The 224,428-nt window shown below is 69.0% G+C and carries 210 protein-coding genes, 3 tRNA genes and 1 pseudogene (2 of these 214 cut by a window edge); 119 read left to right on the top strand and 95 right to left on the bottom strand.

Annotation, left to right across the window (positions count from 1 at the left end; all coding sequences use genetic code 11):
* The 3 genes in view from BSZ36_RS15445 to BSZ36_RS15435 are tightly spaced (each overlapping or abutting the next) and all read right to left on the bottom strand, a layout consistent with a single transcriptional unit that may run on beyond the window.
* On the bottom strand, positions 1-495 hold the 5' portion of the coding sequence (locus tag BSZ36_RS15445; protein ID WP_094550553.1) for an AMIN-like domain-containing (lipo)protein. Its footprint begins 75 nt before the window's first position; the window shows 495 of its 570 coding nt (coding positions 1-495); its start codon is at positions 493-495; its stop codon lies off the left edge, out of view.
* Positions 492-1,658, bottom strand: a complete 1,167-nt coding sequence (gene ribD / locus BSZ36_RS15440; protein ID WP_094550551.1) for a bifunctional diaminohydroxyphosphoribosylaminopyrimidine deaminase/5-amino-6-(5-phosphoribosylamino)uracil reductase RibD — start codon at positions 1,656-1,658, stop codon at positions 492-494. Before ribD ends, BSZ36_RS15445 begins: the two co-directional genes overlap by 4 nt.
* The gene (locus BSZ36_RS15435) at positions 1,655-2,287 is read right to left on the bottom strand and encodes a hypothetical protein (RefSeq protein WP_143536928.1); all 633 of its coding nucleotides are present in this window, start codon (positions 2,285-2,287) and stop codon (positions 1,655-1,657) included. Before BSZ36_RS15435 ends, ribD begins: the two co-directional genes overlap by 4 nt.
* Positions 2,288-2,364: 77 nt before the next feature.
* Here BSZ36_RS15435 and BSZ36_RS15430 point away from each other — a divergent pair, with 77 nt between their 5' ends.
* A complete protein-coding gene (locus BSZ36_RS15430) occupies positions 2,365-3,207 on the top strand; it encodes a lysophospholipid acyltransferase family protein (protein WP_094550547.1) in 843 nt (280 codons plus the stop codon).
* A 60-nt stretch (positions 3,208-3,267) separates the two neighbouring features.
* Positions 3,268-3,340 (top strand) — tRNA-Gln (locus BSZ36_RS15425).
* An 84-nt stretch (positions 3,341-3,424) separates the two neighbouring features.
* Here the strand turns inward: BSZ36_RS15425 and BSZ36_RS15420 are convergent.
* Positions 3,425-4,273, bottom strand: coding sequence for an NAD-dependent protein deacetylase (locus BSZ36_RS15420; protein ID WP_094550545.1), 849 nt, complete (start codon positions 4,271-4,273; stop codon positions 3,425-3,427).
* Between the two features lie 134 nt (positions 4,274-4,407).
* Here BSZ36_RS15420 and BSZ36_RS15415 point away from each other — a divergent pair, with 134 nt between their 5' ends.
* The 7 genes from BSZ36_RS15415 to BSZ36_RS15385 all read left to right on the top strand — a co-directional run bounded on the left by BSZ36_RS15415 (position 4,408) and on the right by BSZ36_RS15385 (position 14,087).
* Positions 4,408-4,680, top strand: a complete 273-nt coding sequence (locus tag BSZ36_RS15415) for a hypothetical protein (RefSeq protein ID WP_094550543.1) — start codon at positions 4,408-4,410, stop codon at positions 4,678-4,680.
* Positions 4,681-4,732: 52 nt separating this feature from the next.
* Positions 4,733-7,366: a transglycosylase domain-containing protein gene (locus BSZ36_RS15410; RefSeq protein WP_094550541.1), complete on the top strand. Its 2,634-nt coding sequence runs from the start codon at positions 4,733-4,735 to the stop codon at positions 7,364-7,366.
* Between the two features lie 71 nt (positions 7,367-7,437).
* Complete coding sequence (locus BSZ36_RS15405; protein ID WP_179271218.1) at positions 7,438-8,319, top strand: SdiA-regulated domain-containing protein; 882 nt, start codon at positions 7,438-7,440, stop codon at positions 8,317-8,319.
* Between the two features lie 2 nt (positions 8,320-8,321).
* The gene (locus BSZ36_RS15400) at positions 8,322-12,005 is read left to right on the top strand and encodes a BamA/TamA family outer membrane protein (RefSeq protein ID WP_143536927.1); all 3,684 of its coding nucleotides are present in this window, start codon (positions 8,322-8,324) and stop codon (positions 12,003-12,005) included.
* A 47-nt stretch (positions 12,006-12,052) separates the two neighbouring features.
* The gene (locus BSZ36_RS15395; protein WP_094550535.1) at positions 12,053-12,868 is read left to right on the top strand and encodes a Pycsar system effector family protein; all 816 of its coding nucleotides are present in this window, start codon (positions 12,053-12,055) and stop codon (positions 12,866-12,868) included.
* A 37-nt stretch (positions 12,869-12,905) separates the two neighbouring features.
* Positions 12,906-13,577 (top strand): SixA phosphatase family protein, encoded by a 672-nt coding sequence (locus BSZ36_RS15390; protein WP_179271217.1) that lies wholly within the window; start codon positions 12,906-12,908, stop codon positions 13,575-13,577.
* Positions 13,578-13,589: 12 nt separating this feature from the next.
* The gene (locus BSZ36_RS15385; RefSeq protein ID WP_094550531.1) at positions 13,590-14,087 is read left to right on the top strand and encodes a P-loop NTPase family protein; all 498 of its coding nucleotides are present in this window, start codon (positions 13,590-13,592) and stop codon (positions 14,085-14,087) included.
* Here BSZ36_RS15385 and BSZ36_RS15380 read toward each other — a convergent pair.
* The 8 genes from BSZ36_RS15380 to BSZ36_RS15345 form a co-directional block, all read right to left on the bottom strand.
* A complete protein-coding gene (locus BSZ36_RS15380) occupies positions 14,041-14,787 on the bottom strand; it encodes a hypothetical protein (protein WP_094550529.1) in 747 nt (248 codons plus the stop codon). The two genes, BSZ36_RS15385 and BSZ36_RS15380, sit on opposite strands and share 47 nt — an antisense overlap.
* Positions 14,788-14,817: 30 nt before the next feature.
* Positions 14,818-16,284 carry a hypothetical protein gene (locus tag BSZ36_RS15375; RefSeq protein ID WP_094550527.1) on the bottom strand — a complete coding sequence of 489 codons (1,467 nt, stop codon included), beginning with the start codon at positions 16,282-16,284 and terminating at the stop codon, positions 14,818-14,820.
* Between the two features lie 55 nt (positions 16,285-16,339).
* Positions 16,340-16,933 (bottom strand): hypothetical protein, encoded by a 594-nt coding sequence (locus tag BSZ36_RS15370; RefSeq protein ID WP_094550525.1) that lies wholly within the window; start codon positions 16,931-16,933, stop codon positions 16,340-16,342.
* A gap of 51 nt (positions 16,934-16,984) precedes the next feature.
* Positions 16,985-17,443: a hypothetical protein gene (locus BSZ36_RS19050; protein WP_143536926.1), complete on the bottom strand. Its 459-nt coding sequence runs from the start codon at positions 17,441-17,443 to the stop codon at positions 16,985-16,987.
* Positions 17,444-17,464: 21 nt separating this feature from the next.
* The gene (gene mfd / locus BSZ36_RS15360) at positions 17,465-20,866 is read right to left on the bottom strand and encodes a transcription-repair coupling factor (RefSeq protein ID WP_094550521.1); all 3,402 of its coding nucleotides are present in this window, start codon (positions 20,864-20,866) and stop codon (positions 17,465-17,467) included.
* A gap of 67 nt (positions 20,867-20,933) precedes the next feature.
* On the bottom strand, positions 20,934-21,434 hold the full coding sequence (locus BSZ36_RS15355) for a hypothetical protein (protein WP_094550519.1): 501 nt from the start codon (positions 21,432-21,434) through the stop codon (positions 20,934-20,936).
* A gap of 163 nt (positions 21,435-21,597) precedes the next feature.
* Positions 21,598-22,542: an N-acetylmuramic acid 6-phosphate etherase gene (gene murQ / locus BSZ36_RS15350; protein ID WP_094550517.1), complete on the bottom strand. Its 945-nt coding sequence runs from the start codon at positions 22,540-22,542 to the stop codon at positions 21,598-21,600.
* The gene (locus BSZ36_RS15345; protein ID WP_179271216.1) at positions 22,535-25,222 is read right to left on the bottom strand and encodes a CHAT domain-containing protein; all 2,688 of its coding nucleotides are present in this window, start codon (positions 25,220-25,222) and stop codon (positions 22,535-22,537) included. Before BSZ36_RS15345 ends, murQ begins: the two co-directional genes overlap by 8 nt.
* 96 nt (positions 25,223-25,318) lie before the next feature.
* Between BSZ36_RS15345 and recF the strand changes: the two genes are divergently transcribed.
* Both recF and BSZ36_RS15335 read left to right on the top strand, forming a co-directional pair.
* A complete protein-coding gene (gene recF / locus BSZ36_RS15340; protein ID WP_179271215.1) occupies positions 25,319-26,494 on the top strand; it encodes a DNA replication/repair protein RecF in 1,176 nt (391 codons plus the stop codon).
* 10 nt (positions 26,495-26,504) lie between these two features.
* A complete protein-coding gene (locus BSZ36_RS15335) occupies positions 26,505-28,022 on the top strand; it encodes a M48 family metalloprotease (protein ID WP_094550513.1) in 1,518 nt (505 codons plus the stop codon).
* 99 nt (positions 28,023-28,121) lie between these two features.
* Here the strand turns inward: BSZ36_RS15335 and BSZ36_RS15330 are convergent, their stop codons facing one another.
* Entirely contained in the window at positions 28,122-28,538 is a 417-nt protein-coding gene (locus tag BSZ36_RS15330; RefSeq protein ID WP_094550511.1) for a MaoC family dehydratase, read from the bottom strand.
* 218 nt (positions 28,539-28,756) lie between these two features.
* Here BSZ36_RS15330 and BSZ36_RS15325 point away from each other — a divergent pair, with 218 nt between their 5' ends.
* The 3 genes from BSZ36_RS15325 to BSZ36_RS15315 all read left to right on the top strand — a co-directional run bounded on the left by BSZ36_RS15325 (position 28,757) and on the right by BSZ36_RS15315 (position 32,194).
* Entirely contained in the window at positions 28,757-31,342 is a 2,586-nt protein-coding gene (locus tag BSZ36_RS15325) for an efflux RND transporter permease subunit (RefSeq protein ID WP_218827702.1), read from the top strand.
* A gap of 233 nt (positions 31,343-31,575) precedes the next feature.
* Complete coding sequence (locus BSZ36_RS15320) at positions 31,576-31,815, top strand: hypothetical protein (RefSeq protein WP_094550507.1); 240 nt, start codon at positions 31,576-31,578, stop codon at positions 31,813-31,815.
* Positions 31,816-31,885: 70 nt separating this feature from the next.
* Entirely contained in the window at positions 31,886-32,194 is a 309-nt protein-coding gene (locus tag BSZ36_RS15315) for a hypothetical protein (RefSeq protein ID WP_218827701.1), read from the top strand.
* Positions 32,195-32,310: 116 nt separating this feature from the next.
* Here the strand turns inward: BSZ36_RS15315 and BSZ36_RS19520 are convergent, their stop codons facing one another.
* A complete protein-coding gene (locus tag BSZ36_RS19520; protein ID WP_179271214.1) occupies positions 32,311-32,484 on the bottom strand; it encodes a hypothetical protein in 174 nt (57 codons plus the stop codon).
* Between the two features lie 153 nt (positions 32,485-32,637).
* Here BSZ36_RS19520 and BSZ36_RS15310 point away from each other — a divergent pair, with 153 nt between their 5' ends.
* From BSZ36_RS15310 to BSZ36_RS15230, 18 genes are all read left to right on the top strand, one after another.
* The gene (locus tag BSZ36_RS15310; protein ID WP_094550503.1) at positions 32,638-33,099 is read left to right on the top strand and encodes a hypothetical protein; all 462 of its coding nucleotides are present in this window, start codon (positions 32,638-32,640) and stop codon (positions 33,097-33,099) included.
* A gap of 66 nt (positions 33,100-33,165) precedes the next feature.
* Positions 33,166-34,539 (top strand): alkaline phosphatase D family protein, encoded by a 1,374-nt coding sequence (locus BSZ36_RS15305; RefSeq protein WP_094550501.1) that lies wholly within the window; start codon positions 33,166-33,168, stop codon positions 34,537-34,539.
* A gap of 107 nt (positions 34,540-34,646) precedes the next feature.
* Positions 34,647-35,126 (top strand): SxtJ family membrane protein, encoded by a 480-nt coding sequence (locus tag BSZ36_RS15300; RefSeq protein ID WP_143536924.1) that lies wholly within the window; start codon positions 34,647-34,649, stop codon positions 35,124-35,126.
* Between the two features lie 21 nt (positions 35,127-35,147).
* Positions 35,148-37,004, top strand: a complete 1,857-nt coding sequence (locus tag BSZ36_RS15295; RefSeq protein ID WP_094550497.1) for a carbamoyltransferase family protein — start codon at positions 35,148-35,150, stop codon at positions 37,002-37,004.
* A gap of 173 nt (positions 37,005-37,177) precedes the next feature.
* Positions 37,178-37,570, top strand: a complete 393-nt coding sequence (locus BSZ36_RS15290; RefSeq protein WP_218827700.1) for an RNA recognition motif domain-containing protein — start codon at positions 37,178-37,180, stop codon at positions 37,568-37,570.
* A gap of 146 nt (positions 37,571-37,716) precedes the next feature.
* Positions 37,717-38,928: a DUF2391 domain-containing protein gene (locus BSZ36_RS15285; RefSeq protein WP_143536923.1), complete on the top strand. Its 1,212-nt coding sequence runs from the start codon at positions 37,717-37,719 to the stop codon at positions 38,926-38,928.
* On the top strand, positions 38,925-40,271 hold the full coding sequence (locus BSZ36_RS15280) for an endonuclease (protein ID WP_094550491.1): 1,347 nt from the start codon (positions 38,925-38,927) through the stop codon (positions 40,269-40,271). The genes BSZ36_RS15285 and BSZ36_RS15280 overlap by 4 nt, the downstream gene beginning before the upstream one ends.
* A gap of 16 nt (positions 40,272-40,287) precedes the next feature.
* The gene (locus BSZ36_RS15275) at positions 40,288-40,794 is read left to right on the top strand and encodes a SixA phosphatase family protein (protein ID WP_094550489.1); all 507 of its coding nucleotides are present in this window, start codon (positions 40,288-40,290) and stop codon (positions 40,792-40,794) included.
* Between the two features lie 43 nt (positions 40,795-40,837).
* A complete protein-coding gene (locus BSZ36_RS15270; protein ID WP_094550487.1) occupies positions 40,838-41,572 on the top strand; it encodes a Nif3-like dinuclear metal center hexameric protein in 735 nt (244 codons plus the stop codon).
* A 69-nt stretch (positions 41,573-41,641) separates the two neighbouring features.
* The gene (locus BSZ36_RS15265) at positions 41,642-42,133 is read left to right on the top strand and encodes a CsgE family curli-type amyloid fiber assembly protein (protein WP_094550485.1); all 492 of its coding nucleotides are present in this window, start codon (positions 41,642-41,644) and stop codon (positions 42,131-42,133) included.
* A 50-nt stretch (positions 42,134-42,183) separates the two neighbouring features.
* Entirely contained in the window at positions 42,184-42,597 is a 414-nt protein-coding gene (locus BSZ36_RS15260) for a curli production assembly/transport component CsgF (protein ID WP_094550483.1), read from the top strand.
* Between the two features lie 85 nt (positions 42,598-42,682).
* The gene (locus BSZ36_RS15255) at positions 42,683-44,038 is read left to right on the top strand and encodes a CsgG/HfaB family protein (RefSeq protein WP_094550481.1); all 1,356 of its coding nucleotides are present in this window, start codon (positions 42,683-42,685) and stop codon (positions 44,036-44,038) included.
* 583 nt (positions 44,039-44,621) lie between these two features.
* The gene (locus BSZ36_RS15250; RefSeq protein WP_094550479.1) at positions 44,622-45,059 is read left to right on the top strand and encodes a hypothetical protein; all 438 of its coding nucleotides are present in this window, start codon (positions 44,622-44,624) and stop codon (positions 45,057-45,059) included.
* Between the two features lie 150 nt (positions 45,060-45,209).
* Entirely contained in the window at positions 45,210-46,007 is a 798-nt protein-coding gene (locus tag BSZ36_RS15245; protein WP_179271213.1) for a hypothetical protein, read from the top strand.
* 168 nt (positions 46,008-46,175) lie between these two features.
* Positions 46,176-47,912, top strand: coding sequence for a hypothetical protein (locus BSZ36_RS15240; RefSeq protein ID WP_094550475.1), 1,737 nt, complete (start codon positions 46,176-46,178; stop codon positions 47,910-47,912).
* A gap of 167 nt (positions 47,913-48,079) precedes the next feature.
* Positions 48,080-48,628: a hypothetical protein gene (locus BSZ36_RS15235; RefSeq protein WP_094550473.1), complete on the top strand. Its 549-nt coding sequence runs from the start codon at positions 48,080-48,082 to the stop codon at positions 48,626-48,628.
* 28 nt (positions 48,629-48,656) lie between these two features.
* Positions 48,657-48,989 carry a curli-like amyloid fiber formation chaperone CsgH gene (csgH, locus tag BSZ36_RS19045; RefSeq protein WP_143536922.1) on the top strand — a complete coding sequence of 111 codons (333 nt, stop codon included), beginning with the start codon at positions 48,657-48,659 and terminating at the stop codon, positions 48,987-48,989.
* A gap of 48 nt (positions 48,990-49,037) precedes the next feature.
* The gene (locus BSZ36_RS15230; RefSeq protein WP_094550471.1) at positions 49,038-49,712 is read left to right on the top strand and encodes a carboxypeptidase regulatory-like domain-containing protein; all 675 of its coding nucleotides are present in this window, start codon (positions 49,038-49,040) and stop codon (positions 49,710-49,712) included.
* A 33-nt stretch (positions 49,713-49,745) separates the two neighbouring features.
* Here BSZ36_RS15230 and dnaB read toward each other — a convergent pair whose 3' ends face one another.
* The 12 genes from dnaB to BSZ36_RS15170 form a co-directional block, all read right to left on the bottom strand.
* Positions 49,746-51,365, bottom strand: a complete 1,620-nt coding sequence (gene dnaB / locus BSZ36_RS15225) for a replicative DNA helicase (RefSeq protein WP_094550469.1) — start codon at positions 51,363-51,365, stop codon at positions 49,746-49,748.
* Positions 51,366-51,378: 13 nt separating this feature from the next.
* Positions 51,379-52,419: a uracil-DNA glycosylase gene (locus BSZ36_RS19740; RefSeq protein WP_218827698.1), complete on the bottom strand. Its 1,041-nt coding sequence runs from the start codon at positions 52,417-52,419 to the stop codon at positions 51,379-51,381.
* Positions 52,420-52,506: 87 nt separating this feature from the next.
* Complete coding sequence (locus tag BSZ36_RS15215; protein WP_094551372.1) at positions 52,507-53,121, bottom strand: SGNH/GDSL hydrolase family protein; 615 nt, start codon at positions 53,119-53,121, stop codon at positions 52,507-52,509.
* A gap of 41 nt (positions 53,122-53,162) precedes the next feature.
* Entirely contained in the window at positions 53,163-54,392 is a 1,230-nt protein-coding gene (coaBC, locus tag BSZ36_RS15210; protein ID WP_094550467.1) for a bifunctional phosphopantothenoylcysteine decarboxylase/phosphopantothenate--cysteine ligase CoaBC, read from the bottom strand.
* Between the two features lie 78 nt (positions 54,393-54,470).
* Positions 54,471-54,779: a DNA-directed RNA polymerase subunit omega gene (locus BSZ36_RS15205; protein WP_094550465.1), complete on the bottom strand. Its 309-nt coding sequence runs from the start codon at positions 54,777-54,779 to the stop codon at positions 54,471-54,473.
* A 101-nt stretch (positions 54,780-54,880) separates the two neighbouring features.
* Positions 54,881-55,477 (bottom strand): guanylate kinase, encoded by a 597-nt coding sequence (gmk, locus tag BSZ36_RS15200; protein ID WP_094550463.1) that lies wholly within the window; start codon positions 55,475-55,477, stop codon positions 54,881-54,883.
* Between the two features lie 45 nt (positions 55,478-55,522).
* The gene (locus tag BSZ36_RS15195) at positions 55,523-56,422 is read right to left on the bottom strand and encodes a YicC/YloC family endoribonuclease (protein ID WP_094550461.1); all 900 of its coding nucleotides are present in this window, start codon (positions 56,420-56,422) and stop codon (positions 55,523-55,525) included.
* 60 nt (positions 56,423-56,482) lie between these two features.
* Positions 56,483-56,569, bottom strand: a tRNA-Ser gene (locus BSZ36_RS15190).
* A 174-nt stretch (positions 56,570-56,743) separates the two neighbouring features.
* On the bottom strand, positions 56,744-57,313 hold the full coding sequence (gene frr / locus BSZ36_RS15185; RefSeq protein WP_094550459.1) for a ribosome recycling factor: 570 nt from the start codon (positions 57,311-57,313) through the stop codon (positions 56,744-56,746).
* A gap of 78 nt (positions 57,314-57,391) precedes the next feature.
* Positions 57,392-58,147, bottom strand: a complete 756-nt coding sequence (pyrH, locus tag BSZ36_RS15180) for a UMP kinase (RefSeq protein WP_094550457.1) — start codon at positions 58,145-58,147, stop codon at positions 57,392-57,394.
* A 116-nt stretch (positions 58,148-58,263) separates the two neighbouring features.
* Positions 58,264-60,789 (bottom strand): serine/threonine-protein kinase, encoded by a 2,526-nt coding sequence (locus tag BSZ36_RS15175; RefSeq protein WP_094550455.1) that lies wholly within the window; start codon positions 60,787-60,789, stop codon positions 58,264-58,266.
* 51 nt (positions 60,790-60,840) lie between these two features.
* Positions 60,841-61,413, bottom strand: coding sequence for an ECF-type sigma factor (locus BSZ36_RS15170; protein WP_094550453.1), 573 nt, complete (start codon positions 61,411-61,413; stop codon positions 60,841-60,843).
* Positions 61,414-61,559: 146 nt separating this feature from the next.
* Between BSZ36_RS15170 and BSZ36_RS15165 the strand changes: the two genes are divergently transcribed.
* Positions 61,560-62,087: a hypothetical protein gene (locus BSZ36_RS15165; RefSeq protein WP_094550451.1), complete on the top strand. Its 528-nt coding sequence runs from the start codon at positions 61,560-61,562 to the stop codon at positions 62,085-62,087.
* A gap of 151 nt (positions 62,088-62,238) precedes the next feature.
* Here BSZ36_RS15165 and tsf read toward each other — a convergent pair whose 3' ends face one another.
* The 4 genes from tsf to rplM all read right to left on the bottom strand — a co-directional run bounded on the left by tsf (position 62,239) and on the right by rplM (position 65,074).
* Positions 62,239-63,066, bottom strand: coding sequence for a translation elongation factor Ts (gene tsf, locus BSZ36_RS15160; RefSeq protein ID WP_094550449.1), 828 nt, complete (start codon positions 63,064-63,066; stop codon positions 62,239-62,241).
* 130 nt (positions 63,067-63,196) lie between these two features.
* Complete coding sequence (gene rpsB, locus BSZ36_RS15155) at positions 63,197-64,024, bottom strand: 30S ribosomal protein S2 (RefSeq protein ID WP_094550447.1); 828 nt, start codon at positions 64,022-64,024, stop codon at positions 63,197-63,199.
* Between the two features lie 206 nt (positions 64,025-64,230).
* The gene (gene rpsI / locus BSZ36_RS15150; protein ID WP_094550445.1) at positions 64,231-64,620 is read right to left on the bottom strand and encodes a 30S ribosomal protein S9; all 390 of its coding nucleotides are present in this window, start codon (positions 64,618-64,620) and stop codon (positions 64,231-64,233) included.
* Positions 64,621-64,624: 4 nt separating this feature from the next.
* A complete protein-coding gene (gene rplM, locus BSZ36_RS15145) occupies positions 64,625-65,074 on the bottom strand; it encodes a 50S ribosomal protein L13 (RefSeq protein ID WP_094550442.1) in 450 nt (149 codons plus the stop codon).
* A gap of 295 nt (positions 65,075-65,369) precedes the next feature.
* Between rplM and BSZ36_RS15140 the strand changes: the two genes are divergently transcribed.
* A complete protein-coding gene (locus BSZ36_RS15140; RefSeq protein WP_094550440.1) occupies positions 65,370-66,044 on the top strand; it encodes an RNA polymerase sigma factor in 675 nt (224 codons plus the stop codon).
* 54 nt (positions 66,045-66,098) lie between these two features.
* The gene (locus BSZ36_RS15135; RefSeq protein WP_094550438.1) at positions 66,099-67,025 is read left to right on the top strand and encodes a hypothetical protein; all 927 of its coding nucleotides are present in this window, start codon (positions 66,099-66,101) and stop codon (positions 67,023-67,025) included.
* Positions 67,026-67,045: 20 nt separating this feature from the next.
* Here the strand turns inward: BSZ36_RS15135 and BSZ36_RS15130 are convergent, their stop codons facing one another.
* From BSZ36_RS15130 to dnaA, 3 genes are all read right to left on the bottom strand, one after another.
* On the bottom strand, positions 67,046-67,465 hold the full coding sequence (locus tag BSZ36_RS15130; protein WP_094550436.1) for a thiol-disulfide oxidoreductase DCC family protein: 420 nt from the start codon (positions 67,463-67,465) through the stop codon (positions 67,046-67,048).
* Between the two features lie 97 nt (positions 67,466-67,562).
* On the bottom strand, positions 67,563-68,708 hold the full coding sequence (gene dnaN, locus BSZ36_RS15125; RefSeq protein ID WP_094550434.1) for a DNA polymerase III subunit beta: 1,146 nt from the start codon (positions 68,706-68,708) through the stop codon (positions 67,563-67,565).
* Between the two features lie 199 nt (positions 68,709-68,907).
* The gene (gene dnaA / locus BSZ36_RS15120) at positions 68,908-70,455 is read right to left on the bottom strand and encodes a chromosomal replication initiator protein DnaA (RefSeq protein ID WP_094550432.1); all 1,548 of its coding nucleotides are present in this window, start codon (positions 70,453-70,455) and stop codon (positions 68,908-68,910) included.
* Positions 70,456-71,137: 682 nt separating this feature from the next.
* Here dnaA and BSZ36_RS15115 point away from each other — a divergent pair.
* The 10 genes from BSZ36_RS15115 to BSZ36_RS15070 all read left to right on the top strand — a co-directional run bounded on the left by BSZ36_RS15115 (position 71,138) and on the right by BSZ36_RS15070 (position 80,636).
* Positions 71,138-71,656 (top strand): YceD family protein, encoded by a 519-nt coding sequence (locus tag BSZ36_RS15115; protein WP_143536921.1) that lies wholly within the window; start codon positions 71,138-71,140, stop codon positions 71,654-71,656.
* Between the two features lie 42 nt (positions 71,657-71,698).
* Positions 71,699-71,887: a 50S ribosomal protein L32 gene (rpmF, locus tag BSZ36_RS15110; RefSeq protein ID WP_094550428.1), complete on the top strand. Its 189-nt coding sequence runs from the start codon at positions 71,699-71,701 to the stop codon at positions 71,885-71,887.
* A gap of 173 nt (positions 71,888-72,060) precedes the next feature.
* Positions 72,061-73,107: a phosphate acyltransferase PlsX gene (gene plsX, locus BSZ36_RS15105; protein ID WP_094550426.1), complete on the top strand. Its 1,047-nt coding sequence runs from the start codon at positions 72,061-72,063 to the stop codon at positions 73,105-73,107.
* 2 nt (positions 73,108-73,109) lie between these two features.
* Positions 73,110-74,129 carry a beta-ketoacyl-ACP synthase III gene (locus BSZ36_RS15100; protein WP_094550424.1) on the top strand — a complete coding sequence of 340 codons (1,020 nt, stop codon included), beginning with the start codon at positions 73,110-73,112 and terminating at the stop codon, positions 74,127-74,129.
* A 91-nt stretch (positions 74,130-74,220) separates the two neighbouring features.
* Complete coding sequence (gene fabD, locus BSZ36_RS15095; protein ID WP_094550422.1) at positions 74,221-75,156, top strand: ACP S-malonyltransferase; 936 nt, start codon at positions 74,221-74,223, stop codon at positions 75,154-75,156.
* A 67-nt stretch (positions 75,157-75,223) separates the two neighbouring features.
* Positions 75,224-76,273, top strand: a complete 1,050-nt coding sequence (locus BSZ36_RS15090) for an SRPBCC family protein (protein WP_218827696.1) — start codon at positions 75,224-75,226, stop codon at positions 76,271-76,273.
* A 65-nt stretch (positions 76,274-76,338) separates the two neighbouring features.
* Entirely contained in the window at positions 76,339-77,085 is a 747-nt protein-coding gene (gene fabG, locus BSZ36_RS15085) for a 3-oxoacyl-[acyl-carrier-protein] reductase (RefSeq protein WP_094550420.1), read from the top strand.
* A gap of 58 nt (positions 77,086-77,143) precedes the next feature.
* On the top strand, positions 77,144-77,824 hold the full coding sequence (locus BSZ36_RS15080) for a hypothetical protein (RefSeq protein ID WP_094550418.1): 681 nt from the start codon (positions 77,144-77,146) through the stop codon (positions 77,822-77,824).
* Between the two features lie 215 nt (positions 77,825-78,039).
* Positions 78,040-79,752, top strand: coding sequence for a DEAD/DEAH box helicase (locus BSZ36_RS15075; protein ID WP_218827695.1), 1,713 nt, complete (start codon positions 78,040-78,042; stop codon positions 79,750-79,752).
* Positions 79,749-80,636: a ChaN family lipoprotein gene (locus BSZ36_RS15070; protein WP_094550416.1), complete on the top strand. Its 888-nt coding sequence runs from the start codon at positions 79,749-79,751 to the stop codon at positions 80,634-80,636. The genes BSZ36_RS15075 and BSZ36_RS15070 overlap by 4 nt, the downstream gene beginning before the upstream one ends.
* Before the next feature lie 93 nt (positions 80,637-80,729).
* On the opposite strand, the gene BSZ36_RS15065 is transcribed toward BSZ36_RS15070, so the two are convergent.
* From BSZ36_RS15065 to BSZ36_RS15050, 4 genes are all read right to left on the bottom strand, one after another.
* Complete coding sequence (locus BSZ36_RS15065; RefSeq protein ID WP_094550414.1) at positions 80,730-81,194, bottom strand: hypothetical protein; 465 nt, start codon at positions 81,192-81,194, stop codon at positions 80,730-80,732.
* Positions 81,195-81,307: 113 nt separating this feature from the next.
* Positions 81,308-83,098: a hypothetical protein gene (locus BSZ36_RS15060; RefSeq protein WP_094550412.1), complete on the bottom strand. Its 1,791-nt coding sequence runs from the start codon at positions 83,096-83,098 to the stop codon at positions 81,308-81,310.
* 98 nt (positions 83,099-83,196) lie between these two features.
* Positions 83,197-84,177 (bottom strand): branched-chain amino acid transaminase, encoded by a 981-nt coding sequence (locus BSZ36_RS15055; protein ID WP_094550410.1) that lies wholly within the window; start codon positions 84,175-84,177, stop codon positions 83,197-83,199.
* Between the two features lie 163 nt (positions 84,178-84,340).
* Positions 84,341-86,878, bottom strand: a complete 2,538-nt coding sequence (locus BSZ36_RS15050) for a DNA internalization-related competence protein ComEC/Rec2 (protein ID WP_094550408.1) — start codon at positions 86,876-86,878, stop codon at positions 84,341-84,343.
* Between the two features lie 226 nt (positions 86,879-87,104).
* Between BSZ36_RS15050 and nusB the strand changes: the two genes are divergently transcribed.
* The 3 genes from nusB (at position 87,105) to BSZ36_RS15035 (ending at position 89,767) form a co-directional block, all read left to right on the top strand.
* On the top strand, positions 87,105-87,575 hold the full coding sequence (nusB, locus tag BSZ36_RS15045; protein ID WP_094550406.1) for a transcription antitermination factor NusB: 471 nt from the start codon (positions 87,105-87,107) through the stop codon (positions 87,573-87,575).
* A 9-nt stretch (positions 87,576-87,584) separates the two neighbouring features.
* Positions 87,585-88,253 carry a metallophosphoesterase family protein gene (locus tag BSZ36_RS15040; RefSeq protein ID WP_094550404.1) on the top strand — a complete coding sequence of 223 codons (669 nt, stop codon included), beginning with the start codon at positions 87,585-87,587 and terminating at the stop codon, positions 88,251-88,253.
* Between the two features lie 185 nt (positions 88,254-88,438).
* Positions 88,439-89,767: a T9SS type A sorting domain-containing protein gene (locus tag BSZ36_RS15035; protein ID WP_179271212.1), complete on the top strand. Its 1,329-nt coding sequence runs from the start codon at positions 88,439-88,441 to the stop codon at positions 89,765-89,767.
* A gap of 53 nt (positions 89,768-89,820) precedes the next feature.
* Here the strand turns inward: BSZ36_RS15035 and BSZ36_RS15030 are convergent, their stop codons facing one another.
* Positions 89,821-90,435, bottom strand: coding sequence for a hypothetical protein (locus tag BSZ36_RS15030; RefSeq protein WP_094550400.1), 615 nt, complete (start codon positions 90,433-90,435; stop codon positions 89,821-89,823).
* A gap of 150 nt (positions 90,436-90,585) precedes the next feature.
* On the opposite strand from BSZ36_RS15030, the gene ychF reads away from it, so the two are divergent.
* Together ychF and BSZ36_RS15020 are read left to right on the top strand one after the other, a co-directional pair.
* Complete coding sequence (gene ychF, locus BSZ36_RS15025) at positions 90,586-91,680, top strand: redox-regulated ATPase YchF (RefSeq protein WP_094550398.1); 1,095 nt, start codon at positions 90,586-90,588, stop codon at positions 91,678-91,680.
* A gap of 74 nt (positions 91,681-91,754) precedes the next feature.
* The gene (locus BSZ36_RS15020; RefSeq protein WP_094550396.1) at positions 91,755-92,378 is read left to right on the top strand and encodes a hypothetical protein; all 624 of its coding nucleotides are present in this window, start codon (positions 91,755-91,757) and stop codon (positions 92,376-92,378) included.
* A gap of 111 nt (positions 92,379-92,489) precedes the next feature.
* Here the strand turns inward: BSZ36_RS15020 and BSZ36_RS15015 are convergent, their stop codons facing one another.
* Positions 92,490-92,837: a cupin domain-containing protein gene (locus BSZ36_RS15015; RefSeq protein ID WP_094550394.1), complete on the bottom strand. Its 348-nt coding sequence runs from the start codon at positions 92,835-92,837 to the stop codon at positions 92,490-92,492.
* Positions 92,838-92,899: 62 nt separating this feature from the next.
* Between BSZ36_RS15015 and BSZ36_RS15010 the strand changes: the two genes are divergently transcribed.
* A complete protein-coding gene (locus tag BSZ36_RS15010) occupies positions 92,900-94,426 on the top strand; it encodes a bifunctional 3-(3-hydroxy-phenyl)propionate/3-hydroxycinnamic acid hydroxylase (protein WP_094550392.1) in 1,527 nt (508 codons plus the stop codon).
* An 18-nt stretch (positions 94,427-94,444) separates the two neighbouring features.
* Here the strand turns inward: BSZ36_RS15010 and BSZ36_RS15005 are convergent, their stop codons facing one another.
* Positions 94,445-95,497 carry a saccharopine dehydrogenase family protein gene (locus tag BSZ36_RS15005; RefSeq protein WP_094550390.1) on the bottom strand — a complete coding sequence of 351 codons (1,053 nt, stop codon included), beginning with the start codon at positions 95,495-95,497 and terminating at the stop codon, positions 94,445-94,447.
* Between the two features lie 171 nt (positions 95,498-95,668).
* Here BSZ36_RS15005 and BSZ36_RS15000 point away from each other — a divergent pair, with 171 nt between their 5' ends.
* Positions 95,669-96,271 (top strand): M23 family metallopeptidase, encoded by a 603-nt coding sequence (locus BSZ36_RS15000; RefSeq protein WP_179271211.1) that lies wholly within the window; start codon positions 95,669-95,671, stop codon positions 96,269-96,271.
* A gap of 52 nt (positions 96,272-96,323) precedes the next feature.
* The gene (locus tag BSZ36_RS14995) at positions 96,324-96,983 is read left to right on the top strand and encodes a M23 family metallopeptidase (RefSeq protein WP_094550385.1); all 660 of its coding nucleotides are present in this window, start codon (positions 96,324-96,326) and stop codon (positions 96,981-96,983) included.
* 44 nt (positions 96,984-97,027) lie between these two features.
* On the opposite strand, the gene BSZ36_RS14990 is transcribed toward BSZ36_RS14995, so the two are convergent.
* A complete protein-coding gene (locus BSZ36_RS14990) occupies positions 97,028-97,303 on the bottom strand; it encodes a hypothetical protein (protein ID WP_179271210.1) in 276 nt (91 codons plus the stop codon).
* 315 nt (positions 97,304-97,618) lie between these two features.
* Between BSZ36_RS14990 and thyA the strand changes: the two genes are divergently transcribed.
* The 3 genes from thyA (at position 97,619) to BSZ36_RS14975 (ending at position 101,047) form a co-directional block, all read left to right on the top strand.
* Complete coding sequence (gene thyA, locus BSZ36_RS14985; RefSeq protein ID WP_094550382.1) at positions 97,619-98,554, top strand: thymidylate synthase; 936 nt, start codon at positions 97,619-97,621, stop codon at positions 98,552-98,554.
* On the top strand, positions 98,551-99,168 hold the full coding sequence (locus BSZ36_RS14980; RefSeq protein ID WP_094550380.1) for a dihydrofolate reductase: 618 nt from the start codon (positions 98,551-98,553) through the stop codon (positions 99,166-99,168). The genes thyA and BSZ36_RS14980 overlap by 4 nt, the downstream gene beginning before the upstream one ends.
* 70 nt (positions 99,169-99,238) lie before the next feature.
* Positions 99,239-101,047: an MFS domain-containing histidine kinase gene (locus tag BSZ36_RS14975; RefSeq protein ID WP_094550378.1), complete on the top strand. Its 1,809-nt coding sequence runs from the start codon at positions 99,239-99,241 to the stop codon at positions 101,045-101,047.
* Here BSZ36_RS14975 and BSZ36_RS14970 read toward each other — a convergent pair.
* Entirely contained in the window at positions 101,019-102,116 is a 1,098-nt protein-coding gene (locus BSZ36_RS14970; RefSeq protein WP_094550376.1) for an endonuclease, read from the bottom strand. The two genes, BSZ36_RS14975 and BSZ36_RS14970, sit on opposite strands and share 29 nt — an antisense overlap.
* A gap of 100 nt (positions 102,117-102,216) precedes the next feature.
* Complete coding sequence (locus BSZ36_RS14965) at positions 102,217-102,555, bottom strand: peptide chain release factor family protein (protein WP_094550374.1); 339 nt, start codon at positions 102,553-102,555, stop codon at positions 102,217-102,219.
* A gap of 93 nt (positions 102,556-102,648) precedes the next feature.
* Between BSZ36_RS14965 and BSZ36_RS14960 the strand changes: the two genes are divergently transcribed.
* The gene (locus tag BSZ36_RS14960) at positions 102,649-103,125 is read left to right on the top strand and encodes a sterol desaturase family protein (protein WP_143536920.1); all 477 of its coding nucleotides are present in this window, start codon (positions 102,649-102,651) and stop codon (positions 103,123-103,125) included.
* Between the two features lie 64 nt (positions 103,126-103,189).
* On the opposite strand, the gene BSZ36_RS14955 is transcribed toward BSZ36_RS14960, so the two are convergent.
* From BSZ36_RS14955 to BSZ36_RS14945, 3 genes are all read right to left on the bottom strand, one after another.
* Positions 103,190-103,960, bottom strand: a complete 771-nt coding sequence (locus BSZ36_RS14955) for a lysophospholipid acyltransferase family protein (protein ID WP_094550370.1) — start codon at positions 103,958-103,960, stop codon at positions 103,190-103,192.
* A 148-nt stretch (positions 103,961-104,108) separates the two neighbouring features.
* Positions 104,109-105,068, bottom strand: coding sequence for an aminotransferase class IV (locus BSZ36_RS14950; RefSeq protein ID WP_218827694.1), 960 nt, complete (start codon positions 105,066-105,068; stop codon positions 104,109-104,111).
* 60 nt (positions 105,069-105,128) lie between these two features.
* A complete protein-coding gene (locus BSZ36_RS14945) occupies positions 105,129-106,205 on the bottom strand; it encodes a DUF1028 domain-containing protein (RefSeq protein ID WP_094550365.1) in 1,077 nt (358 codons plus the stop codon).
* 36 nt (positions 106,206-106,241) lie between these two features.
* Between BSZ36_RS14945 and BSZ36_RS14940 the strand changes: the two genes are divergently transcribed.
* From BSZ36_RS14940 to BSZ36_RS14910, 7 genes are all read left to right on the top strand, one after another.
* Positions 106,242-106,919 (top strand): DUF4159 domain-containing protein, encoded by a 678-nt coding sequence (locus tag BSZ36_RS14940; protein WP_094550363.1) that lies wholly within the window; start codon positions 106,242-106,244, stop codon positions 106,917-106,919.
* Between the two features lie 122 nt (positions 106,920-107,041).
* On the top strand, positions 107,042-107,440 hold the full coding sequence (locus tag BSZ36_RS14935) for a hypothetical protein (protein ID WP_094550361.1): 399 nt from the start codon (positions 107,042-107,044) through the stop codon (positions 107,438-107,440).
* Between the two features lie 166 nt (positions 107,441-107,606).
* On the top strand, positions 107,607-108,935 hold the full coding sequence (glyA, locus tag BSZ36_RS14930) for a serine hydroxymethyltransferase (RefSeq protein ID WP_094550359.1): 1,329 nt from the start codon (positions 107,607-107,609) through the stop codon (positions 108,933-108,935).
* 303 nt (positions 108,936-109,238) lie between these two features.
* Complete coding sequence (locus BSZ36_RS14925; protein WP_094550357.1) at positions 109,239-109,859, top strand: orotate phosphoribosyltransferase; 621 nt, start codon at positions 109,239-109,241, stop codon at positions 109,857-109,859.
* A gap of 4 nt (positions 109,860-109,863) precedes the next feature.
* On the top strand, positions 109,864-110,802 hold the full coding sequence (gene tatC / locus BSZ36_RS14920) for a twin-arginine translocase subunit TatC (protein ID WP_218827693.1): 939 nt from the start codon (positions 109,864-109,866) through the stop codon (positions 110,800-110,802).
* Positions 110,803-110,884: 82 nt separating this feature from the next.
* Positions 110,885-112,504, top strand: a complete 1,620-nt coding sequence (locus BSZ36_RS14915; protein ID WP_094550355.1) for a S41 family peptidase — start codon at positions 110,885-110,887, stop codon at positions 112,502-112,504.
* A gap of 186 nt (positions 112,505-112,690) precedes the next feature.
* Complete coding sequence (locus BSZ36_RS14910; protein ID WP_094550353.1) at positions 112,691-113,473, top strand: BtpA/SgcQ family protein; 783 nt, start codon at positions 112,691-112,693, stop codon at positions 113,471-113,473.
* A gap of 74 nt (positions 113,474-113,547) precedes the next feature.
* Here the strand turns inward: BSZ36_RS14910 and BSZ36_RS14905 are convergent, their stop codons facing one another.
* The 6 genes from BSZ36_RS14905 to BSZ36_RS14880 all read right to left on the bottom strand — a co-directional run bounded on the left by BSZ36_RS14905 (position 113,548) and on the right by BSZ36_RS14880 (position 119,179).
* Positions 113,548-114,747, bottom strand: coding sequence for a metal ABC transporter permease (locus tag BSZ36_RS14905; RefSeq protein ID WP_218827692.1), 1,200 nt, complete (start codon positions 114,745-114,747; stop codon positions 113,548-113,550).
* Between the two features lie 72 nt (positions 114,748-114,819).
* Positions 114,820-115,938 (bottom strand): metal ABC transporter permease, encoded by a 1,119-nt coding sequence (locus BSZ36_RS14900; protein ID WP_094550349.1) that lies wholly within the window; start codon positions 115,936-115,938, stop codon positions 114,820-114,822.
* A 325-nt stretch (positions 115,939-116,263) separates the two neighbouring features.
* Positions 116,264-117,079, bottom strand: a complete 816-nt coding sequence (locus BSZ36_RS14895) for a metal ABC transporter ATP-binding protein (RefSeq protein WP_094550347.1) — start codon at positions 117,077-117,079, stop codon at positions 116,264-116,266.
* A complete protein-coding gene (locus BSZ36_RS14890) occupies positions 117,076-117,519 on the bottom strand; it encodes a four helix bundle protein (RefSeq protein WP_094550345.1) in 444 nt (147 codons plus the stop codon). The genes BSZ36_RS14895 and BSZ36_RS14890 overlap by 4 nt, the downstream gene beginning before the upstream one ends.
* A gap of 32 nt (positions 117,520-117,551) precedes the next feature.
* Positions 117,552-118,523: a metal ABC transporter solute-binding protein, Zn/Mn family gene (locus BSZ36_RS14885; protein WP_218827691.1), complete on the bottom strand. Its 972-nt coding sequence runs from the start codon at positions 118,521-118,523 to the stop codon at positions 117,552-117,554.
* A complete protein-coding gene (locus tag BSZ36_RS14880) occupies positions 118,520-119,179 on the bottom strand; it encodes a metal-dependent transcriptional regulator (protein WP_094550343.1) in 660 nt (219 codons plus the stop codon). Before BSZ36_RS14880 ends, BSZ36_RS14885 begins: the two co-directional genes overlap by 4 nt.
* Positions 119,180-119,320: 141 nt before the next feature.
* Between BSZ36_RS14880 and BSZ36_RS14875 the strand changes: the two genes are divergently transcribed.
* Positions 119,321-120,088: a transporter gene (locus BSZ36_RS14875; protein WP_094550341.1), complete on the top strand. Its 768-nt coding sequence runs from the start codon at positions 119,321-119,323 to the stop codon at positions 120,086-120,088.
* Positions 120,089-120,150: 62 nt separating this feature from the next.
* On the opposite strand, the gene BSZ36_RS14870 is transcribed toward BSZ36_RS14875, so the two are convergent.
* The gene (locus BSZ36_RS14870; protein WP_094550339.1) at positions 120,151-120,579 is read right to left on the bottom strand and encodes a VOC family protein; all 429 of its coding nucleotides are present in this window, start codon (positions 120,577-120,579) and stop codon (positions 120,151-120,153) included.
* Positions 120,580-120,704: 125 nt separating this feature from the next.
* Between BSZ36_RS14870 and BSZ36_RS14865 the strand changes: the two genes are divergently transcribed.
* Positions 120,705-121,613 (top strand): alpha/beta fold hydrolase, encoded by a 909-nt coding sequence (locus BSZ36_RS14865; RefSeq protein ID WP_143536919.1) that lies wholly within the window; start codon positions 120,705-120,707, stop codon positions 121,611-121,613.
* A gap of 162 nt (positions 121,614-121,775) precedes the next feature.
* On the opposite strand, the gene BSZ36_RS14860 is transcribed toward BSZ36_RS14865, so the two are convergent.
* Positions 121,776-122,426: a MerR family transcriptional regulator gene (locus BSZ36_RS14860; RefSeq protein WP_094550335.1), complete on the bottom strand. Its 651-nt coding sequence runs from the start codon at positions 122,424-122,426 to the stop codon at positions 121,776-121,778.
* A gap of 339 nt (positions 122,427-122,765) precedes the next feature.
* Here BSZ36_RS14860 and BSZ36_RS14855 point away from each other — a divergent pair, with 339 nt between their 5' ends.
* From BSZ36_RS14855 to BSZ36_RS14810, 10 genes are all read left to right on the top strand, one after another.
* Positions 122,766-124,013: an NAD(P)-dependent oxidoreductase gene (locus tag BSZ36_RS14855; RefSeq protein WP_094550333.1), complete on the top strand. Its 1,248-nt coding sequence runs from the start codon at positions 122,766-122,768 to the stop codon at positions 124,011-124,013.
* Positions 124,006-124,932: a hydroxymethylbilane synthase gene (gene hemC, locus BSZ36_RS14850; RefSeq protein ID WP_094550331.1), complete on the top strand. Its 927-nt coding sequence runs from the start codon at positions 124,006-124,008 to the stop codon at positions 124,930-124,932. Before BSZ36_RS14855 ends, hemC begins: the two co-directional genes overlap by 8 nt.
* Entirely contained in the window at positions 124,929-125,675 is a 747-nt protein-coding gene (locus tag BSZ36_RS14845) for a uroporphyrinogen-III synthase (RefSeq protein WP_094550329.1), read from the top strand. The genes hemC and BSZ36_RS14845 overlap by 4 nt, the downstream gene beginning before the upstream one ends.
* Positions 125,675-126,673: a porphobilinogen synthase gene (gene hemB / locus BSZ36_RS14840; RefSeq protein WP_094550327.1), complete on the top strand. Its 999-nt coding sequence runs from the start codon at positions 125,675-125,677 to the stop codon at positions 126,671-126,673. The genes BSZ36_RS14845 and hemB overlap by 1 nt, the downstream gene beginning before the upstream one ends.
* A 402-nt stretch (positions 126,674-127,075) precedes the next feature.
* Entirely contained in the window at positions 127,076-127,882 is an 807-nt protein-coding gene (locus BSZ36_RS14835) for a chlorite dismutase family protein (protein WP_094550325.1), read from the top strand.
* A gap of 90 nt (positions 127,883-127,972) precedes the next feature.
* Entirely contained in the window at positions 127,973-128,995 is a 1,023-nt protein-coding gene (hemE, locus tag BSZ36_RS14830; RefSeq protein WP_094550323.1) for a uroporphyrinogen decarboxylase, read from the top strand.
* A 130-nt stretch (positions 128,996-129,125) separates the two neighbouring features.
* Positions 129,126-130,160: a ferrochelatase gene (hemH, locus tag BSZ36_RS14825; RefSeq protein WP_094550321.1), complete on the top strand. Its 1,035-nt coding sequence runs from the start codon at positions 129,126-129,128 to the stop codon at positions 130,158-130,160.
* Between the two features lie 236 nt (positions 130,161-130,396).
* Positions 130,397-131,746 carry a protoporphyrinogen oxidase gene (gene hemG / locus BSZ36_RS14820; protein WP_094550319.1) on the top strand — a complete coding sequence of 450 codons (1,350 nt, stop codon included), beginning with the start codon at positions 130,397-130,399 and terminating at the stop codon, positions 131,744-131,746.
* Complete coding sequence (gene hemL, locus BSZ36_RS14815) at positions 131,743-133,038, top strand: glutamate-1-semialdehyde 2,1-aminomutase (protein WP_094550317.1); 1,296 nt, start codon at positions 131,743-131,745, stop codon at positions 133,036-133,038. The genes hemG and hemL overlap by 4 nt, the downstream gene beginning before the upstream one ends.
* Before the next feature lie 427 nt (positions 133,039-133,465).
* Complete coding sequence (locus tag BSZ36_RS14810) at positions 133,466-134,830, top strand: MFS transporter (protein ID WP_094550315.1); 1,365 nt, start codon at positions 133,466-133,468, stop codon at positions 134,828-134,830.
* Between the two features lie 37 nt (positions 134,831-134,867).
* On the opposite strand, the gene BSZ36_RS14805 is transcribed toward BSZ36_RS14810, so the two are convergent.
* Positions 134,868-137,384 carry a TonB-dependent receptor gene (locus tag BSZ36_RS14805; protein WP_094550312.1) on the bottom strand — a complete coding sequence of 839 codons (2,517 nt, stop codon included), beginning with the start codon at positions 137,382-137,384 and terminating at the stop codon, positions 134,868-134,870.
* Between the two features lie 134 nt (positions 137,385-137,518).
* Between BSZ36_RS14805 and BSZ36_RS14800 the strand changes: the two genes are divergently transcribed.
* From BSZ36_RS14800 to BSZ36_RS14790, 3 genes are all read left to right on the top strand, one after another.
* Positions 137,519-138,748 carry an alpha/beta hydrolase gene (locus BSZ36_RS14800; RefSeq protein WP_094550310.1) on the top strand — a complete coding sequence of 410 codons (1,230 nt, stop codon included), beginning with the start codon at positions 137,519-137,521 and terminating at the stop codon, positions 138,746-138,748.
* Between the two features lie 36 nt (positions 138,749-138,784).
* On the top strand, positions 138,785-139,270 hold the full coding sequence (locus tag BSZ36_RS14795) for a GNAT family N-acetyltransferase (protein ID WP_218827690.1): 486 nt from the start codon (positions 138,785-138,787) through the stop codon (positions 139,268-139,270).
* Between the two features lie 68 nt (positions 139,271-139,338).
* A tRNA-Glu gene (locus tag BSZ36_RS14790) sits at positions 139,339-139,411 on the top strand.
* 116 nt (positions 139,412-139,527) lie between these two features.
* Here the strand turns inward: BSZ36_RS14790 and BSZ36_RS14785 are convergent.
* The 5 genes from BSZ36_RS14785 to BSZ36_RS14765 form a co-directional block, all read right to left on the bottom strand.
* Positions 139,528-140,112, bottom strand: a complete 585-nt coding sequence (locus BSZ36_RS14785; protein ID WP_094550308.1) for an NUDIX domain-containing protein — start codon at positions 140,110-140,112, stop codon at positions 139,528-139,530.
* Complete coding sequence (locus tag BSZ36_RS14780; protein ID WP_094550306.1) at positions 140,109-141,902, bottom strand: CTP synthase; 1,794 nt, start codon at positions 141,900-141,902, stop codon at positions 140,109-140,111. The genes BSZ36_RS14785 and BSZ36_RS14780 overlap by 4 nt, the downstream gene beginning before the upstream one ends.
* Before the next feature lie 155 nt (positions 141,903-142,057).
* Entirely contained in the window at positions 142,058-142,657 is a 600-nt protein-coding gene (locus tag BSZ36_RS14775; protein ID WP_094550304.1) for a hypothetical protein, read from the bottom strand.
* 112 nt (positions 142,658-142,769) lie between these two features.
* Entirely contained in the window at positions 142,770-143,252 is a 483-nt protein-coding gene (locus BSZ36_RS14770) for a PEGA domain-containing protein (RefSeq protein ID WP_094550302.1), read from the bottom strand.
* A gap of 293 nt (positions 143,253-143,545) precedes the next feature.
* Positions 143,546-144,367 carry a class I SAM-dependent methyltransferase gene (locus BSZ36_RS14765; RefSeq protein WP_094550299.1) on the bottom strand — a complete coding sequence of 274 codons (822 nt, stop codon included), beginning with the start codon at positions 144,365-144,367 and terminating at the stop codon, positions 143,546-143,548.
* A gap of 199 nt (positions 144,368-144,566) precedes the next feature.
* On the opposite strand from BSZ36_RS14765, the gene BSZ36_RS14760 reads away from it, so the two are divergent.
* Positions 144,567-144,974, top strand: a complete 408-nt coding sequence (locus BSZ36_RS14760; RefSeq protein ID WP_094550297.1) for a hypothetical protein — start codon at positions 144,567-144,569, stop codon at positions 144,972-144,974.
* On the opposite strand, the gene BSZ36_RS14755 is transcribed toward BSZ36_RS14760, so the two are convergent.
* The gene (locus BSZ36_RS14755) at positions 144,963-146,066 is read right to left on the bottom strand and encodes a glycosyltransferase (protein ID WP_281253168.1); all 1,104 of its coding nucleotides are present in this window, start codon (positions 146,064-146,066) and stop codon (positions 144,963-144,965) included. The genes BSZ36_RS14760 and BSZ36_RS14755 overlap by 12 nt on opposite strands.
* Positions 146,067-146,257: 191 nt before the next feature.
* On the opposite strand from BSZ36_RS14755, the gene BSZ36_RS14750 reads away from it, so the two are divergent.
* A complete protein-coding gene (locus tag BSZ36_RS14750) occupies positions 146,258-147,379 on the top strand; it encodes a hypothetical protein (protein WP_094550293.1) in 1,122 nt (373 codons plus the stop codon).
* A 115-nt stretch (positions 147,380-147,494) separates the two neighbouring features.
* Positions 147,495-148,724: a hypothetical protein gene (locus BSZ36_RS14745; RefSeq protein WP_094550291.1), complete on the top strand. Its 1,230-nt coding sequence runs from the start codon at positions 147,495-147,497 to the stop codon at positions 148,722-148,724.
* Here BSZ36_RS14745 and BSZ36_RS14740 read toward each other — a convergent pair.
* The 3 genes from BSZ36_RS14740 to gyrB are packed head-to-tail and all read right to left on the bottom strand — an operon-like array spanning position 148,702 to position 151,967.
* Positions 148,702-149,727 (bottom strand): glycosyltransferase family 2 protein, encoded by a 1,026-nt coding sequence (locus BSZ36_RS14740; protein ID WP_094550289.1) that lies wholly within the window; start codon positions 149,725-149,727, stop codon positions 148,702-148,704. The genes BSZ36_RS14745 and BSZ36_RS14740 overlap by 23 nt on opposite strands.
* A gap of 1 nt (position 149,728) precedes the next feature.
* On the bottom strand, positions 149,729-149,860 hold the full coding sequence (locus BSZ36_RS20055) for a hypothetical protein (RefSeq protein ID WP_281253158.1): 132 nt from the start codon (positions 149,858-149,860) through the stop codon (positions 149,729-149,731).
* A gap of 49 nt (positions 149,861-149,909) precedes the next feature.
* On the bottom strand, positions 149,910-151,967 hold the full coding sequence (gene gyrB / locus BSZ36_RS14735) for a DNA topoisomerase (ATP-hydrolyzing) subunit B (RefSeq protein WP_094550287.1): 2,058 nt from the start codon (positions 151,965-151,967) through the stop codon (positions 149,910-149,912).
* Positions 151,968-152,192: 225 nt separating this feature from the next.
* Here gyrB and BSZ36_RS14730 point away from each other — a divergent pair, with 225 nt between their 5' ends.
* Positions 152,193-152,573: a hypothetical protein gene (locus BSZ36_RS14730; RefSeq protein WP_094550285.1), complete on the top strand. Its 381-nt coding sequence runs from the start codon at positions 152,193-152,195 to the stop codon at positions 152,571-152,573.
* A gap of 81 nt (positions 152,574-152,654) precedes the next feature.
* Entirely contained in the window at positions 152,655-153,368 is a 714-nt protein-coding gene (locus BSZ36_RS14725; RefSeq protein WP_094550283.1) for a glycosyltransferase, read from the top strand.
* Between the two features lie 165 nt (positions 153,369-153,533).
* Here the strand turns inward: BSZ36_RS14725 and BSZ36_RS14720 are convergent, their stop codons facing one another.
* Positions 153,534-154,895: an ATP-binding protein gene (locus tag BSZ36_RS14720; RefSeq protein ID WP_094550281.1), complete on the bottom strand. Its 1,362-nt coding sequence runs from the start codon at positions 154,893-154,895 to the stop codon at positions 153,534-153,536.
* 142 nt (positions 154,896-155,037) lie between these two features.
* Here BSZ36_RS14720 and BSZ36_RS14715 point away from each other — a divergent pair, with 142 nt between their 5' ends.
* A complete protein-coding gene (locus tag BSZ36_RS14715) occupies positions 155,038-156,045 on the top strand; it encodes a YeiH family protein (RefSeq protein ID WP_218827689.1) in 1,008 nt (335 codons plus the stop codon).
* Between the two features lie 220 nt (positions 156,046-156,265).
* Here the strand turns inward: BSZ36_RS14715 and BSZ36_RS14710 are convergent, their stop codons facing one another.
* The 3 genes from BSZ36_RS14710 to BSZ36_RS14700 form a co-directional block, all read right to left on the bottom strand.
* The gene (locus tag BSZ36_RS14710; RefSeq protein ID WP_094550279.1) at positions 156,266-157,699 is read right to left on the bottom strand and encodes an META domain-containing protein; all 1,434 of its coding nucleotides are present in this window, start codon (positions 157,697-157,699) and stop codon (positions 156,266-156,268) included.
* A 120-nt stretch (positions 157,700-157,819) separates the two neighbouring features.
* Positions 157,820-158,683: a L,D-transpeptidase gene (locus BSZ36_RS14705; RefSeq protein WP_094550277.1), complete on the bottom strand. Its 864-nt coding sequence runs from the start codon at positions 158,681-158,683 to the stop codon at positions 157,820-157,822.
* Between the two features lie 162 nt (positions 158,684-158,845).
* Complete coding sequence (locus tag BSZ36_RS14700) at positions 158,846-159,943, bottom strand: 6-phosphofructokinase (protein WP_094550275.1); 1,098 nt, start codon at positions 159,941-159,943, stop codon at positions 158,846-158,848.
* Between the two features lie 111 nt (positions 159,944-160,054).
* Between BSZ36_RS14700 and BSZ36_RS14695 the strand changes: the two genes are divergently transcribed.
* Positions 160,055-160,981, top strand: a complete 927-nt coding sequence (locus tag BSZ36_RS14695) for a hypothetical protein (RefSeq protein ID WP_094550273.1) — start codon at positions 160,055-160,057, stop codon at positions 160,979-160,981.
* Between the two features lie 112 nt (positions 160,982-161,093).
* Here BSZ36_RS14695 and BSZ36_RS14690 read toward each other — a convergent pair whose 3' ends face one another.
* The 3 genes from BSZ36_RS14690 to BSZ36_RS14675 form a co-directional block, all read right to left on the bottom strand.
* On the bottom strand, positions 161,094-161,273 hold the full coding sequence (locus BSZ36_RS14690; RefSeq protein WP_094550271.1) for a hypothetical protein: 180 nt from the start codon (positions 161,271-161,273) through the stop codon (positions 161,094-161,096).
* A 133-nt stretch (positions 161,274-161,406) separates the two neighbouring features.
* Complete coding sequence (locus tag BSZ36_RS14685) at positions 161,407-161,793, bottom strand: hypothetical protein (protein ID WP_143536918.1); 387 nt, start codon at positions 161,791-161,793, stop codon at positions 161,407-161,409.
* 1,517 nt (positions 161,794-163,310) lie between these two features.
* The gene (locus BSZ36_RS14675) at positions 163,311-163,844 is read right to left on the bottom strand and encodes a hypothetical protein (protein ID WP_094550265.1); all 534 of its coding nucleotides are present in this window, start codon (positions 163,842-163,844) and stop codon (positions 163,311-163,313) included.
* Positions 163,845-163,878: 34 nt separating this feature from the next.
* Here BSZ36_RS14675 and BSZ36_RS14670 point away from each other — a divergent pair, with 34 nt between their 5' ends.
* Positions 163,879-164,886 carry a lycopene cyclase domain-containing protein gene (locus BSZ36_RS14670; RefSeq protein ID WP_218827688.1) on the top strand — a complete coding sequence of 336 codons (1,008 nt, stop codon included), beginning with the start codon at positions 163,879-163,881 and terminating at the stop codon, positions 164,884-164,886.
* A gap of 14 nt (positions 164,887-164,900) precedes the next feature.
* A complete protein-coding gene (locus tag BSZ36_RS14665) occupies positions 164,901-165,926 on the top strand; it encodes a Brp/Blh family beta-carotene 15,15'-dioxygenase (protein ID WP_094550261.1) in 1,026 nt (341 codons plus the stop codon).
* 72 nt (positions 165,927-165,998) lie between these two features.
* Here the strand turns inward: BSZ36_RS14665 and BSZ36_RS14660 are convergent, their stop codons facing one another.
* The 3 genes from BSZ36_RS14660 to BSZ36_RS14650 form a co-directional block, all read right to left on the bottom strand.
* Positions 165,999-167,114: a cytochrome-c peroxidase gene (locus tag BSZ36_RS14660; RefSeq protein ID WP_094550258.1), complete on the bottom strand. Its 1,116-nt coding sequence runs from the start codon at positions 167,112-167,114 to the stop codon at positions 165,999-166,001.
* A 158-nt stretch (positions 167,115-167,272) separates the two neighbouring features.
* Positions 167,273-169,039, bottom strand: a complete 1,767-nt coding sequence (locus BSZ36_RS14655; protein ID WP_094550256.1) for a CCA tRNA nucleotidyltransferase — start codon at positions 169,037-169,039, stop codon at positions 167,273-167,275.
* Positions 169,040-169,139: 100 nt separating this feature from the next.
* Entirely contained in the window at positions 169,140-170,033 is an 894-nt protein-coding gene (locus tag BSZ36_RS14650; RefSeq protein ID WP_094550254.1) for a Gfo/Idh/MocA family oxidoreductase, read from the bottom strand.
* A 157-nt stretch (positions 170,034-170,190) separates the two neighbouring features.
* On the opposite strand from BSZ36_RS14650, the gene dapF reads away from it, so the two are divergent.
* On the top strand, positions 170,191-171,111 hold the full coding sequence (gene dapF, locus BSZ36_RS14645; protein WP_094550252.1) for a diaminopimelate epimerase: 921 nt from the start codon (positions 170,191-170,193) through the stop codon (positions 171,109-171,111).
* Between the two features lie 30 nt (positions 171,112-171,141).
* On the opposite strand, the gene BSZ36_RS14640 is transcribed toward dapF, so the two are convergent.
* Together BSZ36_RS14640 and BSZ36_RS14635 are read right to left on the bottom strand one after the other, a co-directional pair.
* Positions 171,142-171,525 (bottom strand): RidA family protein, encoded by a 384-nt coding sequence (locus BSZ36_RS14640; protein WP_094550250.1) that lies wholly within the window; start codon positions 171,523-171,525, stop codon positions 171,142-171,144.
* A gap of 70 nt (positions 171,526-171,595) precedes the next feature.
* Positions 171,596-172,087 carry a nuclear transport factor 2 family protein gene (locus tag BSZ36_RS14635; RefSeq protein WP_094550248.1) on the bottom strand — a complete coding sequence of 164 codons (492 nt, stop codon included), beginning with the start codon at positions 172,085-172,087 and terminating at the stop codon, positions 171,596-171,598.
* 116 nt (positions 172,088-172,203) lie between these two features.
* Here BSZ36_RS14635 and BSZ36_RS14630 point away from each other — a divergent pair, with 116 nt between their 5' ends.
* The gene (locus BSZ36_RS14630; RefSeq protein ID WP_218827687.1) at positions 172,204-173,715 is read left to right on the top strand and encodes an L-serine ammonia-lyase, iron-sulfur-dependent, subunit alpha; all 1,512 of its coding nucleotides are present in this window, start codon (positions 172,204-172,206) and stop codon (positions 173,713-173,715) included.
* 73 nt (positions 173,716-173,788) lie between these two features.
* On the top strand, positions 173,789-174,445 hold the full coding sequence (locus tag BSZ36_RS14625; RefSeq protein ID WP_218827686.1) for a peroxiredoxin-like family protein: 657 nt from the start codon (positions 173,789-173,791) through the stop codon (positions 174,443-174,445).
* Between the two features lie 46 nt (positions 174,446-174,491).
* On the opposite strand, the gene BSZ36_RS14620 is transcribed toward BSZ36_RS14625, so the two are convergent.
* From BSZ36_RS14620 to BSZ36_RS14605, 4 genes are all read right to left on the bottom strand, one after another.
* Positions 174,492-176,924 carry a DUF5686 family protein gene (locus BSZ36_RS14620; protein ID WP_094550244.1) on the bottom strand — a complete coding sequence of 811 codons (2,433 nt, stop codon included), beginning with the start codon at positions 176,922-176,924 and terminating at the stop codon, positions 174,492-174,494.
* Between the two features lie 163 nt (positions 176,925-177,087).
* A complete protein-coding gene (locus BSZ36_RS14615; protein WP_094550242.1) occupies positions 177,088-177,534 on the bottom strand; it encodes a DUF421 domain-containing protein in 447 nt (148 codons plus the stop codon).
* A gap of 1 nt (position 177,535) precedes the next feature.
* Positions 177,536-178,021, bottom strand: coding sequence for a hypothetical protein (locus BSZ36_RS14610; protein WP_094550240.1), 486 nt, complete (start codon positions 178,019-178,021; stop codon positions 177,536-177,538).
* The gene (locus tag BSZ36_RS14605; RefSeq protein WP_094550238.1) at positions 178,021-178,758 is read right to left on the bottom strand and encodes a bacteriorhodopsin; all 738 of its coding nucleotides are present in this window, start codon (positions 178,756-178,758) and stop codon (positions 178,021-178,023) included. The genes BSZ36_RS14610 and BSZ36_RS14605 overlap by 1 nt, the downstream gene beginning before the upstream one ends.
* Positions 178,759-178,960: 202 nt before the next feature.
* Here BSZ36_RS14605 and BSZ36_RS14600 point away from each other — a divergent pair, with 202 nt between their 5' ends.
* Together BSZ36_RS14600 and BSZ36_RS14595 are read left to right on the top strand one after the other, a co-directional pair.
* Positions 178,961-179,908 (top strand): DnaJ C-terminal domain-containing protein, encoded by a 948-nt coding sequence (locus BSZ36_RS14600; protein ID WP_094550236.1) that lies wholly within the window; start codon positions 178,961-178,963, stop codon positions 179,906-179,908.
* On the top strand, positions 179,905-180,930 hold the full coding sequence (locus BSZ36_RS14595) for a hypothetical protein (protein WP_143536917.1): 1,026 nt from the start codon (positions 179,905-179,907) through the stop codon (positions 180,928-180,930). The genes BSZ36_RS14600 and BSZ36_RS14595 overlap by 4 nt, the downstream gene beginning before the upstream one ends.
* A gap of 49 nt (positions 180,931-180,979) precedes the next feature.
* Here BSZ36_RS14595 and arsS read toward each other — a convergent pair whose 3' ends face one another.
* Positions 180,980-182,191 (bottom strand): arsenosugar biosynthesis radical SAM (seleno)protein ArsS, encoded by a 1,212-nt coding sequence (arsS, locus tag BSZ36_RS14590; protein WP_094550232.1) that lies wholly within the window; start codon positions 182,189-182,191, stop codon positions 180,980-180,982.
* 73 nt (positions 182,192-182,264) lie between these two features.
* The gene (locus BSZ36_RS14585; RefSeq protein ID WP_094550230.1) at positions 182,265-182,597 is read right to left on the bottom strand and encodes an arsenosugar biosynthesis-associated peroxidase-like protein; all 333 of its coding nucleotides are present in this window, start codon (positions 182,595-182,597) and stop codon (positions 182,265-182,267) included.
* A 145-nt stretch (positions 182,598-182,742) separates the two neighbouring features.
* On the opposite strand from BSZ36_RS14585, the gene BSZ36_RS14580 reads away from it, so the two are divergent.
* The 4 genes from BSZ36_RS14580 (at position 182,743) to BSZ36_RS14565 (ending at position 187,250) form a co-directional block, all read left to right on the top strand.
* Positions 182,743-184,029, top strand: coding sequence for a hypothetical protein (locus BSZ36_RS14580; RefSeq protein WP_094550228.1), 1,287 nt, complete (start codon positions 182,743-182,745; stop codon positions 184,027-184,029).
* Positions 184,030-184,240: 211 nt separating this feature from the next.
* Positions 184,241-185,428, top strand: coding sequence for a phosphopentomutase (locus BSZ36_RS14575; protein ID WP_094550226.1), 1,188 nt, complete (start codon positions 184,241-184,243; stop codon positions 185,426-185,428).
* 27 nt (positions 185,429-185,455) lie between these two features.
* Positions 185,456-186,343, top strand: coding sequence for a hypothetical protein (locus tag BSZ36_RS14570; RefSeq protein ID WP_094550223.1), 888 nt, complete (start codon positions 185,456-185,458; stop codon positions 186,341-186,343).
* A gap of 79 nt (positions 186,344-186,422) precedes the next feature.
* The gene (locus tag BSZ36_RS14565) at positions 186,423-187,250 is read left to right on the top strand and encodes a hypothetical protein (RefSeq protein ID WP_094550221.1); all 828 of its coding nucleotides are present in this window, start codon (positions 186,423-186,425) and stop codon (positions 187,248-187,250) included.
* Between the two features lie 21 nt (positions 187,251-187,271).
* Here the strand turns inward: BSZ36_RS14565 and BSZ36_RS14560 are convergent, their stop codons facing one another.
* Positions 187,272-187,655 (bottom strand): hypothetical protein, encoded by a 384-nt coding sequence (locus BSZ36_RS14560; RefSeq protein ID WP_094550219.1) that lies wholly within the window; start codon positions 187,653-187,655, stop codon positions 187,272-187,274.
* Between the two features lie 83 nt (positions 187,656-187,738).
* Between BSZ36_RS14560 and BSZ36_RS14555 the strand changes: the two genes are divergently transcribed.
* The 3 genes from BSZ36_RS14555 (at position 187,739) to BSZ36_RS14545 (ending at position 188,816) form a co-directional block, all read left to right on the top strand.
* Complete coding sequence (locus tag BSZ36_RS14555) at positions 187,739-188,161, top strand: PaaI family thioesterase (RefSeq protein ID WP_094550217.1); 423 nt, start codon at positions 187,739-187,741, stop codon at positions 188,159-188,161.
* A gap of 83 nt (positions 188,162-188,244) precedes the next feature.
* On the top strand, positions 188,245-188,544 hold the full coding sequence (locus tag BSZ36_RS14550) for a EutN/CcmL family microcompartment protein (protein ID WP_094550215.1): 300 nt from the start codon (positions 188,245-188,247) through the stop codon (positions 188,542-188,544).
* Positions 188,541-188,816 carry a EutN/CcmL family microcompartment protein gene (locus tag BSZ36_RS14545; protein ID WP_179271209.1) on the top strand — a complete coding sequence of 92 codons (276 nt, stop codon included), beginning with the start codon at positions 188,541-188,543 and terminating at the stop codon, positions 188,814-188,816. Before BSZ36_RS14550 ends, BSZ36_RS14545 begins: the two co-directional genes overlap by 4 nt.
* 100 nt (positions 188,817-188,916) lie before the next feature.
* Here BSZ36_RS14545 and BSZ36_RS14540 read toward each other — a convergent pair whose 3' ends face one another.
* Entirely contained in the window at positions 188,917-189,219 is a 303-nt protein-coding gene (locus BSZ36_RS14540) for a hypothetical protein (RefSeq protein WP_094550211.1), read from the bottom strand.
* A 169-nt stretch (positions 189,220-189,388) separates the two neighbouring features.
* On the opposite strand from BSZ36_RS14540, the gene BSZ36_RS14535 reads away from it, so the two are divergent.
* Both BSZ36_RS14535 and BSZ36_RS14530 read left to right on the top strand, forming a co-directional pair.
* On the top strand, positions 189,389-190,642 hold the full coding sequence (locus BSZ36_RS14535; protein ID WP_094550209.1) for a DUF819 family protein: 1,254 nt from the start codon (positions 189,389-189,391) through the stop codon (positions 190,640-190,642).
* A gap of 130 nt (positions 190,643-190,772) precedes the next feature.
* Positions 190,773-192,128 carry a T9SS type A sorting domain-containing protein gene (locus tag BSZ36_RS14530; protein WP_143536916.1) on the top strand — a complete coding sequence of 452 codons (1,356 nt, stop codon included), beginning with the start codon at positions 190,773-190,775 and terminating at the stop codon, positions 192,126-192,128.
* A gap of 123 nt (positions 192,129-192,251) precedes the next feature.
* Here BSZ36_RS14530 and lexA read toward each other — a convergent pair whose 3' ends face one another.
* Positions 192,252-192,893: a transcriptional repressor LexA gene (gene lexA / locus BSZ36_RS14525; RefSeq protein ID WP_094550205.1), complete on the bottom strand. Its 642-nt coding sequence runs from the start codon at positions 192,891-192,893 to the stop codon at positions 192,252-192,254.
* Between the two features lie 266 nt (positions 192,894-193,159).
* On the opposite strand from lexA, the gene BSZ36_RS14520 reads away from it, so the two are divergent.
* The 13 genes and pseudogenes from BSZ36_RS14520 (at position 193,160) to ftsZ (ending at position 209,675) form a co-directional block, all read left to right on the top strand.
* Positions 193,160-193,660 carry a division/cell wall cluster transcriptional repressor MraZ gene (locus BSZ36_RS14520; protein WP_094550203.1) on the top strand — a complete coding sequence of 167 codons (501 nt, stop codon included), beginning with the start codon at positions 193,160-193,162 and terminating at the stop codon, positions 193,658-193,660.
* A gap of 18 nt (positions 193,661-193,678) precedes the next feature.
* Positions 193,679-194,779, top strand: coding sequence for a 16S rRNA (cytosine(1402)-N(4))-methyltransferase RsmH (gene rsmH, locus BSZ36_RS14515; protein WP_094550201.1), 1,101 nt, complete (start codon positions 193,679-193,681; stop codon positions 194,777-194,779).
* A gap of 5 nt (positions 194,780-194,784) precedes the next feature.
* On the top strand, positions 194,785-195,300 hold the full coding sequence (locus BSZ36_RS14510; protein ID WP_143536915.1) for a hypothetical protein: 516 nt from the start codon (positions 194,785-194,787) through the stop codon (positions 195,298-195,300).
* A gap of 72 nt (positions 195,301-195,372) precedes the next feature.
* Complete coding sequence (locus BSZ36_RS14505) at positions 195,373-197,478, top strand: penicillin-binding protein (RefSeq protein ID WP_218827685.1); 2,106 nt, start codon at positions 195,373-195,375, stop codon at positions 197,476-197,478.
* A gap of 37 nt (positions 197,479-197,515) precedes the next feature.
* Entirely contained in the window at positions 197,516-199,132 is a 1,617-nt protein-coding gene (locus tag BSZ36_RS14500) for a UDP-N-acetylmuramoyl-L-alanyl-D-glutamate--2,6-diaminopimelate ligase (protein WP_094550197.1), read from the top strand.
* Positions 199,132-200,286, top strand: coding sequence for a phospho-N-acetylmuramoyl-pentapeptide-transferase (mraY, locus tag BSZ36_RS14495; protein WP_094550195.1), 1,155 nt, complete (start codon positions 199,132-199,134; stop codon positions 200,284-200,286). The genes BSZ36_RS14500 and mraY overlap by 1 nt, the downstream gene beginning before the upstream one ends.
* Complete coding sequence (locus BSZ36_RS19735; RefSeq protein ID WP_218827684.1) at positions 200,283-201,977, top strand: Mur ligase family protein; 1,695 nt, start codon at positions 200,283-200,285, stop codon at positions 201,975-201,977. Before mraY ends, BSZ36_RS19735 begins: the two co-directional genes overlap by 4 nt.
* A gap of 77 nt (positions 201,978-202,054) precedes the next feature.
* A complete protein-coding gene (locus BSZ36_RS14485; protein ID WP_094550193.1) occupies positions 202,055-203,194 on the top strand; it encodes an FtsW/RodA/SpoVE family cell cycle protein in 1,140 nt (379 codons plus the stop codon).
* Positions 203,191-204,372, top strand: coding sequence for an undecaprenyldiphospho-muramoylpentapeptide beta-N-acetylglucosaminyltransferase (gene murG, locus BSZ36_RS14480; protein ID WP_218827683.1), 1,182 nt, complete (start codon positions 203,191-203,193; stop codon positions 204,370-204,372). The genes BSZ36_RS14485 and murG overlap by 4 nt, the downstream gene beginning before the upstream one ends.
* A gap of 106 nt (positions 204,373-204,478) precedes the next feature.
* Positions 204,479-205,891, top strand: a pseudogene (gene murC / locus BSZ36_RS14475) (UDP-N-acetylmuramate--L-alanine ligase); the annotation flags it as partial.
* Between the two features lie 82 nt (positions 205,892-205,973).
* A complete protein-coding gene (locus BSZ36_RS14470) occupies positions 205,974-206,954 on the top strand; it encodes a cell division protein FtsQ/DivIB (RefSeq protein ID WP_094550189.1) in 981 nt (326 codons plus the stop codon).
* Positions 206,951-208,330, top strand: coding sequence for a cell division protein FtsA (gene ftsA, locus BSZ36_RS14465; RefSeq protein WP_094550187.1), 1,380 nt, complete (start codon positions 206,951-206,953; stop codon positions 208,328-208,330). Before BSZ36_RS14470 ends, ftsA begins: the two co-directional genes overlap by 4 nt.
* 61 nt (positions 208,331-208,391) lie before the next feature.
* Positions 208,392-209,675 (top strand): cell division protein FtsZ, encoded by a 1,284-nt coding sequence (gene ftsZ / locus BSZ36_RS14460; protein WP_094550185.1) that lies wholly within the window; start codon positions 208,392-208,394, stop codon positions 209,673-209,675.
* Between the two features lie 244 nt (positions 209,676-209,919).
* On the opposite strand, the gene BSZ36_RS14455 is transcribed toward ftsZ, so the two are convergent.
* Positions 209,920-210,267 (bottom strand): hypothetical protein, encoded by a 348-nt coding sequence (locus tag BSZ36_RS14455; RefSeq protein WP_143536914.1) that lies wholly within the window; start codon positions 210,265-210,267, stop codon positions 209,920-209,922.
* Between the two features lie 124 nt (positions 210,268-210,391).
* Between BSZ36_RS14455 and BSZ36_RS14450 the strand changes: the two genes are divergently transcribed.
* Positions 210,392-211,291, top strand: coding sequence for an SDR family oxidoreductase (locus tag BSZ36_RS14450; protein WP_094550181.1), 900 nt, complete (start codon positions 210,392-210,394; stop codon positions 211,289-211,291).
* Positions 211,292-211,394: 103 nt separating this feature from the next.
* On the opposite strand, the gene BSZ36_RS14445 is transcribed toward BSZ36_RS14450, so the two are convergent.
* Together BSZ36_RS14445 and BSZ36_RS14440 are read right to left on the bottom strand one after the other, a co-directional pair.
* Positions 211,395-211,865, bottom strand: a complete 471-nt coding sequence (locus BSZ36_RS14445) for a DUF4864 domain-containing protein (protein ID WP_094550179.1) — start codon at positions 211,863-211,865, stop codon at positions 211,395-211,397.
* A gap of 176 nt (positions 211,866-212,041) precedes the next feature.
* Positions 212,042-212,422 (bottom strand): hypothetical protein, encoded by a 381-nt coding sequence (locus BSZ36_RS14440; protein ID WP_094550177.1) that lies wholly within the window; start codon positions 212,420-212,422, stop codon positions 212,042-212,044.
* A 133-nt stretch (positions 212,423-212,555) separates the two neighbouring features.
* On the opposite strand from BSZ36_RS14440, the gene BSZ36_RS14435 reads away from it, so the two are divergent.
* Entirely contained in the window at positions 212,556-215,225 is a 2,670-nt protein-coding gene (locus BSZ36_RS14435) for an MGH1-like glycoside hydrolase domain-containing protein (RefSeq protein ID WP_094550175.1), read from the top strand.
* 9 nt (positions 215,226-215,234) lie between these two features.
* Here the strand turns inward: BSZ36_RS14435 and BSZ36_RS14430 are convergent, their stop codons facing one another.
* From BSZ36_RS14430 to pdxH, 4 genes are all read right to left on the bottom strand, one after another.
* Positions 215,235-215,747, bottom strand: a complete 513-nt coding sequence (locus BSZ36_RS14430; RefSeq protein WP_094551349.1) for a GNAT family N-acetyltransferase — start codon at positions 215,745-215,747, stop codon at positions 215,235-215,237.
* Positions 215,744-216,142: a hypothetical protein gene (locus BSZ36_RS14425; protein WP_143536913.1), complete on the bottom strand. Its 399-nt coding sequence runs from the start codon at positions 216,140-216,142 to the stop codon at positions 215,744-215,746. The genes BSZ36_RS14430 and BSZ36_RS14425 overlap by 4 nt, the downstream gene beginning before the upstream one ends.
* A gap of 82 nt (positions 216,143-216,224) precedes the next feature.
* Positions 216,225-217,925, bottom strand: coding sequence for a serine hydrolase (locus BSZ36_RS14420; RefSeq protein WP_094550171.1), 1,701 nt, complete (start codon positions 217,923-217,925; stop codon positions 216,225-216,227).
* Between the two features lie 156 nt (positions 217,926-218,081).
* A complete protein-coding gene (pdxH, locus tag BSZ36_RS14415) occupies positions 218,082-218,753 on the bottom strand; it encodes a pyridoxamine 5'-phosphate oxidase (RefSeq protein ID WP_218827682.1) in 672 nt (223 codons plus the stop codon).
* 54 nt (positions 218,754-218,807) lie between these two features.
* On the opposite strand from pdxH, the gene BSZ36_RS14410 reads away from it, so the two are divergent.
* Positions 218,808-219,095, top strand: a complete 288-nt coding sequence (locus BSZ36_RS14410) for a hypothetical protein (RefSeq protein WP_094550169.1) — start codon at positions 218,808-218,810, stop codon at positions 219,093-219,095.
* 27 nt (positions 219,096-219,122) lie between these two features.
* Here BSZ36_RS14410 and BSZ36_RS14405 read toward each other — a convergent pair whose 3' ends face one another.
* Positions 219,123-220,211, bottom strand: coding sequence for an NAD(P)/FAD-dependent oxidoreductase (locus BSZ36_RS14405; protein ID WP_094550167.1), 1,089 nt, complete (start codon positions 220,209-220,211; stop codon positions 219,123-219,125).
* A 55-nt stretch (positions 220,212-220,266) separates the two neighbouring features.
* Positions 220,267-222,879: a PAS domain-containing hybrid sensor histidine kinase/response regulator gene (locus BSZ36_RS14400; RefSeq protein ID WP_143536912.1), complete on the bottom strand. Its 2,613-nt coding sequence runs from the start codon at positions 222,877-222,879 to the stop codon at positions 220,267-220,269.
* A 165-nt stretch (positions 222,880-223,044) separates the two neighbouring features.
* On the opposite strand from BSZ36_RS14400, the gene BSZ36_RS14395 reads away from it, so the two are divergent.
* Positions 223,045-223,917 (top strand): proline dehydrogenase family protein, encoded by an 873-nt coding sequence (locus BSZ36_RS14395; RefSeq protein ID WP_094550163.1) that lies wholly within the window; start codon positions 223,045-223,047, stop codon positions 223,915-223,917.
* A 57-nt stretch (positions 223,918-223,974) separates the two neighbouring features.
* On the opposite strand, the gene BSZ36_RS14390 is transcribed toward BSZ36_RS14395, so the two are convergent.
* Positions 223,975-224,428: the 3' portion of a serine hydrolase gene (locus BSZ36_RS14390; protein ID WP_218827681.1), read on the bottom strand. Its footprint extends 449 nt past the window's final position; the window shows 454 of its 903 coding nt (coding positions 450-903); the start codon falls outside the window, past its right edge; the stop codon is at positions 223,975-223,977.

The following is a 224,428-nucleotide window of genomic DNA, read 5'->3' as shown; positions in this document are numbered from 1 at the left end:
TGGCGATGCGAGGCCGAGCGCCCATTCAAGACGCCCTTCAAAATCACAGGCGGGGACCGTCCCTATGAGGGCGGGCAGGCGTGGCGAGCCCGGCGAGTGACGGATGGTTTCTGTTCCGTCTTCGGTGAAGCCTCTGGCGCCGATCAGAGACACGTAGAGGATGGACGCGCCCGGAACCGCCAGAGGCTCTCCCGAGCCGCAGGCGGTAGCGGCGTCGACCGTTCGCACATCGACCCCAGGCTGACCGCCCTCGAACTCAAAGACGACGCGGTCATAGCCGGGCGCCGCGTCCAGGTGCGCCGCCACCCTCATTTCGGTGACCACCACGTCGGAGGCCTCGCCTGGCAAGACGATTGGCTCTGATGTCCACTCTGTATCGTCCGGGACGTCCGCCGCGATCGGTTGCGGGGCCTCTGGCGCCAGAGGCTGAGGGGAGGGGACCGGCTCGGTCGCGCAGCCAGCGAGAAGAAAGAGCAGCAGGGCGGTTCGCATCATGGAGCGTGGAAGTAGCCGCGTAGCAGAACGTCCAGACCGACGGTTTCCCATGCGCTCTCGAAAAAGGTCAGCGCGTCGGCCATGCGCTCCACGTCGAGCGCGCCCGCGATGCCGATGCCGACACCTGCCAGTTTGGGCGCCACAAAAGCGAACAGGCGGTCCGTCAGTCTCTGGCGGAGAAAGGCCGCTGCGAGGCCGGGACCGGGTTCAACGAGGACGGACTGCACCCGCCGCGCGAGGCCCTCGCCAGAGCCCAGCATGTCCAGAACCGCCCCGAGGTCCAAGTGCCCGTCTGCCTCTGGCGCCGTGAGAACCGTTCCGCCTCTGGCGCGGAGGGCGTCGGCGTAGGCTGGTGTGGCGGCAGGAGCCGTGACGGCGACGGTGCGAGAGGCGTGGGCGTCGGTAAACAGCTTTAGATCCGAGGCAAGGGACCCCGTGCGGTCGAGCACAATGCGGAGGGGTTGCGTCTGGCCCTCCGCCAGCGGCCAGTCGCGGACGGTCAGGCTCGGGTCGTCCGTGCGGGCCGTCCCGGCGCCGACGAGGACAGCATCGGCCTCGGCGCGCCAGCGGTGCACGAGCGCGCGGGCCTGGGGTGAGGTGATCCAGCGAGAGTCGCCAGAGGCCGTCGCGACCTGCCCGTCCAGCGTGAGGGCCCATTTCAGCGTCACGAGCGGGCGGCCGGTTCGGACGTGCGTGAGGAACGCCTCGTTGAGACGCCGCGCCTCGGTCTCGCGCACGCCCACCGTCACGTCCGCGCCCGCTTCTCGGATGCGGGCGATGCCGCGGCCCGCGACCTCGGGGAACGGGTCCTCGTGCGCCACGATCACGCGCCGGAAGCCTCTGGCGACAATCAAATCCGCGCACGGCGGCGTTTTTCCGAAGTGACTGCACGGCTCCAGCGTGACCACGATGGTGGCATCGGTGAGGTCCGCGCCAGAGGCCATGCTTCCGCTTACAGAGGCCCGCTCGTCGGCGTCGCGCACGGCCCAGACCTCGGCGTGGGGGCCACCGTACGCGCGGTGCCAGCCCTCGCCCAGAACCGTCTCGCCGTCTGCAGCGACGATCACCGCGCCCACCATCGGGTTGGGGCTTACCGCCCCTGCGCCTCTGGCGGCGAGCGTGAGCGCGCGGTCCATGTGTCGGGCCTGCTGCTCGGGCGTCATACCTCCATGGCCCACTCCGGGAGGTCGTCCAGCGCCCAGCGCTCCAAGTAGAACTTGTGCTCGCCACGTGCCTTCTGGTACGGCATCACGAGCCGCCTCGCGCCTGGGGCCTCGTGAGCCTGTAGCGCCGCGAGAAGCCTCTGGCGTAACGGCTGGCCGGTGTACACCACCCAGTCCCACCCGTCGTGCGCGGGCTCTGGAGTAAACACGAGCGCACTCGGTTGCTGGTCCAGGATCGCGCGGAGCGCCGACCACCCGGCGCGGTCCTCGGCCTGACCGACGCGCGCCAGCAGCGCTGGGTCCACGGCCTCTGGCGCGGCGGCGAGCGCGACGCCCGGGGCGGGCGCCAGAAGTGACCGGCCGGGGCCGAGCCCTTCGGGGTGCGTGCTCCACTCGAAACCCGCCCACAGATCAGAAAGCGGCTCTCGCCAGAGGCTCGGGTCGGCCAGAGCCGTCAGGCCGGTACGCGTTTCGTCTCCGAGGTGGGTGCCAGCGAGGTAGGCGCGGGCGTAGGTCGGGCGACGCAAGAGACTTTCCAGCGAGGCCATCTCGCGAGGGGCGCCTCGCGGAACGGGCTCGTCCGCAGCCGCGTCGAGCGCGAGGGGTTCGTCGGTGAAAACCTTGAGCACGTCCATGGGCTCCTGTATCCTCACGCGGCCTCTGGCGTTCCTGCACAGCCCCCGTCTCCGCGCTTTCCTCGTTCGCTATGCGCTCGCTTCAGTCCGCCCTCGCCTGGGTCGGCATCATCCTGTTGATCCTTCTGATGGTGCCCACGGTCGCCCTCGTGCGGCTGTTCGACCGCGGGAAGGGGCTGTACGCGACCGGCCGCACGTTCCGCACGATGGGCGGCTGGATCACGCGCGTGAACCCCCGGTGGCGCGTCGCTATTACGGGTGACCTCCCTCGCGATCCCCGCAACCCGTACGTCGTTGTCGCCAATCACCAGTCGATGGCGGACATTCCGGCGATCTCGCGCCTGCCGTGGGAGATGAAGTGGGTGGCGAAAAAGTCGCTATTCGATCTCCCGGTCGTGGGGTGGCTCGTCAAGATGTCTCGGGACATCCCGGTAGACCGTAAAGACCCGGACAGCCGCGCGAACGTCATCCTTCGCGCCAAGTACGCGCTGCGCCACCGCGTCTCCGTCATGTTTATGCCCGAGGGCACACGCTCGCGCGATGGCCGCGTGCTTCGCTACCAGGACGGCGCCTTCCGCCTGGCCGTGGACCTGGGCCTGCCCATTCTGCCTCTGGCGATCGACGGAACCGCCGAGGCGCTCCCCAAGCACGGCTGGCGATTTGGCAAGGCCGACGTGAAGGTCCACGTGTTCGCGCCCATCCCTACCGCCGACCTCACTGCCGCCGACGTGCCCGCGCTACGAGAGCGCGTGCGACAGGCGACGATCGAGCAGATCGCGACGTGGCGCGGCGTGGCGCCAGAGGCCGTGGACGCGGCGCCGGAGCAGCGCGCCGCACTCGCAGCGCCCGAGGCGGGGAGTGAGATCACCTTCGGCGGCGAAGAGAGGGCAAAGACGACGGCCTCTCGCGGCTAGCGGCTTGTATCGCGCCGGGCGCGCGCCCTACCTTGGCGCCGTCCCGTCCGCGGGACCGTTTGCCCGATAGCTCAATTGGCAGAGCGCCAGTTTCTGGATCTGGAGGTTCAAGGTTCGATTCCTTGTCGGGCAGCCCAACACGCCACCCCGCTTCGGCTGGGTGGCGTTTTTTTGTGGGTGCGGGCGCCCCGGATCGGCATGTGGGGCAGGCGCCGGCTCAAGCCAGCCGGGCCGCTAGATCGGGCAGCGCGTGGCTGAGAGGCGCCTCCACCTTGAGCGTCACGCGGGAGTCCGCGCGGGTGGCGCCGAGCGTGAGCAACGCCGCAGGCTTGCCCTCCTTCTCCGCCCGGACGACGAACCGGAAGCCCGAGTACACCGCGAGGCTGGACCCGACGACGAGAAGCGCATCGCCTCTGGCGTAGAGATCCCACGCCGCCGCGACCGTCGGCTTGGGCACGCTGCCGCCGAAAAACACCACGTCCGGCATCAAAATGCCGTTACAGAACGAGCAGTCCGGGACTGCGAAGCCCGCGATATCCTCTGGCGCCAGGACCGCGTCGCCGTCGGGGCGCAGCGCGCCGGAGGCCGTCGGGTGGCCGGGGTTGAGCCGCAGGATCTCGGCCTGCACATCGTCGCGCGAGGTCACCGTCCCACACGAGAGGCAGCGCACGCGCCGGAGCGCGCCGTGTAACTCTACCACGTTCTGGCTCCCGGCTTGGTGGTGGAGCCCGTCCACGTTCTGCGTGATGATGCCTGCAACGGCGCCAGAGCCTTCCAGCGCTGCGAGGGCGCGGTGGCCAGCGTTGGGCGCCGCCTGCGCCACGCGCCCGTAGCCGACCGCGCTCCGCGCCCAGTACCTCTGGCGCGCGTCAGCGCTGTTCACGAACACGTCGTGCTGCATCGGCTTGTGCGTGCGCGGCGTGGAGCGGGGGGACCTGTAATCCGGGATCCCGCTATCGGTGGAGATCCCGGCGCCGGTGAGGACGGTCAGCCGCTTGCCGCGAAGCAGCGCCGCCAGCTCGTCCACGCCGCGCGCAACGCCAGAGGCAGGTGCAGAGGTGTTCATGCCGGTGGAACGCGCCTCTGGCGCGGCGGCTCCGCCAGAGGCCTCTGGCGCCGGGGGCGCGAAGGCGAGGATTCAACCGTTTCGCATCCTCGCGGCGTGGCCTGCGTACGGCATCTCGCTCCTCCCTCTGGATTATGCCCTTGATCGCGCTCCTTTCCCGCCTCCTCTCGCTCGTCGTGTTGATCGGCGGGTTCGCGCTCAGCATCGTCGCGGCCGTGGCCGATGGCTTCGGGCCGTTCGCCGTCGGCGTGATCGTGTTGGTGACCCTCGCGATGAGCGTCGGCCTGGCCGCGATTGGGCGGATCTGCTCCGACACCGCCCGCATCGCGCGGTACGTCCGTGTGGAGGAGAAGAAGCGCAAGACCGCCGCCGAGGCCGAGGATCCCGTCCTCGCCTACTTCTCCTGATCCCCTGTCGCGCCGCCCCGTCCGCGCCTCTGGCGCCAGCGGTGGACCCGATATGAGCACTACTGCCACTGAACCCTCGCCCACACCAACCCGCCGCATGGCGGGATGGGCGCGCCGCACGGCTTCTGGCGCCGCCAGAGGCCTGGGCCGCGGCGCCGCGCGCGCCGGCGGCGGCTTCTGGCGCTGGAGCGGCACGCGGTGGGAGCGCGTGCGCGATGCCGAGGCGCAGCGCTCGGCGCGCTTGTTCAACCTCGCAGCCCTTCTCGCCGGCTGGGGCGCGGCGCTCGGCGGCGCCGTGTTCACCCTCGTGTTGCTCTACGCGCTGTTCCTGATCCCGTTCACGCCGCGCGTGGCGACTCTAGAACAGGCGCTGGAGATCCACCCGTCCGTCGCCATCTCAGCCGACGGGACCGAGCTCACGGAGTACGCCAGAGGCGGACGCGAGTGGGTGGAATTGGAGGACATCTCGCCGCACGTGATCGACGCGCTCTTGGCGACCGAGGACCGGCGGTTCTACTCCCACGGCGGCATCGACCTGCGGCGGACCGCGGGCGCCGTTGTGCGGACGCTGAGTGGGGACCGCGAGGGCGGCTCCTCGATCACGCAGCAACTTGCGAAGAACCTCTTCCCGCAAGCGATCGGCAACGACGCCTCGCTCAAGCGGAAGCTCAAGGAGGCCATTACCGCCATCAAGATCGAGCGGGTGTACGAGAAGGACCAGATCCTGGAGATCTACCTCAACTCGGTCCCGTTCCTCTACAACGCCATCGGGATTGAGCGCGCGGCGCGGACCTACTTCTCCAAGGGCGCGGACGACCTCACGCTCGTCGAGTCCGCCACGCTTGTCGCCATGCTCAAAGGCACGAGCTACTACAACCCCCGCCGCAACCCCGAGCGCGCGCTGCGCCGCCGCAACCTCGTGCTCCGCCTGATGGTGGACGATGGGCGCCTGGAGGCGCCAGAGGCCGAGCGTCTAAGCCAGCAGCCTCTGGCGTTGCGCTTCGAGCGCCAGACGATCCAGGCCAGCCTCGCGCCGCACTTCACCGAACACGTACGCCGCGAGATGGAGGCCTGGGCCGACAAGAACGGATATAACCTCTACGGCGACGGCCTCCGGGTCTACACCACGCTGGACTGGCGCCTGCAGCGCGCCGCGACGGAGTCCGTCCGCAAGTTCGGCGACGCGCTCCAGACCGTTGCCGACGTGGAGTGGGGCCGCACGAGCGCGAGCCGCCTCGGCTCCACCACGTCGCCCTACTACCGCGCGGCCTCTGGCGTCACGGCCTTCGGGCACTACTGGGAAAGCAAAACGGCCGTCGTGGACCAGTTTATCCGCGAGAGCGCCGAGTTCGAGCGCGAGACCGCGGGCGGCGCCACGCCAGAGGCCGCCATCGCCTCACTTCGGGGCGACGCCACGTTTATGGCGAACCTCAAAAACGCTAAGACGAAGCTGCAAGTCGGCTTCTCGGCCATCGACCCGCACTCGGGCGCGATCCGCGTGTGGGTGGGTAGCCGTGGCTACCGCGAGGCGCCGTTCGACCACGTCCTGCGCGCCCGCCGGCAGCCCGGCAGCACGTTCAAGCCGTTCGTGTACGCCCGCGCGCTGGAAGAAGGCTGGGACCCCGACGACACGCTCCGCGACGACTCCGTCCGTATCCAGATCGACCGCGACGAGCTCTGGGAGCCGACCGACCCCGACGCCGCCTCTGGCGAACTCGTGACGCTGCGCGACGGCCTCGCGCTGTCCCGGAACCGCATCTCGGCCCAACTCGGCCAGCGCGTTGGCGCCCGCGACGTGGCCCGCCTCGCGCGGCGGGCGGGCGTCAACCGCAGCAAGCTGGAGGCTGTGCCCTCCATTGCGCTTGGAACCGAGGAGGTGTCCCTTCTGGAGATGACCTCGGCCTACGCGACGTTCGCAGCCGCGGGCCTCTACCACCGGCCTCTGGCGATCACGCGCATCGAGGACCGCGACGGCAACGTGCTCGAGGACTTCGCGCCAGAGGCCCGGCAGGCCCTCAAGCCCGAAGTCGCGCACACGCTCGTGGACATGCTTCGCGGCGTCGTGGACCGCGGGACCGGTCGGCAGCTCCGCTCCGAGTTCGGCGTGCGGGCCGACGTGGCTGGCAAGACCGGCACCACGCAGGACGGCGTGGACGGCTGGTTTATGGCCATCCACCCAGACCTCGCGATGGGCGCCTGGGTCGGCTTCGACGATCCGCGCGTGACCTTCCGAAGCGCCTACTGGCAGCAGGGCGGCCACAACGCGCTCCGCGTCGTCGGGGATTTCTCGCGCACCGCTCTCCGCTCCGGCTTGCTCAGCGCCCGGCCGCGCTTCCCCGAAACGCCTGAGCCCTCCTCTGGCGGGATCCGAGACTGGTTCGACGGCATCTTCGGCGGTGACGAGGAACCGGCGCCAGAGGCGCGGCGCCAGGAACGCCCCCGTCGCCCGGCGCGGCCAGACCGGGCCCCCGAACGCTCCTCGCCAGAGGCCGACGCGGTCGCGGACGCCGTGGAGGAGGCGCTACGAGATATCGACCCCGAGGCCCGGCGCGCCATCGACGATGCGGCCCGCCAGCTTGAGCGCGAGGCCGACCGTTTGGCGCGCGATGCCGAGCGCGCTGCCCGCGAGATCGAGCGCGAAGGCGCGCGGGCCCTCCGCGAGGCCGCACGAGATATTTTCCGTTAGCGTCGCCTCTGGCGCCGTAGGGCGCCCCGGGGAAACGAACCGACGGCATGGCCCAGCGTACCACACGGTTCATGCCTGACCTCTCTCGCTTTCTCTTGCCGCTGGCGCTCGTCGCTTTCGGCGCCTGCACCGACCGCGCCTCTGGCGCCGACGGTCTCGATTCCGTTCTCGCACGCACGGAGACCGCGCCAGAGGCCGATATGCGCGTCGGCACGGTCCCGTACGCGCTCTCCCAGCCCGACGCGCGCTGGATGCTGCCCTCGCGCCTGCGCGAGATCAGCGGCCTCGGCATGACCGACGACGGGCGGCTTCTCGCGGTCCAGGACGAGGACGGTGATCTGTTCGAGATCGACCCCGCCTCTGGCGCCACCACGTCGACCCGCGCGTTCTACAACAGCGGCGACTACGAAGGCGTCGAGCCCGTTGGCGACGTGACGTGGATCGTCGAGAGCGATGGCGACCTGTACCGCTTTACCGGCTCCGAGGAAGCGGAAAAGCGCGAGACCGGCCTTAGCCGCAGCAATGACGTGGAAGGCCTGGCCTACGACGCCAGAGGCAACCGCCTCCTGCTCGCGTGCAAAGGCGATCCCGGCGGTGGGCGCAAAGGCGTCCGCACCATCTACGCCTACGATCTCGCCGCAGAGCGGCTCGACCCCGACCCCGTGTTCACGCTCGACCGCGAGGTGCTAGACGAGGGCGGCGCTCCGTTTAAACCGTCCGGACTCGCCGTCCACCCGAGCACGGGCGAGATCTACATCATCTCCGGCGTGCGCAAGGCGCTCGTCGTGCTCAGCCCCGAGGGCGACCTCACCGCTGCCGTCTCGTTGCCGCCTAGGCTCTATCCTCAGCCTGAGGGCATCGCCTTTGCCCGCGACGGTACGCTCTTTGTTTCCAACGAGGGCGGCGGCGGTTCTGCCACCCTTCTCCGATTCTCTCCTCAGCCCCTCCCGTAACGTTGCGACCCACCCGACCTCTGGCCGTGCTCGCGGCCCTCGCTCTCCTCGCAGGCTGCGCCACCTCCGGCCGCTACGTCGACGGAGAGGCCACGATGCCGCTGCCCGCTGCCGATCTCGCGTACGAGGTCTTTCTCCTCGGCAACACCGCCGATGTGGTCCCGGGCGCTGACGTTCTCGGTGCCCTCCGCGCCGACGCCCTCCGTGCGGGGGAGAACAGCGCCGTCGTCTTTCTCGGTGACCTTACCGCCAGCGGCCTTCCTTCTGGCGGCGTGGACTCCGCATCATTCGTAGCGCCGGAGGCCATCCAGCGCCTCGTGGACGTGGTCGATGGCTATGACGGAGAGGTCTATGCGGTCCCTGGGGACCGAGACTGGGCCACAGGCGCAGGGGGCGTGATCGCGCTTGGAGAGGCGCTGGATCTCGCGATGGGCCGCGAGGACGTGCTGCTGCCAGGCGACGCGCTGGGCGGCGTGCGCGAGTTCGAACTCGCCGAGGGCCTGCGCCTGTTCGCGATCGATACCGCATGGTGGCTCCAGAACCCAGAGGACCGCCCCGAAGGCGAGGTCGAGGACTTCGACATTGCCAGCCCCGCTGACCTCACGATCGCGCTAGAGGCACTCTTGCGCGACCGGGAGGATGCCCAGATCATCGCCGTTGGGCACCACCCCATCCGCTCCAACGGAGAGCATGCGGGCTACCGGACGGTTGGCGGCACGCTTGCAGGGCTCGGTGTGGGGCCGCTCCTGCGCCAGACCATCGGCATCTCTGGCCAGGACCTCGCGTCTCCGACGTACCGCTCCATGCGGAGCGCCCTGGACCGCGCGTTCGCGGGGGACGCCAAGCTCACCAACGGACTCGTCTACGCCGCCGCGCACGACCACAGCCTGCAGGTCATCCCCGTGGAGCGCTCGCCGCTGAGCACGCAGATGTACCTCGTCAGCGGCGCCGCCGGTGAAACGCGCCCCACCGCCAGCGGCCGGGGCGCCGCCTACGCGCACCCCGCGCCGGGCTACATGCGCATCCGGTACTACGAGGACGGCCGGACCTGGCTTGAGGTTATCGAACTCGCCTCTGGCGGGCCTACGGTCGCCTACCGCACCGAAATCTCCGGCGTGAACGCCGAACTCCTCGACAACGAGGTCCCGGATGTAGACCCGGCGGATCTCCCCGACACGAGCCAGCCCGTCACGATGGCGGCGCAGGACGACTTCGCCAGCGGCCCGTTCAAGAACAGCGCGTTTACGCGCCTCGCCTTTGGCGGAGGCTACCGTGACCTCTGGGCCACGCCGTTTGAGGTTCCGGTTCTGGACCTCGGGACCGAGGCCGGTGGCCTCTCGCCTGTAAAGCGGGGCGGGGGCCTGCAGACCACCTCGCTGCGTCTGCAGGGCGAGGACGGCAACCAGTATGGCCTGCGCCTTCTGGAGAAGAGCGGTCTCGCTCAAGTCCCCGTCGAACTCCGCGACGGCGTCGTCGCGGACGTCGTCCGCGACCAGCGCGCGGCGGCCAGCCCGTTCGGCGCCCTCGTCGCTGCGCCTCTGGCGGACGCCGCGGGCATCCTCTACCAGGAGCCGCGGATCGTGTACGTACCGGACGACCCTCGCCTGGGCCGCTACCGCGAGACCTTCGCGGGCCGCCTCGCGCTGTTCGAAGTCCGCGCGGACGATGACGTCTCCGACGTGCCCGGACTTCTCGGCGCGTACGATGTCATCTCGGCTCAGAAGCTCCGCGAGGAGATGGCCGAGGATCAGGACCACCGCGTGGACCAGCGGACGTACCTCCGCGCGCGCCTCCTGGACGCCTTGCTCGGCGACTGGGATCGCCACCAAGACCAGTGGCGCTGGAGCGCCTACGAGCCGGGCGAACTGGACCCCTCGCTGACCGGCGACGCGGCCACAAAAGGCAAGGTGTACTTGCCCATCCCGAGAGACCGCGACTTCGCGTTTTTCCGCCCTGGCGGCATCATGGGCTTCTTCCTCAGCTACAGTGACGACCGCTTCGAGCCGTACGGGGAGGACTTCACGGACACCTACGGCCTGTCATTCAACGGCTTCAAGCAGGATCGCCGGTTCTACAACGAGCTCACGCGTGAGGATTTCGAGGCCGTTGCCCGCGAGCTTCAGGGCCTGTTGCCAGACCCCGTGATCGATGACGCGATCGGTCAGCTTCCGCCTCCTATCCGAGCGCAAGAGGGCACCTTCTGGGGCTCCTCCCTCAAGTCCCGTCGCGACGATCTGGTGGAGTACGCGAACCGGCTCTACCGCCTGCACGCGCCGGTCGTGGACGTTGTCGGGAGCAATGAGCGCGAGCTGTTCGAGGTGACCTTCGGGTCAGACCGGATGGTAGAGGTCGTGGTCTCGTCCTACAAGAAGAGCGAGAAGGGGGGCGAACTCTACCGCCGTACGCTGAGCCAAGAGGACACGGACGAAATCCGCCTCTACGGCTTCTCTGGCCGCGACCGCTTCGTGATCAACGGCGAGGGCTCGACGCGTATCCGCGTGATCGGCGGGGGAGGCGAGGACGAAGTCGAGAGCGACTTCGGCGGCGTATTTGTCTACGACACCCCCCTGGGCATGGAGATCGACGGCCGGGCGCATGACCGCCGGTCTGATGACCCCGACGTCAACCGCTACGACCCGGGCGAGTACACCCCGACGGACTTCTCCAAGGTCCCGTTCGTGTCCGCAAACGCGACCGATGGGCTGATCCTGGGGGCCGGCGTGATGTACACCGTCTCCGGTTTCCGTCTCCAGCCTGCCGCCACGCACCTCCTCTACGCCAACTTCGCCACCTCCACGCTCGGCGTGCAGGGGGGCTACAGTGGCCGCATGCGGGAGGCCTTTGGCAACTTCGATCTCGACGTGGACGCAGTGGCCTCCACGCCGCGGTACGTCCGCAACTTCTACGGCTTCGGCAACGACACGCCCCTCTTGGAGGACGTGGACCTGGCACGTGTCAACCTCGCGCAGATCCGCGGCGAAGCCCTCCTCGGCGGCGAGCTCGGCCAGGGCCTCCGGCTCCGCCTCGGCCCCTCGGTCCGCTACGCCGATGCCCAGATAGGCGACACGCCGACGGTCGCTTCCATGCAGCTCTCGCCAGAGGCCTTCGAGCCTCAGGTGCACGCGGGAGGCGCCGGAAGCCTGACGTTGGACCTGGCCTCTGGCGGGATCAACCCCAAGCGGGGCGTCAAGCTCAGCGTCCGCGGCGCGAGCTATCTGGGCCTGACGGGAGCCGCCAGCGAGTACTCCCGCCTTGGCGGCGAAGCCATCACCTACGTTCCGTTCCTGGCCGGCAGCACGCTCGCGCTCCGCGCGGGCGCCGATCACCGCTTTGGCGACGCGCCGTTCTTCGACAGCGCGATCCTGGGCGGCGCGACCACGCTCCGCGGCTACCGCCGCGAGCGGTTCACCGGCGAGACCATTGCCTATGGCAACGCCGAGGTGAGGGCCAAGCTGTTCGACCTTAGCACCTACCTCGCGCCCGTCAAGGTGGGCGTGCTCGGCTTCGCGGATGCGGGCCGGGCGTGGGACATCGGGGCCTCTGGCGGCGTCTTCGACGACCTCCACACCGGCTTCGGCGGCGGGCTGTGGTTCGGCGTTCTGGACTACGCCATCATCAACCTGACCGTCGCCAGAGGCGATGACGACGAAACGCTCGTTACGTTTGGCGGCGGGTTCCAGTATTAAGCCTTTCTCTCTCGCGCCTCTGGCGCCGCGGCCCCCGGCCGTACACGATGCCTGATTCCAAGACTCCCGAACGCGCCAGAGGCCTCGCCTCTGAGGGCGCCGCTTCCGAAGGGGACGGCGCCACGCCCGAGACGGTCCCCATGACGCAGGTCGCGCCGGCCGTTGTGGATGCGGCGCGGACGGAGGCCGTCCAGAAGGCGACCAAGAAGAAAAAGGCGGCGACGGAGAAGGATCTCCAGGCCACCTACGACGACCTCGGCACCAAGCGCGGTGTCGAAACGATGTTTCGCACGGCGTACCGCGTGAACATGGACCTCACGTCGCTCGCCGATGCGAAGGCCAACATCATGATCTCGATCAACGGCCTGATCATCTCGATCCTGATCGGCGGTATCTCGTCCAAGCTGGACGCGAACCCGTGGCTCCTGGCGCCGGTCACGATCTTCCTCGTCGGTTGTCTGGCCTCCATCATCTTCGCCGTTCTAGCCGCGCGGCCCCGCGTGCAGTCGGAGCGCGTCACGTTGAATCAGGTTCGAAACCGAAAGGCTAACCTGCTGTTCTTCGGAAACTTCGCTCATCTCTCGCGAGACGAGTTCGTGACCGGGATGCGAGAGCTGATGGTGGACTCCCGCGCGCTCTACGAGAGCATGATGCTGGACGTCTACGGCGTGGGCTCGGTCCTCCAGAAGAAGTACACGCTGCTGCGGTGGGCGTACACGCTGTTCATGATCGCGCTCGTGCTCGGCGTCATCGGCTTTATTGCGGTGATGGTCTACGCCTCTGGCGACCCCGGCGCCGGCGTGTACACGCCCGCCACGCCGGCTCCAGGCCTCGACAGCGGCCTCCCGATCATCGGCGGCTGACCCCGGCCTCTGGCGTCTCCCTCTAGCCCACACCGCCTTGAAAACGATCGTCCTCCTCCGCCACGGCAAGTCCGATTGGGACGCCGACTACGGCCCTGACCACGACCGACCGCTGGCGGACCGGGGCAAAAAGGGCGCCCGCAAGATGGGCCGCTTCCTCTCCACGGCGGGGATCCAGCCCGACCACGCGCTGAGCTCGTCGGCGGTACGCGCTCGCCAGACCCTCGCCATCGCCGCCGAGCACGGCGGATGGACAGGCGACGCCACAGTCAGCGACGCGCTCTATGGCGCGACGCCAGAGGCCGTTGTGCGCGAAGTCCGAGGCGCACCACAGGACGCTGAGACGGTCATCGTGGTAGGCCACGAGCCCACGTTCTCGCAAACAGTCACGCACCTGATTGGTGGCGGGCGCATCCAGATCAAAACCGCGACCGTCGCGGTGATCAACGTGGATGTGTCCTCGTGGTCCGATGTGGCAGCCGGGAAGGGAGAGCTCACCACGCTGCTCTCGCCGGGCGACCTTAAGCCCAACCGCTACCGCAAGCTCCAGGACGCGATGAAAGACGCCAGGGAGGCGGCCGAGAAGGCGGCCGAGATCGTCACGCCGGCACCCAAGCCGGCGCCAGAGGCCTCTGGCGCTGCGAGTGAGGACGCGGCCACGGACCGTCCCGCTCCAGAGGCCCCGAGTGAGGCAGCCTCGCCCACCTGAGCCTCTGGCGCTGTGGACGAGAGGCGCGTGTTGATCCTGGGCAACTCCGGATCCGGCAAGACGACGGCCGCGCGTACGCTCGGCCTCCCGCACCTGGGCCTCGACACGGTCGCGTGGACCGAGCCCGGCGTGCGCGCGCCTCTGGCGGAAAGCCACGAAGCCATCCAGGACTTCCACAGCACGCACCCGTCGTGGGTGATGGATGGCAGCTACGCGGGCCTGGCAGAAATGGCGACACCGCTCTGCACCGAGTTCTGGTTTCTCAACCCCGGCGTCGACGCCTGCCTCGCGCATTGCCGCCAGAGGCCGTGGGAGCCTGAGAAGTACGACTCGCCAGAGGCGCAGGACGAGCGCCTCGCGTTTCTGCTGAACTGGGTGCGCAGCTACGACACGCGCGAGGACGAATACGGACTCGCGGCGCATCGCGCGCTGTTCGAGCGTTTCGGCGGCTCCAAGCGCGAGGTCACGGCCTCTGGCGCAGCACCGCCAGATCAGGCCGCCAGTGGCTAAACACGGCGAGAGCGGCAGCGGCGGCAACGAGCGCCGCGCCTGCCATCGCGGCCGAGGCTTCGGCGCTCGACGCCTGTCCGGCCACGCGCCCGCAGAAGATCACGAGCGCGACGTGGACCGCGACCCAGGCCCAGGATGGCACTTCCCGCCAGAGGCGGTATCCCAGGGGCGCGATGAGGAAGATGCCGAACGTGGCGAGCGATCCGATGGGTGCCGACGAGCGGCCCAGACCGTCCGTGAGGGAGATGAATGCCGCCGCCGCGAGGACGCCTACCGCAGCCACCGCGACCGAGCCTCTGGCGCCCGTTACGCGCAGCGCGCCGAGCGTGCCGCCAGAGGCCGCTCCGAGCAGCACGATTGCGTTCTCGGTATCTGGCACCGTTCCCCAGACGCCCAACGCGGTCAGCGCCAGGCAGGCACCCACAGTCACGGGCCCGGCCTCTTGCGCCACCCGCCACACACCAATCGCAGCGAGGAGAACCGTTCCTGCACCGACCGCGCCCAGCGCCAGAGGCGGCATCGGCAGGCCTAGAATGCGGCCGTTGACCCACAGCGCGGCTATAGCCGCCGCACCTAGGCTCGCGAGCCACACGTCGGTCCGGCGGTGCGCCCAGGCGAGAAGGCTGGCGGCCAGGCCCAGGACCGCCCCGAGCAGGAAGGGCGGCGCCATAAACGCCTCAAGGAGCGTGACCGGGTTCATAACGCAGACGCCTCTGGCGCCAGAGGCGCGCTAGGCCGCGACGGCCTGCTGAGACTCGGCCCAGGCCGCAGCCTCGGCCAGCGAGATCCGACCGGAGAGGTTGGTGCCGTGGTGCGGCTCCACGTGCAAATCGCCCAGGTAGGGCGCCCCCTCGGCGATCGCGTGGCCCAGCGCTTCCAGCTTGCCCACGAGCGCGAACGCCGCCGATTGCGGCGTGGAGCACGAGACCGGCGGGTTGGCCTCGCCGTGGAGCGCAAAGGCTGGAGGAGTAGCGCCTGCCTCGGGGTAGCCGTGCCAGTGCGCGAGTGAGAGGCCGTCGTGAGCGAGCGCGTGGGCAAAGGGGGCCGCGGCGTCCTGTGCGCGGAGGACAGATGCGGCCAGCGCGTTGCCGACGGCGTGCGCCAAGATGGCGAGCGTGTCGTAGCTCGGGCGCGGGCTCTCGCCAGAGGCTTTGGGCGGCGTGTCGAACAGAATCCGTCCCTCGGAGAGCGTGAGGCGGACCAGGTCGCGATCCGGGGTGATGCGCGTCTTCTCGCACCCAGAGCGGGTGCAGAGCACGGAGACTTCGGGCACGTCCACGAGCCAGTCCGTGCCGTCCACGCGCACGCAGGCGCGCCAGAGGCCGCCGGTCTCGCGCAATGGGTTCGCGCGCCAGTCCAGCGCCCGGAGGGCCTCTGGCGCATCGGGTAGCGGCACCGCTGGCGGCACATCGACTGGGAGTTGGCGGGCGAGGAAGCCGTAGCTCATCCCCGTCCTCTGGTCCAGGTACGCCGCCACGATGCGACGGTAGAAGCGGTTGCGGTACGTCAGCGCGTCCAGCGACGTGTGAGCCAGCATCAGCCCGCTATCCGCCCACGCGTGCGAGCCCTCGGTGAACTGCGCCACCTGATCCGCCAGAGGCTGGAGGTCCAGCGTGCCCTCGCGGAACGTGATGGAAGCGGGGTCCGGCGGGCGGACCTGCGCAGCAAGCTTGGGGATCAGCGACTCGCGCACGTCGCGCTCGAAGTCCTCCCCGGTGCTGCACCGGATCACAGCGCCGTTCATCGTGCAGACCGTCCAGCGCTCCGGCTCCACGAAGATCGGCGTGTGGATGAGGTTCCACGCCAGCACGCCCACGATTTCGTCCAGCGTCTCCTGCAACTCGGCCTCTGGCGCGATGGGGGAAGGGCGGTTGAGAAGCGCGACGAGCGGGTTGCGGTAGAGGCTGCTGACGCGGCGGATCGCGAGCGCGTCGTCCGGCCCCTCGCCCTGCTCTACGGTCACGATGTCCTCGCGGATCTTGCCTTCTGCGTTTAGCGCGTCCGGGTAGGGGATGATCTCGGCGCCAGCGGCCGCGAGGGCGCGCCGTAGCCGCTGCGCGAACGCGTCGAGTTCGGGATCGCGCTCGTGGGGTGGCGCAAAGGTGATGCGCAGGCGCGCGGCCATCGCGCGCGGCGTGAGCGGCGCGTCGGCGAGGCCGAGGAGGCGGAAGGCGAGGCGGGCGTTGTCGGTCGTCACCCTGCGAACCTACCGCTCGGATGGGCCCTACGCGCGGCCTCTGGCGGGGCCGCGGTCAGCCGTTGCGACGGAGCGTGAGGTTGATCTGCGACTCCTGCTCGCGGAGGTCGATGGCGCTGGGCGTAACGGACTGGATGTCCGAGGACGAGGTCTCGCCTGCGATCGGCTCGGCAAAGGCCGCGGCCTCTGGCGCCTCGCGCAAAACCGCCTTGGTTTGGTCGTCCAGCGCCGTCGCGGTGCCTCCCGTCACGGTTTCGACGAGCACGTCGCCGTGCACTTTCCACGTGCCCGTCTCGCGGCGGAGCATCTTGAGCGGGATCGTCTCCCCGTTCGCGCGGATGTTGAGCGTGATCTCCACGTCCGCGTCGTACCGGTTGCCCACGTGGTAGACCGTCGTGCCCGCCACGGTCATATCGATCTCGACACCCGGCGGGATCGGCTCGCTGGAGATCCGCGCGGCCTCTTGCGGCGAGATGTAGGTGGAATGGGTCCACGAGCCGATTAGCGCCTCCGAAGTGTCATACGCAGAGGTATGGTCTGACTCCGCGGTGCTGTAGCCCGTCTTGTCCACATTGTATTCGACGGGGTCCGTGCCAGAGCCGCAGCCGTGGAGGAGCAGGGCAGAGAAGAGGAGCAGGGCGCGCTTCATGAGTCGGTGTTGGGGGCGTACCTCTCTATCGTGTTTCCGCCTCCCAAGGGCTCACGTGGCGTCGGCCTCTGGCGTGAAGCGCCGTCCTCCTCGCGCATACAGCCAGCCCGTAGCGGCACCGATCGGCACGAGAAACGCGGAAAGCGTGACGCCGGCTTCCAGCATCAGTCCTGCGTTGGACACGAATTGCTCCACATTGCCCGCCTCCGCCGCGCCGTACCCGATGGCGAAGAGCAGGTAGGCCACGACAGGTACCGCACTTCCCAACGCCACTGCCAGGAGCCCTCGACCGCTGGACCGCGCTTTCGCGAGCGGCGAACTCAGCAGCGCCGCGGAAACGGCTGCCGCCGCTGTGGCGGACACCATCGCAATCGTGGCCGCCAGAGGCCCGAGGACCCACAGCACAAGCGTAGACCCAACGCCGGCTCCGATCACTCCCGCACCGGTGAAGTAGAGGACAGCGCTGCGCCGGTCGGCTCGCCTCTGGCGTTGAGCGGGAGCGTCATTCATGATATCGTGGGCGCCAGAGGCTCAGGTTGCTGCTGCCTCTGGCGCGGTGGCGGTGGCTTCCTCGACGCGAGAGGCGAGCGCGGCGAGAAACGTCTCCGCAGCTTCCAGGGTGGGAATGTCTTGCACGATGGCTCGCAAGCGGCCCGTCCGGCTGTCCTTCATCACGAACCGCTTGCCGCTGGCGCCGAGAGCGCCCATAAATGCCTCCAACATGCGGTTGTGGAAGTACGGGTCGTCCTTCGGGTCTGGGACGGTGAGGAACAGGCGCTCGTTTTTCCACACCACGCGCGGGAGCCGGATGCGGTGCGCTTCGGGCTTCATTCGCGCGAGCGTGAGCAGCGTTTCAACGTGCTCGGGGACAGGGCCGAAGCGGTCGGCGAGTTCGTCGCGGAAGGCGTCGGCGCCAGAGGCGTCTTCCACGGCGCCCAGGCGGCGGTAGAGGTCCAGGCGCTCCACGGGGTTGGCGACGTAGTCCTGCGGGATAAACACGTCGTCGTCCACGTCCACCGTCGGCTCCGGTGCGGGCGGGGCGGTGTCTTGGTCTGCGAAGACCTCGGCGAACTCGTCAGCCCTGAGCTCTTGAACGGCCTCGTCCAAGATGTTGTGGTACGTCTCGAAGCCCACGTCCTCAATGAAGCCACTCTGCTCGGCGCCGAGCATGTTGCCTGCACCGCGGATGTCGAGGTCGCGCATGGCGATGTTGATGCCGCTGCCGAGGTCCGAGAACTCCTCGACGGCCTGCAGCCTCTGGCGCGCCTCACGCGTGAGCCCGTCGATACTGGGCACCATGAGGTAGCAGAACGCTCGCTGATCGTTCCGGCCGACCCGGCCGCGGAGCTGGTGGAGATCGGAGAGTCCGTGGCGCTCAGCGTGGTTGACGATCATCGTGTTAGCGTTCGAGACGTCGAGGCCGCTTTCTACGATCGTCGTGCTCACGAGCACGTCGAACTTGCCGTCCATGAAGTCGAGCATGATGCGCTCCAACTCGTCGGAGGCCATTTGGCCGTGTGCGAACCGCACCCGCACGTCCGGCGCGAGCGACTGGATGATCCCGGCCATCTGCTCGATGTCCCGCACGCGGTTGTGAACCAAGAACACCTGCCCGCCACGGCCCACTTCGTACAGAATCGCATCACGAATGAGATCCTTCGAATACGTGTGGATCTCCGTTGTAACCGGTTGCCGATTGGTCGGTGCCGTTTGGATGATGGAGAGGTCCCTCGCGCCGAGAAGTGAGAACTGGAGCGTGCGCGGAATCGGTGTCGCCGTTAGCGTGAGGGTGTCCACGTTGGGGCGGAGCTTGCGAAGCTTTTCCTTGACCGAGACGCCGAATTTCTGCTCCTCATCCACAATCAGGAGCCCGAGGTCTTTGAACTGAACGTCTTTCGAGACCACGCGGTGCGTCCCGATGATGATGTCGACCTCGCCAGAGGCGATCTGCTTGACGATCTCTTTCTGCTCTTCTTTTGGTACAAATCGAGACATCTGCGCGATACGGATCGGAAAGCGTCCCATCCGCTTGGCGAACGTCTCGATGTGCTGCCGCGCGAGGATCGTCGTCGGCACCACGACGGCGACTTGTTTACCGTCTTGCACAGCTTTGAACGCCGCGCGGACTGCGACCTCAGTCTTGCCGAAGCCCACGTCACCGCACACGAGCCGGTCCATGGGCACGGCTTTCTCCATGTCCTCCTTGACCGCGTCGATGGCGAGCGCTTGGTCTGGCGTTTCTTCGAACTGGAACGAGGCTTCCAGCTCACGCTGCCAGATTTGGTCACCAGAGAACGCGAAGCCCTGCGAAGCGCGTCGAGCCGCGTAGATCTTGATGAGGTCACGCGCGATGTCTTTGACACGCTTCTTGGTCCGCGCCTTGAGCCGCTCCCACGCGCCGGTCCCCAACTTTGTGAGCCGTGGCTGGTGCCCCTCCTTGCCGGTGTACTTGTGCAGCTTGTGGAGCGCACCCACGTTGACGAACAGCTCGTCCCCGTCCCGAAACATCATCCGCACCGATTCCTGGCGTTGCCCCCGGACGGTGATGGTCTGGAGCCCCGCGAACTTGCCGATGCCGTAGTCCACGTGCACCACGAAGTCGCCAGGCTTGAGCGCCTGCACGTCGCGAAGCGTGAGCCCGCCAGAGGCCCTCTTGCGCCGCCGCGCCGTCGGGCGGTGGTAGCGGTCGAAGATCTGGTGGTCCGTGTAGATGGCCAGCTTGCTTCTGGCGATCTCGAACCCCTCGTGCAGCGACTCGACGAGCAAGAGGGCGGGAGGCTCCTTTCCGATCTCGCGGTCGCCGCCGAGAATTTCGAAGAGACGGTTTTTCTGCGAGCCGCTATCGCAGAGGATGGCGGTCGTCCAGTTCGCTTGCCGCTCGATCAGCCTCTGGCGTAGCCGCGCAACGTCGCCGCTGACTTCTGGCTGAGGCGTTCCTCCAAGATCGACCTCGACATCGGCGTCGCCAGAGGCGAACGTGCCAAAGATAATCCTTGGATGGTTAGCTATGGCCTCTTGCAGAGATTCTGGACTCAAATAGCGGGTTTCCGGAGGAGACACTGGAGCTTCGTCTTCATCAGGGGTTTGATCTGCGTAAGCCGTTGCAGCGGAATCGAATAGGCCCTTCGCGAAGTCCAACATGCGGGCATCATCGAAGGTTACTAACGGCGTATAGTCTGGCAAAAACGCCAGTGGCGTCACGGCTCCATGTCCGATCTCGACGGTGGTTTCCCCAAGGTTCGGGATCAATCGGGCCACATCTAGGCTCGAGACCGAGCGCTGGTTCGCCGGGTCGAACTCTCGGATCTCATCCACCTCGTCGCCGAAGAACTCGAGCCGGATCGGGAAGCCTCCGGCGAAGGGATAGACATCGAGGATGCCGCCGCGCGTCGCGACCTCCCCGGGTGAGCTGACGAACTCGACCGGCTCGAACCCCTGACCGGTAAGCCGCTCCATCAGTGCCTCTGGCGCCACCTCGTCACCGACCCGGATCGACATCGTCTCTTCGCCCACGGCCTCTGGCGGCGGCACCTTCTCGCTGATCGCCTCAACGCTCGTCACGAGAATGCCATCGAACCCATCGCGCAAGCGGCCGAGCGCGTCAGCTCGCTGCACGAGCGGCAGCGAGTCGGTGAGTTGCTCGGGGTCGTACGGCGACTGCCCGGTAGGAGGGAAGAAGAGCACCTGATCGTCTCCGCCAAGCAACTGCTCGAGATCAGAGCGCAAGTAGTCCGCCGATTCGCTCTCGGGTAGCAGCGCGATAATCGGTCCGCCAGAGGCCTCTAGAATGTCCGCGAGCGCGAACGCTGGGAGAGAACCGGCGGCGCCCTTGACGCGGATCGTCTGGCCGGGAGCCATTCCATCCGACCTCTGGCGGAGGAACTCGAACGGGGATTGGGAGGCGACCAGGTCGCGGATATCAGAGAGCGTCACAACAGCAGAACAGCCGCCGATCCCCAAAATGGGACCGGCGGCGTCGGATCAGGAGAAAGGGGGATCGCTAGTCCGCGATCACGAACAGGGGAGTGGCTCCCTTTTCAGAAGGGTCAGCGTCTTCGAGAGTGCCGTCGATAGAGCTGAACGGGTAGGTCTCCCCATCGAACTGAAGCCGCACGGACTCGCCCTCGTGGCTTCGCACGAGGAGGTCGTGCCAGCCCTCGGTGGTCCTGCCGCTGATGTGGACAGGCAGCTTCACCATCTCGACCTCTGCGGCAACGATGTAGGCTCCCAACTCCTCTTGGTCGAACGCTGGAACGGCCTCGATCACGAGCAACGTGCAGCCGTTCGCATCGCACCACTCCGCGTCTCCGGCGAACACCAGGGCGTCTTGAAGCCCGTCTGCGTTCAGATCTCCCCAGGCGATTTGCCAAAGGCCCGGGTCCGGCGTTGGATCGTGCGGCGCGATGTAGGCCGCAACCGTGTGACGCACGAGGGCATCGGCCGACTCGGTAGAATCGGCCGGCGCGGAGGCGAAGAGCAGGAGGGAGAGGAGGGCAATCACGGGTGCAAGCAACAGAGCTGTGGTGCCGTCTGTTCTGTCACAGCCGGAGATCCCCTCACGTTTAGGGTTTCCCTGAGTTGCAGTCCGTCGCCTAGTGCGGCCCGCTCCGGACTTTTCCCGCGCTGGCCTCTGGTCGCATTCGCTCGCGCCAGAGGCCTGCGGCTTAGGCCTCTGGCGCCGTGCCCTGGATGGCGTGGCGGACGAACCCTCCGCCAGCTTCGATTCTCTGACGTGCCGCCTCGGCGTCCACGTCGGCGAGGAGCATGACGAGGGCGGTCTTGACGTGCCCGCCCGCGGCGTCGAGCGCGGCGCCTGCCGCGTCGTAGTCGACGCCAGAGGCCGTCATGACGATCCGCCGCGAGCGCTCGACGAGCTTCGCGTTGGTCATCTGGAGGTCGACCATCATGTTCTCGTAGACCTTCCCCATGCGGACCATGCTGGCGGTCGAGAGCATGTTCAGGATGAGCTTGGTGGCCGTTCCACTCTTCATCCGTGTGGACCCCATGATGACCTCGGGGCCGACGTCGGCGCACATGGCGACATCGGTGATCGCGTCGAGGTCCGAAGCTTCGAAGGCGTCGCGCGGGTTGCAGGTCACGAACAGCGTGCGTGCGCCGATCTCTTTGCCACGCTGCACGGCTCCTGCTACGTACGGCGTGCGGCGGCTAGCTGCGATGCCGCACACGACGTCTTTTGAGGTAACGCCGGCTTCGTCGATCGCGTCGGCTCCGTAGGACTCGTGGTCCTCCGCGCCTTCCTGAGCTTTGAACATGGCCTCCTGGCCGCCCGCGATGAGGCCCTGGAACTGCTCTGGATCGGTCCCGAACGTGGGCGGGCATTCCGAAGCGTCAAGGACGCCGAGGCGTCCGCTCGTGCCAGCGCCGGCATAAAACAGGCGCCCTCCATTCTGGAACGCATCGACGAGGATCTCGACGGCCTTGGCTACATAGGGCAGCTCCGGTGTTACGGAGTCCACCGCCTCGCGGTCGGCCTCGTGGATGATCTCCAGCACTCTCGCCAGAGGCGCGACGTCGATGTCCATCGACTTCGGGTTGCGCTTCTCGGTGGTCAGCTTTTGGAGTTGCTCGAACAGGATGGGGTCAGACACGAACGCGGCGTCGGTGGGTGAGCCACCAAGCTACCGCGGCCGACAGGACCGCTGCGCCGAGCAAGGCCCCCCAGATCCCCCGCCACGGATTCGGCGCGACGGGCATCGGCGCCGGGTCTCCTGTGAGAACTGCAGGCGCCCAGTAGAAGGGGCTCGCGTCCATGCCGTGGTTCGCATTCAGGTAATCGAGCTGCGCCTGCTGCAGCGCGCGGTCCTTACTCAGGCCGCTGGCGAGGTGGTCGTAGAACCCGCCCATAATGTCTACAGTGGCCCGGTCATCAACAGGCCAGAGCGTGGCGAGCGCGCTTGCGGCGCCAGCGGCGCGCACGGCGTACTGGAGGCCCATCATGCCTTCGCCTCGGAGGGCCCGGCCTCTGGCGGTGGAGCATCCGCTCAGGACGACCAGGCGGGCCGCCAGAGGCTCGTCTTGCAACTCGTAGAGGTGTAGGGTGCCGTCATCCGGGTCGTTTGGATCATCGGTGAGCGAGATTTGGCTGTAAAGCGGGAAGTCCGGGTCCGCGTCCGCGTGGGATGCGATGTGCACGATGTCGGCCGTGCCGAGTTGGGAGACGAGGTCCGACTCCGTCGCGTCAGCGTCGAGACGTAGGACGGGGGAGGAGAGGGCTCGGCGGACCCGCTTGGCCTCGGCGCGTACGAACGGGAGGTCGGCACGCGTCTCGAACGTGCTGCGTCCGAAGATGAGGTTGCTGCCGTCGCGCCTCGCTCCTGTCGGCACCGTCAGAAGCGTCGCCGCAAGCTCCGTCCCCACGGGCATGTGACGGATGAGGTAGTCAGCGGACGCGTAGTCCGCAGTGCTGGCCTCGCTTGAGGGCTTGACGAGCATCCCAAACGGTAGCGTCGAAAGCTGGGTACCGGGGACGACCAAGAGGCCGCTGGCGTCGCCGATGAGCGGGGCGACGGGTTCGACGAGCTGCGTGTACAACGCCTCAAGTGCGGGGAGCGCGAACGCGGGATCGACGGTCATCGGCCCCGATCCGCTCGCGCCTCTGGCGCCTGAGTCCTGCCACATCACGCCGATGCCCTCGATCCGAGCACGGATCTCGGCTTCAGAAGCTCTGGGCAGGAGGACCGCCATGAGCGTGTCCGGCCGAACCACGAACGCCCAACTCTCGCTCCGCCCGACGAGGTAGGAGACCATAGTCTGCTGGCGGGCTTCCAGCGTGTCCCGGAGCGCGCCGATATCTAGCGCTGCGGGGGACTGAACCGTAAAGCCGCTGAGCGCCGCGATCTCCGTCTGGATCCGTGTAGCGTCCGCGTCTAGAGCGCTCCGCTCGGCGCCAGAGGCTCCGGGGATGGACAGCCGTACGTCGTCGAGGTCGTTGAGGAGGCCGTCTAGCTCCGCCCGCGCGCTCTCGGGAAGGGACTCGCGTGCAGCGGTTTGGGCGCGGAGGTCCAGCAGGCGCCGCGCGCGCGATCCGTCGAGGACCTGGAACGCTTCTTCGGCCCGCCCCTGCCGGGCGAGAAGGGCCGCGAGACGCTCCGAAGGCGCCGTGATCTTGTCGGAGGCGGAGAGGCTCCAGTCTTGCAGCCCGAGCCTCTGGCGGATGGCTTCTCCCAACTCGATGGCTTCCCGGTAGTGCGCTTCCGCCTGCGCATTGTCGCCTTGCTGCTCTACAACCTCGGCGAGAGCGAGGAGGCTCTGAACGGCCGTCGTGGGGAGGCGGGCCTCTCGCGCGGCGCTGATGGCTCGCGCGTACGCCTCGCGGCTCTCACGGCCGAGGCCTCTGGCGTTGGCCAACTCCCCTTCCATCATCCACCGCTCGACCTCCACGTACGGCGTGAACGATTTCGCGAACTCCACCAGAGGCCGTGCGGTCTGCATGGCCGCTTCTGCCTGCTCGTACCGCTCCAGCTTCATTTCGGATCGAGCGATAACCAGGTGAGACATCGCTTGCTCAGGGCTCTGGAAGTCGTCGTCGGTCAGCAGGCTCAGTGCGCGTTGCGCTGCGGCGATGGCTTTCTGATGCAAGGACGCTGGCGCGTCGGAGGACTGCGCCTCCTGCTGGTACAGGATGGCGTGCTCCAATTCGATCTCACCCAAGGCGGCTTGCACGCCCTCTGTCTCTAGATTTGCGCGAGCCGTCGAATCGGCCTCGCGCAAGTAGGCGGCGGCGCGGCTCGGGTCCCCCACTTCGTTGAACGTGAGAGCTGCGTACAGCAGCACCGTCGAGGCGATCGAGGGGTCGAGTTCGTCCGAGAGAGCAGCCGCTTTGACGTACTCGAGCGTCGAGGCCTGTGTCTGTCCCAACAAGGTCAGGGCGTAGCCCCAGTTGAGGTGGAAGTCCGCCCGCTCGTTGGGCGTCATCACGCCGTAATACCGCTCGCGAACGATCTCAGAAAGGCTGTTCGCCTCTCGTACTCTATCCAGAATCTGAAGAACCACGATCTCGTTCGCGGCGAGAGAAGCGGTGCATGGCGCGACCAGCTCGGGAAACCGCTGGCGCGTTCGCTGCACGTCGGCGAGGACCCGTTCGAGGTCGGCTTCCTCGCTTGCTAGGCTCTCGGAGAGAACGCGGTCCAGCCGGTCCGCTTCACGGACGCACGCGTTGGTCTGCCCCGAGCTCACTTGGGCCGCCAGAGGCCGTGAATGCCCGTGCATCGCGCTGGCCGTCAGCACGAGGAGTGCGGTGAAGGTCGCGAGGGCGGAGGGTCTGGGCATGCGCATTGGCGTGGGGGAACAGCGCCCAGGATACCAGACGGCCTCACGCTCAACAACGGGACCGAACCGCCGGAAGCGTTGGCGGTACACAAGCGTATGCGCCTCCGCTCTCTTCGCCTCCATTCGTTCCGCGCCCACGCGGAGACCTCCATCGATCTCTCGCCCGGGGTGAACCTCTTCGTAGGGCCCAATGGGGCTGGGAAGACGAACCTCTTGGAGGCGGTTCACTACCTCTGTCTCAGCAAGAGCTTCCTGACCTCTACAGACGCGCACGCGGTGCGCCGTGGCGAGTCGTTCTTCGAAGTGGAAGGAGCGTTTGAGGGGGAGCGGCGCTCGGCGCTCAAGGTCCGGCTGGCCTTGCTGCCAGGGGAGGGGAAGCGAGCGTTCGTGAACGGCTCTGCATTGGATCGGCTCGCGGACCTCGTCGGTCGGGTGCCCATCGTGGTGCTCTCCCCAGCGGACCATCTGCTCACCGACGGCGGCCCAACAGAGCGCCGGCGCTTCTTAGACCAGACGCTGAGCCAGGCGTACCCGGTCTACCTAGACGACCTCCTGAAATACCGGAGGGCGCTCAAGCAGAGGAACGCGCTTCTCCTCCAGGTCCGCCGCGGAGCCCGTCACGCGCCCGGTACGATGGAAGCATGGAACGAGGAACTAGCGACCCTCGGCTCTCGAATCGTCAGCCGCCGCCGCCGGTTTCTGGAGCTCTTCCAGGGCTTTCTCCTCGACGCCTACCGGCTGCTCGACGCGACGGGGGAGGAGCCGTCCGCGACCTACGCACCCTCGGTTGCGCCAGAGGCCTCTGGCGATGGCGAGCCTGCGGAGGAAGACATGGACGCTTTTCGGAAGGCCCTCGCAAGAGTCGCACGGCGGGAGCGGGAGACCGGTCGCACACTCGTCGGGCCTCACCTGGACGAAGTCACCCTCCAACTCGATGGCTTTGACGTTCGGCCCTACGCTTCTCAGGGTCAGCACCGGACGCTCGGTCTCGCGCTGCGAATCGCGACCGGTCTGTTCTTGAGAGAACACTTGGACGAGCCCCCGCTTTTCCTCCTCGACGACGTGTTCGGCGCCCTCGATCCCGAGCGAACGCAGGCCGTTCTCGACCTCCTCACGTCCGACGCGGTGGGGCAAAGCCTCATGACGGCGGCTCGCTCCGAGCCCTTCGAGGGCACGATTGACTTTGCGGACCCGGAGCACTCTGCGTTCTCCGTCGTACGCGGAACTGTTACACCAGCGCTCTCCACCGAGCCTGCCTCTTTCCCTTCTTGATCTCACTTCTATGATCTTCCTTTCTCGTTGGCGCCAGAGGCTGCCATTCCTCGTCGTCTTTCTCGTCCTCTCGGGCTGCGGCGCGCAGAACGTCAACCTCGTAACCGGCGAGAGCCAGCGTGGTGCGTACTCCTGGACGCAACAGGTCCAACTCGGTGGGCAGGCCGATCAGCAGATCGTTGCTCAGTACGGTCTCACCACCAACGCGGGCGTCGCGGACTACGTGGACGAGCTCGGCAACGTGGTTCTCTCCAACGCCTTCGATGCCATTGAGCGTGCGGCGGCCTCTGGCGAGGTACAGCTCGATCGGGCCGCGTTTAGCGAGATCCGGCAAACGCCGTTCACGTTCCGTGTTCTGGACAGCCCGGTCGTGAACGCGTTCGCGCTTCCTGGCGGGTACGTGTATGTCACTCGGGGCCTGATGGCTCACCTCGACAATGAGGCTCAGCTCGCGATGGTCCTCGGTCATGAGATTGGTCACGTCGTAGCGCAGCATTCGTCTCGCCAGGCGTTCAAGGCGCAGCTCGGCCAACTAGGCGTCGTCGGCGCTGCGATCGGTGGCGCTGTACTTGGCGGGGGAGACCTCGCGCAGGGAATCCTGGAGTACGGAAGCCAGGGTGCTCAACTACTCTTCCTGAAGTACGGACGAGACGCCGAACGTGAGGCCGACGAGGCGGGCGTTGCGTACTCGGAGTTCTCGGGATACGATGCGGCGCAGGCCGCTGACTTTTTCCGGAGCCTGGGTCGTATTCAAGAGGCCGGCGGCGGCGCGCTCCCGAGCTTCCTTTCGACGCACCCAGATCCGTCGGAGCGTGAGCAGACCATCCCCCAACTCGCCTCGCTGTACGAGGGGACAATGGTGAACGCGTCCGAGTACCTCGCTGAGATAGAGGGCATGGTTCTCGGTGAGAACCCGCGCGAGGGCTTCGTTGAGAACGGCGTGTTCTACCACCCCGAGCTCGCGTTCCGCTTTACGGTTCCAAACGGGTGGCAGGTGTCCAATACCCGCCAGGCTGTCCTCATCGGGGAGCCCAACGGCCGCGCGATCCTTCAGCTCTCACTCGCGAGCCAGTCCAGCGCCGCTCAAGCAGCTCAGGAACTGAGAGGTCAGCAGGGGATCTCCGTGACCGGTCAGGAGAACTACTCCGCGAACGGAAACCCCGCCGTGCTTCTGGAAGGGCAGGCCGCTCAGCAGACAGGTAGCATCAGCTTCCTGGCCAGTTACATCGAGTACGGCGGAAACGTCTACGAGATCTTGGGCTACACGAACCAGCAGGGCTACCAGACCTACGCCCCAGAGTTCAGCCGGACGATGCGCAGCTTCCAGCGCCTCTCCGATTCTCAGTACCTCAACCGCCAGCCCGTCCGTCTGGACGTCGTGACGGTGAACCGTTCGGCTCCGTTCTCATCTTTCCTGAACGGGCGTGCAGACGTCCCGGGCTTGACGCCAGAGGGACTTGCCATTTTGAATCAGGTTGGGCTGAGTGAAACGATCCCATCGGGTACGCAGCTCAAGCTCCCTCGCTAAGCCGTCCGCTATTACGCAGTCGCGCCCGCTGGCCTCATCGGTCAGCGGGCGCTTTCGTTTCACGTGAAACGGTATCGGGCGGCCTCTAGCGCCGAAGTGCTACGCCTCCGGCGGGGGGATGACGACAGCTTCGCCTCCGACGCACATCTTGCCGTTCATGTAACAGTAGAGGCGGATCCGGACGTGCTTGTGGCGATCCATCTTCTCCGCCACCTTGACTTCGACGGTGATTTCTGAACCGACCGGTACGGGGCGGAGAAACTTTGCGGAGAGGGAGACCGCTACGGAGCCATCGCCAGGGAAGTCGCGGCCGAGGACTTTGGATGCGAGGCCAAGTAGGAACACCCCGTGGACGACGGGTTGCCCAAAGCGGCTCGCGGCGCCCGCCTCTTCGCTGATGTGGATCGGGTTGTCGTCGCCCGTCACGTCCGCGAAGGACTGAACGTCAGCCATTGAGACCGACCGTGTGAACGTGAATGTGTCTCCGACGGAAAGGGAGTCGTACGTGTGTGCCATAGTAGGGGAGAGGTGGTGGGGCAAAGATCGCTCTGCGGCACGGAGCGTTCACGCTGTCGCGGAGGTCCCCTGTTCCGCGCACCGGAGGGTATGCCTCTAGCGCCAGAGGCCGTGTGCTGAAGGGCGCGTACGGATTGTTTCATGTGAAACACCGTCTCTGATGGCGCGAGAACCGCTACTCTTGCCGTCTCAGCAGAGGCCATCGCCCGCCCGCAGACTTGCTCTTCCAAGCACTCCGTCCCCTCATTCGCTTCGTCGTTCGGCACCCCCTGTTCGTGGTGGTGGTAGCTCTGGCAATGACGGGCCTCGCGTTGACGCAGGTCGTCAAGCTGAATGTGAATGCGGATCTCGCACAGCTCCTCCCGGAGGACTACGAGAGCGTCCGAGCGTTGAACCGGCTCAAAGACACCGTCGGTGCAGAGAGCACAGTGGACGTGGCGATTCGTAGCCCGTCGTTCGATGCGAACAAGGCGTTTGCCGAAGCGATCATCCCCAAGGCGCTAGCGCTACGTCAAGGTGATGGGACCCCGGTGTTTACGCGGGTGGACTACCGGCGAGATGTCTCGTTCATCGAACGGAACGCCCTCTACTTCGCCACCAACGAGGAACTCGACCGGCTAGAATCATTCCTGCGTCAGAAGTCCCGGGAAGTGAGAGCCGCGAACGATCCATTACGGGTCGACCTCTTGCGACCCGAGACCGATAGCTCGCGCCGAGCGCAAGAGGAGAGCCTCAGTCGACTGAGGGGCGATCTCGAGTCGCTGAACCTTGGGGAGTACCTCGCAAGCCCGGACTCCACCACGCTAGCCATCCGCTTGTACCCCTCGGGCTCGCAGGCAGACCTGGGGTACGTCGAGGACACGTACCTAGCGATGGACAGTCTCGTCATCGCGATGCAGGCGGGACGCTTCCACCCGGAGATGGTGGTGACCAACGCGGGCCGCCTCTTGCGCCAGTCCGTCGAGGTTCGCGCGATCACGGAGGACGTGAGCCGGTCGTTCGGAGCCGGAGTGTTCGCCGTTCTGCTGACGGTGGCGCTGTACTTCCTGTACAAGACAACCCAGACGCGGACGGGCGGACGCTTCGTGCTGCGCGTACTGCTCAGCGAGATCCTCCGTACTCCTGTAACGGCTCTGCTCCTGGCGACCCCATTGCTCATGGCGCTCTCATGGGCGGGCGCCGTTGCAGCCATCACGTTCGGGACCTTGAACCTGATGACGAGCACGCTGGGTCTCGTGTTGTTCGGGCTCGGCATCGACTACGGGATTCACTTCTACGCTCGCTATACCGAGGAACGGAAGGCCGGGCGCGATGCCGCAGACGCTGCAGAGGAGACGTTCGCGAGCACCGGGCAAGCTGTGGCTGTCTCCGCGATGACGACAGCGTCGGCGCTGTTCGTGCTGATGATCGCGGACTTCAGAGGCTTCTCAGAGTTCGGGCTGATCGGCGGCATCGGAATCATCTTCGCGCTTGTCGCGATGCTCATCGTTCTCCCTGCGCTTCTGTCGCTGGCTGAGCGCTTCCGGATTCTCGACCTCCGTATTCAGGGAGAGGCGAGCACGTACGAACCGGATCGGCGCTTCCCGTTCTCGCGCACCATCCTCGGTGTGTGCCTCGCGATCGTAGCCGTCGCACTGCTGCTCCTTCCCCGGGTTCGGTTCGAGTACGATTTCTCGAAGCTGTCCCCGACCTACCCGGAGTACGACGAGAGGGCAGAAGCCGTCGCTCCGGTGTTTAGCGGAAGCAGCCGCTCAAACCCCGCCTACATCCTGGTGGACGAGGCCGACGACGTGCGCCGCGTCACAGAAGCGCTCAGCGACCTCGCCGGACGCGACTCACTCATCCTGGCGGTCGAGAGTTTGCAAGAGCGCTTGCCGACTCAGCCCCAGGGGATCGGAGCCAAGCTCGAAAGCCTCCGCGAACTCCGCACCGTTCTGGACGACCCCTTCTTAGCAGCCGACACCACCGGACAGGTGGCGCGATTGCGCCGAGCCGCTTCTGCAACGCAGGGGATTCCTCTAGACTCCGTCCCAGACTTCCTAACGCGCCCATTCACATCCAAAACTGGAGAGATTGGCAACTTCGTTGTCGTGTTCCCCAGTGGGTCGCTCTCCGATGGGCTTCGCTCGCTTCGGTTTGCTGAGTTGGTAGGTGAGGTCCGAACGGAAGAAGGAAAAACGTTCTACGCCGCGTCCACACAGCTCGTAGCGGCTGACATGTTGCGGCTGATGCAGGAAGAAAGTCCGCGGATGGTCGGGATTACGTTCTTGCTGGTGTTCCTCTTCGTCTGGCTCACCTTCCGATCTCTGAAGTGGTCCCTCGTCGCGATGGCGCCTCTGGCGGTCGGCATTCTGTGGATGCTGGGAACGATGGTGATCTCCGGAGTGACGCTCACGTTCTACAACCTCGTCGTGCTTCCTACCGTGCTGGGAATTGGGAACGACGGAGGCGTCCACATTGCGCACCGGTACCGGGAGGAGGGGAAGGGCTCCATTCGCCGCGTGCTCCGATCCACGGGCGAGCACGTCACGATGGGTGCGCTGACCAACCTCATCGGCTTCGGAGGATTGCTGCTCTCCTCACACCCAGGGCTCAGAAGCATCGGGCTTCTGGCGGTCGTCGGAATCGGCGCGACGATGGCGGCTACCCTGGTGTTCTTCCCGGCTCTTTTGCAGGTTCTCGAAGACCTCCGGTGGCTTGAGCCACGTCGGCGCCGGCGCCGCTACGAACTCCCGGAGTTCAAAGTCCGCCGTCCCACCTTCAAGCTCCGCTGGCGTCCAGGCGGGCAACCCGAAGCGGAGTAAGCGGCCTCTGGCGCCAGAGGCCCCGTGGAAAGGCAGCATCGAGGGGAGCAGATCTCGAGGCGCTCGTACAAAAAGGGACAGGGGTGGAGAGATCGTAGATCACGGAGACGGAACCCTGGCGTTCCGTTATGCGCCCTGGCTGAAGTGGTAGAGCCATTCCGCGAACGGCCCGAAGATTGGCACGGGATTGGTGAAGGACGTGTAAACGCGCTTTCCACCTTCCCCGCGCAACCATGACTACCGCTACCCAATCCCAGCCGCACGCCTTCGCCCTTCTCCTAGGGCAGTACATCTCGGGCGACGTCAACGAGGAGCAGATCACCTCGTTCTGCGACCTCGTGGAAACGACCAGCGCCTCTGCGGCGGAGCGGCTCGCATTCGCGAGCTACTACCTCGACGCCAAAACGGAAGCGGCCAAAGCGTTGCCGCGCGCAGAGGAGTGGGCGGAGATTGCGAACACCGCGCGCGCCTGACGGAACGGACCCCGGAAAGGTCGGTACGGCGGCAACCCCTCACGTTGCCATGCCGACCTGTCCAGACCACTTGCCTTCGACTCCCGGCGGACGCTACTTCGTCCACAACGGGATCCTCTGGCGTTGCTCCAACCCCGATCTCGACGACGACACGCGCCAGAGGCTCGTCAAGGACTTGATGTCCGCCCGGAGGGACGTTGGCACCGCCAAACGTTCTGGGGACGATGCAGCCGAACGTGACGCCAGAGGCCGCGTGCACGAGGCCAAGGTGGCTCTCGGCGAGCGCGGGCCCACGTGGTGGGATGGAGAGGATTACAACCGGATGAAGCCGGAGAACACACCCTACGCCGAATGGTGGACCGCCGTGCAGGCGTCGTAGATCTCGCCCGTACGTTAAGCGCTGCGCCGAACCTAGGGCCGAGCTGCCTAGCACAAGAACGGGCCCAGACGCATCAGCGTAGAGCCCGCCACAACAGCACGCTTAAAGGGTGCTGCTTAAAAGTCCTCGTCGAGGTCTTCGTCGTCGAGGTCTAGATCGTCGTCGCCGAAATCGAGGTCGTCATCGTCGATCTCAAAATCGTCGTCCATGTCCTCGTCATCGAGGTCCAGGTCGTTGTCGAGGTCATCCTCGAAGTCGTCGTCGCTGGAGAGCGAGAAGGGATCGGCCATGAGAGGTGGCGGCAAAGGATGGGGAAAGCTACACGAGCCGAAGAAACCGTCAAGGGCCGTGCGGGGTGAATCATGCAGGAAAGCACGCCTCTGGCGGGGGGAAGAGCGCCGCCGCGGGCGTACCTTCGCGGCCCAACGACGATAAACGACCAGATGTTCGACGAACGCAGCGCATATCCGCACCCCGACGAGTTCAAGGTGATGCGGCCCGAGTACAGCGACCAGGAGCAGGTGGACGAGGAGGGGAACCCGATCGAGACCGACCTGCCCGAGGCTGAGGGTGACGAGATCGTCGCCTCCATTACCATCGCGCCCTTCCGCGTGGTTGGCCGCAGCACGACGCGCCCCGGCGCTCGCCGCGCGGCGCTCTACGAGGCAGCCAAGACGTACCGTAACTACCACCCCAGCCACCGCGTGCGGAGCCCGTTCCCAGACGAGTTCACCGACGAGGACGGCACGTTGTGGAAGCGCGTCGCCGAGAGCAAGCGCCGCAAGCTCGGCGACTACACGTTCCTGCTCGACGGCGAGGACGAAGAGGACTCCGCCGACATCGAGCAGATGCTGGCCTGGGACGTTCGCCCCGCGCCCGAGTTCGAGGACGAAGACGAGGACTAGCCTCTGGCGTCCGCACCCCCATCCACGCCGCACCCGCCAGCCGGGCGCGGCGTTTTTTCTGATCCCATGTTGCACCGCGCTCTCCTCCTCCTGCTCGTCGCCTCTGGCGCCAGCGGCTCCGCTTTTGCTCAGGCCGATCCCAACGGGATCCTCCGCTCTGGACCCATGCTCGCCGACGTGACCCACCGCGGCGCCACCGTCTGGGTGCAGACCGAGGCGCCCGCACTCGTCGAAGTCACCACGGCCTCTGGCGCCAGAGGCCAGGCGCGGACCGCGCACGATGGCACGGCGAGCGTCGCGCTGTTCGGCATGGAGCCGGGCGAGACCACGACGTACACCGTCCGCGTGGATGGGGAGGAGGTGGTAACCGCGTACCCGCTGGAGATCACGACGCAGGAGCTGTGGCAGTGGAGGACCGACCCGCCCACGTTTACGCTCGCGCTCGGCTCGTGCTACTACGACAACGACACACCGTACGACCGACCAGATCGGGCCTACGCGGACACGCTCGCGTTTACCCGGCCCTACGGTGGGCCGACGACCATCTTCCGCTCGATCCAGCGCCAGAGGCCGAACGCGATGCTGTGGCTGGGTGACAACGTGTACCTCCGCGAGGTCGACTGGTGGAGCCCCGAGGGCATTGACTACCGCTACGCGAAAAGCCGAGAGGCTGCAGACTTGCAGCCGCTCCTCGCGAGCACCGCGCACTACGCGACGTGGGACGACCACGACTTCGGCCCCAACGACTCCGACCGCTCGTACATCCACAAAGAGGCCGCGTTGGAGACGTTCAAGCGCTTCTGGCCCAACCCGACGTATGGAGCCTCTGGCGTGCCGGGCGTGTTTACTCAGTTCGAGTGGGGGGATGCCGAGGTGTTCCTCTTGGATGACCGCTACCACCGTGCGCCCAACAGCGCGCCCGCAAACGAGCGCGAGTACCTCGGCGCGGAGCAGCTTCGCTGGCTGTTGGACGCTCTCACCGCGAGCCGCGCGACGTTCAAGATCATCGCCAACGGGGGACAGATCCTGAACCCGGTCCAGATCTTCGAGACGTACGCGGCTATCGCGCCGGTGGAGCGCGCGTACTTCCTCGAAGAGCTTCGCCAGAGGCAAATCGACGGCGTCGTGTTTCTCTCGGGCGACCGGCACCACACGGAGCTCATCCGCGTGGAGCGGAACGGGACGTACCCGCTCTATGACTTCACCTCCAGCCCGCTTACGGCCGGCGCCTCCACCTACGCCACGCGCGAGGACTCACCGGAGTTCGAGAACCCGGTCCGCGTGCCCGGCACGCTCGTCGCAGGCGTTTACAACTTCGGGACGCTCACCTTTAGCGGACCCCGTGAGACGCGGACTCTCACCATGAAGACCTTCGACGCCGCTGGCGACCTGCTCTGGGAGCACGCCGTCAACGCCACGGACCTCCGGACGCCTCGGTAGCCTCTGGCGCGGAGATGCCACGCGAAAGACGTTCGACCGGACTGAAGAGGGGAGAGCCGGCGCCCAGCGTGCCCGTAGCTTCGGCGTTCCCACCGCCAGAGGCTTTCATGCCCGCACCTCGCCCATCCCGACGCTCCGGCCCGTCGCCTCTGGCGATGGTGGCAGCCGAGGTGCGCGAGCTCGACGTGTCGGTCCCGGCGTTGCGGAAGTTTGGGCTCGTCGTCGGCGGCGTGTTCGCAGGCATCGCGCTGATCTCGGCGTGGCGAAACGGATGGGAGCTGACCACGCTCGCGCAGATCCTAGGCGGCCTCGGGTGCGCACTCATCGCGCTAGGAGCGGCCCTACCGGTGGTGTTGCGGCCGGTCTACAAGGTTTGGATGGGCCTCGCTTTCGCGATGGGCTTTGTCATGACGCGCGTGATCCTGACACTCGCATTCGTGCTCGTCATCTTGCCCATCGGCCTGATCCTTCGCGCGCTGGGCAAAGACCCTCTGACGAAGCATCCAGATCCAGCCGAGGACTCGTACTGGATCCTTCGCGACGCCCCGGCACCGTCCACGCCTGAGCGGCTCGAACGCTACTTCTAGCCTCTGGCGCCAGAGGCCCCTATGACCGTTCTCGGCATCTCCTGCTGGTACCACGACTCCGCCGCCGCCATCGTGCGCGACGGCGAGATCGTCGCGGCTGCACAGGAGGAGCGGTTCACGCGCCGTAAGCACGACGCGGGCTTCCCCACGCACGCTGTCGCGTACTGCCTCAGCAAGGCAGGCATAAGGGCTGAGGACCTGGACGCCGTCGCGTTCTACGACAAGCCGTTGCTCAAATTCGAGCGGCTGCTGGAGACGTACCTCTCGTACGCGCCGCGGGGGTTGGGATCGTTTATCAAAGCGATGCCGCTCTGGCTCAAGCAAAAGCTCTGGATCCCGGACCTGATCAAGAGAGAGCTCGGCTTGGAAGACAGGGAGAGCCCGATGCCCCTCATATTCCCTGAGCACCACGAGAGTCATGCCGCAAGCGCGTTCTTCCCGAGCCCGTTCAGCCGTGCCGCCTTTCTCACGACCGACGGGGTAGGGGAGTGGGCGACAACCTCGTGGGGTACCGCCAGAGGCAACGCGCTTCAGATCCATGGCGAGATCCACTTCCCGCACTCGCTCGGATTGCTCTATTCGGCGTTTACGTACTTCTGCGGGTTCAGGGTTAACTCTGGCGAATACAAATTGATGGGACTCGCTCCGTATGGTGAGCCGCGGTACGTGGACATCATCCGAGAGCACCTGATCGATCTGCGTGAGGACGGCTCGTTCCGGTTGAACATGGACTACTTCACCTACGCAGCGGGCCTCACGATGACCGGCCGCGCAATGGAAGAGTTGCTGGGCTTCCCGCGTCGCCAGCCCGAGGCGCCTCTGGCGCAGCGCGACATGGACCTCGCGCGGAGCATCCAAGAGGTCACGGAGGAGGCGGTGGTGCGGATGGCCCATCACGTCCACCGAGAGACCGGCGAGACGAAGCTGTGCTTGGCCGGCGGCGTCGCGCTCAACTGCGTGGCCAACGGTCGCCTCTTGCGCGAGGGGCCGTTCGACGACATCTGGATCCAGCCCGCTGCGGGCGACGCAGGAGGCGCACTCGGCGCCGCACTCATGGCCGCGCACCACTGGGGCAATGAGCCTCGAACCGCTGCCTCTGGCGACGGGATGCAGGGGAGTTACCTGGGACCGGCGCCAGAGGAGGAGGACATAAAGACGGCTCTGGCAGGCTTGCCTATCGAGACGTTCGCGACCGACGCTGAGGTGGTAGCGCGGACTGCCGAACTCCTGGCGGAAGGACAGACCGTGGGGTGGTTTCAAGGCCGCGCCGAGTTCGGCCCGCGCGCACTGGGCCACCGCAGCATCCTCGCTGACGCCAGAGGCCGGGAGGTGCAGCGGAAGGTGAACCTCCAGATCAAGTTCCGCGAGAGCTTCCGCCCGTTCGCGCCAAGTGTGCTCGCGGAACGCGCCGACGAGTTTTTCGACCTCGGAGGTGTAAAGGAAGAGAAGGGCGAAACGCCCGAGGCCTCTGGCGACGCGTCGCCCTACATGTTGCTCGTCGGTCCGGTGCGGGACGCGAAGATCGAAGGGGAGGGTCTGGAACGGCTCACGAGCATCGACAGCGCCGTTCCGGCGGTCACGCACGTGGACGGAAGTGCCCGCGTACAAACCGTCACGAAAGCCCGCAACGGGATCTACTACGACCTTTTGAAGGCCTTCGAAGCGCGCACCGGCTGCCCGGTGCTGGTCAACACGTCGTTCAACGTCCGGGGAGAGCCCATCGTGGGGAGCGCCGAGGACGCGGTCCGCGTGTTCCGCCGCACGCACATGGACGCGCTGGTCATCGGCAGGCACGTGGTGACCAAGGCGGCGATGCCGGAATCTGAGCAGGACGCGTTCACGCCGGAGGAGATCGCGGCGGAGTACGGCCTGGACTGAGCCCTACCGCGGCCTCTGGCGCAAGAGGCGCGTTCTCGTCGGTGTGCGAATCGCGCGCGTTCGGAAGCGAACCCGGCGCCCCGTCGTGCGTTGATCTACATTGAATGCGAGCGCCCGGCTGGCTGGCGGGGTGCTCGTTCGCGTTTTTCCCCTTTTGCACGATAAGCCAGCCCATGAATATTTACGTAGCCAACCTCCCCTACTCGACCACTGACGACGAGCTCCGGGAGATCTTCGAAGCGCACGGAGAGGTCTCCAGCGCCACAGTTATTAAGGACCGTGACACCGGCCGCTCGCGCGGATTCGGCTTCGTCGAGATGTCCAACGACGACGCGGCTCGCACCGCCATTGAGAACCTGAACGACAGCCCAATGGGCGGCCGCCCGCTGACCGTTAACGAGGCGCGCCCCCGCGGCGAGCGTCCCCCACGTCGTGATGGCGGTGGTGGCGGCGGCTACGGCGGTGGTGGTGGCTACGGCGGCGGTGGCGGCAACCGCGGTGGCGGCGGCGGCTACGGCGGTGGCGGCGGCAACTACGGCGGTGGTGGCGGCGGCGGCTACCGCTAGTCCCCGCTTCGCTGTCTGACAGCCTGTGGCCTCTGGCATCGCGCCAGAGGCCACTTTTTTGTGGGTCCAAGACCTCGCCAGAGGCCTCTGGCGCAGAGGCGCTAGAGCAGATCACTGTCTAGCTTCGAGGCCCCCTCAGGACCTCCGTGGAACCCGAATCCCATCCGCAGCCCTCGGTTCAACCGTCGCCGCCCGTCGTTGTCGGGTGGGTGCTGGCGGGCGGGTTGAGCGACGCACAGAGGCGGTCGGTATCGCTCGCGAGGAAGTTGGTCCGCGACGAACTGAGGCGGGCACTGCCGGATTTCGACTGGCGCCTGCCGTCGATCCGCCGCCGGGACGTGGTGCCTGGGGCGCGGGCCGAACCGGTAGATCTCTTGGACGTGGGCGCTGCGGAGCGCGACCTCGGTGGGTGGGACTTCGCGCTTGTCGTAACGGCGGCGGACCTCCGCGCGCGGTTCAGGCCGTTCGCCCTGGGCACGCCCTCGCAGGCGCTGGGCGTGGCCGTTCTCTCCGTCGCGCGTCTGGATCCGGTCCTGCGCGATGCCCTGCCCGACCCAGAGCGTCTCGCTGACCGCATCGCGACCCTCGCGCTCCACGAACTTGGGCACCTCAACGGCCTGGGTCACCGCGACGCGCCAGAGGACCTGATGCACGATATCCGGGCCTCGTCGGATCTGGACGGGATGCGGCGCTACTCGCCTGCCGAGGTTGAGGAACTGAGCGAGGAGATCGCCGACGTGGCGGACCCCCGCATGGAAGAACGTGCCGACGCGCATCGCATCAGCAACGTCGTGTTCACCGTGCGCAGCCTCTGGCGGGAACGCGCCGACGTGATTGATGCCGTGCGGCAGATCCGCCCCTGGCGCTTCCCGTTCCAGTTCGCGAAACTGACGACGGCCGCTGTCTCCACGCTCGTCGTCCTCGTGATGACCGCCGAGGCGTGGGATCTAGGCGCTCGGCAACCGGCGTGGCTCGTCGCCGCCCTATCCCTCGCGATCCTGTTCGTCGCAAGCGTGTACCTCGTGAGGCGCCAGAGGCTTCTGGTTCACCGCCGCAGCCGCCGGCGCAGTGAGCAGCGCGTGGTCTCGGAAGCGTCGGTCCTGCTAGCCGTCGCTATCGGCATGGCGACGACGTACGCGCTGATGTTCGTCGGCACGCTCGGCCTCGCCGCGCTTCTGTTCGACCGCGCGATTTTGGAGGGCTGGGCCGCCACGCTCGGCGAAACCATCGCGCTACACCACGTCGTCGTGTTCGCTGGGTTTGTCGCCTCCATCGGTCTCGCCGTCGGAGCGCTTGGCGCGTCCTTCGAGGAGCAGACCTACTTCCGCCACGTCGCGCTCGTCGACGAAGAGACATGAGACTGTTTGCCTCTGGCGCCGCACTGGCGTGCGCATGTTTGCTGCTCGTGAGCGGGTGCGAGACGCGGCCGCGCGTTTCCACCGCTGGTCCCGGCGCGCCTCCGCCAGAGGCCGTGCTGTATACCGACGTGGTTGCGGGCGATCTGCTGGGGGTTCTAGACCGGGACTTCTCGCCCGTTCGGACGCTTGGCTACAGCCGCGCGAGAGACGAACTCTACGGGTGGGAGCAGTCCACGCAGGGCGTGGTGTGCGGGATCTACACCGAGTACTGCGTCACGCTGGGCGCGGGCGACGCGTCCCAGGCTGCCGACGCCAGAGGCATCAACGCCGAGCACGTGTGGCCGCAGTCGAAGGGCGCGCGAGAAGAGCCGCTCCGTTCTGACCTCCACCACCTGTTCCCATCGCGCCAGACCGTCAACTCCTCGCGCGGCAACCTCCCCTTCGGCGAAGTCCCCGACTCCCAGACCGATGCCTGGTACCTAGCGGACGCGAGCCAGTCGCAAATTCCAGATCCGCCTCTGGCGCCGTGGAGCGAGCGCGGGGACGGGAAGTTTGAGCCGCGGGAAGACCGAAAGGGAGACATCGCGCGCGCCGTGTTCTACGTGGTCGCGGTGTATCCCGAGCAGGTAGATCGTGGCTTTTTCGAGTCCATGGAGCAGGACCTTCTGGTCTGGAACCGGCAGGATCCGCCAGACGACCGCGAGCAGGTTCGCAATGTGTGGGTTGCCAGCCTTCAGGGCACGCAGAACCCCTTCATTATCGACCCCACGCTCGCAGACAGGATCTGGAACGGAGGCGTCAGAACAGGAGCGCCTGTTCCTACACCTCAGAACCCGACGCCAGAGGTCCCACGCCCGGCTGCCTCTGGCGGGGTGCTGTGGATCAACGAGATCCACTACGACAACGAAGGCGACGACTCCGGGGAGGGCGTTGAGATCGCTGGACCGGACGGTACGAGTCTGGAAGGCTGGACTCTGCTTGCGGTGAACGGCAGCAACGGTACGGCTTACCACACGATGCCTCTGGCGGGCCGCTTGGTCGGGGACGGGATCGGGACGGAGTGGATCGCGATTCCGGGACTACAAAACGGCAGTCCCGATGGGATCGCGCTCGTCTCGCCTCGTGGGGAAACGGTCGAGGCGCTTACCTGGGAAGGATCGTTCACCGACGCCAGAGGCCTTCTATTCCAGGACATCGGCGTGAGCGAGAGTCCTCGCGCTCCACTGGGCACATCGCTACAGCGAATTGGCCAGGGACGGTCAGCCCGCGACTTCCAGTGGGCCTCTGGCGCGGCCTCCCCCGGCTGGCTCAACGAACGGCAGCGCGCCTCCGAAAGGCGCTGATTCTCCGGCATTCGCTATGCGTGCGCTCCTCTCCTCGTTCGCCGTCTTGATCGGATGCACCGGGACGCCCGAGGTACCTCCCCCGACGACCGTCTACCTGGTACGCCACGCGGAAGCTGCAGACGATGGCTCGCGTGATCCCGCACTGAGCGCCAGAGGCCATGAGCGCGCCAGGAGATTGGCCATGCGGATCGGCCGAGCCGACGCGGTCTACGCGACGCCGTACCGCCGGACGCGACAAACCGCCGCACCTCTGGCGAAAGCTTCAGGCGTAGAAGTAGTCGTGGTGCCGATAGGCGACGGAGGCGTGCCCGGATACGTGGACGATGTGGTCGCTAGAGTCCAGGTGCTCCCCCGTGGCAGCGTGGCGGTCGTTGTCGGCCATAGCAACACGACGCCGCAAGTCGCAGGGGCCTTCTCAGGAGAAGCCCTTGCGCCCCTTGACCACGACCAGTACGACCAGTTGTTCGTGGTAAGCCTCGACGCAGCAGATCACGCAATCCTGGTCACCACGGCCTATTAGGCCTCTGGCGAACCGGTACCCGCCAGAGGCGGTACGGGGCTCTATGCCGACCGTCCGAGACATCGCCGATCACCTCGCGCCGCACCTGGACCGTGAGCGCTACCACCGAGAAGGGGACCCAGCGGGCGTGTGGATCGATTCTGGCCGTTCTGTCGAACGTCTCGTTCTACGGCTCGACGCCGGCCCGCCGCCGTACCGGTGGGCCTCTGGCGCAGACGCCGTCTTGATACATCGGCCGTTTGGATTGTGGCCTGCCGCGCTTCCCGAAAGCGTAGGCGTCCTCGCCGTGCACCGTGCGCTGGACGACCGGCACTCCATCGGCGTCAACCCAACGCTCGCCGAAGCGCTAGATCTAGACCCGAATGACGAGCCCCTCCGGCGTGATGGCAACGCGATGGGCCTGATCGGGCAGGTCCGCCAGAGGCGGTCTGTGGCCGACGTGTTGGAGGCCATCCGGCGCGAGTTTGGTGGAATCGAGGAGACTTGGGGCGACGTGGCCAGCGCTCCGGCTCCCGCCGTTGCCCTTGCGGGCGCGATGACGGATGCGATGGTGCGCGATGCCGCCGCCAGAGGCGCGGCCGTGTACCTCACCGGCCAGCTCCGCAAGCCGGGTCGCGAGGCGGCGCGTCAGACAGGCACGCTCGCCGTCGCCGTCGGTCAGGACCGTGCTGAGGCATGGGGGCTTCGGCGCCTGAGTTCGCTCTTGCGTGAGCGCTGGCCCCATCTGGACATCGGTGAGTCGGACCTGCCGTCTCTGGCGCCAGAGGCGAGAGCGTAGCACCGATCTGTCCGGCTGCAATCCGCTCGCTGCGCGCTTGGAACGAAGCCTATGGGTTAGGTTCGCGAGATGCGACGCCTCTTTCTCGTTTCACTCGCTCTGTTACCGGCGGGCGCCGTCGCCCAGTCGCCAGCGGTGCCGGATTCCAGCGCCGACGACACAACTGCGAGGGCCGAGTGGATCCCGTATGGCTACTCGCGAACGTATCGCGACATCGTCAATGAGACGCTGGTATTGGTCATGCGCGAAAGTGAGACGGCAGCAGACTCGCTACGCGATCCCCAACTCGGGATCGGGAAGCTCGTCGTGGATGAGACCCTCACTCGCACTGGGGGCTACTTCTACGACGTGTTTTTTCGTCTCTGGCGGCCACCCGTAGAAGCGTCGTTTTTCAGCGTCGTGATCTCTGAAAGCCCCTTGCCCGGCCAAGGAACCCTGATTGCGATCCAATTGGACGGAGAGTTGATCTACCAAGCCCGGCTCCCCATTCGGGAGGAGGAAGCGGAAGAGGTTGCGCGTCAGGCCGTGATTGCTACACTTCGGCGCCTGCCACGTGGTTGAGCGCGGCGTTCGTAGAATGGCGCCAGTCACTCGCTTACATACTCTACGTTATGCGCCTTGCACTTTTTGTCGTCGCCCTAGGAGCCTTTGCGTGGGGGAGCTCTGCATCCGCCCAGCAACTCGTCTATCAGCCCACAAACCCGGCGTTCGGCGGGTTCACGACGAACTACAGCTGGCTTTTGCAGTCGGCACAGCTCCAAAACGAGGAGGAAGATGATTCCCTCAATCGGTTCACGCGGGACCCGCTGGCAGACTTCGAGTCCTCGCTTCAGCGTCAAATCCTGAACCAGCTCTCCCGAGAGCTTATCTCGGACCGGTTCGGGGACCTCGATCTCACGCGCCCTGGCACCTTCTCGCTGGGAGACTTTCAAGTCGAGGTCGTTCCGGGACTAGATGGCGTGTCTGTACGCGTGTTCAACATCCTGACAGGAGACGAGACAATCGTTTCGATTCCCAATCCGTAAGGGGGCAAATACGCTCCTTCTCAGATTACCCGTCGCGAGGGGGCGCTGAGGTACTCCCTCCCACTCCGACTACAACTCGAACACCGTGCGTCTTACTCTCCTCCTTGCCGCTGCTCTGTGCGCGGCTGGTTGCTCGCCCCGATTTGCAGACCCGTTCAAGGTGGAGCAAGCAAGGAGCGGTCCCCCCGCTACGGTCTCAGCTGAGCTATTAGAATCTACACCCGCTCCCTCTGACCCCGTCGTCGTCGCAGTGTATCGGTTCCGGGATCAAACAGGTCAGTACCGCGCCTTGGAGAACTCCTCTACGTTTTCCAACGTGGTGACACAAGGGGCCACGAGCATTCTCATGCGCGCTCTAGAGGCTTCAGGGTTCTTTGTGCCTATCGAGAGAGAAGGCCTTTCGAACCTACTCAACGAGCGCCAGATCATATCGACAACGCGGCAGCAATACACGGGACCTGAAGGTCAGGGCCTCGGACCGCTCCCTCCACTGTTGTATGCTGGCGTGCTTCTAGAGGGCGGCATCATTGGCTACGACTCTAACGTGATCACGGGCGGCGCTGGTGCGCGTCTTTTAGGCGTCGGGGGAAGCGGCGAGTTTCGCCAGGACCAGATCACTCTCTATCTACGCGCTGTCTCTGTCCAGAACGGCCGCGTTCTGAAGTCTGTTCACACGACTAAGACCATCGTCTCGCAGAAGCTTGATGGGGGAGTATTTCGCTTTGTCGACACCAAAGCCATCTTGGAGACGGAGGCGGGGTACAGCACCAACGAGCCTCCGGTTCTGGCCGTTACAGCCGCGATTGAGGAAGCAGTTCGCGCGCTGGTTGTAGAAGGCTCTCGGGATGGCCTCTGGAGTTTCGAGTCGCCAGAGGCTCCTCAGACGCGGCGATACATAGAAGCTTACGACGCGGACGTGGTAGAAAATCGCCGCCGCGACTCGTTTGACCGACTCGTGTCGGATCGGTCACGCGATGGGGCATCGTTTGCAATCACGGGTGGGGTCAGCCAGTTCGAGACCGATTATGCCGAGGCGAGCGCTCAGCCGATTGGAGCGGCTACGCTGAGCTATCCGCTTATGACGGGGCTCTCCTTTGGCGCCAGAGGTGAAGCAGGCCTTCTTGACATAGCAGGTTCGGCAGAGCCCTTCTTAGGGGCCGGAGGAGTGGTAAAGGCTCGGCTACTTCCTAGTGCGCAGACATCACCAACCTTTACCGCTGGCGCAGGGGCTCTGTCTGTGTGGGGCGAAGACAGCGTGTTTGCATACGGTACCATGTTCGGAGGTCTGGAGAGCCGTCTGTCTGGTGCTGTCGCGTTTCAAATTGAGGCAGGACTGACGTATCCCTTTCTAGAGGGCTTAGACACCTTGGTCAACCGCGGGTCAGTCAACGACAACGTGTGGAGTGTGCAGGCAGGGTTTGTCTTCTATTCAGGGCGCTGAGCAAGTGGGGGTAGCAGCGGATACGCCACAGATATCCCTGGGGAGAGTGGAGTAGAGAGGGCAGAGGGCTGAGTTGTGATTGACAAAATGGCCGTTAGGATCTGCGGTTTTTGAAGCCTCAGGGTCGCCTATGTGCGCTGAAAGCGTGGCGCATTCATTTTTTTTGAGCGGTACGGTTTGTTTCCCCTCGCGGTCATTAGTTAGGACCACGTCGCGGCTGGCATGGGCTTTTCAGGGAGCCTATTTGCGGAGCCCTTCCGGCTGACATCGCAGCTCAAGGCGGCCCCGCCGCCCCACCACTTGAGGTTGCATTAGACGACTTGCCTCTGGCATGTCTCCTTCCCCCCTTCCCCAAGTGACGCACAACCTCCACCTGCAGACGGCCTGCGCGACCCCTCGTGGTCCCGCTTCTACTCAATCGCCTCACGGCGGTAGTCCCGGTTCTGTTCGCTAGCAGAGTCCCACGTCGGGGACCTGTTCACCACGCGCTTTTAGAGATTCCCCGCCCAGAGTCTCATCGCCAACAGCACAGCTGTATCAATGCGATGAGGGGAGGTATTTGCGCCCTCAGTGGGTGTTATGCATGAGGCTTAACATCATAACATTTGTGTTCTCTCTCCTCGCTTCGTCCGCGAGCGCGCAATCTGTCGCCTACGTCGATCAGCTGGGTTCGCGTAACACTGTGGAACTCGTACAAGTGGCTGTAGGGGGAGGAAGCGACGCCCAAATCACGCAGCAGGGCGCAGGGGACCACGTCGCTCGTTTAGAACAGAGTGGCGGCGCCTATGCGGACATCCTACAGAGTGGTAGCGGCAACGTGCTCGCAGGTTTTGATGCGATGGGGTACGAAAGCATAGCGGCATCGGCCCTTTCGACTGACGCGAGCCGAATCGTCTTGAGCCAGATTGGCTCTGGCAACCGCGCTTTTGTGCAGCAGGGCGGGGGCGCGGTCGCGCACATCATTCAAACCGGGCACTCGAACACGGTGCTAGTGCGCCAGAGCGCCGGCTCCTTCCCGTAAGAACAACACGCAGGCGACCTCGCTAGAGGCTGCCTTTTTCCTAACACCATGGCCGCTCGCAGGCCCAGAGGCAGTCACCTCAGCGAGGCGCGGCATCCGGCCGCACAACCAACTCATTCGCCCATACGGGCATCCCAACACACAACTCCCATGCGAAACCTCCTCACACTCACCCTTGCGCTTGGCCTCGCCGGCGCGGCCAATGCTCAGAACGACGCAACAACCACGCAAGCCGGAAACAGCCATTACGCCACTATTGAACAGACGGGCGTCAACTCCGGCATCAACGGTTTGGGCTTCACGGCAGGGGCGTACGTCGATCAGTACGGTGGAAACAGCAACGAGGCATACATCATTCAGGACGGCGATGCCAACTATGGAAAGATTGAACAGAACGGTTCGCTCAACCATGCACGAAACGTGGCTCCTGGTAATGCCAAGCCTGGTATTAGGTCTGTGGGCGATGGTAATGCGGTAGGCGTATATCAGGAGGGGTCGGCCAACGAAGCTGCCACTACCACTATCGGCTCAAGAAACCAAACGGATGTGGTTCAGGATGGAGACGATAACAGTGCTAACGTAGGCGTGTCGGGGAATGATGGCACTGCAGATGTCGACCAGGTTGGCGACCAAAACGAGATGAACATCCGTGGGTTTGACTCGGCTTCGAACGACGCATTGAGTCTGCCAAACTCTAATGACTACGTGGTGAACCAGGAAGGATTCAAGAACAGGGCGAACGTCATGGCTGGCGGTTCCGACAACCTGATCACGATCATTCAAGACGGCGACCAGAACATTGCCGGTCGCGATGGTCAAGCTGGTACAGGCTTCCTCTTGGTAGATGGCGACCTCAACACGGTCTCTGTGTCCCAGACGGGCAACTTCCACCGGGCAGGCGTCAGCGTCGTCGGCGACAACAACACCTCAACGATCACTCAGAACTAACACCCCCGCCGCCGGGCCGCACCATCGCGGCCCGGCGGCTGCCTTTGGCGATATGCCGCGCCTCGCACCGCGGGGCCTCTGGCGCCAGAGGCGCGGGCACCTACAACTCTCCTGCCACCGGACCGCGTGACCGTTTCACGCACTCAGTACCACTCAATTCCCCAAAGCATGAACCGCTTCCTTCTCGCTTTCGCTCTTGCGTTCGGCCTCACGGTCAGCGCTCAGGCGCAGAGCAATACGGCCACCACGGCCCAGACCGGCGCCGACAACGACGCCACCGTCACCCAGGCAGGCGCCCAGCATGAAGGCGCCATCACGCAGATCGGTGATGACAACGAGACCGTTATCACCCAGGACGGCTACTCCCATAAGGGCGTCCAGACGATGTCCTCCGGCAACGAGAACATCACCAACGTGACTCAGACCGGCGGCGACGCCGGCGCAGCCACGGGTGGCAACAGCCTCACCCGCGTCGAGCTCACGGGCGATCGAAACCTCGTGGACGTCACCCAGAACGGCGATAACCAGCGCGCCTTCGTCGACATCCAGCGCGGCCCTAACTTTGACAACGACGTCGACATCAACCAGGAAGGCTCCGGTCAGGACGCCGACGTGGACATCTCGGGCGACGACAACGTCGTGACCGTGGACCAGGCTGGCTCTGACAACAACGTCGGTACCGTCTACGGCGTCTCGGGCGTTTACATCACCGGTTCGGCCAACGATGTCGACATTGACCAGGACGGCGACGGCAACAGCGCCACCTCCGAGATCTCCGGCGACAACAATGACGTGACCGTCCGCCAGGGCGTTGACGCTGGCCTTGCGGGGGCGGACTCCGACAACAACTCCGCTTCTACCATCCAGGCTGGTAACTTCAACACCGCTACGGTGAACCAGGGCGTCGCCGGTGGCTTCTTGGCTGGTTCTGAAGCTGAAGGCAACACCGCTGTAATCGACCAAGACGGCAGCGACAACGACGCGACCGTCAACCAGGGTGTGGCGGCAGGTGCCTTCGTTGGCGCTGAAGGCCAGGGAAACCTCGCAGAGATTGAGCAGGACGGTAGCGACAACGACGCAACGGTCAACCAGGGTGCCAGCCTCGGTGCTGCTGCCGAAAGCGAGAGCTTCACCAACGAAGCGTTCGTTACCCAGGACGGAAGCAGCAACGACGCAACCATCAACCAGGGAGCCGCCATCGTTGGTAGCTCCTTCGCTGGCTCGAACGAGGCGTTCGTCGATCAGATTGGTACTTCCAACGACGCGGACGTCCGGCAGGAAGGTGCTGAGAACTTCGCCGGCGTCCGGCAGGACGGCCTTGCGAACGTCGCCGACCTCGACCAGGTGGGCTCGGGCAACGAAGCACATGTCAACGGCTTCGGCACGCTCAACCCAGGGATCAACCAGGATGGTGACCGCAACTTCACCGACCTCGACCAGCTCGGCGACGACAACAGTGCTCGCCTCACGATGAGTGGTAACGACAACGATGTTACCGTACTCCAGGACGGCGACGACAACAACGCCGCCTACGAGATCTGGGGTGACGACAACCTCGTCACGATCGACCAAATCGGTAGCGACAACTCGGCGGTCATGAACGCCCGCGGCACGCCCCCCGCCCCCGGCGGTGGCGTGAGCTTCAACACGGTCGACATCGATCAGGACGGCTCGGGCAACTCGTTCCGCGGCTACATGGCCAACGGCAGCGAGTCGAACATGATCACGATCGATCAGGACGGCACGGGCAACTCTGTTGCTGGGGCGCTCGGCCCGCAAGGCAATGCCGGCCTCTACGTCGAGGGTAGCTCCAACACCATCAACGTGATGCAGACGGGCACGGGCAACATGGCCGACGTGCAGGTGGTGGGCAGCAGCAACACCTCTACCATTACGCAAAACTAGCACTCCCGCCGCCAAGCCGTACCTCGCGGCCCGGCGGCACGCCTTCCGGCCTCTGGCGTCACGCCTCGCATTGCGGGGCCTCTGGCGCCAGAGGCGTCTAGGCACATTACTGGAAAACAAGTGGCGCTTACGTTGGACTTAATAGATGCACACTCGACTACGCTCAGATGACCCGCCTTCTGCCCCTTCTCCTGTTCGCCCTTGCTGCCACCGCTTCGGCCCAGTCTGAGGTATTCGTGGAGCAGGCCGGATCAACGTTCGGTGTCTCCACCGATGTCGTCATCGGTTCCGGTGCTGTCAACGCACAAAGCGCACTGAACACTGCCACCGCTGGCGTTTCGCCTGCAACGAACGTCGCCGCGATCACGCAAGAAGGAGCGGATAACAGGGTCGACCTTACGCAACAAGGCATCGGCAACAGACTGGGCCTATTCATCGATGGGAACTCCAACCAGTTCCAACTCAGCCAGATCGGCAGCTACAACGAGTTTGTGGCCGATGTTATCGGCGACGGCAATGTCCTCGGGCCCGAGTCCATCCAGGCAGGTACAGGCAATCAGTACACGTTGCTCTCTGACCGCGTGAGCGGTGAGGTTCACTCCCTACAACAGTACGGCGACGCAAATCAGGCCTTTCAGGTTGTCGGACAGGGCCTCAAGCCGGCGTCGATCCAGCAACGAGGCAGTGGAATGCAAGTGATGGTTGAGCGCCGTTAAACGCATGAACGCGATCACCTTAGCAACTATGCTCGCCTTTGTTGCTTGCGCGAGTACCGCGAGCACTCCTGAAGGCGCAGTCGCACTCGGCGTAACGGAAACAGGCAGCGGTTACGCGTTCCACGTCCTCGCCAGAGGCCCAGCGCAAGGCGCTTACACACTCACGGCGCTGAAGTCCGGGGCGAGCGGGACATCGCGTTCCGTCCAGTCTGGCCGCTTTGACTTGACTGGCGGTACCACGGACACCCTCTCGGTGAGCCGTACGAACACGGCCTCTGGCGACCACGTGACGGCCGAACTCGTCGTGACATGGGCGAGTGGCCAAACCACGACGGAGTCATTTGAGCGGATGGTTCGGTAGTGTTCAACCCGGTCGGTACATTCCGATCTCTACATCCCACCGACATTGATGCGCTCCGTTTTACTCTTCGGTTTGGTCTGCACCCTCGCTCTCACGCTGAGCGCATGTAAAGACGGTGTCGTCGACATCGAACGCTTTGGTTCTATTCAGGGAACCGTGATCGACTTCGATACAGGAGCGCCCATTCCCAGCGCTGGGATTACCACGAGCCCTGCCACGGATGCCATTACTGCCGACGCTGACGGGCAGTTCACCATCAACGCGGCTCTCGTCGGGACGTATACGCTCACGGCGACGCGTGTGGGCTATGATCCGGGTACCGTTACAGTAGCGGTGCGCGATGGCGCTATGACACGTGCAACGGTCTTCCTCCGCGAGGAAGATGACGACAACGGTACGTCAACCGATCCAGACTTCGGCGCGGAAGTTCTCGGCTTTACCAACGAGCCGTTCACACAGGACAGCTCGTTTGTGACAGTTGAGTACCGCGCTCTGAACCGCGGAGATGTAGACATCGCGTCCTACGAGATCTACTTCCGCATCGAGACGGACCGTGGCCCTTTCTACCAAGAGGTGCAGGGGACCGACCTCGGCGTAGGGGAGCGCGACCTCGGCACGTTCCGCAAGAGGCTCCTCGGCGCTACAGCTCAATCTGTCATTATTGATGACACGGACACGAACGGCCTTGCTGACCCAGTACGGTCAAACCGAGCGTCGCGCTAGAACGCCTCTGGCGCTACCTGCTGACGCCAGAGGCTAGAACGGCGCGTCGGTCGCGGGCGGCGGGAGTGGAGGAGGGCCGGAGCCGTCTCCACCGCCGTAGGGGGCGTCGCCGTAGGGCGCGGCGCCATAACCGGGGTCACCTCCGCCGTACGGATCGGCGGCTACGTAGCTGGTCAAGTTCTCGAAGCGCGCGAACTGGTTCACGAACGCCACCTTGGCCGTGCCAATCGGGCCGTTGCGCTGCTTGCCGATGATGAGCTCGCCGAGCCCTTCGGTGGAGTTGCCGTTCTCGTCCACGGTGATGCCGTAGCGCTCGGCGCGGTAGATGAACATCACCACGTCTGCGTCCTGCTCGATAGAGCCGGACTCGCGGAGGTCGGAGAGCATCGGGCGCTTGTCCGGGCGGGACTCGACGGCGCGCGAGAGCTGAGACAGCGCGAGCACGGGCACGTTGAGCTCTTTCGCGAGGCCCTTCAGGCTTCGGCTGATCTGCGCGATCTCCTGCTCGCGGTTGGAGCCCTTGGTCTGCGCCGTGCCGTGCATGAGCTGGAGGTAGTCCACGATCACGATGCCGATATCGTGCTCAGCCTTGAGGCGCCGGCACTTGGCGCGGAGCTCCAAGATGCCGAGGCCCGGGGTGTCGTCAATAAAGATGTTGGCGGCCGAGAGGCGGCCTGCGGCGCGCGCGAGCTTGGGCCAGTCGTCGTCATGCAGGCGGCCGGTACGGGCGGCCTGGGCGTCTACACGCGCCTCGGAGGTAAGGAGACGCTGCGCCAACTGCTGCGCGCTCATCTCGAGGGAGAAGTACGCGACGCCGGTCGGCTTCTCAGGGTGCAGCGCGGCGTTACGCGTGACCGCGAGAGAGAGAGCGGTCTTGCCCATTGACGGGCGGGCCGCGATCACGACCATGTCCGAGTTCTGCCAGCCGCCGGTCATCGCGTCCAATGACGTGAACCCAGAGGGCACGCCGGTCACGCCCTGCTCCTGTCCATGGATGCTTTCGAGGTGCGTGAGCGTGTCCTTCACGACGCTCATCATGCTGACGGCACCCTTGCGGAGCTGCGACTCCGAGATCTGAAAGATCTCGCGCTCGGCGCGGTCCAAGAGGTCGAACGCGTCCGTCGTGGTCTCGAACGCCTCGCCGACCACGCCGGTCATCGTGGTGATGAGCTTCCGCAAGAGGCTCTTCTCCGCGATGATCCGCGCGTGGTACTCCACGTTGGCGGCACTCGCGACGCGCGTGGTGAGCTCCGTGAGGTAGTACCCGCCGATGGCGTCGTAATCGCCGCGGCGCTTGAGTTCCTCGCTCAAGGTGACGAGGTCGACCGGGTTGGCGCGTTCGAAGAGGGCCTGGATGGCCCCGTAGATTTTCTCGTGCCGGGAGTCGTAGAACGAATCCGCAGGGAGGACTTCGATGGCCTTCGGGATTGCGTCCCGTTCGATGAGGAGCGCGCCGAGCACGGCCTGCTCCACGTCCACGGCCTGAGGCGGCATCCGGCCGGCCTGCTCGCGCAGCGGCGTGACCTTCGCGGGCCGCCTCTGGCGGTTGCCACCGGTCAGCTGCGCGAGCGAGAAATCGTGCCCCTCGTCGTCGATGCGGAGAGGGCGCGGCGGCTCGTCGTCGGGAAGGGGGGGGAGCTCGGAGAGGTCCATGGGGCGCCAGAGGCTAGGAGTCGCGGCGGCGCGAGGTGCCTCCGAGTTCGTCGTAGCGGGTGCGGAGCAGTTTCACGTCCTCCCACGTGGGGCGCTTCCACTGCGGGTTGCGGAGCAGGGCGGCCGGGTGGTACGTGACCATGAGCGGGATGCCGTAGTAGTCGTGGAACTTGCCCCGGAGGCTCGCGAGGCTGGACGACTTGCCTAGCAACCCATTGCCGGCGCTCTTGCCGACGGCCAGAATCATTTTCGGCCGGATCAACTCGATCTGCTTGTACAGAATCGGGATGTGCGCTTCCACTTCCTCCGCCAGAGGGTCGCGGTTGTTGGGCGGGCGGCTCTTGAGGATGTTGGCGATGTAGATCTCGTCGCGGTCGAAGAGGACCGCGTCCATGATCTTGTCCAGCAACTGGCCGGCGCGTCCCACAAAGGGCTCGCCGGTCTTGTCCTCGTCGGCCCCTGGCGCCTCGCCGATCACCATCAGGTCGGCGTCGGCGGGACCCGTGCCGAGGACGGGGTTGATCCGGTTCTCGTCAATGGGCACGAGGACGGTCTTGGACAGCCACGCGTTGATCTCCTCCAGGGAGTTCATCTCGCGCAGCGGGGAGTCCTCCGGGATGAGGCTCGCGATGCGCTCATAGGGAGAGAGCGTCGGGTCCTGGCTGGGGTCGGGCAGTTCGCCGAAAAGGTCGGGCACGGTGGAGTCGGAGTCGTCAGGGGCCTCTGGCGTGGAGGCAGGATCAATCGGGGGCGCGGCCTCTTGCGAGGGCGGAGGCGCCGGAGCACCGAGCGGCGCGGCAACAGGCGCCGGGGTGGGCGGCGCCGCGGCGCCAGAGGCGAGATGGGGTAGCGCACTCAGCGCGCCTTCTGGCGATACCTCTGGCGCGGTCGGGGCGCTGAGAACGGGGGCGGGCCCGAGAAAGCGCGTCGGCCCTGCGATGTCTCTTTGCAAGGCCAGAAACGCGCGCGCTTGCCGAATTGCCTCTGCCGGGTCGAACACGTCGGCTGCGGGCGCAGCGGTGGGTTCGAGCGGGGCAGAGGTAGCGTCGGACACAGGCACGGAGGCTAGCCGGACGGGGCGTCGCGGCGGCCTGATAATGTAGGGGACGCGCGCCCGAGCTACGGCGAAATCCTCTTCGATCTACAGCGCCGCGGCCTCTCGCGCCAGAGGCAAAAGGAGGCCGGCCCACGCGGCGTACGCCTCGCCGGTAGGGTGCAGGCCGTCGCCCACCGTCAGCCCGCCCTGGGTGCGCGAGAGCGGCGTGATATCGGCCCAGATCGCGCCAGCGGCCTCGGTTTCGCCCTGCGCGATGGCGTTGAACGCGTCGATCTGCCGCGTGATCTCCTCCGGACCTCTGGCGTCCTCTGAACCGAACGGCGTCACGCCCCAGTCTGGGATGGAGACCACGACGACGCGATGCGGCTCACCTCCGGCGAACCCCACGGCGCGGCCGAGAAGCGCGCGGAACTGCTCGCGGTACTCCGCCAGCGGCCTCTCGCGATACTGGTTGTTCACGCCGATGAGGAGCGTGACCAGCGCGTACGAGCCCGACGGGTTCGCCGCGTCGATCCCGGCGTCCAACTCGTCCGTGGTCCAGCCTGTGACGGCGATGATCTCCGGATCTGCGATCTCCGCGCCAGAGGCTCGCAGTTGCGCCGCCACCACGTTGGGCCACCGAGCCTCTGGCGCAACGCCTTCGCCGATGGTGTAGGAGTCGCCGAGGGCGAGAAAGCGGGGGGCGTTGGAATCGGGCATGCAGCCGGTCGCAAGGAGGAAAAGCAGCGCCAGAAGCCGCTTCACCGGGCCACGGCGTCGAGGATGGAGGCCGCGATCTGCGCCTTGGGCGCCAGCGGCAGGTCCGCGCGCTCACCGGCGCGGCTGAGCAGCACCACGCGGTTGGTGCCGGTCCCGAAGCCGGCTCCGGGCTCGTTCTGGAAGTTGAGCACGATCCAGTCCAGGTTCTTCCGCTCCAGCTTGCCTCTGGCGTGGGCCTCGCCGTCGTGCGTTTCGAGCGCGAAGCCGACGAGCGTCTGGCCGTCCCGTTTGCGTGCGCCGAGCGCGGCCAGCACGTCGGGCGTGCGGCGGAGCGTGAGCGAAAGGGCGTCGTCGGCTTTCTTGAGCTTGCGGTCGCCGGAGGACGCGGGGGCGTAATCCGAGACCGCGGCCGCGGCGATCACGAGGTCGGCGTCGGCGTGCTGCATCGCAGCCTCGTGCAGGTCGTCAGCACTCACGATGTCGACGCGCGTTACACCCTCGGGGGTGGGGAGCGAGACCGGGCCGGCCAGAAGCGTCACGCTGGCGCCGCGGCGCGCGGCCTCTCGCGCGATCTCGAAGCCCATCGTGCCCGTCGAGCCGTTCGAGAGGAACCGGACGGGGTCGATGGCCTCTCGCGTGGGGCCGGCTGTGACGAGGACCGTGCGGCCCGCGAGCGAGCCGCCAGAGGCCTCTGGCGCTGCGCCCTCGACTGAACCGAGCCACGGCTCCAGCGCGGCGGCGATCTCCGACGGCTCCGGCAGCCGCCCGTCGCCGACGAGGCCGCTGGCGAGCTCGCCAGAGGCGGGAGGCAGGACCGTGACCCCATCCGCCTTGAGCTGCGCGATGTTGCGCTGCGTGGCCGGATGATGCCACATGTCGTGGTCCATCGCGGGCGCCACGAGGACGGGGCATCGCGCCGAGAGCAGCACGGCGGTAAGCATCGAATCGCACGCACCCCCTACCATCTTGGCGAGCGTCTGCGCCGTGGCGGGCGCGACGACGATGCCGTCGGCCCAGAGGCCGATCTCGACGTGCTTGGTCCAGAGCGTGGCGTCAGCGCCCGGACCGGCGTCAGGCCATAGGCCGATCAGGGCCTCGCGCCGCGCGAGCGTGCCGAGCGTAAGCGGCGAGATAAACCGCGAGGCCGCTGGCGTGAGGATGGGCTGCACCTCGGCGCCTGCCTTGACGAGCAGGCGGACGAGATCCGCTGCCTTGTAGGCCGCGATGCTGCCCGTGATGCCGAGGACAAGCTTTTTTCCAGAGAGGGACATGGCGTACAGCGAAAACGCCGCCTCTCTGGCGAGAAAGGCGGCGTTTACAAAAGGTCGACGGCGGTCTGGGCCAGCGGTCTAGAAGTCGTTGTCCGTCCGAGTCGGGTTGCGGAAGTACAGCTCGCCGCTTTCGAACTCGTCGACGGCCATGTCGGGAGACTTCGGGCGCTTCTCGTACTCCAGCGAGATGCGGAGCTGGTCCTCGTTGGAACGGAGCTCCTCGGCCGGGTCGAGCGAGAGGTCCTCGAAGTACGACAGCTTCTGGTCGAGTTCGCCCTTCGTCTTGGAGGCCACCTGGCGCGCGCGCTTGGAAAGCACGACGAGCGACTCGTAGAGGTTGCCGGTCTGTTCGGCGAGGGCGTTCGTGTCGAGAGTGCGGATCGGCATAGTGTCGCGGGGGGCGGAACAGGTGAAGGTACGCCTCTGGCGCGGCGCGTTCGGCTGAGAATGCGTGCGGATAACGCCGCCAGAGGCTCTGGCGCGCGTCGTCAGGCGCCAGAGGCGGGGCCGTGGTGGCGGGCCAGGAAGCCGCGGACGTGCGCGATCGTCTCTTCCACGGCGGTGTCGAGGTCGTCGTTGACGACGGTCTGGTCGAACTCCGGCGCGTGGTCCATCTCCATCTGCGCGCGCTCCAGGCGCACCCGGATGCGGTCGTCGGCCTCGGTCCCGCGGCTGAGCAGGCGCTCCGAGAGGGCCTCCATGGAGGGCGGGGCGATAAACAGCGTGAGCGCGTCGGACCCGTAGAGCCGCTTGACGTTGAGCGCGCCCTTCACGTCGATGTCGAGCACGATCGCGCCGCCTTCGCCAGAGGCGTCGATGGCCGCGCGTTCCAGCTGCTCGCGCAGCGTCCCGTAGAACCGGCCGGGGTACACCTCCTCGTGTTCCACGAAGCCGTCCGCTTCGATGCGTTTGTTGAACTCGTCGACGGAGAGGAAGAAGTAGTCCACGCCCTCCCGCTCGCCCTCCCGCGGCGGGCGGGTGGTGGCGGAGACGGAGAACCGAAGCCCGGGGACCACGGACATCAAGCGCCGCGCGATGGTGGTCTTGCCGGCCCCGCTGGGAGCTGTGAGGACGATCAGGTTCATGAGGGGAAAGGGAGGAGTGGGGGCGGGGCGTGCGTCCCGCAACGCTCAGACTACGTTTGCGACCTGCTCTCTGATCTTTTCCAGCGCCTCTTTCATGCCGACGGCGTGCTCGGCCAGCCCTGGGTCGTTGGCTTTGGACGCGACGGTGTTGACCTCTCGGTTCATCTCCTGCGCGATAAAGTTGAGCCGCCGCCCGACGGGCTCGTCTGCGCCGAGCGCGTCGCGGAACTGCGCGAGGTGGGACCGGAGCCGCACGGTTTCCTCGGTCACGTCCATCTTGTCCGCGAGCAGAGCGATCTCCGTTTCGAGGCGCGAGCGGTCCAAGCGGTCGTCGTCCAGCATGGCCTCCAGCCGCTCGGTGAGCCTCTGGCGATGCTGCTCCACGCGCTGCGGCGCACGCGCTTCCACCTCGGCGGTGTGGCGCTCCAGGTCGTCGGCGTGCTCGCGTAGCGCGGCGTCGAGCGCGGCACCTTCGGCCTCGCGCATGGCGTCCATCCCGGCGAGCGCCTCGGTTAGCGCCTCTTGCGTCGCGGTCCACGCGTCGGCGTCGTCCTCGTCGGCGCCAGAGGTGGCTGCCTGCATGACCTCGGGGAAGCGGAGCACGTCCGAGAGCGTGATGGCGCCCAGCCCGCTCACGCCAGCGGCCGCGGCCACCTCGCGCAGCATTGCGCCCACTGCGGCGGCGGCCTCCACGTTCACCTCCAGAGGCGGCGTGCTCTCTGCGCGGTCCAGCGTGATGCTGACCGTCGCGTTGCCTCTGGCGATGGCGTCTTTGACGCGCGCGACGATCTCGGCCTCATGTGGGTTGAGCGCGCGCGGGCTGCGGACGCTGACCTCGGCGAAGCGCCCGTTTACGGTCCGCACCTCCACGCTTGCGCGCGTCGCGCCCGCCTCGGCGGTCCCGCGGCCGAAGCCGGTCATGCTGCGAAGGGGGGAGGCGGGCATCAGCGGGGAAGGCGCGTGAAACAAAACGACGCTGGCAGCGCAGGGCTGCCAGCGTCGGTGCGGAGAGAGAGGGATTCGAACCCTCGGTACCGTTGCCGGCACACACGCTTTCCAAGCGTGCTCCTTAAGCCACTCGGACACCTCTCCGTGGACAGCGAATCTACCGCGCGCCAGAGGCTGCGCCGGTTGAGGCTGCGTCAAATTGCAAGAGAAGAGGGAGGGGCGCGCCAGAGGTACGGCGCCGTCTCGCCGGGCCTCTGGCGCCAGGGGCTATGCATTGAGCTCTGCCTGTCCCTCTCCTCTCTGCGGTGAGGCCGCTGCTTACACCGTCATGATGTCTTTCTCCTTTTTCGCGAGCATGGTGTCCACGCGGCCCCCCATCTCGTCGGTCAGGTTCTGGAGGTTCTGCTCGGCCTCGTACTGCATGTCCTCGGAGAGGCTCTCAGACTTGACGGTCTTCTGGATCTCGTTCTTGACGTCCTTGCGGACGTTGCGGATGGAGATCTTCGCGTCCTCGGCGCGCGTGCGGGCGGTTTTTGCGAGGTCGTTGCGCCGCTCCTCGGTCAGCGCCGGGATGCCGATGCGGATCACCGTCCCGTCGTTGGTCGGGTTGAGGCCGAGGTTCGCCATCGTGATGCCGCGCTCGACGTTGCCCAGCGTGGACTTGTCGAACGGTTGCACCAGGATCAGGTCTGGCGCAGGGGCGCTCACGCTGGCCACCTGGTTGATGGGCATGGAGGAGCCGTAGGCCTCCACGCGGACGCTGTCCAGCATGGACGCGTTGGCGCGGCCCGCCCGGATGGTGTCCATCTCGGCGGCGAGGTGCTCCAGCGACTTCCGCATCTGGTCGCGGGCGTCGTCGAGAATGAGGGAGAGGGAGTCGTCGATCATCGGAGAAGTCGGAAAGTGCGAGAGCGGGAGCCTCTGGCGCCAGAGGCCGGGGCAGCGCCGGAAGGCCAGCGCGAGAGGCTAGGCGAGGGAAACGGGCTCGGCGGTCTCGTCCCAGTGGACGAGCGTGCCCACGTCTTCGCCGTTGAGGACGCGGCGGAGGTTGCCGGGCGTGTTCATGTTGAAGACGAGGATGGGGAGGCCGCTTTCCTTCGCGAGCGTTACGGCCGTGAGGTCCATCACTTTGAGGTCGCGCTGGATCACCTCCGCGCCGTAGACGGACGCGAACCGGCGGGCGCTGGAATCCTTTTCCGGGTCGGCGGTGAACACGCCGTCCACGCGCGTGCCCTTGAGGATCACGTCGGCGCCGATCTCGGAGGCGCGGAGCGCTGCGGCCGTGTCGGTCGAGAAGTAGGGGTGGCCGGTGCCGGCGCCGAACACGACCACACGGCCTTTTTCCAAGTGCCGCATCGCGCGGCGGCGGATAAACGGCTCGGCGATCTCTTTCATCTCGATGGCGGAGAGCAGCCGGGTATGCAGGCCCGCGTTTTCCAGCGCGTCCTGGAGCGCCATCGCGTTGATCATCGTCGCGAGCATGCCCATGTAGTCCGCGTGAGCGCGGCTGGACATCTGCGTGCCCTCGGGGGAGACGCCGCGGAAGATGTTGCCGCCACCGATCACGAGGGCCACCTCGGCGCCGGCTTCAACCGCCTCGCGCACCTCCCGGGCGTACGTCGCCAAGATGGAGTGGTCGATGCCGAAGGCCTGGTCTCCCAGAAGCGCCTCGCCGCTGAGTTTGAGCAGGACGCGCTTGTAGCGCAGGTCGGTGTCGGCCATCGAGAGGTGAGGGGTAGAGCGTGCTCGGAAGGTACGGAGCCGCCGAACGGGGCGGCAATGCCGCCAGAGGCTCCCGTCGAGACCTCGGCCTGTTTTGGCGCCAGAGGCCTCTGGCGCTAGCGCTCTGCGCTGCGAGGTGGTCCCTCGCCGGGCCTACCAACGGCGAGCGCCGCTGCGCGCCACTCCGCCGTGACCTCGGCGACGTCTTCGGGGAGGTCACCCGCGCGGTAGGCGTCGGCGGCACGCCGGAAGGCCTCGCGAGCTTCGGGCCAGCGTCCTTGTTGGACGTACACGGCGGCGAGGTCTGACCAGAGAGCGCCTGCGTACCGGGGTGTGTCGCCAGCGGCTCGGGCACCTTCCAGGTACAGGTCGATGGCTGCGCTCAGGTCTCCCCGCGTCTCTTTGAGGGATGCGTAGCCGCGGATCGCGGACAACGTTCTCGTGTCTCCGTCCCCGCGAGAGGCGCGGAGGCGCCGAATGGCGTCCGCGAAGGTGCGGTCGGCCATGACGAGCTGGCCGTCCGCTTCGAGCGCGATGGCGACGCCGTGGATGCCGCCAGCGATATCCGGGTGCGTGGTGTCTGGGTGGGCCGCGCGGAACACGCGCAGCGCCTCTCGCGCGACACGAACGGCCTCGCCACTCCGGCCGGCCTGACTTAGTAGCGTCGAGTGGATCGCCAGAGACGCACCGAGGTCGGGGTGATTGGGCGGCAGCACGCGCCGGTCCGACGCGACGAGGTCCGCCATCAGGTCTGCGGCCTCCGAGTTCCGGTCGGTGGCACGGAGCACGATGACGAGGCTGTTCGTGATATCGGCCGTGAGCGGGTCGTCGGGGCCTCTGGCGCGCTGGGCTGTAGCCAGAGCCGTTCGGTAGAGCCGTTCTGCGGTCTCGAAGTCACCCTGGTCCCGAAGCAGAGACCCGAGGTGCCGTTGGGTGAGCGCCGTTTCGGCCGGATCGCTCGTGGGGAGGCGTTCAAACGTCGCGAGCGCAGAGCGGAGGTAGCGCTCGGCCTCCTCCGTCGCCCCCGTCTCGCGTAGCGCTCGACCGAGCTCTCGCTGCGTACTGGCGGCTTCCGCGCGCAGACCTTCCGCCTCTTGCGACACGAGCGCCTTCCGGTACAGGGGGATCGCGTCCTCTGCGCGGTTGATGTCCATGTACACCTCGGCGATGAGCGACTGGATGGCGGCCTGTGTCGCGGGCTCTCCTGCCAGGGCGGTGTCGACACGTGCCGCGCCACGGTCTACGAGTTCACGGGCGGTCAACTCCTCGCCCGGCGCCTCGTAGGGGCTCGCACCGAGCAGAAGGTCTTTGAGGAACGCCACGACCTCTTCAGATCGCCGCGCCTCTGCTTCGACGCGGTCGCGCTCGCCCGTCAGGCTCACGGTGTAGAACGCCGTCAGCGCCACGAGCGCGGCGAGGCTTACGGCCGTTCCAATCACGCCGACGCGGTGCCGCGCTACAAACTTCCGCACCCGGTAGGCGCCAGAGGCCGGTCGCGCCTCCACGGGTAAGCCCGCCAGATGACGCTGCACGTCGGCCAGGAGCTCTGCCGCCGAGCCGTACCGCCGCTCGGGCTCCTCCGCGAGTGCCTTGAGGCAGATCACGTCCAGATCGCCGCGCAGCCGCCGCATCAACCCCGCTTCGTTGAGGCCTCTGGCGCCAGAGGCCTCAGGCGTCACGCGCGCGCTCGGACGCTTCGGCGTCTCACTCAGAACCGCCTGCTCTGTTTCCAGGGCCGTTTCGCCCGCCAGAGGCGCCGCGCCACAGATTAGCCGGTAGAGCAACCCGCCGAGGGCGTACACGTCGGTCGCCGTCGTGGGCGATTCGCCCCGGATTTGCTCCGGCGCAGCAAAGCTGGGTGTGAGAACGCGGTGCCCTGTCCTGGTCAGTGCGGTGTCCTCGTCGTCCGCCAGAAGCCGTGCGATGCCGAAGTCGAGAAGGACGGGGCGCGCCTCTGGCGCCGAACCTGCTCCAGAGGCTTCGGTGACGACGATGTTGCTCGGTTTGAGGTCGCGGTGGACGACGAGCGATTGGTGCGCGTAGCGAACGGCCTCGCAGACGGCGGCGAAAAGGCGCAGCCGCGCGTCGATGCCCAGGCCTCTGGCGTCGGCGTAGTCCGTGATGGGTTCGCCCTCGACGAGGTCCATCGCGAAGTAGGGGCGCCGGTCTGCCGTAAGCCCCCCGTCGAGGAGGCGCGCGATGCCGGGGTGCTGGAGGCGCGCCAGGATCTTGCGCTCCGCCTCGAAGCGTGCCACGACAGCCTCGGAGTCCATCCCTGGCTTGATGAGCTTGAGGGCTGCCGTCTGCTCGTAGTCGCCAGAGGCGCGCTCGGCTCGGTAGACGGCGCCCATGCCGCCAGAGCCGATGCGCTCGATCAACCGCCAGGGGCCGACGATCTCTCCTGCGCGGGTCGGGGAGAGGGCCGCGTCCAGGTCGTGCGGCCCCAGCAGGTCTGCCGCGCGGCCACCGAAGAGCGTGTGCTGGTGCGCGTCCCCTTCCAGAAGAGACTCCACCTCGCGGTAGAGGTCTGGATCGTCACCACAGACGGAGCGCAACCACGCCGTGCGGTCGTCCGCCGGCCGTTCGAGCGCGGCTTCAAAGAGGGTCTGGATACGTGTCCATCGCTCGGAGATATCGGCCATTTCAACAACGGGGTTCTGTTCCGAAGACGCAGCCTCTGGCGCCCAGACCGATCACGCAGGCGTGGGATCGTCGCGCATGTCCTGTGAGAGCCACGCGCGGGCCACGCGCCAGTCACGGCGCACCGTGGGCTCTGAGATGCCGAGAGCCTCCGCGATCTCTGTGTGCGTCAGGCCGCCGAAAAACCACAGCTCCACCACGCGCGCCTGCCGCTCGGCTCGTTCCGCCAGACGGCTCAGAGACTCGTCGAGCGCCAGAAGCTCGTCTGTGCGGGCGACCCTGCCGACCTCGCCATCTTGGTAGGTCGCCGCGATTTCGCCCCCGCCGCGTTTCTGAGCGCGACGCTTCTTCGCGTAGTTGACGAGGATGCGCCGCATGGCGAGCGCCGCCACGCCGATGAAGTGTGCCCGGCTCTGCCAGTCCACCCGGTTCTGATCGATCAGCTTCAGATAAGCCTCGTGGACGAGCGCCGCCGTATCCAGCGTGTGGCCGTCGCGTTCAGACCGGAGGTGTCGCCGCGCGAGGTTCTGCAGTTCCGGGTAGACGTGCGGGAGTAGCACGTCCACGGCAGCAACATCTCCGGCGCGGAGATTGGCCAGAAGAGCCGTGACATCTGGTTTAGGCATAGAGGCTTAGGAGTCCTCAAAATGTACACGTCAAAGGCGTTCGCTCCGCCAGAGGCCTCTGGCGTCAAAATGTGCAGACGCGTGATCGGTTCAGAGGAGGGGCGGTGCGTCTCGGACTGAACCCCCTTCACCAGCCGATCCCTCCTATGGCTCTGCTTCCCCGCTTCATTCCGCGCCTCGCTCTCGTGGCTGTGTTCTCCCTCGCCGCATGCGACGCCACCGATCCCATCGGGCCCGATCCCGATCCGGATCCCGATCCCACAACAGTCACGTTCGACTGGTCTGGTCGCATCCAGATCATCGAAGACTGCGAAGTGGGCGGCTCGAACACAGGCGACTTCGAGTTCAAAGTAGAAGTCGAGGCCACCATCGACGGGCGGACGTCGACGGACACCATTCTGGACCGCGGCTTCGCTGCCAACACCGGTACATCCGTTGGCGTGAGCAGCAGCCCCACTACGTTCTCGGTTCCCGATGGCACCTCGGCGAGCTTCGAGGTCCTTTTCTACGCGATCGAGAACGATGTCACTTCGGCCGACGACCTAGACATCACCGAATCCATCCGCCACTCCTTCTCGAACGGACGGATCAGCCCTTCCGGTAGCCAACGGATCAACCTTTCGGACGGTGGCAACTGCGAGGTGGAACTGCGCTATACCGCATCGGCGAGTTAGCCGGTCACGAGAGGCCTCTAGCGAAGGCTGCATCTCTCTGCGCTGATCTCAGACTCGAATCTGAACCGGACCTTTCGCGCCAGAGGCCCCAACCAAAGCGAGGCCCGACCGGAGTGGTCGGGCCTCGCGAGGTTCTAGCCAGAGGCTGAACTCAGCCGCCGAGCGCGAAGCGGACGAACCGCTTGAGCTCTGCGCCCTTGCTCTTCAGCATCTGCTCCACGGTCTGCGAGGAGTCCTTGACGAAAGGCTGCTCCACGAGGACGTTGTCCTTGAAGTAGCGGCCGAGCTTGCCCTCGGCAATCTTGTCGAGGATGGCATCGGGCTTGCCCTCAGCGCGAGCCTGCTCGCGGCCGATCTCGAGCTCCTTGTCTTGCACGTCCTGAGGAACGTCGGCGCGGACAGCAGCGATGGGGTTCATCGCGGCGGCCTGCATGGCCACGTCGCGGCCGGCCTCGGAAAGGTCGCCCTCGCCCGTCATGTCCACGAGCACGCCGAGCTTGGCTCCGGGGTGGATGTAGTCCACGATCTGACCGCCTTCGGCGTTCATGAGCGCTACGCGGCGGACGTCGATCTTCTCGCCGATCTGGCCGGTCTTCTCCGTGATGGCGTCGGCCACGGTCTGGGAGCCGAGCGTCTGCGCGAGCAGCGCGTCGCGGTCGGAGGTCTTCTGAGCGAGCGCGAGGTCCGCGATGCTCTGGGCGAAGGTGGTAAAGTCCTCGTTGCGAGCCACGAAGTCGGTCTCGCAGTTGACCTCCACCATGACGGCGGTGCTGCCGTCGCCAGAGGTGGCCGTCGCGATGACGCCCTCGGTGGCGTCGCGGTCGGCGCGCTTGGCGGCGACCTTCTGACCCTTCTTGCGGAGCAGCTCGATGGCCTCCTCGAAGTTGCCGCCGGTCTCGGTGAGCGCCTTCTTGCAGTCCATCATGCCGACGCCAGTGGCCTCGCGGAGGCGCTTGACTTCTTGAGCGGTGATCGCCATGTCTCTAGGTTGGGTTGAATTCAGGCCTCTGGCGGGATCGCGCGAGCCGCGCGGCGCCAGAGGCGGGGGGAAACAGAAGCGGGGAAACGAGGAGAGCCTCGCTTCCCCGCCAGAGGAGTGCGACGGGGCTTTAGGCCTTCGCCTCGGGGGCCTTCTCGGCGTCAGCCATGGAGACGGGAGCTTCCTCCTTGGTCTCTTCGGGCTTGGCGGCTTCCTTGACCTGATCCGCGAGGCGGCTCTCGGCCTCGGCCTTCGCGGCGTCCTTCTGCGCCTTGGCCGCCTGCGCGCCCTCGGTCACGGCGTCAGCGATGATGCCGGTGAAGAGCGAGACGGAGCGCATCGCGTCGTCGTTGGCGGGGATCGGGTAGTCCACCAGGTCCGGGTCCGTGTTCGTGTCCACGAGCGCGATGACCGGGATGTTCAGCTTCTTGGCCTCGTCGACGGCGATGTGCTCGCGCTTGATGTCGACCACGAACAGCGCGCCGGGCAGCTTGTTCATGTGCGAGATGCCACCGAGGACGCGGTCCAGCTTCTCGAGCTCACGGGTGCGCATGAGGCGCTCCTTCTTCTTGAGCTGAGCCGTCGTGCCGTCGCTTTCCTGGCGCTGAAGCGTCTCCATGCGGCGGAGGCTCTTCTTGACCGTCTGGAAGTTGGTCAGCATGCCGCCCTGCCAGCGGTCCACGACGAACGGCATTCCGGCACGCTCGGCGTGCTCCTTGACGGTGGCCTGCGCCTGCTTCTTCGTGCCGACAAACAGGATCTCCTTGCCGCGGCCTGCAAAACGGCCTGCGGCCTCAGCGGCCTCCTCCAAACGCGCCTGCGTCTGCTTGAGGTCAATGATGTGGATGCCGTTGCGCTCCATGAAGATGTACGAGGCCATCTTCGGGTTCCAGCGGCTCGTGAGGTGCCCGAAGTGGGCGCCTGCACGGAGGAGGTCTTCAATCGATGCGCGTGGCATAGAACAGCGGGCCGAGCCCGCGGGTGGGCGCCAGAGGCGAGGTGTGGGAGCCTCTGGCGCGGGTTACAACCACCCCCGCCGTCATCCGCGCAGCCGATCCCGGAGGCGCAAGAGGCCTCTGGCGGGACACCCGGCAGCGCGTCGGGCGGGGTGGGGGATAGCGGAAAGCCGGAGCCTCTGGCGGGGGCGCAAGAGGCAGAGGTGGCTTAGCGCTTCGAGAACTGGAACTTCTTGCGAGCCTTGGGCTGGCCGGGCTTCTTGCGCTCCACCATGCGGGGGTCACGCGTCAGGTAGCCTGCGTCGCGAAGTGGCTTGCGAAGCTCCGCGTTGTGCTCCACGAGGCAACGAGCCACGCCGAGTTGGATGGCGTCGGCCTGGCCGGTGAGGCCACCGCCCTTGGCGTTGACGACGACGTCGAACTCGCCACGGAGCTCCGTGAGGTCGAGGGCGGCGGTCGCGGCGCGCTGGCGGATCTCCGTGGGGAGGTACTCCGAGAGCGGGCGCTTGTTGATGATCACGTTACCGCTGCCGGGGCGGAGGTAAACGCGGGCAACCGAAGTCTTGCGGCGGCCGACGGCCTGGTACTGGGTAGGCATGGGGTTAGGCGTCGATGTCGAGCGGCTGGGGGTTCTGCGCCTCGTGCGGATGCTCCGCGCCGGCGTACACCTTCAGCTTTTTCGCCATCTGGCGGCCGAGGCGGTTCTTGGGCAGCATGCCCTTGATGGAGTGCTCCAGGATGCGCTCCGGGTACTTCTCGCGCACCTCGCGCGGAGTCTGAAGCGTCACGCCTCCGGGGTAGCCGGAGTGCCGGAAGTAAGTCTTGTCGGTCTCCTTCTTGCCCGTGAAGCGGACCTTGTCCGCGTTCACGATGACGACGAAGTCTCCGCCGTCGACGTGAGGCGTGTACTCCGGCTTGTGCTTGCCCCGGATAAGGGCCGCGACCTGCGCGGAGAGACGGCCGACGACGGCGTTCTCGGCATCGACGAGGTGCCATGCGGCCTCCACATCCTGCGGGCGCTGGCTGAAGGTCTTGAACGAGTTGTGGTCCATGAGAGTCGTGGATCGATGGATCCGAGCGGATCGAACGTCGATCCGTCTGGGCGGCAAAAAAACGGGCGGCCAGAGCGTGGAACAGATCCGGCCGCGCCGCCACCGACTGCGCGTCTCCACGAGGGAGCGTGCCGAGAGGGCACGGCGCAGGCTGAGCCCATGAAACTAGACGGCAGCGCATGCCGGAGTCAACGCGCCGGACCCCGCCAGAGGCCGTTCGGCGCTACGTTCGCGGATTCTTCCCCTCGCACGCGGGCTATCTTGATAGGCTCAGCCCCGGGTCCCGCTTTCCTCTATGCCGCCTGACGAGTTTCACCGTTTGGATGCCGTCTCCCGACACCTGCCCTTCGCGGTAGATGACTACGAGGCGGTCAACCAGGCGTTCGCAGCGTGGCGCGCCTCTGGCGCGGAATCCGACCAGTCGGTCGTGCAGATCTGGTTGTATTCGTACATCCAACGGTACTTCATCATTCAGTTCCTGCGCGAGCGCGGGACGCCGAGCGAGAAGGCACGCTGCGTGTCGCGCGCCATGCGGCGTTCGCTAAACGCGCTGGAGCGGATTGAGGACGCGAGCAAGTTCGCCTCTTACGTGAGCGTGGTGTGCAAGAACACACTCCGGAACCACCGGCGCGACCGGCGCGAACTGGCGGAGCCCGACGACCGGATCGCCGCGGCGGAGGCCACCGAGACCGTCACGGACCAGGACCGGGCGCTGATCCGTTACGTGTTCGCTCTGGTCCTGAAGGATATGCCAGAGGCCATCCGGAAGATCGGCGAGCTCCGCTTTCTGGAAGGGTTGGAGTACGCCGAGATCGCGGAGCGGAGCGGGGTCGCTCTGCCAACCGTTCGGACGTACGCGGCTCGGGTCATGAAGCGCATGCGAGAAGACAGCCGTATCCGCGCCCTCCACTACGACGACCTGCACCCCGCTGACGCTCAGTATGGGGACACTACTACGTCCCACATCTGATGGGGTGTTAAGTCTCTCGTCCCTTAGGGTCTAGCTCGTTGCACCTGATTCGAAATGGCTTACGACTCACTTATCGACCGCATCCGCAACTTTGCTCTGCTTACAGAGGAGGAGCAGGCACGCGTGATCGAAGAGGTGACCGAACGTCCTGATCTCGCACCCGATTTGGAAACCGCCATGGCTCTGGCTCACGTTGTCAACGCTGCTGTCCGGCCGGAAGAACCTCTGGTCGAGATCGTGGACGCGCGCCTGGGGCATCGTCCCGGTCTGGCCACGTCTTCAGGTGAGGACGCAGACGAGATCAACGCGCGTCTGGACGCCTTCGAGTCGGAAGGGGAGTCGCCTCTGGCGGAGTTCGAACGTCTTACCGGCGTCTCGCTGCCACCCCTCGCGTCAGAGGGCAGTGCAAAGGCTACCACAGCAGACCATCAACCTCGCGCTGTGAACGGCCACTCCTCTAGGAATGCCCGGACCCTCGTTGCAGACCGCCCGCCAGCGGCTCGCCAGAAGCCGCACACCGCCGGGCCTCTGGCGCGACGGCTCGTTTTCGCCGGGCTCGCAATCCTCGCGTTGTACGGAGGAGCGTTCGCCGTTTCCTCGATCCAAACGCCCGAGCGTAACCGCGTGGCCGACATCGGCGACATCTCTGAGAGCTTCCGCGCCGTGCGGGGGCAGGAGGTATCGGACCGGTACGCCGCTGCTGTGGACCTTCTGGTAGAGGCCCGACGGTCCATCCTTGGTCTGTTTCCGCGGTACGACGACGCCGCGCTGAATGCGGCTGCGGACGCGTTTACAGGCATCGCTCGGGACGTGCCAAACGGGCACTACGGTCAGGAGGCCGCGCTTGCTCTGGGACGCATCCGGCTCTTGCAGGGCGACATCGACGCCGCCCGGATCGCGCTAGAGTCCGTGGTCGCCCACGGCGCATACCGGGCGCCAGAGGCGGCTAAGCTCCTGGACTACCTCGACGCGCAGGGATAGCCTCTGGCGCCAGAGGCTCCTCAGCCTAGCATTCGCCGGCGTTCCGCGGCGGTCGGCAGGCTGCATTCGTCTTTGGTTCCGAAAAGCCGGTAGCGGTGCTTCGCGACCATCCGGTAGGCCCATTCGCGCACAGGCCGCGGCGCGAGGCCGAGGCCTCTGGCGACCGCCGGCCACGGCGCCTGGAGCCGCGTCATCAGAGCGAGCGCGGCGTCGGCGCCGGTCAGCGTGCGCTCCGGGCCGACAAGCACGACGCCCTCCAAGTAATCCTCCGGGAGGCCCGAGAGCGCGAGGAGCGGTTTTGCGGATTCGTCCTGCAGCGATCCGAACTGGAGCGGTGGTGCGCCGGGCCGCTCGCGGTCTAGCACGAAGCGAACGGCGCCTTCGCAGAGCGAACAGACACCATCGATGAGCAGGACCGGGGTTTGGGGACGAGCGGGCATCGCGCCAGGGGCAGGGGCCAGACAGAACGCGGGGGCGCACCCGAAGATGCGCCCCCGCGAGAGCCGTCGCGCCAGAGGCCAGCCTCTGGCGATGTCGCTAAGCCGCGTACGTGTTGAGCATGACGGGCATGATGAGCATCAGCACGTCCTCGCCCTCGTTGGGGTCGGAAGGGGAAACGACGCCTGCTCGGTTGGGCGAGGAGAACTCAAAGACCGCATCGTCGGCGTCGAGGTTCTGGAGCACCTCGGTGAGGTAGGTCGCGTTGAAGCCGATCTCCATGTCCTCGGCGTCGTACTCGCACAGCACGCGCTCTTTGGCCTCAGAGGCGCGCTCGATGTCCTCGGCGGAGATCTCGATGCCGTCCTTGCGGAGCGCGAGCCGCACCTGGTGCGTCATGCTGGAGGAGTACAGCGCGACGCGCTTGACGGCCGCCAGGAGCGCCTCGCGTTGCACGGTCAGGCGCTTCTCGTTCTCAACGGGGATAACGGCCTCGTAGTTGGGGTACTGCTCGTCGATCATGCGGCCGATCACCGTCGTATCGCCGAGAGAGAACTCGACGTAGCCGCCGCCGACGCGGATCGTGCAGTCGCCCATGTCGCCAGCGGCCTTCCCAACAAGCGAAAGCGCCTTCTCCGGCGCGATGAACTCGATGGGCTCCTCGGCCGTGATGGCGTCGAGCGTGAGGCGGACGAGCCTGTGGCCGTCGGTCGCGACGGCACGCGTGTTCTCGGGCCGAACCTGGAAGAGGACGCCCATCATCGCGGGACGGAGGGCATCGCGCGAGACGGCAAACCCGGTCTTGTCGATCGCGCGCTTGAGAACGGCCACAGGCGCTTTGATCGCCTGCGCGTTCTCCAGGCTTGGAAGGGCGGGGTAGTCGCCGCCGTCGTAGCCGACCATCTTGTAGCGGCCCTGATCGGTCGTCAACTCGACGGTGTACTCGGAATCCGTCGTAACCGTTACAGGCAGGCCCGAAGGGAGCGCGCGGATGGTGTCCAGCAGGCGCTTGGCCGGGACTGCGATCCGCTGCTTGGCGTCCGTGCCGTTGGTCTCAAACTGGACCGGAATGGATTGGACGATAGAAATCTCCAGGTCGGTCGCGGCGATCCGCAGCGCCTCGTTCTCGGCGTCGCGCTCGAAAAGCACGCACTCCAGAATGGGCAGCGTCGCCTTGGAAGGGACCGCGCCGCTGACGGTCGAGAGGGCGCGTTGGAGATCCTGGCTGGGGACGGTGAACTTCATAACCGGGACGGGTTGAGACCCGTTTTAGAGATCGATTCGGATAAAGAGTCAGGACGCAGTATCGGCGGTTTCCGTTCCGCAATCAACCGACCTCTGGCGAAGCGTGGACCTGCCCGCAAGCGGTTGTTTCGGCTTGCCTCTGGCGCCAGAGGCCTTCGCTCAAGGAGCGCGTTTTGGCGTGAACGGCAGGCGCCAGAGGCTACCGCGTCTGAAGGTTGAGCTTCTTGCGGACGCGGTCCACGGTCTCGCGGAACAGCGGGTCGGTGTCGATCTGGTCTTCCACGCTACGGACGGCGTGGATCACGGTCGAGTGATCGCGCCCGCCGAACGCTTGGCCGATGGTCTTGAGCGAGTGCTTGGTCAGCTGCTTGGCGAAGTACATCGCGATCTGCCTCGCCTGGACCACCTCGCGCTTGCGCGTCCGGGCGCGCACGAGGTCCTCGGGGATGTTCAGCACTTCGCAGGTCACGCGCTGGATCTGCTCAATGTTGAGCGCCGAGCGCTGCTCTTTGATGAGGTCGCGGAGCCCGTCGCGTGCCAGTTCGAGGTCGATCTCGCGGTCTTGGAGCGCCGCGTGCGCTTGCAGGCGGATCAGCGCGCCTTCCAGCTCGCGGATGTTGGAGGTCACGTGCGTGGCGACGTACTCGAACACGTCGTTGGCGACGCGCGTGCCGTCGTCTTCGGCGCGGCGGCGGAGGATCGCCATGCGCGTCTCCAGTTCGGGTGCTTGCACGTCGGCCGCGAGGCCCCACTGAAAGCGCGAGAGCAGGCGTTCCTCGATCCCCTCAATGTCCTTGGGCGGACGGTCCGAGGAGAGGATGATCTGCTTTTTCTGCTGGTGCAGCTCGTTGAAGATGTGGAAGAACTGGTCCTGCGTCTTCTCGCGCCCCCCGAAGAACTGCACGTCGTCCACGATCAGGATGTCGAGCGACTCGTACATCCGCGCAAACGCGGCCGCGGCGTTTTCCTTGATCGCGCGGACGAATTCGGACGTGAACTGCTCGGACGAGATGTACCGGACGGTCCGCGCTTTGCCCTGCGCCCGCGCGTAGTTGCCGATGGCCTGCACCAAGTGCGTCTTGCCCAACCCAACGCCGCCGTAGATCAGAAACGGGTTGAACGAGGTCGCGCCCGGCTGCTGGGCGATCGCCCACGCCGCGCTCCGCGCGAGTCGGTTGCAGTCGCCCTCGATAAAGCGATCGAACGTGTAGTTGGGGTCCAGGTGCGGATCCACCTCCCGCTGCACGCCCGGGATCGCGAAGGGGCTCGTCGGGCCGTTGGCGTTTCCTCCGTAGCGCGCGTTGCGTCCGCCAGAGGCGGGCGGCGTCCCGGCCGGGTGGTACGGCGCATGGCCTTGCGGCTGCCGCGGCGGCGGGGCCTCTGGCGACATCGTGTGGAAGTGCCGCGGCTTGACGGACTGACCGCCGGGCTGCGCCGGGATCTGCATGGACGCACCCGGACGCTCGGCCTCGGTGTCCTCGCGCTCGATGACGATATCGTAGTAGAGCCGGCCCGCCGGCCCCAGCACTTTCGTGATCGTCTTGCGCAGCAGCGCGAAGTAGTGCTCCTCCAGCCATTCGTAGTAGAACCGGCTGGGAAGCTGGACGGTGAGCTTCGGCGCCCCGTCCTCAATGCTCAGCGCGACAGCGCGGAGCGGCTCAAACCACGTCCTGTAGCTCTGCCGACTGATGTTGTCTCGGATGATCGCGAGACACTCTGCCCAGACCTCTTGGGGGGTCCTGTTCATTGGGCGTCGGCGCTAGGGGGGTGAGAGAAAAAAGGGGGAGCCCAAGATCCGCCATAGCCGGCGCCAAAGGGAGGGCTCCGTAAGGTGCGCATCCGGGCTTATCCACATCCAAATCGGCGGCTCGTGAGAGCGTTTGAACGGGGCGCCAGAGGCAGCGCATGATATCCACATCTTGCTAACAATGTGGAAAGCAGAGTGTATCCCGTTGTCCCCCAACCTTTTTGCGAATTGCGGAAACGCCAATAAGAGCAGAGTGGCAACGCCAGAGGCGCTTAGGCCTGGGAGCCGTGGTGTGCTTGATGCTACGCTATCCACACCCTCTCCACGCAACCCGCTATAGCGCAAAGCGCGCTGGGGTCTCATCCCCATAGCGGAGTGAGTGTGGTAGCTACTCCACGGGTATTCGCCGCCCGCGTGAGAGCAGTCTACTGAGCTCGGCGCGACCGGTGCAACCGGAAGCAATGTGAAACACTGAGGATCGCCCGGATGCTGTTGCGTGGCCATGGGCCGTTATGGATCGCGGCGAGGTCCACGCCGACTTTCCTAACGGTTTCGGGGTGGGCTTGGCGCCTCGTGCACAGCGCTGGGATGCGAAGGCCTCGCGAGGCGAAATCAAACATCGCGTGATGCCTTGCAGCCTCTGGCGTGGCCCGCCTAGCTTCCGGGTTCCGTGCGCGAACGCGTGCGGGACTCGACCTGCTCCTTGATTCCGATGCTCCGGGTAGACCTCGCCCCCTTCGATGACGGGCTCCATGAGATGGAGCTCGATCCGACCGCCGCCGATCTGGACCTCGACCCCGAGGTGTTCAAAGATATCGTCGTCGCGCTCCGTCTCGACATGCACGACCGGCGCGTTCGCGCGGCGTACGTGACGCGTGCCGTCGCGACGCTCGAATGTGACCGCACGCTGAACATGTATCCGCAACCGGTCGAGGGCACGCACGAAGTGCTCTTTACCACGTCCCCCATCGCGGAGGACGCGGACGACGTGTACCCGTTTCCTGAACAGGACCAGGTGATTGACCTCACCCAGCCCGTTCGGGATACCATCCTTCTCTCGCTCCCGCTCCGCCGCGTCTCGCCAGAGGCCGAGGCGCAGGAGATCCAGACCCGCTTCGGCGAGTCGGAAGAGGACGCGACCGATACTCGCTGGGAGGCGCTCCGCCGCCTCCTGCCGCCCGACGAGGGCGACGACTCCTGACGTTTTGACCCCCGCGGCCCGCCGCGACAACTCCCCCGCCTCATGGCAAACCCTAAGCGCCGCCACTCCAAGGCCCGCACCGCTACCCGCCGCGCCCAGTACAAAGTGCGCTCGCTGCCTGTGACGCAGGAGTGCTCCAACTGTGGCAGCGATAAAATCCTGCACCGCGCCTGCCCGAACTGCGGGCACTACCGTGGCCGCGCCGTCGTGGAGCGCACCGAGCGGTACTAACGCGCGAGGCCTTCAATGCGTGGCCTCTGGCGATCACGCGTGGCCGCCACGGCCATAGCCCGCACGCCCGTGCAGCGAGCCCGTGAGAACGGGAAGGCTGCACGGGCGTTCGTCGTTACAGGGGGCTAAGCGTACCTTACCGCCCCTCTTCCGCCCGTCCCCGTTCCGCTTCGATGTCGCCGACCTCGCCCTCACGGCCGATCCGTGTCGCCCTGGATGCAATGGGCGGCGACCATGCCCCTGGCGTAACGGCGGAAGGAGCCGTGTTGGCCGTTCAAGAGTCCCACGGCTCCCTTGAGGTTGTGCTCGTGGGCCGGGAAGCCGAGGTGCGAGAAGCGCTGAGTTCCCGCAACGCGGACGGCCTCGCCATTGAGATCCTCGACGCGCCAGAGGTGATCGGAATGGGCGAGAGCCCGTCGGCATCGCTCAAGGGGAAGCCCCACTCGTCAATCCACGTGGGGTTGGGCGCACACAAAGCTGGCAAAGTGGACGCGTTCGCTTCGGCGGGCAACACCGGTGCGGTCATGGCCGCGTCGACGTTTATCCTCGGCCGTCTGCCGGGTGTCCTGCGCCCCGCGCTGCCCGGCTACTTCCCGACCGTCTCCGGCATGTGCATCTGCGTAGATGTGGGCGCCAACGTCGATGTCCGCGCCGACCTGCTCGTGCAGTTCGCGACGATGGGCCGCGTGTTCGCGCAGCACTCGTTGCGCAAAGAGAACCCCTCCGTCGCGCTCGTGAACGTGGGGGAGGAGCCAGGAAAAGGAACCGAGGTGGTCAAGGAGACCTTCGAACGGCTGAGCGAGATGGACGACCTCGGCTTTATCGGCAACATCGAGGGGCGCGACGTATTCCACCACGGCGCAGACGTAATCGTCTGTGACGGCTTCGTGGGCAACGTGATGCTCAAGCTCGGCGAGAGCTTCTCGACGATCCTGCCCCACCTGTTCGGAACCGAGATCGAGAAGCAGGGCCTCAGCGCCGACGTGGCCTCTGGCGTGAAAAGCATCCTCCGCGGCGTGGCCGCCCGCTTCGATTACGAGAACTACGGCGGCGTGCCGCTTCTCGGCGTAGGCGGCACCGCCGTAATCGGGCACGGCGGATCGTCGGCCCGTGCCATCGCGCGCATGGTTACCCACACGGCCGAACTCGTGGCCGGGGGCGTTACCGAGCATGTCGCGCAGGCCATCGCCCGTCCCTCCGCCGATACCGTCAGCGCTTAACTATGCCTCAGGCCCCCCGCCGAACAGCCGCCATCACCGCGGTCGGCGCCTATCTCCCGGAAGACCGGCTCACCAACGCCGACCTGGAGAAGATGGTGGACACCAACGACGAGTGGATTCGGTCGCGCACCGGCATCGTAGAGCGTCGCATCCTCCGCGATCCGAACAAGGCCACGGCGTTTATGGCGACCCGCGCCGCGCAAGAGGCGCTCGACAAGCGCGGCCTCAGCGCCGAGGACGTCGACGTGATCCTCGTCGCGACGATCACGCCGGACATGGTCTTCCCGGCGACGGCGTGCCTGGTGCAGAACAACCTGGGCGCCTCTGGCGCGTGGGGCTACGACATCTCCGCGGCGTGCTCGGGCTTCCTCTACGCGCTCTCGACGGCGACGAGCATGATCGAGAGCGGGCAGGCGCAGCGGATCCTCGTGATCGGCGGCGACACCATGAGCCGCATCATCGACTACACCGACCGCACGACGTGCGTGATCTTCGGCGACGGCGCCGGAGCGGTTTTGCTGGAGGCAAACGAGGAGGGCTACGGCGTGCACGATTCCGTCAGCTACGTGGACGGATCCGGCGCGGAGTCCCTGTGCATGGAGGCGGGCGGAAGCCTCCGGCCCGCGACCCACGCGACGGTGGAGGCCGGCATGCACTACGCGCGGCAAGACGGACGCGCCGTCTTCAAGCGCGCCGTTGTCGGCATGGCCGAGGCGGCGGCCGAGATCATGGAGCGCAACCGCCTCACGGCGGACAACGTCGACTGGCTGGTGCCGCACCAGGCCAACCTCCGCATCATCGACGCGACGCGGAAACGGATGGACCTCCCGGCCGAGAAGGTGATGCTCAACATCGAGCGCTACGGCAACACGACCGCCGGCACGCTCCCGCTCTGCCTCTGGGACTGGGAGAGCAAGCTCCGCAAGGGCGACAACATCGTGCTGGCGGCCTTCGGCGGCGGCTTCACCTGGGGCGCGACGTATCTCACGTGGGCCTACGACGGCGCGCCAGAGGCGGCCTAGATCCAGCCAGCGGCGCAGACCGCAGGCCTCTGGCGCCAGAGGCCGACGACCATTCGGGGCGGCATTCTCTCATCTCAGACTTCCACCTCCGATGACAGCTTTCCTCTTCCCCGGCCAGGGCTCACAGTTCGCGGGCATGGCCGCCGACCTCGCCGAGCGATTTCCTGAGTCCCGCGAGGTTATCGAGCGCGCCGACGCGGCTCTCGGCTTCTCGCTTAGTGAGGCCATGTTCGATACGGGCGAAACGGCGGCGGAGACGCTGAAGCGGACGGAGATCACGCAGCCTGCGCTCTACGTCCACAGCCTCGCGGCCCACGCCGCGCTCGCCGCCAGAGGCCTGAGCTGCGACATGGCCGCCGGGCACAGCCTGGGCGAGTGGAGCGCGCTCGCAGCCGTCGGCGCCGTCGGCTTCGAAGATGGGCTTCTGGCGGTCCGCCGCCGCGCCGAACTGATGGGGCAAGCCGGCGACGTACGCCCCGGCACGATGGCGGCCGTTCTCGGCATGGACGCCGCCGACCTGGAGCGCGTCTGCGCCGAAGCCTCTGGCGCTGGCGAGGGCGACGTCGTCGCGGCGAACTACAACGACCCGGGGCAGATCGTGATCTCGGGCGACCGCGAGGCGGTGGAGCGTGCCGGCGCGATGGCGCAAGAGGCGGGCGCGCGGCGCGTGATCCCGCTCCCGGTAAGCGGTGCCTTCCACAGTCCGCTGATGGAGTTCGCTCGCGAAGGCCTCGCGGCCACGCTCGAAACGCTCGACCTCTCAGCGCCGTCCGTGCCGGTCGTGCTCAACGTCACCGCTGAGCCGACGACCGACCCCGAAGTCATCCGCCAGAGGCTCTTGGAGCAGCTCACCGCGCCGGTCCGCTGGGCCCAAACGATGGAGGCGATGGGCGCCGCTGGCGTGACGCGGTTCGTCGAGGTCGGTGCGGGCAAGGTGCTCGCGGGACTCGCGAAGCGCTCGCTCGGGCGGCAGACGGAGACCGCTACGGCCGGAACCGCCGACGAGATCGAAGCCCTCGCGGTCTGAGACTCTGGCGCTAGAGGCGCGCGGTTCTGCGGCTCGGTACGTTTGCGCGCTCCACGCCCCTTTCCAGATGGAACACGACGCTCCGCCAGAGGCCACACCCCCGCCTGAGGCCTTTGGCGAGACGGCTAGGCAGATCCTCGGCCTGCCGCGAAAGACGGCTCTGTACTCGGTCGCGCTCGGCCTGGCGTACGGCCTCTTCGCGAGGCTGGTGTTCGGCTGGGAGCCTTTAGGAGACGCCATCGGGGTGATGTCGTTCACGTTCATTTTCGTCGTGCCAGTCGTCGTTGGGTTCGTCTCGGTATACACGCTACCCGGCACCAGAAGCTGGAGCGCGTGGCTCGGCGTGCCCATCACGTCTGCACTTCTCACACTTGTGAGCGCGATGGTGCTGGCGTGGGAGGGTCTGATCTGCATCGTTGTCTGGGGGCCCATCTTTTTCGTGTTCGCAAGCGTGGGTGGCATGCTTGCCGGGATGACGCGACGTGTTGAGAACCGGCGTCATCCGCTCATGCTCGCGGGCGTCGCCATCGTGCCGTTCCTGTTGGCTCCTGGCGAGGGCGCGTTGCCGACGCCCGTCCACACGCGCGTCGTGGAGGACGAGATCGAGATCGACGCGAGCGCGGCGGAGGTTTGGGAGCAGATCCGCGAGGTCGCGCCGATCACGCCAGAGGAGCTAGGTCCCAGCTTCGCGCACCAAATCGGATTCCCTCGGCCCATCGCCGCGCGGCTCGAAGGCACGGGCGTCGGGTCGGTCCGCCACGCGTCCTTTGAGGGCGGCGTCGTGTTCATCGAGACCGTGACGGAGTGGGAGGAGAACCGCGCGCTCGCGTTCACCATCTCCGCCGAGGACGTGCCGCCGACCACCTTCGACACGCACGTCGCCGTGGGCGGCCCCTACTTCGACGTGCTCGACGGCCGCTACGTCATCGAGCCTCTGGCGCCAGAGGCCGGGCGCGAGCGCGTGCGGCTGCGCCTGGCGAGCACGCACCGGCTGGAAACCCGCTTCAACGGCTACACCCGGCTCTGGACCGACCTGTTCATGCGCGACATCCAGCAAAACATCCTGGCCGTCGTCAAGGCCCGCTCTGAAGCCTCCGGAGTGGCGCAGAGCCGGTAGCTTCCCGGCGTCCTCTGGCCTCTGGCGCCAGAGGCCCACCGCATCCCGACCCACGCATCTCACCCATGACCCTCGACCTCACCGACAAGACCGTCCTCGTCACCGGCGGCACCCGCGGCATCGGCCGCGCCATCGTCGAAGCCGCCTCTGGCGCCGGCGCCCGCGTGGCGTTTACCTACCGCTCGTCGTCCGAGACCGCCAACGCCCTCGCCGAGCAACTCGGCGGAGCCGAGCGCGCCCTCGCCATCCAGGCCGACGCCGGCGATCCCGAGCAGGCCGCTGGCGCCGTGCAGTCCGTCGTGGATGCGTGGGGGCAGATCGACGGGCTGGTCGTCAACGCCGGGATCACGCGCGATGGGCTGATGATCCGCATGACGCCAGAGGACTGGGAGGCCGTGATCTCGACCAACCTCACGGGCGCGTTCCACGTCTGCAAGGCGGCTTACCGCCCGATGATGAAGCAGCGCGCCGGAAGCATCGTCACCATCTCGTCGGTTGTGGGCGTAACGGGCAACGCGGGGCAGGCCAACTACGCCGCGAGCAAAGCCGGACTGATCGGGTTCACCAAGAGCCTGGCGCGCGAGCTGGGCGGACGCGGCGTGCGTGCCAACGTGGTCGCGCCCGGCTACATCAAGACCGACATGACGGCGGATCTGGGCGAGAACGTGACCGGGCACATGAAGGAGCAGATCCCGCTCAAGCGGCTCGGCCAACCCGAGGACATCGCGGCGGCGGTGCTCTTCCTGCTCTCGGACGCGTCCACGTACGTCACCGGCCACACGCTCCACGTGGACGGCGGGATGGCGATGTAGATGGTCAGGAACGGGTTCACGGGCGGTATAGCTTGCGGACCCTTCAACCGCCCGTGACATGCGTTTCGCTCTGCTCGCTTTCCTGTTCGTTGCCGCGCCGACCCTAGCGCAAGAGGCGGGTTCCGTTCACCCCAAGCATCTTGCAGACGCCTCTGGCGAGCGGAGCAGCCTTTCGTCAGAGGCGGTGGGTCAGGCCTCTGGTGGGCTGCTCGAAAGCGTGCTCGTGCTGCCCGAGGCTGGCGCGAGCGTCTCTCATGAGCAAGTAGAAGGGGAAGGGGGCATCGCGCTCGTCGTTTCCCGCAGTTCTGGAAATAGGCTCTTGCTGATTGCTACGGGCGTCGCCGCGTCGGTCGGCACGGTAGCGCTGAGCGTCGGGGCGGAGTCCATCGTGCCGGCGCTCGCGCTTCCCGCCGTCAGCGGAACGGCCGTCTACGCGATGGGCCAGGCGTTGGGAGAAGATGGAACGCTGCTGGGCGCTGTGGGCGGGGCCGCGCTCGGCGTCGTTCCTGGCCTCGTCTTGGTGGAGATCGGGTTTCAGATGGAGCGCAGCAGGAGTCGGGGAGATGACGATCCAGATCCGTTGATTACGGACGGCTTGCTCGTTTCTGGACTCGGGTTTCTCGCCTACACGGCGGGGGCGGCTGCGGGGTCCGTTGTGGGGTACACCGCGTCTGCGTCTGCGCACCGGGCGCCAACAGGCGAGACCGTTCCAACGGTCGGCCTCCGAATCGGCCTCTAGCCTCTGGCGCCAGAGGCCAGCGCCGCGAGTAGCCTCTGGCGAGCCGGCGCGCCGGGAAACTCTGCGGAAGAGAGCCGCGCGCAGCAACCGGACGCGAGAGCCGCGTGTATCCTGAACCATCGCTGGCCGCGTCCACGAGAAAACAGAGGTGCGCGGTCGTTTCAGTCCCGCGAGGCCCGAGCCTCTGGCGAGACATCCCGCATTCTCCAAGACCTTTGGCCTACGCCCTTCAGATCGACCTCACGAGCACTGCCCAGAAGCAGCGCAAAGAGGACAACCCCACCCAGACGCCTTTCGAGGACCCGGCCGAGGACGCGCCGCTCGCCACGCTGGACTCGCTGCCCGATACCGTCCGTGAGGGCGTTGAGGCGCTCGGCTGGGAATCGCTGATGCCCGTTCAGGCGCAGGCGATCCCGCACACGCTGGACGGCCGCGACGTGGTCGTGCAGAGCCGGACGGGCTCCGGCAAGACCGGCGCCTTCCTGCTGCCCATGCTGGACATGCTGGACCCCGACGCCGGCGTCACGCAGGCGCTCGTGCTCTGCCCGACCCGCGAGCTGGCCCGCCAGATCCACGGCGAGTTTGAGAAGATGAACGCCGCCGCGCCAGAGGACGAGCGCGTCCGCGCCGTCGCCGTCTACGGCGGCACGTCGTACGGCCCGCAGATCGAGGCGTTCAAGGCCGGCGTCGAGGTCGTGATCGGCACGCCCGGCCGCGTGCTGGACCACATCGAGAGCCGCACGCTCCGCCTGGACGGGCTCAAGATGCTCGTGCTGGACGAGGCCGACGAGATGTTGAGCATGGGCTTCTACCCGGACATGCGCAAGCTCAAGCGCTTCCTGCCCAAGGAGCGCGTCTCGGCCATGTTCTCCGCCACGATGCCCTACCAGGTGCAGCGCGTCGGCCGGGAGTTCCTGACCGATCCCGTCTTCCTCGCGCCCGCCGGCGGACGCATCCATGTGGACATGATGACGCACTACGCCGTCGAGGTCCCGCCGATGGAGAAAGACCGCGCGCTCGCCAAGCTGATCGAGTGGGAGAACCCGTCCTCCGCCATCGTCTTCGCCAACACGAAGCGGCAGGTGGAGTACCTCGCGACGTTCCTGCAGAACTTCGGCTACGACGCCGATGGCATCTCGTCCGACCTCACGCAGAAGGCCCGCGAAAAGGTGATGGGCCGCTTGCGCGCCGGCAAGCTCCGCATCCTCGTCGCGACCGACGTCGCCGCCAGAGGCATCGACGTGAGCGACCTCAGCCACGTCTTCCAGTTCGACATCCCGCAGGACAAGGAGTACTACGTGCACCGCTCCGGCCGCACGGCCCGCGCAGGCAAGAGCGGCACGTCCACCACGCTGTTCGCCGCGCACGAGCGGACGGCCATCGCGGACCTCATCAAGAAGTACGACATCCCGATCGAGACGCGCGAGCTTCCGACGGACGACGAGTTGGGCCGCCGCGTCGGCGAGCGCCTGACGAACCGCCTGGAGGACCGCATGCGCGACCGCTCCGCGATGGACGTGGAGCGCGCCGCGCGCTTCATCTCCGTCGCCCGGCAGCTCGTGGAGGAGGACAACCCGGAGATCCTCGCGATGCTCCTGGACGACGCCTACCGCCAGAGCCTCCACGAGGTCACGCCCGCGCCAGAGGCCGACGACGCCTCTGGCGAGGACGAGAAGCCCCGCAAAAAGCGCCGCCGCGATGAGGACGGGGACGAGAAGCCCCGCTCCCGCAAGCGCCGCCGCGACCACGACGACGACGACGACCGGGAGGACACGCGCGCCCGCGATGAGGACGACGCGCCAGAGGCCTCTGGCGACGACGAGACCACGAGCCGCCGCAACGACGATGACGGTGCAGACGACGAGGCACCCAAGAAGAAGCGCAGCCGCTCGCGCTCGCGCCGTCGCAAAACCGACGACGACGCATGAAACGCCTCCTCGCTCTCCTGATCCTCGCCTCTAGCGCCATGGCCGCGCACGCCCAGACCCCCGATTCGCTCGCGGGGTCTGTGGCCGTCACCTCGCGCGACGGTCATGCCGTTACGCTTGGTGACATCGTCAACGCCGCAGCCGATGCGGACGTGGTCTTCCTCGGCGAGATCCACGACGACTCGCTCGGCCACGTCGTCCAGCTCCACATCCTCCGCGCGCTCCACGAGCGCTACGGCGGCGCCAGAGGCGTGGTGCTCGGCATGGAGATGTTCGAGACCGACGTGCAAGGCGTGCTGGACGAGTACGCCTCGGGCGTGATCCGCGAACAAGACATGACCGCGGCGTCTCGCCCGTGGCCCAACTACGCCCGCGACTACCGCCCGCTCGTGGAGTTCTCCATCACGAACGGGATCCCGGTCGTGGGTACAAACGCGCCGAAGCGCTACGTCAGCCTCGTCTCGCGCGAGGGCAGCGTCGACGCGCTCGACGCGCTCTCGCCAGAGGCCCGGGCCACGATGCCGGCCCCCGTCGCGCCGCCGTCTGAGCTGCTGGCGACGAAGTTCACCGCGCTCATGGGCGACATGGGGAGCCACGGCGCCATCCCTGGGATGCCAAGCGTAGACGGAATGCTGGCCGCTCAAAACCTCCGCGACGCCACGATGGCTCAGGCCATGGTGGACGCGATGGCGCAGGCCGGCGAGCAGCCTCTGGCGGTCCACGTCAACGGCAGCTTCCACAGCGCGGGCGGACTCGGCATTCCCGAGCACGTCCGGCGCCTCGCGTCTCAGGCTCGCATCCTCGTTGTGACCATGGCTCCGGCCTCTGGTGCCGTTCCCGAGATGGGCACCGACGACTTCGTGGTTCTCACCGGAGCGCAGTAGGCAGAAACGCTAGAACAGAAAAACGCCTCTGGCGACATCAGGTCACCAGAGGCGTTTGCATGCGTGCGAAGCGCGAGAGCGCCACGCCAGAGGCTACCAGGCGGGCTGGCCGCTCTTGGCCTTGAGCGTCGCGCTGGCCTTGCCCGCGTCGATCATGCCGACCCAGACGAGGTACTTGCCGGCTTTGCCCTGCGCGAATGTGATGGCCGGGTTGGCGTTGCTGCGGTCGGCATCGTCGCTGCAGTGCCAGCGGCCATCTGGGTCCGAAATCACGATCGTCGCGTCGCCAGCGGAGGTCGCGTAGATGGAGAGGGCGCCGCTGCCGCTCCACGTAACGGCGGCGGTCGGCGTGGCGTTGGTGATGAAGCCCGAGCATCCGCTGCCTTGCACGGCCACGCGGTCATTGCCGCCCGCCTGCACGGGAGAGGAGGCGACGGCGTCGCCGCTGACGCTCATCGTCACGGCGGGCGATCCGTTGCGGTCCGGCTGCGCGAGCGCGCTACCGGTGGTGAGCACAAGCGCAAGCGCGAGGGTCGAGAGTCGTAGTAGCGTCTGCATGGTCTCCGGGGGAAGGGGTGATCCTTGAGGTATGCAAACGCCGCGCCGCGGGTGGATGTTGCCAGCCCAGACGGCGCGACGGTACGGTTGTGTGCGCGCAAAAGCGCTCGTTGCTAGCGCGTGGAGCGGAGCGAGCCTTCTTCCACGATGAGCCGCGCCGCCGAGGGCGTCTGGAGCGGCGTAAAGGTGCCGAGCCAGATCGCATACATCCCGTCGCCGCCAGAGGACACCTCAATGCCTGGGTCCAGACCGATGTGGTCGTCGCTGCAGAACCAGTCGCCGTTCGGCGTGCGGACGGTCATCGTGAGGTCCTCCTCGCCAGAGGCGTAGAAGGCCAGTGTGCCGTCGCCTGCAGCGACCACCGCTGAGGGCGCCGCCGAGATGAACCCTGCGCACGCGTCGCCCGAGACGGGGGTAGACACCGTGCCGCCCACTCCCACGCTGGACTCCGCGCCGAGCGTCAGCGATGGAGCGTCGGCCTCTGGCGAAAGGCCGGAGCCGGAGTACGTGCCGCTGGAATACGACGCGACGCCGCCCTCCATGATCTCCAGGTAGTCGTCGTAGATCTGCTCTTCCTCAGGCAGCACGTCGATCAACTCCGCACGGTGCGCCGTCAGAACCGTTGGAGCCTCGTCGCCTTGGGAGAACGTGCCGACCCAGACCATCACGTCTCCGCCGGGGTTGGCGATCTCGATGGCGGGGTCCTGGCCGCTGGCGTCATCGCTGCAGAACCAGTCGCCAGAGGCCGTCTTGGCCACCATCACGAGGTCGCCGCTCTGGGTTTCCGCGGTGATCGTGAGCGGCCCTGCGCCGCCGAACTCGATCGTGGCCGAGGCCGACTCGGGGATAAAGCCCGCGCAGGCGGCGCCCGAAATGGGGTTGGCGGTCTCGCCCATCGCCGTGACGTTCACCTGCGCCATCTCGCTCTGCGTCGCCAGAGGCACGGGGAAGCCGCGCGAGGTGAGGTCGATCGGCGTGTAGGAGCCCTCGGAGAAGTACACCCGCTCGGCTGGTGGCGGGGGAGGGGGCAGAATGGGGAGCTGGTCCTCCACGACGGTCTCTCGCGTTACGCGGAGCCCGGCCTCTGGCGCCTCGCCACGGGCGTGCCCGCGGAACGTGCCGACCCAGACGGTGTGCTCGCCAGCAGCCGTGATGTAGACCGCTGGGTCCTTGTCTGGGCCGCTGTCGTCGTCGCACAGCCAGTCGCCAGAGGCCGTGCGGATGGCGAGGACAAGGTCCGCGCTGGAGGACGCCGTAACGGTGTAGGGGCCGTCACCGCTTACGACCGCCATCGGAGCCGTTCCGATAAAGCCCATGCAGCGGTCGGGCAAGCCGAGAGCCGCGACCGCGGTGTTCATAGAGCGGCTCTCTTCCGCGAGCGTGAGGTCGCTGTCCTCCATTTCAAGACGAGCCGTGGAGGCGCCCGGCTCCTGAAGCGAGACCTCTGGCGGCGGAGGGCCGGCGTACAGCGTCGCCGCTGGCGAGGCGTCGGTCGTCGGCGTGAACGCGCCCACCCAGACGGCGTAGCGGCCCGCCTGCGCCTGCCCGATCTGGATGGCGGGCTGCACGCCGTCGGTGTCGTCCTCGCAGAGCGTCTCGCCAGTCGGTGCCTGCACGATCAGCACGCCATCCAGAGCGGAGCGGACCCAGACCCGGAGAGCGCTGCCGCCGCCCTCCCAGTCCACTACGGCGTCTGGAGCGCCGAGCGTGAAGTAGCCGGGGCAGTCCGCGACCGGGTTCTCGGCCTCTGGCGCGATCTGGATGTCCAACACCGCCGGAGTCGCGGAGGACGCTCGGAGGGTCCCCTGCCGTGGCGTTGCGGAGCCGTCGAGGTCGGTCTGGGCGGTGGAGGCGAGAGGGGTGAGGAGAAGCACGAGCGCCAGAGGCGCGAGTCGGATCGTCATGCGTCGGCCGGGTGAGGGTCGGTGAAGGTAGGGCCCCTCACGCACGCGGGGCGCCCCCGAAGAGGCGCCCCGCGCAGAAACGATCCGGCCTACGGGCGCTAGGCCACGTTGACCTCGGGCGACTTCGTGCCGCTCGCGACGCCGTCGCCAGAGGCCTCTGGCGCAGCGTCTCCGACGAAGCGGAGCCAGCCGTGGGAGTCCTCTCCGCGGTGCAGCACGTCGAAGAGCGCCGTCTGCAGTTCGGTCGTGATGGGGCCGCGCGTGCCTCCGCCGACGACGTGGTGATCCACGGAGCGGACGGGGGTGACCTCGGCGGCCGTGCCGGTGAAGAACACCTCGTCTGCGATGTAGAGCGCCTCGCGGGGCATGGCCACCTCGCGCACCTCGTAACCGCGCTCCCGCGCGATGGTGATGATGCTATCGCGAGTGATGCCCGGCAGGATGGAGAAGGCCGCGGGTGGGGTGTGGATCACGCCGTCGCGGATGATGAACAGGTTCTCGCCCGAGCCCTCGGAGAGGTAGCCGTCCACGGTCAGCGCGATGCCCTCGGCGAACCCGTTCTTGATGGCGTCCATCTTGATGAGCGACGAGCCGATGTAGTTGCCACCTGCCTTTGCCATCGCGGGGATGGTGTTGGGCGCCGGGCGGCTCCACGAGGCGACCTGCACGTCCACGCCGTTCTCCAAGGCCTCCGGCCCGAGGTATTGCCCCCACTCCCAAACCGCGATAATGGTGCGGACGGGGTTGTTGAGCGGGTTGACGCCCATCTTGCCGTGCCCCCGGAAGGTGAGCGGCCGGATGTAGCAGGCGTCCAGGCCGCTGTCCTCGATGGTTTCTACGACGGCGTCGCAGAGCGTGTCGAGGTCGTAGTCGATCTCCATCCGGTGGATCTTGGCGGAGTCCACCAAGCGGCGCATGTGCTCGCGGAGGCGGAAAACGGCCGAGCCTTTGTCGGTTTTGTAGCACCGGATCCCCTCGAAGACGGACGAGCCGTAGTGAAGGACGTGGGAGAGGACATGGACGGTCGCGTCCTCGTGGTTCACGAGCTTGCCGTCGAACCAGATGCGGGGGTTCTCCATGGGATGGGGGGAAGGGGAATCAGGGAACGGGGCCGCTCGGCGCGGCGGGCTGGGTGATGGCCTGCTGAGCCGAGCGGCTGCCAGAATATAGAGGCGCCGGAAGCGCTTCCGATGGGTGGTGCCGGGCTTTCGCGCGGTCTCCCAAGGGTCGCGCCGGGCGGTGTCAGCGCCACTTCACGGGGTAGAGGTCTCGGCCGTCTGAACGCAGCCAGACCGCTCCGAGGTCCGCCGTGGAGAGCACGCCGGCGCCTCTGGCGGCCCACCGCGCCAGAGGCTCCTCGTCCGGCAGGCCGTACCGGTTGCGCTCCGCGACGGAGACGACGGCCCACCGCGTGCCGCCCCCGGCCTCTGGCGCCGCGCTCGCGGCCTCCACGAAGCGCGGTGTGGAGGACGTGCGAGAGCCGTGATGGCCCACTTTGACGACCTCGGCGCGGAGCAGGGAGCCGTACGTCGCCAGCATTTCGGCCTCTGAGGTCGTTTCCGCGTCACCCGTCAGCAGTAGGTCGGTCTCGCCGAACCGCACGAGCAGCGAGACCGAGCCCTCGTTGGCGTCGCCAGAGGCCAGCGCTTGCGGGCCGGGCGCGAGAACGTGGATACGTGCCTGAGGCCCGATGGCGAGCGTGTCTCCTGCGGCGGCGACGTGCTGCGCGATGCCAAGCGAGTCCGCGATCCGAAGCGTTTCGGCCCACGGGCCGTCCTCGCGCGGGACGCCGTTGTGGACAAGCCGCCCGACTTCCACCTCTTGGAGAACGGACGGCAGGCCGCCCGTGTGATCGGCGTCCGGGTGGGTGGCAATCACGAGGTCCAGCCGACGGATGCCGTAGCGCGCGAGGTGGGGGAGAACCGTCCGCGCGCCGCTGTCCCAGGTGGGCGTGGCCGGGCCGGCGTCAATCAGGACATGCGCGCCACTTGGAAACGAGAGGAGCGTGGCGTCGCCCTGTCCCACGTCGAGAAAGACCGCATCCAGCGCCGGGCGGCCCTCGCCTCTGGCGACCCCGCGCCACCCCGCGAGGACGACGAGCCCGAGCGCGAGGAGCGCCATCCGCCACCGCGCGCGCGGCCGCAGCCACAACGCGAGCGCAGCCAAACCGGCCGCCATCGCCGCCATTACGAGTCCGTCGGTCACGAACCGCTCGACGGAGAACAGCCCCAGGCCTCTGGCGCCGATCTCGCTCGTCCAGAGCAAGCCCAGCGCTGCGGTGTTCGCAAGCGCGCCGAACACGTCGGCAACGGGCGCCAGAGGCGCGGCGAGCGCCGTGAGCAGTCCGGCTCCGAGCGCCGTGGCGGTAAGGGGGATCGCGGCAAGGTTGAGCAGCAGCCCCGCCAGCGGCACGCGCCCAAAGTGGACCAGCAGCACGGGCGCCGTCCCCAGCGTGGCGGCGCCAGAGGCCAGCGTCATCTCCGTTGCCCACGTCACGCCGCCTCTAGCGAGAACGCGCGCCGGGACGTGCGCGCGGAGCAGGCGGGTCGCCAGAGGGGTCAGCGTGGCGAGCGCGCCGACCGCCGCGAAAGAGAGCTGGAAGCCGACCTCGAAAAGCGAGGCGGGGCGGATAAACAGCAGCACGAGCGCGGCTACGCCCAGCGTGTTGAGCGTGTCGAACGGCTTTTCGAGCGCGCGGCCGGCCAGCACGACGCTCGCCATCACCCACGCGCGCACAACGGGGATCGCGCCACCGGTGACGAGCACGTACGCCGCCAAGAGCGCGAACGTGAACAGCGATCGGCTCCATTCCCGCGCTCGCCAGCCCACGCCGAGCCTCCCGAGCAGCGGCCCGAGCAGTCCGTACAGCACGAAGCCCACCAGCAGCACGTGCAGGCCCGACACGGCGAGTAGGTGCACCAGTCCCGCCTGCACGAACGCCTCGCGCGTGTCGTCCGAGATCCCGCTCCGGTCCGCCAGAAGCAGCGCCCCCAGCACGCCGCGGGCCTCTGGCGAGACCACGTGCGCCCCCATCGCGCGGCGGATCCTCTGGCGGAGCGCGTTCGCGAACCGCGTTGGAACGGAGGCGGACGGCGCGAGGAAGGCGACGGACTCGGCGCCAGAGGCGCGCAGAGTGGCGTGGATGCCGCGCTGCGCCAGAAAGCGATGGTAGTCGAAGTCCGCCGGGTTTCTCCGGCCTCTGGCGACCCCGAGCGCGCCCGCGATCGCGATGCGGTCGCCGGTGTGGAGCGCGGGGTAGACGGGCGTGGGCGGGAGTTCGCCGCTCCACGGGTTCGCCCGTGGGATCGAGAGCGTGACCTGCACCAACCCCCGCACGCGCTGGGCGCGTGTGCCTCGCAGCGCCGAATCCGCACGCACAATGAGCGCCACGCCAGAGGCCCGGCGCGTCGGCTCGGCCTCGACCGTGCCCCAGAGCGTGATGTCGGGGTCCTCCGCCTCCACTGCCCGCGCCGCTGCGTGCGCGATGTGATCCGGCGGGAGCGTGCTCCACGCCGCCATCCGCCCCGCGCCGAGGGCGAACACGGCCGCGAGGGCCGCCGCCGCAATCGCCAGAGGCCGTAGCGTCACCAGCCTCTGGCGGGAGCGCCACGCGTATGCCCCCGCGAAGAGCGCGCACGCGCCGACCGCCCCCAACCACGCCAGAGGCCTGGACGCCGGCACGGCCTCCGCGGCCACAACCCCGAGCCCGAACGCGACCGCAGCCACAAACGCGGGGCGCGCGGCGAACCGGAGCGGGGGAGGGGGCGGGGAGAGCGGCACAGAGAGCGCGGCGTTTCGCCTCTAGACCCTCGCCGCTGGCGGACCTAACTCCGTACGTCCCGCCGCTGGCCTCTGGCGCGCCGCGCTGGCGACACGGACCCTACGCCCGGCAACGCCAGGGCCCCGCTTCTCCGCCTCTTCCCCCTAGGCGCGGACGGCGGCGGTCTATCTTCGCTGTCCCGCTTCGGCGGGGTTCTTCTCCCTCGCTTTCGTTCTCTCTCTTCTCATGAGCACTCGTCGCCAGGTTCGCGAGCGCGTCCTTCAAGCCCTCTACGCGCAAGAGGTCAGCGGGGACTCGGTAGAGCACATCCTGAACACGCTCATCCGGCCCATTTTCAAGGGCGAGAAGACTTATATCCGCTTCGCGGAGAAGCTCCTCCTCCGGGGCCTGGACGTCCGCGAGGAAGCGGACGCGCTCCTGGACAAGCACGTCCAGAACTGGGAGATCTCGCGCCTCGCGCTTACGGACCGGCTGGTTCTGCGCATGGCCGTCGCGGAGATGATCCACTTTGACGACATCCCGCCAAAGGTGACCATCAACGAGGCCGTGGACCTCGCGCGGATCTTCGGCAGCGAGAAGAGCCCCAGCTTCGTCAACGGCGTGCTGGACGCGATCCTGAACGAACTGCGCGAGACCGACCGCCTATCCAAGAAAGGCCGTGGGCTCATCAACACGAGCACCAAGACGGGCGAGTAGCCGACAGACGTGGCGCTGTACGCAATCGGAGACATCCACGGCTGCCTCGGCACGCTCGACGCGCTGCTGGACCGCCTCGCCCTCACGCCAGAGGACCACGTCGTGTTTATCGGCGACTACATCGACCGCGGGCCGGACTCCTACGGTGTGATCGAGCGGATGATGGCGCTCCGCGATGCGGCGGCCTCTGGCGACGGCCCGGCCTGCACGTTTATCCGCGGCAACCACGACCAGATGCTGCTGGACTGGGCCGACGCCAAGCCTGGCGCCTACGACCTCTGGAGCGCCAACGGCGGCCTGGAAACGCTCATGTCTTACCCGGACACCCGCGTTCCCCCGGAGCACTTCGCGTTCTACCGCGCGACCGTCCTCGCGGCCGAGATCGACGGCTTCGCGTTCGTCCACGCAGGCTTCCTTCCCGGCGAGTCCATCGAGGAGCAGCTAGAGGAGCCGAACCCCGACGTGGTGCTGTGGACGCGGAAGCACCTGAACGCGGACCTCTCGGCGTGGGACATCCCCGTCGTGTGCGGGCATACGCCCGTTTCGCAGCCTCTCTCGGAGGAGATGCTCATCGCCATCGACACCGGCGCCGTCTACGCGCACCGGCCGGACCTGGGGAAGCTGACGGCGGTGCGGCTCCCAGAGCGGGAGTTCATATCGGTCCCGTACCAGCGGTAGGGAGCACTAGCTAGCGGGGTGGCCTCTGGCGCCAGAGGCCCGGAACGTGAAGCCGAGGAATGGGGGTGGGGCCTATTTGTGCGGCCATTCCGCCCTGTACTTTCGCTCTACCGTCACCCACGAGAGACCATGCCATGCATCGATCCTGCCCACCAACCGCAGCGGTAGCCCTGCTCGGGTGCCTGATGGCCCTGGCCGTTCTTCCGGCCTCTCAGGCGCAAGAGGCGTCGTTTAAAGGGCTGGGGCATCTGCCGGGAGGCGCTTTTGACTCCAAGGGCTACTCCGTCTCCGCAGAGGGTTCGGTCGTCGTCGGGGAAAGCTCATCGTCCAGCGGGGACGAGGCGTTTTTGTGGACGGAAGGCGGCGGGATGATCGGGTTGGGGGATCTGCCCGGTGGCGCGTTCGCCTCTCGCGCCGATGCGGTCTCGGCGGACGGAGGCATAGTTGCGGGGCAGAGCGCATCCGCAAACGGAACAGAGGCCTTCGTCTGGACCGACGCCAACGGAATGGTCGGCATCGGGGACCTGCCGGGCGGCTTCTTCTTCTCCCGCGCCACGGCCATGACCGCCGATGGCGTGGTTGTCGTGGGGGAGAGCAACGGGGACAAGGGGTTTGAAGCGTTCCGGTGGACCAAAGACGACGGGATGATGGGCCTGGGGGACTTGCCGGGGGGCTTCTTCTACTCCCAGGCCTACAGCATCTCGCCCGATGGACGGGTGATTGGAGGGATCAGCCAATCCGAGAACGGCCCGGAAGCGTTCCGCTGGACGGTAGAGGAAGGCATGGTGGGGCTCGGCGACCTGCCGGGCGGGACGTACTTCTCGGTCGTCTACTCCGCGTCGGCCTCTGGCGACGTGCTCGCGGGCTGGGGCCAATCAGACGACGGAATCGAAGCGTTTCGCTGGACGGAAGAAAGCGGCATGGTTGGTCTCGGCGACCTCCCCGGGAGCTTTTTCCACTCCGTCGCCCTCGCGGTCTCGTCCGACGGATCAGCCGTGGTCGGCTACAGCGAGGCCGAGCCGCAGGGGTACCGGGCGTTCCTCTGGACGGAAGAGGGAGGCATGAGGAGTATCCAGGAGATGTTAGAGGACGACTACGGCCTGAACCTGAGCGGGTGGAAGCTCAGCCTCGCCTACGAGATCTCCGACGACGGGACCACCATCGTCGGGTACGGCAGAAACCCGAGCGGGCAGACCGAAGCGTGGCGCGCCACCGGCCTCCAGCTTTCCGTGAGCACGCCGAGCGCCCCAGAGCCCGCGCCTCTGGCGCTCACCAGCCATCCCAACCCGGCCCGCACGTCCGCGCGGCTCTCGTTCACGCTCCCCGTCCCCGGCTCGTTCACGTTGGACGTGTACGATGCGCTCGGCCGGCGCATAACGAGCGTGAGCCGCGAGGCCTCTGCCCGCGAGGCCGCCATTGATCTCTCCACGTCCGTCTGGCCGTCTGGCCGGTATTTGGTGCGGCTCCAGGCCGGCGAGCACAGCGAGCGGCACACCTTTACCGTCGCGCGCTGAGCGCACGCGCCAGAGGCCTCTGGCGCCAGAGCCGCCGCGTTGCAGGCGCGTGGTCAGCCGCCGATACCGAGCGATAGCCCGCCGCGGATGGCCGGCTCGCTCGCGCCCACCTCCGCGAACACGACGCGGTTGGAGCCCAGTCGGACCTGCCCGCGCACGAACGGATCGAACAGGACGCTGAACGCGCGCGTGCGCTGCTCGCCCGTCGGGGAAAAGAACGGGATGTCGAACGCCGGGCCGACGCGGACGCCGGCGTCGAGGTCGATCCGGTCGGCGTCGAAGTCGCCGACGATCTCTAAGACCTGTAGCAGGCGGATGCTGCCCCCGACGCCCAGCCCGAGGCGGAGCTGCCCGCCCTGGCCGGTAAACTTGGGGTCGTAGTCGATGTAGAGCGCAGCCTCTTGCGTGAACACGTTGAGCTGCGGCGCGGCGTAGGCGCCAAAGAGGCCGGGGCCGAGTGCGGGGCCGCCGTAGAGCCGGGGGCTGGACGACAGGCGCGGGACAGGGTCGGGCCGCGGCGGGTCGAGTTCCTCGTCCACAGGGTCGATGGGCGGCGGCACGCCGTCCCGAGGCGGGGGCGTGGGGAGGACCTGCGCCTCTGGCGCGAGGACGCCGCCAGAGGCCGAGCTGAGAGACAGCAAGAGGAGCAGGAGACCGAGGCGGCGCATCCCGCAACCTACAGCCGCGCTCGTTCAGGGGGCGCCCCATCGCGGCGCGTCCATTTCACCGCGAACGCGCCCCCTCGCGGCCCTCGCGAGTCTAGAATCGGCCTCTGGCGCCAGAGGCGCACCGTTGCTTTCCCCTTTCCGCATCTGAACATGGCACTCCGCGTCGGCATCGTCGGGCTCCCCAACGTGGGCAAGTCCACGCTCTTCAACGCGCTCTCCGACGCGGGAGCGCAAGCGGCCAACTTCCCGTTCTGCACCATCGAGCCCAACGTGGGCGTCGTGGCCGTGCCGGACCCGCGCCTGGACCGGCTGGCGGAGCTGGCGGGCAGCAAGCAGACCCTTCCCGCAACCATCGAGTTCGTGGACATCGCGGGGCTCGTCGCGGGCGCGAGCAAGGGCGAGGGGCTCGGCAACAAGTTCCTGATGCACATCCGCGAGGTGGACGCCATCGTCCACGTGGTCCGCTGCTTCGAGGACCCCAACGTGGTCCACGTCGAGGGCTCCGTCGATCCGCTGCGCGACATCGAGACGATCGAGACCGAGCTGATCCTGAAAGACCTGGAGACGGTCGAGAAGGGGCACCAGCGTGTGGCCAAGGCGGTCAAGACCGGCGACAAGAGCGCCAAGGCGGAGGCCGACTTCCTCGCGCGGATGGAGGCGCACCTCTCCGACGGCAAGCCCGCGCGCACGCTGGAGGTCACCAAGGAGGAGGGCGTGATCCTGCAGGGCTCGTTCCTGCTCACGGCCAAGCCGGTCCTCTACGCCGCGAACGTGGCCGAGGACAACCTGCCAGATGGCAACGCGATGTCCGAGAAGGTGGCCGAGCACGCGAAGACGGAAGGCGCCGGGTCGGTCGTCGTTTCCGCCGAGTTGGAAGCGCAGCTCGTCGAGCTCGCGCCAGAGGACCGCGCCGAGTTCCTGGAGGCCGCTGGCGTCGAGGAAGGCGGCCTGGCCGTCCTGGTCCGCGCCGCGTACGCGCTCCTGGGCCTCATCACCTACTTCACCGCCGGGCCGAAGGAGTCCCGCGCGTGGACCATCACGAAGGGCACCAAAGCGCCCCAGGCCGCTGGCGTCATCCACACCGACTTCGAGCGCGGCTTTATCCGCGCCGAGACGATCCCGTTCGAGGCCTACGACCGACTGGAGAGCGAGAGCGCCGCGCGAGAGGCGGGCCAGATGCGCTCCGAAGGCAAGGAGTACGTCGTCTCCGACGGCGACGTGATGCTGTTCCGCTTCAACGTGTAGCGCCAGAGGCGCTTCATCGCCAGAGGCCTCTGGCGTTAGGTTCGCGGCCCATCCCGCGCCGCTGTCGCTCCGTTATGACTGTAACGAACCGCCTGTACGTGGCCGCCCTCTCGGCTGCGCTCCTTTTCGCGTCCGCCACTCCCGTCAGCGCGCAGTTCGGCGCCTCTGGCGTCCGGCCCGCCATCGGCCTCGCGGGCGGTGCCGGAACGATGGGGCTAGGCGGACGGGTCGGCCTCGGCGTATCGGTGGACCGCTTTACGGTGCAGACGTACATGGCCGGCACGCTGGACGGGCTCGTTCTGGCCGAGGGGGACTCGGCGCAGTCTGCGTGGGTCAGCGGCTTTATGTGGAAGGCCGAGTTGGGTCCTTCGGAGGGGTCCATCACGGGCAACGTCGGCCTGGGAATCGCCCTCGGCTCCAAAAACCAGGAGGTCCCCATCACGGACGCGGACGAACTCGAACGGCGCCTCGCGCGCGGCCAGTCGACCAACGCGAACGTGGGCTTCAACGAGTTCTACCTGCCGGTAGAGGTCGGGGCGACGTACTGGCTGAACAACACCTTCGGCGTCAACGCGGGCGGCTATGTGGGCGTCCCACTCACCGGCGAGGCGTACACGCGCCGCGACACGAGCGAGGAGGTGAACCCGTGGCAGTGGGCCGCGCTCGTGGGCGTACGGATCGGCCGCCCCAACTTCTAGGCCCGTCGCCGCCTCTGGCGCCAGAGGCCTGAATCCAATGCGCCCTCCCTCGCATCGCGAAGGAGGGCGCGTTTGCGCCAGAGGCTTCTGGCGCGACGGCGAACGCCGGGACTACTTGCCGCTGGCGTCGTCGCGGTCGTTGACCTGGGCCGGCGGCGCGGTGGCCTCGACGGCGGTCAGATCCTCCAAGACCTTGTAGCGGCGCTCGGCGCCATCGGGCACCAAGTAGCTGTCGCCCTCGCCGCACGTGATGATGTCGTCGCCGATGTGGATCTCGACGCGGCCGGAGACCACGTAGCCCAGCGTTTCGTACGGGCGGGTGTGCATCTCGCCGCCTTCGCCAGCGGCCTCGTTCCAGAGGCGCATGGAGGCTTTGGTGCCGCTGACGAGGTAGGTCTGGCCCATCTCACCGGTCGGGGAGGCGGAGGAATCGATTTTCTTAACGGACTGGTCGGCCATGGGAATGGGGAGGTAGAAGGGAGCCCGTCGAACCGGGCGCGGGCGTGGGGTGTTTCGGCGGCATGGAGACTTCCTCGTACAGCGTCGCGATCGTGGGCCTCGGGCCGGTGGGCGCAGCGCTGGCGGCGCTGCTCGGGGAGGCGGGCGTGCGCACGGTCGTGCTGGAACGCGAGACGGCGCCATACTCCCTGCCGCGCGCGGCGCACTTGGACGACGAAGCCATGCGCGTCCTCCAGGCCGCTGGCGTCGCCGACGAGGTCCGCGCCAGAGGCCGCACGCTGGACGGCTTCGACTTGGTGGATGCCAGGGGCCAAACGCGCCTCCGCGCACGCAAGGCCGGTGGCACGCGCTACGGCTGGCCGACCGCGACGCTGATCCACCAGCCGACCGTGGAGCGCCTCTTGCGCCAGAGGATCGCTGCGCTCCCGAGCGTAGACGTGCGGCTGGGGTGGGAGGTCGCCGAGATCGCGCAGGACGACGAGGGCGTCGCGCTCACGGGTGCCTCTGGCGAGACGGTTCGGGCGTCGTACGCCGTGGGCTGCGACGGCGCCAGAAGCCGCGTTCGCGCCGCGATGGATGTGCCGCTGGACGGCGGGAGGTTCGAGGAGCGTTGGCTGGTCGTGGATACGCGCCTCACCGCGCCTCTGGCGCTGTCCGACCGGCTGCTCCAGATCGCGGACCGTGAGCGCCCGTCCACGTTTGTCCCGTTCCCCGGCGACCGGCGCCGCTGGGAGTTCAAGCTCCGCGACGACGAACCGGACGCGCTCGTGACGCAAGAGGCCTGGATCCGCCAGAGGCTCGCCGCACATCCGACGCTCAGACGGGAAAACGCCTCTGGCGGGTCCGACTCCCGGCTCCCGCTGGAGATCGAGCGCGCGGCCGTCTACACCTTCCGCGATGTTGTCGCGCGGTCCTGGCGCCAGGGGCGGTTGCTCCTCGCGGGCGACGCCGCGCACCAGATGCCTCCGTTTCTCGGCCAGGGCCTCGGCGCCGGACTGCGCGACGCGTTCGACCTCGCGTGGCGGCTGCGCCTCGTGGCCGGAGACTGCGCCGGGCGCCGATCCGGGGGCGCCAGCGGCGCTGCTCTCCTGGACGGCTACGAAGCCGAGCGGAAACCGCACGTGCGGCGCGTAACGCGGCTGGCGGCGGCGCTCGGCCGCCTCGTCTCCGCGCAGGGCGCCCTCGGAGCGCTCCGCGACGGCGCCCTCGCGCTGGCCCACCGCACGCCTCTGGCGCCGAAGCTGCTGGACCTCACACTTGAAGGCATCCGCCCCGTGCCTCTGGCGACCGCCGGCGCGCACGCGCCGCGCCGCTCGCTCCTGCCGCAACCCGACCGCCTGGACGACCGCCTCGGGACAAACTGGGCGATCCTCGCGCGAGACCCAGCCGCGTGGAGCGGAGCCCCCGCGCACCTCCCCGGCGTAGGCCTCCATGTCCTCCCCGCGCCAGAGGCCCTAGGCGAAACGCTGGGCCGCTTCGATGCGCTCGTCGTGCGCCCGGACCGACACGTTTTCGGACGCTACCGCGCGGGCGAAGGCGAACGCCTCTGGCGCGATCTCGAAGTAGCGCTGCACCTCCGCGGCGCCTGAGCCGCTGGCGCCAGAGGCTCACACCACGTCCTCGCGGGACGTGTCTTCTGGTTTGAGCGCGAAGTCGGCTCCGAAGGTGAGGGACGGGGTTTGGAAGCCCGGCGAGATGCCGCCGCCCAGAACGCGAAGCGTGGCGCGAAGCGCCGTATCGGCCGTGAGCGAGTAGCCCTCGGGTCCGGCCCACCGGGCGACCACGCGGCCGCCGTCGCCGTCGGTGGCTTCGCCCCAGACGTAGGAGCGGCCTCTGGCGCGCTGTTCCGCGCTCGGCCCGCTCACGCGCGAGGACACGAGGCGGCGCAAGAGGCCTTGGACGGGCGCGGCCGTGAGGACGGGGCCGAGCCACCGGCTGGCTTTCATCGCACGAACGGCGCTGGAGGGCAGGGCCGCGTAGGTCGTGACGTTGGGGATGCCCGTAGAGTGGTAGGCCGTGCTCACGTCGCCCCACGGGATGGCCGTGCAGAGCCGCGGGCGCCCGTCGCCGAAGTCGGCGCGGATCTGGTGGTGCGCCGCCGGAACGCTCACGATGCGCCCGCCGATGCGCGCCGCGCCGCCTTCGCCGGCGTTCTCCACCGCCGTCTGCGCCGTGCCGTGCGAGGCCGCGCCGAGCGCGCGGATCGCGAGCTGCAACCGCGTGGCGCTGGGCAGCCTCTGGCGGAGGTGCAGCGCGAGGCAGTCCGTCGGGACCACGTCGAAGCCGACGCCGGGCAAGAGCGGCACGCCCGCTTCCTCGGCCTCTCGCGCGCGGGCCGCGAGCGACTCGAACACGCTGATCTCGCCCGTGATGTCGAGGTACGGCGTGCGCGTGCGGAGGCAGGCGTCGGCCATCGGCGCCGACGTGCGCGAAAACGGCCCCGCCGCGTGCAGAACCGCGCCGACCGAGTCCAGCGCCCGATCCAGGCCTCTGGCGTCGTCTAGCGAGACCGTGACGTGGTCCAGGCCCAGGCTCTCCGCCAGAGGCGCGAGCGTGGCTTCGGTGCGGCCTGCGAGGACGGGGCGGTGCCCGCGCTCGACGGCCAGATCGGCGATAAGGCGCCCGGTGTAGCCGGTGGCGCCATAGAGGAGGAAGGACATGCGCGATGGACGCCCGCGTGTGCCCTGTGGGTCCCTATGTCGCCAGAGGCTCTCGGGCGTACGCCTCTGACGCGGCGGCGCTCTAACGGCAGCAAAACGGCGCGGCCACTCTGGTTTTTCAGAACGCTAGATTCTTCGCACCTGGGCCTCCCTCTCCTGACCCCTGCCCGTATGCGCGCGTTTCTCGCCGTCGCCGTCCTCTGCCTGCCCCTTCTCGCGATGTCGAGCCGACCCGCCGCAGAGCGAACGCCAGAGGCCGGCGCCAGGCCTCTAGCGCAGGACACGATCCCGGTCGTGCTCACGCGCGACGCGCTTCGGTTTAGCGTGGACCGGCTGGTGATCCCGGTCGCGGGCATCGCGCCGGGGGACCTGGAGAACTCGTTCCGGTCGCCACGCTCTGGCGGACGCGTCCACAACTCCATCGACATTATGGCGCCACACGGGACGCCCGTCCTGGCGGTCTCCGATGGCGAGGTCACGCGCCGCACGCGCAACCGCCTCGGCGGCATCACGCTCTACCTCACGAGCCCGGACGGCGACTACGACTTCTACTACGCGCACCTCTCGCGCTACGCCTCTGGCGCCACGGTCGGGAGCCTCGTGCAGCAAGGCGATACCTTGGGCTTCGTCGGCACGACGGGCAACGCGCGGGCGCCGCACCTGCATTTCCAGATCCTCCACAAAGCCGGGAGGGGACGCGGAACGCCGGTCAACCCCTACACTGTCCTCAAGGGGAGCACTCTCATTCCGCGTTCGTCCACCGTTCGTGGTTAAGGGCTCGGCGCGGTCGCCGATACCCGAGATCCCTCAGCCGCGGCTCACCGGTATGCGCTTTCTCTCTGCCCTTGCTCTCCTGACTGTTGTACTCGCCGGATGCGCGGCCCCTGGCGCGGGCACCCGCGCCAACGGCTGGGCCGCCGCACCACGCGCGGAAACCGCCCCGGTCCGCTCGGGAGGAGGCGCCGTTCGCGTCGTGAGCAGCCGGCCGGAACGGCCAGCGCGTGCGCCAGAGGCCTCACGCCCGCGCGCCGTCTCGGGCTCTGCACCCAGCCTCGCCTCTGGCGCGCTGATTCCGGTAGAGGGGATCAGCGTGGACCGCCTCAAGGACTCGTTCCACGCGGGCCGCTCGGGCGGGCGCACGCACAACGCGATCGATATCGCCGCGCCGCGCGGCACGCCGGTCCTGGCCATCGTGGACGGCCGCGTCTCGCGCAAGCACTGGAACGCGCTCGGCGGCCGCACGCTCTACCTGACCTCGGCCGACGGCACGCACGACTTCTACTACGCGCACCTGGACGCCTACGAGGACGGCATCGAGATCGGCTCCACGGTCCAGCGCGGCGACGTGTTGGGGACCGTCGGCAGCACAGGCAACGCCCAGGGCCCACACCTGCACTTCCAGATCCTGCGCAAGGGCTCCGGCCGCGGCACGCCGATCAACCCGTACGAGGTGCTGACCGAGAGCGTGCTTTACGCCGGCCGGTAGCCTCTGGCGCGCCACTGGTACCGGGCGGCCCTGGCGCCAGAGGACTAGCCCGCCTCGACGGTCACGGCCGTGCCGTCCTGAAGGTCCAGGCGGATCGTCCCCGTGGCGTTGTCCATGCGGTAATCCGCGATGGAGTCGGGGAAGACCTCCTTGGGCGTGTCCATGTGGAACAGCGCGTCCGCGACGACGCCCCAGTCCTCGGGCGTGAGCGCGACGGTCGCGGTCGGCCCATCATCGCCGTCCTCGACGACGAACGGGACGTACTGGACAATCTTGTTGAGGTGGTTGATGGCTTGCTTGACGTGGAGGCCGGGATCCATTTTGGGTACGGGGTACGGGGTACGGGGTACGGGGTACGGGGACCGGAAGATCGCGGTACCGCGTGCCTCTGGCGCCAGAACGTGATGCGGACTGCGTGATGCGTGAGGGAAACCAGGCGGGCCTCTGGCGTCCGGGGGGCAAGCGGGGCAGCTTTACCCAGAACCCAGAACCCAGAACCCAGAGCCCAGAACCCGCGCGAGGCACCCCGCCAGAGGCCCGCATCCCTCCATCCCTTTCCATCCCGCATCCCTCAAAATCGCCTTGCGCCAGAGGCCGTGTGCTGGGACCTTGCGAGGCCGCCCCACGCCCGAGAGATGCCCGCCGTCGCAGAGCCCGAGACCACCACCACAGGCGCCGAGGAGGCCTACCTCGCGCTCGTCCGCCGCGTGCTGGAGCGCGGCGTGCGCAAAGAGAACCGGACGGGGACCGACACGCTCTCGTCGTTCGGCGAGCACTACACCGTCGATCTCGCCGAGGGCTACCCGCTGCTGACCACCAAGAAGGTCTACTTCTCGTCGATGCTGCGCGAGGTGATCTGGTACCTCTCGGGTGCGGACCACATCCGCGAGCTCCGCCAGCACACCAAGATCTGGGACGCCTGGGCCGACGACGCCGGCGACCTCCAGACCGCCTACGGCCGCTTCTGGCGCCGCTTTCCCGTCCCGGCCTCTGGCGTCGCGCTGGGCGACGAACGGTGGGCCGATGCCAGCCACCCCGACGTGACGCAAGAGGCCGACGGCTCGCTCTCGTTCGATCAGATCGGCTACGTGATCCGCGAGCTCCGCCGCAACCCAATGTCTCGGCGGCTCGTCGTCAGCGCGTGGCACCCCGCGAACGCGGCTGTGAGCCGCCTGCCGCCGTGCCACTTCGCCTTCGTGCTCAACGTGACGCCAGCGGCGGATGGAGGCCCGGCGTTCCTCAACGGGCACCTCTCGCAGCGCTCCGCCGATCTCGCGCTCGGCGTGCCGTTCAACCTCGCCTGCTACAGCTTCCTCATCCACGCGATTGCGGGCATGACCGGCCTGCGGCCCGGCCGCTTTGCGCACGCGCTCGTGGACGCGCACATTTACGTCAATCACGTGGACGGCCTGCGCGAGCAACTCACCCGCACGCCGCGTCCGGCGCCCACGCTTTCCATCGCGCCTCTGGCGGACGGCTCGCCGCGCGGCCTGGACGATCTCCGCTTCGAAGACGTCGCGCTTCACGGATACAGCCCGGACCCAGCCATCAAATTCGAGGTCGCCGTATGAACGAGTCCACTCAAGACACCTCCCCGCAGGCTGCGCCAGAGGCCTCTGGCGCGGAAGCGAGAGCCACGGCGCGCCCCGAGGTCGTCGTGATCGCCGCTGTGGCGGAAGCGCCGGGGACCGAGAGCGACCGCCTGATCGGTGACGGGCTGGAGCTGCCGTGGCACCTCCCGGTGGACTTCCGGCGCTTTAAAACGCTCACGACCGGCCACCCGCTCATCATGGGTCGCAAGACGTTCGAGAGCTTGCTCCACCAAAACGGCGGGCCGCTCCCCAACCGCGAGAACGTAGTTCTCACGCGCCACCCGACACGCGTAGACCACCCGGGCATCCACGTCTACGGCTCGCTACCTCTGGCGCTGGAGGCGTTCGCGGATGCAGAGCGGGTGTTTATCGGCGGCGGCGCGGGCGTCTACGGCTCGGTCCTGGAAGACGGCTTGGCCGACCGGCTGGAACTGACGCTCGTGGAAGGGGAGTTTTCTGGTGACACGTACTTCCCGCCGTACCGGCATCTGCTGGAAGAAAACGGTGGCCCGTTCGAGCTCGCGGAGCGGCAAAAGCACCCGGCGGCTGACGGACGGCCGGCTTTCCGCTTCGACACGTACGTGCGCCGATAAGGGCACAGAGCGGGGCGGGGTTTAGCTCTGCATGTGAAGGGCGATACCCCTAGGAGTATTCCCCATTTTCGTGCGCGTCTACCTCCCCATCTCGCTCAATCCCTTTCTGGGAGAGGCCGATCACGACGTGATCGTCTTGAGGACGTTGCGGCTGGCGCTGTGCCTGTGCCTCGGCCTTATTCCGGCGTTCGGGGTCGCCTTCGCCGTTGGGGGCGTGTTCGACGTGTTGTGGATTCGCGCGGTCGCGACCTGCGCGACCGGCCTCACCCTGGCGCTGACGTATTCGAGCAAGCGCGCCCAAGCGCGCCCACTCCCACTTTTGGCGGCCTATCTCGGTGGCTTGTTGGTGTGGATCGGCATGATGGCGTATTCCAGCCGCCTGATGCCAGAAGTGGCGGTAGGCTTCCTCTTCACGCTGTTCGCTGCCGGCTCGCTGCTCGGCGCCTCGGTCCGGAGGGTGCGGCCTCTGGCGTGGTACCTGGCGGTTTGCAGCATCGGGACCGTGGGGATAGGCCTCGCGGTGCCGAACCCTTTGAGCGATGTGGGGGTGTTCGTGCTGAGCGCCTCCGCGACGTGCATGGTGCTGATCATCATGGCGTACGCCCGCATCCGCGAACAAAACGCGCGGGAGGAGCGCGACCGGACGCTGCAGGAATCGGAGCAGCTCGCGCTGATGGGAAGCTGGAGCCACGATCTGCGGACCACCCGCCGCAAATGGTCCGACGGCATGTACCGCGTGGTCGGCATCCCGCCGCATCCGGGCGAGCCACCGCAGGTAATCGACTTCGTCACGCCTCAGGACCGCTCCATCCTCACTGACGACGAGGAGCGGCTGCTGCGAGGCGAGGCGATGACCGTGGACCACCGGTACTCCATCTGCCGGGCAGACGGGAGCCCGCGCCGCATCCATTCCATCGTGCGCATGATCACGCGGGAGGACGGGCGCCCGCTCCGGCTTGTCGGCGTGGCGATGGACATCACGGAGCAGGCGGAGCGCGAGGAGGAACTGGAGCAGGCCCGCGCCGCAGCCGAAGACGCGGCGGCGCTCCAGAAGTCGATCCTCGCCAACATGAGCCATGAGATCCGCACGCCGCTTACGGCCGTAATCGGCTACTCCCAGCTTTTAGAGGAAGAGGCGGGAGACGACCTCCGAGAGCTCATTGTGCCGATCCGGAACGGCGGCGAGCGCCTGCTCAACACGCTGAACTCCGTTCTCGACCTCGCTCGGATGGAGGCCGGGCAGCTGCGCATCAACGCCGAGCCTCTCGATGTAACCCAGGAGGTTCGAACGGTTGCGGGGCTGCTCCAGCAGCAGGCGGCGCGCCGGGGGTTAGGGCTGACCGTGGAGGCGCCAGAGGCCCCGCTCTTTGCCCTCGCCGACACCCACGCGCTGGGCCGGTCGCTAACAAACCTGATCTCGAACGCGATCAAGTTCACGGCCGAGGGGTCGGTGACCGTCCGCGTGGCGTGCGAGCGGACAAGCGTCCGCATCGATGTCGCCGACACCGGTCGGGGAATGTCGCCGGAGTTCCAGGCGCTGCTGTTCGAGCCGTTCCGGCAGGAGTCCACCGGCTCGGCGCGCAGCCACGAAGGAACCGGCCTCGGCCTCACCATCACGCGGCGCCTGATCGACGCCATGGGCGGCACGATCTCGTTCGAGAGCGAGGAAGGGATCGGGACCACGTTCTCGATCCTGCTGCCTGCCGCGCCGCCGCCAGCGCAGGAGCCCGCGGCCTGGATCGCGCTCCCCGCCGGAACGCGCGCCTCTGGCGAGGCGCCAGAGGTCCCTCGCCTGTCGCCAGAGGCGCGCCCAGATGGACACGGCCTCTGGCGAAATCCGCCTCCCGGCCTTACCGGGTCCGGACGAGCCGACGCGTAACGGTGCCCGTCTCCGAGACGACCCGCACGAGGTAAAGGCCCGGCGCGAGGCCATCCCCGGAAACGGTCAGGGTGGCCTCGTCGCCCGCGAGGGGACCCTCGTAGAGGTGCTTGGCTTCGCGGCCGAGCGCGTCGATGATGCTCACGCGCACCACGCCCCTGGCGACGACGCGAACGCGCGTCTGCGCACCGAACGGGTTGGGGCCTGCAAGCGCGAGCGTTACGCCAGAGGCCTCTGGCGCGGTCTCGTTCGCCACGACGGTAAAGAACGCCCGCCGGATCAGCGTGGAGTCCACGACGAACGGGTTGGGCGCCGGGGCGCCAGAGGCGGTGCGCTGGAACGCCGCGACGCGGTCCGAGCGGTCCACCTCCGCCTGGTCCACAGGGTCGGCGAGGTGCCACGCGTAGAGGTCCTCCTGCTGAGGCGAGAACCACGCGAGGTCCGCTACGTCGTCCCAGACGGTGGCCATGTAGAACATCGCGCGGGCGACGTTGCCCTCGTGCACCTCGCGGGGTTCGAATGACTGCCCACTGCGGAGCTCGCTCCACTCGTCGCGCTCGGCCTCTGGCGGGGCCGTGGAGGTCGCTGTGGAGCCGCGGTACCAGCGCGTGGTCTGCGCGTCGGGGATCTCCCTGAACGGGAAGTTGCCGCGGTCGGCGTTGACGCTCACACGCGTCGGGAAGAGGTTGTGGAGGTCGCTCTCGGAGATGTGGCTGCTGCTCCCGTTGAGCTCGGCGCGTGGGAACGTGTGCTCCTGGTTGATCCCGGCGTTGTTGTTGAACACGTCCTGGCTAGGGTCGCACGAGGGCTGGCAGTCGAACTCGACAAACAAGCCGGTGTAGACGCCGATCACGCCGTCCACGCCGTCCACCGTCGTGCGGTCCACGACCGAGTACAGGTCGTCGTTGTCCCCGGTGAGCGAGGACGGACGGTAGGCGGCCTTGATGGAGGCGCGCAACTCGGCGCCGATCTGACCGGGGAAGAGGACCTGCTGGTCCTGCGCCTCCGCGCCAGAGGCGGAGAGCCACAGGCCGCTGGCGAGGAGGAGAACGACGACGAAGCGGGGCATGGCGCGCGCGGTGGGTTTCCCGCAAGATGGGGCCACGCCAGAGGCGGCGTCGCGGAGACGATGGGAAGCCTCTGGCGCCACAGGCGCGTGGGCCCGGCCTCTACTCCGGCCGCCAGTTGCGGCGGTCCTTTTTCTCGGAGCGCTTCTTCTTTGCCTCCAACCGCCTCCGCTTGGAGCCCTTCGTGGGACGCGTGGCCTTGCGCACCTTGACGGGCCGCGCGCGCTCCTCCAACTGCTCGCGCAGACGCTGCACGGCGATGGACTTGTTGCGGAACTGGCTCCGGCTGCGCCGCGCCGTGACGACGATGCCGGTCGGGCGGTGCGTGAGCCGGACGCCGGTCTCGACCTTGTTCGCCCGCTGCCCGCCTTTCGTGCCGGCGGCGAGGGTTTCCACGTCGCAGTTGGCGAGGAGGGCGTCGGAGGAGAGGTCGATAAGCATGAGGCGGGCGCGTTCCGCCAGAGGCCAGGCGAGCTTGCAGCGGAACGGATGTGGGGGCGCGAGATTCTACCGCCGCGCTGCTTCTCTGGTCCCGTGCTCCGCTTTCTGCTCCTCGTCCTCGCCTCCTTTGCCGTCACCGAGGTGGCCGCCTACGTCCTGCACCGGTGGGTTTTCCACGGCGTCCTCTGGCGCATCCACCGGACGCACCACGACCCCGAACACGGTCACGGGCACGGCGTGTTCGAGGCCAACGACCTGTTCTCGCTCGGCTTCGCGGCGCTCTCGCTGGGCTTGATGTGGGTGGGCCGAGAAGCGCCCCTGGCGAGTGCGGCGTTCGCGTGGGGGACCGGAATTGCCGTGTACGGCCTGCTGTACTTCGTCTTGCACGACCTCTACGCGCACCGGCGGTTCATGCCCTTCAAGACGAAGAACCCAGCGGCCCAGGCGGTCAAGCGTGCGCACGGGCGGCATCACCAATCGTTTTCCCAGGAAGGGCAGGAGCCGTACGGCTTGTTCCTCTTCCCACCCAGCATGGGCCGCCGCATGAAGCGCCGCCGGGACGCGGTGTGAGCGCGCGCGCGAGGAGTTCTCGTCGCCCGCACTGTAGCACCAGGCCCGGGCGCCAGAGGTTGCGCTAAGCGCCAGAGGCTTCGGCAGGCACGGCTTCTGGCGCGGCGAGCGCGAGCAGGCGCTCCACCTCGGCGTGCGCGCGGGCGCTCAGCGAGCCCGCGTTCTCATCCGGCAACGCGTGGAGGGGCGCGCCGATGCGGACGTGGACGAGGCCGGGCCGGGCGGTCCGCGCCTTCTCGTCCAACAGCTGGTGCGTGCCGCCAAGCGCGACGGGCACGATGGGAACGCCTGCGCGGATCGCGAGGCGGAAGGCGCTGGGGTAAAAGCTCTTGAGCCGGCCGTCAAAGCTGCGCGTGCCCTCGGGGAAGAACAGCACGCTCTCGCCCGCACCCAGGCGCTCGGCGGACTCGTCCAGCGCCCGCTCCGTGCCGCTGGCGGTGCGGTCCAGGAACACGCACCGCGACTGCCGCAAGATGCCGGCCACGAGCGGCACGCGGCGCAGGCTGCCTCTGGCGACGAACACGAACGGCGCGTCCATCGCGAGGATCAGCGCCGGGATGTCCAGCATCGCTTGGTGGTTGGCGACGTAGACCGCCGGGCCGACCTCGGCGCCAGAGGCGCCCTCGCGGACGGTCCGCAGGCGGAAGCCGCAGAGCGTGAACACCACGTGGTCCCACCCGCGGAACCAGCGCCAGAACGTCCGCGCCGTCGGGCGCAGGCGCATCGCGAGCATCCACGGCACCCAGTACGGGGGCGTAAAGAGCACGTAGACGAGCATGGTCCACGCGAACCACAGGCGCGAGGCGAGCGAGCGGGGTGGGGTAGAGAACGACATCGCAAGAAGCTACCCGGCCTCTGGCGCGGAGGGATGCGGGATGGAAGAGGGATGCGGGTCCCACCTCTAGCCTCTGGCGCCAGAGGCTAGAGGTGGGGCGCCGAAAGGCGAAGCTCTTAGCTGCTATCCCTCCATCCCGAATCCCTCCCTATCCCTCCACCACACGCACGCCAGAGGCCTGGACTTCGGCCATGAACAGCTCGGTCAGGCGCTGGGTCATCGGGCCGACGCTGCCGCTGCCAATCGTGCGGCCGTCGAGCGTGGTCACGGCGGCGAGCTCGCCCATCGTGCCGGTGCAGAACATCTCGTCGGCGCGGTAGGCCTCGGCGAGCGAGTAGCGCCCCACGTGATACGGGATGCCATTCGCCCGGCAAAGGCCCAGGACCGTCTCGCGCGTGATCCCCTCGGGGCAGGCGTCGGTCGTGCTGGTGAGCACGGCGCCGTCGCGGACGAGAAAGACGTGCGTGCCGTTGCACTCGGCGATAAAGCCCTCGCGGTCCAGCAGCAGCGCCGAGTCGGCGCCAGAGGCGTTGGCTTCGATCTTGGCGAGGATGCTCTGGAGCAGGTTGTTGGAGTGGATCTTCGGGTCCAGGCAGTCCGGCGGGAAGCGCCGCACGGACGAGGTCGCGAGCCGCAGTCCGGTCTTGCCGTAGACGGGCGCTTTGAACTCCGCGAGGACGATGAGCGTCGGGCCGGCCTGGTTGAGGCGCGGGTCCATGCCGCTCGTGATTTTGGTCCCGCGCGAGAGCGTGAGCCGGATGTGCACGCCATCGGTCATGTTGTTGGCCTCCAGCGTGCGGCGGATCTCCTCCACGATGGCGTCGCGGCTCGGGATGTCCTCGATGGCGATGATGCGCGCCGAATCGTGCAGGCGCCGCAGATGCTCCTCCAAGCGGAAGATCTTGCCGTCGTAGAGGCGCAGGCCCTCCCAGACGCCGTCGCCGCCCTGCACGAGGGAGTCGAAGGGGGAGATGCCGGCCTTGTCGCGGTGGACGAGGTCGCCGTTGATGTTGACGATCAGGTCGCGGTTGCGCTCGTCGAACTGCTGGAGCATGTGGCCTCTGGCGGGTGAGCCGCGCCCGCCAGAAGCGGCGGGGCGGGGCGGCAACGTATCACCGGGCCTGGGTGCGGGCAACGGCGCCGGGTGCTCGGCCTCTGGCGCCAGAGGCTATCGGTAGCGGCCCTCGCGGAAGACCGCCCGGATGTCCTCCAGCACCTCGCGGTCGATGTACAGCGTCTCACCAGCGGCGAGGTCCACGCCCGACACCTCATCGATGCGGAGGTCGTAGTTCTCCCAGCCCATATAGTCCGTCAGGATGCGCTGGAACTCGTCGTCGACCACGCCATCCGCCGGTCCTTCGTACTGGAAGCCTCTGGCGATCCAGATCTCCTGGATCTCGCGTGCGATGGCAGGCGTGACCTCGGTCATGTTCTCCGGCTTCGAGTCGGTGAAGTACAGGTCGTTGAGCGCGTAGAGCCGCTCCAGCTCCGCCAGAGGCGTCGGGTGGTCGTAGACCGAGATGTCCACGATGGTGTCTGATCCGTCGTAGCCCGCGCCCTTCTGATGCACCACGAGCGCCGCGCTCTGCTCGCCGCGCTTGTCGCCGCCCGCCGCGCCGCCGGCCACGAGCGCCTCCATGAGCCGCTTCGCCAGAGGCCCCTCAGCGGCCTCGAACGTGCGGGCCATCGCCTGCACGGTCGCCTCGCTGACCAAGATGTTGCCCTGCGCCGCGTAGCCCTCGCCGACGATCATCGTCCCGGCTTCTGGCGCGAGGTTGGTGAAGGACTCAATAGCGTCGCCGCCAGCGGTGCCGCCACGCCACTCGAACGCGCCGGCGCCGGTCCACGTCGCCGCGCGGCCTCTGGCGTCCACCATGCCGACCTGCCGGCTCTCGGGGTCGGGGTCTACGCCGAGTTGGACGAGCATGGCTACGTCGGCGCGTGCGCCGCTGCGCATCAGTGCCAGGCCTTCGCGGCCGTAGTCCAGCCGCGCGAAGCTCTGCGTGGCGACGGCGCCCACGCCCGCCTCCACCCACGGCACGATCGAGCGCACGTTGGGAAACTTCGATTGGACCGCCACGCCGATCTCGCCCGTCAGCGTGTCCACGGCCACGATCGAGAACGTGGACACGAGCGAGTCGCCAGAGGCAGACACGGCGGGCGCCTCTGGCGGCGCGGAGTCGGCACATCCCGCCAGAGGCGAAACGACGAGGGCGGCGAGGCAGACCAGAAGAGCGAAGCGCATCGTTGGGGTGGAGTCACGGTCCCGTATTCTACGCTCATGCGATCCGCTTTCCTCGTCGTGCTCTTCGCCTCTGGCGCCTTGCTCGCGCCCCAGGCGCGCGCCCAGTCCGAGGGCGCGATCTCCATCGCGCGCGTCCAGTACGGCGGCGGCGGGGACTGGTACTCCGGGGACCCGCTGCCGACGCTGATCGAGTACGCGAGGCGCCACGCGCTGCTCGACATTTCGCCTGAGCCCGCGACCGTCGAGTTAACGAGCGACCGGCTGTTTCTCCACCCGTTCCTGTTCCTCAACGGCCACGGCAACATCGCCATCTCCGAAGAAGAGGCCGGGCGCCTGCGGCGCTACCTCACGTCCGGCGGCTTCCTCTACGTCAACGACGACTACGGCATGGACGAGGCGCTGCGCCGCGAACTCGCCAAGGTCTTCCCCGAGCAGGAACTGACGCCTCTGGCGGCGTCGCACCCGATCTACTCCGCGCACTTCCGCTTCCCGGACGGCCTGCCCAAGATCCACGAGCACGACGGCGAGGCCGCGCAAGGCCTTGGTCTGTTCCACGAGGGGCGCCTCGTCGTCTTCTACGCCTACCAAAGCGACCTCGCCGACGGGTGGGAGCCCGAGGGCGTCCACCCGGACCCGCCCGAGGTCCGCGAGCGCGCGCTCCAGATGGGCGTCAACCTCCTCGTCTACGCGATGACGCAGGGTGTGGACAGCTGATCTCACGCAAAGGCGCGCTCCGTATTAGAGATGAAGCCTCATCTCTCCCTCTCCGAAGCGTTTAAGCCTCTGGCGCCAGAGGCCGATATCTACGACCCGGGCCTCCTTACCCGCCTACCGCTATGCGAATCGTCCTCCCCATCCTGATTGGCACGCTCCTTCTTGTCCTCTGGTGGTTCAACCCCAACGAGGACCAGTTCGCCGTTTTCCTCACCGACGAACTCCGTGCCGTTGCGGGCAACGCGGGCGAACAGGCGGGCGAAGCTGCGGGCGGCGCCGTGGGCTTCCTGACAGGACGCCTGGGCCGTGCCGTTGGCGATGCGGCCGGACGCGCGGCGGGGCGCGAGGCGAGCGGGCTCTTTGAGCGCGAGAACTACGGCATTGCGAGCACCTATGAGCTGGACCTCAATGGCCGCCGCGAGGGCGGCGAGTGGGTCTTCCTCGGCATCGCGGGCCAGTTCGTGCCGATCAAGCAGCCGGAGGACCTGCAGACGCTCGTCCGCGACCAGATCGCGCGATAGCCTCTGGCGCCAGAGGCCACTGGGGCTCCGCGCGCAAATCGGTCGGTCTGCCCGCCCCGTTCTGTGGCGTGTTGAGGGCCGAGCCCTCCTCGCGTGAAACGGTCGCGACGGCGGAACCGCCAGAGGCTCCGCAGCCTACCTTCGGGGCACCACAGCACGCCCCGACATGCACGCGCTTCAGAGCCAGGATCCCGAGGTCTTCCAGTCCGTCCACCGCGAGGTGGAGCGGCAAAACGACGGCTTCGAACTGATCGCCTCCGAGAACTTCGTCAGCCCCGCCGTGCTCCAAGCGCTGGGCAGCCCGCTGACCAACAAGTACGCCGAGGGCTTGCCCGGCAAGCGCTACTACGGCGGCTGTGAAGAGGTGGACGTGGTGGAAGACCTCGCGCGAGACCGCGCCAAGAAGCTCTTCGGCGCCGACTGGGTGAACGTGCAGCCGCACTCCGGCGCGACGGCCAACCAGGCCATCTACCTCGCGTTCATGGACCCGGGCGACAAGCTCCTCGGGCTCGACCTCGCGCACGGCGGCCACCTCACGCACGGCTCGCCGGTCAACTTCTCCGGCAAGCTCTACGAGGCGCACTTTTACGGCGTGGAGGAAAGCGGGCCTCTGGCGGGCCGCATCGACATGGACCACGTGCGCGCCAAGGCCAAGGAGGTGCAGCCCCGGATGCTCAGCGTTGGCGCGAGCGCGTACAGCCGCGACTTCGACTACGCCGCCATGCGCGAGATCGCCGACGAGGTCGGTGCGATTCTGTGGGTGGACATGGCGCACACCGCCGGACTCATCGCCGCTGGCCTGCTCAACGACCCGCTACCGCACGCGCACGTTGTCAGCACGACGACGCACAAAACGCTCCGCGGACCGCGCGGCGGGATGCTCCTCGTGGGCAAGGACGCGCCCTCGCCCTCTGGTGCCACGTTCCGCAACGGGAACGCGAAAAGCACAGGCCAAGACTTGGACAGCGCCGTTTTCCCAGGGACGATCGGCGGGCCGCTGATGCACGTGATCGCGTCCAAGGCCGTCGCCTTTGGCGAGGCGCTCAAGCCGGAGTTCACAGCCTACCAGCAGCAGACCATCGCGAACGCGCAGGCCATGGCCGAGGCACTGTTGGAGCGCGGCTATGGCGTCGTGAGCGGCGGAACGGACAACCACCTCTGCCTGATCGACCTCCGTGCCAAGGGCGTGACCGGCAAGGACGCCGAGGCTTGGCTAGGCGAGGCCGACATCACGGTCAACAAGAACATGGTCCCCGGCGACCCCGAGAGCCCGTTCGTCACCAGCGGCATCCGCCTCGGCGCCCCCGCGATGACCACGCGCGGCTTCGACGCCGACGACTTCCGCCGCGTGGCGGACCTCATCGACCGCGTGATCGCCTCTGGCGGGACGGAAGCCGAGGCCGTGCGCGGCGAGGTCCACGCCATGACTGCCGAGCACCCGCTCTACGACATCGCCGACCTGGGCCTCGCGCCTCTGGCGCCAGAGGCGGCGTAGTACGGTCCTGGAGGACCTGCCCGCCGGAGAACCAGCCGACATGAGGGGCCGAGAACGCCACGGGGTGCGGCCTCTGGCGACGCGCGTTGTGAGACCGCGAACGACCCACCCGCTAGCGGCGTCGCGCCCGCGTTCCCATCCGGGCCGCCTCTGGCGCCGCGGCGCCAGGGGCACGGCGCTTGCCTGAATCCTCGGCGGGAGCCGTGGCGTACTTTCGTCCGCGCGGCCCCGTTCATCGGCTCCCGGAACGGCCTCATCGCTCCGGTCGACTTCGCCGCCCTGGCCGTCCGACTTCCCCCGACCATGCCCAGCGACTCCAGCTCGCTTCCCGAATCCGCTCTCGCTCGCCTGGGCCACACGCTGTACAAAAGCGCGCTGGTGCGCCGGGAAGACGAGACCATCACGGACCCCCGCGGCCAGCCCATCGGCTGGCTGCTGGACACCCGGACGCCGATGCTCGACGGCGAGGTGTTCGAAGAGGCCGGTGGTGTGCTGGCCGAACGGCTCCGCGCCAGAGGCATCACGCAAGTGGCTGGCTTCGGCTACGGCGCGTTCCCGCTCGTCTGCTCCGTCCTCACGCACGGCACGCCAGAGCGCCCGTTCAAGGGCGGCTTTATCCGCGAGAGGCGGAAGGCGTACGGCCGCCGCCGCTTGGTGGAAGGCCCGCTGGACCGGAACCGGCCCATCGCGCTGATGGACGACATCCTCAACAGCGGCCGCAGCGCGGCCCGCGCCGTTTCGCTCCTACGTTCCGACGGCTTCCGCGTGGCGGGCGTCGTCACGCTGTTCAACTTCACCTGGAGCGGTGGCCGCGCGCGTCTGGAAGGCGACGGCCTGTGGGTGGAATCCCTCCTCGAACTCAACCTCCGCGAAGGCGCCCGCGCGACCGGCGTCAGCGGCGACACCTCGGGCGACCACGCCTAAGCAGATGGCCGAACGGCCCGCTTCCGATTCCGCCTCTGGCGCCCTCACGCAAGAGGCCAACAGCAGCGACGGCGCCAACACGCCTCTGGCGCCGGTCATCGGCCTGCCCACCGGCACGGCGCGCAAGGACCCCTCGACGATGACGGCCGAGATGCCGTTCTTGGACCACCTGGAGGAGCTGCGCTGGCGCATCTTCAAGTCGCTCGGCGCTGTTCTGGTGTGCGTCCTCGGCTGTCTGTTCTTCGCGGACTGGATCCTGGACGCGATCTTGCTCGCGCCGACGCGGGCGAGCTTCTTCATGTACGAGGTCCTCCGGCTGGACTCCGTCAACGTGGAGCTGCAAAACCGGACCATCACGGGGCAGTTCTTCGCCTATTTCGGGACCGTCCTGGCCGTCGGGCTCATCCTCGGAAGCCCCGTCGTGCTCTACCAGGTGTGGAAGTTCGTGGAGCCGGCGCTGTACCCGAAGGAGCGCCACGGCATGCGCTTCTCGGCGGCCTTCGCGACGTTCTTCTTCGTGCTCGGCGCCTCGTTCGGCTACCTCATCATCACGCCGGTCGCGCTCCAGTTCTTCGCGCAGTTCAACGTCTCGGAGTCCATCACCAACGAGTTCGACATCTCGCGGTACTTCTCGATGGTCATCACGTGGACGTTCGGCGCCGGCGCGCTGTTCGAGCTTCCCGTCGTGGTGACGTTCCTCGCGAAGGCCGGGTTGGTGACCGCGGCCGTGCTCAAGACGGGGCGGAAGTACGCGTTCGTCGTCATCCTCGTGCTGGGAGCGCTCTTCACGCCGCCGGACCCGTTTAGCCAGATCCTCCTCGCGATCCCTCTGCTCGGGCTCTACGAACTCGCCATCCTCCTCGCGGGCGGCGTCGAGCGCCAGAGGTTGAAAGCGGAACGGGCGGAGGCTGCGGCCGAGGCAAAACGGCAGGCCGCCGGCTAGCCTCTGGCAAGGGGTTGGGCGGGCCGAACGAAACGCGGCCTGCGGTGCGTTCGATCTTGCCGTCCCCACGCCCCCGCCGCCCGTGCGCCGCTTCCCGTTCCTTCTCGCCGTCCTCGTGCTCTGGCCTCTGGCGCCAGCGGCCCAGGAGACGGACCTCTTCGCCGTCCGCAAGAACTTCGGCCTCTTTGCCGAGCTGTACCAGACCCTCGCGGGCGAGTACGTGGACCCGGTGGACGCTGAGCGGCTGATGCGGACCGGGATCAGCGCGATGATCGAGTCGCTGGACCCGTACACGTTCTTTTACGACGAGGCGGTAACGAGCGAGGGCCGCTTGCGCGAGTCGGGCGACGTGGGCGGCGCCGGCTTGGCCGTGGCGCAGCGTGGCGGCGCGCTTGTCGTCACCGGGCTGGAGGAAAACGGCCCCGCCGAGCGGCAGGGCGTGCGCGTGGGGGACCGCATCGTGCGCCTCGCCGGGCGCGATGCCAGCGGCCTGGACGACGCCGCCGCGCGCGACCTCTTGCGCGGCGAGCCCGGCTCGGCGCTCGAACTGGAGGCCGAGCGCGAGGGGGAAGGCGGCTCGCTCCGCTTTGTGCTCGTCCGCGCCGAGGCCGACCAGCGCGACGTGAGCGCCGCCACCTTCGTCGCCGATGGCGTGGGCTACATCCGGCTGGAACAGTTCCTCTACGAGTCCGCCGCGCAGGTCCGCGCCGGGATCGACAGCCTTCGTGCGGGGGGTGAGTTGAACGCCCTCGTCCTCGACCTCCGCGGCAACCCCGGCGGGCTCTTGGAGCAGTCCGTCGAGATCGTGGGGCTGTTCACGCCGCGCGAGACTCCTGTAGTCAGCACGCGAGGGCGCTCGTCCGGGACCGTCCGCGGCTACGCCACGCGCGACGAGCCTCTGGCGCCGGACCTGCCGCTGGCGGTCCTTATCGACGGACGGAGCGCGAGCGCGAGCGAGATCGTGGCGGGCGCGCTGCAGGACCACGACCGCGCGGTGATCGTGGGCGAGACCAGCTTCGGCAAGGGGCTCGTCCAGGTCGTGCGGCCGATGCCCTACGGGACCGCGCTCAAAGTGACGGTCTCGCGGTACTACACGCCGTCCGGCCGCAGCATCCAGTCCGTGGACTACCGCCAGGGCGAGACGGCCTCTGGCGTGGACGAGGCCGCGCGCCAGACGTTCACCACCGCCAGGGGCCGCACGGTCCGCTCCGGCGGCGGCGTGGACCCGGACGAGGCGGTCGGGCTGGGAGAGGAAAGCGACCTCGAGCAGGCGCTCGTGCGCAGCGCGGCGTTTCTCCGCTTCGCCAACCGCTACCGCGCCGAGAACGCCACGCTCCCCCGCGGCTTCGCCATCGACGACCGGCTCCTCGCCGATTTCCGCCGCTTCGCTGAGAGTGACGGCTTGGACTACCGGACCGAGGCGGAGCGCGAAGCCGACGTGCTCGCGCAGGCCATTCAGGACGCCGGCTACGACGCCTCTGGCGAGATCGCCGCGCTTCGCCGCGCCGTGGAGCGCGAGAAGGGACGCGACTTCGAGCGCCACGCGCCGCGCCTCCGCGCGCGCCTCCGTCAGGAAATCCTCTCGCGCTACCTCGACCAAGCCAACCTGGCCGAAACGCTCCTCGAAGGCGACCCGGTCTTGGACCGCGCCCTCGAAGTCCTCGCTGATGACGCGCGCTACCGCCGCATCCTCGGCGGCTGATGCCGGCCTCTGGCGCTCACGCGCGCGGGAGGCGCCATACGCGACGCCAGAGGCCTGTTCCCCCAAGCGGCGGCCACGAGTCGCACGGTTAGACCGCTAACGGCTGGAAATGGGCGGGCACGGAACAGGTGCGGCCAGAGCCGTGTGAGAACGGCACGCACACGACCGCCTCTGGCGCCCTGTCTCATGCCGCTCACGCACCTCTTTGAACGCCCCAAGCCGATCATTGGCGTTTTGCACGTGGGGCCGTCTCCAGGAGTGCCGGGCGCGCGCGACGTGCGCTCCTCCATCGACCGGACCATCGCCGAGGCGCGGCTGCTGATTGAGCACGGCGTGGACGGGCTGTTGGTCGAGAACATGCACGACATGCCGGTCGTGGCCGAGAGCGAGGCGGGGCCGGAAGTGGCCGCCTTCCTCACGCGCGCCGCAACGGCCGTCAAGCGGTACGCCGGGCGGAAGATGCCCGTCGGAGTCCGCGCGATGGGCGGGGCCAACCGGACGGCGATCGCCGTGGCAGTCGCGGCCTCGTGCGACTTCGTGCGGGTGGACGGCTGGGCAGAAGACCCGGCGGCCGCTGGCGCGCTTCTGCGCTACCGCCACGTGTTGGATGCCGATTCGCTCCCCATCCTCGCCGACCTCCGCCCGGCCTGCGCCGCCGATTGCAGCGAACTCGCCGAGCGCGCGGCTCTAAACCGAGCTGACGGTTTCGCCGTGCTGGGACCCGGCCGGGGCGAGCCGCCCGATGCGGAGTGCCTGGAAGCCATCATCAGCGCCACCGACCTTCCGGTCCTGGCCGGTGGCGGGCTGGACTCCACGAACCTCCTCGATTTCGTCGGCCTCGCAGACGGCTTTCTCGTGGGCTCCGGCCTCAAAGAGGGGGCGAACTGGCGGGCGCCCATCTGCGAGCAACGCGTCCGCGCACTTGTCGGCGCCGTGGAGTACGCCAGAGGCGAAGAGGTGCGGCGCTAGCCTCTGGCGAGAAGCGCCGAGTAGAGCAGAGACGGCGCGCCGACGCCAGAGGCGCATGGCGTCTGCCCGCTTGGCTACTCCACCATCGCGCGCTGGGCGCGCGTCCGTCCGCTATCGGTCAGCATGAGGCGGTCGCCTGCGCGCGTGATGGCGTCTTCGCGCTCGGCTGTGCGGACGGCCAGAAGCGCCCGCGCGTGGTCCCACCGGAGGTGGTCCTCCAGGTGGCTGACGCGGCACTCGCGCTCGGCCTCTGGCGTGCGCTCGTGGTGGAGCAAGTGGACGAGCAGCATCCGCTCGGCAAACGTCGCCTTCTGCCGCCGCCGCCGGAGCGCCTGCGCGACGAGCCCGCGCTCGGGCGCGAACGCGAAGGCGAGGATGAACACGACGCCAGAGGCCCCCGCCATCGCGCCCGCGATGCTCGCGTCCAGGCCGCGGGCCATCCAGTAGCCGCCGATCGCGCTCGCGATGCCGAACGCGACCGAGAGGACCAGCAGTACGTCCATCCGGTCGGTGAGGAGCCACGCCGCCGCGGGCGGCGCGATCATCAGCGCGACCACGAGGACCGAGCCCACGACGTCGAAGGCGCCCACGGCGACGACGCTCACGAGCGCCATCAGCGCGTAGTGCAGCGCGACGGGCGCGAAGCCGAGCGCGGCGGCCAGCGCGGCGTCGAACGTGCTCAGCTTGAGCTCTTTGTAGAAGACCGTCACGAACACGAGGCAGATCGCGAAGATGCCGCCCATCCACCACAGCGCCAGAGGCCCCAGGTCCTGCCCGCCGACGGTGAACCGCTCGATCCACGCGAACGCGGGGTCGCCCAGGAGCACGGCGTCGGCGTCGAGGTGCACGTCGCTGGCGAGCAGCGAGATCAGGATCACGCCGATGGAGAACAGCGCCGGGAAGACGAGCCCGATGGCGGCGTCGGCTTTGACGAGCCGCGTCCGCGTCAGCGCCTCGATAAGTGCGACGGTCACGACGCCGGTAATGGCCGCGGCGACGAGCAGAAACGGCGAGGCGAGGTCGCCCGTCACGAAAAACGCGATGGCGATGCCGGGCAGGACGGCGTGCGAGATCGCGTCCGAGAGCAGCGCCGCGCGCCGCAGCACGAGAAACGCGCCGACCAGGGCACAGGCCGCCGCCGTCACGGCGCAGATGAGTTGGATTTCGAGACCGGGGCTCATGGGGGTGATGCGTACTGCGGGATGCGTGAGGGCGGCCGACGTGAGGGGCGGCAGTCCGCCTCTGGCGCCAGAGGCGCGACGGGAGCGGGGCACATGTTGGACCAGGTGAGGCGTCGCCAGAGGCCTCTGGCGGTGGAGGGACGGTCACGCATTACGAAGCACGCATCACTCGGACGGATCTGTCTGCTCGTTGCGGGCCAGCCGGCGGACGTAGGCCTGCCCGGCGTCCGTCAGCGCCCAACCGTCTTCGCCAGAGGGCCGCACCCAGCCGCGCGATTCGAGCGCGCTGAGCGTGGGATCGACGCGCTCGGGGCGCGCGGTCATGGTCTTGAGCGTGGCCGCGGGGTGGGCCTTTGCGAGGTCGCCGTGGTGCAGCGCGAGCGTGTACAGGTCTTCGAGGACGCCCGTCGATTCGAGCGTGCGACGGCTGCGCAGCGTCTGGATCCATCGCGCGACGAGTCCGCGTCCGGGCGCCGCGAGCAGGCTCACGAGCACGATGCCGCTGGCGCAGAGCACGATCGTCGGGCCGGTGGGCAACTGGGCGACCGTCGCGGAGAGAAGGGCGCCGCTCACGCCAGAGGCCGCGCCGAAGAGGGCCGCGAGGCCGACCACGCCGCTCAGCGTGTTCGTCCACTGCCGCGCCGCCGCCGCTGGCGCAATCAGCATCGCGCTCATGAGGACGACGCCAACGGTCTGGAGCCCGACCACGATGGCGATGACCAGCAGCGTCGTCAGCAGCACGTCGAGCCGTCGGACGGGGTAGCCGACGCTCGCGGCGAAGTCGGGGTCGAACAGGAGCACTTTCAGCTCTTTCCAGAAGACCGCCATCGTGCCGAGGGCGAGCGCGCCGAGAGCCGCCATCAGCCACACGTCCGCGGCGACGAGCGCGGCGGCCTGCCCGAACAGGTAGGCGTTGAGGCCCGCCGAGTTGAGCCCCGGAATCCGCTGCGCGAACGTCAGCGCGACGAGTCCGAGGCCGAAGAAAACGGCCAGCACGATGCCCAGCGCGGCGTCCAGCGGGATCCGCGAGCGCCGCACCACGCTGCCCACCGCGAGCGCGCCCAGCCACCCCGCGATGCCCGCGCCCAGCGCGAGCCCCAGCGGCGCCTTGGTGCCCATCACGATAAACGCGATGACCACGCCCGGAAGCGCCGCGTGCGAGATGGCATCGCCCAGGAGCGACTGCCCGCGCAGGACGGCGAACGTCCCCAACGCGCCCGACGTGATGCCGAGGACGGCCGCGCCGAGGGCGACGACCTGGAGCGTGTAGTCGAACTCGATCACTGGGGGGACTGGGTTCTGGGGACTAGGGGCTGGCGTACGCGACGCCAGAGGCCTCTGGCGAGGCCGTGCCGCTTTGTTCTCGTGCCGTCCTCTCCGGCGTCGGGGGCTTGCGTCTTCTCTGGCGGGGTCCCTCGCAAGCGGGAATCCAGGGGGATGAGCGCCGGTGACGCCAGAGGCCTCTGGCGCGGAAGGAAGGGAACGCGCGCGGTGAGACCGCCTCTGGCGCGCGTCCGGCGCGATGCGAGACGGCGGGCCGTGCTTCCCAGTACTCTGGATTCCCGCCTTCGCGGGAATGACGCTGTAGGGGGAGGTGGTGCGTGTGCCATCATCGCGTGTCGCCAGAGGCCTCTGGTGTGAGGGCGGCCTCTGGCGCCAGAGGCGCGAGGCTGCCGGCGCCGGCCTGGTAGGGCACGCGGCCGCCGTAGGCGGCGCGGAGCGTGGCGTCGGTGAACACCTCGGCGACGGGCCCGGCGGCGATGCGGCGCACGTTGAGCAGGAACGTCCAGTCGAAGTACTCCGGGACGGTCTGCAGGTCGTGGTGGACCACGAGAACGGTTTTGCCCGCTTCGCGGAGGTTCTGGAGCAGGGTCACGATGGCCTTCTCGGTCGTCGCGTCGACGCCCTGGAAGGGCTCGTCCATGAGGTAGAGGTCGGCGTCCTGCACGAGCGCTCGCGCGAGGAAGACGCGCTGCTGCTGCCCGCCCGAAAGCTGCGCGATCTGCCGCTCGGCGTACTCGCCCATGCCGACCTCTTCGAGCGCTTTGCGCGCCGCAGCCTTTTCCTTCGCGCCCGGCCGCTTGATCCAGCCGAGGCGCCCGTAGGTACCCATCGTGACCACGTCCAGAGCCGTGGTCGGGAAGTCCCAGTCCACGCTCCCGCGCTGCGGCACGTAGGCCACGCGCTTCCTCTGGCGCCGCAGCGGCGCTCCCAGCACGAGCACGCGACCCGCCGCCAGAGGCACGAGCCCGAGCACGGCTTTGATAAACGTCGTCTTGCCCGCACCGTTGGGGCCGACGATCGCGCACAGCACGCCCTCGGGCACCTGCAGGTCGATGTCCCAGAGGACCGGCGCGTCGCCGTAGGCGACGGTGAGGTCGGCCACGTCGATTGCGTACTGCGTACTGCGTAAGGGTGCGGTCATGTGGCGTCGTAGTCAGTCTCCGGCTCTCGGAGGTGGACGGACCGCTCGTTGCGGGTCATCGTCGTGAGCAGGCGGATAATGTGAGTCATGGGGTCCAGGCGCTTCTCGACGGCCTCTGGCGCCAGAAGCCGCCGGGCTTTGTAGTACCAGTCGCGGCTCTCGCGGGCCGAGCCCAGCGCGTACTCGTAGAAACGGGCGCGGTCCCGTCCGCCTCCGCGCGAGTAGCCCTCCGCGATGTTGGCCGAGACAGACCCGACGGAGCGCACGACCTGATCTGAGATGCCCCAGGCGCGTCGGTCTTTCTGCAGCAGGGCGGCGTCTTCCCAGACGAGGTCCGAGGCGTAGAGCGCGAGCCGGTACGCCTTGACCTTCCACAGCGCGTCGCCCGAGATCGTCCCGGGGACCTTGCGGCACCAGTCGCCAAAGCGTGAGTCTTCCATGTCAGGCACCCTTACGGATTACGCAGTGCGAATCACGAATCACCGAGTCCATCAACCATCGCGTCCACGTTGTGGCGCAGCATCCCGGCGTGCGTGTCGGCGCCAGAGGCCGGGCCGCCGAGGGCGTCGGAGTAGAGCGGCTCGCCCAACTCCACCGTGCCGCCTCTGGCGCGGACGGCTTCCTGGACGGCGCGAATCGTGCGCTCCGAGACGCTGGTCTCGACAAACATCGTGGGCAGGCCCTGCTCGGTGACGAAGCGCGCGAGGTCTTGCACGTCGGCGGTTCCGGCCTCGGTCGCGGTGGAGAGGCCCTGGAGGCCGCGGACCCGGAAGTCGTAGGCGCGTCCGAAGTACTCGAAGGCGTCGTGCGCGGTGACGAGGACGCGGCGGGATTCGGGGATCGCGCTCAGCCTCTGGCGCAGGTCGGCATCGAGCGCGCGGAGCGAGTCGACCGCCGCCGCGGCGTTGGCCTGGTAGTCCGCGGCGTGCTCGGGGTCGAGGTCGGCGAGGGCGCGGGCGGTCTCCTCAGCGGCGTAGATCCAGAGGAGGGGGTTCATCCACACGTGTGGATCGTAGGAGCCCTGGTAGGTGACCGACTCGCGGCGCAGGCTGTCCGGGATGGCCTCGGCGATGGCGCGGACGACGGTCCCGCGCGAGCCCAGTTGCTCCAGCGCTTCGCCCATCTTGCCCTCCAGGTGGAGCCCGTTGGTGAACACCACGTCGGCGGTCGCCATGCGCGTCACGTCGCCCTCGCTCGGGCGGTAGACATGCGGGTCCACGTTCGGGCCCATCAGCGCCTGCACGCGCACGTGCTCGCCGCCGATCTGCCGCACCATGTCGGCCACAATGCTCGTCGTCGCGACGGCCTGGATGCGGCCGTCATCGGCCGCGCCGGTGTCCGTGCCGCAGCCGCTGGCGAAGAGTGCCAGAGGCAGGAGGAGAAAGGTGAGGGCCGCGAGAGGCCTCTGGCGCCAGAGGCGGAATCGGGTAGGGGTGGGCATCATGCGGAGACGAAAACGAAGGCGGCGGCCTCGGGCGCGAGCGCGTGCTCGGCGCCAGAGGCGAGCCGGACGGTAAAGGTGTCGGAGTCGGGCGGCGCGCTCACGAGCGTGAACGCCGTGCCGGGGTAGAGGCCCGCGGCGCCGACGGTGCGCAGCAGGGCGGGGTCGTGGTCGGAGACCTCGCGGACCGTGCCACTGGCGCCCGCGTCCAGCCTCGCCAGAGGCGGCCAGTCGGTCTCTTCCAGTTCGAGCGCGGGCGTGGGGATGGGCGCGCCGTGCGGGTCGTGCGTGGGGTGACCGAGCGCGGCGTCCATGCGCGCTTCCAGGTCTTCCGAGAGGACGTGCTCCCACGCTTCGGCCTCGTCGTGGAGCTTGTCCCACGGCACGCCGAGCGCCTCGTGGAGGTAGGTCTCGACAAGCCGGTGGTGCCGGATCGTCTCGATAGCGATGCGCCGGCCCGCCGTGGTGAGCACGACGCCGCCGTAGGGCACGTGCTCCACCAGCTTCATCGCGGCCAGCTTTTTGACCATGCCCGTGACCGAGGCTGCCGCCACGTCCAGACGCTCCGCCAGCGCCGACGTGGTGACGCGGTCGCTCTGGCGCGCGAGGTCGTAGATGGCCTTGAGGTAGTCCTCGACGGCTTGGGTGTAGGTAGCCACTAGCGGAGTGGTTTAGGCAGAGCTAATTTAGGGCTCCCTAAACCTGTGCGGGTGCGTGGGGTTCCAGGCGCCCTCCGCCCACCTCTTCGCGCCAGCGGCGCGCGTACGCCCGTTCGCGCGCCATTCTCCCGGCCCCTCGTAATGCGTTCACTCTACATCCTCGCTCTCCTCGCCTTCGCGGCAGCCTCTGGCGCGCAGCCACTCACGACCGACCGGCCGGACTTTACCGAGTCGCCTCTGGCGGTAGAGCAGGGCCGGTTCCAGATCGAACTCGGCACCACGTTTGAAGAAGCTGGAAGCGAGGGGCCGCTGATCGTGGCGCCAGAGGCGCTCGTCCGTCTGGGCGTTCTGCCGTTCGCTGAAATCCGCTTGGGGCTGCCCAACTACCTCCGGTTCGAGGGCGAAAGCCGAGCGACGGGCACCCGCGCGGACGACGGGTGGACGGATCCGTCCGTCGGGCTCAAGCTGGAGCTTGGCTCGCTGGCCGGGGTCGACCTGGCATTCTTGGGATCGACGAGCATCCCCGTTGACGAGAACGCCGAGGTGCTCGGCACGTTTGGCTCGAACCGACTCGTGCCCTCCTTCCTGCTCATCGCCGGGACCGACCTCGCACCTGGCCTGTCGCTCGGTACGCAGGGCGGGATCACATACAACGGGCCCGGTGCGGATGACGCGGACCTCGCGGCGACTCTCGTATTCGGCTACTCGCTCGCGGACCAGATCGGCGCGTTCGCGGAGGTCGCCATCTCGGACCGCGTGAGCGTAGACGCGCCCGCCTCCATCCTCGTGCACACGGGAGCCACGCTTCTGCTCAGCGACGACGTCCAACTCGACGCCCACGTCGGGGCCGGCCTTACGGAGACCGCGCCCGACTACCTCGTCGGCATCGGCGCGAGTGCGCGGTTCTAGCCTCTGGCGCCAGAGGCCGAGTGCTGCCGCAGGGCTCGTCTCGCCAGAAGCCTCTGGCGCGGCTACTTCGCGAACAGCGACGAGAGGTCCTCGAAGGCCTTGAACTCCAGCGCGTTGCCCGAGGGGTCCAGGAAGAACATCGTGCCCTGCTCGCCGGGCTGGCCCTCAAAGCGGATGTAGGGCTCGATCACGAACTCGACGCCCGCGGCGGTGACGCGCTCGGCGAGCGCTCGCCAGTCATCCATGGTGAGCACGATGCCGAAGTGGGGCACCGGCACGTCGTGGCCGTCCACGGCGTTGCTGTGGTCGGGCTCCGGGCGCTCGGGGATCGGCGCGATGTGGGCGACGATCTGGTGGCCGTAGAGGTTGAAGTCGACCCACTCGTCCGAGCTCCGCCCTTCGGGGCAGCCCAGGACGCCGCCGTAGAAGGCGCGGGACGATTCGAGATCGCGGACGGGGAACGCGATGTGGAACGGGCGGAGAGCGCTCATGAGGTGGGGAAGGAGGACGCCCGAAGCTACCGGGAATGGCGCGGTTCGCCAGAGGCCAGAGCCGCGCAGATCGGAACCCCAACCCGCCCGCGCGATACCGAGCGCTTAGAAGCCCTCCGCGCCCCATGAGCCTGCTCGCTCGCCTCGATCCCATCGCCCACGCCGTGCGCCGCGCGCGGGCTTCCACCCGCGCCTCCGCGGGCCTCTCGCGCCGCAGCCTCACGCTCCCGGACGGACGCGAGATCGTGTACCTCGATGGCTCCCGGGACGAGCTCGAATCCCGTCCGCCGGCCCTCTTCATCCACGGCATCGGCGCGAGCAAGGACCACTGGCCGCCTCTCGCGAAGCCTCTGGCGGAGCGCCTGCGCGTGATCGCGCCGGACCTGCCCGGCTTTGGCGAAAGCGACCGCTCGCCAGAGGGGGACTACTCGATGGCGGCGCAGGGCGAGACCGTGATCGCGATCGCGGACGCGCTGGGGCTGGACCGCTTCCACTTGGTGGGTCAATCGATGGGCGGGCGCGTCGTCGCCGAGACGGCGGCGCGGCACGCCGGGCGCCTGTTCTCGCTGTGGATGATCGCGCCGGCGGGCGCGATGGGGGAGGAGCAGAGCGAGATGATCGAGGGGCTCCTGGCGGGCGAGGGCATCCCGTTGTTCGGGCGCACGCCAGAGGAGTACATGGAGACCGTGGCGTTTACCATGAGCCGCCCGCCGCGCATCCCCTCGCTCGCGCTGCGCGTGCTCGCGGCCGAGAACGCCGCCGACTACGACCTCAACCGGGAGATCTTCGCGCGCATGAGCACCGGCTTCGCCGTCGGCCCCTCGACGGAGGACCTCCTGGACGGCGTGGACGTGCCGACGCTGATCACGTGGGGCGAGGAGGACCGCGTCCTGCACCCCTCGGGCGCCGGCAGCATCGCCGCGCGGATGCCTCGCGCGACGGTCCACCACATGCCGGAGACGGGCCACATCCCGATGTTCGAGGCGCCTGGGGACGCCGCGGCGCGCTATCTGGAGTTTCTGGACGCGCTCTAGCCTCTGGCGCGGCCGCAGGTCTACCGCCCGCTGCGCTGCTCGCGCCAGAGGCGCATAAAACGCCGGGGCGCCTGCGCGAACGCAAACGCCCCGGGTTCTGCGACCGGGTGTGGTGGGCCCCCGGCCGCGAGTTGGGTGGTCCGGCGCCTCTGGCGCCAGAGGCTACTCGGGCAGCGCCCGGTCGTACGCCTCAGCGATGGCGAGCTGGACCTCGTTGGTAAACGTGTTCACCTTCCGCACGAGCGCGACCTGGTCGGTTACGGGCTGCTCGTTGAGGTGCGGGTAGTAGGCGGTGGACTCCGAGAGCACGTCGCGGAAAAAGAGCGTCGCGCGGAGGGCGTCGGTGTAGGGCACGCCGCGGCTTTTGAGCTTGCGGGCGTAGTTCCGCGTCAGGCGGCCCACCTCGGGCCAGAGCGCGGACTCGTCCGTGCTGCCGGAGACGTACTGGAGCAGGAGCCCCATCAGGCGGCGGCCGTTTTCGCGGCTCTGCTGCTTGTCGGCCTCGGTCAGCGCGTCGCTCCAGTCGGACGGCTTCGAGGTCAGCTCGTAGCGGGCGTGGACCACGGCGTGCTGCGCCCACGCGCGGTCGGCGGGGTTGTGGGTTTCCGGGAGCCCGCCCGCCAGAGGCGTCCGTCCGCCTTTGCTGCCGGTCTCGCGCATCGCCTCGGCGGCGTCGCGCGGGATGCGCCGGTGGCCGCCCGGCGTGCGCGTCTCCGGCAACCGCCCCTCGTCCGTCCAACGCCGGATGGTGTCGATGTGGACGCCGAGCAAGTCGGCAGCCTGGCGGACGGTGAGGAGGTCGGGGGAGGGCATGGCGCGAGAAGAAGGCCGGGAGGCTACAGCCTTGGTAAACCTGAGGCGTGAAGAGGTTGCCCGTGATCTGCGAGCTTTTGATCGAGCGCGCCGGGTGGCCTCTGGCGCGCGGTGCCGCGTGCGCGTCGCTTCGCGAACAAGAGGCAGCGCGTGATAAGACAAGTGCTTAGAAGAACAGGCGCATCTCCGGCCGGAAGCCGAGGCCTCTGGCGCCGCGCTAGAGGCGCGCGCGATCAGGAAAAGCTTCCCCGAACCTATGCAAACCTCGGGTGCCGATAGGGAATACCCTGCATCCCGGCTCGTTCCTGCCACGACCCCAGCGAGCCCCTTTCCCGGCACATGACCGACGCGCTTTCGATTGTATCTCTCGGCCTCGACGGCGACCGCGTCGGCGTGGACGTGCGGGAAGCGTGGGCGCTCGGCGCCGAGGAGGTGGCGGCGCTCCTGGCGGAGGCGAAGGCGGAGGGGCTCGGCGCGTGCTTGCTTTCCACCTGCTACCGCGTGGAGTGGGTGCTCAGCGGCGCACGCCCGCACGCGGAGCTTCTCGCGTGGGCGCGCCAGAGGCTGATCAGGGTGGGGCCGGACGCCTCGCTGGAGGGCTTCGTGGAGCGCGAGGGGGAAGACGCCACGCGGCATCTCATCCGGGTCGCCAGCGGCCTGGAATCCGCCGTGCTCGGCGAGGCGCAGATCCTCGGGCAGGTTCGCCGCGCCCGCGCCGCCGCGCAACGCGCCGGGACGCTCACGCCGCCGCTGCGCGCGGCGATGGACGCCGCCGTCCGCACGGGCCAGAGCGTGCGCCGCACGACCGACTTGGGCCGCGGCGCGGCCTCGACGGCTTCGGCCTCGGTCCGCATCGCCGAAGCCAGCGCCTCTGGCGTCCGCGGCCGGCACGTCTTGGTCATCGGCGGGGGGCAGATGGGGCGCCTGCTGATGGGCCTGTTGCCGGCCTCGCGCCCGGCCTCGGTCACGCTCGTCTCGGCGCACGTGCCGCCGCACCCCGGCTTCTCGGTTGTCCGCCCGGCCGCGCTTGCCGACGTGCTCCCAGCCGCCGACGTGGTCTTCGCCGCGACCGACCGCGAGGCGATCCCGCTCGGGCTAGCGCAAGAGGCCTGGGCCGACGGCCGCGCGCGGACCGTGGTAGACCTCGGCGTGCCGCGCAACGTGCCTCTGGCGGTGGGCGCGCTCCCGGGCGTCTCGCTGCACGACATCGACGCGCTCGGCGCGGTCGTGGACGCGGGGCTGCAGGCGCGAGAGGCGGCCATCCCCGAAGCCGAGGCCAAGGTGGCGACCGCGCTGGACGAGCTGCGCTACGAGATGGAAGGGCTCCGCCGCGAGGCCTTTATCGCCGATCTCCGCCGCGAGGCCGAAGCCGTGCGCCAGGAGACCGTCGCGTACGTCTGCGGCCGGTGCACGGACCGCACCTGCGAGCCCGCCCCCGGCCGCGCCTCGCGCTGCAGCGACCCGCAGCAGCTCACGCGCACGCTCACCACCCGCCTGTTCCACGACCTCACGGCCTCGCTCCGCCAGAGGCAGGACAACCTCTCCGAGGACGACCTCCGCCGCCTTTTCGCCCTCGACGATGACTAGCCTCCGCCTCGGCACCCGCACCTCCCGCCTCGCGATGTGGCAGGCCCGCCACGTCGCGGACACGCTCCGCGCCGCGTGGCCCGGCCTGAGCGTCGAACTCGTCCCGTTCGTGACCGAGGGCGACAAAACGCTGGACAAGCCGCTGCCCGAGATCGGCGGCAAGGGGCTGTTCACGCTCGAACTCGAATCGGCGCTTCTCGACGGCCGCATTGACCTCGCCGTCCACTCTCTCAAGGACCTCCCGACCGACGACCCCGACGGCCTGACGGTCGGCGCGACGACCGAGCGGGCCGACCCGCGCGACGCCTGGATCTGCCCCTCGGGCGACACGCTCGAAAGCCTCGCCTCTGGCGCGGTCATCGGCACGAGCAGCCTCCGCCGCGGCGCGCAGATCCTGCGCCAGAGGCCGGACGTGGTGATCCAGTCCATCCGCGGCAACGTGGAGACGCGGATCCGGAAGGTGCAGGAGGGCGGCTACGCGGCAGGCATCCTCGCGCTCGCCGGCCTGGACCGGCTGGAGATCACCGACCGCGCCGCGTCCATTCTGGACCTCGATACCATGCTGCCGGCGCCCGGCCAGGCCGCCCTCGGCGTCCAGACCCGCTCGGACGATCCGGACGTGCTGCGCCTCATCGCCGCGCTGGACCACGCCGAAACGCGCGCGTCCGTAACCGCCGAGCGCGCCTTTCTCGCCGGCCTCGGCGGCGGCTGCAGCGCGCCCATCGCCGCACTCGGGACCGCCTCTGGCGACCGGCTGCACCTCCGCACGCGCGTCGTCTCGACCGACGGCGCCCGGACCGTCGAGGTCCGCGTGGACGGCCCGTTCGACGCCGAGAACGCGCTCGCCTCTGGCGCCGCGCTCGGCGCCCGCGCGGCGGAAGAAGCCCTCGCCGGCGGCGCCAAAACGCTCCTCCCATGACGCTGGAGGGCCGCCGAGTCGTCGTCACGCGCGCCGAAGAGCAGGCGGGCTCGCTCGCCAGAGGCCTGCGCGAGCGCGGCGCGACGCCCCTTCTCGTGCCGTCGATCCGCTTCGAGCCCGCCGAGGACCCCGCGCCTCTGGCGCAGGCCGCGCGCGAGATCAGCCGCGCCGCCTGGGTCGTGTTCACGAGCGCGACGGGCGTGGAGTACGGCTGGGGCGCGATCCGCGAGGCGTGGCCGGACGGCCTGCCCGCCGGGGTGCGGGTCGCCGCCGTCGGCTCCGGGACCGCCGAAGCGCTCCAGAGCGCGGGCGCGCCCGTCGACTTCGTCCCGCGAGAGGCCATCGGCGATGTCCTCATCGCCGAACTGCCGATCGAAGCGGGCGACCGCGTCGTCCTCCTCCGCTCGCACATCGGCCGCGAGGCCATCGCCAGCGGCCTCGCCCGCCGCGGCGCCGAGGTCCACGACGTGACGGCCTACCGCACGATCACCGAGGCCGACCCCGACGCGGTGGCCGACGCGCTCCGCCAGCGGCCGGACGCCATCACGTTTACCTCGCCTTCCACCGCCAGAGGCTTTCTGGCCTCGGTCCCGGACATCGGCGCACTTGCCGGTCTCGCGCTCGTCGCCATCGGCCCCGTGACCGCCGAGGCGCTACCGCCCTTTGGTCTCCGCGCGAGCGCCGTCGCCGACCCCCACACCGTCGGCGGCATCCTCGCCACGCTCGACGCCCTCTACGCCTGATGTTTAGCCCCCACGCCTCTGGCGCCGACCGTCCCCAGCGCCTCCGTGCCTCCGCCGCCGTGCGCGGCCTCGTCCGCGAGACGCGCCTGGACCCCGCCGCGTTCGTCCTCCCGCTCTTCGTCCGCGATGGCGAAGGCGTCCGCGACGAGATCTCGTCCATGCCCGGCGTCTTCCAACTCTCGGTAGACGAGGCCGTCAAGGAGGCGCAAGAGGCGGCCGGTCTCGGCGTCGGCGGCGTGCTCCTCTTCGGGATCCCCGCGCACAAAGACGCCGAGGGCTCCGCGGCCTCTGGCGACGACGAGGCCGTGCAACGCGCCACGCGCGCCATCAAAGAAGCCGTGCCGGATCTCGCCGTCATCACCGACGTGTGCCTCTGCGAGTACACCGACCACGGCCACTGCGGCTTTATCGGGACCGACGGCGAGTTGCAGCTAGAGGCCTCGCTGCCTCAGCACGTCGAAGCCGCCATCAGCCACGCCCGCGCGGGCGCGGATCTCGTCGCGCCCTCGTCCATGATCGACGGCGTCGTGGGCGCCATCCGCCAGGGGCTCGATTCCGCGGGCTTCGACCACGTCGGCATTTTCAGCTACGCCGTGAAGTACGCCTCGGCGTTCTACGGCCCTTTCCGCGACGCCGCCGACAGCGCGCCGGCCTTTGGCGACCGCCGCACGCACCAGATGGACCCCGCGAACGCCCGCGAAGCGCTCCGCGAGGCCGCGCTCGACGTCGCCCAAGGCGCCGACATGCTCATGGTCAAGCCCGCCGTGGCCTACCTCGACATCGTCCGCCAGATCCGCGACGCCTTCCCGGACCGCCCGCTCGGCGCCTACCACGTCTCCGGCGAGTACGCCATGCTCAAGGCCGCTGGCGCCAGAGGCTGGCTCGACGAGCGCCGCGCCGTCCTGGAAACGCTCACCAGCCTCCACCGCGCCGGCGCCGATGTCATCATCACGTACTACGCCGCCGAAGCCGCCCGCTGGCTGAAAGACGGCGAGTAGCCGCCTCTGGCGCCCCATTCTCTGGTGCCCCATTGCTCGCCAGAACCTCGCCCTGCTATTCCCAAAGCGCCTCCCGCTCCAACAACGTCATCCCCGACCCCGATCGGGGATCCAGCATACCGGGAACGCCCCTTGACGCGCCCTGATGCTCAGGACGCTCGCCAGAGGACGCCGGACGCCTTTCCTTGTTGACTCGTCAGAAGCCTCTGGCGAAAGGTGCGCTCGCCACTCTGGATTCCCGCGTTCGCGGGAATGACGCCATAGGGAGAGCGCTCTCGGCCCAAGCCTCTGGCGCCAGAGGCCCCCTCCAGCGGGCCCGTCTCGCGGACACTCCGTGAAGCCGCACGCGGCGCGATCCCCGCTCACACCCGCGCGTATCCCCACTTTCACCCCAGACTGAAAATGGCCCTCGACCTCCAGAGCGCCCCGAAATCCGACGACACCGCCTCTGGCGAGAGCCGCGACGCCAGCGGCCTCAGCCTCGCCGAGCGCGGCAAGACCGCCGAGGGCGCGCCCCAATCGCTCGACCGGCGCCTGTTCGTCCAACTCCTCGCCTACACCGGCTGCACCGACGCCACGCCTCTGGCGGAGGCCGCCGAGGCCGCGGGCGTGGGCGGCGCGATCTACGTCGGCGCGCAGGATCCGCAGAGCGTGGCCGTGCTCACGTTCCATGAGGACCCTGCGTTTTTCGTCGAGGACGGCCGGGCGCTGCACCTTTCGGAGCCGTTCCGCGGCCTCACGCCGCTCCCGCACCTCACGATGCTGGGCCGAACGTACTCCATCGGCTACGAGCAGGACCTGATCGGCGCGCTTGTCGCCAAGCCAGTCAAGACCATCGCCAACCCCGACTGGCCGTGGGCCGTGTGGTACCCGCTGCGCCGGAGCGGCCGTTTCGAGCGCGAGCCGCGCGAGGAGCAGCGCCGCATGCTCATGGAGCACGGCGGGATTGGCCGTGCCTTCGGCAAGTCCGACTTGGCGCACGACGTGCGCCTAGCCTGCCACGGCCTGGACCCCAACGACAACGACTTCATCGCCGGGCTCGTCGGCAAGGACTTGCACCCGCTCTCGGCGGTCGTCCAGAAGATGCGCTCCACGCGCCAAACCGCCGAGTTTATCGACAACCTCGGCCCCTTTTTCGTTGGCCGCGCCATCTGGCAGAGCGCCGGTCCCTACGCCTGGGCGCTGGAGCACACCGGCTCCGGCCACTAGCCTCTGGCGCCAGAGGTACGGGGCACCCCGTACAGCTTCGGCGCCCTTTCGACCTGTACCTCGTACCGAGTACCCCGTACCTGACTCCGCATGTCCCGATTCCTCGACGCCCTCGCAGGCAAACCCGTCGACGCCACGCCCGTGTGGTTTATGCGGCAGGCCGGCCGCTACCTCCCCGAGTACCGCGCCATCCGTGAGAAGCACAGCTTTCTCACGATGGTCAAGACGCCGGAGATCGCCGCCGAGATCACGCTGCAGCCCATCCGCCGCTTCGGCCTGGACGCGGCCGTGATCTACTCGGACCTGCTGCCGCCGCTGCAGACGATGGGCCTCGGGCTCCACTTCGAGAAGGGCGTCGGGCCGGTCATCGAGAACCCGATCAACACGCCAAAGGACGTGGACATGCTCGCCACGCCCCCCGCGGGCGAGACGATGATGTACACGCCAGAGGCCATCAAGCTGGTCAAGGCGGAACTGGACCCGCTCGGGATTCCCGTCCTCGGCTTCGCGGGCGCGCCGTTCACGCTCGCGGCCTACGCGATCGAGGGCGGAGGCTCCAAGAAGTACGAGAAGACCCGCGTGTTCATGTACACCGAGCCCGCCGCGTGGCGGCGGCTCATGGACAAGCTGGTTACCGTCGCGGGCAGCTTCCTGACGGAGCAGGCCAAGGCCGGCGCCGGTGCGCTGCAGGTCTTCGACTCGTGGGCAGGCGCCCTCTCGCGCTACGACTACGAGCGCTACGCGGCGCCGTACACGGCCAAGCTGATTGCCATCGCGCAGAAGACCGGCCTCCCCGTCGTCCACTTCACGACCGGCACCGCTGGCCACCTGGACGCCATCGCAGCCGCTGGCGGCGACGTGATCGGCGTGGACTCCGGGCCGTCTCTCAAAGAAGCCTACGAGCGCACGGGCGGCAAGCCGCTTCAGGGCAACCTGGACCCGTACCTCCTGCAGGCGCCCTGGCGCGAGCTCAAGGCGCAGACCGACCGCGTCCTCGCCGAAGCGCCCAAGACCGGCTACGTGTTCAACACCGGCCACGGCCTGGTCCCCGCCACCCCGCCCGACGCCGTCGCGCGCCTCACCGACTACGTGCGCGAGCAGACGAGCGCGTGATTCGCGCTGCGTGATCCAGGACGGTGCTCGCGAACACCGCACGTGCTCGCGAACGCCCTCACGCATCACGGATCACGCCTCTGCCACCCAGAGCCTCCGCACTCCGAGTACCCGAACCCTCTCCCGACCGATGCCTACTCCTCCCGCCAAACCCATCGGCGTCCTCTTCATGGCCTACGGCGGCCCCGAGTCTCTCGACGAGATCGCGGGCTACCTCTCCGACATCCGCCACGGCCGGCCGACGACGACGGCCGTTCTGGACGAGATCACGAACAACTACCGCATGATCGGCGGCAAGTCGCCCATCATGGGGCTGACCAAGGCGCAGATCGACGGCGCGATGGCGCACCTCAACCCGCCCGGCGAGCCCGAGCGGTTCAAGGCGTACCTCGGCATGCGCCACTGGGCGCCGTGGATCGAGGAGACCGTCGGTCAGATGCTGGACGACGGGATCGAGCAGGCCGTCGCGATCGTCCTCGCGCCGCACTTCTCGTCCATGTCCATCGCGAAGTACCAGGCCAAGGTGAAGGCAGGCCTGGAGCTCTACCGCGGCGACATCGAGTTCAGCTACGTCGACGCGTACTTCGACGCCGACCTCCTGATCGACGCGTTCGCGGCGCGCGTGCGCGAGGGCATCGAGGCGTTTCCCGAAGAGGAGCAGGACGAGGTGCACGTCGTGCTCAGCGCGCACAGCCTGCCGGTCCGCATCCTCCGCGAGGGCGACCCCTACCAGGACCAGCTCTGGACGACGGCGCGACTTATCGCCGAGCGCGCCGGGCTCCGCGAGGACCAGTGGAGCTGGAGCTACCAGAGCGAGGGCCGCAGCCCCGAGCCGTGGCTCGGGCCGCAACTCGAAGACCACGTGCCGACGCTCCAGGACGAGCGCGGCATCGACAAGGTTGTGAGCCTCGCGATTGGCTTCGTGAGCGACCACGTCGAGATCCTGTTCGACATCGACATCGAGGCGCAAAAGGCGGCCAAGGAACGCGGCATGACGCTCGTGCGCCCGCCCTCGCTCAACGACGACCCGCGCTTCGTGCGGCTCATCGCCGAACTCGTAGAAGGCCAGGCCGCCGAGGCCGGCTGGATCGCGTCCGACGTGCGCGCCGCCTCCGCGGGCGCCCCGACCATGCCGATGCCCGAGGGCACCACCTCGCCCGTCTAGCCTCTGGCGCCAGAGGCCAGAACCGAGGCGCCTCTGGCGGTGCGTCCGCCGAGCGCCGATCGTGTCATCCTGAGCGGAGGCGGCGCGAGCCGCCGGAGCCGAAGGATCTCAGCAGAGCACGCCGCGACAGAGTCGGCTGAGATCCTTCGGCTTCAGCCCTGCGGGCTTCCGCTCAGGATGACACATCCGAGGCTCAGGTGCTCTGCCATCGCCTCTATCCACCCACCCTCGCACCTGTGACCGACCGCACCGATGTCCTCGTTCTCGGAGGCGGCATGGCCGGCCTCGCCGCCGCGCTCCGCCTCGCCGAGGCCGGGCGCAGCGTGCGGCTTCTGGAAGCGTCCGAGCGCCTGGGCGGCGTCGTCAAAACGCTCCGGCAGGACGGGTTTGTGGCCGACGTGGGGCCGGACGTGTTCCTGGTCCGCAAGCCGGGTGCGGCGCGCCTGGCCGCGCAGTTGGGAGTGGAGACCGCACCCGCCAGAGGCGGCGCACTGATCCAGCGCCGCGGGCGGCTCTACCCGCTCCCGTCCGGCCTCTCAGGCCTCGTCCCTGGCCGGCTGGGTCCGCTGCTCACGACGCGGGCGCTGCCTCTGGCGGCGCGACTCCGCGCGGGCGCCGAGCCGCTCGTGCGGCGCCGGGCCGGGGACGACGACGAGAGCCTGCAAGCGTTCGCGATCCGGCGCTTTGGCCGCGGCGCGTGGGACGGCTTGATCGAGCCGCTGCTCGGCGGGCTATACGGCGCCGACGCTGGGCCGATCTCGCTTCGCGCCACGCTTCCGCACCTCCACACGCGCGAGCGCGAGGGGCCGCTCTTGAGCTGGCGCGCCGCCGCGGCCTCTGGCGCCCCGGGCTCGCCGTTCCAGCGCCCCATCCGCGGCATGGACGCGCTGCCCGACGCCGTCGTCTCCGCGCTCCAGAGCCTCGGTGTCCATCTCCATACCCACACGCCCGTCGAATCCGTCGCGATGGACGCCAGAGGCGCGGCGGTCCAGAGCGGCGGCGACACGTTCGAGGCCGACGCGCTTCTCGTCGCGCTCCCGGCGCCCGCCGCCGCGCGAGCCCTCGCGCCGCTGGGCGCCGACCTCGCCTCGCCTCTGGCGGCCGTTCCGATGGGCAGCGCCGCGGTCGCGATCGTCGGCTTCGAGAGCGCTGGGCTGGACGTGCCCGACGTGTCGGGCTGGCTCGTGCCGCGCCGCGAGGGCGGGCCCGTCCAGGCTGTTACGCTTCTCTCGCGCAAGCACCCCGGCACGGCGCCCGACGGCCACGACCTCGCGCGCGTTTTCCTCCGCCCCGAGGCCGCCGCAGCCTCTGGCGACGGCGCGCTGCTCAGCGCTGCGCGCGAGCACCTCCGCCAGAGGCTCGGCCTTCGCGCCGACCCCATGTTTACGGCCGTCCAGCGGTGGCAGGCCGCCTCGCCGCGCTACACGCTCGGCCACCCCGAGCGCCTCGCCGCGCTCGACGCCGCCCGTGCGCGCTACCCGCGCCTCGCGCTCGCCGGCGCCGCCCTCCGCGGCGTGGGCCTGCCCGACGTGATCGCGGGCGCCGAAGCCGCCGCCGACCACCTTCTCGACTCTCTTTCCCGATGACCGACTCCCTTTCCACCGCTCGCTCCGAAGCCCTGTTCGCCGAGGCGCAGGGCCTCATGCCCGGCGGCGTCTCCTCGCCCGTCCGCGCCTTTAAGTCCGTCGGCGGCACGCCGCGCTTTATCGAGCGCGGCGAAGGCGCCTACCTCGTCGATGTGGACGGCAACCGCTACATCGACTACGTGATGTCGTTCGGGCCGCTTCTTCTCGGCCACGCGCCCGCAGCCGTCACGCGCGCGATCGCGGAGCAGGCCGCCAGAGGCTCGTCGTTCGGCGCGCCGAGCCCGCTGGAGGTCGATCTCGCGAACACGATCCAGGCCATCTACCCGAGCATGGAGCGGCTGCGGTTCGTCAACTCCGGGACCGAGGGCGCGATGAGCGCCGTCCGCGCCGCGCGCGCCTTTACGGGCCGCGACAAGGTGGTCAAGTTCGACGGCCACTACCACGGCCACGCGGACCTGCTCCTGGCGAAGGCCGGCAGCGGCGTCGCCACGCTGGGCCTGCCGGATTCCCCCGGCGTTCCGGCTGCGGTCACCGCCGACACGCTCGTCGTCCCGTTCAACGACGAGGAGGCCATGCGCGAGCTGTTCGCGCGCGAGGGCGAGCACATCGCGGCCGTTTTGGTGGAGCCCATCGCGGGCAACATGGGCCTAGTGCGCTCGGCCGAGGGCTTTCTCCAGTTCCTCCGCGAGATCACCGAGGAGCACGGCGCACTTCTGGTCTTCGACGAGGTCATGGTCGGCTTCCGCGTGCACCCCGGCGGCGCCCAAGCGCTTTTGGGCGTCACGCCCGACGTGACCATCCTGGGCAAGGTCATCGGCGGCGGCCTGCCCGTGGGCGCCTACGGCGGCCGCGCGGACATCATGGACATGATGGCGCCCTCTGGGCCGGTCTACCAGGCCGGGACGCTCTCGGGCAACCCCCTGGCGATGGCCGCAGGGCTCGCCCTTTTTCGCGAGGCCGAGGCCTCTGGCGCGTGGCAGAAAGCCGCCGACGCCGCTCGCGCGACGGCCGACGCGATCCAGAGCGCGGCCGACGAAGCGGGCGTCCCCGTCCAGACCGATTCGGTCGGCGCCATGTTCGGCTTTTTCCTCAACGCCAACGCCGTCACGGACTACGCCAGCGCGGCCACGAGCGACAAGGCGCTGTTCTCGCGCCTGCACAAGCTGCTCTTGGACCGCGGCGTGTACCTCCCGCCGTCGTCCTTCGAGGCCTGCTTTACCTCCAGCGCCCACACGCCCGAGGTCGTCGCCGAGGCCGCCGAGGCGTTCCGCTCCGCCTTCGCCGCGCTCTAGCCTCTGGCGCGCTTGAGCCTTTGCCGCGCCTCTGGCGCCAGAGGCGCGGCAGCCCGGTGCACGGCGCTTCCCCTTCGCTCGCGCCCTCCCGACGTCATTCCCGCGCACGCGGGAATCCAGGGTAACGGGAACGCGTCTCGGGCCGATCGCCGGCGCCGTACGGGCGCCAGAGGCCGAGGCGCGCATTCCGCCCTCGCTTCCTGATGCTCGGAGGTTCTGTTTGCCACGTGCGCTCGCCACTCTGGATCCCCGCCTTCGCGGGGATGACGCTGTAGGGGAGGGGGCTCTGGGGGGCCACACCACGCCTCTGGCGCCAGAGGCTTCCGAACGAGCCCGAGGCGTGCGTCGCCAGAGGCCGATTCCGAGCGGGCTTCGCGGTCCGCCGCCGCCTCTGGCGCGAGCCTTCGGGCCGCTGCGACTTCCCGCCATGACCGACTCCACCGCCCGCCCCGGCCGCCTTCTCGGCGTCCTGTTCCTCGGCACGCTACTCGCGGCGCTCGACATCGCCATCGTGGGCCCCGCGCTGCCGGCGCTGCGCGAGGCGTTCGCGCTGGACGAGCGCGCCGTCGCGTGGACCTTTACGGCGTTCGTGCTCGCCAACCTCGTCGGGCTCCCGTTTATGGCCGCGCTCGCGGACCGCGTCGGGCGCCGGACGGTCTATCTCGCGGACGTGGCGCTGTTCGCCGCCGGGACGCTCGTCGTCTGCCTCGCGCCGTCGTTCGGCGTGCTGCTGGCGGGACGCGTGCTCCAGGGGCTCGGCGCCAGCGGCATCTTCCCCGTGGCGAGCGCCGTTGTGGGCGATACCTACCCGCCGGAAAAGCGTGGGCGCGCGCTCGGGCTGCTCGGCGCCGTGTTCGGCCTCGCGTTCCTGATCGGCCCCGCGATCGGCGGGATCATGCTGGCCGTCGCGAGCTGGCGGTGGCTGTTCGCGCTCTCGCTGCCTCTGGCGGCGGTCGTCTTCGCGCTCAGCGCGCGGACCGTCCCCAACACCCGCGCCGACGTGGTGCGGCCGCTGGACGCGCTCGGCATAGGTCTGTTGGCGTTGCTGCTGGGCTCGGTCGTGGTCGGCCTGGGTGGGCTAGACACGGGCGCGATTGGCGCGAGCCTCACGCAGCCCATCGTGTGGGGGCCTCTGGCGCTGGCGGCGATCATGCTCCCCACGTTCGTGTGGGCCGAGCGGCGGGCCGAGGCGCCGCTGATCCGGCCGGGACTGATCGCGCGGCGCGCCGTGTGGATCGCCTGTGGCCTGGCCATCGGCGCCGGGTTGATCGAGGCGACGTTCGTCTTTCTCTCGGCCTACGCCGTCGAGGCGTTTGGCGTGACCAAGGCGCAGGGCTCGTACCTCTTGCTCCCGCTCGTGGGCGGCGTGACGCTGGGCTCGCCTCTGGCGGGGCGGATGCTGGACCGCATCGGGCCACGCCCGGTCGTGACCGCCGCGATGGCACTCGTCGTGATCGGGCTGGTGACGGTCGCGGTCGCGCCCGGCCTGGGCGTCCACATCGCGGGCACGGTCGCGCTCGGCGCCGGGCTGGCGGGCGTTCTCGGTTCGTCGCTGAGCTACATCCTGCTCAACGAGGCCAAGGTGGAAGAGCGGACCGTCGCCCAGGGGCTCTCGACGCTGTTCATCTCGGTCGGCCAACTGGTCGGCGCGGCCCTCCTGGGCGCGGCGGCGGCCTCGTCCTCGGCGCCAGAGGCCGGCTACCGGACGGGCTTCCTCCTCGTGGCGGGCGTGGGCGCCGTCCTCCTGGTCCTCGCCAGGGGGTTGCCGGCGCGCCAGAGGCGGGAGGCCTGAGCCTCGCGCGCCTCTGGCGCGGATACAGCGGCGGCGGCTAGAACTGGCCGCGGATGCCGATGCCGAACGTGCGGGGCAGGCCCGGGCGGAGGCCCGCCGGGCGGCGCGCGGCCACGTAGACGGCGTCGGTCAGGTTCTGGCCTCTGGCGAACAGCGAGAGCTCGCGGCCGGATCGCGTGCGGAACGCCGACCACTCCAGCGAGGCGTCCACGACCGTCGCGCCGCCGATGCGCTCCTCGGCCGGGATGTCGCCCTGGCCGGCCGTTGCGCGCATCGCGCTAGAGGACGTGAGCGCCACGCTCGCCGCCAGAGGCCCGCGCTCGGCGGCGAGCTCTACGAACAGCCGGTGCGGCGCGAGGTACGGCAGCGCGTCGCCGGTCTCCACGTCGCCCCAGCCTTCGAACTCGCTCTCGAAGCTGGTCGCGAAACGCGCCTCGGTGTAGGTGTAGGCCACGCGGAGCGGCAGCGCCCATCCTCCGAGACCGAGCGCCCGTGCGGCGTCGGTGCCCAGCGTGGTCTCCACGCCCCAGGCGTCGACCTCGCCGCCGTTGAACAGCTCGCCCGATCCGGTCCCGCCAGAGGCGAGCGCGTCCGAGCCCAGCAGGTTGGCGTAGGCGTTGCGGTAGACCGTCGCGCCGAGGTCGACGGCGCCTCTGGCGAACTGGGCGCCCGCTTCGAGGTTGAGGCTGGACTCGGGCTCGGACTCCGGGCGGGAGTCCGGCGGCGCGAAGCCGCGGTGGGCGCCGGCGAACAGCGTGAGCGCGTCCGTCGCGCGCACCTGGGCGGCCAGGCCGGGGACCAGCGCCGTGACCACGTCTTCCCTCTGGCGGAGGTCCGCGCCGGTCCGGTCCACGTCAGCGCCGCCGAAGTCGTCGCGCGAGAGGCGGACGTGCTCAATGCGCGCGCCCGGCGTGAGCGTCAGGCGCCCGAGGCCGATCTCGGCCTGCACGAAGCCCGCCGCGGCACGCGCCCGCTCGATGCGGTTGGCGTCCGTCCCCGGCGTGCCGGGGGTCTCCAACGTCAACGCGCCGCCTGCCACGGAGTAGCCGTCCACCCACTGGAAGCGGTCCTCCGCGTCGGCGTGGAGCCGCGCGCCGATCTCCACCAGCGCCTGGGGCGCCACGCGGAGGCCCAGCACGCTCTGCACGCCCTGGGAGTAGTAGCGCCGGTTGTTGGCCTTGACGTACAGCCGGGCGTCCTGCGCCAGAGGCGCGCCGCGAAGTGCGGCCAGCTCGGCGGCATAATCCTCCGGGCTCGCCAGGATGGAGCCGATGCCGGCCGCCGAGGCCTCTGGCGACACCCCGCCGTCCACCTTGTCCAGCTTGTACCAGTTGCGGCGCGTGCCCGTGCGGTAGAGCGTCGTGGTGAGGTCCACGCGGGGGGAGAAGACCGCGACGTGGCGCAGGCGCGCCGACTGCTGTGCGGCGTCCATCTCGTCCTCGCGGCTGCCCGCGTACCGCGCCAGAGGCGCGGCGTCGAAGTCGGCGGCGGTGAGGCCGAGGTAGGTCTCGCGCGAGTCCTCGTCGGCGCGAAGCAGCGAGAGCGTGAGCGACTGGTAAACCGGCGCGTTCGTCGTAGCCACCTGCGCGCGCGCCACGAAGTCCGACGTGCGGAAGCCGGTGTCGTCGTCCAGGACGGCGCCGAAGCCGGCGCCAGAGGCTCCGCCAAGCGATTCAGGCCCGCGAAGCTCTTTAAAGCCGTCGGCCTGGTCCACGAGCCCTTCGAGCACGATCCCGCCGCGCAGGCCGCCCGCCAGAGGCCCGGCCGTGCCCGCGCGGAGGTGCAGCGTCTCGCGGTCGCCGAGGCCGAATGCGCTCGCGCGAGCCTCTGGCGCCGTGGGAATCGCGGCGGGGAGGAAGTTGATGGCGCCACCCGTCGTGTACGGGCCGTAGCGGACCTGGGCGGCTCCCTTGCGCACTTCGACGCCGTCCATGCGCGCGACGTGCGGCGAGACGTAGGCGGCGGGCGCGGCGTACGGCGCGGGCGCGGCGAGCACGCCGTCTTCCATGAGCGTCACGCGGCTGGAGCGCGAGGCGCCCGTTCCCCGCAGGCCGACGTTAATGCGGAGGCCGTAGCCGTCCTCCTCTTGCACCTGCACGCCCGGAACGGCGTTCAGGACGCGGTGCAGGTCGCTATCCGAACGCCGCGCGAGAGCCTCCGGCCCGATCACGTGCGCCGATCCCGCTACGTCGCGCACGCCGAGACCCGTCAGCGACTCGCGCGCCCGGACGACGACCTCGCCCGCGTCCAGCGCGGCCTCGTTCAGCGCGAGCGTTACGCGCACCGCCTCGCCGGCCCGCACGGTCAGCCTCTGGCGCAGGGCCGTGTAGCCGACGCGCGTCGCCACGAGGACGACCTCGCCAGAGGCGACGTCCGAGATCACGAACGCGCCGCTGGCGTCCGATGCCGCGCCGCGCGACGTGCCGTCCAGGACGACGTTGGCGCCCGCCAGAGGCTGGCCGCTGGCGGCGTCGCGGACGGTGCCTTCGACGCGGCCCGTCTGGGCCGAGGCGCCAGAGGCGAGGAGGAGGGTGAGGAGAAGGAGTCGAGTCATGGGTGATGGCTTATCTGGACTACGTCTAAACTAGAAAGGCGGCGGACCCGCGCGTGCCTCGTTGAGCGTCTTCACAGCGACCTATCTTTGTCCGCACGCGGGCGCGATGCCCCTGCCCCCACCAACCCCGACCTATGCCGACGCTCCCTCGCCGCGCTTCCGCGCCGCTGTTTCTCGCCCTCCTCCTTGCGCTGACGCCGTTCTGGGCCGGATGCGACTCCGGAGAGACCGATCCGCCGGAGAACCTGAACATCCTGTTCGGGGTCTCGATCAACCGCCTGTTCAGCGAGCCCTCCGCGGCCGAGATCGACGCCGTCCGCGCGGACTGGGCCTCGCGCTCGCCAGAGGCCGCAAACGGCACCGTCGTCGCTCAGGCCGACGTGGACGACGCGACGGTCTACGTCGTTTCTCACACGATGAGCGAGGGGCCGGGCGCTCCGTTCACGCACTACGGCGTGGTCCGCGTGCCGGACGGGGTAGGGGATGACGCCCCGGTCCTCGTGGTCCACCACGGCGGCGACAGCGGCTTCTCCATCGCGACGGGCGGCGGCTACACCACGGGCAACGCGTCGCTCGAAGTGATGGCCGACATCTTCCCGACGCTGTTCTCCACGACGGTTCAGGTCGTTCCGGTCTACCGCAGCGAGCCCATTCTCGCGGGCGTCGGCGGCCTGGCGGCGACGTACACCTCTGGCGGCAACGAGAGCCCCTGGGACTACGACGTTGACGATTCCATCGCGCTGCTCAGCGTCGCGCTCGATCTCTTCGCCGACGAGACGGACGAGGACAACATCGGCGCGCTGGGCTACAGCCGTGGCGCGAACGTGGCGCTCCTCCACCAGATCCGCGATGACCGCATCGACGCTGTCACGGAGTATTACGGTCCGAGCGACTTCTACAACCCCGTCGCCGAAACCCTCGCAGCCGGCCTTCTGAGCGGCGACCCACGGGCGGTCGGTCTGCCTGGCGGCACGTTCCTCCGCGAGCAGTTGCTGCTGCCTCTCCAGGGCGCCAGCGGCGCCTACGACGCCGACGCGGACTACGCAGGCGCGCGGCTGGAGGTCGTCCGCCGCTCCGCGTCTCTCTTCAAGAGCGACCTCATGAACGTGCAGATCCATCACCACACGCTGGACCCAGTGGTCCCCTACGCGTTCTCGCAAGCGTTCGATGCGCGTTCCGGCTCGGTTAGCGGAGGCTACGAGTTCAACACCTACACCAACGCGCTTCCCGCTGGTGTCCTGAGCCCCCACGCGCCGCGCGCGATGCCCGAGAGTCTCCCCGCGACCGAGGCGTGGTTCTCCACCTACATCGGCGCTGGCCTGCCGACGGTGACGGAGCGGGACGCCGAGCCCATCCTCTTCTAGCCCGCACGCCTCTGGCGCCACCCCGGCGCCAGAGGCGTGGCCGAGACCTCCCTCGCGATGCATCCGCCTCTGGCGATCCTGCCCGTGACCGACGCCGCGCTCTGGGAGGCCGCGCGCGCGTTGCGCCACCGCGTGTTCGTGGAGGAGCAGGCGTGCCCGCCCGAGGAAGAGTGGGACGCGTATGACTGGCCCACGGATCAGGGACGCACGTGCCGCCACCTGCTCGGCTTCGAGGGCGAGCGGCCCGCCGCCGTCTGCCGCTGGCGGCCCGTCGAGGCCGCGGGTGAGACGTGGGCCAAGCTGGAGCGCTTCGCCGTCGCGCCAGAGGCCCGCGGCCACGGCTACGGGCGCGCGATGGTAGAGGCCGCGCTGGCGGACGCCCGGCGCGAAGGCCACACACGCTTCATGCTCTACGCGCAGGACCACCTCCGTGGCTTTTACGGCACGTGGGGCTTCCAGGCCTCTGGCGACGTGTTCTGGGACGTCGGCATCCCGCACGTGAAGATGACGTTGGAGGGCTGAAACGCCGCCAGAGGCGCTTTATCTTGGACGCCCCTCTGGGACGTGCGATGCACGTCTCTTCGGACCCTGCCGCGTTCGTCTAGAGGCCTAGGACGCCGCCCTCTCACGGCGGTAACACGGGTTCAAATCCCGTACGCGGTACTGCGTTCTCACGCGCACCACAACGGTCCTCGCTCTTCGGAGCGGGGGCCGTTGTGCGTTTGGGCCTCTAGCGCCAGAGGCGACCGTAGCCGGTGCGCACGCGGCGCGCCAGAGGCTCAGTCGAACGAGCCGAGGTAGAGCGTTCCTTCGGGGAATCCCGCGCGGAGGTCTGCGGCGAGCCGCTGCCGGAACGGTTCGGGGTACACGCGGAGGTCGGAGAGGTCGTCCAGCGCGATCCACTGCACGTCGCGCAGCAATTGGGTGTCCAGTTCCGGGTCCGAGCCCAGCACGGCGTCCTCGCCCGCCTCGATCCGCGCGGCGGCCTCTGGCGTGAGCGCGCACTCGAAGTAGAACGAGACGGCGTGGAGCGGCGGGCGCACGAAATCCAGCGTGTAGCGCAGCGCGCCTACGCGCACGTCCAATCCCGTCTCCTCCTGTACCTCGCGGCGCGCGGCCTCCGCCAGCGCCTCGCCGAACTCGACGCCGCCGCCCGGGGGCGTCCAGAACGGCTGGTCATCGTCGTCCCACAGCGCCTCGTGCTGAACCAGCAAGAGCCTCTGGCGCGCCGCGTCCGGGATCAGCGCGCCGACGCGCACGCGGACGCGGCCACCGTAGTGGGCCATCGCTTCCCCGTTCGTGCCGGACGGGTTTTCAGACTCGCCAGAGGCCTCTGGCGAGGACTCGTCTGTGGACGCGCTCACTTCTGCGCGAGGACGCGGGCGCTCGCGCGGCGCACCTTTCGCGTTTTGCTCGGCGCTTTGGGCTCGTCAAGCCCGCCGCCGGCCTCGGCGTGGCGCGCGGCAGCCATGATGAAGTGCACGAACAGCGGGTGCGGCTCCTGGACCGTGCTCCGGTACTCGGGGTGGAACTGCACGCCCACGAACCACGGGTGCGTGGCGCCTCTGGCGCCTCCGTCGTCCGCGCCGTCGCCAGAGGCCCGGCGGGCCGCGTCCGTTTGCGCCGAGGGGCGCGGTAGTTCGATGATCTCGACGAGGTCCTTCTCCGGGTTCACGCCCGAGAACGTGAGGCCGCCCTCGCGGAGCGCGTAGCGGAGGTCGTTGTTGACCTCGTAGCGGTGGCGGTGGCGCTCGTGGATGATCTCGGCATCGTACACGTCGTCCGCGATCGTGTCGCGCACGATGGCGCAAGGCCACTCGCCGAGGCGCATCGTGCCGCCCTTTTCGGTCACGTCCTTTTGCTCGGCCATGAGCGAGATGATGGGGAACGGCGCGTCGGGTTCGAACTCGGTGGAGTGCGCGCCTTCCTTGCCGCACACGTTGCGAGCGTACTCGATGCAGGCCACCTGCATCCCGAGGCAGATGCCCAGGAACGGCACGCCGCTTTCTCGCGCCCACCGCACGGCTTCGATCTTGCCGCTGATGCCGCGGTCACCGAACCCGGGGGCGACGAGCACGCCAGAGGCGCCATCGAGCCGCTCGGCCACGTTCGCATCGGTGAGGTCATCGGAGAGCACGCTCTTGACTTCCACCTGCACGCCAGCGGCGGCGCCGGCGAGAAGGAAGCTCTCGGAGATGGATTTGTAGGCGTCCTGGTGCTCCACGTACTTGCCCACGAGCGCGATGGTGACCTTGCTCTCAGGGTTTTTGAGGCGTCGGACCGAGTCAATCCAGGCCGCCATCCCGGCGTCGGCGTCGTCGCTGGCGGGGAGTTGGAGGCGGTCCAGGATGACGCGGTCGAAGGCCTGCTCGCGGAGCAGCATCGGCACCTCGTAGATGCTTTCCGCGTCGCGGCTCTCGATCACGGCCTCTTTCTGCACGTTGCAGAACAGCGCGATCTTGCGCCGCACGTCATCCGGCAGCGGGTGCTCCGTCCGGCACACGAGAACGTCCGGCTGGAGCCCGTAGCTCTGGAGCGTCTTGACGGAGTGCTGCGTGGGCTTGGTCTTGAGCTCGCCAGCGGCCGCGAGGTAGGGGACGAGCGTGAGATGGACGAGCGCCGCGTTTGCGCGGCCGTGCTCCAGCCCGATCTGGCGGATGGCTTCCAGGTACGGTAGGCTCTCGATATCGCCCGCCGTCCCGCCGACCTCCATGAGGATCACGTCGTAGTCGCCGGTCTCGGAGAGCTTCCGCATCCACGACTTGATCTCGTCGATCACGTGCGGGACCACCTGGACCGTTTTGCCGAGGTACTGCCCGCGGCGCTCCTTCGCGATCACCTCGCTGTAGATGCGCCCGGTGGTCACGTTGTTAGCCTGCGACATCGGCACGCCGAGAAAGCGCTCGTAGTGGCCGAGGTCGAGGTCCGTCTCGGCGCCGTCGTCGGTGACGTACACCTCGCCGTGCTCGTACGGGTTCATCGTCCCCGCGTCCACGTTGATGTACGGGTCGAATTTCTGGACCGTCACGCGCAAGCCGTGCGCTTCCAGGAGCCGCCCGAGGCTGGCCGAGACGATCCCCTTGCCCAGGGAGGAGGTCACGCCGCCGGTCACGAAGATGAACTTGACGGGGGCGGAGGGGGCTGCGGCAGGCATCGGGGTAGAGGGTGCGTCCGCTCAGCAACCTACGGAGACGCGCCTCTGGCGCGGTGCGAATTGCGCCTCCGCCAGAGGCTTTCACACGAGCGCGCCGTGGCCCCCGGCCTCTGGCGCCCGCGCGGTTCGGGTCAGGCGGCGCTAAGGGGCCTCCCTTAGTACCGTCCGTTGGACGTGGTCAGGCCGATCAGCAGGCTGATTCGTGAGCCGCTTTCGCCAAGCGCGACGGCGACGTTGAGAGGCACGTTCGCGCCGCCCACGTCGATGCTCTTGCCTGCCACGATGGCGAGCGACGCGGCGATGCCGCTCTCGCTGCTGCTGCTCTCCACCGAGGCTAGGCCGGTGAGGCTGAGGTTGGGCCCGACGCCGACCTCGAAGCCGCTTGGCGTGCGAACGCCCGCGATAAACGTGAACGTGGGCAGGAACAGCCCCCGCTCCAAGCCACCGATGAGCGGCACGGCTTCCACCACGCCTGTCAGGCCATTGTCCGCTTGGAACGTCGGGATCTCGAACTGCCAGCCGAACTGCGTGGTGAGCGGCGTATTGAAGCGGTCCTCGCCATCATCGTTCGGGCCGATGGCGTCGTTGATCCGCTCGACCACGCCGGGGGCGAGGTACGTCACGCCAAAGCGGGGTCCGTTCTGCCGCCGCGGCCCAACGTCGAGCGGGGGCTCGTACGCCCGTCCTGGGAGAACATCCTGAGCCGTAGCGGGAAGCGCGAGGAACAAGGCGAGTGCGAACAGGAGAAACCGCATAGCAACAGGAGTCGGGGGAAACGGAACGCCGCCAGAGGCCGGGCAGATGGGCCTCTGGCGGCGGGGCCAACGGGCACGGGCAGGCTCTGCGCCAGAGGCGAGAGCGGGCGGTCTACTCGGCGGCGGCCTGGGCAGCCATCGCCTCGGCCACCTGGTCGGTGGTGAAGAACACGACGTTGACCTCGCCCTCGCGGGCCTCGACGGCGCTCATGCCTTCGCGCTGCATCACCACGTCCACGATGTCCGGGTCGAGCTCGTAGGCGGCGCCGTTGGAGAAGTCCACCACGAAGCCGATGAGGCCACCGAAGAGGAGGTTGAGCACCATGGAGGTGGCGTCCAGCTCTTTGTCGAGCGTGACGCGCACGTCTTGGTAGCCATCGAGGCGGAACGTGAGGAGGTGATCGTCGCCGCGCCTAAAGCGGAGCGTGGTCGGCGTGGTGCCGATGGGCTGGCCGTTCTCTAGGATCTGCGCGCCCTCTGGCGTCGAGTTCAAGATGATCTCCTGGCGGGTGCCGTGGATGATGGACCCGCAGCCCGCGACGAACGGGGCGGCGAACAGAACCAGGAGCGTGAGGGCAGTAGAGCGACGCGTCATGAAAGCAAGGGGTGAGGTGTAGAGAGAGGCCGTAAGGCCTCGCCAGTGCCGCGAGATACATCATTCGTTGTCACGGACGCAACACGCGCCCACAAACAACCCGCGATGCCATCGCTTGCATGGGAGCAGCCTGTGGCCAGATGGGGCCAAGCCGCTACGCTCGGGAGGGGGGTAACACGCGTCCTGTTTCACCCGTGGAACAGCCCCACGCGCCAGAGGCGCTGGCGCCACGGATAGGGGCAGCGCGCCACGCGCGCCCCTGAACGGGCGGTCTCCGCCAGAGGCCTCTGGCGCTACGGCTTCCGCGAGACGACGGTGAGGCCCGTGCCGCTGGCGTTGTCGCGCGCGAGGTCGGCGCGGTTGAGCGCGAGGCCGGCGGGGCCGGCGAGCGCGTAGTAAGGCGCGAGCAGGGGCGCCGCCGCCCACGTCGTGTTGAGCGCCGCGATGGGCCACTTGACCAGCAGCCGCCACCCCACCGTGCCCCACGGGCCGTAGCCGTACTCCGTGCGGACGTGCTCCAGGCCGGCGGTCTCCAGCTTTTCGCGCAGTTCGCCCGCGTTGTAGCCGTCGCGCACGTGCTCGCCGATCCAGCTCTCGTCCCCCTCTTCGGTCACGCCGCTGCCGCCCTGATCGCTCGGCGTGTTGACGATCACGTGGCCGCCAGAGGCCAGCACACGATGGAAGTTGCGGAACACGGCGCGGTCGTCCTCGATGTGCTCCATCACGTCGACGCTCAGGCAGAGGTCGAAGGCGTCCTCCTCGGCCATCGGCTCGGTCAGGTCGCGCTGCTCGAACGTTACGCGGCTGGCGTACGGCGTGGTGTCCAGAAACGCGCGGGCGCGGTCCAGGTAGTCCTGCTTGACGTCCACGGCCAGCACCTCCACGTGCGGGAACGTCTTGACGAGCCAGTAGGCGTACTGCCCGAACCCGGTCCCGGCGTCGAGCACGCGGAAGGGCCTCTGGCGGTCGCTCGCGCCGATGATCTCGCGAAGGGCGCGGCGGACGTACCACGAGCGCAGGAAAACGGCGTCGAGCGTGCGGAAGAACGCTTTGGTGCGGGTCGGGGTCTTCCAGAAGAAGGCGCCGAGGCGGTCTTTGACGGGATCGTAGTCCATGCGATTGCGGGGGTGCGCGAAGGTAGCGGCGGCGGAGGCGGCTCCGGGATTAGACGCGTGCGAAACCGCGGCCTCTGGCGCCAGAGGCTTGTGCCGAGCAGAGAAAGGCGGCGCTCGCGGTGGTATGTATATGCATATCTCTCTTTCACATCGCGCGTTCTGATCGGTATCGTGCGGTCTCATCCTCGGCTGCTACGTCGTGTCCCGCGTTCACTTCGACCCCTCTACTGGCCTGCTGATTGTCGCGCTGGCGGGGAAGCTGAACCTCGGCCGCGCGATCGCCAACGTCCAGGAGGCAGACCGGCTGGCTGAGACGCACCGCGCGTTCACGGGCGTGCTCGTGGACCTCCGGCAGATCTACGACACGGACGTGCTTTCGTACCCGGAGATGTACCGCTTGGTGCGCGCGCTCGCGCAGTACCCCCGCCTCGCCAAAGCGCCAACGGCCGTTGTGGACGTGTACAGAAAGGGGTTCGAGAAGGCGCAGTTCTTCGAGTCCGCGGCGTCGGATAAAGGGCACCGCGTCCGTGCCTTTGTCGACTACGACGCGGCTACGGAGTGGCTCAAGGAGATGGCGCCCGCCCCGGTGCGCGAGCTACCCCGCTAGCTGCTCCACCGCGTCCACGACGGGGCCCCAGTCGCCCGCGTCGCCCTGGGCCGCGGCGCCGGCGGTCAGCCTCTGGCGCACGCCGGGCTCCTGGAAAAAACGGAGGGCCGATTCCGCCAGAGGCGCCGGGTCTCCGGGCGGCACAACGAGCCCGCCTTCGCCGATGGCCTCGGCGAGGCCGCCCACGTCGGTCGTCAGTACCGGCCGTCCCAGGCCGAAGGCCACCTGCGCCACGCCGCTCTGCGTGGCCGAGACGTACGGCTGCACCACAAGGTCAGCGGCGGAGAACAGCAGCCGCACGCGCTCGCCCGAGGCGTAGCCGCTCTCGATGCGCACCGCGTCGCCGATGCCGAGGCGCGCGATCTGCGCGTCGTACGGCGCCCGGTCGTCGTAGAACTCACCGGCCACGATGAGCTGTACCCCGGGCAGCCTCTGGCGAATGGCGGGCAGCGCCTCTAGCAAGACGGAGAGGCCTTTGTAGGCGCGCACGAAACCGAAGAACAGCAGCAGCGGGGCCTCTGGCGGGATGCCGAGCGCGGCGCGGGCTTCGCCGCGCGGGAGCGCGTCGCCGAACTGGCGGTAGGCCGGGTGCGCCACCTGCCGCGCCGGGGTCTCGCCCAGCCCGAGCGCCTGCACGTCCAGCCGCACGCGGTCGGAAAGCGTCACGAGCCCCTCGCACCGCCCGAGTGCGTAGCGCGCCAGAGGCCGGTCGCCGGGGCGGCGCTCGTGCGGCAGCGCGTTGTGGACCAGCCCCACGCTCGGGATGTCCGGCGCCAGACCGCGCACGATGCCGCCCCACATCGGCGCGAAAAAGGACATCCAGTAGGGAAACACCATCGCGTCTGCCCGCCACTCGCGCACCTCGCGCACGGCGCGGCGCCACGCGAGCGGGTTCAACGTGTCCAGCACGCGCGGCGGCGGCTCGCCGCTGGCGCCACCCAGGCCGCTGGCGCCAGAGGCCGCCGCGTCGGGTTCGAGCTGGCTCGTGCCCGGGAACAGCACGCCGGGGTACTGGCGGCGGAAGGAGAGGCGCAGAACGTCGTGACCGCGCGCCTCCAGCCCGTCCGCGAGGGCGTCGTGGAAGTGCGCGATGCCGCCCCGGTAGGGCGCAAACGGACCGAGAAGGGCAAAGCGGCGCGAGATGGCCTCTGGCGTAGGTGACGGCCCACAAGATGACGACGCCAGAGGCTCGGCGCTTCACCTCCGGCGAGATGTGCCGATACTGTGCCGGCGGCGGTCCGAGTGGGTTCGGACGCGGCGTGTCCCCACCAGCCTGAATCCCTGTGTCACGTTTTCTCCTCGCGCTGCTGCTCGCGCTGCCTCTGGCGCCGGCCGCGGCTCAGCAAACCGCTGTTTCGGCCTTCCAGAACCTCCTCGTGTCTCCCATCGGGGTCGGCGTGGGGGGCGCCACGGCGTTCGCGCCGACGGAGAGCCCGTACGCGGTGCGGTTCAACCCCGCGCTGCTCGCGGATGCGGGCGCGCGGCCGGGCCTCCGGTTTTCCGCCGGGCTCGCGCCGGACGCTTTCGGCGACCAGGATCAGCTTATCGGGTCATCGGCGCTGTCCATCGGAATGGGAACGTCGGTCGCCGGGTACCCGCTCCACGTGGGGCTGGGCGGCGGCTACTCCGAGCTCAACGTGGACGGAGTGCAGCAGAACGGACCCCTGGGCATCCCGCTCGACCCGTACGACACCGAGCAGCGCTCCTACGGCGGCGGCCTCGGTATCGGCTGGGACGGCCCGATCCACGTCCGCATCGGCGGGTCCAGCTTCTACCGGGAGTCCCGCGAGACGCCGCGCATCATCAGCGACCGGAGTGCGCTCGGCCGCGACCGAGTCACCACCTTGGACCTGGGCACCGCGATCACGTACGACGTGCTGGGCGGCCCCGATGAGGCCGGCGAGGCTGCGATCTCGCTGCGCATCACCGGCGGCTACGCGCGGCGCAACATCGTGCTCCAAGAGGACTACTTCACGCGGGACGACACCTTCCCCAGCGCTCCCGCGCCGCCGCCAGAGGCCGGCGTGTTCGGCGGCAGTGCCGCGGTCGCGTTTACGCAGCAGTTCGGCCGCCGCTTCCGCTTCCGCGTGGCCCGCGCCGACGTGCGCGCCGAGATGGAGAAGGCGGACCAGCAGGACGCCACGCGCATCGGCGCCTCGCTGACGCTGTTCGAGACGCTCGTGCTCCGCGCGGGGCAGATGCAGCGCGACATGCAGGAGGACGTCACCTCGGCCGGCATCGGGGTCCAGCTCGATGGCCTGGTCCGCGCCATCGGCGCCGCGACGAACAACCCGCGCCTGCTCTCCTTCGGCGACCGCCTCACGCTCCGCGGCGACGTGGCGCGCTACGACCTCGGCGAGGCTGGCGAGACCGACTACGTGGGCTTTACGCTCGGCTGGCGGTGACGACGGATCGTCTCGCCAGAGGCCTCTGGCGAGACGGCAAAGGCAAGGACGCGGAAGGGGAGGAGGGAGACGCAATGCGCGCCGTACGTTCGGCTCGCACCTATCCCGTACCGTTATGCGCGGACTCCTCCTCGCGATCCTCCTTCTCGCTGCTCCAGCCTCGGCGCAGCGGGTCGGCACGTACTTCCTGGCCGAGACCCCTCCGTTTAGCGCGGATGATGCCTCGGCGGCTGGCGCGGGGGCGTTTGCGCAAACCGCCGAGCCTCTGGCGTTCCACCGCAACCCCGCGCTCCTGGCGGGCGTCGGCCGGTCCCGGGGCCTCTTTGTGAGAGCAGATCGTTCGGGTGATTTCGGGTTTGGCGACACCATCGGTCTCACGAACGCCGCCGTCGCCGCAGGCGCCGAGGTTCGTCTCGCCGGACAGCCTCTGGCGCTGGGCGTGGGGGCCAGCTACACGCTGCTGGACTACGGCGTCCAGACGTGGACGAGCGACGCCGGCGTGCCCCTTTTTGACTATGAGTCCCATGAGGACGCTCTGAGTGCAGCGCTAGGCGCGGGGTGGACCGGCCCGGTCGAGATCGACCTGGGGGCCGCGCTCCACGCGCGTCGCGGCGTCGAGCTCTTCCCAAGCGGTGAACTCGCGGAGTCCGACCGTGCCACCGGCCTCACCATGGACCTCGGCGCCGCTGTCACTTTTCCCGTTTTTGGCCGCAACGCCAGAGGCCCGGTCTTGCCCATCCTCGACGTCTCGACGGGCTACGTGCAGCAAAACCTCACGCTCGCCAACAGGCGCCCGGACTTCTACCGGGAGACCGACGCCCCTTCCAACGCCCGCGTGGCGGTGATGGGCTACGGCGTCCGCGCCGGTCTGGACCTCGCGCTCGGTACGGGCCGCGTGCCACTCCTTGTCCTCGACGGACGCATTGAGGCCGCATCCCGTCTGGATCGTTACGTCGGCTTCGAGGTCTCGCCAGAGGGCGTGCCGCAGTACGTCGAACTCGTGCGCGATCCGTTCTTCGGCGATGTCGGCGCGGGCAGCCTCATTCTCGGCGACGGCGCCGGTTCGGTAGAAGGCCGCCGTGCCATCCGCGCAACGCTGTTCGACGTAGTCTCCTACACGCGAGGTCACTTCGAGGGCGACGGCTTTGTGGAGTTCGGCTCCACGTGGGGCCTTGGCCTCGATGTCGGCGGCGCGGTCCGTCTCGCAGGCCTGGCCTCTGGCGATGCCACGATGACGCGCATCGGCGAGCGCCTGGCGATGCGGGCCAGCTACGGCGTCACCGACATCGGCGACGGCTTCGTGCGCTCCACCTATGGTGGCCTTACGCTCGGCTGGCGGCCCTGACGCCAGAGGCCTCTGGCGTGTCAGCGTCGGGCTGGATAGCCTCTGGCGCCAGAGGCCGGAGGTCGTCGCTGATTTCGAGCCGCGCCGTGCCCTCCATCTCGGGCCGCACGATCATCTCGCCGAGCAGGCCCGCGAGGAAAGACTGCGCGCCGAGCAGGATCAGCATCACGCCGAAGAGCAAAAGCGGCCGGTCGCCGATGGGGTCGCCAAAGGCGAGTTTCGCGATGCTGAGCCACGCGAGGATGGCGAAGCCGAGCAGAAACGCGAGCGTGCCCAGCCCGCCGAAGAACAGCATTGGCCGTCGAGCGAAGCGGGTCAGGAAGACGACCGTGATGAGATCTAGGAAGCCCTTGAGGAAGCGCTCCAGGCCGAACTTCGTCGTGCCGTACTTCCGCGGGTGGTGCTGCACCACCTGCTCCTCAATCCGGTCGAACCCTTCCCACTTCGCGAGAAGCGGGATGTAGCGGTGCAACTCGCCGTAGACGCGGACGCCCTTGACTACCTCACACCGGTAGGCCTTGATGCCGCTGTTGAAATCGTGCAGCGGGATGCCGGAGACGAGGCGCGTGACGCCGTTGAAGAACCGGCTCGGGATGGTCTTGCCCAGCGGATCGTGCCGCTTTTGCTTCCACCCACTCACCAGGTCCGCACCGGCTTCCAGCCGCGCGACCATCTCGGGAAGCTCGGCCGGATCGTCCTGCAAATCCGCGTCCAGCGTGGCGACGTAGCGGCCTCTGGCGCGCTCGAAACCGGCCGCGAGGGCGGCGCTTTTGCCGTAGTTGCGGCGGAACCGCACGCCGCCAAAGCGGCCGTCGCGCTCGCCAGAGGCCTCGATCTCGGCCCACGATCCGTCGGTCGAGCCGTCGTCGATGAGCCACACCTCGAAGCTGAGTCCCGCGCCATCGAGCGCGGCCTGGATGGCGGCTTGCAGCTCAGGCAGGCTCTCGGCCTCGTTGTAGACCGGGATGACGAGCGTCAGGTCGGGGCGCGCCTCTGGCGTCATGCTAGAGCGGGACCGGGGTGGAGGCGCATGGCGGCATCACGTCGGGCGACCCGGCCTCTCGCGCACCGCTTGGCCTCTGGCGCGACGTGGCGGCGCCAGAGGCAGGAGCGGAGCTGAAGGGCGTAACAGGCATCGCCAGAGGCGGGAGCAGACCACTGGCCACCGGCCACTGGCCCCGTCCCCTAGGTGTCGATCGTCGCGTAGCGGGCGTTGCGCTCGATGAACTTGCGCCGGGGCTCCACGGCGTCGCCCATGAGCGTCGAGAACGTCTTGTCCGCAGCCGCGGCGTCCTCGATGGTCACGATCTGGAGCATCCGGAACTCGGGGTCCATCGTCGTGGACCAGAGCTGCTCGGGGTTCATCTCGCCCAGCCCCTTGTAGCGCTGCACGCCGACGCCCTTAGAGCCGCCCATCTCCTCGATGATGGCCTTGAGCTGCTCGTCGTTCCAGGCATACGTCTCGCGCTTGCCCTTTTTGGCGCGGTAAAGCGGCGGGAGCGCGATGTAGATGTAGCCCTTCTCCAGCAGCGGCCGGAGGTAGCGGTAGATGAACGTGAGCAGCAGCGTTCGGATGTGCGCGCCGTCCACGTCGGCATCCGTCATGAGGATGACCTTGTGGTAGCGCAGTTTGTCGTCGTCCCAGTCGTCCGGGTTGCCGCTCAGGCCGACTCCGAGCGCGGTGACCATGTTCTTGATCTCCTCGTTGTCCAGTACGCGGTCCAGCCGCGCCTTCTCGACATTGAGAATCTTGCCGCGAAGGGGCAGGATGGCCTGGAAGTGCCGGTCGCGCGCCTGCTTGGCGGAGCCGCCGGCCGAGTCTCCCTCAACGAGGTAGAGCTCGGAGATGCTCGGGTCCTTGCTCGCGCAGTCCGCGAGCTTACCCGGCAGTCCGCCGCCGCCGAAGGCGCTCTTGCGCTGCACGAGCTCGCGCGCCTTGCGGGCTGCGGTCCGCGCCTGGGCGCTGATGATCACCTTTTGGATGATCGTCTTGGCCTCTTGCGGGTGGTCGTCCAGCCACTCGCTCAGCTTCTGCGCGACGAGGCTTTCCACGATGCCCTGCACGTCGCCGTTGCCGAGCTTTGTCTTGGTCTGGCCCTCGAACTGAGGCTCCTGCACCTTGACGCTCAGGACCGCCGTCATGCCCTCACGGAAGTCGTCGCCGGAAAGCGTGACCTTGGCCTTTTTGAGGAGGTCGTTGTTGTCCGCGTAGCCCTTGAGGATGCGCGTGAGCGCGCGGCGGAAGCCGCTTACGTGCGTGCCGCCCTCGTGGGTGTTGATGTTGTTGACGAACGAGAGGACGTTCTCTTGGTAGCCCGTGTTGTACTGCATCGCGAGCTCGACCGGCACGTCGCCGGTCTCGTCCTCGATGTGGATCGTTCCGTCGAAGATGGGCTCGCGCGTTTCGTCCAGGTAGGCGACGAACTCGGCGAGGCCGCCTTCGGAGTAGTAGGTCTCCGTCCGCAGCTCCTCGTCGTCCTCGCGCTCGTCGGAGAGCGTGATGGTGACGCCCTTGTTGAGGTACGCCAGCTCGCGCATGCGGCTCGCGAGGGTATCGAAGCGGTAGGTGCGCTCGAAGAAGATGGTGTCGTCGGGCTTGAAGCGGACCGTCGTGCCGGTCTCCTCGTCCGGCTCCATGTCGCGCACGCGCGTGAGCTGCTCAACGGTGTCGCCCTTCTCGAAGGCCATCTTGAACACGCCGCCGTCGCGGCGGACCATCACGTCCAGCCGGTTGGAGAGCGCGTTGACGCAGCTCACGCCGACACCGTGGAGGCCGCCGGAGACCTTGTAGGTGTCCTTGTCGAACTTGCCGCCGGCGTGGAGGACCGTCATGACGACCTCGATGGCGGGCTTGCCCTCGCCGGCGTGCATCGCGACGGGGATGCCACGGCCGTCGTCGGAGACCGAGATCGAGTTGTCCTCGTGGATCACGACCTCGATGTGGTCGCAGTAGCCCGCGAGCGCCTCGTCGATGGAGTTGTCCACGACCTCGTAGACGAGGTGGTGGAGGCCACGCACGCCGACGTCGCCGATGTACATGGCCGGCCTCTTGCGGACGGCCTCCAGGCCTTCGAGGACCTGGATGTTGTCGGCGCCGTAGTCGCCTCGGGCGGCGAGCACGGGCGGCGCGCCGTCGCCGGTGGCCGCGGGCGGTACGACGGCCGCGGGCTCGGTTGGGAGCGCGTTCGCAGGCGGGGTCTCGCTAGGGACGGGGGCGTTCGTGTCGGGAATGTTCTCAGCCATAAAGGGGGTGTGGGAGCCTCACGCCTTTGGCGCAGGAATCGCTGTTTTCGTCGGCCTAAATCTACGACCGCGACGAGTGGATGTCAGACCCGGAATCAACGCCAGAGGCCCCGTTTTGTTGGCTTCTGGGCATGCTTCGCGGGGTCTCCGCAGGCCTCTGGCGAGGGGCGGCTGAACGGCGCGCGCGGTGGCGCGTCCCACCGCGCCGACGCCTCCTGACCCGCTATGTCTTCGCCTCGTTTCAGCCGCCGCCTTCTCCAGCAGCAGGCGCGGAGGGCGCGGCGGAAGGCGCTGGAAAGCCGCGCGTCGGACGAAGCGGTCGTTCGGTCCGGGGCCGGCGGTGGGCTGGCGTGGCGGCTGGTGCCGCTGCGCGGGCGCTTTCTCGCGCCGTTTACCAAGCTCATCCTTGCCGCGCTGCCGGACCACCCCGCGTCGTTTTCGGCGGTCGATGTGGCCGTGGCCTGCCAGGAGGCGGAAGCGGCGGTCGGCGGGGATCCGCCGTGCAACCCGGCCGAGATCATGGACCTTCTCGTCTCGCGCGGCCTCGTGGAGTGGTCGGCCGATGGGTTCCGCAAGAGGCAGCGGCGGATGCGCCCGCGCGCGTGAGCGCCAGAGGCCTGATCGTGGAAACGCGCGGTAGATCAGGTCTCTGGCGAGTCGGTTCGCGGCCTCGCGCGTCTGCGTGACATGACCCCTCTCCACCCTGCGCCTCTGGCTGCGATCGTGCCCACACTCGGCGAAGTGACGACCGTGGGCGGCGTCGTGCGCGGACTGCGGGCGCGAGGCGTGGGGCGCGTGATTGTGGTGGACGGTGGCTCCACGGACGGTTCGCCAGAGGCGGCGCGAGAGGCGGGGGCCGAGGTGATCGTGGAGCCGCGGCGCGGCTACGGCCGCGCGTGCCTGGCCGGCCTAGAGGTGCTCGCGCACGATCCGCCAGAGGCCGTCGTGTTCGCCGATGCCGACGGCAGCGACGACCTGGACGATCTGCCCGCGCTTCTAGCGGCGCTCCGCACGGCCGACCTCGTCGTGGGCAGCCGCGCGCTGGGTGAGCGCGAGGGCCGCGTGGAGCCCGGCGCGCTGACGCCAGTGCAGCGCTGGGGCAACCAACTCGCCAGCGGCCTCTTGCGGGCGCGCTGGGGCGCGCGGTGGACCGATCTCGGCCCCTTTCGCGCTATCCGTTGGGACACGCTGCGGGCGCTGAACATGCGCGATGAGACCTGGGGCTGGACGGTCGAGATGCAGGCCAAGGCCTCGCGCGAGGGGCTACGCTGCGCCGAAGTGCCCGTCGCCTACCGCCAGAGGCAGGCGGGCGTGAGCACGATCAGCGGGACGGTCTCGGGGAGCGTCCGCGCGGGCGCGAAGATCCTCTGGACCGTGGGCACGCTGGCGGTGGGGAGGTAGCGGCGGCCTCTGGCGCCAGAGGCCCATCGAATCCGTGTAGGGGCAAGGCTTGCCTCGCCCTGGATTCGGACTTGAGTCGGGCGAGCCTCGCCCCTACGGGTGCGGATCGCGGGTGCGGGTCGGGAGGGAAACGGAGGCGCCCCGGCGGCCTCTGGCGCCAGAGGCTCAGCGGCGCTTGAGGTAGGCGAGCACGTCGTCGTACAGCCCGCTTTCGTTGGCGTAGAGCGCGTGGTTGCGAGCGGTCGCGAACCAGTCGGTCGTGGAAGGCTGGCGCGTTTTGGCGGCGGTGAGGAGGTCCTTTGTCGTCAGAGGCTCGGGCGTGCCCGTGCGGAGCGCGCTGTGCAGCTTGGCCTCGACGGCGGTGTCGACAACGGCCTGGAGGTCGGCGCCGGAGAACTCGGCGGTCTTTTTGGCGACGGCGCTGAGGTCGAGGTCGCGCTGGGGGATTTCGCGGGTGAGGAGGCCGAGGATCTCGGCGCGGCCCTCTCGGTCGGGTGGGGGCACGAACACGATCCGGTCAAAGCGGCCGGGGCGTCGGAAGGCGGGGTCCAGATGCCACGGCGCGTTCGTGGCCGCGAGGACGAGCACGCCCTCGTTGTCCGTGCCGACGCCGTCCAACTCAGCGAGGAACTGGTTGACGACGTGGCGGCCGCCGCTCTGGCGGAGGTCGGACCGGCTGGCCCCCAGCGCATCCACCTCGTCGAAAAAGAGCACGCACGGCTGCTGGTCTCGCGCCACCTCAAAGATGCCGTGCAGCCTCTTCTCGCTCTGCCCGATCCACATGTCCAGCACGTCGTGCAGGCCGATGGAGAGGAACGCGGCGTCTACCTCGCCCGCCGTCGCGCGTGCGAGGTGCGTTTTACCGCAGCCGGGCGGTCCGTAGAGGAGGAGCCCGCCGCCGGGCTTTTTACCGTAGGCGCGGTAGAGGTCCGGCTGCTGCATCGGGTAGATGAGCTTGAGCCGGATCTCCTCTTTGAGGTTCTCCATGCCGCCCACGTCCTCGAACGTCACGTCCGAGTGCTCGGGCTCAGGCGCCAGAGGCTCGTCGGGGTCGTGCGTGGTGCCGCGCATGCGGCCGCCCATGATGAACGCGGGCCCGTCGTCGTCCTCATCGTCGCCAGAGGCCTGAGATTGGAAGCCGAGGCGATCGGCGAAGGCGTCGTCGGCGAGGTCAGGGTCCTCGCTGACGGCGGCGCGGTAGCGGCGGGCGGCCTCGGCGTCTTCGCCCTCAGCGTGGAGGGCCTTGGCCCAGACGAGGAGCGCGCGCGCGGGTCGCCCTGGCTGCGCGGCGAGGGATTCGAGCGCAACGACGGCCTCGCCGGTCTTGCCCTGGGCGAGAAACGCCTCGGAAAGGCCGAGCTGGAGCGACGCGTCGCGCGGAGACAGCGCGAGGGCGCGGCGGTACTCGGCCTCGGCCTCTGGCGCGCGCCGCGCGCGGAGAAGTTCGGCGGCGAGGTGGGCGCGGAGCGGGACGTTGTCGGGCGAGACGCGGAGGGCGTCGCGGAGCCCATCGAAGGGGTCAGGCATAGGCGGAGACTACGTCCGGGAGCGGCGCGGGATTCGAGACCGGCGCGCGGGTTTGATGCGGCCGCACTCAGGCAAGGGCGTATGCGATACGCCCCTACGGGCAACCGGTGGGGCAGGCGGTTCACGTCGGTAGGTTTCGGCCGTGTCTACCCCTGCCTCTGGCGCCGCCGCGCCGCGCCCGCCTGCTATCGCGCCAGAGGCCTCTGGCGTGCCGCCGGTGTGGCACCGAGCGCTGTTTTTCGCGCTGGCCGCCGGGGCGCTGATTCCGGGCGTCTCGCCCGCTCTCGCGCTGGGAGCGGGCGCCGTGCTGGGGCTCACGCTGGGCTCGCCGTTCCCCGCCAGAGGCGCGAAGGTGTCCAAGTGGTTGCTCAAGGCGTGCGTGGTCGGGCTGGGGTTCGGCATGTCGTTGGGCGCGGTTCTGGACGTGGGGCGAGCGGGCGTGCTCGTGACGGCGGCGGGCATCGCGTTCGCATTGGGGCTCGGGCTGCTCCTCGCGCGCCTGCTCGGCGTGGACCGCGAGACGGGCACGTTGATCTCGGGCGGCACGGCGATCTGCGGCGGCAGCGCGATCGCGGCGCTGGGGCCTGCGATCGGCGCGCGCGCCGAGGCGATGGGCGTGGCGTTGGCGACCGTTTTCGTGCTCAACGGCGTGGCGCTGTACCTCTTTCCGGCCATCGGGCACGCGCTGGAGCTGAGCCAGCACCAGTTCGCGCTGTGGGCCGCCATCGCCATCCACGACACGTCCTCGGTCGTCGGCGCGGCGTCGTCCTACGGCGCCGAGGCGCTGGCCGAGGCGACCGTCCTCAAGCTCACGCGCGCGCTCTGGATTGTGCCTCTGGCGACCGGCGCGGCGTGGCTGCGCCAGAGGCGGGGCGCGGGCTCGGGGGGCGCGACGGTGAGCGTGCCGTGGTTTATCGCGCTGTTCGCGCTGGCCTCTAGCGTTGTCGCGCTGTTTCCGGCGGGCGCGCCGGCGTACGCCGTGATCGTGGCGGTCGCGCGCCAGGGGCTCGTGCTCACGCTGTTCCTGATCGGCGCGGGGCTCAGCCGGGCGACGCTTCGGGCGGTCGGCGTGCGGCCGCTGGTGCAAGGCGTGCTCTTGTGGCTGGCCGTGGCGGGTGCGTCGCTCGCGGCGATCCTGGCGTGGACTTGAGGGGCTCGTACTGCGTACTGCGAAGGGCGTAAGGGAAGCCAGGCGGGCTTCTGGCGCCGGACCGGGTCGGGCGTGGTTGAGGGACATCGAGCAAAGCCGCTCTCCACGCGCCTCTGGCGCCAGAGGCGAGCTGGGATGCTGCATCCGCGCGCCCCTTACGCACTACGCACTGCACCAACGCGCCAGAGGCCCGGCCACCTGCAATCTTCCCGTCCCCCGTTTACCCGGTAGCGGCACAGCCCGTGAACGTCTCGCCGTCGACCTCGACAAGCGCCTCAGTGGTGCCTTTCGTCCAGACGACCACGCCGTCGCCCTCGTACTTCGCGCCGCTGGCGGCGCGGGCCTGGCCCAGTACGAGGTAGCGCGAGCCGAACCGCTCGGGGAGCCACACGGCGAGCTCGCCCGGGCCAGTCCGCGTGGTGATGCTGAACGTCTCGCCAGAGGCGCCTTCGCAGGCGTAAACCGTGGTACTCCCGGTCTGCTGCGGAGCCATCGTGCCGAGGTCCGAGCGGACGTTGGCGGGCTCGAAGGCGAGCGCGCGGCCGTCGCCGGCTGAGATCCAGAGGTCCTCCGACGTCGCGCGGTACGTCGCCGCGTCCATCAGCGTGCCGAGGAAGAGGTCCGCCGACGACGGCGGAAGGCACGCCGCGAGCGTTGTCGCGCCCTGGCGTAGCGCAAGCGCGCCAGAGGCCTCGGCGGTGTAGCCGCCGCCGTAGCTGTTGCAGTCCGCGCGGCCGCTGAACCGGCCATCGGCACCGAACTGCAGCGTGTACGCCTTGCCGGCCTCTGGCGACACGCTCCCGCCGTCGGGCGTGTGGATGCGCAGGAGCCGCCACGCGGTGCCTTCCACGTCGCCTCCCATCTGGACTTGGCCGCTGGCGCCAGAGGCCTGCACGAGCACGATCTCGACGCCGTCGGTGGGCGCGCCGCGCGTGATAACAGGAATCGTGGTGTCGGTGGTCCAGAGCAGGGCGCCGGCCGCGTCGCGAATGTCGGCGCGCACGGCGTAGGTGTGCCGCGCGTCCAGCACGCCGGGGTCGTAGGTGAGCGCGAACGAGATGGGCACCTGCCGTCCGCCGGGGCGGATGGTGTGGGTCGCGAGGGTCTTGGCGGGCGCGTCGGCCAGGCTCACGTCGTCCAGGCGGACCGTGACCACGGCGTCGCGCGGGAGGGCGATGCGCGGCCGGTAGGTGACCTCTCCAGTCAGCGTGACGCGCTCCCCAGCGGACTCGACCGAGGCCGCGTTGCGGAACTCGAGCGTCTCGCCAGAGGCGGTCGTGAGCGTCAGGCGGCCGTCCTGAAGAGTCCACCGGTCGGCGCGTGGCAGGGCGTCCATAAACCGGCTCTCCTGGTCCATGAGGGGTGGTGCGCACGCGCGCTTGGTGGAGCCCAGCGGTGAGACGGCGAGCGCGGTGCCCTCGCGCGAGTACGTGCCGAAGTAGCCGTTGCACCCGGTGGTCCCGTTGATGTCGCCAGAGGCGGTGAAGCGCACGCTCGGCGCGCTCTCCCCAACGGGCGCCGTTCCGTCGGGGAAGCGGACGAGGGACCACGTGGAGCCGTCGAAGGGCGGGCCGAGCGGCTGGCTGGGCATCGGGGCGCTGCAGGCGGTGAGAACAAGCGCCGCGAGGAGCGCGAAGGGTTTGGCGGGAGACATAGAGAGGCAGGCAGATGAGACCACGCGAACGGGGGACCCGCCCGTTTCATCATGCGGAGCCAGCGAAGAGCCGCCGAAACGGGCGCAATGGCCTCTGGCGCCAGAGGCGCGGCGCCTCCGCTAGCGGTCGCCGCGCGGCACGCGCATCGGATCGGCGGGGAGCGCGACGAGGGCGCGGCGTGGGCCGTCGGGGCCGTCCACAAAGCGCAGCGGCGTGCCGGCGGGCTCGCTTCCTTGCACGATCACCGTCGTGCCCGCGCGGGAGCGGGCGGCGGCGTCGGACCAGTCCCAGAGCCAGCGCGCGTCGGCTTCCACCATGCGGACGCAGCCGTGGCCCTCGGGTGGGCCGCTCGGCACCACGTCATACTGGTGGAGGTGGATGCCGCGGCGCGCGTGGATGTTCATGACGTAGCGCATGAGCCACGTCTCGCCGGGCGGCGCCTCGGTGCTCTCGCGCTCCATCTCGCGCCAGTTCATCGTGAAGCGGCCCGTAGGCGTCGGCGTCCGCGCCGCGCCCGTGCTCGCGGGTCCCCACCGGACGAGGTGGCCGCTGGCGTAGGCCGCCCACGTCTGCGACGTTTTGTCCACGAGCACGACCTTCTCGACGCCAGAGGCGCCGGTCCAGATCGGCGGGTAGGGCGCGAAGGCGAGCGCGCCGAGGTCGAAGTCGCGCGGCCGGGCGGGGAGGACCAGCTCGTCGCCGAGGCGGAGCTCGCCGGCGGGCGGGTAGCCGAAAAGCTGCGCGATGGCGAGCCTCTGGCGCCCGCGCTCCACGTCGCCCTCGCCGACGACGTGGTAGAGCTCGTGGCGCGCGCGGATGGAGTTACCGCTCTCGTGCTGCACGCGGTAGACGGCGTACGGAATGGGTGCTTCCGGCACCCAGCCCGGACGGTCCAGCAGGGCCCCGAGCACGTCTTGATCGTACGTCTGCGCCGCAGCGCCAGAGGCGACGAGGAGGAGGGCGAGGGCAAGCGAGCGGATCACGGGGTGGGCAGCGGGGCGGGAGAGTCCAAACGGGTCAAGGGGTGTTCCGATTCCCCAATCCGCGCGGCTTCTGGCGAGCGCGGCACGGAAAGCAGACGGCGCGAGAGGCCAAAGGCGGGCGGGGCGCCACGCCAGAGGCCTCTGGCGAGAACCGGTCTGGCGCTACGCCATGCGCGAGAGGTCTGGCGTGAGCGAAGCGGTCCCGAAGGACGTGCCCACGTCGAGCGCGGCGCGCACGAGCGGATCGTCGGCCCCGACGAGCTTGGTCTTGTCCGCGACCTCGGCAAAGGGGACGGCCGTCATGCGGCCGTCGCGGCGGGCCACCATCACGCCAGAAGCCCCGTCGGCGACGAGCTCGGCGGCGTAGGTCCCGAAGCGCGTGGAGAGCACGCGGTCGAACGGGGTGGGAGAGCCCCCACGCTGGACGTGGCCGAGGATCGTGGTCCGCACCTCGCTCTCGATCTGCGCCTCTAGGCCGGCGCCGAGCACCTGGCAGGCGCCGCCAAGCCGGACGGGGTCGGGCGATCCGGGGATCGTTTTGGCCACGCTCTGCACGCCGCCCTCGGGGTGCGCGCCCTCGGCGATGGCGATGATGGTGAAGCGCTGGCCGCCGCGCTCGCGCGCCTGGCAGATGCGGATCACCTCTTCCAACTCGTACGGAAACTCCGGGAGCAGGATCACGTCGGCGCCAGAGGCCACGCCGGCGTAGAGCGCGATCCAGCCCGCGTAGCGGCCCATCGTCTCGCAGATCATCACGCGGTGGTGGCTCGCGGCGGTCGTGTGGAGCCGGTCCATCGCTTCGGCCGCGATCATCGAGGCCGTGTCGAAGCCGAACGTCCGGTCGGTCCCCATCAGGTCGTTGTCGATGGTTTTGGGCACGCCGACGAGGTTGAGCCCTTTTTGCTGCATCCGGTGCGCGATGGACATCGTGCCGTCGCCGCCGATGACGACGAGCGCGTCCAGGCCGTGCTCGTGGTAGACCGAAGCCGCGCGGTCGCTGACGTCGGCGCCGTCCTCGCGCCAGTATTGGAAGGGGTTGGCCTTGTTGCTCGTGCCGAGGACCGTGCCGCCGAGTGTGAGCAGGCCGCTGGCATCGCGCCACGCCAGAGGCCGCGTGTCGTTGCGGATCAGCCCTTCGAAGCCGTCCACAAAGCCGACGACCTCGGCGCCGCAGCGGTGGATCAGGGACTTGGTAACGGCGCGGATCACCGCGTTGAGGCCGGGGCAGTCGCCCCCGCCAGTGAGAATGCCGACGCGCATGGGAGATCGGGGTGGAACGGAAGGGCGCCAGAGGCGCAGGACGGGCCGTACGCGCCAGGGGCCTCTGGCGTTCGCGCCGTATCCTGGGCGCGGTTCCTCCTGCCCGCCGCTATGCGCACGCTTCGCCCTCTGCTGTTGATCTGCTTCGCGGTAGTCCTCTCGGGCTGCTTCCAGACCAAGGCTCTCATCCGCCTCAACGCCGACGGCAGCGGGACCGTGGAGGAGACCGTGCTCATGAACTCCATGATGTCGATGAGCATCGGAATGGGGAGCGGCGGGTTCCTGGAGGACTCCGACGACGCGCCCGATATGGCCGAGGACGGGCCGTATTCCATGGAGCAACTCCAGACCCGCGCCGCCGAGATGGGCACGACGCTCGTGGGCGTCGAGCCCATCGACATCCTGTTCGGGGCGGGCTACACGGCCACCTACGCGTTTACCGATATCAACAGCCTCCGCTTTGGCAGCAACCCGCTCGAAGGCATGGGCGGCATGATGAGCGAGATGGGCCGCGCAGGAGACGCCTCTGGCGACGAGCCCATCACGTTCGCGTACTCGCGCGGGCGCCTCACCGTCCGCATGCCTGAGCCGGCGTTCGACGACGAGGAGGACCTGTTCGGGGACGACGAAATAGTCGACGAGCCGGCCGAGATCGACTTCGACGCTCCCGCTCGCGACCCCAAGAAAAACCCGGCGTACGGCGAGGAGTACGCCTTCGAGGACGACCTCTTCTCGGATGACTCGTCGCAAGAGGACGAGATGCGGCAGATGGCGGCCATGTTCAAGGACATGAAGTTCTCCATCGCCGTGGAGCTGCCGAGCGACGTGCGCGAGACGAACGCCTCCCACGCCAGCGGCCGCATCCTCACGCTGTTCGACATGGACTTCGGCCTGCTCGCGGAGACGCCGGGCGTCTTCGATGACCTGGAGGCACTGGGCATGAGCGGCCCCCCTTCGTCGATGAGCGCGATGGAGGTGTTCCAGAACATCCCCGGCTTCACCTACGAGCCGGAGCGCGAGGTCACGGTCTCGTTCTAGCCTCTGGCGGAACGCCCGCGCCAGAGGCCTCTGGCGAACCCGGCCGATAGAGAAAACCGGGGCTCCGCATCGCGCGGAGCCCCGGTTCCAGTTTGTAGCGGCGCGGGAGCGGCTACATCGGCGAGTGGTCGCGGGTGCGCGTCTTGGAGACGCCCATGAGGATGCCGAGGCCGAGCAGGATCACGCCCGTCACGGCGATCCAGGCGGCGGGCAAGCCCGCAAGGTGCATTCCCATGGCGACGCCGCCGGTGAGAATCATGAAGCCGATGAGGTAAACGCCGAGAGAAGACATAGCCGGAGCCAGAAGTGAAGGGGTCTAACCCTCATCATCGGCCGTTTGGCTCCCGCACCCACGTTTGGCCTCGTGTGTTGTCTCGCGGGCGCGTCCCCGGCGCCGCCTATAGACCGGCTTCAGGCGCCAGAGGCTAGAAGCGGGCCTCCACGCGCACGAAGAGGCGGCCGTCCAGCGTGGCGCCGAGCGGGTGCGTCTGCTCCGGCGCGCCGAGCACGTTGCGGCCGGTGAGCGCGATGTGGAAGCGCTCGCCCGCGAATGAGCGCGAGAGGCCGAGGTCGAGGAGGAGGGCGGCGGGCACGTCGGGCTCGGGCCAGCCGTCCCAACGGGTGGCGGCGCGCCACTCCAGGCGTGCGTTGAGGTTCAGGTTGCCATCCGGAGAGTGCTGGCCAAAGAGACCAGCGCGAACCGTCGGTTCACGGTCACGCGCGGCGCGAAACTCGCGGTCAGCACTTGCGGAGGCTTGCACATCCACCCAACCGACGAGAGTGATGGCTCCAACGGGAGACGGGCCATGCATGCCTCTAGACGCCCTTCTCCACACGATCCGGGCCTGCGCATTTGCGACGGCTCCCGAAACCGCCGTCGCCCGCACGGGACCCGATACGGAGGTGGCCTCTGGCGCGAGAACGAACTGGGGAGACAGCACGGTTTCGCCTCTGCGCGCTTCGGCCGTCAAAGTCACAGTCCCTGAGAGACTGTGGCGCAAATCGACGAAGATGGGGCCATCCGCGGCTTCATCCCCACTACGATACCCGTTTAGCTTTAACTGAAATCCGGCATGTTCTGAGGCCGTCGGCACACCCTCTAGCGCCAGAGGTGTTTGCGCAGACGCGAGGCCCGAGTACCCTCTGGCGACCCAGAAGTACAGATCGGGCTGCTCTTCAGGAAGCGTACGGCGGAGGTACGCATGTGCGTCCGCGCTTCCGCTTCTGGCGTAGTCGTCTCTGACGTAATCGCCTGTATAGAGCTTCAGCAAGGCCTCGCCTCCCACGCCGCTCGGCCCAGCCGACAGTCGCGCTGAGACCTCTGGCACATCCTCTCTGATCAGTCTGATCAGGCTCGCACCTACTTCGGCCCACGTTACAGAGCCATCGGTAAGGCCTGCCCCAGTAGCTTGCCTCTGGCGGAAGGTTCCACCTACCGTAAGACGACGCGCGGGTGAAGGTTCGGAAAGCGCGATGCTTCGCTGTACATGGGCTTCGGCGATGAACTCCTGCCAGTCTGGCCCAATGCCAGAGGCCAGCGTACTCCACTCGGGGCGGTCCAGGCGCTCGCCACGCAGCGACAGGTTGCCGGACCAATCGGCACGGTTAGAGCCGGCACCCCACTCTGCGCGTCCACCAAGCCTCTGGCGCCGGACCGGGACCTCGCGGCCGAGTGTCGGTTCGAACGGGAGGTCTTCCGCACCGAGAGCATCAGCAGCAACCCCGAGGCCCAAACCTGGGAGCAGATATAGACTGTTCCCAGTTGCTAACGCCAGTCCTTTGCGCTTGGGGAAGCGTCCGCCCACCGCCTCGAAGATGCGCGGGGCGATGACAGGGTCGGTCGGGAGAAAGTCGCGCCAGCGACCCGAGAACTCGATTCCATCCTTGAATCGGACGAGCGCTTCGTAGTCCGGACCAATCTTGTCAACGTTCGGCAGCGAGGGGTCTAGATAGCGCAGCGGACCGGGGTCGCCGGTCTCATTCCCCACCTCGGCATATACATGGATCAGAGACCGGGTTCCGCCGCTTACCATTTGCTGCAACGGGGAGCACTGGGCTCCATCGTTGACCGCCAGTGTGGGTCGCCATGCGAGAACGGCGTCATCCAGTATGGAGGCTGTGCGGAGGTCCGCCATCGCGCCAGAAGCCTCGGGAACGCGCACGCCAAACCCGTCCGTCGAGATCGCATCATATCCCTGAGCCCACGCGACGCCTCTGGCGAGCAGCCGAGCACCTCCTGGGTACACGCAGTCAGGCTCCCCAAATGCGACCGGCACTTGGCCTCTGGCGCCAGAGGCCACACACGAAAGCAGTAGAAGGAGAAATGCTCTTACCACAGCCGGAGGGTGAGGCCGCCCGCGGCGCCCGCGGTGGTCTGCGGCGTGGAGAAAAAGGTGCGCCGCACGCCGGTCTCGGCCCACGCTTCCACGCGCCCCGCCAGAGGCACGCCCGCGCGGACGTACGCGCCCGCCAGAAGCTCGGACTCGCTGGACAGGTTGCCGCCGAACTCGCCGTCATCGTCGAAGGCGAAGCGTCCCGCGCCGACCTCCGCGCCGGGCGAAAGGCGGACGGGTCCGAGATCCAATACTGGCCCCCATCCCAGCGTGGCGTTGACGGCGAGAAAGTCCGGGGCAGCCTCTGGCGTCGCCTCGCCCTCGGCAGCGTCGTGCATCGCGAGGTCGAGCGCGAGGCGGACCTCGCCGCCGTAGGCGGAGAACGTGATGGTACCCCGTGCGCCAGGCTGCTCCTCCCAAACGGGCCCGAGGCTTCCCGCCAGAGGCAGAGTGGCGCCCGCGCTCAAGCGCACCTGAGCGCTCGCGCCGGTAGCGAGCAAGACGAGCAGGGCGGCAGCGGGAAGTCGCATCGCGCGAAGGTGGGGCCGTCTGGCGCACTCTGCAATGAGGCGGACCCGGAACGGCGGGGGATTCACGCCAGAGGCCTCTGGCGGCTCCTGCGTGGAGATGCGCGGATCGGGCCCCTCGGGGTACGCCCAGGTCGTCTGGGTGCGACTGCGCGGAGTACCGGAGCCCGGCCGGGATCGTTGGGGCGCGGCGGGGGTTCGCTCGGCTCTATTGGCCAAGCTGTCCTCCTCTGTGACGTATCTCGGCTTCCACCTCACGTTTACGCTCCCCGCGATCGCCGCGCTCTGGGTGTTCCGCCCGCGGGCGGGCCAGGCGTGGTGGCCGCTCGGCGTGCTCGTCGCCATCGCGTTCGTGTACACGACGCCGTGGGACAACTACCTCGTCGCGCAGGGCGTGTGGACGTACCCGCCAGACCGCGTCCTCGCGACGGTCGGCTACGTGCCGGTAGAGGAGTACGCGTTTTTCGTGCTCCAGACCGTCCTCTCGGGACTGGCGTTCATGTGGGTCCGGGCGCGCTACTTCGCGCGCGTCCCGGAGCCGGCGGACCGCCGCGTGCGCCTCCCGGGTGTCGTCGGTTCCGCCGCGCTGAGCCTCGTCGGGCTGGCGCTGACGCTGCGGGGCGGCCACGGGCTGTACCTCGGCCTGCTGCTCGTCTGGGCCGGGCCTGTCCTCACGCTGATGTGGGCGGTAGGCGGCGAGATGCTGTGGGCGCGGCGCCGCTTGCTCGTTTGGGCTGCCATGCTGCCAACGCTCTACCTCTGCGTGGCAGACCGCATCGCGATCGAGCTCGGCATCTGGTCCCTGACCGACGCGACGCGGACGGGCGTCGAGATCGCCGGGCTTCCCTTGGAGGAAGCGGTGTTTTTCCTGCTCACCAACCTGATGGTGGTGCAGGGCCTGGCGTTGTGCGAGCCCTCGCGCGCGTCCACCCTTCCCGCGATGCGGCGCGAGGCCGCCCGGCTGGCAGAGGAGCGCGCGGCCCACGCCGAGCCTCTGGCGCGCCAGAGGCCACGGGAGTTCGTGCGTCCCCTTCTCGGAGCGTGAGCGGTCGGCCTCAGATGGCGTGGCCGCGGCTCGGCCTGGGGCTGGCCTGGGGGAGCGTCGCGCTCTCATTGGCGGCGTCGCCGTGGATCGCCGAGGCGCCGGCGATCGTGTGGCTCGTGCCGTGGGCGGCGAGCGTCGTCGTGCTGGGCCTGCCGCACGGCGCGCTGGACCCGTTCGTGCCGTTCCGGATGCGGGGCGAGCCGCTGGGCGCCCGCCGGGTCGCGGTGTTCTGCGCGCTCTACCTCGGGACCGCCGGGGCGGTGATCGCGCTGTGGGCGCTGGCGCCGGTCGCGGCCGCCGTAGGCTTTGTCGCGCTGACGTGGGCGCACTGGGGCCAGGGCGACGTGTTCGCGCTGCGGGCGTTGGGCTGGGACGCGCACCTCACGAGCCGTCCGCACCTCGCGTTGGCCGGCGCCGTGCGCGGGGCGCTCCCGATGCTGGTGCCTCTGGCGGCGCAGCCGTCGGCATACGCGGCCGTTCTAGGCGACCTCGCCGCGCTATTCGATCCCGACGGCGCGGCAGGCGTCGGCGCGATGGTGGCGCCAGCGGCGGGAATCGTGCTGTGGGCGTTGATCGGCGGGTACGCGCTCTGGGGCGCGGCCTCGGCATGGCGGCGGAATGCGTGGCGGCCTCTGGCGCTGGATCTGGGCGAGGTCGCGGGGCTCGGGGTGTTTTTTGCCGTGTTGCCGCCGTTGTGGAGCGTGGGCGTGTACTTCTGCGCGTGGCACGCGCTGCGGCACCTCGCGCGACTGGAGCCCATTGTGGCGCCGCGGCGGCCTCTCCGCCTCGCGCTACTCGCCGCGCCTGCAACGCTTGGAGCGCTGGCGCTGTTCGCCGGGCTGGGCTGGCTTCTCGTGGAGCGGCCCGCAGCCGGCGCCCTCCTGTCGGTCTACCTCGTCGGGATCGCGGCGGTGACGGTCCCGCACGTGCTTGTGGTCTCGTGGATGGACGCGCGGCAGGGCGTCTGGCGGCCAAGACCGTCTACCCAAGCGGGTGTCCTCGCGAGCAAAGCGCGGCGGTCTAATACCGGTGGGCGCTGAATCGCCGCGCTCCTCGCAAAGACAACGTCCTGGGGTTCGGCGGTCTAACCGTGGCCTCTGGAGCCAGAGGCCTTACCGAGACGCGCCGGGCGTCGGCGCCTGCGCGGCGAACGGGTCCGACCACCTCGGGTCGGTGGCGAGCGTGGTGTCGGTCAGCGTGTGCAAGAACGCCACGAGCGCGGCCCGCTCGTCGGCGCTGAAGTTGAACCGGATGGCCCCGCCGTCGAGGCCGAACATGCGCGCGTCCAGGTGCGGGCCGAGGCGGATGCCGGTGCTGTAGTGCTCGACGACGTCCTCCAGCGTTTGAAACCGACCGTCATGCATGTAGGGAGCGGTCAGGCCGATGTTGCGTAGGGACACCACCTTGAAGCGCCCGCCGGACCTGCCGGGATCGGTCACGGTGGAGTCCAGTCCATTGTTGAGGGCGTTGGTGCCCGCGAACAGGTCGCTCGAGTGGCACAGGTTGCACTGGCCGCGTCCGAAGAACAACTGGAGGCCCTCGTTCTCCTGCGGAGTCAGCCCCGCCAGAGGCCGCGCGATGCGCGCGCCCTCGGCCTGGCGCGCGGCATCGTAGCGGGTGTTGGACGGCACGATGGAGCGGATAAACTGGGACAGCGCCCGCGCGACGCGGTCGCTCGTGACCTCTGGCGTGCCGAAGGCGTCGGCGAACAGGGCCGGGTAGAACTCCGTGTCGCTTAGCAGAGCCGTGAGCCCTTCCAGCGTCATGCCCATCTCGACCGGGTTTTGGATGGGCTCCAGGGCGAGCGCTTCCAGTGTCCTGGCGCGCTCGTCCCAGAAAAACTCCTCGTTGCGATCGTAGCGCGCGAAGGCGAGCGCCATCGAGTTGCGGTCGGTGTGCTCTCCGCCGAACCCGACGCTGCGCGGCCGGGGGTCTGCGAACCCGTTGGCCTGGCGGTGGCAGGACGCGCACGAGACGGACCCGTTCTGAGACAGCCGTACGTCGTAAAACAGCACGCGCCCGAGTGTTGCTCCCGCGTTGGTGATCGGGTTGTCCGCGGGCGTGTTGTCCGCGTGCCGGATCACGTACGTATCGAGGTAGGCCGGCAGCCCCACGCCTTCGTAGTCGTACGGCGTCTCCGGCAGAGTGGGAGTCCCACCAATGCGGGCGGCGAAGGTGCCTCCAACGGCGACCAGGGAGAACAGGAGCAGCGATGCGAGCCGGAGCATCTGAGACAGTGGGAAAGCAGACAGCAACCTACGGAGCGCGAACGGGAGCCAAGCCCCCAACCGTGCCCGCTGGCGACGCGCCGAGGCCGATCCAGCGCCAGAGGCCTCTGGCGCCGCCGGCGCAAGGTCTCATGCGCTACGCCTGAACTCCAAACGGGTTACGCCTCTAGCGCCTTGTCCTTGATGCGCTGGAGGTGGGCCAGCGCGTCGGCCTCCGCCAGAGGCAGGTCGTCCCAGAAGACGGCTTCTTTGATGGCGCCGAGCGCGCGTTTTTCGGGGCCGGAGACCAGGCGGACCATCTGCATGAAGAGGTCGCCGCGGCGGACGGCGTCGGGCCTCTGGCGCTCGACCCACGCCCACGCCGCGTCGTGCTCGTTGGGGACCTCGCCGTCGAGGACGGCCTCGCGCAGGCGCTCCTTGAGGATGCCGACCGCGACGCCCTCGGGGAGCTCCAGGCGCTCCATGATCTCCTCGCCGGAGACCGGCGGCTCCCAGGCGCGCATCTTGTCCTTTTCCTCCACCTCGATCATCTTCGCCTCCACGCGGTCGAAGCCGCGGAGGTAGCGGCGGCGGCGCTTCTCGTTTTTGCTCGTCACGTCGGCGCGGACGAGCAGCATGAGGTCGTCCACGTCCTCGCCGGCGTCGAAGAGGAGGCGGCGCACGGCGGAGTCCGTCACGTTCTCATCGACAAGCGCGATGGGGCGGTGGTGGAGCGCGACCATCTTGCGGACGTACGCCAGAGGCTCGCCGAGCGGGAGCTTCAGGCGGCGGAAGGACGCCGGCACGTGCTTGCGCGCGCCCAGGTCCTCGTGGCCGTGGAAGGTCCAGCCGGTTCGGTGCGTGAACCGCTTGGTGTCGGGCTTGGCGACGTCGTGGAAGAGGGCGGCCCAGCGGAGCCAGAGCGCGAAGCCCCCCGCGCGCAGGCCCGTGAGGCCTTCCTCGGCCTGGAGCAGCGCGAGGTTGTCCACGACTTCGAGCGTGTGGTAGAGGTTGTCCTTGTGCGTGTGGCCGCCCACGGCCTCAGTCCCGGCGAGCGCCGAGATCTCGGGCAGCACGCGCTCCAAAAGCCCGGTCTCGTGCAGAATGACGAAGCCCAGCGACGGCAGCGGCGCCGCGAGTGTTTTGCCCAGTTCGTCCGTGATCCGCTCCTGGCTCACGATCTCGATGCGGCCGGCCGCCTCGCGCATGGCCTCCAGGGCCTCTGGCGCGACGCGGAACCCCAGCTGCGCCGCGAACCGCGCCGCGCGGAGCATCCGCAGCGGGTCGTCCTCGAACGTCACCTGCGGGTCCAGCGGCGTGCGCAAGAGGCCGGCACTGAGGTCGTCCAGGCCGCCGTAGAGGTCCACGATCTGGCCGAAGGCGTTCGGGGGGGGGGGAGGGACAAGGGATGCGGGATGCGGAGCGTCGCCTCCCGCGCCAGAGGTGAGGTCTGCCGCTGGCGACTGACCGCTCCCCACGTCCTCGTTGTTGAGCCGGACGGCGAGGGCGTTGACCGTGAAGTCCCGTCGCGCCAAGTCGTCGGCGAGCGTGCCGTCTTCGACGATGGGCTTGCGGCTCTCGCGGCGGTAACTCTCCTTGCGCGCGCCCACGAACTCGACGACGAGCCTCTGGCGCTCGGCTTCGCCCGCGGCGTCGTCCACGGCGTCGTACAGCGTGACGGCGGCGGTCCCGAAGGCGGGGTAGACGTTGGGCGGCTTGGCGCCAGAGGCCTTTGCGACGGCCTCGGCCAGCCGGATGCCCACGCGCGGCGCGCCCGCCGGATCCACGGCCACGATGTCGATGTCGGTCGTCTCGCGCCCGAGCAGCGCGTCGCGCACGGCCCCGCCGACGGCGTAGGCCTCCACGCCGAGCGCGTCGGCGGCCTCGCCGATGCGGCGCAGCAGGGGCTCAAAGGGAAGCGTCACGGTCTCGTCGGGTCTCGGCATCCCGCAAGATGCGGCGCCAGCGGCGGGCCGGCTGCGAGGTTCATGCGGAGCCTCTGGCGGGTTCAGAGGCGCAGGCGCCGGCGGCCTCTGGCGCCAGAGGCTAGCCGCGGCCCAGGCTCGGCCCGCGCATGGCTGCTTGCACGCGCTCGGCGAGCCGCATCAGCGCGACGGCGTCCGAGAGCGCGAGCGCGCCGGGGCCGCTGGCGGGCACGTGCCCGTGGGCGAGCGAGGCCACAAACGCGGCCAGCCCGGTGGCGTCGGGCTCGGGGACCGACGCGGCGCCTTCGATGCAGATCGGGCCGCGCAGCGAGCGCGCGCTTAGGCGCACGCCGCCGCCAGAGGCCGCCAGGCGCACGGATTGTGGCCAGCCTTCGGCCTCGTCGCGGATGCCGATATGGGCGTAGGCGCCGGTTTTGAAGCGCAGGCTGGCGAGAAACGAGCGGACGCGGGCGTCCTCGCGGTCGGCCTGCACGTCCAAGTGCGCGATGGCACCGGAGCGGACGAGCGCCATCACGGCGTCGAGCGCGCCCGCCAGGCGGCGCGGCCACGGGAGGTCCAAGCCCTCGGTCGGGTCGGCGCCTGCGAGGTCGAGCGCGACGAGGCGCGCGGCCCAGCCCTCCGGCCTCGCGGCCACGACGGCCGCCAGAGGCAGCGGGCGCTCCACGGCCACTTCCGCGCCGGCCTCTTCGGCGCGAGCGGCGAGCCCCTCGGCCTCCTCGACCGACGCCGCTGGCGGCCACGCCGCGAACACGTGCGCGCCTTGCCCGAGCGCCGCGCGCGCGTCTGCCGCCCGCTGCGCCGGGTCGCTCGCGACCGCGACCACGTCGCACGAGCCCGCCAGGTCCGCCGCGTTCGCGAACGGCTGCGCGCCCGCCTCCCGCGCCCAGTCCGCCGTCTGCGCCGTCGTCTCGCCGACGACGCCCACGAGCGCGGCCTCTGGCGGGACAACGCGCCCCGGGGAGCCGACAAAGCCCAGCGAGAGAGGTGAGGTCATGGCAGCAGGAGAAGAGGCCTCAAAGTACCCGCGCGGCGCTTGCCCTCGCGCCAGAGGCCGCACGGCCCGCAGTGGGCAGGCCTACCGCGACAGCGCAGAGGGTTCGTTTGACGCCAGAGGCTTCGCGCGGCACCTTTCTCTCTCGCACCCCGCCGCCATGATCCAGCGACAGCCCCTAATCGTCCCGTTCACCAAAATGAACGGGGCGGGCAACGACTTCGTGGTCCTCGACAACCGCTTCCTGCGCTTTTCCGAGGCCGAACTCGAAGCCCTCGCGCGGCGCGTCTGCCCCCGCTGGACCGGCGTCGGCGCCGACGGGCTGCTCGCGCTCGATCCGCCAGAGGCCGCCTCTGGCGACGGCGCCGCAGAAGGGGATGCCTCTGGCGGGACCGACTTCCGCATGCGCTACCGCAACGCCGACGGCTCCCTCGCCACGATGTGCGGCAACGGCGCGCGCTGCCTCGCGCGGTTCGCCGCGCGCGCCGGGCTCGGCCGCGATACGCCAGAGGGCACGCGCCTCGCGTTCATGACCGACGGAGGCCGCTACACCGCACGCGTCACGCCAGAGGCGGACGCCCCCGCAAGCGTCATGCTCGACGTGCCGTCGCCGCGAGGTTTCGGAGCCTCTGGCGCCACGAGCGACCTCGGAGACGTGCACCAGATCTGGACCGGGACCGAGCACGCCGTCGTGTTCGTGGAGGACGTGGACGCTGCGCCGGTCGCAACCGAGGGCGAGCGGCTGCGCCACGACCCCGCCTTCGCCCCGGCCGGCACCAACGTCAACTTCGTGCAGCGCGCGGCGGCCTCTGGCGCCAGAGGCGAGCGGATCCGCGTCCGCACGTTCGAGAAAGGCGTCGAGGCCGAGACGCTGGCGTGCGGAACCGGCGCGATGGCGGCGGCTCTTGTCGCGCGGCTCGCGGGCGGCGTGGACGCGGACAGCATCGCGGTGGAGATGCCCGGCGGCACGCTCGGCGTCGGCTTTCAGGTCGTTGACGGCGAGGTGCGTGGCCTCACGCTAAGCGGCCCGGCCGAGTTCGTTTATGAAGGCACGCTGGAGTGGTGGGGAGGGGAGGAGTAGAGGCCCGCATCCCTCTCCCGCCTCCAGCCCTTATCCCTCTTTCAGCACCGCCAGCACCTCGATCTCCACGAGCGCGCCGACCGGCAGGCCCGCCACGGCGACCGTCGAGCGCGCCGGCTTGTGGTCGCCGAAGTGCTCGGCGTAGATGCCGTTCATCGTGCCGAAGTCGTCCATGGTCTGGAGGTAGACCGTCGTTTTGGCCACGTCGGAGAGCGTGAGGCCCGCCTCGCCCAGCACGGCGCGGATGTTGGCAAACACCTGATGCGTCTGCGTCGCCACGTCCTCGCCCACGAGGACGCCCTTCTCGGGGTCCAGCGCGACCTGCCCGGAGCAGAACAGGAGCCCGTTCGCGCGGACGGCGTGGCTGTACGGACCGACGGCGGCGGGAGCGCCAGAGGCGGAGAGGATCTGCATGGAGGGATGGGAGATACGGGATAGGGAGGAATGCGGGATGGCCTCTGGCGCCAGAGGCAACCAGCGTGGGCTACTCGTCCAGCGAGGCCGAAACGGCGATGTGCCAGCGGCCGTCGTTCTGGACCAGGTGGTACAGGCTCCGGAAGCGCAGCGGCGTCTGCTCCGCGCGCTCGATGATCCAGTGGACGAGGACCGCCGTTTGCGCGCCGCCATCGGCGAGGGTTTGCACGCGCGTGGGCACGGCGGAGCCGATGCTTTGCTCGCGGCGCATCTCGGCCACGAAACCGAGGTGGCGCAGGAGTGCTTGCGGCGTATCGAAGGACGCCGTTTGACCGCTGCCTACGAAGAAGCACGGCATGGTGTACATCGTGGCGAGCGTCTCGGCGTCGAGGGCGGCGTACGCGTCGGCGTAGCGGTCGAGAAAGGAGCGGAGGGTTTCGGCCACGGGGGGAACGGTCTGGGGGGGCACCGGGAGCGCCATGCCCATCGGGGGGCGGCGGGGCGGTCGGTCGCGCGAGCGGCGCGAGGCGAGGTCCGGCGTCTCGCGCGAATCAGGAAGCATGGGGCCTCTGGCGGCTCAGAGCTTGGCAGGGCGGCAACCTAGCGCCAGAGGCTCACAAAACGACACCCGAGCGCGCCTCTGGCGCGACCTTGCGCGATTCCTCTCGCGCGTACTCCGTGGAAGCCCTCAGCGTTTTCGACATGCTCAAAATCGGCGTCGGGCCGTCCAGCTCGCACACGCTGGGGCCGTGGCGCGCCGTGCAGCGCTGGCTGGGCGAGCTGGACGCGGCGGGGATCGCGCCAGAGGCCGTGCGGGTGCACCTCTACGGTTCGCTCGCGCTGACCGGCCGCGGCCACTGCACGGACCAAGCCGTGTGCCTCGCGCTGCTCGGCTACGACCCGGTCACGATCCCCGTCGACGCCATCCCCGGCCTCGTCGCCGACCTCGCGCTGTCCAAAACGCTGCCTCTGGCGGGCGGGCCGATCCCGTTCGATCCGGCGACGGACATCGTCTTCCACCCGTCCGAGCGCCTGCCGGGGCACGCCAACGCGATGCGCTGCGTCGCGCTCGCGGGCGGGGAGGAGCACGCGTCCACGTACTTCTCCATCGGCGGCGGCTTCGTGCTGGGCGAGGGGGAGACCTCGGGCGCCAGCGGCCCGCCGGTCCGGCTCCCGTACCCGGCGCAGGTGCCCGCCGAACTCCTGGCGCACTGCCGCCGCGACGGGCTCCGCATCGCCGACATGGTGCGCGCGAACGAGCGCGCGTGGAACCGGAACCGCGCCGTCCGCCAGAGGCTGATGGCGATCTGGGACGTGATGCGCGAGGGCGTCTACCGCGGCTGCCACACCGACGGCACGCTGCCCGGTGGGCTCGGCGTCACGCGCCGCGCCGCCGCACTCACGCGCCGCCTGCTCTACGCCTCGGAGGCCGGCGCCTCTGCCGCGGCGGGTGACGGCGCGAGCGCGATGGGAACGGGTGAGGCGCCGTTCGCCACGCCAGAGGCCGACCCGCGCCCGGCGATCGCGCCCGACAGCGACGCCTTCCTGCGCACCATCCGCGAGCGGACGTGGCGCTTCCCCGAGGTGCTCAAATGGGTCAGCGCCTTCGCCCTGGCGGTCAACGAGGAGAACGCGAACCTCGGCCGCGTGGTCACGGCGCCGACAAACGGCGCCGCGGGCGTGATCCCGGCCGTCTTGCTCTACCACGTCTGCTTTTCCGGTGAGGAGGTCGGCGAGGCCGAGATCGCGGACTTCCTGCTCGTCGCGGGGGAGGTGGGGACGTTCTTTAAAAAGGGCGCGACGATCTCGGCCGCGATGGGCGGCTGTCAGGCCGAGGTGGGCGTGAGCAGCGCGATGGCCGCCGCGGCGCTCTGCGAGGCGCAGGGCGGGACCGTGGAGCAAAGCCTGATGGCGGCCGAGATCGCGATGGAGCACCACCTCGGGATGACCTGCGACCCCATCGGCGGGCTCGTCCAGGTGCCGTGCATCGAGCGCAACACGATGGGTGCCGTCAAAGCCATCAACGCCGCCGAGCTGGCCCTCGCGGGCGACGCCTCTGGCGCGCTCGTCTCGCTCGACGAGGTGATCGTCACGCTGCGCCAGACGGCGGAGGACATGAGCGACAAGTACAAAGAGACCTCGCAGGGCGGCCTCGCGGCGAACGTTTCCGTCCGCGTGCCGGAGTGCTGAGGCCTCTGGCGCCAGGGGCGCGCGATCATTCCCGCCGCCCGGTCGTCTGATGCGCTCCACCGCCCCGATCCCGATGCTTCGCCTCCTCGTTCCCGCCCTTTTGCTGCCACTAGCGGCCTGCACCGAGCCCGACGCGCCCGCGCCAGAGACGGCCGACGTGGCGCAGGCGGACACCGTTGCGGTCACGGCCGAGATGGCGGCCAACACCGCGCTCAACGTGGGGGACCGGGCGCCCGATTTCGCGCTGCCGGGCGTGGACGGGAGCACGACGCAGCTCTCGGACCTCCTCGCCAGAGGCCCCGTCGTGCTCACGTTCTACCGCGGGGCGTGGTGCCCCTACTGCAACACGCAGCTCCGCGACTACCAGGAGAGCCTCGCGGAGATCGAGGCCGCCGGCGCCACGCTTGCCGCGATCTCGCCGCAGGCGCCGGACTCGTCCATCGCCATGCAGCAGAAGAACGAGCTGGCGTTCCCCGTCCTCAGCGACGCCGGCGGCGCGGTCTCGGATGCGTACGGCCTCACGTTCCAGGTGGATGCCGCCACGCGCGAGCGCTACCGGGCCGTCGGCATCGATCTGGAGCCGTACAACGGGACCGATCTCTGGGAGCTCCCCGTGCCGGCGACCTACGTGATCGATGCCTCGGGCGTGATCCGAGCGGCCTTCGTGGAGGCGGACTACACGCAGCGCGCGTCCGTCCGCCAGATCCTGGACGCGCTCGCGACGGTCTAGCCTCTGGCGCCAGAGGGCGCGGCTTTGGGCGCCAGAGGCCTCGCGTCTAGAACAGCCGCGCGAGGCCAAAGCCCACCACCGTATCCGGCGCGTCCAGCCGTTGGGTGAGGTCCACGCGCAAGAGGCCGAGGATGCCGCTGACCGAGACGCCGACCTCGTGGTGCCAGCCATCGGAGGGGGAGAGGGCATAGCCGAACGCGCCGAGATCGGCCTCGCGCTCGGCGTCCAGCCACGTGCGCGCGTGGGCGCCGTGGAGGATCACGCTGTAGCCGCGCTTTGCGAGACCGCCGAGCCCGAGGATCTCGAACGGGATGGAGCGGAACGAGTGCTCCCAGAACGCAGCGGCGTAGCGGTCGCCTTCGTACGGCACGCCGGTCCGCGTGCGGAGCACGCCGAAGCGGCTGAACGCGATGGCGTCCTCGCCCAGCACGCCGTCCACGGAGAGCAGGCGCGTAAGCGGCACGCTCCCGCCAGAGGCTCCGGCGGCGAGGCGCACGTCGAGCGCGGGCGCGAGGGCGCGGCGTCGCGCGAACGTCGCGAAGCGGGTGTCGAGCGCGGCTTCGGCGGTCCAGAAGGTGCCGTTGAGCACCCACTCGCCCGCCTCGGCGCTGACCTGGATCGCCTGGCGCGGCAGCAGCCCCAACGGCGCCTCCAGCGTGCCGACGCCCGCCTGCATCTGGACCGAGCGCGTGGTGAGCCGCTGGAAGTCCAGGCCCAGACCGAGTAGGTCGCTATCCAGCGGGCCGTCATCGGCGGAGCCGGGGTTGAACGTCTGCGCGCTCTCGGCGACGAACCGCACGCGCGCCTCGCCAGAGGCCGTGACCTGAATAAAGTTGCCGGTCCGCACCGTCCCGAGATCGCCGTGCGAAGCGCCGAGCCCGACGGCGAGCCTCTGGCGGTCGTAATACCCGCCGCGGCCGTTGACGCCGGCGTAGATCTCGGGCGTGAGCGGCGACGCCCGCCTCGCGACGCCCTTGGAGGCGTCCGCGAGGAGCCCAATCCTCACGTCCTCGCCTCGCCAGAGGCGCAGCCGCGCGTCGGCGCCGAGGTTGATCCCGCCATCGGCGGTGCGGTAGGTCGCCTCTGGCGCGACCGCGAGCGGCCCGGCGCGGAGTCCCAGGCGGAGCCCGCCGCGGAAGCCCTCGCCCGGATTCGCGCCGACAACGGGCGCGAACGAGAACGAAAAGGGCGCGCGCGCCGAGTCCGCCGCCGCCTGCTCGCCCTCGCGGATGGAGCGGCGCAGGAGCCCCGCCAGAGGCCCCTTGAAGTCCCACGCCTCGTTGATGGAGCCCAGGCTGTCGCCCGCGGCGTAGGCCTCGGCCTCGGCGTCCGTCAGCGGCGCGGCCTCTTGCGCCAGGCGCGTGCTGTCTGCTTGGGGAGCGCGCTGCGCCAGAGGCCCGGCGAGAAGCGAGTCCGGCGCGGCAACGCCGAGGCGGTAGCCGGAAAGCTGGACCGCACTCTGGATCGTGATCGGGTCGGCGGAGACGAGGAGGTCCAGCGCGAAGCCGATGCCGATCTCGGAGCGGAGGTCGGCCGGGAGCCACAGCGAGGAGTCCGCGGCGACGGGGACGTACTGCTGGCGGTAGCGCGCGCCCGAGACCTGGATGGGCGGCGGGAAGAGAAAGGCCGGGCCGGGGCGCAGGTCGGCTTCGAGCACGTCGGCGGTCGCCTCCAGGATCAGCAGCGTGCCTACAAACGCGCTGGCGGTGCGCCGCCGAGGCTCCAACGTGACCTCTGTCACGCGGCGGCCGTCGATCTGCGTGCTCCCGGTGATGGTGAAGCGGTACACCGAGAGCGCGTCGCGGTGCGTCGGCCCCATGAGGCGGTGGCCCGAGAGGCGGATGTCGGAGGTGAGGAGGTCCACCAAGCCTCTGGCGACCGCCGGGACGCTGCCCGATCCCAGGTTCGACGTCGCCCGTTGCGCGACGACGGCCTCGCGCCATCCCGCCTCTGGCGACCAGTACGCGTCCGAGGCCGCCTCGGAGACGCCCGCGACGTCGCCGTCCGAGCCCAGGATCGTCGTGCGGCCGTAGGCCGTGACCGCGTACGGCCCGATGGCCTCGCGCTGCTGGCGCGTCCTAGCAATCACGCGCCGCATCAGCGCCACCGCAGGGTCCTCGCCCGGCGTCACCGTGATCGCGCCCAGCGTTGCCGCCGAGGGCACGAGCGCCACCGCCAGGGGCGCCTCTGGCGTCTCGGTCACGGTAAGCCGCGCCGTTTCGTAGCCGATAAACCGCACCGCCAGAGGCGCCGGCAGCGCGTCCACGCGCAGCGCGAAGTCGCCATCGAGGTTGGTGGCCGCGCCGCCGATCACGGCGCCGTCCCGGTCCAGGAGTGCCACGTTCGCGCCGGGCAGGCTCTCGCCCGTCTCGGCGTCGGTCACGCGGCCCTTCAAAAGCGTCTGGGCGCCAGAGGCGCTGCCAAGACTCGCGAGCAAGACGAGAACGGCGAGGCGGCTCGCGAGAGAGAACGGCGGCATCGAATCGGGGTGGAGTGTGAGCAGGACGCGCCGACAGGCCGGTCAGTTACATCCGTGGCCTCTGGCGCGTACCGCAGTCCTCAACCTTGCGCCGCCCGGCGCGCTCGCGCAAGGCCGAAGCGGGCGCCTCTGGCCCCAGAGGCCCGCACCCGAATCCCGAGGCTCAGGCGCGGGGGACGATGGAGATGGCTCCGGTGCGCTCCACGATCGCGTACGCCACCTGGTCCATCCGCTCCAGACCGTGGAGCTCGCGCGCGGCCAGGAGAACGTCGTCTTGCCCGACGCCGACGCTCGCGGCGCGCGTTTCCAGGAGGTACCCGTTTTCCACCACGATCAGCGGCGGACCGCCGCCCAGCCAGCGCTGCGCCCGCGGCAGCCGGGACTTGATCGCCGCCAGCCCGAGGTGCGCGCCGAGAAGCGTCACGATGAGCAAAAACGCGTTCGTGACCGAGTAGTCGTCGCCCAGCAGCGCGAGCTGCGTGCTCTGCCCGATGATGATGACCAGCACTAGGTCGAAGTTGGTCGTCTGCACCAACGTGCGGCGCCCGAGCGCGCTGAAGACGAGGACGAGAAAGGCGTAAACCGCGACGCCTCGGAGGACAGCATCCATATCAGGGGTAGACGAACGTGCGGACGGCCACGCGGTCCCCGCTGTCCAGCACGATCTCGCCGCCCACGCCGCCGAACCGAACGGGGCGGAGCACGAGGGCGACCTGGGTCGGCGCCTCGCCAGAGGCGAACACGTACCGCACGCCGCCCCCGACGGAGGCCTCGGCCTCTGGCGCAGGCGAGATGCTTTCCGCGTTCAGGTCGCGCGAGAAACCGCCGACGATTGCGAAGGCGGAGTCCCCGCGAGGGAGCGTAACGCGCAGCCGCATCGGCGCGTCCAGCCGCGCAAAGCGGTCATACCGGACGCCGAGGCCTCTGGCGCCAGAGGCCTCGGTGGAGACGAGCGGCCCCACGCCGCCGAAGAGGCCCAGCAGCGCCAGCCCGATCACGACGGCCAGGCCCCACCGCGCCGCCGTGCCCACAACGGCGGCACGGCGGTGGAAGGTCGAGTCGTCTTCGGATTGCAGGCTGGCGCGTTCCGGGTCCACTAGGCCCGCGCGCGAACGCCAGAGGCCACAACGGCCGGAGCGCCGGGCTCGAACGCGGCGGCCTCGCCGTTCTGCTCGATCTGCCGTAGCGAGTTCGCCGCTAGGAAGCCGAAGCCGACCTTGGCCGCGATGTCGAGGATCGTAAACATCAGCGCCTCTGGCCCGTCGCCCACGAGGTCGAGGCCTTCGGGCGAGAGCATCCACACGACCGGGTAGGCCGTCCAGAGGATGAGGTGGACGAGCACGATGCGGTCGAACACGGCGCCAGAGGCCGGGAGGGCCGCCTTGGCCTCGCGCTTGTAGCGGCCCAGGAAGGCCCACGCGATCGCGACGTACGCGCCGGTGGAAATCGCCCACCACGTGAGGCTCAGCGCGTCCTCGGGGAGGATCGTCGCCACGAAGCCCGTCGCGATCATGAACGCGTTGGCGCCCAGCAGCGAGGCCACGAGCGGCATCGAGCTCCGCCCGAGGTACGTCAGCGCGAGAAGCAGCAACGGCGTGGAGGTAAACCACGTCACGTAGCGCACCCACGTCGTTTTCGTCCCGTCGGCGGAGACGTAGGAGCCGAAGCCCGTCGCCATCACGAGGTAGAGGACGGCTGCGATAAGGCAGATAAAGAAGTAGAGCGTCCAGAGAATCTGCCAGCGGCGTTCGGGCGCTCGCGCGGCGGCGACGCCAAAGACGCCGGAGCCAACGGCCATCGCAACTAGGCCGATCCAATACCAGGTCTGAGCCATGTTCAGAGAAGGGAGGGTGAGAAGGGAGCGCACGAGGCGCCTCCAACGAACCCTACGTGTAACGGCAGGGATTCCAGGCGGCTTGCGCTTCCGGCTTTCCCCCTAGCCTCGGCTCTGGAAACGCGCGCGCGTGGCCTCTGGCGCCGTTCGGGAACGCTCTGGGGGGAGGTCGGGGTATGAGGTGCGCACGCCGCCACCCCTCATGCCCGCCCCCGACCATTACGCGACGCTTGGCGTCAGCGAGACCGCCTCTCAGAAGGAGATCAAAAAGGCGTACCGCACGCTGGCTCAGAAGTACCACCCGGACCGCAACGCGGGCGATAGCGCCGCAGAGAACCGGTTCAAGGAGGTGCAGTCCGCCTACGACGTGGTCGGGGACGAGGCGAAGCGGAAGGAGTACGACCAGATGCGCCGCAACCCGTTCGCCGGCCGCGGCGGCTCCCCGTTCGGCGGCGGCTCGCCGTTCTCGGGCGGCGCGGGCGACGGGAGCCGTTGGCGGCCCGCGCCAGAGGCCGAGGTCTTCGGCGCCGACGGCCTCGGCGACATCTTCAGCCAGATGTTCGGCGGAGGCGGGAGCCCGTTCGGGGGCGCCGCTGGCGGCCCGCGGCCCGGCGCGGCCTCTGGCGCCCGAGGTCCGGGTACTGGTGGACGCGACATCGACGCGTCGATGACGCTCTCGTTCGGGGAAGCACTCGAAGGCGGGCCGTCCAAGATCACGGTCCCTGGCGGGGAGACGCTCCGCATCACGATCCCCGAAGGCGTCCGCAACGGCACCAAGATCCGGCTCAAGGGCCGCGGCGACGCCGGACCCTCTGGCGCCAGAGGCGACCTCTACATCACGTTCGAGGTGGAGGAGAGCCCCCGGTTCGCGCGCGAACGGGACGACCTCCGCGTGACCGAGTCGGTGAGCGCCGTGGATGCCATGCTGGGTACGGCGAGGCAGATCGAGACGCCGTACGGGCAGAAGGTGAACGTCAAAATCCCCGCCGGCACGCAGCCGGGCGCCTCGTTCCGCGTGCGCGGTCAGGGCGTAAAGACCAAAAAAGGCCGCGGAGACCTCTTCGTCGAGATCGCCGTCTCGGTCCCGGACCTCGCGGAAGACGCCCGCGACGGCCTCCGCGAGTGGGCCGCAGCGCACGGCCTCGCGTGAGAGCAGCCCGTAAGAGGCCTCTGGCGCTCGTCCTCGCGTCGCTCCTCCTCGGTGGGTGCGGCGCCACGACGCACACCGTTCTGCCGCCCGCTCCTCCCGGCGCCGGACGCGTCGCGGCCACTTTCGGGCTGCAGTGGTCTCCGGGGAAAATGAGCTTCCCGTCGGTTCAAACGGGGGTGTACGTCGGCGTGGGCGCCAGAGGCGTCGTCGGCGGGACGATCACGGACTTTGTGCTGCCGTCTTCGGCCTCTGGCGCCATCTACGCGCCCTCGGGCGAGGGGTGGGTCTCGGCACGGGCGCACGTTCAGAACCTGCTAGGTGAGCAGATCGGTCCGACGTACGAAATCGAGGGTGCGTACGCGCCGGCCTCTGGCGAGGCGACAATCCGGGCCGGCCTGGGCGTGCTCGCCGAGTCGCCTGTGATCCGCGCGATCCGCCGAGGCGTAGAGGACGCGCACCCGGCACCGCCGCCGCGCCTCGTGCTCACACTCGGCGCCGACGCGGTGCCGGGGCGCGGCCTGGCCAGCGCGGAGGCGCACCTCGGCCTCGGCCGCGCGCTCGCGCGCAACGAGATCGCTCGCCAGAGGCTGGACATGCGCGACGTGGAAGCGCAACTCGGCGACCTGGACTCCACATCGGTCCGCTCAGTGGCGCGCGACGAGGAGAGCCTGTTCAACATCCTCACGGTCACGTTGCGCGATGGACGCACGCTCTCGCTCAACACGCGCGATCCCTTCCCGGACTGCTTCTCCTGCGCCCTCGCGCTCCGCCGCGCAGGCGCCTACCCGCCCTCGCCAGAGGCCCGCGGCGTGTGGCTCTCGCTCTCGCGCGAGGGCACTTTCCCGCTCATGTTTCCCGTCGCGCTGGACCCCGAAGCGATTCTCGCCACGTGGCGCGAACGGGGCGTTATAGACCTGAGCCTGCCGCCCGACGCCGCCGACCGCGCGGCCTCTGGCGCGCCGCTCTGGCGCGACGTCTCGCTGCTCATCGGTGTATCCGGAGGGGAGTGGGCCTCCGACTAACCTCTGGCGCCAGAGGCCCACTCCCTACTGGCCCCACCCTACTGGCCCCTTACGCCGTCGCGCCGCCGCACGAGGAGCCTGAGCCCGCGGTGCAGCCGTAGCAGTGGCGCTCGGTCTTGACCGTCCGCGCCTGCCACGCGCCGAGGTCGAAATCCCCGACGTGCGCGAACGGGACGGCAGCGTCCATCTCCAACTGCTGGTTGAAATCGCAGTCGTAGATCTTGCCGTCCCAGCCGACCGAGACCGTGTTGCGGCACATCAGCCCGTCGATCGTGCCTGGGTTGAAGGCGGCGAGCAGCTTCTCCATGTAGCCCTCCAACTGGCCTTTCTCGATGAGCCATTCCAGGTAGCGGCTCATCGGCATGTTGTTGAGCGCGAAGAGGCGGTCGAACTGCACGCCGTGGTTGCGCTGCAGCGCCTCTTTCCACTCGCCCTCCAGCGATTCCTGGTTGCCCGCCAGGAAGCTCCCGACCGGGTTGGTGACGAGCGTGAGCACACGCTTGGGGTCGCCCTGGCCGTAGCCGGCCTCGTTGAGCATTTTCAACGCCTCGATGCTTTTGCCGTACGTGCCGTCGCCGCGCTGCGCGTCCGTCCCCATCTTGCGGTAGTGCGGCAGCGAGCACGCCACCTCCACGCCGCGCTCGGCGAACCACTCGGGGAGGTGCCGGTAGCGCTTGACGCGCAGGATGGTGAGGTTGCAGCGGTCGATGACGTGCAGGCCTCTGGCGACGCATTCATCGACGAGGTACTCGAAATGCGGGTTGAGCTCCGGCGCGCCGCCGGTGAGGTCTACGGTGTGGAGGCCTCCGCCGAGGGGGTGCGCCTGGATGTGGTCGATGGCGCGGAGGCAGGCGTCCACGGCCTCGCGGTCCATGTTCTCCTGCACGCGGTCCGGCCCGGAGTCCACGTGGCAATGCATGCACGTCATGTTGCACAGCTTGCCGATGTTGATCTGGAAGATCTCCAGCGGCGCCGGCTGGATGCCCGCCTCCCATCCGCTCGCCATGAGGTCGCGGTGGAACGACCCGCTCTGGCTCGGCCCCGACGCCAGAGGCACGGCGTCGAGCGCCTCGATCTGCGCCTCTGGCGCGGCAAGTGCCGTGCGCCGGCCGTAGAGGCTCGACGTCCGCTTCGGCCCGTCCTCCACGGACGCGATCAGCTCGGCAGAGAGCACGTGGAGCGGGATCACGGAGCCGTCGCCAGAGGCTTCTGGCGTGGAAGGGGCGGTCGGGATCGGGCGGTCGCCGGGAAGCGTGGACATGCGGAAAAGCGTCGGTCGGGCGCCAGAGGCGGCGCAAAAGGTCTTACGGGGAAGTCGGGGCTTGTCCGACGCGCTACATCGTCTGCGCTTTGACGCCGTCCAGCATCTGGAGGCCGTGGACCAAGCTCGCGCCGCCGCGGATGGCCGTCGCCACGTGGATGGCCTCGGTCATCTGCTCCAGGTCCGAGCCCTTCGCGAGGGAGTCCTGCGTGTACGCGTCGATGCAGTAGGGGCATTGCACGGTGTGCGCCACGGCGAGCGCGATCAGCGCCTTCTCGCGCGCGGTGAGGGCGCCGTCTTCGAAGACCTTGCCGTAGTACGAGAAAAAGGCGTCCGCCAGAGGCTTGGAGCCCTCGGCGATCTCGCCGAAGCGAGGCAGGTGCTCGGGCTTGTAGTAGGTGTCCATCGGGTGTGGTGGGGAGAGGATTGGCGAAGCTAGCGTGAGCGAGCCCGGCGGAGCGGGTGAGCCGAACGGCTGTCACTAGATTGGCGCCGTCCGACAGACGCCCTGCCGGCCGGCCCGATTGCGCTCCTTCTCGCTCGCATTTGCCATGGAGGTCTTCCTCTGGCTTTTTCTATTCATGCTCGTCGTCGGCGCCGCGGTGCTGCTGGCGACGTGGCTGCGTGCGCGGCGCCGGGATGCCGAGCTCTGGGGCGGGCAGGAGCCCGACCAGATCGCGAAGTGGAACGAGCAGACGCTCGGCATCTCCGAGGTGCGCGTCCACACCGAACGCAAAGAGCCGGAGTCCCCGCGTTTCCAGACCGCCGCCGTGCCCAGCGCGGCCTCGCCAGAGGCCCCAGCGCAGCCGACGGCCCCCTCCCCCCGCGCCGAGGCCGCCGCGCCCCAGGCCTCGGACCGCCGTGCCTCTGGCGAGAGCGCGGCGTCCCCCGCTCCCGACTCCGCCCCCTCCGTGCCGACGACCCCTTCCAGCAGAGAACCCGCGCGCCCTGCGCGCTCCCGCCCCGAGTGGTGGGAACAGGACGCCTCTGGCGCCGGAGCGCTACTCCGCTCGCTCGTGGACGTGACCGGCGGCTCCGCCGCGATCGTGCGCCCGAGCCCGGACGGCTACACCGTTCTCGCGGCCTCCGGCGCGGCGAGCGCGGCGATCCACGCGCACGCCGACGCCCGCACCCTCGACGCTCGCAGCGCGCGGCCTCTGGCGGACCTGCCCGCCGGCCTCGCGACGTTCGTGCTGGGCGGCAACGAGGCGGGCCTTCTGCCGGGCATGGACGCCGACGCCGTGGGCGAAACGGCCGTCCGCTCGCTCCGCACCGCACCTGGCTCGCCGTGCCTCGTCCTGGACGTGCTGGACGACCAGCCGCTGACGCCCCGCGCCGAGGGCCTGATCTCGGCCTACGCGGACCTCGCCGCGCGCGTCCTGGACCTGCCCGAAGACGCGCCTACGCAAGAGGCCTCGTCGGGCTCGTCTCTGGAAGGCGCGATGGAACGCGTCGAGAAGGAGATCAACGCGGCCCGCGAGCAAGGGCGCGACCTCTCGCTCGCTCTCGTGGTCCCGCACGATGCCGAGGACATCCTGGAAGGCGAGCCCGAGGAAATCGACGCGCACGCGGCGGCGCTGCGCCAGAGGCTCATGGCGGTCCCGGGCACGCGCGAGGTCCTCGCGATGGGCGACCTCGTGCTGGGCGCGCTGTGCGAGATGAAGGGGCCGGGCGCCGAGCGCTGGGCCCGCAACCTGACCCGCGACGGCGACCCCGTCCGCATCGGCATCGCGGTCTACGGGCCGCGGCACGTCACGCCCAACCTGCTCCGGCAGGACGCCGTGACGGCGCTGCACCAGACGTACACCACCGAGGAGTCCTGCGTGATCGTGGATTGAGGGCGTGAGGGCGTGAGGGCGTGAGGGCGTGAGGGCGTGAGGAGGGGCGCGGCTCGATTTGTTCCGCCAGAGGCCGCGTTCGTTGCCCGCCTCTGGCGCGTGCCCCGCTGCGGGGGCGTCAGTAGTTCCCCCGCCCGCGAGCCACACGCGCTCCAAACACCGGAGGCCTCTGGCGGGCGCGATCTTCCGGCCCACCTTTCCCGGCTCTCCCATGCTCTTCGTCACCATCATCCTCGACGGCGCCGGCGTCGGCGACGGCCCAGACGCCGAGGCTTACGGCGACTCTGGCTCCGACACACTCGGTCACGTCTGCGAAGCCGAGCACCCGCACCTGCCCAACCTGGAGCGCCTCGGGCTGGGCCGCATTGCGCCTCTGGCGGGCGTCGAGCCCGCCGACGCGCCAGAGGCCTCGTGGGGGCGCCTGACCGAGCGCGCGGCGGGCAAGGACTCCACCACGGGGCACTGGGCATTGGCGGGCCTCGTGCTGGAGACGCCGTTTCCGACGTATCCGGATGGCTTCCCGCCAGAGGTGGTCGCGGACTTCTGCCAGCGCGCCGGTGTAGACGGCATCCTGGGCAACGTGCCCGCCAGCGGCACCCAGATCATCGCCGAGTTGGGCGAGGAGCACCAGCGGACCGGCCAACCCATCGTCTACACGTCCGGCGACAGCGTTTTCCAGATCGCCGCGCACGTGGAGACGACGCCTCTGGCGGAGCTGTACGCGATGTGCGAGACGGCGCGGAACGAGGTCTGCGTGGGCGAGCACGCCGTCGGGCGCGTGATCGCGCGTCCGTTTACGGGCGAGCCCGGCGCTTACACGCGCATCTCGGAGAAGCGCAAGGACTACTCGCTGCTCCCGCCAGAGGCGACGGTTCTGGACGCGCTCCAGGACGCGGGCGTGCGGACGGTCGCGATCGGCAAGATCAGCGCGCTGTTCGGCGGCAAAGGCGTCGACGTGGAGACCAAGACGGCCGGCAACGCTGACGGGGTCGCGAAAACGCTCGACGCCATCCGCGAAGCCGCGGCCTCTGGCGAGCCGACGTTTGTCTGGACCAACCTCGTGGACTTCGACGAGCTCTACGGCCACCGCCGAGACCCCGAGGGCTACGCCCGCGCCCTCGAAGCTTTTGACCGCGCCCTTCCGGACTTGGAAGCCGCGCTGCCGCCCGGCGCCCGCCTCCTCCTCACCGCCGACCACGGCAACGACCCCACCTACCGCGGCAGCGACCACACGCGCGAGCGCGTGCCAGTCCTGATGCTGGAGAAACCCGCCTCTGGCGAGACCACTCCCGCCAGAGGCGAGGACGTGGGCACGCGCGAGACGTTCGCGGACCACGCGGCGACCGTCGCGGCCTTTTTCGACGCGCGGTGGGACGGGCCTGGCGCACCGTTCGCGTAGCTCCTGCCACATCACACTTCACTTCCTATGCTCCGCTCTTTTCTTCTCCTCGCTCTCGCCGCGCTGGCCTCTGGCGCATCCGCCCAGACGCCGTGGCGCGCCTCCGCCGACGGGCCGTCCGTCTCCCTCGACATCGCTTACGGCAGCGTCACCGACATCCTCTTCACCAACGACAGGGGGGAGGCCTTGGGAGAAGGCCGCGCCGACTCGTACGTCGGGATCCTCTCGGCGCGCGTTCCGGTCGGCGCACGTGGCGCCATCGTGGGCTCGCTGCCGGTCGCGCTATATGCCGTTCGGTTTAACGACACCGTGGGGAGCATCGGTGCCACGCAAACCTCGTTCGACATCGGTAACCCGTACGTCGGCTTTGCGACGCGGCCTCTGGCGGGAGCGGAGGTAGAGGCAGGCGTGTGGCTTCCCGCCGCGACCGGCGGAGGTGTGGGGTTCACGCCGGATGTCGCCGCTGCCGGGTTCTCGGCAGACCGGGAAAACTTCGAGGCGTACAAAACCGATGTCGTCTCGGCCCGACTCGCGCTCCGCGGCGAAGCCGACCTGAGCGCCGCCGCCAGCGTCCGCGGCGAGATCGCGCCCGTGCTTTCGTACTACACAGGAGATCTGCCAACCGATGGGTTCGGTCAGGAATTAGACCTTCCGAGGACGAACGCGGCCGTCACGGGGGCTGTGTTCACCGATCTCCGCTTCAGCGCACTCGCTCTCACAGTCGGCGCCCTCGGCCGGTACGAGCCCAAAGGAGGAACGGACCGGTACTTCGATGAGCTCTTTGCCAGCGGCCTCGCCATGGTGACGTACGAAGGCGCCAGCGTGCAGCCGAGCCTGGGGGTACGCGTGCCTCTGGCGGCGATTTCCGCCTCAGACTTCGTGCTCACAGCCGGCGTGAGCGTCCCCCTGCGCTAAAGCCCCGCGCCTCTGGCGCCAGAGGCGCGGGACCCAACCCCGCCAGAGGCGTACACGGCTTCTCACGACGCCCACCCTTATGCGCCTCTCTCTGCTGCTCGCCCTCGTCTTCTCCGCCGCCGCCAGCGCTCAGCCGGGCAGCTGGCTGCCGTTCTCCCAGGGCACGGACGCCGTCTCCATCACGTCCAGCCACATCACGTTCGATAGCGACACGGTCGATGGCTTCTCGCCGCTCTCCAACGCGACGTTTTTGGAGGGCCGGTTCGGGGACCGCGTGCAGGTGATCCTGGACCTCCCCGCCGCGTACACGGCCTTCGACGAAAGCTTCGGCCCGTTCGAGGGAACGGAAAGCGCCTTCGTCCTCGGCAACCCGTATCTGGGCGTGGAGACCCGCCTCGGATCGGGCATGATCCTCGGCATCGGCGCGCGGGCGCCGATCGTGGAAACCGTGATCGACGTGGACCGGAACGACTTCACGGCGCTCTCCTACGGCGCCTCGGCCACGAGCGACCGCATCGGCGCGTTCACGCCGGAGACGGCGACGCTGGCGGGCACGCTGGGCTACGAGTACCTCGCGAGCTCGGACGTGAGCATCGAAGCGCGCGTGATCCCGCAGGTGCTGATCCCGGTCACGGAGGGCCGCGATACGGAGCTCTTCGGCAGCTACACGCTCCAACTCCGCGCCCTCGTCGGCCCCGCCGAGCTCTCGCTCGGCGCCAGAGGCACCGGCATCCTGACCGAGGACACCGGCAGCGCGTCGCGCTTCGATCACTTCGTGGGCATCGCGGGCGAGCTCCCCGTCGGCGGCCTGCGGCCCGGCATCTACGCCGAGATCCCCGTCTCGGGTGACTTCGGCAACGCCGTCAACGCCATCGTCGGCATCGGCGTCAGCGTGGACCTGGACTAGCGCCTCTGGCGCCGCGCGTGGTCAGGCCTCTGGCGGGAGCGTTCCGCCAGAGGCGTCGGGCGGAGCGGGGGTGCCCTCTGGCGCGGTCGCGTCGGCGATCTGCGCGCGCACCTTGCGGACCGCGCTCCACGCACCCCCGGCCACGAGCAGCACGACGAACACGTAGACCCACGCGGGCACGTTCTCGCCCGCGATGATGAGGTAGAGGTACGCCGAGACGAAGAAGAAGCCCGCCGCGAGCGCCGGCGCCACGATGCTCCGCCTCTGGCGCGCGTTGCGCACCAGCCACGCGACCGAGAGCGAGAAAAGGGGGATGGCGCCGACGTAGATGCCGCCGAAGATCCACGGGTTGACGCCGTACTCCGTCCCGAGGGAGAGGAACCAGTCGCGGAGGGCTTCGAGCATGGGGCGGGCCTCTGGCGCCAGAGGCGGGATCGGGGGGCGAGCGCCCAGAGTACGACCGCGCCCCACCCCCGACTGCACGCCCCATGGCCGACGACCCCACGCCCGACTCCCCGTTCCCCCTCGCCAGCGGCACCTCGTTGGACCAGACGCTCGGCATCCAGTACGTCGAGGTGTCCGGTGACCGCGTGGTCGCGACGATGCCCGTCGGCCCGCGCGTGCACCAGCCGATGGGCGTCCTCCACGGTGGCGCGAGCGTGGTCCTGGCCGAGAGCGTCGCGAGCGTGGGCGCCACGAGCGCGGCGCTGCCCGAGAAGGTGGCCATGGGCATGGAGATCAACGCCAACCACCTCCGGTCCGTCCGCGAGGGCCTCTTGCGCGCGACCGCCACGCCGCTCCACAACGGCCGCACGACCGCCGTCTGGGAGGTCCGCATCGAGGACGAGCGCGAGCGACTCGTCTGCGTCAGCCGCGTCACGCTCGCGCTCGTGGCCGCCGACAAGCGGTAGGCGCCAGAGGCCGGCCCGCGCCTCTGGCGAGTGCGCCCCCGCCAGAGGCTACCTTGCGGCGCACCGCTCGCCCCCGCACGTTCATGCTTCTCGGCCAGGTCATCGGCACCGTTTGGGCCACCCGGAAAGACCCGCAACTCGTGGGCATGAAGTTCCTCCTCGTGCGCGAGGTGGACCTCGACGGCTCGCCTCTGGCGACGACCGTCGTGGCCGTGGACGCCGTCGGCGCGGGTGAAGGCGAGACCGTTCTCGTCGCCCAGGGATCGTCCGGGCGGCAGACCGAGCTGACGGACAAGAAGCCGGTCGACGCCGTCATCATGGCCATCGTGGACCGCTTGGACGTGGTCGAGGTGGACCCGCCGGTTTTGCAGGAGACGGCGTGACCATCGGCCACGTCATCGGCAGCATCTGGGCGACGCGGAAGGACGCCTCGGTCGAGGGGAAGCGGATGCTGCTCGTGCAGCCGCTCCGCGCCGACGGCTCGCCAAAGGGGCGCCCCACCGCCGCGCTCGATACCTGCGACGCCGGCCCCGGCGACCGCGTCCTGTTCGTGACCAGCGCCGAGGCCTCGCTGCCGTTTGTCGCCACGCAGCCGCTCACCGCCGCTGACGCCACCATCGTGGCCGTCGTCGACCGCGTCGACACCGGCGAGTAGCCTCTGGCGGCCGAGCAAGGCGGCTCGGCCTCTGGCGAGGTCTCAACGCGCCACGTGAGAGGCGAGGCGCCAGAGGTGGAGCGCCAGAGGCCGGGCGCGGCTACAGGATGTCCATCTCCCCGAAGTCGTCGAACTCCATCTCCACGCCGCCCACGCGGTCGGCGAGGAAGTTGTAGACGATCCCGCCGATGAAGCCCCCGACGAACCCGAAGACTGCGCCCATGACGGGGTACAGGATCACGGCCAGAAGCCCGAGGCTCGCCCCGCCGTTGCCGAACTGGGAGCCGACGGTCGCGGCCACGCAGCCGCCGACGAGGCCACCGAACAGGCCGTAGAGCGCCCCGAGGGCGCCATAAATCTTGGCGAGGGACACGGGTTCGATTCGACGGAGAACGGTGCGCATAGCGGGGCAGGGCAGGAGGGAGCCGCCGGCACGGCGCCAGCGGCAAAAGCGGCACGCCACGTGAGAAGAGCGGCGGCCCGATACCTCTCCCTACCGGAACGCGGCCCAAACCCCGTCGCCAGAGGCCTCTGGCGGGCCGACTATCTTCGCGCGACTTCCCCGCCACACCATGCAAGACCCCGCTGCCCTCGAAGGCCCCGCCGCGCTTATCACCGACCCCGTGCAGACGGCGGCGCTCTTGGCCGCGGTCCTCGCGGCCGTGTTCGCGCTCTCGCGCGTGGAAGCGCTCAAAAAGCTGTTCGACGTGATCCCGCCAGTGATCTGGGCCTACTTCGTGCCCATGCTGCTGAGCACGTTTGGCGTGTTGCAGCCGTACCGGCCCGGGAACGAGGCCCTCGGGATCACGGAGTACGTGAACCCGGCCTATGACCTGTTCAGCTACATCCTCCTGCCAATGGCGCTGTTCCTGCTCATGCTCACGATCGACTTGAAGGCAATCGCGAGCCTGGGCAAGATGGCGCTCATCATGCTGCTGGTCGGCACGCTCGGCATCGTGATCGGCGGGCCGATCGCGCTGCTCGTGGTGTCGCTGTTTGCCGACACCACGGGCCTCTGGCAGGGCATGTCGGCGTTGAGCGGAAGCTGGATCGGCGGCACGGCCAACATGGTCGCGATGGCCGAAAGCGTGGGGCTTCGCGATCTCGGCCCCGTGATCGTCGTGGATGTCGTCGTGGGCTACGGGTGGATGGGCATCCTGCTCTTCCTCGCGGGCTACCAGGAGCGGTTCAACGCGTGGGTCGGCGCGGATACGAGCGCGATGGACCGCGTGGACGAAACGCTCAAGCAACTCGATACGCAGCGGCGTCCGCTCACCATCGAGACGGGCGCCATCATCATCGGCCTGGGCATCGCGGCGGCGGTCCTCTCCCGCGTGCTCGGCAGCAGCATCGAGCCGGTCCAGATCGACGGGCAGACCATCATCTCTGGCGGGACGTGGGCGGTGCTGATCGCCGTCACCGTGGGACTGATCCTCTCGTTTACACCGCTGCGTAAGCTGGAGATCGACGGCGCGAGCCGCCTGGGCTACGTCGCGCTCTACATGCTCCTGACCAGCATCGGCGCGCAGGGCAACCTCTTCGCCATCGCGGAGGCGCCGCTGTTCCTCCTCATCGGCGTGGTTTGGCTCGCGGTCCACATCGGGCTCTTGTTCCTGGCCGCGAAGCTGCTCAGGGCCCCGCTGTTCTTCGTGGCGACCGGCAGCATGGCCAACGTGGGCGGCGCGGCCAGCGCGCCCATCGTAGCGGGCGTGTACCACCCGGCGATGGCGCCGGTGGGGCTGTTGATGGCCGTCGCGGGCTACGTGCTGGGCATCTACGCCGCCGTGGGCTGCGTCGCGATGCTCTCGGCCATCGGGGGCGGCTAGCCTCTGGCGCCAGAGGCGAGAATGGGAGCGCGCATGCTCGCGCCTGTGGCCGGGCTCCCTACTTTCGAGCGTAGGCCGAAGCGGCGGGCGCCCGGCCTGCCCGCTTTCGCCCAGTCCCTCCATGCGCCAGATGCTCCGAGCCGTTCTCACCGTTGCACTCGTAATGGCGGCGAGCATCTCCGTAGGCGCCCAGCCCCCGGTCGTGTGGGGGCCGCTCCCCTCCACCGCGCAGACGGTGAACGAGAACGCCATGGTGACCGCCCTCGCCCTCGCGGAGGCGCCCGGGGGGGGCACCGCCGTCTACGTCCACGCGGGGCGGACCTACAGGCTCGACGACGACGAGCGGGACTGGACCCTGCTCTGCCGCGGGGCGGGGTGCTACGCCGACGCCCTGCTCGCCCGCGACTCCGTCATCGTCGGCGGCGCCTCCAACCGCGCCTCCCGCTCCGCCGACTACGGGGCGACCTGGGACTTCGACGGCATCGCTGGCCTCGAGGCGATGATCTGGGGCGCGAACCCCGGGACCGACGGCGCCCTCCTCGCCACGCGCGTCTTCACGCTCTGGCGCTCCGACGACCGCGGCCGCACCTTCACCGAGCTCGGCGCCTTCGGCGGCGACACCGTCGACATCGCCGAGGTCCCCGCCTCTGGCGCCTTGCCCCGCGGCCGGATCCTCGCCGCCGCTTACAACGGCGTGACGTACTCCGACGACGACGGGCGCTCCTTCCGCCCCTCCTCGCTCTACGAAGCCGGCGCGCTCATCGCCTACTCCGTGACGTTCGCGCCCGAGCCCGGCCACCCCTTCGGCGGCGCCGCCTACGCCGCCGTAGCGGAGAACGACCCCGCGCAGCACCGCCGCGCGAGCGTGGTCCACCGCAGCGACGACGGCGGCGCGACGTGGGCGGAGGTGCACCGGGTGCGGGAGGGGGACTACGGCCTGGAGGAGACCGACCGCGTCCGCGTCCGCGGCGGCGCCGACGGGTCCGTCTGGGCGAGCGTGGGGTACACGCTGAACCGTCCGACGAACCGGAGCACGATGTTGGTCTCCCGCGACGGCGGGGCGTCGTTCGAGGAGGTCTCGGCGGGGTGGGGCGGCCACGACGTGAACCACATCCGGATCTCGGAGGAGGGGCGGGTGTACGCGGCGACGGACTCGGCGGTGTGGCGGACGACGGCGCCGGTGATCGTCTCGAACGGGGCGGCGCCGCGGGAGGCGGCGCCAGAGGCCTCTGGCGCGGCGTTGGAGGTCAGCCCGAACCCGGCCTCGGGCGCCGTGCGGATCGCGCTGGACCTCGGCGCGCCAGAGGACGAGACCGTTACCGTCTACGACGCGCGGGGCCGGGCGGTGTGGGCCTCTGGCGCCGGCCCCGCCAGAGGCGGGCACGCGTGGGAGGTGGACACGTCGGGGTGGGCGACGGGCGTTTACGTCGTCCGCGCCGAGACCGAGGACGGGGCGGTGAGCGTGCGGCTGACGGTCGCGCGGTAGCGCCAGAGGCCTCTGGCGGTGGGGAGAGGTGGGGAACGGGCGCACCGACATCTCGCCCGAGGCGTATGCGGGACTCGTTCCGCCAGAGGCGCGGTGGGGAAGAGGTGCCGCATCTCTCTGGCGTTACAGCTTCCGCATCACCGCGAGGACCGGGCCGATCACGAGGTAGGCCGGCGAGCCGACGATAAACGACTTCGGCTTGTAGCGCGTCGCCGCGGGCACCAGCTTGATGCGCTCGCCGGCGTACGCCACGCGCCGCACGGCCAGCAGATCCATGAGCAGCACGGCCACGAGCGTGCCCTCTGGGATGGGCCGCGAGCCGGCCTCCTCGATCACGAGGAAGTCGCCTTTGAGGATGCCTTCGTCGGCCATGCCGTCGTCGCCGGCCCGGCCCGCGAGGCAGTCGTCGGGATCGATGCGCGGCATGAACCGGAGGTCCACCTGGAGGTGCTGCTTGCCGCGGCGCAAGAGGCCCGGCTGGCCCGAGCTCATCTTGGGAATCAGCGGCAGGCTGGGCGTGCCCTCGTCGAACGAGAACGCGTCGGCGTCCTTCGCCAGAAGCCGGAGCCCCCGCGAGACGTTGGGGGTCCGCACGAGGACGCCTTTCTTCTCCAGCGCGCCCAAGTGTTTGTGCACACCGTTGGTGCTCTTGAGCCCGAGGTGGTCTCGGATCTCGATCACGGTGGGTGGAATTCCTTCGGTCTGGATATGGGACCGGATGAATTCATAGATCTGATTCTGGCGTTCCGTAAGTTGAGCGGACATGGTGGCCGAGGCCCGGGTGGCGGGAAAAAGGGATAGGTGATAATCTATTCACTGGGCCGGCAGAATGGTGAACGGATTGTCACCCCTTGTGTATCGGCCTGTTTCGGCCGTTCTGAGGAGCTGTTATCCACAGCTGAGGTTTGTTATCCCCCAAATTTGGCCGTTTTGGGCGATTCGGGTACGTTGCAGGCGGTGGGGAGAAGTGGGGAAAGCATCTGGCGCCCCGTTCCCACCACTCACCAACCACCCTGGAGGGGACACCGGTCATGGCCGGCTTCAAGGGCAGAGCAGAGAACACCATCGACAGCAAGGGCCGCGTGCCCGTGCCGGCGAAGATGCGCCGTTACCTCCGGCCGGAGGCGCGGGAGACCTTTGTCGTCACGCAGGGCGTGGACCAGTGCATCGTGCTCTACCCGCTCGACGTGTGGGAAGGTGAGATCGAGCCCAAGCTGGAAAAGCTGGACGGGTTCAACGCCGAACAGGCGATGCTCTCGCGCCGCATCCTGATGTGGACCGACGAGGTCTCGCTGGACAGCCAGGGGCGCGTGAGCCTCCCGCGCGACCTGATGGAACTCGTCGGGCTGGAGCCCGGCGACAAGGCCAAGATGATCGGTGTGCTCAACCGCATCGAGGTGTGGTCGCTCGGCGCCTACGCCGCCTACCTCAACGGCAGCGCGCACTCGGTCGCCGACCTCGCCGACCGCCACATGGGAGCCTCCCGCTCCCGCCTCGCCGGGCGCCGCGCGATCGGCACCCGCACGCTCTAGATGACCGCCCCTCTCCCCATGTCCTCTTCGCGACGCTCCCGCCGTCCCCGCGCTGGCGGTGCTCGGTCGGCAGACCAGTTCGGGTCCACCACACCGGATTTGTCTGCCGACCCGCGCCGCTCCGCTGAGGCGGCTGGCGCGTCGCGCCCGGACGGGGCCTCTGGCGAGACGCGCGCCTCTGGCGCCAGCGCCTACGCGACCGGCTACCACGACCCGGTGCTTCTCGCCGAGACGCTGGACCTCCTCATCACCGACCCGGCCGGCGTCTACATCGACGGCACGCTGGGCGGCGGCGGTCACAGCGCCGCGCTGCTCGACGCGCTCGCGCCAGAGGCCACGGTCATTGGTATCGACCGCGACCCGGAGGCGCTGAGCGTCGCGCGCCAGCGGCTCGCCGAGGCCGAGGCCTCGGGGCGCTTCGTGCCGGTCCACGCCACGTTCGCCGAGATGAGCCGCGCCGTCCGCGAGGCGGGCGTCGATCCGGGGACGGTCTCCGGCGTGCTGCTCGACCTCGGCGTGTCCTCGCGCCAGTTGGACTCCGCCGCCAGAGGCTTCGCCTTTTCCGCCAGCGGCCCGCTGGACATGCGCATGAACGCTGCCTCTGGCGAGAGCGCCGCCGAGATGATCGCGCGGCTCAGCGCCGAGCGCCTGGCGGACGTGATCTACCAGTACGGCGAGGAGCGCCGCTCGCGTGGGATCGCGCGCGCGATCAAGAACGCCGAGCGCATGGAGACCACCGGCGACCTCGCCGACGCCGTCCGCGCGAGCGTGCCAACGCGCGACGAGGTGAAGACGCTCGCCCGCGTGTTCCAGGGGCTCCGCATCGCGGTCAACGACGAGATGGGCCAGATCGAGGACGCGCTGCCGGCGGCGCTCAAGGTGCTCCGCCCCGGCGGCCGCCTCGCGGTCATCGCCTACCACTCCCTGGAGGACCGGCCCGCCAAGCGCTTTCTGCGCCACGGCAGCTTCGACGCGCAGCCCGAGAAGGACCACTACGGCAACGTGGTCTCGCCTCTGGCGCCCGTCACGCGCCGCGCCGTCGTCGCGAGCGCCGAGGAGATCGCCGCCAACCCCCGCGCGCGGAGCGCCCGCCTCCGCGTCGCCGAGAAGACCGCCTAGTGACCATGGCTACCACGACCGCTCCCCGCTCCAAAAAGACGACGGCCCGTAAGCCGTCCTCGCGCAAGACGAGCTCGCCCCGTAAGGCGGCGCCGTCGCGCGCGAAGCAGACCCAAGGCGCCCGCAGGCCGCAGGCCGAGCGCGCCATCCTGCAGCAGAAGTCGCGCAGCGGCAACCTGCCCGGCTGGGACGCGCTCGGCGGCCGCAGCGCCAGAGGCAAAAAGACGAAGGCCTCCCGCCGCGTCCGCGCACTCGACGCCACGCCGAGCCTCAAGCTGGGACTCCTGCTCTTGTTCGCGTGCGTGCTGGTGACCGCCTTTGTCGGCCACACCTTCGCCACGCAGGCCACGCTCGCCGACGTGCAGCAGGCCCGCGCCGAGAACCAGCGCCTGCGCCTGACCAACCAGCGCCTGCGCGGCGCCTTTGACCGCATGACCGGCCCCGAGGCTGTCATGCCCCGCGCCGCCGCGCTCGGCCTGGACGAAGGCATCGCCTACGGCCCCTCTATCACGCTCGACTAGCGCCTCTGGCGCTCCACCCCCACCGATGCCTCTCGCGCCAGAGGCCTCCCGCTTTTCCGCTCCCCGCTTTTCGTGAACGCTCGCCGCACCATCCTCAACCGCCTCTACGTCGTCCTCGGCGTGGTGCTCCTCCTGCCTCTGGCGGTGGTGGCGCAGATCGTGCGCTTGCACGTGGTGGACGGGGGCGAGCTACGGGCCGAGGGTACAAAGCAGGCGGAGAGCTTTGTGGAGCTCCCCGCGCAGCGCGGCGCCATCCTGGACCGCGCCGGCCGCGTGCTGGTCCAGAACACGGCGACCTTCGAAGTCAACGCCGACCCGACTGTTGCCGGCTTCGCCGAGCGCGAGGCCGAACTGACCGACCTCCTGGGCCGCCTGACGGGCAAGAGCGGCGAGCACTACCGCCGCAAGATCCGCGACCGTGCCAGCCGCCAGTACGTGCGGCTCGTGCCGCGCCTGGGCGAGGCTGAGAAAGACGAGCTGGACCGCGCCGACATCCCCGGGCTCCTGATCACCGGCTCCTTTGCGCGCCGCTACACCTACGGCCGGACCGGCGCGCACGTGCTCGGCCACGTGGACCGCGACCTCCGCGGCATCGCAGGCGTGGAGGCGCAGCACAACGGACCTCTGGCGGGACGCCCCGGGCGGCAGGCCGTGCAGCGCGACATGCGCGGGCGCGTCAAAGCCATCGTGGGCGGCAACGTCGTCGAGCCCGAGAACGGGGAGACGGTCGTGCTGACGCTGGACCTGGTGCGACAGTCGATCCTCGAGGAGGAACTCGCCAGAGGCGTCGCCAACGCGGGCGCGCGCTGGGGCACCGCCATCGCGATGGACCCCCGGACGGGCGCCATCCTCGCGCTCGCCAACGCGCCCACGTTCGACCCCAACAACGCCGGCTCGTTCTCGCAAGCGGCCCGCCGCAACCACGCCGTCGCGGACAAGATCGAGCCCGGCTCCACCTTCAAGCTCGTCACCGCCATCGCCGCGCTGGAGTCCCGCGCGATGGACCTCGACGACACCATCGAGACGGGCGAGGGCTGGGCCTACATCAAGGGCCGCACGATCCGCGACACCAAGGCGCACGGGACCATCACGCTTTCGGACGCCATCAAGGTCTCCTCCAACGTGGCCATGGCGCGCACGGCGGAAAAGACCGGCGCCTCCGCGTTTTATCGCACCGCCCGCGCCCTCGGCTTCGGGCAGTCCACGCTTTCCGACCTCCCGGGCGAGGTCCCCGGCACACTGCGCCGCCCCGAGGACTGGGGCTCGCAGACGCTGACCTCGATGGCCTATGGCTACTCGGTCGAGACCACGCCGATGCAGATGCTCACGGCCTACGCCGCGCTCGCCAACGGCGGCCTGCTCGTGCGGCCGCACGTCGTCTCCGAGCGGCGCGACGTGCGCGGCGACGTGACGTGGAGCGCCCCCGTGGACTCGGTCCGCCGCGCCTTTTCCGAGCGCACCGCGCGCCTCTTGCGCCCCGCCTTCGAGCGCGTGGTGAAGGAGGAGGGCGGCACGGCCAAGGCCGCGCGCGTGGACGGCCTGAGCATCGCGGGCAAAACCGGGACGGCGCGTAGCGCTGTTGGCGGGAGCTACACCGCGGGCGTATACCGCGCCTCGTTTGCCGGGATGTTCCCCGCTGACAACCCCGAGGTGGTGATGTACATCCTGCTGGACCGGCCCACCAACGGCTACGGCGGCGGGGCCGTGGCGGCGCCCATCTTCGGCGCCGTCGCCGCGCGCTGGATCGGCACGTTCCCGAGCGTGGCGCAGCGCGTGGCGCCCGCAGCCGACCTGCCCTCGCGGCCCACGGCCCAACTCCCCCGCATCGGCGGGATGCCTGCGCCTCTGGCGCTTGCGCGCCTCCGCGCCGAGGGCTTCGGCGTCAAGCTCCCACGCCGCGCCGGCTGGGCCACGCCGGTCGTCTACCACGAGGCCGCCTACGGCGACGAGGCCCGCGTGGACCGGACCGTCAAGCTGGACGCCTCGCCAGAGGCTCAGGCCGCGGAGGCGCCGGGCGCGATGCCCGACGTGCGCGGCATGTCCACCCGCCGCGCCCTCGCGTGGCTGCGCGCCTCTGGCGTGCGCGTGCGCCTAAAGGGCTCAGGCGTCATCCGCCGCCAGTCCGTCGCGCCCGGCGCGCCGCTGCCCGCCTCCGTCTCCCTTACTGCCAACCGCTAGAGAGGGCCTAACCCACGCCCCTACGACTCCCGCTCCGTTGACCTCGCCGCTCCACCCGACTCCACCCACCCCCGAGACCTCCCCGAGGCCTCTGGCGGACCTGATCGCGCCCATCCGCGCGGCCGGGCTGCTCGTCGCCTCGCCAGAGGCCGACGACGTGGAGATCCGTGGCATGACCGACGACAGCCGCCGCGTCACGCGCGGCGACCTCTTCGGCGCGATGTCCGCCGACACCGCCGTGGGCCGCGACGGCCACGACTTCGTGCCGACGGCGCTCGCCTCTGGCGCCGCTGCGGCCATCGTCGGCCCCGATTACAAGCTTCCGGCTTCTGGCGACGCGCCAGAGGCCGACCCGAAACCCTTGGGGAAGGGTGAGCGCCTCCCCGGCGCCGTTCTCGTCCGCACGACGGATTCGAGAGCGGCGCTGGCGGAGGCTGCGGCGGCGTTCTACAAGCGCCCCGGAGACTCGCTCGCGCTCCTCGGGATCACCGGCACCAACGGCAAGACGACGACCGCCGTTTTGCTCCACGGCCTGCTGACGCGCCTCGGCGAGACCGCCGGGCTGATCGGCACCATCGAGAACCGCATCGGCACGGATCGCTACGCGACGGCCTTTACCACGCCAGAGGCCATCGGCCTGCAGAGCCTGCTCGCCGCCATGCGCGACCGGCAGACGACGCACGTCGCGATGGAGGTTTCGTCCCACGGCCTCGCGCTGGACCGCGTGCGCACGCTCGCCTTCCGCGCCGCCGTCTTTACCAACCTCACGCACGACCACCTCGATTTCCACGGCTCCGCCGCCGAGTACGCCGCCGCCAAGCGCAAGCTTTTCGACGGCCTCCGCCGCGATGCCGTCGCCGTCGTCAACGCCGACGACGCGGCCTCTGGCGAGATGACCTCGCGCACCCAGGCGCGCGTCGTGACCTACGGGACCGCGCCAGAGGCGCACGTCCGCGTGCACGTGCTGGAGAACGCCGTCGCGGGACTGCTGCTGCGGCTCGACGGCCACGAGCGGCGTTTCCGGATTGCGGGGCGCTTCAACGCGCTCAACCTCTGCGCCGCCTACGCCGTCGCGCGAGACCTCGGCTACGAGGCCGGCGAGACGCTGGACGCGATGGAAAACCTCGAAGGCGTCCCCGGCCGCTTTCAAACGATCCGCTCCGACGACGGCGTGCTCGGCGTCGTGGACTACGCGCACACACCCGACGCGCTCGACAACGTGCTCGCAACGGCCCGCGAGATCGTGCCCGAGGGCAACCGGCTCTGGGCCGTCTTCGGCGCCGGCGGCGACCGCGACCGCACCAAGCGCCCCGAGATGGCCGAGGTCGCGAGCCGTCGCGCGGACCGCGTCGTGGTCACCAGTGACAACCCGCGGACCGAGGACCCCGAAGCCATCCTCGCCGACATCCGCGCGGGCCTCGCGCCAGAGGCGAGCGCCACCGAGATCGTGGACCGCGCCGAGGCCATCGCCTTCGCCGCCGAGAACGCGGCCTCTGGCGACGTGATCGTCGTGGCCGGCAAGGGGCACGAGGACTACCAGATCGTGGGCACGGAGAAGCGCGACTTCGACGACCGCGTTCACCTCACGGCCACGCTCGCGCGCCGCACCTCGCCAGAGGCCTCTGGCGTCACCCCCGATTCCGCCAGAGGCTGATGCTCTACCACCTCCTTACCTGGCTCGAAGCCACCTACCAGCCGCCCGGCTTCCAGGTCTTCCAGTTCGTGACCGTCCGCGCCGGGCTCTCCGCCGGCACGGCGCTGCTCGTGGCGCTGTTCGCGGGCAAGAAGATCATCGCGTACCTGCGGCGCAAGCAGCTCGGCGAGACCATCCGCGAGGGCGAGGACGCCGGCGCCGTGAGCCACGCGCACAAAGCGGGCACGCCCACCATGGGCGGCGTCATCCTGCTGCTCGCCATGTTCTCGGCGGTTCTCCTCTGGGCGGACCTCACCAACCCCTACATCTGGATCGTCCTCGTGGCCACAGGCTGGATGGGCGCGGTCGGCTTTGCCGACGACTACATCAAGGTGGTCAAAAAGGACAAGGGCGGGCTCTCGGAGAAGACCAAGCTGATCGGCCAGTTCGTGCTCGGCATCAGTGTGAGCATCCTGCTCTACTCGCTCCCCGCCCTGGACGGCATCCACACCGCGACAAGTCTCCCGTTCGTGCCCAACGGCACGATCGACTACGACTTCCTCGCGCCGTTTATCGGCGAAGGCTGGGGCTGGATCATCTACGTCCCCGTCGTCACGTTCATCCTCGCCGGCGTCAGCAACGCCGTCAACATCACCGACGGCCTGGACGGGCTCACGGCGGGCACGGCCGCGTTTGTGAGCCTCGCGCTGATCGCGATGACGTACATCACGGGCCGCGTGGACCTCGCGGAGTTCGTCAACGACGTGTTCGTGCCCGGCACGGGCGAGCTGACGATCTACGCCGCCGCGCTCGGCGCCGCGTGCTTCGGCTTCCTGTGGTACAACGGCTACCCGGCGCAGGTCTTCATGGGCGACACGGGCAGCCTCGCGCTCGGCGCCGGCATCGGCACGCTCGCCATCCTGATCAAGAAGGAGCTCTACCTCCCCATCCTCTGCGCCATCTTTTTCGCGGAGACGGTCTCGGTCATCATCCAGACCGGCTACTTCAAGTACACGCGCAAGAAGTACGGCGAGGGGCGCCGCGTCTTCCGCATGGCGCCGCTGCACCACCACTACGAAGCGCAGGGCGTCCACGAGTCCAAGATCGTGATCCGCTTCTGGATCGTGACCGCCATGCTCGCCATCCTGACCATCTTCCTCTTCCGGGTCCGATGACCGCCGCCGAAACCACCGCCTCCATCGAGTCCGTCCGCGAGCGCATCGCGGGGCTCCCCGTCACCGTGATCGGCGGTGCCCGCAGCGGTCTGGCCGTCGCCAAGCTGCTCGCGCGGCGCGGCGCGCACGTGTTCCTGACCGAGTACGGGCCTCTGAGTGCGGATGCCCAGGCAGACCTCGAAGCCTCTGGCGTCGCGTTCGAGATGGGCGGCCACACCGACCGCGCGCTGGAGGCCGAGTTGATCGTCGTGAGCCCCGGCGTGCCCAGCACGATCGGGCCGGTGCAGACAGCCCAGGCCCGCGGCATCCCCGTCGCGAGCGAGATCGAGGTGGCGAGCTGGTTCTGCCGCGGGCCGATCGTGGCCGTGACCGGCAGCAACGGCAAGACCACCACGACGAGCCTCATCGCGCACATCTTCGAAACTGCCGGGCGCAAGCACGTCGTGGCGGGCAACATCGGGACGGCGTTCTCAGACTACGTGGATGAGATCGACGAGGACACGGCGGTGATCCTCGAGGTCTCCAGCTTCCAGTTGGACCACGTCGCCACGTTCCGCCCGCACGTCGCCGTGCTCCTCAACGTCACGCCGGACCACCTCGACCGCTACGACGGCTCGATGGAGAAGTACGCCGCGGCGAAGTACCGCCTCTTCGAGGCCGCGCAGCAGCCCGGCGACTGGCTGATCTACAACAAGGACGACGAGGCCGTGGCCGACCACGTGGAGCGCTGGGCCTCTGGCGCCGGGCTCACGCCCGTCCCGTTCTCCATCGACGAGCCGCTGGCGCTCGGCGGCTTCGTGCGCCACCGCGGCGACGGCGCCGCGCATATCTCGGGCGACGTGATCACGCTCTCGCTGCCCAGCCGCGGCAACGCGCCCCGCCGCGCCATCCCGGTTACGCCGCCTGCCGAGGCGCCAGCGCCTACTCCGGACGCCGATCCGGGGTCGCCAGAGGCCGACTCGCACCCTGTAGAGGCGAGGCTTGCTTCGCCCGCCGACAGCGCTCCGAGCGAGGGCGAGGCAAGCCTCGCCCCTGCGGCAGCCCCGCCAGAGGCCTCTGGCGCACCCATCGAAGACCGGGGCACCCTGACCCCGGCCGACTTCCTTCTTCGCTACGAAGAGCTCATGCCCACCTCCGACCTCGCCCTCCGCGGGCGCCACAACCTCTACAACTCCCTCGCGAGCGCCATCGTCGCCCGCGCGATGGAGATCCGGAGCGACGTGGTGCGCCAGAGCCTGACAAGCTTCGAGGGGGTGCCGCACCGCCTGGAGCGCGTCCGCTCCGTGCGCGGCGCCACCTACATCAACGACTCCAAGGCCACCAACGTCAACGCCGTCTGGTACGCGCTGGAGTCCTTCGCCGCGCACGACGACGGCAGCCCCAGCGTGGTCCTCATCGCCGGAGGGCGCGACAAAGGCAACGACTACGGCCCGCTCCGCCGCCTCGTCTCGGACAAGGTGAAAGGCATCGTCGCGATCGGCGAGGGCGCCGACAAGATCCTGGAGGAGCTCGGGCCTCTGGCGCCGCACACGGCCCACGCCGCCAGCATGGAGGAGGCCGTGCAGTTCGCGAGCCTCATGGCCGAGGAGGGCGACACCGTCCTGCTCAGCCCCGCCTGCGCCTCCTTCGACCAGTTCGACAACTACGAGCACCGCGGCGACGCCTTCAAGCAGGCCGTCCAGACGCTCTAACAGGCGACCTCTCATGATGCGAGAGCCGTGATGCGCGGGTCTCGCCCATCGCTCCCTCACGCATCGCGCAGTTCACAATGCCCAAGGCCCTCACCGTTTCCCGCCGCCCGGACCCCGCCATCATCGGCGCTGTCCTGCTGCTCGCCGCAGCGGGCGTGGTGGCGGTGTACTCGGCCGTCTCGTTCCTCGCGGAGACGAAGGCAGGCGGCGATACAGAGAGGTTCCTGCTCAAGCACGTCCTCCACGTCGGCCTCGGGCTTCTGGCGATGGGCGCGGCGTCCCTCGTGGACTACCGGAAGCTGGCGCGCTTCTCGAAGGCGTTCATGATCGTCGCCATCGGGCTCTTGGTCGCGGTGCAGGTGATGGGCGTGGTGACCAACGGCGCGCAGCGCTGGATCGACCTCGGGTTCGTGACCTTCCAGCCGTCAGACCTGGCGAAGGTGGCGATCCTGCTCCATACGGCCGTCCTGCTCACCAAAAAGCAGCCGTACATCGAGAGCTTCGCCAGAGGCTACCTGCCACTGCTGTTCTGGATCGGGCCGACGCTGCTCCTGATCGGCATGGAGGACCTCTCGACGGCGGCGATCCTGCTCATCACGCTCGCGGCGATGATGTTCGTGGGCCGCGTGCGTGTGGGCCACCTGCTCGGGACAGCGCTCGTGGCGCTGGTCCTCGCGTCGGCGTTCCTCGCGGCCAACCCGCAGCGCGCCGCGCGCGTGGACGCGTGGCTGAACACGAGCATCTTCACCTCGGAAGCCGAGGCCGAGGCCACCTTCTCGGACCAGGCCGAAGGCTACCAGGCCCGCCAGGCCCGCATCGCCTTCGCGATGGGGGGCGTGACCGGCCGCGGCCCCGGCAAGAGCGTCCAGCGCGACTTCCTCCCGGCGCCCTACAACGACTTCATCTTCGCCATCGTGGCTGAGGAGTACGGCCTCGTGGGCGCGCTCTCGCTCCTGCTCGTGTTCGTCTACGTCCTCGCCAGAGGCCTCTTGCGCATCGCGCGCGGGGCGGCGGACCCGTTGGGGCTGTTCCTGGCGGTGGGGATCACGTGCGCCGTCGTGCTCTACGGCTTCGTCAACGCGGCGGTGGCCTGTGGCCTCGCGCCCGTGACCGGGCTGGCCATGCCGTTCGTCAGCTTTGGCGGCACGTCGCTGCTCATGACCGGCATCATGGTCGGCATCCTGCTCAACATCTCGCGCCACGCGGACCCAGCATGATGCCCGAAGCCCTCCACCAAGCCCCCGCCGCTGGCGCGCTCAAGCGCGCGCCCGGCACGCCGCGCGTCCTTTTCGCGTGCGGCGGCACGGGCGGGCACGTCTACCCGGCCATCGCCATCGCGGACGCCATCCGCGCGCGCATCCCGCAGGCGGCTATCGCGTTTGCCGGCACCAAGGACCGCATGGAGTGGGAAGCCGTGCCCAAGGCGGGCTACGCCATCCACCCCATCACGGTCAGCGGCTTCCAGCGCGGCCTCTCGCCAGAGGCCCTCGCGCGCAACGCGGCGTTCCCGTTCAAGCTGGCCAAGGGGCTGTGGGAGAGCCTGCGCCTGATCGGCAACTTCGACCCGGACGTCGTTGTGGGGACGGGCGGCTACGCCAGCGGCCCCGTCGGGCTCGCGGCCTCGCTGCGCGGCAAAAAGATGGTCATCCAGGAGCAGAACGCCTACGCCGGCGCGACGAACAAACTCTTGGCGCCGCGCGCCGATCACGTCTTCCTCGCCTTCGACGCCGCGCGCGCCTTCTTCCCCGAGGACACGCCCGCGACGGTTGCCGGCAACCCCGTCCGGCAGGACCTCACCGAGGCTTCCGCTACCGAGGCGCGCGAGCACTTCGGCATCCCCGAGGGCGCGCGCGTCCTCCTCGCGATGGGCGGCTCGCTCGGCGCCGGGCCCATCAACGGCGCGCTCAAGGTGCACCTCAAAGAGGTGCTGGCCTCTGGCGAGACGTTCGTGATCTGGGCCGCGGGCAAGCGCTACTACCAAACGCTGAACGCCGCCGTGCCCGCGCACGAGCGGCTCAAGCTGGTCCCGTACCTCGACCGGATGGACCTCGCCTACGAGGCCGCCGACTTGGTGCTCTGCCGCTCGGGCGCCATCACGTGCTCCGAACTGGCTGTTACCGGCACGCCGTCGGTCCTCGTCCCGAGCCCGAACGTGACCGCGGACCACCAGACCAAGAACGCGCGCGCCCTCGCCGACGCCGGCGCCGCCATCCTCCTCCCCGAGGCCGACCTCGACGCGCGCTTCGACGACGACGTGATCGCGCTGCTGGACGCGCCGGACCTCCTGGACCAGATGCGCCGCAAGGCCCTCGCCATCGCGCGGCCCGACGCCGCCGACGAGATCGCCCGCGCCGTGATCGCGCTCGCGCCCCCGCCAGGGGCCTCTGGCGCCTAGCCGTTCCGGGCGCAGTGCACTGCGCCCCCACACCACCCGAATCCCAACGCCACCTGTGACCGACTCCCGCCCCGCTTCCGACGCCAGAGGCCGCTCCCGCGACCAGATGGGACGCGTGCGCCGCATCCACATGGTGGGGATCGGCGGGATCGGCATGTCCTCCATCGCCGAGGTGCTCATCGCCAGAGGCTTTGAGATCACGGGCTCGGACCTCAAGAAGAGCGACACGACGGCGCGGCTCGAAACGCTCGGCGCGACGATCTACGAGGGGCACCAGGCGGAAAACGTGCAGGACGTGGACGTCGTCGTGTACTCGTCAGCGGTCAAGGCGGACCTCAACCCGGAAACGGTGGAGGCGAAGCGGCGCCTCATCCCGCGCATCAAGCGCGCCGAGATGCTCGGCGAGCTCATGCGGATGCGCCAGGGCGTCGGCATCGCGGGCACGCACGGCAAGACGACCACGACGACGATGGTCGGCATGATGGCCAAGCACGCAGGCTTGGAGCCGACGATCATCGTCGGCGGAAAGGTGGCCTCCTTTGGCGCCAACGCCGTCAGCGGCGACGGCGACGTGATCGTCGTCGAGGCCGACGAGTACGACCGCACGTTCCTCCGGCTCACGCCCGTCATCGCGGTCATTACGAACATCGAGGAAGACCACCTCGACACGTACAAGGACCTCGCGGACATCAAGGAGACGTTCGTGGAGTACGCCAACCGCGTCCCGTTCTTCGGCGCCGCCATTCTGTGCCTGGACGACGAGAACGTGCGCTCGGTCGTGGGCGACATCCACCGCCGCGTGATCACCTACGGCACGAGCCGGCAGGCCACGCTCCGCGCCGAGAACATCGAGCAGATCGGCGCCGCGACGCAGTTCGACGTCATGTTCAACTCCGAGCGCATGGGCCGCATCACGCTCCACGCGCCCGGGCTGCACAACGTGCGCAACGCGCTCGCGTGCATCGGTGTCGGCCTGGAACTGGACGTGCCGTTCTCCACCATCGCCGAAGGGCTCGCGGCCTACGAGGGCGTCGAGCGCCGTTTCCAGATCAAGGGCGAGGGCTACACCCGCGACGCCGAGGCCTCTGGCGAGAGCAGCGTGCTCGTCGTGGACGACTACGCGCACCACCCCACCGAAGTGGAGGCCACGCTAGAGGCCGCCGCGAAGGGCTGGCCCGAGCGCCGCGTCGTGGCCGTCTTCCAGCCGCACCTGTACAGCCGCACCCGGGACCTCCAGGAGGAGTTCGCGCGGGCGTTCTACGACGCCGACGTGCTGGTCCTGACCGACGTGTTCCCCGCCCGCGAGGAGCCCATCGAGGGCATCACCGGCGAGTTGATCGCCGGCTTGGCGCGCCAGTACGGCCACCGCGACGTGCACTACGTGCAGGACAAGAACGACCTCCCGCTCTCGCTCAAGATGCTCACCCGCCCCGGCGACCTCGTGGTCACGATGGGCGCGGGCGACGTGTGGCGCTACGGCCAGGCCTTTCTCGACGCGCTGCCGTCGTCGCCAGAGGCCTCTGGCGCAGCCGCATCCTCTGGCGAGACGCCAGAGGCCCCGAACGACCCCAGCCACGATCCCGCCTCCGGCGCCGAGACCGATGGCTAAGCGCACCTCGAAAACGCTCACCGCACAGCAGCAGGACCGCCGCCGCAAGCTGCGCAAGATCGGCCGCGCCCTCGGCCTGGTCGCGCTCTGCGTCGGCCTCGTGGCCGCGTGGGTGTGGCACCGCACGCTCCCGCTGGAAGAGGTCCGGGTGGTCGGCACGCACCGCGCGGCGCCAGAGGACGTGTCCACGCTTGCGGGCGTCGCGCCGGATGAGGCCGTCCCGGTCGCGCTCTACGGCATCGACCTCGCGCTCGTCGCCGACCGCGTGCGCCGCCACCCGTGGGTACGCGAGGCGCGCCTGCGCCGCCTGCCCACCGGCTCGCTCCGCATCGCCGTGGAGGAGCGCACCCCCGTCGCGCTCGTGCTCGACGCCGACGGCCGCCCGCACCACTACCTCGACGCAGTGGGCTTTGCGATGCCCGTGCCCGCCTCTGGCGCTGAGACCGAGGACGTGCCGCTGCTGCGCGGCCGCCTTCCCGCCTACCACCCGACGCAGCCCATCCGCAACGCGGGCATCCGCGAACTCCTCGGCGCGCTCGCCAGCGCGGACGATGGCGTGGACGCGCTCATCAGCGAAGTCGTCTGGTCCGAATCGGGCGCGACGCTCTACACCGAGCCCGTCGCCGGCCGGGGGACGATCCCTGTCCGGCTCGGCCGCACCGGCCACGCCGACGCGCTCACGCGCCTCGGCGCCTTCTGGGAGCAGGCCGTCCTCACCCGCCCCGACGTGCCGCTGCGGCTCGTCGACCTCCGCTTTGCCGGGCAAGTCGTCGCGCAGGAGATCCTGCCGCCGACGCGCTCCGCGGGCGGCACCTCGCCAGAGGCCTCTGGCGACACCCCAACTCCCGCTCCCGCCAGAGGCTCTGGCGATGCGGGCACCACTCCCTCGGAGGCTTTGGAGCCTGCCGCCGAGGGACCTGGCTCAGGCTCCACACCCGTCGCATCCCCTACCCCCACACCCCCAAACTCATGATCGAGAACGAGCGCATCGTTGTCGGAGTCGACATCGGGACCAGTAAAATCTGTGCGGTCGTCGCCAGTTCGGACGACCAAGACCAAATCCGCATCCGCGGCGTCGGCGTCGCCGAGAGCAACGGCGTCAACCGCGGCGTCGTCGTCAACATCGACAAGACCGTCCACGCCATCAAGACGGCCGTCTCCGAAGCCGAGCGCGCCGCCGGCGTGAGCGTCGAGAGCGCCGTCGTCGGCATCGCTGGCGACCACATCCAGAGCTTCCAGAGCCGCGGCGTCATCACCGTCACCGGCGGCGAGATCGACCGCGAGGACGTGCAGCGCCTCCTGGAGGACACGCGCCACGTGGCCATGCCCGCCGACCGCGAGATCCTCCACGTGCTCCCGCAGGAGTTCATCGTGGACGGCCAGGACGGCGTCGCCGACCCCATCGGCATGAGCGGCGTCCGCCTGGAGGCCAACGTCCACATCATCACCGGACTCGTCTCGGCCGCGAAGAACATCTACCGCTGCATCGAGAAGGCCGGCAACCGCGTGGACGACATCGTGTTGGAGCCTCTGGCGTCCTCGTACGCCGTGCTCCACGAGGACGAGAAAGAGGTCGGCGTCGTCCTGATCGACATCGGCGGCGGCACGACCGACGTGGCCGTGTTCGAGGACAACACGATCCGCCACACCGCCGTGATCGCCGTCGCCGGCGACATGGTGACGCACGACATCCGCAAGGGCCTCGGCGTGCTGGAAGATCAGGCTGAGCGCCTGAAGCACCAGTTCGGCTCCGCCCTCGTGGGGCTCGTGGACACCGACCAAGAGATCACGATTCCCGGCATCGGTGGGCGCCCGGACAAGTCGATCTCGCAGTCGGCGCTCGCGCAGATCATCCAGCCGCGCATCGAGGAGATCCTGGAGATCGCCGCGATCGAGATCAAGCGCTCCGGCTACGGCCGCCACCTCTCGGCAGGCGTGGTCCTGACCGGCGGCGGCGCGCTCATCCCGGGCACCGCCGAACTGGCCTCCGAAATCCTCGGGCTCGAAGCCCGCATCGGTCGCCCCATCGGGCTGACCGGCGGCCTCGCCGAGGAAGTCGCGAGCCCGAAGTACGCAACCGGCGTCGGCCTCGTGCTGCACGCCCTCCGAGCGGGGTCCGCCTCTGGCGCGTCGCTCCTCGCTCAGAATCCGCAACCGCGAGAGGCGCCTGCGGCTATCTCCGGCAGCGGCGACGGCAGCATCGGGAACGGAGACGGACAGGGCGGCACGCCCGTCCTCAGCGATCCCGAGCCGAGCCTCGTCACCGATGACGTCGGCCACGCCGACGACAGCCGGGGCCTCATGGACCGCATCGCGGCTCGCATGAAGGACTGGTTCGACGAGCTCTAGACTTCACCACGATTCACTACAGGACGGGCAACCCTTAGCATTCATTCCGGAGGGACACACCATGGAAGATTTCAGCACACGATTCGCATTCGACGACGACGCTCCCACAGACGCCAACATCCGCGTCATCGGCTGCGGCGGCGGCGGCGGTAACGCCGTCAACAACATGCTCGCCAAGGGCATCCACGGCGTGGAGTTCACGGCCGTGAACACCGACGCGCAGGCGCTCCAGGTCAACCTGGCGCCGCTCAAGATTCAGATCGGCCGCGAGCGCACGTCCGGGCTCGGCGCAGGCGCCCGGCCCAGCGTAGGCGCCGAGGCCGCGCAGGAAAGCCACAAGGAGATCGAAGCCGCCCTCCAGGGCTGCGACATGGTCTTCGTGACCGCGGGCATGGGCGGCGGGACCGGCACGGGCGCCGCGCCCGTCATCGCGGCCATCGCCAAGGAGATGGGCATCCTCACGGTGGCCGTCGTCACCAAGCCGTTCGTCTGCGAGGGCAAAAAGCGCCTCCGCATGGCCGAGCAGGGGATTCAGAACCTGCGCGACACCGTCGACACCCTCGTCATCGTGCCCAACGAGCGCCTGCTCGACATCGCCGAGGACGACACGACGCTCGTGGACGCCTTCGTAATGGCCGATGACGTGCTCTACAACGCCGTCCGCGGCATCTCGGAGCTTATCACCGTCCACGGCCTCATCAACCTCGACTTCGCCGACGTCCGCACGACGATGCTCGACGGTGGTACGGCGCTGATGGGCTCCGCTATCGCCTCTGGCGACAAGCGCGCCGAGCGCGCCGCCCGCGAGGCGCTGGAGAGCCCGCTCCTCGATGGCATCTCCATCGACGGCGCGCGCAACGTGCTCGTCAACATCACCGCCGGGCCGAGCCTCTCCATCCGCGAGGCCACGCACGGCATGAGCGTGATCCAGCAGCAGGCCGGCGACGAGGCCGAGGTCATCTTCGGAACGGTCATCGACCCCGAGATGGGCGACCACCTCCGCGTGACCGTCATGGCGACGGGCTTCGATGCCAACCAGGGCGCGCCCGAGGAGGCGCCAGAGGTCATCCAGCGCTCCATCCCGCTCAACCTCGACCACCACGTCTCGCCACACTACAAGGGCGAGACGAACCTCCGCGACCTCGACAAGCCAGCGTACGAGCGCCGCTCGCGCGTGGCACCCCCGTCGGAGAAGTCCCGCGAGGTGGAGGAGAGCCCGAGCGCCGTCCCGCTCAAGAACGTCAAGCGCCTCCGCATCAGCGAGCTGCCCGCCGAGCCCGGCGAGCGGATCAAGAAGGGAGGCGACCCCGACGTGCCGGCGTTCCTGCGCCGCATGATGGACTGAGCAGGCAGCGCCAGAGGCCTCTGGCGTCCGGCAGGCGATGCGCTCGCGCTTCCGGACGGCCCGCGACGGGGTGGGTGACGCACCCGTGTCACTCCCAGGCCGTACTCTCGCGCTGTCCCCCCGGACGGCTTCGCCAGGGCTGTCCACGAGGCCCCGCCACTTCTCTGCGGCGGGGCCTCATTCTGTCTGGGCGCGACGGTCTGCCTCTGGCGCCAGAGGCTCTTACCGAAACAAACCAGAGCGTTTACATCGCGAACACGACCTCACAGAGGAGGACGCCCGCGGCCCACGCCAGCGGCGACATCAACGCGAGCACCACGGCCGTCCACGCCGTTCGGGAGCGCGACGGCGGCGTTCTGCGTCGGTAGCTCCCGAGCGCTGCCAGACCAACGGGCACGGAGATGACGGAGCCGAGGAGAGCGACGAGCGCGATGGACCCGACGAGGCCTCCCAGCACCGCAGGGAGTTCAACCCCGATCGCGCTAAACGCCAAATCACTTACCGCGAGCGCAGCAAGCGCAGTGGGGAGGAGGCCTACTGCTCCGAGCGCGAGGTACAAGCTGTGGCGGGCGGGATGAGGCGTCGTGCTCATGGATGAACCGCGCTGATTGGGCAGCAAGGGATGGAGGTCTCCAGTGCGCGCCTCTGGCGCCAGAGGCGAACCTCGGGGCGGGCAAACGGTTGGACCGGTCCTTTCTCAACACCCTTCCACCCCCATGTCCGACACCCCCAATCAGTACGCGATGCAGGACCCGCGCTCGCAGTACCCGAGCCCGCCGTTCCCCCGCCAGCCGCAAGAGGCCCCCGGCCTCACCACGAAGATGGAGCCCGAGCCGGACCACGGCGAGACCTCCTACCGCGGCTTCGGCCGCATGGAGGGCCGCAAGGCGCTCATCACCGGCGGCGACTCCGGCATCGGCCGCGCGACGGCGATTGCGTACGCCCGCGAAGGCGCGGCCGTCGCGATCAACTACCTGCCGAGCGAGGAGAAGGACGCACAGTCGCTCGCGGACCTCATCGAAGGCGAGGGCGGCACGCTCGTGCGGCTCCCCGGTGATCTGCAGGACGAATCGTTCTGCGTGCAACTCGTCGAGGACGCGCGCGAGAAGCTGGGCGGGCTGGACGTGCTCGTCATCAACGCGGGCAACCAGACCGCGCAGGAGTCCATCCAGGACATCACGACGGAGCAGTTCGACCGGACGTACAAGACGAACGTCTACGCCATGTTCTGGCTCTCCAAGGCGGCGCTGCCGCACATCCCGGCGGGCGGGACGATCATCAACGTGACCTCGGTTCAGGGCTACAAGCCGTCTGCCAACTTGCTGGACTACGCCTCCACCAAGTGGGCCATCATCGGGTTCACGAAGGCGCTCGCGAAGCAGGCCATCGAGAGCGGCGTGCGCGTCAACGCCGTCGCGCCCGGCCCGTTCTGGACGCCGCTGCAGCCCTCTGGCGGCCAGCCGCAGGACTCCATCGAGACGTTTGGCGAGCAGGTGCCGATGGGCCGCCCCGGCCAGCCGGCGGAGATCGCGCCGACGTTCGTGTTCCTCGCCACGCAGGAGTCCGGCTACATCAGCGGCGAGGTCTTCGGCGTGACGGGCGGCGACCCGACCTGAGCGCGGGCCTCTGGCGCCAGAGTCTATCTACGAGGCCTCGCCGTTCTCCGCGGCGAGGCCTTCTTTTGCGTAAGCGACACTGTGCGGCCTCTGGCGCCAGAGGCTACGTCCGGATCAATCCGTCGTCCTGTGGCGCGACCGGCACTACGGCGTCCGTCATCCAGCAGCCGTCGCGCTCCCCGCCGACCTGCTTCGAGAGCGCGAACACGTACGTGCTGCGGCGCCCGTTGGCCTGGACGAGCGTGACGCGCTGCGCCGCCTCGTCGCCCTGGAACACCATGCGGCCGTAGGTGGCGCGCTCGAAGTCCAGCATGTCGCTGTAGCCGCCGCGGATCATGGCCGTAAACCGCGCCAAAGGCCCCGTCGCGGCCTGGTTGCCCGGCGAGGCGAAGCGGAAAGCCGTCGCGATGCCCGCGTCGTCCGCCGGCTCGTCGTTCTGTTGCAGCGCCCCCACGACGATCTTGACCACGGCCTCTGGCGCGAGGTCCGGCGAGGGCACGGGATCAGGAGAGGCCGGCGCGCCAGAGGCGCAGGCGAGGAGCAAAACAGCGAGGACGGCGGGGAGCGCAGGCATCGGAGGTCCGCCAGAGGCGGAAGCGGTGGGCTAGGGCGATTCTAGCCGCCAGAAGCGGCAGGGATCCGCGCTAAACGCCCGCGCACGTGGGGTGGTATCGGACCGTGCTGACGCGGTGGACAGCAGCGCGGCCGCCAGAAGTGGGTTCCCGCGTGACCAGCGCGGCGGCTCGCGCGCTACTCCGTTCGGCCCCGAGCCTCTGGCGCCAGAGGCCGGAGGAGGATCCGCGCGACGAGGGCGGCCAGAACGAGGAGCAGCAGCACGTACCCCGCGCTGATCAGGAGGTCGTCGGGCAGGCCACGCCGCATCATCCGGGCGGTGTCCCCTACGAAGACCCACGCCGCGGCGGCGAGGACCGGCAGGAAGAGAGCGGCCGCCGAAGCCTTCTGCACGCGGCTCGGCTCAACCAACAGGAACGCGGAGGCGGCGACGGTGGCGACGAGCAAACCCGGGATGCCGAACACGATGGTCACGACGCCGGAGAAGTCCGACGCGTGCGCCGCGGATGGGAGAAGCGCGAGCGCGCTGAACAGGAGCCACCGCCGGGGTCGCATCATGCGCGCTCCGACCTCGCGCGCGTCCGGACGTTCCCGCCTCTCGCGCCAGCGGCCCGAACCGCGCCCGCCTCTGGCGGTCTGAGGCTTTCCGCGCCCTCGCCAGAGGCCCCCGCCGACATTCCCGCCCGCTCGTATGCCCCGTCCCGATACCGCCGAACACCAGCGGCTCGCCACCTCCGAAGCCCGCGAGGCCGACTGGAAAAACTGGGGGCCGTACGTCGCCGACCGTGCGTGGGGGACCGTCCGCGAGGACTACAGCGCCTCTGGCGACGCGTGGGACTACTTCCCGCACGAGCACGCGCACAGCCGCGCCTACCGCTGGAACGAGGACGCCATCGCGGGCTTCTGCAACCGGATGCAGAACGTCTGCCTCGGCGTCGCGATGTGGAACGAGCAGGACGCCATCCTCAAGGAGCGGTTCTTCGGCGTCAGCGGGCCGCAGGGCAACCACGGCGAGGACGTCAAGGAGCACTACTTCTACGTAGACGGCACGCCGACGCACAGCTACATGCGGATGCACTACGCCTACCCGCAGGTGGCCTACCCGTATGAGCAGCTGGTCCGGGAAAACCTGGCGCGAGGCTACCACGACCCGGAGTACGAACTGACGGACGCCATCGGAGACGCGCTCGCCGAGGGCCGCTACTTCGATGTAGGCATCGAGTACGCGAAAGCGGGGGAGAACGACATCCTGTGCCGCATCACCGCCACCAACCGCGCACCCCAGGCGGCTCCCCTCCACCTCCTGCCGCACGTCTGGTACCGCAACACGTGGTCCTGGGGCTACGACGACCGCCCCAAGCCGACCCTCCGCGATGCCTCTGGCGCCAGAGGTCTTTTGCGCGTGCACGGCGAGCACCGCCACCTCGGCGACCGGTGGTGGTCCGTCCGGGCCTCTGGCGCCGAGTCGGCGGCGCTGATGTTTACCGAGAACGAGACGAACCGGGAGCGGCTGTTCGGCTCGCCCAGCCTCTCGCCCTACGTCAAGGACGCGTTCCACCGTGCGATCGTGGACGGCGAGGCGGACGCGGTCAACCCGGAGCGGCGCGGCACCAAAGCGGCCGCCCACATCCACGCGACGGTCGCGCCCGGCGAGTCGCTCGTCGTCGAGGTGCGCTACGCGCCAGAGGACCACGCCGACCCGTTCGCGGACTTCGACGCCACGTTCCGCACCCGCATCCACGAGGCCGACGCCTTTTACGACGCGCTCCAGGCGCCCGGCCTGAGCGACGACGAGCGCAACGTGCAGCGCCAGGCGTTTGCCGGGCTGCTCTGGAGCAAGCAGTTCTACCACTACAGCCCCAAGCTCTGGCTCGACGGGGACCCCGCGTTCCCGCCCCCGCCAGAGGCCCGCCGGCACGGCCGCAACCACGACTGGACGCACCTCTACAACCTGGACGTGCTCTCCATGCCGGACAAGTGGGAGTACCCGTGGTACGCCGCCTGGGACCTCGCCTTTCACATGATCCCGATGGCGCTCTTGGACCCGGAGTGGTCCAAGCGGCAGCTCACGCTGCTCATGCGCGAGTGGTACCAGCACCCCAACGGGCAGCTTCCGGCCTACGAGTGGGACTTCGGGGACGTGAACCCGCCCGTCCACGCCTGGGCCGTGTGGCGCGTCTACCAGATCGACCGCGACCACAACGGCGGGCCGGACACGGACTTCCTCGCGAGCGCCTTCCACAAGCTGCTGCTCAACTTTACGTGGTGGGTCAACCAGAAGGACGACGAGGGCAACAACGTCTTCCAGGGCGGCTTTCTCGGGCTGGACAACATCGGCGTGTTCGATCGGAGCGCGCCGCTGCCCACCGGCGGCCACCTGGACCAGGCCGACGGCACGGCGTGGATGGCGATGTACTGCCTCAACATGCTCGCCATCTCGATCGAACTCGCCCGCACGCGCCCGGCCTATGAGGACGTGGCCACCAAGTTCTTCGAGCACTTCGTCTACATCGCCAAGGCCATCAACGACGAGGGCGGCCCCGGCCTCTGGGACGAGGACGACGGCTTCTACTACGACGCGATCGAGACGCCGGACGGGCGGCAGACGCCGCTCAAGATCCGCTCGTTCGTGGGGCTCATCCCGCTCTTCGCGATCGAGACGCTGGAGCCGGACGTGTTCGAGGCGCTGCCGCGGTTCGCGCGGCGGATGCGCTGGTTTATCGAGAACCGCCCGGAGCTGATGGAGAACCTCACGTTCCTGCGCGAGCACGGCCGCGGCGACCGGTGCCTGCTCTCCATCGTGGACGAGACGCGCCTGCGCCGCATCCTGGCGCGCCTGCTGGACTCGGACCAGTTCCTGAGCGAGTTCGGACTGCGCAGCCTCTCCAAGGAGCACGAGGCCAACCCGTACAGCTTTAGCGCGAACGGGGAGACGCACACCGTGGCCTACGAGCCCGCCGAGTCCACCTCCGGCCTGTTCGGCGGCAACTCGAATTGGCGCGGCCCGATCTGGTTTCCGCTCAACTACCTCATGATCGAGTCGTTGCAGAAGTACGACTACTACTACGGCGACGCCCTGCAGGTGGAGATGCCGACGGCCTCTGGCGAGACACAGAACCTCTGGGACGTAGCCGGCGACCTCTCGCGGCGCCTCACCGCGCTGTTCCTGCAGGACGCCAGCGGCCAGCGCCCCGTCCACGGCGGCGTGGACATGCTTCAGGGAGAGGACCGCGTGCTCTTCTACGAGTACTTCAACGGCGACACCGGCGCCGGGCTGGGCGCGAGCCACCAGACGGGCTGGACGGCGCTCGTCGCCAAGCTGATCCAGCAGAGCGGCGGCACGCGTAAAAAGAGGCGGTAGCCTCTGGCGCTACAGCTCGTCGAACGCCGGGTGGTAGTGCGCCGTCGCCGCCACGCCCTCCAGCGCGCCCGGCGTGAGCGCGAGCGCCATAAACGCTTCTGGCGGCACGTCGTAGGCGCACGCGAGCGCGCCAGAGGCGAACCCGAGGCGCGGGTAGTAGGCGGGGTGGCCGAGCACGACGACGGCGTCGGCGCCAGAGGCTTGGCAGGCTGCCAGCCCGGCGCGGACGAGCGCGGAGCCGACGCCCTGCCTCTGGCGCCCCGGCGCGACGGCCATGGGTGCGAGGCCGCGCACGTCGAGGTGCGGGTGCGCGGGCGCGAGGGTGACGGGCGAGAACGCGATGTGTCCGACGATCTCGCCGCTCGCCTCCGCGATGAGACCGACGTACCCCTCGGCCTGCTCGCGGAGGCGGTCTACCAGGTCGGCTTCGGCGCGCGTCTCGAACGCGTCGGCGTTGAGCGCGTGGACGGCGGCGCGGTCGCCAGAGGCCTCGGGGCGGATGGTGGTGACGGCGTCTGTCATGTGGCCCATTCCCAGATCAAGTAGAGCCCATAGGCCACTGCCGCGACGCGAATACCGACGCTAAATGCGGAGTACCGCATCGTCTCCCGCCTCTCCTCTACAGGGATTGGGAAGTGCCGCTCGGGATGCGCCCAGGGATTGAACCCAAACTGGTAGGTGGTCTCCCCGTCGCTGAGTTCCAGAACGCTGGCATCCACAAACGGCAAGTAGGGAATCCGGTAGAGCACGGCGTGACTCACCTCCTCGAACGGGATCACCCAGTCGCCGACGCGGATGCGGTCGGGGAACACTACAAAGCGTCCCCGGCGCGAGACTACCCAGTTTGCCGACGCACGCGGCACGCCCGACTCGCGATTGCTGGCTTTGGTGAGGCAGGAGTAAAGCGGTGCGTCCATCGAAGCGGATTGGGAGCCAGAGGCGAGAGCGCCTCTGGCGAATCTGAACCTACTCCGTGTGCGGCGCCTCTGGCGCCAGCGGCTACTCGACGCGCGCGCCGGGCTGGTTGCGGCCGTTCTGGTGCAGCGTGAGCGTGGTGGCGGGGCCCGCGCCCTCCAGCGTGAACGAGACCTGCGCGTCCACGCCCACGACCTCGAACCGGGTCGCGGTCAGCGGTGTGAGCGCGACGCGCGGCTGGCCGGTGGGCTGGCCGTAGAGCTGGGTGCCCTCGCGCGTGATCTCGATCACGAACGTCGGCGCGAGCGCGTAGCGGCCGACGAGGGGCTCCAGCGCCTCTGGCGTGAGCGCGACCGCCTCGGCCTCTGGCGGCTCCACGCCGATGCGGCGCAGCATCTCGCGCGCGTTGTCGTTGCTCGGGTCGAGTTCGAGCGAGCGGAGGTAGTTGGCGCTCGCGTTCTCGGGGTCGCGCGCGGCGACGTACGCCTCGCCGAGGCTGTCGTAGGGGTTCGCGGCGTCGGGGAACAGCTCGACGTTGAGCGCGAAGACGCGGATCGCGTCTTGTACCTCGCCCTCGCCGAGAAGCGCGTAGCCGACCTGGTTGAGCTGGTTCTCGTCGAAGCGCTCGCCAGAGGCCCGCGCCTCGCGAGCCCGCGCCAGCGCGGCGTCCACGCCGTCGGTCCCGATGATCTCGGAGAGCGTGAGCGCCAGAGGCCGCATGGGGAGCGGCACGTCGCCGCCGTGGAGGATCTGGCCGACGGAGCGCGCCAGAGCCCCGGCCTCGTCGCTGGTGTTGCTGACGAGCGCGACGGTCTCCTCGCTCTCGGGGAAGTAGATGAGCATGGAGCGGAAGCCCGGGATGCCGCCGCTGTGGCCGATGGCCCGCACCATTTCCCCGCCCATGGGCATCATGCTGTTGTCGATGCCGTAGGCGTAGCTGTTCATCACGGGCGTCGTCATGCGCGTAAGCGTTTCGGCGCTCCCGAACGGCCGGGCGGCGTGGAGCGCACGCGTCCACGTGTGGAGGTCGCGGACGGTGGAGACCATCATGCCCGCCGCGTACGGGATGCCCGTGTCGATGTACGCCGTGTGGCGGACGTCGGCGCCCACGCGGTCGTAGCCGCTCGCCATCCGGTCCAGGACCGTCGTGTTGTCCTGGTACACGGTGTCCGAGAGGCCGAGCGGTTCGAGGAGCCTCTGGCGGAGCGCCTCGGCGTACGGCTGCCCTGTAACGCGCTCGATGATGACGCCGAGCAGGAAGTAGCCCGAGTTGGAATAGCGGTAGTCGCTGCCCGGCTCGAAGTCGAGCGGCTCGCCGGAAAAGACCTCCAGAAAGGCCTCTGGCGCGACCGGGTCGCGCATGATGTCCACAAAGTCGGGCCGGTTGGTGTGCTCCGGGATCCCGCCGGTGTGCGAGAGAAGCTGGTGGACCGTCACGGCGCCCTGCGCCGCCGGGTAGTCCGGGAGGTAGCGCGTGATGGGCGCGTCCAACTCGATCTCGCCCGCCTCGACGAGCTGCAAGACGAGCGCGGCCGTGAACTGCTTGGTGACGGAGCCGATGCGGTGCCGCGTGTCCGGCGCGTTGGGTATGCCCCACGACCGCTCGGCCTGGCCGAAGCCCCGCTCGTACGCGATCTCGTCGCCTCTGGCGACGAGTGCGGAGCCGTCGAACTGGCCCGCCTCGTGAGCGGCGGTGAGGAACGCGTCGACGCGCTCGAGGACGTCTTGGGCGAGCGCCGCGGGGGCGAGGAGAAGCGCGAGCGCGACGGGGAGGAACCGGGTCATAAAGCGGGAAGGCGGAGCGGGCAGTGCACGAGGGGTCTCGTCCGAGACGGAGCCCTGCTACGATAGTTGCTCCGCACCGCTCAGCCTAGCCCGAATGCTCTGCCTCTGGCGCCAGAGGCCCGGCGATCTCCGCCGGACGCTCAGGGCGCCGGACGCTCAGGGCGCGAGGCGGTCGACGCGCCAGAGGCCGCCGTCGCCAGAGGCGGCGTCGCGCGTGTAGCGGAAGCGGTCGTGGAGGCGGCTCGGGCGGCCCTGCCAGAACTCCACGCGCTCGGGGACGACGCGCCAGCCGCCCCAAAAATCCGGGCGCGGGATGCTCTCGCCCTCAAAGCGCGCCTCGGCCTCGGCCTGGCGCGTTTCCAGCACGTCGCGCGAGGGGATCACCTCGCTCTGCGGACTGGCCCACGCGCCCAGCCGGCTGCCTCGCGGGCGGCTCGCGTAGTACGCGTCGGCCTCTGGCGCCGGCACAGGCTCGACGGGTCCCTCGACGCGGACCTGGCGCTGCAGCGGCTCCCACCAGAACACGAGCGCGGCGCGGCCCGTCGCCTTCACCTCGCGCGATTTCCGGCTTTCCAGGTTGGTGTAGAACGCGAAGCCTCTGGCGTCGGCGCCCTTGAGGAGCACGACGCGGGCCGACGGTTCGCCAGAGGCGCTGACGGTCGCGAGCGTCATCGCGTTGGGCTCGGCGACGCCGCCCTCGCGGGCGTCCTCGAACCACGCGAGGAACAGCGCCATCGGGTCGTCGGGCAGGTCGGCGCGGTCCAGCGCGCCTTTCTCGTAGGACTGCCGGAGGTCGGCGATGGCGCCGGAGGCGAGCGGGTCGGGCACGGAACGGGGGAGCAGGTGGGCGGTTGGGAACGCCTGCTCAACGCCCCACCTCCGATGCCGCTCCCCGACGCGCCCTACGATCCCACCTTTGCCATCCAGGAAGCTCGCCGCCAGCGGCACCGCGAGAAGTGGATCCGCCTCGCGCCCGCAGGGCTCGTGGGCGTCGGGCTGGGCGTCTCGCTCGTGGGCGAGGCGACGCTGCGCAAGGGCCGCGGCGAGTCGTACGTGGCCTACGGCACGCTCGCGCTGTGCGTGCTCAACGCGGGGCTGTGCCTTTTCGGCGAGGGCGTGAAGCACTCGGTTCTGGCGGACCGGCGGGCGCGCAACGCGGACGAGGAGTAGCGAGCGCTGGGCCTCTGGCGCCAGAGGCTAGAGGCGCTCGCGGATGCGGTCGGCGGCCGCGATCCCGGACTCCAGCGCGAGGTGCACGCGGCCTTTGCCTGCGATGGCGTCACCGGCGAAAAACAGGCCTTCGTCCTCGCCGGTCTCCAGCGTAGCCGCGTCGGCGCCCTCGTTGGGGAGCGCGTACTTCCAGCGCTGCGTATCGGCCCAGTCGGGCGCGGGGAGCGAGGCGTCCATCAGCGATTCGATCTCGCGCGTGGCCGCGGCGATCACGAGGTCTTTCGCGTCGTCGTAGTGCGCCTGGGTCCACGCCGGGCTCATCTGCGCGAGGAGCAGCGTCCCGCCCTCTGGCGCGCGGCCCGGCTTGTCGCTCTCGACGGCCAGCCACGCCACGGCGTGCCCGCCGCCCGCTTCCCCGTGCTCGGCGGCGTTGACGAGCGCGTACGGCTCCGGGCGTGCGACGGGCTCCAGGAACGCGAGGACAGCCGTGAACTGGCTCCGGTACTCGGCCTCGCCCAGCGCGCCCACGAGCCTCTGGCGCAAGCCGTCGGCCATCGTGCTCGCGCCGAGGATTTCGACCGCCTGCGGCGCCGGCGGCGTAAGCAACACGGCGTCGAACGCGCCCAGGTCGGCGCCGTTATCGGCGTGCACGCGCCAGAGGCCGCCCTCGACGTGGAGCGCGCCGACGCGGGTGTTGCCGCGCAGCGTCACCCCTGGTGCGGCGTCCAGCAAGCGGCGACCGAGCGAGGAGATACCGTCCTCGTAGGTGAGGCGCGGGCCGGGGTCCTGGCGGGCGCGGTCGGGCCGGAGCGTGCCGTCGTCGTCGAACGGCCAGACGGTCCCGCTGAGGTCGGTCAGGCCGCTGGCGTCGAGCGTTTCGGTGAGCAGCGTGTGGACGCGCGAGCCGGCCTCTGGCGAAGCGTACTGCGCGCCGTGGTCATAGCGCCACCGGAACGGGGCGCCAGAGGCATCGGTCGCGTCGCGCCAGCGCGTGGCGGCGCGGCCGCTGACGCCGCGGCTCTTCTCGAAAACGGTGACGGCGAGGTCGGAATCGCGCAGGGCGTGAGCGGCCGCAAGGCCCGCAGCCCCAGCGCCGACGATGGCGAGGGTGGTCATGCCCGCATGATCCTCCCGGCCCGCGCCGGGTTCCGCCAGAGGCCTCTGGCGCCCGTCAGTCCTCGAAGCGCAGCGCCTCGCCAGAGGCGGTCACGGCCTGCTCCGGGGCGAAGTCGCGGTTGCGCACGATAAAGCGCGGCATCGGCGGCTCCGGCTCGGGGGCGTGGCCGCTGGCGTCGCCGAGGGTGGCGAGCAGCGTCTCTCGCGTGAACGGCTTGGAGAAGTACCCGTCGAAGCCGGTGGCGAGAAAGCGCTCGCGGTCGCCTGGGAGCGCGTAGGCGGTAAACGCGATGATGGGGCGGTCGTCGTAGGGCGGCCTCTGGCGGAGGCGGCGCATGAGGTCCTCGCCGGTGTCCAGCGTGCCGAGATTGATGTCGAGCAGGAGGACGTCGTAAGGGTCGTAGGCTTCGGACGCGTTCTGCGCCAGGGACTCGGCGTCCGCTGCCGACGAGGCGGTGTCGACGCGGTAGGAGGACTCCACCATGCGCTCGGCCATGCGCAGCGTTTGGGTGTTGTCGTCCACGATCAGCACGCGTGGCCGGCGCGCGGTCACCGGCGCCGCGTCGCTGCGGAGCCGCGTCGGGAACGTCACGGAAAAGGTGGTGCCGACGCCCAGCACGCTCTGAACGGTCAGGCTGCCGTCCAGCCGCTCGGTGAGCTGGCGCGTGATCGCGAGGCCCAGGCCGGACCCCTCGTGGCTCCGCTGCGCGCCAGAGGACTCCTGCTGGAACTCCTCGAACAGCCGCGGCAGAAAGTCTTCGCTGATGCCGACGCCGGTATCGACCACATCGAGCGCCACCTCGTCCTCGGACGCGCGCACGATGACCTGCACGCCGCCGCTCTCGGTGAACTTGATCGCGTTGCCGACGAGGTTCGTCAGGATGCGGTCCAGCGCGCTCCGGTCCAGGTCGGCTTTGGCGTCCTCGTCTTGGATGATGGCCTCCAGCGTGAGGCCTTTTTTGTGCGCCAGAGGCGCGAGCAACTGCGCGGCCTGGCGCGCGGCCTCGGAGAGGAGCACCGGCTCGGTCGTGAAGTCCATGTGCCCGGCGTCCAGCCGCGCGAGGTCCAGGACGGAGTTGAGCGTGTCCAACAGACGCTTGCCGCTCTGCTCGATAAGCTGCACGAACTCCCGCTGCTGCGGGTCAGTCACCTCGTCGGCCAGGATGTCCGCGAAGCCCAGGATGCCCGTCAGCGGCGTCCGGATCTCGTGGCTCATGTTGGCGAGGAACGTGCTCTTGAGGTGCGCGACTTCCTCGGCTTGTTCCTTGGCGTGCACCAACACGGCTTCGGCGCGCTTGCGGTCCGTGATGTCGCGGAAGTTGATCACGAGGCCCTGAATCGCCGGGTCCTCGAACAGGGGCGTCCCGACGCCCTCGGCGAAGAGGTAGTGCCCGTCGGCGTGGCGCAGGCGGAACTCCGTGGGCGGCACCATCGCCGCGTGCTGGCGCACAGAGCTGAAGAGCGCCGTGGCGCCGGGTACGTCGTCCGGGTGGAGAAACGAGAAGATGGGGCGGCCGAGAGTCTGCCCGACCGTGTAGCCCAGCACCTGCTCGATCGACGGGCTTACGTAGCTGATGTGGCTCTCTGCGTTGGCGACCACCACGACGTCGGACGAGCGCTGCACGAGGGCCCGGAAGCGCGCCTCGCTCGTGCGCAGCTTTTCTCGCACCTCGTGCTCGGCGGAGACGTCCTCCACGATGCCCTCGATACCGAGCAGGGAGCCCCCGCTGCCGAACTTGCCCTGCGCGTCGATGCGGACGTGGATGGTTTTGCCGTGGCGGTCCTTCCACTCCGTCTGAAAGCGCCGGACGGAGCCGTCGCGGTGGAGCGCCTCGACAAAGTGCTCACGGGCCTCTGGCGCCGCGTAGAAGTCCGCGGCACCGCGGCCAGAGGCGGAGAGCTCCTCCACGGACTCGTAGCCGAGGAGGTCCGCCATCGCGCGGTTGGCGAGCAAGAACCGGCCGTCTGGCGTGGTCTGCACCACGCCGACCGGCACGTTTTCCAGGGCAAGCCGGTACCGGGTCTCGCTCATGCGCAGCGCATCCGCGAGGTCGCGCAGGGAGCGGCCCTGCTCTTCCAACGCCGCGCCCACGGAGCGCTCGTAGATCTGCCCGATAATGGCGCCGGTCACGGCAACCCCCGCGAGGCTCATCATCGCGACGATGGTGGTAACGAGGGCGGGGGCCGTTTGCGGGAACGGGCTCAGCGTGCCCCACACGGCCATCACGACCGCGCCAGAGGCGATCAGGATGGCCGAAACCGTCGCCAGGAGCTTGCCTCTGGCGAGGGCCGCGATGATGGGGACCGTCGCGAGCCACATCAGGATCGGGGCGCCGAGGCCCAGGTCCTCCCACGCGACGCCGAACACGGTGAGGATGAGCATCGGGAACACGACCCAGGCCGCCGCGCCGAGGGACCAGGTCTGTTTGCGCAGGCCGCCGAGCGCGAGGAGGTTGACCAGCGCCGCGATCCCGACGCCGGCGAAGCTCCGGCTCCATCCGAGCCAGCCCAGCGCGAGCATCGCCGCGGCGTAGCCGACGATGGCGAGCATCGCGAAGCTCACCACCAGCCGCCCGCGCCGGACCTCTGCAGCGGAGAGGCCCTCAGGAAGAAACCCGTCGAGGTGGCTCGGTGGGGTCGCCGGGGTAGGGGGGGGAGGGGGCGTCACGAATTGTAGCGGTAGCGGCAGAAATCGTCCTGGGATGGTGGTGTAAATCCCCGTAGAGCCATTTTCAAAAGGAAGCGCACATATCGTTCCATCGGGCGCGGACCTCTTCTCTCGTCGCTCGCGTAGCTTTCCGCGCGCCGCCTCTGGCGCCCCGGATCCGCACCCATGAAGCTCCCTTTCGCGCTGGCCCGACGCTTCGTCGCGGGCGAGTCCCTTGACGCCGCGCTCCCCGCGCTCGACCCCATCCTGGGCTCCGGCCGGTTTATCACGCTGGACCTCCTCGGAGAGCACGTCCCGGAGCGCTCGCGCGCCGAGGGCTTCGCGACCGAGTACGGGGACCTCGTGGAAACCCTCGCGGACTACCGCGACCGGCGGGGCGCGCCGCCAGAGGCCGTCGGCATCTCGATCAAGCTGTCCATGATCGGGCAGGTGATCGACACCGAGTTCTGCGAGGCCAACCTCCGCGACCTCCTGGACCGCGCCAAGGCGACGGACCTGTTCGTGCGGCTGGACATGGAGGGCTCGGACATCACGCAGTCCACGCTCGACATCTTTGAGCGCGTGTACCCGGAGTACCCGGACCACGTGGGGACCGTCCTGCAGGCGTACCTCAAGCGGACCTACGGCGACGTGGCCCGCATGGCCGAACTCAACGCTCGCGTGCGGATCTGCAAGGGCGCCTACGCGGAGCCGGCCACGCTGGCGTACCCCGGCATGCCCGCCATCCGCGAGGCCTACATGGACCACGCGCGCACGCTGCTCACCTCGGCCCGCTACCCCGGCATCGCCACGCATGACGACCAGCTCATCGAGGCCGTCAAGGCGTACACGACGCAGGAAGGCATCACCGCCGACCGCTTCGAGTTCCAGATGCTCTACGGCCTTCGTGAGGAGACGCAGACCGACCTCGTGCGGCAGGGCTACAACATGCGCACCTACGTCCCCTACGGGACGGAGTGGGGCCCGTACTTCACGCGCCGCTTGCGCGAGCGGAAGGAGAACGTCTTCTTCGTGCTCAAGGCGCTCGTCAAGGGCTAGCCCTGCCTCTGGCGCCGCCGCTCGGCTTCTGGCGCGAATCGCCTCTGGCGCCAGAGGCTACGCGCCGCGCAACGCGGCGTGGACCGCGGCCGCGATCTCGGCGCCGAGCGCGGCGGCGCGACCGTGATCGTCGATGCCTTCGGTCAGGATCACGAGCACGTACGGGGCGGCCTCTGGCGGGTAGACGATGGCGGCGTCGTGGTGGACGTGCGTGATCCAGCCGGTTTTGTGCGCGGCGCGGACGCCGGCTGGCAACCCTGCCGGGATCATCTCTCCGAACTCCTGCGCCAGCAGGATCTCCACCATGTCGCCAGAGGCCTCGGGCGAGACGGCGCGGCCGTCTTGGATGGCGAGCATCAGCGCGGCCAGGCCTCTGGCGGTGGCGAGGTTGCTGAGCCCGGCGTCGAAGGCTTTGAGATCCTCCACGCCGCGGAGCACGAGGACGCCCTCGCCGCCGAGCGCGCGCGTGGTGGCTTGCACGGAGTCCGCCGTCAGGACCTCCATCATGAGG

It is taken from the genome of Rubricoccus marinus, assembly GCF_002257665.1.
Classification (GTDB): Bacteria; Bacteroidota; Rhodothermia; order Rhodothermales; family Rubricoccaceae; genus Rubricoccus; species Rubricoccus marinus.
Note: the sequence above shows the minus strand (reverse complement) of the source record. Positions and strands in the feature narration are given on the sequence as shown.

Bases quoted from the DNA above. Each gene is read 5' to 3' on its own strand.
- BSZ36_RS14585 (WP_094550230.1), bottom strand. From the start codon at position 182,597: ATGGACACCTACTACAAGCCCGAGCACCTGCCTCGCTTCGGCGAGATC.
- BSZ36_RS14420 (WP_094550171.1), bottom strand. From the start codon at position 217,925: ATGACCCGGTTCCTCCCCGTCGCGCTCGCGCTTCTCCTCGCCCCCGCG.
- BSZ36_RS15410 (WP_094550541.1), top strand. From the start codon at position 4,733: ATGAGCACTACTGCCACTGAACCCTCGCCCACACCAACCCGCCGCATG.
- hemE (WP_094550323.1), top strand. From the start codon at position 127,973: ATGTCCCGATTCCTCGACGCCCTCGCAGGCAAACCCGTCGACGCCACG.
- glyA (WP_094550359.1), top strand. From the start codon at position 107,607: ATGCACGCGCTTCAGAGCCAGGATCCCGAGGTCTTCCAGTCCGTCCAC.
- BSZ36_RS14580 (WP_094550228.1), top strand. From the start codon at position 182,743: ATGGAGGTCTTCCTCTGGCTTTTTCTATTCATGCTCGTCGTCGGCGCC.
- BSZ36_RS14805 (WP_094550312.1), bottom strand. From the start codon at position 137,384: ATGACTCGACTCCTTCTCCTCACCCTCCTCCTCGCCTCTGGCGCCTCG.
- BSZ36_RS14440 (WP_094550177.1), bottom strand. From the start codon at position 212,422: ATGATGCGACCCCGGCGGTGGCTCCTGTTCAGCGCGCTCGCGCTTCTC.
- fabG (WP_094550420.1), top strand. From the start codon at position 76,339: ATGACCCTCGACCTCACCGACAAGACCGTCCTCGTCACCGGCGGCACC.
- BSZ36_RS15020 (WP_094550396.1), top strand. From the start codon at position 91,755: ATGACTGTAACGAACCGCCTGTACGTGGCCGCCCTCTCGGCTGCGCTC.
- BSZ36_RS14660 (WP_094550258.1), bottom strand. From the start codon at position 167,114: ATGCTCCGGCTCGCATCGCTGCTCCTGTTCTCCCTGGTCGCCGTTGGA.
- BSZ36_RS14655 (WP_094550256.1), bottom strand. From the start codon at position 169,039: ATGCCGAGACCCGACGAGACCGTGACGCTTCCCTTTGAGCCCCTGCTG.
- BSZ36_RS14945 (WP_094550365.1), bottom strand. From the start codon at position 106,205: ATGCGCTTCGCTCTTCTGGTCTGCCTCGCCGCCCTCGTCGTTTCGCCT.
- BSZ36_RS14395 (WP_094550163.1), top strand. From the start codon at position 223,045: ATGAAGCTCCCTTTCGCGCTGGCCCGACGCTTCGTCGCGGGCGAGTCC.
- BSZ36_RS15135 (WP_094550438.1), top strand. From the start codon at position 66,099: ATGGCTTACGACTCACTTATCGACCGCATCCGCAACTTTGCTCTGCTT.
- BSZ36_RS15140 (WP_094550440.1), top strand. From the start codon at position 65,370: ATGCCGCCTGACGAGTTTCACCGTTTGGATGCCGTCTCCCGACACCTG.
- BSZ36_RS15235 (WP_094550473.1), top strand. From the start codon at position 48,080: ATGACCCGCCTTCTGCCCCTTCTCCTGTTCGCCCTTGCTGCCACCGCT.
- dnaA (WP_094550432.1), bottom strand. From the start codon at position 70,455: ATGAACAGGACCCCCCAAGAGGTCTGGGCAGAGTGTCTCGCGATCATC.
- BSZ36_RS14575 (WP_094550226.1), top strand. From the start codon at position 184,241: ATGCTCTTCGTCACCATCATCCTCGACGGCGCCGGCGTCGGCGACGGC.
- BSZ36_RS14445 (WP_094550179.1), bottom strand. From the start codon at position 211,865: ATGCCTGCGCTCCCCGCCGTCCTCGCTGTTTTGCTCCTCGCCTGCGCC.
- BSZ36_RS14625 (WP_218827686.1), top strand. From the start codon at position 173,789: ATGCTTCGCCTCCTCGTTCCCGCCCTTTTGCTGCCACTAGCGGCCTGC.
- BSZ36_RS14720 (WP_094550281.1), bottom strand. From the start codon at position 154,895: ATGCCTGACCCCTTCGATGGGCTCCGCGACGCCCTCCGCGTCTCGCCC.
- BSZ36_RS14940 (WP_094550363.1), top strand. From the start codon at position 106,242: ATGCGATCCGCTTTCCTCGTCGTGCTCTTCGCCTCTGGCGCCTTGCTC.
- hemC (WP_094550331.1), top strand. From the start codon at position 124,006: ATGACTAGCCTCCGCCTCGGCACCCGCACCTCCCGCCTCGCGATGTGG.
- BSZ36_RS14970 (WP_094550376.1), bottom strand. From the start codon at position 102,116: ATGCCCCGCTTCGTCGTCGTTCTCCTCCTCGCCAGCGGCCTGTGGCTC.
- ychF (WP_094550398.1), top strand. From the start codon at position 90,586: ATGGCACTCCGCGTCGGCATCGTCGGGCTCCCCAACGTGGGCAAGTCC.
- BSZ36_RS14675 (WP_094550265.1), bottom strand. From the start codon at position 163,844: ATGCGACTTCCCGCTGCCGCCCTGCTCGTCTTGCTCGCTACCGGCGCG.
- BSZ36_RS14410 (WP_094550169.1), top strand. From the start codon at position 218,808: ATGCCGCTCCCCGACGCGCCCTACGATCCCACCTTTGCCATCCAGGAA.
- BSZ36_RS14740 (WP_094550289.1), bottom strand. From the start codon at position 149,727: ATGACGCCAGAGGCGCGCCCCGACCTGACGCTCGTCATCCCGGTCTAC.
- BSZ36_RS15005 (WP_094550390.1), bottom strand. From the start codon at position 95,497: ATGTCCTTCCTCCTCTATGGCGCCACCGGCTACACCGGGCGCCTTATC.
- BSZ36_RS14620 (WP_094550244.1), bottom strand. From the start codon at position 176,924: ATGCCGCCGTTCTCTCTCGCGAGCCGCCTCGCCGTTCTCGTCTTGCTC.
- BSZ36_RS15080 (WP_094550418.1), top strand. From the start codon at position 77,144: ATGCGTTTCGCTCTGCTCGCTTTCCTGTTCGTTGCCGCGCCGACCCTA.
- BSZ36_RS15260 (WP_094550483.1), top strand. From the start codon at position 42,184: ATGCGCCTTGCACTTTTTGTCGTCGCCCTAGGAGCCTTTGCGTGGGGG.
- mraY (WP_094550195.1), top strand. From the start codon at position 199,132: ATGCTCTACCACCTCCTTACCTGGCTCGAAGCCACCTACCAGCCGCCC.
- tsf (WP_094550449.1), bottom strand. From the start codon at position 63,066: ATGGCGATCACCGCTCAAGAAGTCAAGCGCCTCCGCGAGGCCACTGGC.
- BSZ36_RS15415 (WP_094550543.1), top strand. From the start codon at position 4,408: ATGCCCTTGATCGCGCTCCTTTCCCGCCTCCTCTCGCTCGTCGTGTTG.
- BSZ36_RS14485 (WP_094550193.1), top strand. From the start codon at position 202,055: ATGCCCAAGGCCCTCACCGTTTCCCGCCGCCCGGACCCCGCCATCATC.
- BSZ36_RS14810 (WP_094550315.1), top strand. From the start codon at position 133,466: ATGACCGACTCCACCGCCCGCCCCGGCCGCCTTCTCGGCGTCCTGTTC.
- BSZ36_RS14860 (WP_094550335.1), bottom strand. From the start codon at position 122,426: ATGCCCTCCCCCGACCTCCTCACCGTCCGCCAGGCTGCCGACTTGCTC.
- hemH (WP_094550321.1), top strand. From the start codon at position 129,126: ATGCCTACTCCTCCCGCCAAACCCATCGGCGTCCTCTTCATGGCCTAC.
- BSZ36_RS14605 (WP_094550238.1), bottom strand. From the start codon at position 178,758: ATGGCTCAGACCTGGTATTGGATCGGCCTAGTTGCGATGGCCGTTGGC.
- ftsA (WP_094550187.1), top strand. From the start codon at position 206,951: ATGATCGAGAACGAGCGCATCGTTGTCGGAGTCGACATCGGGACCAGT.
- BSZ36_RS14405 (WP_094550167.1), bottom strand. From the start codon at position 220,211: ATGACCACCCTCGCCATCGTCGGCGCTGGGGCTGCGGGCCTTGCGGCC.
- BSZ36_RS14780 (WP_094550306.1), bottom strand. From the start codon at position 141,902: ATGCCTGCCGCAGCCCCCTCCGCCCCCGTCAAGTTCATCTTCGTGACC.
- BSZ36_RS15090 (WP_218827696.1), top strand. From the start codon at position 75,224: ATGGAACACGACGCTCCGCCAGAGGCCACACCCCCGCCTGAGGCCTTT.
- BSZ36_RS15300 (WP_143536924.1), top strand. From the start codon at position 34,647: ATGCCCGCACCTCGCCCATCCCGACGCTCCGGCCCGTCGCCTCTGGCG.
- BSZ36_RS14835 (WP_094550325.1), top strand. From the start codon at position 127,076: ATGGCCCTCGACCTCCAGAGCGCCCCGAAATCCGACGACACCGCCTCT.
- BSZ36_RS14965 (WP_094550374.1), bottom strand. From the start codon at position 102,555: ATGCTTATCGACCTCTCCTCCGACGCCCTCCTCGCCAACTGCGACGTG.
- BSZ36_RS14600 (WP_094550236.1), top strand. From the start codon at position 178,961: ATGCCCGCCCCCGACCATTACGCGACGCTTGGCGTCAGCGAGACCGCC.
- BSZ36_RS15265 (WP_094550485.1), top strand. From the start codon at position 41,642: ATGCGACGCCTCTTTCTCGTTTCACTCGCTCTGTTACCGGCGGGCGCC.
- BSZ36_RS15330 (WP_094550511.1), bottom strand. From the start codon at position 28,538: ATGGCACACACGTACGACTCCCTTTCCGTCGGAGACACATTCACGTTC.
- BSZ36_RS14520 (WP_094550203.1), top strand. From the start codon at position 193,160: ATGGCCGGCTTCAAGGGCAGAGCAGAGAACACCATCGACAGCAAGGGC.
- BSZ36_RS14530 (WP_143536916.1), top strand. From the start codon at position 190,773: ATGCTCCGAGCCGTTCTCACCGTTGCACTCGTAATGGCGGCGAGCATC.
- BSZ36_RS14425 (WP_143536913.1), bottom strand. From the start codon at position 216,142: ATGGACGCACCGCTTTACTCCTGCCTCACCAAAGCCAGCAATCGCGAG.
- hemL (WP_094550317.1), top strand. From the start codon at position 131,743: ATGACCGACTCCCTTTCCACCGCTCGCTCCGAAGCCCTGTTCGCCGAG.
- BSZ36_RS15205 (WP_094550465.1), bottom strand. From the start codon at position 54,779: ATGCCGATCCGCACTCTCGACACGAACGCCCTCGCCGAACAGACCGGC.
- BSZ36_RS15240 (WP_094550475.1), top strand. From the start codon at position 46,176: ATGAACCGCTTCCTTCTCGCTTTCGCTCTTGCGTTCGGCCTCACGGTC.
- plsX (WP_094550426.1), top strand. From the start codon at position 72,061: ATGTCGCCGACCTCGCCCTCACGGCCGATCCGTGTCGCCCTGGATGCA.
- BSZ36_RS15130 (WP_094550436.1), bottom strand. From the start codon at position 67,465: ATGCCCGCTCGTCCCCAAACCCCGGTCCTGCTCATCGATGGTGTCTGT.
- BSZ36_RS14665 (WP_094550261.1), top strand. From the start codon at position 164,901: ATGGCGTGGCCGCGGCTCGGCCTGGGGCTGGCCTGGGGGAGCGTCGCG.
- ftsZ (WP_094550185.1), top strand. From the start codon at position 208,392: ATGGAAGATTTCAGCACACGATTCGCATTCGACGACGACGCTCCCACA.
- rpsI (WP_094550445.1), bottom strand. From the start codon at position 64,620: ATGCCTACCCAGTACCAGGCCGTCGGCCGCCGCAAGACTTCGGTTGCC.
- BSZ36_RS14800 (WP_094550310.1), top strand. From the start codon at position 137,519: ATGCCGACGCTCCCTCGCCGCGCTTCCGCGCCGCTGTTTCTCGCCCTC.
- dapF (WP_094550252.1), top strand. From the start codon at position 170,191: ATGATCCAGCGACAGCCCCTAATCGTCCCGTTCACCAAAATGAACGGG.
- recF (WP_179271215.1), top strand. From the start codon at position 25,319: ATGCGCCTCCGCTCTCTTCGCCTCCATTCGTTCCGCGCCCACGCGGAG.
- BSZ36_RS14685 (WP_143536918.1), bottom strand. From the start codon at position 161,793: ATGCATGGCCCGTCTCCCGTTGGAGCCATCACTCTCGTCGGTTGGGTG.
- dnaN (WP_094550434.1), bottom strand. From the start codon at position 68,708: ATGAAGTTCACCGTCCCCAGCCAGGATCTCCAACGCGCCCTCTCGACC.
- BSZ36_RS15305 (WP_094550501.1), top strand. From the start codon at position 33,166: ATGTTGCACCGCGCTCTCCTCCTCCTGCTCGTCGCCTCTGGCGCCAGC.
- BSZ36_RS14635 (WP_094550248.1), bottom strand. From the start codon at position 172,087: ATGCTTCCTGATTCGCGCGAGACGCCGGACCTCGCCTCGCGCCGCTCG.
- fabD (WP_094550422.1), top strand. From the start codon at position 74,221: ATGACAGCTTTCCTCTTCCCCGGCCAGGGCTCACAGTTCGCGGGCATG.
- BSZ36_RS14895 (WP_094550347.1), bottom strand. From the start codon at position 117,079: ATGACCGCACCCTTACGCAGTACGCAGTACGCAATCGACGTGGCCGAC.
- BSZ36_RS15275 (WP_094550489.1), top strand. From the start codon at position 40,288: ATGCGTGCGCTCCTCTCCTCGTTCGCCGTCTTGATCGGATGCACCGGG.
- BSZ36_RS15310 (WP_094550503.1), top strand. From the start codon at position 32,638: ATGTTCGACGAACGCAGCGCATATCCGCACCCCGACGAGTTCAAGGTG.
- thyA (WP_094550382.1), top strand. From the start codon at position 97,619: ATGCCCGCCGTCGCAGAGCCCGAGACCACCACCACAGGCGCCGAGGAG.
- BSZ36_RS14540 (WP_094550211.1), bottom strand. From the start codon at position 189,219: ATGCGCACCGTTCTCCGTCGAATCGAACCCGTGTCCCTCGCCAAGATT.
- BSZ36_RS15245 (WP_179271213.1), top strand. From the start codon at position 45,210: ATGCGAAACCTCCTCACACTCACCCTTGCGCTTGGCCTCGCCGGCGCG.
- rsmH (WP_094550201.1), top strand. From the start codon at position 193,679: ATGTCCTCTTCGCGACGCTCCCGCCGTCCCCGCGCTGGCGGTGCTCGG.
- BSZ36_RS14845 (WP_094550329.1), top strand. From the start codon at position 124,929: ATGACGCTGGAGGGCCGCCGAGTCGTCGTCACGCGCGCCGAAGAGCAG.
- rplM (WP_094550442.1), bottom strand. From the start codon at position 65,074: ATGGACCACAACTCGTTCAAGACCTTCAGCCAGCGCCCGCAGGATGTG.
- BSZ36_RS14430 (WP_094551349.1), bottom strand. From the start codon at position 215,747: ATGACAGACGCCGTCACCACCATCCGCCCCGAGGCCTCTGGCGACCGC.
- BSZ36_RS15370 (WP_094550525.1), bottom strand. From the start codon at position 16,933: ATGAAGCGCGCCCTGCTCCTCTTCTCTGCCCTGCTCCTCCACGGCTGC.
- BSZ36_RS15175 (WP_094550455.1), bottom strand. From the start codon at position 60,789: ATGGCCGATATCTCCGAGCGATGGACACGTATCCAGACCCTCTTTGAA.
- BSZ36_RS14455 (WP_143536914.1), bottom strand. From the start codon at position 210,267: ATGAGCACGACGCCTCATCCCGCCCGCCACAGCTTGTACCTCGCGCTC.
- BSZ36_RS15060 (WP_094550412.1), bottom strand. From the start codon at position 83,098: ATGACGATCCGACTCGCGCCTCTGGCGCTCGTGCTTCTCCTCACCCCT.
- rpsB (WP_094550447.1), bottom strand. From the start codon at position 64,024: ATGCCACGCGCATCGATTGAAGACCTCCTCCGTGCAGGCGCCCACTTC.
- BSZ36_RS20055 (WP_281253158.1), bottom strand. From the start codon at position 149,860: ATGCCTGTTACGCCCTTCAGCTCCGCTCCTGCCTCTGGCGCCGCCACG.
- BSZ36_RS14695 (WP_094550273.1), top strand. From the start codon at position 160,055: ATGCGCACGCTTCGCCCTCTGCTGTTGATCTGCTTCGCGGTAGTCCTC.
- BSZ36_RS15065 (WP_094550414.1), bottom strand. From the start codon at position 81,194: ATGCAGACGCTACTACGACTCTCGACCCTCGCGCTTGCGCTTGTGCTC.
- BSZ36_RS19735 (WP_218827684.1), top strand. From the start codon at position 200,283: ATGACCGCCGCCGAAACCACCGCCTCCATCGAGTCCGTCCGCGAGCGC.
- BSZ36_RS19520 (WP_179271214.1), bottom strand. From the start codon at position 32,484: ATGGCCGATCCCTTCTCGCTCTCCAGCGACGACGACTTCGAGGATGAC.
- BSZ36_RS14910 (WP_094550353.1), top strand. From the start codon at position 112,691: ATGCCGCTCACGCACCTCTTTGAACGCCCCAAGCCGATCATTGGCGTT.
- BSZ36_RS14560 (WP_094550219.1), bottom strand. From the start codon at position 187,655: ATGCTCGAAGCCCTCCGCGACTGGTTCCTCTCCCTCGGGACGGAGTAC.
- BSZ36_RS19050 (WP_143536926.1), bottom strand. From the start codon at position 17,443: ATGAATGACGCTCCCGCTCAACGCCAGAGGCGAGCCGACCGGCGCAGC.
- BSZ36_RS15380 (WP_094550529.1), bottom strand. From the start codon at position 14,787: ATGAACCCGGTCACGCTCCTTGAGGCGTTTATGGCGCCGCCCTTCCTG.
- BSZ36_RS15035 (WP_179271212.1), top strand. From the start codon at position 88,439: ATGGCCCTGGCCGTTCTTCCGGCCTCTCAGGCGCAAGAGGCGTCGTTT.
- BSZ36_RS15170 (WP_094550453.1), bottom strand. From the start codon at position 61,413: ATGCCTAAACCAGATGTCACGGCTCTTCTGGCCAATCTCCGCGCCGGA.
- BSZ36_RS15270 (WP_094550487.1), top strand. From the start codon at position 40,838: ATGCCGACCGTCCGAGACATCGCCGATCACCTCGCGCCGCACCTGGAC.
- BSZ36_RS15280 (WP_094550491.1), top strand. From the start codon at position 38,925: ATGAGACTGTTTGCCTCTGGCGCCGCACTGGCGTGCGCATGTTTGCTG.
- BSZ36_RS15420 (WP_094550545.1), bottom strand. From the start codon at position 4,273: ATGAACACCTCTGCACCTGCCTCTGGCGTTGCGCGCGGCGTGGACGAG.
- BSZ36_RS15030 (WP_094550400.1), bottom strand. From the start codon at position 90,435: ATGCGCCGCCTCGGTCTCCTGCTCCTCTTGCTGTCTCTCAGCTCGGCC.
- pyrH (WP_094550457.1), bottom strand. From the start codon at position 58,147: ATGGCCGACACCGACCTGCGCTACAAGCGCGTCCTGCTCAAACTCAGC.
- BSZ36_RS15320 (WP_094550507.1), top strand. From the start codon at position 31,576: ATGACTACCGCTACCCAATCCCAGCCGCACGCCTTCGCCCTTCTCCTA.
- BSZ36_RS14745 (WP_094550291.1), top strand. From the start codon at position 147,495: ATGCGCGGACTCCTCCTCGCGATCCTCCTTCTCGCTGCTCCAGCCTCG.
- murG (WP_218827683.1), top strand. From the start codon at position 203,191: ATGATGCCCGAAGCCCTCCACCAAGCCCCCGCCGCTGGCGCGCTCAAG.
- BSZ36_RS14670 (WP_218827688.1), top strand. From the start codon at position 163,879: ATGAGGCGGACCCGGAACGGCGGGGGATTCACGCCAGAGGCCTCTGGC.
- tatC (WP_218827693.1), top strand. From the start codon at position 109,864: ATGGCCGAACGGCCCGCTTCCGATTCCGCCTCTGGCGCCCTCACGCAA.
- ribD (WP_094550551.1), bottom strand. From the start codon at position 1,658: ATGACGCCCGAGCAGCAGGCCCGACACATGGACCGCGCGCTCACGCTC.
- BSZ36_RS14615 (WP_094550242.1), bottom strand. From the start codon at position 177,534: ATGGATGCTGTCCTCCGAGGCGTCGCGGTTTACGCCTTTCTCGTCCTC.
- BSZ36_RS14555 (WP_094550217.1), top strand. From the start codon at position 187,739: ATGGCCGACGACCCCACGCCCGACTCCCCGTTCCCCCTCGCCAGCGGC.
- BSZ36_RS14865 (WP_143536919.1), top strand. From the start codon at position 120,705: ATGAGCCTGCTCGCTCGCCTCGATCCCATCGCCCACGCCGTGCGCCGC.
- BSZ36_RS14875 (WP_094550341.1), top strand. From the start codon at position 119,321: ATGCGTTCACTCTACATCCTCGCTCTCCTCGCCTTCGCGGCAGCCTCT.
- BSZ36_RS15405 (WP_179271218.1), top strand. From the start codon at position 7,438: ATGCCTGACCTCTCTCGCTTTCTCTTGCCGCTGGCGCTCGTCGCTTTC.
- csgH (WP_143536922.1), top strand. From the start codon at position 48,657: ATGCTCGCCTTTGTTGCTTGCGCGAGTACCGCGAGCACTCCTGAAGGC.
- BSZ36_RS15100 (WP_094550424.1), top strand. From the start codon at position 73,110: ATGCCTCAGGCCCCCCGCCGAACAGCCGCCATCACCGCGGTCGGCGCC.
- coaBC (WP_094550467.1), bottom strand. From the start codon at position 54,392: ATGTCCCTCTCTGGAAAAAAGCTTGTCCTCGGCATCACGGGCAGCATC.
- BSZ36_RS14925 (WP_094550357.1), top strand. From the start codon at position 109,239: ATGCCCAGCGACTCCAGCTCGCTTCCCGAATCCGCTCTCGCTCGCCTG.
- BSZ36_RS14995 (WP_094550385.1), top strand. From the start codon at position 96,324: ATGCGCTTTCTCTCTGCCCTTGCTCTCCTGACTGTTGTACTCGCCGGA.
- BSZ36_RS14690 (WP_094550271.1), bottom strand. From the start codon at position 161,273: ATGTCTTCTCTCGGCGTTTACCTCATCGGCTTCATGATTCTCACCGGC.
- BSZ36_RS15015 (WP_094550394.1), bottom strand. From the start codon at position 92,837: ATGGCCGACCAGTCCGTTAAGAAAATCGATTCCTCCGCCTCCCCGACC.
- BSZ36_RS14725 (WP_094550283.1), top strand. From the start codon at position 152,655: ATGACCCCTCTCCACCCTGCGCCTCTGGCTGCGATCGTGCCCACACTC.
- BSZ36_RS14855 (WP_094550333.1), top strand. From the start codon at position 122,766: ATGACCGACGCGCTTTCGATTGTATCTCTCGGCCTCGACGGCGACCGC.
- nusB (WP_094550406.1), top strand. From the start codon at position 87,105: ATGAGCACTCGTCGCCAGGTTCGCGAGCGCGTCCTTCAAGCCCTCTAC.
- BSZ36_RS14435 (WP_094550175.1), top strand. From the start codon at position 212,556: ATGCCCCGTCCCGATACCGCCGAACACCAGCGGCTCGCCACCTCCGAA.
- BSZ36_RS15230 (WP_094550471.1), top strand. From the start codon at position 49,038: ATGCGCTCCGTTTTACTCTTCGGTTTGGTCTGCACCCTCGCTCTCACG.
- BSZ36_RS15165 (WP_094550451.1), top strand. From the start codon at position 61,560: ATGGCTCTGCTTCCCCGCTTCATTCCGCGCCTCGCTCTCGTGGCTGTG.
- BSZ36_RS14730 (WP_094550285.1), top strand. From the start codon at position 152,193: ATGTCTTCGCCTCGTTTCAGCCGCCGCCTTCTCCAGCAGCAGGCGCGG.
- hemB (WP_094550327.1), top strand. From the start codon at position 125,675: ATGTTTAGCCCCCACGCCTCTGGCGCCGACCGTCCCCAGCGCCTCCGT.
- gmk (WP_094550463.1), bottom strand. From the start codon at position 55,477: ATGAACCTGATCGTCCTCACAGCTCCCAGCGGGGCCGGCAAGACCACC.
- BSZ36_RS15055 (WP_094550410.1), bottom strand. From the start codon at position 84,177: ATGGAGAACCCCCGCATCTGGTTCGACGGCAAGCTCGTGAACCACGAG.
- BSZ36_RS15395 (WP_094550535.1), top strand. From the start codon at position 12,053: ATGCCTGATTCCAAGACTCCCGAACGCGCCAGAGGCCTCGCCTCTGAG.
- arsS (WP_094550232.1), bottom strand. From the start codon at position 182,191: ATGTCCACGCTTCCCGGCGACCGCCCGATCCCGACCGCCCCTTCCACG.
- BSZ36_RS14650 (WP_094550254.1), bottom strand. From the start codon at position 170,033: ATGACCTCACCTCTCTCGCTGGGCTTTGTCGGCTCCCCGGGGCGCGTT.
- BSZ36_RS14775 (WP_094550304.1), bottom strand. From the start codon at position 142,657: ATGCGGTTTCTCCTGTTCGCACTCGCCTTGTTCCTCGCGCTTCCCGCT.
- BSZ36_RS14990 (WP_179271210.1), bottom strand. From the start codon at position 97,303: ATGGATCCCGGCCTCCACGTCAAGCAAGCCATCAACCACCTCAACAAG.
- frr (WP_094550459.1), bottom strand. From the start codon at position 57,313: ATGATCGACGACTCCCTCTCCCTCATTCTCGACGACGCCCGCGACCAG.
- lexA (WP_094550205.1), bottom strand. From the start codon at position 192,893: ATGTCCGCTCAACTTACGGAACGCCAGAATCAGATCTATGAATTCATC.
- BSZ36_RS14565 (WP_094550221.1), top strand. From the start codon at position 186,423: ATGCGCCTCTCTCTGCTGCTCGCCCTCGTCTTCTCCGCCGCCGCCAGC.
- BSZ36_RS15010 (WP_094550392.1), top strand. From the start codon at position 92,900: ATGGAGACTTCCTCGTACAGCGTCGCGATCGTGGGCCTCGGGCCGGTG.
- gyrB (WP_094550287.1), bottom strand. From the start codon at position 151,967: ATGGCTGAGAACATTCCCGACACGAACGCCCCCGTCCCTAGCGAGACC.
- BSZ36_RS14870 (WP_094550339.1), bottom strand. From the start codon at position 120,579: ATGAGCGCTCTCCGCCCGTTCCACATCGCGTTCCCCGTCCGCGATCTC.
- BSZ36_RS15070 (WP_094550416.1), top strand. From the start codon at position 79,749: ATGAAACGCCTCCTCGCTCTCCTGATCCTCGCCTCTAGCGCCATGGCC.
- BSZ36_RS14710 (WP_094550279.1), bottom strand. From the start codon at position 157,699: ATGTCTCCCGCCAAACCCTTCGCGCTCCTCGCGGCGCTTGTTCTCACC.
- BSZ36_RS14510 (WP_143536915.1), top strand. From the start codon at position 194,785: ATGGCTACCACGACCGCTCCCCGCTCCAAAAAGACGACGGCCCGTAAG.
- BSZ36_RS14765 (WP_094550299.1), bottom strand. From the start codon at position 144,367: ATGGACTACGATCCCGTCAAAGACCGCCTCGGCGCCTTCTTCTGGAAG.
- BSZ36_RS14640 (WP_094550250.1), bottom strand. From the start codon at position 171,525: ATGCAGATCCTCTCCGCCTCTGGCGCTCCCGCCGCCGTCGGTCCGTAC.
- BSZ36_RS14980 (WP_094550380.1), top strand. From the start codon at position 98,551: ATGAACGAGTCCACTCAAGACACCTCCCCGCAGGCTGCGCCAGAGGCC.
- BSZ36_RS14700 (WP_094550275.1), bottom strand. From the start codon at position 159,943: ATGCGCGTCGGCATTCTCACTGGCGGGGGCGACTGCCCCGGCCTCAAC.
- dnaB (WP_094550469.1), bottom strand. From the start codon at position 51,365: ATGGACCTCTCCGAGCTCCCCCCCCTTCCCGACGACGAGCCGCCGCGC.
- BSZ36_RS15335 (WP_094550513.1), top strand. From the start codon at position 26,505: ATGATCTTCCTTTCTCGTTGGCGCCAGAGGCTGCCATTCCTCGTCGTC.
- BSZ36_RS15000 (WP_179271211.1), top strand. From the start codon at position 95,669: ATGCGCGCGTTTCTCGCCGTCGCCGTCCTCTGCCTGCCCCTTCTCGCG.
- BSZ36_RS14450 (WP_094550181.1), top strand. From the start codon at position 210,392: ATGTCCGACACCCCCAATCAGTACGCGATGCAGGACCCGCGCTCGCAG.
- BSZ36_RS14470 (WP_094550189.1), top strand. From the start codon at position 205,974: ATGGCTAAGCGCACCTCGAAAACGCTCACCGCACAGCAGCAGGACCGC.
- BSZ36_RS14535 (WP_094550209.1), top strand. From the start codon at position 189,389: ATGCAAGACCCCGCTGCCCTCGAAGGCCCCGCCGCGCTTATCACCGAC.
- BSZ36_RS14770 (WP_094550302.1), bottom strand. From the start codon at position 143,252: ATGACGCGTCGCTCTACTGCCCTCACGCTCCTGGTTCTGTTCGCCGCC.
- BSZ36_RS15345 (WP_179271216.1), bottom strand. From the start codon at position 25,222: ATGCCCAGACCCTCCGCCCTCGCGACCTTCACCGCACTCCTCGTGCTG.
- BSZ36_RS15215 (WP_094551372.1), bottom strand. From the start codon at position 53,121: ATGCCCGATTCCAACGCCCCCCGCTTTCTCGCCCTCGGCGACTCCTAC.
- BSZ36_RS15295 (WP_094550497.1), top strand. From the start codon at position 35,148: ATGACCGTTCTCGGCATCTCCTGCTGGTACCACGACTCCGCCGCCGCC.
- BSZ36_RS15250 (WP_094550479.1), top strand. From the start codon at position 44,622: ATGAGGCTTAACATCATAACATTTGTGTTCTCTCTCCTCGCTTCGTCC.
- BSZ36_RS14885 (WP_218827691.1), bottom strand. From the start codon at position 118,523: ATGATGCCCACCCCTACCCGATTCCGCCTCTGGCGCCAGAGGCCTCTC.
- BSZ36_RS14890 (WP_094550345.1), bottom strand. From the start codon at position 117,519: ATGGAAGACTCACGCTTTGGCGACTGGTGCCGCAAGGTCCCCGGGACG.
- BSZ36_RS15290 (WP_218827700.1), top strand. From the start codon at position 37,178: ATGAATATTTACGTAGCCAACCTCCCCTACTCGACCACTGACGACGAG.
- BSZ36_RS14935 (WP_094550361.1), top strand. From the start codon at position 107,042: ATGCGAATCGTCCTCCCCATCCTGATTGGCACGCTCCTTCTTGTCCTC.
- BSZ36_RS14955 (WP_094550370.1), bottom strand. From the start codon at position 103,960: ATGTCGTTCTCTACCCCACCCCGCTCGCTCGCCTCGCGCCTGTGGTTC.
- rpmF (WP_094550428.1), top strand. From the start codon at position 71,699: ATGGCAAACCCTAAGCGCCGCCACTCCAAGGCCCGCACCGCTACCCGC.
- BSZ36_RS15430 (WP_094550547.1), top strand. From the start codon at position 2,365: ATGCGCTCGCTTCAGTCCGCCCTCGCCTGGGTCGGCATCATCCTGTTG.
- BSZ36_RS15195 (WP_094550461.1), bottom strand. From the start codon at position 56,422: ATGCCCGCCTCCCCCCTTCGCAGCATGACCGGCTTCGGCCGCGGGACC.
- BSZ36_RS14570 (WP_094550223.1), top strand. From the start codon at position 185,456: ATGCTCCGCTCTTTTCTTCTCCTCGCTCTCGCCGCGCTGGCCTCTGGC.
- BSZ36_RS14550 (WP_094550215.1), top strand. From the start codon at position 188,245: ATGCTTCTCGGCCAGGTCATCGGCACCGTTTGGGCCACCCGGAAAGAC.